Genomic DNA, 230686 nt, shown 5'->3' with positions numbered 1-230686 from the left:
CACTGGTTTGAAATTATTATACGGCGGATGAAAACAACTACTCAGTAAACAGGTGATTAAACTACAAGATAGAATTCGTACTTTAGCTAATTTGAGTGACATGTTCACTCCCTTGTCCCGTGATTTTATCATTATTAAACATCTGGTTAAATTTCGCAATTGTAGCAAGTGTTATAAGAAGCGTAGCCTGAGTCCGCAAAAATGAACCCCATTTTTTTGCATTACCCCCAGGCTACTAATATATAATATAAAACGGCAGAATTCAGAAGAATTATTGACTAAAACAACAAGAGGCCTCTAACTCTTCATCGTTAGTTGAGCTATTTTCTTTTTCTTGATGAACTGGTTTAAAGAATGAAACCAAACTTATCTCATTAGTGTACTCAGTATCGTGGCGACTTAATGATCTAAATTCGGTGAGACAGTTACCGGCTTTGTGTATTGCTCCAAGCATTGCTCCAACAATAGTTATTCCGACTGCAACACCTAAAACAGGTTGGACAATGAGTACAGGTAGCGCGATACCGAAAATCCCTGCATATAATGAAAATGCTGTTGCTGCATAGAACATGAGTTCGCATGCTTTAGCAAGATTATGGAATAAAACGCCAATTTTTCTGGACTCACAGGCACTTCCAATGTGTTCTAATGCTGCTTTTGGATTCAGTTCCCCACTTTTTACCTTGGTTAATTGGTCAACAAATAATCCGTAGCTGGCGACAATTTCTTCAACCTTTTTGGCAGAGGTTGCTTTGGTATAAGAAAGGTTATAATACTTTTTTACTGCTTTTATTTGGCTTTGTATTTTTTCGTCGATTTCAGCGTTAGCAAACAGAGCATGTAATTTTTTGTCACAGGCGCGTAAACGTTTTTCAAATTTTGTATGATTAAAAGGCATGATTCATCTCGTTGTTATTATTAATAATAGGGAAACCATGGGGATTAAAACATTCAATTGAGTTTGAATGGGTTAAAAAGTCTTATATCATAATTAACATGAGTTCGACATAAAAATAAGATTATTTTTATGCAGAACTCAAAAGGTGAGTACTTATTCTTCTATTTGAAAACGACATAAACTCTGAAAATCACATTGCTGGCAAATAGTTATATGGACAGGTTGCGGTGCGCAGTAACCCTCTTGAAATTCTGTTGCTAAATCAGTGAGTTGTTTTTGCCAAATATCCCTATATTCTTCCCATGTTTCTTCTTTCTTTAAGGAAGTAATCCCACTAATACTTTGTTTTTCTTCACTAAAACCGGAACAACTAATTTTCCCTGTTTTCAATTGTAGGAGTAAGAGCGTATTAATTTGTTCATCGAGCAACGCATAAAGCAATAATTGTGATTCTTTAGGTCGTTCTTCATTCCAGGGTTTGCTGCTTGGCAGGGTACTTTTATAATCAATAACCCATTTTTTTTCTTCAACCTTATCTAAGCGATCAACCCGAACTTGAAAATCAAGACCAGCTAAATTGATTTCATAAGATTGCTCTAGAGCTTCGACTGTAAAAGGAGTTCGTTGTTTTTCCCATTCAAGGCATGTCTGTACCAGTCGTTTTAAACGCGTATACTCCACGTCCCGAAGTGAATCAATGGAGTCACAGTCTTGATTTTTTAGTAAGGCTAAAGCCGCATGAATGGCTTCATCAATATGCTGTTGCAACAGCTCGTCGGCTAAATGAAGCAGTTTGTATTGGCTCTCCAACTTTTGCCATAACAGCTCCATTACCTTATGAATGATTTGACCGCGTTCTTTATTATCTAACCCGTCTCTTGTTTGTAAAAAGGTTTTTGCACGGAGGCGGTGTTCCGCAAATGCTTTAAAAGGACATTTAGCTTGATTCGACAGGATTGCAGTGCCTCCATGAATTTTCTCTTCTGGCAATACAGGAATGTTAAAGCCTTCCTCTATAGTCATTAACTCAGATAAATTTATAGACTCGTAATGTGTTGGTAGTGGTTCAAAATTAGGGAGATGAGTAATTAATGAACAAGGTAAATTGGGTGTATCTCCCTGTAATTGTGCATAGCTAAATACTATTGAGTTGGCACCTCTTTGTAATCGTTGCAGGATCTGATAAGCAAATTGTAATTCACGAGCAGGCAAGCTATGAGGCATGCATAACTGACGTTGTAACGGTGGTGGAATAAATGCAGATAACTGAACTTTTTGAGGCAAACATTGATCGGTTAATCCCATGAACCATAAACTATCAAACTCACATCCTGAAGCTTCCAGGAGACCTGAAATTTGAATGGGGGCATTAGTTTTTTGCGCCTGGAAAATGGTGTTGTCGGTAAGATGTCGTATTGTTTCAAGGGCATCTGCTTTTGTGAAACTTGGCTTGAGTAGAGCAAATTGCCTCAGTTCATCAAACACAGCAATAAAACGATTAAGACACTGATAGTTTTCAGAGCTGAGGGTATAATCACCTGGAAATCCCAAAGTATTTAGACGCTTTTGAAATAAGTGAATCCATTCTTGTACCGTAGCTTCGCAAGGATAAGGCGTAAGATTGTCTAATAAATTAGCAAGACTTGGGGCGTATCGATGCAGTTCTTTTATCAAATTACTTAATGGGATTGAATGATTTTCTAATAATACTCCATCTTGCAAGTACTCAGAGCGTGCGATGAATTCTTCCTTAGAATCACCTAAGTAAGGTGATTGCAAAAGCAAACCTGCTTGATGTGAACTTAGATGTGTGGCATCTAAACTGAGCCAGCATAAGGCATGGGCCACTAAAGGGAAATTGCTTAGAGATTGTCCTAGAGAGATATTAAAGACGGAAGGATCGAAATGATGGGCCAACATTCTTTGTAATGAAGGAGATTCTCGCTCTAAATTAGGTACCACCACAGCGATGCGTTGGTTTCCTTCTTGTATTTTTAAATGCAGCCATGACATGAGCTGTTGATATTCTTCCTTGCTATCCTTAGCTGCGAATATTTTAGTATTTGAGAGTTTTTCTGCTAAATCATATTGGTATTGAGCGAACCCCTTGTTAGCCAGATGCTCCTGCAGAAGGATCTGCTGAGGAGTAAAATCATCAAAACAGACCCAAACAATATCTTGGGAAAAAAAAGAACTATCGGCATTGAGTAAATATGGGATTAATTGATATTCAGTAATTAAATGGAGTTGTTTTAATTGTTTATCAAATAATTGCCACCACTTTTGAAATTGTTGTGTTTGTGTTGTGTAATGAAAGGTTGGATCGTCCATACTAATTTGCCAGAGCTGGCAGCGCTCCCACGCACTGATGACGGACTGGAGCAAACCGTCGCTATAGGTTATATTCAACTCAGACTGAATTGTTTTGCGCCACAAATACTGACATTGAGAGCTGTTTAATAAAGTGGGATGGGAACTATGTGGATTAATACAATTGAGTTGCTCATAAGCCTTAACGAGTGCAACGCTAAAAGGCATGCATCGTGGTTTTTCTATGGTTTGCTTCTTACATTGGGCGAAATACTGTTGAAGTATTGCTTCACTAAGTCGGTTATTGGGGGTGAGAACAGTGTTGTTTTGAGCTAATCGAAAAAAAAGATGTTCTTTATCAGTGAAAGTACATGTAGGCATAAAAGTCCAAATCAATTATATCCTGGATTCTTTGTAGCCTGGGTGAAGCGAAGGTGAAACCCGGGAAATCTCGGATGGAGCCCCTGGTTATGACTTAAGCATTCACCCAGCCTAGAATGCAATGACAAGCTGAGTAATAAACGATTTTACTTAAGTTTTTTTGCGCTGCAAAGTACGAGTTTTTGGTGCAGGCTTGGATTTGGTTTTTTTTGGTGCACTTTTATACCGAGGTAGACTATGACTTTTTCTCTTGTCCGTATACAAAATATGGTGGACAAATTGGCCGCGTAGATAGATAGAGGCTAAACCCGATGCAATGGCGAGCAAGAAACCAAAAAGAATATAGCTATATAAAAGGACAACACAATACGCATACAGAAAATCGCTAAAATTATTAACTTTCAATGCTTGGTTTTCTGTTGTGTCCATAAAGAGCAACAGACCGAGATCAAAAAAGGGTAAGGAAAGGAGAACCATGATAAAGCCTAACAAAAAAGTTTTGAGTTTATAAGGTTCAGGGCAATGAACGATTCGTTCTCCAAATATAGCTCCAGTGATAGAAGCTACAATCATTCCCAGAATAATCGCCTTAAATAGAGGTACAAGTTCAACATAACCAATTGTTGTGAGAAAAGCATTAATGAGAATCGTTCCGACAACAGAGAGTAATCCATAATAAACACTTGCCAGTAAACGGGGGTTGGAAAATTCAAGTGCAGGATCTTGCTTATTCATTTGGCACTCCATAGCTCCACCTATATATGTATCATTTTAGTATAAATAATTACACCGTGGTGTTGGATTATTGATTTTTTTATCATTCTTGTTTTGGTGAACTCGATTCCATTGTGAGATAGAGGTGTATCAACATGATAATTTGTATATACTAAAAAAAATAATTATTGATTTTGAATATGAAAAAATTTGGTCGTTTTATTTTGAAGCTGTTTGGATGGAAAGTTGTCGGCGAATTGCCAAAAGATAAAAAATATCTGGTTGTTGTTGCTCCCCACACCAGTAATTGGGATTTTGCTGTTGGTTTATTTGCTCGTTTTTCAATGGGAGTTAAAATTAACTTTTTAGCAAAAGATCAATTGTTCTTTTTTCCTTTAGGTTTGTTGTTAAAGTCTTTGGGTGGAGCTCCTGTAGATCGTTCTAAAAAAAATAAGACTGTAGATCAAGTCGTCGATATATTTCGCTCTCGTGACGAGTTTAAGCTTGCGATTACTCCTGAGGGGACGCGTAGTGCAGTGACCCGTTGGAAAGAGGGCTTTTATCATATCGCTTGCCAGGCAGGGTTGCCTATAGTTATGGTAGGGCCTGATTATTCAACTAAAGAACTTCGCATTCATGAAAAGTTCCAACCATCAGGAGATATTGATAAAGATTTCCCGATGATTCTTGATTTTTTTAAAACGATAAAAGGTCGTTATCCTAAGGAAATCCCAGAATATCATTCCAGAAAAGAGGACTAGTTTTATGGGGAGGTTGAGTACAGCAGAAGAGGAGCCTATTATATACTTCATGCGTCACGCTGTACTCAGGCTTCCTATTAAAATACTATGATTATAAGTGTTTTGTCATTTTTAACATTTTAAACTTTTTCCCATTGGGGAGAGCAAAATATTCTGGTCCAATAATTTGATAGCCACAAACCTGATATAGTTTTACACCAGGCAAGGTCGCCATCATTTCCATTTTTATAAATCCATGGAATAAGGCTTGTTGTTCACAATACTCCAGAAGCATTTTTCCAAGACCTTGGCGAGCATGGTTTGGATGGACAAAGAAAGCCCGAATCTTGGCAAAATCAGTTTGTGGATTTAAAAAACCTTCTTCACGTGCATTACATTGATCGCCACCGAATAAGGTTTTCCGTTTACTCCACCCTCCGCAGGCAACTACAGTTCCTTCTTTTTCTATCACGTAATAGGTTTGGTCTTGAATAAGCTCTTTATCTATTCCAAAAATAAAATGAATGGCGTCTTCAATTTCATGTTTTGAATAGTCCTCTTGGCTCAACCCCCGTGCTGAGTATTCAATGAGTTTATTTAAGCTATTAATTTCGTCAATTCGCGCTTTTCTTATCATGATTGTATCCTTTTGGTTCTTTTGATGGGATTGAGAATTTATCATGAAATAAAAATAAATAAATTTTTAATTTATTGACTATTTATTTCGTTTTATAATGAACCATCTTTAATAATGGGTAATATATGAAAAAAAATGAGAGAAAAGTGTCAGAAAATATAACTGAACCGGTCCATTTGGATAAAATTGATCGGAAAATTTTAAATTTATTGCAAAAAGACAATCAAATTACCAACTTGGCTCTTGCTGAGAAAGTAGGAATTTCTGCTCCTCCTTGTTTTCGTCGTGTTAAACGATTGCGTGATGAGGGCATTATTGTTAAGGATGTTTCTCTGGTAGATCCTTTTAAAGCTGGCCGTGGGCTTATTGTCTTTGCAAATATTACTTTGGAAAAGCAAAGAGAGGATTTGTTGGCTCATTTTGAACGTAAAATGGCGGAACAAGAAGAGGTGAAACAATGCTATTTTGTTTCAGGGGAGACTGATTATTTGTTAGTGATCCATGTTGCGGATATGAATCATTATAATGAGTTTGCACGCAGAGTATTTGCCAATGAAGCAAATATTAAAGTATTTCGCAGCAGTTTTTGCCTTAATCGCACTAAGTACAACACCAATATTCATTTTTCAGAGGATTAAGAATGTGTTCGTGAATCCCTCGTAGATACAGTCTCTAATAGCAAGCAACCTATTTAATGAAATAACTTGCTTTTAAAGGACTGTATCTACGGGTTACGATAAAATTATCTTTTCAATATGGATTTGCCTGCATAAGGTAAGGTGGCAATTTCATTAATGCGTAACAATTGATTGTACTTTGCAACGCGATCGGTACGGCATAAAGAACCAGTTTTAATTTGACCACATCCTGTCGCAACGGCAAGATCTGCAATAAAGGTATCTTCTGTTTCACCTGAGCGATGTGACATCACACAACGATAGCCATTTTGGTGAGCTAATTGAATTGTTTGTCGGGTTTCACTTAAGGTTCCGATTTGGTTGACTTTAATGAGGATGGCGTTAGCCACTTTTTGAGTGATGCCTTCTTGTAAAATTTTTGGATTAGTAACAAATACATCGTCACCTACCAATTGAATTCTTGAACCCAATTGAGCAGTCAAATGACTCCATCCAGTCCAATCTTTTTCATCCAAGCCATCTTCGATACTTACTATAGGATAATTAGCAACGAGATTAGTATAATAATCAATGAGTTGCATCGAAGTGAATTTTTGATTTTCAGAAGCCATATGATACATGCCTTGGTCATATAGTTCTGAAGCAGCGACATCCAATGCGAGTACTATCTCATCACCTAATCTAAATCCTGTTTTTTCAATTGCTTCACAAAGTAGGTCTAGAGCTTGGCGGTTCGATTTAATATTGGGTGCGAAACCCCCTTCATCACCTACTGCGGTATTTAAACCTTGTTTTTTTAAAACAGATTTTAATCCATGAAAAATCTCAGTACCCATTCTTAAAGCAGTGGGAAAATCAGCAGCGCCCACAGGCATGATCATGAATTCTTGAATATCCACATTATTGTCTGCATGAGCTCCGCCATTTAAAATATTCATCATAGGTACAGGCATGCACATCTTTTCACCTTGGTTTAAGGCTGCATACAAAGGTAACTTATGCTCATTTGCGCGCGCTCTAGCCGCTGCAAGAGAAACTGCAAGAATGGCATTGGCTCCTAGACGTGATTTATTTTCTGTGCCATCTAATTGACATAGTTTCTGATCCAAGGCGTCCTGATCTTCAATGGAAAAAAGGTGTAAGGCGTGATTGATTTCTTGATTAACATAAGCAACAGCGTGTTGCACGCCCTTACCATTATAGCGTTTGGGGTCCTGATCGCGGAGTTCACAGGCTTCGCGACTTCCTGTGGATGCCCCGGATGGAACACTCGCTCTTCCTTGGGTTCCACTTTTTAAAATAACATCCGCTTCAACAGTAGGGTTACCACGAGAGTCCAGAATTTCACGGGCTTGTATTTTAGTAATTTGCATGTCGAGTCCTGGTTACGATTAAATTTTTTTCAATCTGCGAAAAGCAGTGGATTTTTACTGCTTATTCAAATTGAAGTATTGTTTTGATATGTACTGACTTTGTCAAGAGATAGATTGTTTCCCTGCTGTTACTTTACCCAGGTATTCATATTCTTCTGAGGTATCTTCTGATTGAGAGTATCCAAAAAGATAACTGATAAGTCGTTTAAACTGTTGAAGCAAGGATTCATCATGCTTGCCTTCGTTTTTGATCTGCAGTGTATTTTGCATCTTGGTTAAGATTTCCCTTGGGGAAATTTGGTTGAGTTGCTCTAAATGCGCTTTTAATTCATAGATACCTTGAGGGACAGATACTTTTTGTTCACCTTTATTTATCTTATGGCGTGATCCAAAATATCCGAGCGCCCAGGGCTGAGTATTTTCGTTCAAGGCTTGATCTATTTTTTTATCAAGGTACTTATTAATTTTGAGTAACAAATCACGGATTGCAAGGTTTTCTTTTTCGATAATAAAGGTTTTATCCGTGTCAGTTTGAACCTGTTTTTTGAGTGCAGCAAAAATATTTGATAGTTCAAATGTGTATTCCCGGGACGCTAAAATAGGGGCTAGCGCCTTAATGATCTCTGGGTCTTGGTGAGTCATATCCGCTAATTGATGGTTAGGAATTTTTGCAATGAGTTTCGGAGTCTGAATAATGAGTAAAGCTGAGGATTTATTTTTTAATGCTTCCTGAAATAATTCACTCGGGTCGAAAGAGAACAAAAATTTTAAAGATTTTATTTGCAGCAATTGTGATTGTAACTTTTCCAGATATCTGTTTTGTCTATCAATTTCACTGGTAATTCGAGGATTTAATTCCCATGTGTGGTTTATATATGCTTTAGCGGCGTTCAATTTCTCTTTATAAACTGCTACCTGCTCTTTAACTGTTGCCATCATCTGCTCATGTAGCCTAATAAGAGCATCATGTTCATTTTGTAATTCTAACTCGGCAATTCTCTTCTCATTATTTATTTTAAAAATTGCACACTCTTTCATATAGTTGGTGAATTGAGTTTTAAACTCAAACAAACTTAATGCAGGTGTTTCTACAACAGGATTTTCAATTTTTCCTTCCATTTTTTCTCAATTCCATAGCAAGTGATAAAGAATCATAACAAAATGATCTTAATAAATACAATAATTGATTAACCTAATGATTTTGTGGATTTTTTTGTGGAATAGATAGCCTGGTGACGTGCAACGAAATCCGAGAAATATGAAGTTCTTTTGTTCCGGCCTACGTTTTGCCTCACCAGTCCCTGAGCAAATAATCAGAAACGAACAGCCCCAAGCTTCATTAATGCGTTGGATAAAGGAAGTAAAGGTAAACCTAAAATAGTATCTTCAGAGCCTTGAACTTCTTTAAATAACCATTTACCTTGGCTTTCATATTGATAAGCTCCACAACTATGATAAGGCTTTTCACTTTGTAAATAAGCCTCGATTGATTTCTCACTTAAATGGTGCAATGTTAAGTACGCTGTTTCATGATGTTGCCAAAGGAGTTCATTATTTTTTGCGATGCAAAGACAGGCAATTTGCAGATGCTCTTTGCCACTTAATAAACGTAAGTGTTCAATAGCAGTAGGGTGGTTCAAAGGCTTATTCAATAGAGTTTGTCCAAACAGACAAAGTTGGTCTGCGGCAATAATAAAATGTTCTGGGTATTGCAGGCTTACTGCCAAAGCTTTGCTTGCTGCAAGCGCATAGCCTAAGTCTAGTGTGCTCTCTGACTTGAAGGACGCTTTAATTGCATCTTCATCGCAGTGAGAAGGAACCACAGAAAATTCAATACCAAGAGATTGCAGCAATTTTAATCTTATTGAAGAGCTGGAGGCGAGGATAATGGGTTCTTGTTGGAACAATTTAGACATAAACAGCCACCAATGCCATCAGTGAGAAGCCTATAATCACGAAACTGAAATCTTTCAGATTACAACAACGTTCTACCATTACACAGCGTTCCAAGCCATGTAGGGTTCCTAGATAGAGAAATGTTCCTGATGAAGCAGCAAGTAAAATGGGATCAAATAAGGAGTCAGTTTCTACTCCATGACCAAAATACCAACCCAAATAGATCCCGAGTGGGGTCATCAAGCTGAATAAAATAAAAAAGACTAAGCTGGTATTCATGCTCATAGAACTTTTATTTAATTGCACTGCAACGGCAAAACTTTCTGCCCATTTATGAGTAATAATTGCAAGAAAGATCATAATGATCATGGAGTTATAATGGGATAATCCTAAAGCTGCACCCAACATAATTGAATGAACAGAGAGCATACCCCAGGCTAAAAGGGCAAAGGCTGGATGTTTTGTATTGTTATGATGGTAAAGCTCTTTTCCTAAATGTTCGAACCAGAGGAAAATCAGAAATACAGCACCAGTAATGATGTAGGCAAAAGGGTAGTTATATCCCATTTTATTAAATAATGAATTCGCATCTGGAAGCATATGCAACAATCCAGCCCCTAAAAAAACTCCGGTTGCCAGAGTTTCTCCCACTGGAAAATCAATATGCTGATCATCTTTAATACGTTTTCTAAACGGATACCAGCCTGCAATTAAAATGACTATAAAAATGGAACATGCAAAAAAAATCTTTAAGCTGGTAGGTGATACCATTGTTTATCCTATTACTTATTCTAGAATTTAATCGTTTAAATTGTGTAAGCATTCACGCCATTCCCCAAGATTCAAGTACTCCCTGAACGGTTACTAAATTGTAGCCTGGGAGAAGGCCAGAAGAAACCCAAGCCATCCCGAGCGCAGCGAGGAATAATGGGAGATCCCCGTTACATTCGGGATGCGGTAAAAGAACCCCGAGTTCAGCATTGCTTCACTACTAAAGCTAAAACTACGTAGTTTAGTGGTGATGCATGGCCTCATGCAAGCTAAATAAACGAACTTCTATAATATTGGACTGTAGTTTTAATGCCAAAATTACTCGATCATGTAATTCTTGCCACTGGTTGAAGGTTTCGTCACAGACTATATCTATCCCGATTTTGCCATCTAGATAATGTAAATTCCAAAATAGAATTTGTGGAAAATCAATGTGTACTTCATTAAATAATAGTTCGTGTAATACCTCTCTGCTTGGCAAATGCAAAGAGGGGCAACAACGTTCATCATCTTCAGGATCCACATGTACAATCACATCTTTGACGCTTTCGATTTGATCTTCAAGAGCATGGTGGACGTGTTGTGCAATATAATGTCCTTCAGATACTGATATTTTAGGTGAAACTAAAATATGTACATCAATTAATACATTCTCTCCCATAGAGCGGGTTCGCAATTGATGGATTTTTTCAACCCCATCTACATTTTGGATTACTTCTTCAATTCGTGACAATAACTCAGGACTGACTGCGGTATCTACCAATTCTTTGACACTATTCCAAGCATAATCCCAACCCATTTTAACGATCATAAGGCCGACTATAATGGCTGCTACGGCATCAAGAGAACGAAAACCGGCAATAGTGCCTATCAAGCCTACTAAGACAACTAGAGAGGAAGCTGCATCTGAGCGATGATGCCAAGCATTTGCTGTAATTAATTTCGAATTAATGCATTTTCCTATATATAGGGTGTAGTGAAACAAAATTTCATTGCTCAGGATGGAAATACAAATTATTGGCAAAGTGAACCAATTGGGTGTGATGTAATTGGAATGTAGTAAGTCATATATTGAATCCCAGGCGATGCCAATACCTGCAAAAATAAGTAAAAGAGATAACAATAAAGTCGCAGCTGTTTCAATGCGTTGATGGCCATATGGATGACTGGCATCCGCATCAAGACTACCGTATTTAGACGCAAATAAAACCATTGCATCTGTTATGAGATCGGATAAGGAATGAACTCCATCTGCAACAAGTGCATGCGAGTGGAAAAAATACCCACCAATGAGTTTAATGAGACCAAGTAGAGCGTTTGAAATAGCTCCCAAAAGGGTTACTTTTTTTGCTTGTAAATATCTATCGTTCTGAGCCATATGATGTTTTTTTTAAGTTAACATAACCTAAGTAAAACGAAATGAGACCTTTAGTTTTTCACCCTGATTCGAGATTCAGTTTCGTCTATTTTTGTTGGTCTATTTAAACATGGTTAAGAATTTTTTTATATTAAAACTTTCATTAAATTGAATGGGTATGAAATCATCTGGCGCATTATAAGACGCACGCAAATAAGCTGATTCCACAAGATGTTATGCATCCTATACACAGGATTATCCACAGATTTTGTGGATAAATCGCTTTTAGTCAAATAATGAATAAAAGTTGAATAAGCCTTATAGAATAAGAATTTGTCGAAAATAAATATAAGTCTGATTTTTTATTCAGTGGTATGAGGAGAGAAATTATCCACAGGATGTGTTACGTGAGAATGGGAAATTTTCTTGGATATATTAACAAAGAAAAAAATAAAAAACAGTCTTGACTTGGGTATTTTTTTAAAAAAATTTTAACTTTAAGAAGTATATTTGCATTGATTAAAATTAATTCATTTTCGATGTCTAAAACTAAACCTCAGAGAGCACTTTGGAAAGTTCTGGAGCAGGTGCCAATCACGCTGATTGTATAAGGTGTTCTACATCATGTTCACAGGATTATCCACAGATTTTGTGGATAAATGATTTAAGAAAGTAAAATGACTAAATAAGTAATAAGCCTTATGAAACAAGGATTTTTCCAAAAAAGGTGAGGATTTAGTGCTTTTTACTCAGTGAAATGAAGAGGTGAGTTATCCACAGGATCTGTTTTGTGGAATAGAGGAATTTTCTTGGATATCTTAACAAAGAAAAAAATAAAAAACAGTCTTGACTTGAGTATTTTTTTAAAAAAAATTTAACTTTAAGAAATATACTTGCATTGATTAAAATTAATTCATGTTTTATTTCTAAACTTAAACCTCAGAGAGCACTTTGGAGAGTTCTGAAGCAGGTGCTAATCAAGCTGATTTTATATGGTGTTTTACATCATGTTCACAGGATTATCCACAGATTTTGTGGATAAATGGTTTAAGGCAATAGAATGACCAAATAAGCAATAGGCCTTATAAAATAAGGATTTTCCTTTTGATGCATGTAATTTGGGTTTTTATCAAGTGATATGGTGAGATTGAGTTATCCACAAGATGTGGTTTTTGAAAATAAGAAAAATAGCTCAGCTATGTTAACCAAAGAAAAAAATAAAAAACAGTCTTGACTTGGATATTTCTAAAAATATTTTTATCCCTGTAAAAATTGTTCAAAATTACCTAACCATCGCTGGGTAATTTTGCGGGCAGTTTGAGGTGACTCTTCTAATAGTTTTTTTGCTATAGCGGGCAAAAGTGGAAGTAAATTCCGATCCCGTTGGATATCCGCGATTTTAAATTGTCGATAACCCGTTTGCCGAGTTCCGAGTACTTCGCCGGCTCCTCTTAACTCCATATCTTTTTCGGCAATAATAAATCCATCATTGGTTGCGCGCATTATTTTTAATCGCTCAGTACCCTGTTGTGATAGGGGGGATTGATAAAGCAAAATGCAATGAGATTGGGTACTGCCTCTTCCTACCCGGCCACGTAATTGATGGAGTTGGGATAAACCCAAACGCTCGGCATTTTCGATAATCATAAGACTCGCATTAGGGACATCTACTCCTACTTCAATAACTGTTGTAGCCACCAGTAAGTTAATTTCACCACTTTTAAAGGCGGCCATAGTTGCTTCTTTTTCTAAAGGTTTCATCCGACCATGTACAAGACCTACACGAGCTTCGGGGAGTTGTTCTTGTAAGGCATGAGCTGTTTCGGTAGCGGCCATACATTGTAATTTTTCAGATTCTTCAATGAGTGTACATACCCAATAAATTTGTCGACCACTGGCTATGGCTACTTCTAATCGTTCAATGACTGTTTCCCGTTTGTTCTGACTTAAGACTGCGGTAGCAATGGGCATACGTCCAGGAGGTAATTCATCGATAATTGAGAGGTCCAAATGGGCAAAGTGAGTCATGGAGAGTGTTCTGGGGATAGGTGTGGCGGTCATTAATAATTGATGCGGAATGAGTTGGTCCTGTTGTCCTTTTTGTTGCAAAAGCAATCTTTGTTCCACACCAAATCGATGTTGTTCATCAATAATGACTAGACCTAAGCGAGCAAACTGCACTTCTTCTTGAAATAGGGCATGGGTGCCAATAATCAACTGACAACTATGATCTGCTAACGCAGCAAATGCCATTCGTCGTTCACTTAGTTTCATTTTGCCACTAAGTCTAAATATTTTGATTCCCAAAGGTTCTAGCCAACGGATCAAATTATTGGCGTGTTGTTCGCTCAGTAAATCAGTGGGAGCCATAAAAGCGACTTGTTGTCCATTGGCAATCGCTTGTAATGCTGCAAGGGCCGCGATGATGGTTTTTCCTGCCCCCACATCGCCTTGTACTAAGCGTAACATGGGTTTATTATGAGTCAGATCCTCGCTAATCTCTTGGGCGACTCTCTGCTGCGCGTTCGTGAGCGTAAAGGGGAGGGACTCTAAAAAACGCTGATTCAAATTTTGGTCCATAGGCAAAGCAACAGCATGTAATGTATTACGTGCTTCTCTGGCGAATTGCATACTGAGGCGTTGTGCTAACAATTCATCAAAAACTAACCGTTTTAGCGCGGGGTGTTGCCCTTCTTCTAGTGACTGCACGGAGATATCTGGCGGAGGATTATGTAATAATTGAATTGCATCACCTAAAGGGAAAAAACTATTTGCCTGTAATTGTTCTTCACTCATCCATTCCAATTGTTGAAGCTCGTGTTTGCAACTATTTAAGGCGACGTTCACCAATTGTCTTAATCGTGATTGACTCAAACCTTGTGTACTTGGGTAAATGGGGGTGAGTGTTTCATTGACTTGGCATTCGCTTTCATCATCGAGCAACTGATATTCAGGATGGGTCATCGTTAGGGTATTGCTGAACTCCCGAACCTCCCCAAAGGCATGAATCATTGTGCTGTTTTTTAGATTATTAATTTGAGTTTTATTAAAATGAAAAAACTGCAGTTTTATTATTCCGGTTTTGTCCTCTACATAACAATGCAGCATTGCGCGCTTCCCGGTTTTAATTTCTGTTTTGCATACCCGCCCAGCAATCACGCACCACTCATTAGCGCGTAAATCTTGAATGGGTGTTATTCGTGTTCTGTCTTGATAGCGATAAGGTAAGTGGAACAGTAAGTCACCTACAGAATGGATACCACATTTTGCCAGTTTGGCTGCAAGGGTTGGTCCGATACCGCTTAATGATTCACACGAGTTAGATAACACAGTATTAATGATATTGAGAAAAGTGAGTATTCAAGTGTAACTCATAGTTCATATAGGAACAATTTACTGTTTTTCAATAAGAGCGCAAATTGTGTTTCATTAGGTATATAAACCTTTTCATATGGTACAAAAAAGCGCATAATAGCATCATTTTTTGATGGAAAACTAAGTAGCATGAAACATACTGTAGAGCAGCTTTTAAAACACGCTTTAATATCATTACAAAGATCAGGCGAGGTACCTACTGATTTGGATGTTGATATTAAGGTAGACCGTTCAAAAGATTCTGCTCATGGTGATTATGCCAGTAATTTAGCTTTGATTTTAGCCAAACCGTGTCGTCAGGCACCGCGAAAAATAGCAGAGCTTTTAGTTCAAGCCATGCCAACTGACCCCTCGGTGGACAAAGTGGAAATCGCTGGGGCAGGGTTTATTAATTTCTTTATACGTAGCACTTCTCGTTCCCAAGTTATTGGGGAAATACTGGAAAAAGCCGAACATTTTGGACGTAGTACTATTGGCCAAAATCAAAAAGTATTGATTGAATTTGTTTCTGCTAATCCTACAGGCCCTTTACATGTAGGGCATGGACGAGGCGCTGCCTTTGGAGCTACTTTAGGTAATGTTTTAAAGGCTGCAGGTTATGATGTAACCTTAGAATATTATGTGAACGACGCTGGAAGGCAAATGAATATTCTTGCTGCCAGTGTGTGGTTACGTTATCTCGAGCTTGCTGAGGAGCCTGTTGTTATTCCTGCCAATGCTTATAAAGGTCAGTATGTTTCCGAAATAGCACAGGAGTTTTGGGCAGAACATGGTAAAGAATATGTACATCCATGGGCTAGTGTAGTTGACGGATTACCTCTTGATGAGCCTCATGGCGGAGACAAAGAAGTTTATATCGATGCTTTAGTTGAGCGTGCAAAACAATTGTTGAGCATGGATGTTTTTGCCCTATTTCACCAACATGCATTAAATACAGTGCTTGATGACATCAAAGATGATCTTGCTGAATTTGGTGTGAAATACGATAGTTGGTTCTCCGAACAATCCTTGTTTGAAGATGGATCTATTCAAAAAGGAATTCAGGCGCTTAAGGATAGCGGTCATACCTTTGAAAAAGAAGGGGCGCTTTGGTTTAGAGCGACTGATTTTGGTGACGAAAAAGATCGAGTATTGGTGCGTGCTAATGGCAATACTACTTATTTTGCTTCGGATGTAGCTTACCATTGGAATAAATATGATAGAGGTTATGACCGGGTAATTGATATTTTTGGTGCGGATCATCATGGCTATATCACCCGATTGCGAGCTGTAGTAAAAGCTTTGGGGCATGATGAAAGCGCACTGGATGTATTGCTTGTTCAATTTGCCATTTTATATCGTGGTTCTGAGCGAGTGCAAATGTCTACACGTAGTGGTTCTTTTGTTACTTTAAGAGAATTACGTAACGAGGTAGGAAACGATGCGGCACGCTTCTTTTATGTGGCACGCAAGTCAGAACAACATATGGATTTTGATTTGGATTTGGCAAAATCAGAATCAAGTGATAATCCGATCTATTATATTCAGTATGCTCATGCAAGAATATGCTCTGTATTAAGACAGTTAAAAGAACGAGGCTTGTCTTGGGACAAGGCACTTGGGTTAAAAAATATTGATTTATTAGATCAAGCTCATGAAACTCATTTGATTTCTTTAATTAGCCGGTATCCAGAAATTGTAGAATTAGCGGCTGCGCACTGTGAGCCTCATCAAGTGGCTTATTATTTACGTGAAGTAGCCAACGGCTTGCATAGCTATTATAATGCTATTCCGCTTTTGTGTGAGCAAGAGCAATTACGATGTGCTCGTCTTTGTTTGTTAGAGGCAGTACGTCAGATATTAAAGAATGGTTTGGACTTATTGGGCGTATCAGCTCCTGAGAGTATGTGATGGCAAAAGAATATGGAAATAGGCGTTCTTCACGGTCGCGCGGTGCTACACCGCATCAGCTTTTAGTGATTACGTTGACTTTTTTAGTAGGGTATATGACCGCTTCTTTTCTAGATATAGAAACCGTAAGTCAGTGGGTAAACTCCCAGGTTTTGGCCCATCATGAAATAAAAAAAGAACCCCCTAAACCCGGGGCACAGCATGCTGCGATCCCGCCTAAACCAAAATTTGAGTTTTATACACTCCTGGCCAATGAAAAAGTTCCAAACTCTCAACCCAATGGTAGTCCTGCCGCTTCCGTTCAATCCGCTGCAAATGCAACTGCAACAACCGTAGCGACCACACCAACTGCAGCTACCTCAGCGGTTAAGACAACGGCCAATGTCGCCAGTGCAGCTGCACCAATAAAACCAAACGGGGCTCGAGTACCTGTTGCTGCAAACAATGCCCCCGCTGCGAGACCTGCTACCGTAGATAAAAGTAAATATTTAGTGCAAGTAGCTTCTTTTAAGGCGCGTAGAGATGCAGAGCAAATGAAAGGTACATTGATACTTAAAGGTTTTAGTGTATACATCATTCCTGTAAGCCATGCCACAAAAGGTAATTGGTTCCGGGTTGTAGTAGGACCTTATTCTAATCGTGCTCTTGCCCAACAGGCTCAAATGAATTTGGCAAAAAATGAACGTCTAAACGGTATGGTTACCAGTGGCGGATAAGCGCGCTGTTAACACATAACTCAGGTTAGGATGAAGTAAACTCACAATTTGCTTAACGACGCACTACTACCTGAATGTTTGCAGCATTCTTGATTGCATGTGGCTTACTAATCCCTACTGTAATTTGAGAGACTTTAAACTGTTTTTTGATTAAGTCTGCAACTTCATTGGCAACTGTTTCAATGAGTTGGAATGATTTCGATTCCACATAGAGCGTTACACTATTACACAGCGCTTCATAATCTATAGTCTTAGTTAAATCTTCCTGGCACGCCCTGAAATCAGTATCAATACTGATATCAATCAATAATTGTTGATTAATGCGTTGCTCCCATGCGTAAACGCCAATTTTAGTACTTACGTTAAGAGCTTTGATATTCAAGGTATCCAAATTTCCGCCTACCCAAAGTAATTTATCGATGATTTTATCTAAATAGTTATAGTGATGTATAGAGTTATGTCGCCTGGGTTTGAGGAAACTTAACCCAGGTTCCAGCTCCATCATCATTCTATAAATCATTTATACCTTTAATTCATTGGTTTCTTCTTCCTGATTTTGAATTGCATCGGATTTATTAAAGAGGAGGCTCGCTCCTTTATCGTATCCCAGTATTGGTAATGCAAGTACTAACATCAAAGATAAGCCAAGAATCATTTTACTTAATAAAATAGGTCCAGCGACACTACCTGCCATTACGCGAAACGAAGTATGAACATTTTCATCCACAGCAACACGCCATAAATAATTAGCCATGGCGGGAACTAAAGTTAGGTCTAATAAACCAAAAGCAGGAAAACCGGTATACTCATCATCAAATTGTTTGCCTGTAATTGCATGATACGCGCTTTCAAAACGGACTGCTAAGCTGGATGAAGGGGAAAACAATAAACCTAAATGACGATATCGACTTTCACTTATAAACTGCCCTATTTTTTTGACGCTAAATTGTTCTATATCGTCTTTTTTTAAAATTTGCGAATGAATCTGTTGCTCATCCGCGTCCATATAAATTCTGGCAATGGAGTTTTTATCTTGTTCGGTTTTATCTTGTGGGAAATTGTACTCAACTGCATTGGCAATTAATCGCCCCATAATCGCAGACCCTTGTTCATTAGGTTCAATTTGCCAAGTATGCTTTCCACCTAAAGGGTTTAATGACGACGTCATATCAACAAAAACAATTTCTTTTTCTTTAGCGGCTGCGTAATTCAGGATTTCTCGATATAGTTCATTCATGGTTTCTTCAACCACAGTAAAAGGAGCGCGGCCTTTTCCTTCGGCGCGTGCTAAATGAGAAAATCCAGTATAAATAAAATAAGGAGTTAATTTTGTAATCGAGGGATAATATTGAGATAAAAGGACAATACGACTAAGTTGAGGGTTATTCTCAATTAACTCATCAATAATTTTTTTATAATCATTTAGTATCTTTGTTTTTACTTCATCGAAAGCCAAGTTGATGGCGGGTTTTGCATGCTCTGGTGTAATTCTTAAAAGGAGTTGGGGGTAATTCATTTCCTGCATTAAGGTATTTGCTAGCGCTTCTCGATAATTATTACCACCCACGCTGATGACCGCAACATCGGGTTTCCATGCTGTAACTGCCTTCAATTGCTGTACATAAGAGCTAGTATGATCCAGATCTTTGGGTAGAACTTTATCTAAGCGACAGTACGACATTAGATCTTCTGTTGTCGCACCATCAACAGCAAAGTTTCCTACCTCATAAGAATCTGCTAACTCATGATGAGCGAGAGCGACTGCAGTTTGATGCGTTACTGTATGGGTTTTTTGATCATAAGCTTTTCTTTTATCGACCCAATATCCATTGTCTACAGTGGAGTCGCCCATTAAAGCAACTTTTTTGGGGGATTTTTCATGACTTCCCTGCACAAGTTTTAATCTACCTGTGTCTTTAGGATATCCTAATCCTATCGATTGAGAAGAATTTTTAATTAGTCCCATAATAAACTCTTTATAGTAAAATTGATGCTGATTATGTTTCTAAACGTATTCCATAGTCAATTAATAAACAATTCTTGTTTTAGTTCGAGTGGATAATGCGTAAATATGTTAGCATTAGCGTATTTTGATGATGTTGGGATAACACGATGTATGATTTGGATCAATCTTTGTTCCTACGTGCTTTAAGAAGACAACCTGTAGAACGAACTCCTGTATGGATGATGCGTCAAGCAGGACGTTATTTACCTGAGTATCGAAAGACAAGACAACAGGCGGGTGATTTTTTAAGTCTGTGTAAGAATCCCGAGCTTGCGTGCGAGGTTACATTGCAGCCTTTACGTCGTTATGCTTTAGATGCTGCTATTTTATTTTCTGATATTTTGACCATTCCAGATGCAATGGGATTAGGTTTGTATTTCGCCGAGGGCGAAGGACCTTGTTTTCAGCGACCTTTGCACGAGATACAAGCAATTGCCAATTTGCAAATCCCAGAAGCAGATTCTTTAGCTTATGTAATGGATGCGGTACGACTAATCCGTCGAGAAATGCCAAAAGAGCTTCCTTTGATTGGTTTTGCAGGCAGTCCATGGACTTTGGCGTGTTATATGGTTGAAGGGAGAAGTACCAGAGACTTTAAGCGTATTTTGCATTTAATTTACACCGAAAATGAAGCGGCTCACATGTTGCTGCATAAGTTAGCAGTATCCGTAGCAGATTATCTTATGGAGCAAATTAAGGCGGGTGTTAATTCAGTTATGCTTTTTGATACCTGGGGTGGAATTTTAACACCAGAGAATTATCAAAAATTTTCCTTAGGATATATGCAGCAGATTGTGCAGCAAATTAAAGCGAATTACCCTAACATTCCCGTTATTTTGTTTACCAAAGGTGGGGGGCAATGGTTGGAAAAAATGGTTAGTACGGGTTGTGATGCTTTGGGTATCGATTGGACCTGTGACTTGGGGGAAGCGCGTCGGAGAGTCGGCAATCAAGTCGCATTACAGGGGAATCTTGATCCCTGCGTGTTGTTGACTTCTAAACAATGTATCCGAGAAGAGGTAAAGAAGGTGTTGGCGTCTTTCGGAGCAGGTTCGGGACATGTCTTCAATCTCGGACATGGTATCACTCCTGATGTGCCTCCAGAGCATGTTGCGGCTATGATTGAGGCTGTTCATGAATTTAGCCCTTATTATCATCAATAATGATATCAAGTTGCCTGGGTCTTACTGTACTCAGGCCTACAAGCAGGGAGATAGCGCTCTGGCTGGTTTTCTCTTTAAATGTTAACAAAAGAGATACTTAATTCCTACAGTAATTTCATTACCACTTAAAGAAGAACTATAAAGGCCTTTGGGATTATTAAAAGTAATAATTCGATGATCAATATTCGCGTGTGCATGATTGTTGTAGAAGTTATGAGAATATTCTAATTGAGCAACCCAATGTGTCTTTAAAATTGGTAAGTCAAAAGGCAATTGTGTTTCAGTCTGGTTTTTTAAATTTATTACACGAAATAGATTATTAGAAATAGTACATCCATTGTTTTGCAACAAAATATCAGATTTGCCTAATGCATTAGTATTGGTCTCTAAATTACCGAATTGATAAAATCCTTGGCGATAAGGTGAATTATTAAAAGTAACTCCACCCGGACCTTGGCCTAACTCAGACTTTGGGAGCGCGTCCCATTGTTGTAGTACAGTACCTTTATTCGCATCAAATAATGTAAGAGGGTATTGATGGCCCACTGGAAGTTTTTTGCAAATAAGAAATATGATAAGCAAGAATTGCTTTACTTGAACTATTTTTATCAAAATAAATAATTTTTTTCGTATTAATACCTGTAGTAACAGGATTTCCGGCTGCTGCTATCGTTTCTGCTTGTGCAATTGAAATTTTACCCTCTAAATTAGGAATATCTTGAGCAATATCATCAATTAATAGGCCTGTTACCGTTGGATTAGCTTGTGGTGAGATATGATAAATGACTTGTGCGCCAAAAACAGGTACCCCCCCATAACATTGATTATAACGAATATGACTTACTTGAAAGGCATCAATGTCACCGCCGACAAATTGTAAGGTATTAATCGCATTTTTTTGAGTGGATAAATTTGTAGGTAACTGTAGCCCTGGTGAAATAGGTGTTGCTTGTGTCAGGGAAAATTTTCTAATAATGATGCAGGATCATCCACTGTTCCCCATAGAATCTGTTGTTGAGCCGCATAACCAATTGTAAGAGGAGATAGGTATATGACTAATGTGAATCCTTGCAACAGTCTTGGCAACTTCCTTGCCTTCATGTTTTTACTCCTTTAATAATATATATCCTGAGACAAAACTAATTTCAGATTAAAAAATTACTTTAACTAAATTTTGGAAAAAAACTAGGGCTGTCGCTCATTTATTCCTCCCTATCAAATGTACAGAAAAATTTAATAGGGAAGTGATTTTGCTTATTAAATTCCCGTTAAGCATTTAGAGGTAGCCTGAACTTGGGAAATTATTGTGTCAAACATTTACTTAAACTAGATGGCACACAATCTTCTGAAAAATCCATCATAACATGAGACTCTTTGTGGAAAGAAACAGAGTATTCTTCTTCTACTGCTTGTTTTAGTTTCTGATATCGTTTGTCTTTAAGAGCATGCACTTTTTCAATGAGTTGATGATATAAGTCAATATCTGATTGGGTTTGGGGACGTGTTAATTTTCTTAATTGATCGGCATGTTCTAATTCTTCCTGAGTGGGGAATGTGGATTTTTCCGATTTATGAGAAAATAGCGAAAAAAGAGAAAAAGAAGGGCGAGGCTGAAGCGCAACCGATTTTTCTTCAGAATTCTGTGAAAAGGATGATGAAGAACCATTCTCAACCTCCTTTAATTTTTTAGAGTTATCTTGGTGCCTTGGTGAATTCAAAAAATTAAGATTTAATGATATTCTTTTTCTTGATTTGTTTGGCAAGGGATCACCGGCTTTAGTACCAAATGATGATGTTAATAAAGAGTTAGCCTCTGGCTTTTCTGCTATTCTAGAATTACTTTGATATCGAGGTGATAATAGAGGGTCCACAGAACAACTCACCTGTGATTTTTTTTGCTTTCCCGAATGTGAATGCTCTTCGGCCCACTCATAAATGATCCTACCAACATTCTTCATTTTCTTTGCTAAAAGTGCTTGCCTTGGTCCCCACGGCTCAGGAGCCATTAACGAGTTTACTTTCTCCCATTTCGTTACGGCTTCATTGAACGCTTTCTCTCCTGTCTTGGCTTGCTGAATTCCCTCATCCCCGAGGAGGCTTGGAAGAATTCTGGCTAAAATGAGATTTGCATTGTTTATTGTATCAAGCATTAATTTCTCAGGGGTTGTCTCTGGATATTTCAACGATTCAATGTAGCTTTTAGGGATATCGATTAATCGCTTCCTTACCTTTAGATGATTTAATAATTGCAGTTCAGTGGAAATTTGTTCAATTATTTTCTTACCTTCTTTTGCAGCACTTTCAAATCCTGAGTTTGCGATCCAAATACTAGACAATGATATATTTAGATGAAAGCTGCCTGTTTCATTAATACATTCTGTCCAAATCTCATTAAGAAGAGAAAAGGCTTGTTGGAGTGCTTGCTCTGCTTGGGATTGATATTTTTCTTGCAAAAATTTCTGGAGCTCATCATCTGAATCAAGTAATTCTTCTTGGGCTTTGCTCAATTCAATATAATTTTTTAGATAAGTAAGATACTGATTTAAACGTTCTAGAAAAAACAATTGATCTTCTAGGAACGCCGCAATGGCTGCCGCTTGAAAACCCGCACGCAAAGAAATATTTGGCATGCTTAGCCATTCTTGAACCGTATGGATTTCTTTGCCAATGGTTACATTTTTTTGTAATAAGTTATCGATTTTTAATATGTTTTCTTCGTGAAGAACCGTAGGCGACTTAACTTGCGCGTTTGAGGTTTGATGGTGAGTTAGCAATTCGGCCTCTTATTTTTCATGCTGAATTAATTATGCGCCGATTGTCGCACGATGTTTGAAAAAATCAAGCTAAGCCTGTTAATGAGTTTGTGACCAAAAAACATATCATCCTGTAAGCAGTTAGGCACCCACTACCTCATAGTACACGCTTTATCTAGGGATCTTATAGTTCTCTGGATTTGAATTTTCTTGACTTACCCTCTATGTTAAAAAGAGGAGTCTTCTCTCAATAGAAACGGATGTCACACACCATGACGCACTCTCAAAGAATAACTAATGATGTTCTTGTTGATTTAGCACTACAAGGTGGCGGTGCTCATGGAGCATTTACCTGGGGCGTGCTGGATCGTTTATTAGAAGAAAAGAAGCTACGAATCGATGGTATTTCGGGTACATCTGCTGGAGCTATGAATGCAGCAGTCCTTGCCGATGGTTATACCAAAGGGGGTTCTGAGGGAGCACGCGATATGCTCGAGTTGTTCTGGAGGAATGTCTCTGAAGCGGCACGTTTTAGTCTTTTACAACGCAGTCCTCTTGATATTCTATTGGGCCAGTGGTCGCTCGATTATTCTCCTTTTTTCATGACCGTGGATATCATGTCTCGATTGTTTTCACCCTATGATCTTGATCCATTCGGAGTGAATCCACTTCATACTATTTTGGTGAACACCATTGATTTCAAAATATTATCACGCAGTCCGATCAAATTATTTATTACTGCGACAAACGTGAGTACTGGCAGAGGAAGAGTTTTTCGCAATGACGAAATCACGCCTAATGTTCTTCTTGCATCCGCATGTCTGCCTACTCTTTTTAAGGCAGTGGAGATCAATGGAGAGCACTACTGGGATGGAGGATACTCAGGGAATCCCACAATTACACCGCTTGTTCGCGAATGTGAATCAAATGATACAATTTTAGTGCAAATTAATCCTGTCGCACGCCCAGATATTCCTCAGTCAGCACGGGCTATTCTTAATCGTCTGAATGAAGTTTCGTTTAATGCTGTGTTACTTAAGGAACTTCGTATGATTGCTTTATTACGGCAGCTGGCGCATCCACAAGATTCTGAAGGGGCAAAATGGGCTGGTATGCGGATACATCGGGTGAGCAGCGATATTATGCTTGAGCTTGGTTATTCCTCCAAACTCAATGCAGAATGGGACTTTTTACTTATGCTGCGAGATGAGGGACGTCAAGCTGCTGACGCTTTTCTCTCAGAACATGCGAATGACCTTGGCAAACGTTCTTCTCTTGATCTTGATGTATTACTTGAGGGCGTTTAGCGTTATTCATTTCTAAACTGTCTACTCAATTGAATGGCCATTTCTATTGATTGTTCGTAATTAAGCCGTGGATCAACCAAACTATGATAGGCTTTTTTCAGATCATCCGCTGATAATCCGCGAGCGCCACCAATACACTCCGTAACGTTATCACCAGTCAGTTCAAAATGAACGCCACCTAGATAACTACCCATATTGCGATGAATTTCCAACGCTTGTTTGAGCTCTAAGAGAATGTTATCAAAGTGACGGGTCTTAATACCATCCACTGTAGTTTCTGTATTTCCATGCATAGGATCACAAGACCAGGTCACTGGAATTTTTGTTTTTTTCACGGCCTCAATCAGTGGAGGAAGCAGTTTATCTATGTGTCGTGCTCCCAGTCGAGTGAACAACAAAAGCCGTCCCTCTTCACGCTGAGGGTTTGCGCGATTTAATACTTCTTCTAACCATTCGGGAGTAGCTCCTGGGCCAATTTTGATCCCAATGGGATTTTCGACACCACGCAAAAACTCCAAATGTGCACTGTCAGCTTGTGCGGTGCGCATACCAATCCAGGGTAAGTGCGTAGAGAGGTTATACCATAAGCCATCTTCCATTTGACGGGTCAATGCTTGTTCGTAATGTAAATGCAAGGCTTCATGAGAAGTGTAAAAATCTACTTTAGCTAAATTACTGGCTTGTATTCCACCAATGGTATCTAAAAAGTCCAAGGTATCACCAATTGATTTAACCAGGGTTTGATACTCATCTTTTTGTTTTGAATGTTCAACAAAACCCAAGTCCCATTGCTGAGGATGATTAAGACTGGCAAAACCACTGTCGAGCAAGCTACGAATAAAATTTAAAGTGATGGCTGAGCAGTTGTAAGCCTGCAATAATAATTTAGGATTGGGTTCCCGTGCTTCCTGAGTAAATTCAGGGGAGTTAACCAAATCACCTCTATAGCTTGGTAAAGTAACTCCCTCAAGTGTTTCATAATCGGAAGATCGGGGTTTTGCATATTGTCCAGCAATTCGCCCAACCCGAATAATGGGTTTGCGTAACCCGTGCAATAAAATCAAGCTCATTTGTAAAATGATTTTTAATTTATTGCTAATAATTTCTGAACGACAATCATTAAATGATTCGGCGCAGTCGCCGCCTTGAAGAATAAACGCTTCCCCACGTCCAGCACGTGCAATTTCTTTTTTTAAATTTTTTACCTCACTACTGGTAACCAGAGGAGGTAAAAGGCTCAGTTGTTCTACAATTTTATTTAACTGCTCTTCATCAGAATAAGTTGCAGCTTGTAAATACGAGTACTGGAGCCAAGACGTAGGCGACCATTTTTGCATAAAAAAACCTATGTAACTTTTTTGAGTCTAAGTATGGAATAAATGAACACATACTGCAAGCGAACCTGACCTTAAATGATAAAGCTTTTATCCATCTTGTCTATATGCATAGAAACTTTAGGAGCTTTGAGGGGCATATGGGAGAGGGAGTATACTTGATAATGGAGCAAAGCACATGACAACCTCTGTTGTCATGAGGTTCTTGAAGTCATTACTAACTTTTGCTCGGGGTAAAATCACTAAGACTTTCCATTGTATCCTTCACCATAGACACTATTGTATCTCGTTTGGCATACGCGACACCGCCCAAAAAGAGAGTACCTACGGCAAAGATGGAAAATTTTATCAAAGAGCTCTTAGAAAAAAAGGGTTTTTTCTCTTCAGGTAAAGCAATTTCTTTTTTGGTATCATACCAATCTGGTAAGTTATCTCTGTCATATAGCTCATGAGAGTCAGTATTATCTAATACAAAAAAGGAATAGGTATCTGCATTATTAATTGCCCTTGCTGTAACTCTAGAACATTCTACTTGAGTCGTTCTGGGTAACAATCGAAAATCCTCCGGATAAGGGCGTTCCTCAGTACTGTTTTTTACTTTTTTTTGACCATGATAATATCCTCTATCATTCACAAAACCATATCGATGTGAAGACTCATGGAGCAATGTTGCTAAAGCCTTGGAAGGATGGTTTGTAAGCATTCGATAATCAATATGGATTGGACCAAAATAGTCTCTTACGAATAATACCTCTCCCAAATCACTCTTTACCTCATGACCAAAAACATATCCAACGACTGTATTTTTAGGATTATTTAATAAGGACTGTCTGATATTACTGATATACACCTTATTAGGCTTAGACTCCACATTTTTGGCATGATAAAGCATTAAGTCTCTAAGTAATAAATGATAATTCAGTTTTGCGCCATCAACCGTTGATTGTGTGTTAATTTGAGGAATTAGCTCATCAATATTGTGTTCTACTGGGTTATCGTTCTTATTTTCAAAATAAAATAGATACCACTGATTATTTGCTCTTACCAGTACATAAGTCTTTTCTTCGAATGCCGCGATTTCATGCTGCAAGGGCTTGTGATCCATTATTTCAAGAGAGATGTTTAATTGCCTGTTTAATCCTTTATAAGTTTTGAGTAGGTTATTTTTAATTGATTCAATGTTTTCAAGAATATTATTTATAGAATGACCACCAGTAATGGGAACATAAAAATGTCTTTTTAACATTCTTAAAGCATGTAAAACTTTAGGAGGGGCATGATCATCAATGAACATCTGTTTAATATTTATATTTTTTTGATGTTTAATCCCTTGATCACAGTTATTTAAATAATCTTGGAGTTGAGTTAATAAGTATAGAGTTCTTTCCAGCCTCATTACGGATTCATTATAAATTTGATTAAGTGTTTCTTTTTCTTGTTTTGTTAAAAGTTCATCTTTAGACTTTAATGAAACAATTGTTTGATCCTGTGCAATATATTCAGGTTTTTTTTTCGAATTTTTATGATTTTTTGGCATTTTGGTTTCCTCGATACAACTGGAACTCAGTCCAAATTAAATTCAATACTTGATGCTAATATTGTACAATAATTAACCTTAATGAATTATTAAATTCCATTCGGGATAAAAATAATAAAATCAAATGCATTATTGAAGCGCTTTTAGTTGCGTAATCTGTGCATTAATCAGCGATTCGGAATAAAGTACCTGGTTATTTATTAATAAAATCAGGGGGGGAAATACTTTTTAGGTTTGTATCGCTGTGATTTACATTAATTTGTTGCAATAAAAATTTAATAACCCTTGAAATCTTATTAGGTGCCCCCATCTCTGGTTTTCACATAGCTAAGCTGTTGAAAAGGAGTAATTGCATGAGTAAAAAACAAGATAAAAATTGGCATCAATTTAAAGAAGAGAATGAATCAAAACATGTTGAAAATTCAGAAGACACTGTAGACTTATCTGAAGAAATAGACCACTCAGAACCCTCTTTAGCTCATCCAAGTTACATTGAGTTGAGTGAAAAGCTGACTCTTGCGGAACAGCAATCTCATGAAAATTGGGAAAAAGCAGTTCGTGCTCAGGCTGAATTGGACAATGTTCGTCGTCGTGCTGATCGCGAAGTAAGCAATGCTCATCGCTATGGTGTTGAGAAGATAATTACGGATTTATTACCGGTAATCGATAGTCTAGAACAAGCTTTACAACTGGCTGTTAAAGAAGAAGATGCAGCAATGCGTGAAGGCTTAGAATTAACTCTGAAACTTTTTATGGATGTATTGAAAAAATTTGAGGTTCAGCAAATTGATCCCATGGGTATGCCTTTTGACCCACAGATTCATGAAGCAATGTCGATGCAAGATGTACCCGGTGCAGAACCTAATACAGTATTAGCAGTATTCCAAAAGGGATACAAACTAAGTGATCGAGTGATTAGACCTGCACGTGTGGTTGTGTCAAAAAAATAAAAATGTAAGTTCTGTGGGTTGAAATTGGCAGGCTATGCCCCATATAAGAATCATTGCATTAGAAAACTACTACTTTGGAGCAAGAATAGAATGGCTAAAATTATAGGAATCGACTTAGGTACCACCAACTCATGTGTTGCGGTGATGGAAGGGGATAAACCTAAGGTAATCGAAAACAGTGAAGGTCACCGCACAACGCCTTCCATCGTCGCTTTTACTGATGATGGTGAAGTATTGGTGGGACAAGCTGCAAAACGTCAAGCAGTAACCAATCCAGATAATACTTTATTTGCGATTAAGCGATTGATCGGTCGTCGTTTCGAAGATGCGGTTGTGCAAAAAGATATCAAAATGGTTCCTTACAAGATCGTTAAAGCAGACAATGGCGATGCTTGGGTTCGTGTGAAAGGTCAGGACAAAGCACCACCACAAGTTTCTGCTGAAGTATTACGTAAAATGAAAAAAACTGCAGAAGATTACCTTGGTGAAGAAGTGAAAGAAGCGGTAATTACTGTACCTGCTTACTTCAATGATTCTCAACGCCAGGCAACTAAAGATGCGGGTCGTATTGCTGGTCTTGAAGTAAAACGTATCATTAACGAACCTACTGCTGCAGCTCTTGCTTATGGTATGGATAAAAAACGCGGTGATTCAATCATTGCTGTATATGACCTTGGTGGTGGTACTTTTGATATCTCGATCATTGAAATTGCAGAAGTTGATGGAGAACATCAGTTTGAAGTACTCGCAACAAATGGTGATACGTTCTTAGGCGGAGAAGACTTTGACTTGGCGTTGATTGAGTACCTTGCTTCTGAATTCAAAAAAGACACAGGTATTGATTTGCACAATGATCCATTAGCATTACAACGATTGAAAGATGCTGCTGAAAAAGCAAAAATTGAACTTTCTTCAGCACAACAAACAGATGTTAATCTGCCTTACATTACCGCTGATGCTTCTGGACCTAAACATCTAAACATTAAATTAACTCGCGCTAAACTTGAGTCTTTAGTTGAGAAATTGGTTGAGCGTACAGTAGAGCCTTGCAAAATCGCATTGAAAGATGCTGGATTGAACGTATCACAAATTAACGAAGTCATTTTGGTTGGTGGTCAAACACGTATGCCTTTAGTACAAAAAACAGTAGAAGAGTTTTTTGGTAAAGAACCACGTAAAGACGTTAACCCCGATGAAGCCGTTGCTGTGGGGGCTGCTATTCAAGCTGCAGTTTTATCTGGTGAAGTAAAAGATATTCTGTTACTTGACGTAACTCCTTTGTCTTTAGGTATTGAAACTATGGGTGGTGTAATGACCAAACTCATTGAGAAAAATACCACAATTCCGACTAAGGCCAATCAAGTGTTCTCTACTGCAGATGATAACCAAACAGCCGTGACTGTGCATGTACTCCAAGGAGAAAGAGAGCAAGCATCAGCGAATAAATCTTTAGGTCGATTCGATTTAGGTGATATTCCTCCTGCTCCACGTGGCGTACCACAAATTGAAGTAACTTTTGATATCGATGCTAATGGTATCCTGAATGTTTCTGCCAAAGATAAAGCTACTGGTAAGGCACAATCCATCGTTATTAAAGCATCAAGTGGTTTGAGTGACGAAGAAGTAGATGCAATGATAAAAGATGCTAAATCGCACGCCGAAGAAGACAAGAAATTTAAAGAAATGGCAGAGTTACGTAATCAGGCAGACAGTTTGATTCATAGTTGTGAAAAATCAATGAAAGATTTGGAGGCTGAACTTGCGGAAGATGAGAAGAAAGGCATAGAAACAGCAATTGCTGAATTAAAAGAAGCGATTCAGGGCACTGACAAAGCACAAATTGAAGAGAAATTAAAAGTGTTAAACGATGCTTCTGGTAAAATGGCTGAACGAGTTTATGCTAAAAAAGCATCTGAAGGACAATCAGGACAAGGTGAGGCTCCTCAGCAAGAACAAGCGAATACTCAAGAGTCAGCTAAAACTGATGAAGGAGTTGTTGATGCTGAGTTTGAAGAGGTTAAAGACGATAAAAAATAATTGTTATCGTGACTTAGTCGCCTAGGTGCTTTGTAGCCTGGGCATAATGAAGCGGGGCCCGGGATTAAAGTTTATTCTAGAAATCCCCGGTTCCGCTTCGCTATGCTTAGGCTACATTGTCAGTTTTATATTTTTAATATTGTGAGTAGTTATGGAACAGCAGGATTATTATGAACTTTTAGAAGTAAGTCGAACTGCAAGTGATGCCGAAATTAAAAAAGCATATCGCAAGTTGGCAATGAAGTATCACCCAGATCGCAATGCTGGTGATTCTGCTGCAGAAGAAAAATTTAAAGAAATTCAAAATGCTTACAGTATTCTCTCTGATCCACAAAAACGTGCTGCCTATGATCAATTTGGTCATGCAGGTGTTGATCCTTCTATGAGAGGCGGACAAGGTTTTGGTGGTGGTTTTGGCGGTTTTGGTGATGTTTTTGAGGATATTTTTGAAAATATCTTTTCTGGGGGACGGGGTGCTGGAAGGCAATCTCGTGGTCAACGAGGCGCTGACTTGCAATTTAATGTGCAATTAACGCTCGAGGAAGCGGCTTTAGGTAAAGAGGTGCAAATTACAGTTCCTAGACATGGCGCTTGTTCTACCTGCAGTGGTAGTGGCGCTAAAAAAGGAACCCAACCTAAAACGTGTGAAACCTGTAATGGTATGGGACAAGTCAGAATTCAACAAGGTTTTTTCTCTATTCAGCAAACCTGCCCTAGTTGTCATGGTGAAGGAAAAATTATTTCTGATCCTTGTCCAGATTGTCATGGTCAAGGTCGAGTTCGTGAAAGTAAAAAACTAACTGTTAAAATTCCTGCTGGTGTAGATAACGGTGATCGCGTTCGTTTAAGCGGCGAAGGGGAAGCCGGCATGCATGGTGGTGGCCCTGGTGATCTGTATGTACAAATCAACGTAAAAAAACATACCATTTTTGAACGTCATGAAAATGATTTACATTGTGAAGTACCCATAAGCTTTATAATCGCTGCAATGGGTGGTTCCATTGAAGTACCAACCCTTGAAGGACGAGTTACTTTAAAAATCCCTGAAGAAACGCAAACCGGTAAAGTGTTTCGTTTAAGAGGCAAGGGGATGAAGTCGGTACGGGGGCATGGTCAGGGCGATTTATTATGTAAAGTCGTGGTAGAAACTCCCGTGAATTTATCACGAGAGCAAAAAGAATTATTAACTAAATTCCAAGAATCATTGGAAAATGCCAAAGGAAAACACTCTCCACGCTCAAATTCCTGGTTTGCAGGTGTGAAAAAATTCTTTGAAGACATGAAATTTTGAACTAAGTAAGTTACAATGCTCACATTTATCTAAATGTGTATTTTTTGAGCTTGATGACCAAGGGATTTGTTATCGTTATGACTCTTATAAAAAGGAGTCATCGTAGCCCGAGTGAAGCGAACCTAGCCCGAATTGATCTGAACATTCTGGGCTCCTTCGCTTCCTCCAGGCTACAGATTCATTAAGGCTACTAAAAAACACATTGAATAACCAGACTAATAGAGTAGATCCATGATGAACCAACCAGCAATTTTAGTATTAGCCGATGGAACTGTTTATGAAGGTATTTCAGTAGGAGCAACAGGCGATTGTGTCGGAGAGTTGGTTTTTAATACCTCTATGACGGGTTATCAGGAAATGCTCACTGACCCTTCTTATACACGACAAATCATTACTTTGACTACAGCACATGTAGGAAATACTGGATGTACGCATGAAGATATGGAGTCAAATAAAGTTTGGGCTGCAGGACTAGTACTTCGTAATTCTTCAATAATCCATAGTAATTATCGCGCTGAACAATCTCTTCCAGATTGGCTCAAAAAAAATGGCGTGGTTGCGATTGCTGGAATTGATACTCGAGATTTGACCTTGCGTTTACGAGAACACGGTGCCATAGGTGCTTGCATCAGTACCGATGTAGAAAACCCTAAAGCGGTTTTAGCAAAAGCAAAATCGTTTGCTGGATTGCAGGGTGTTGATTTAGCCCTAGAAGTTTCTAGAAAAACTATAGAACGTTGGCATGATGGCCAAGGCGAGTGGGGGAAAGACTCACAGCCCCAAAAATTTCATGTAGTTGCTTATGATTTTGGAGTAAAGCACAATATTTTACGTATTTTACATGACAAAGGTTGCCATTTAACTTTAGTTCCGGCAAAAACTTCGGCAGCAGAAGTTTTGGCAATGAATCCTGATGGTGTATTTTTATCTAATGGTCCTGGAGATCCACAGGCTTGTGATTATGCAATTCAGGCTACCCGAGAGTTTTTGGCGCAGAATATTCCCTTATTTGGCATTTGCCTAGGTTTTCAAATTTTGGCTTTAGCGTGTGGTGGAATAACCAAAAAAATGAAATTTGGTCATCATGGCGCCAATCATCCTGTCATTGAAACTGAAGGGAAAAAACGTGTTTTTATAACCAGTCAGAACCACGGTTTTGCAGTGGATGAAGAGAGCTTACCTGACTGTCTTTCTATCACTCACCGTTCATTATTTGATAATACTCTTCAGGGCATTAGACATAAGGAAAAACCGGCATTGGGTTTTCAAGGTCACCCGGAAGCAAGTCCTGGACCACATGATATAGAAATAATATTTGATGAATTTATAAAATTGATGAAATAGGATATACACATATAATTAGAGGATTAACTAATGAATGAAAGTCACGTTTTTACTTCTGAATCGGTTTCTGAAGGACATCCGGACAAAATCGCAGATCAGATTTCTGATGCAATTTTAGATGCTATTTTAATGCAAGATCCTGCTGCGCGTGTTGCTTGCGAGGTATTTGTTAAAACAGGTATGGTCTTAGTAGGTGGAGAAATTACTACTAAAGCATGGGTTGATGTGGAGGCCGTAACGCGACAAGTTGTTAAAGATATAGGTTATAACAGCTCACAAATGGGTTTTGATTGGGAGTCTTGTGCAGTACTCTCTGCCATTGGTAAGCAATCTCCTGATATTGCTCAAGGCGTAGATAATAAAGAAACAAAAATGCTTGGTGCGGGAGATCAAGGTTTAATGTTTGGTTATGCCAGCCGTGAGACCGATGTATATATGCCTGCTCCCATTGCTTATGCACATCGTTTGATGGAAAAACAAGCTCATTTACGTAAATCAGGAGCATTACCCTGGTTGCGACCTGATGCTAAATGTCAAATAACCTTAAAATATGAAAGAGGTATACCTGTTGAGGTTGATACAGTTGTTTTTTCAACACAACATGCAGCTGAAATTGGATATAATGATTTAGTTGAAGCAGTACGTGAAGAAATTATTAAAACCACATTACCTGGCGAATGGTTGACCCATAAAACACGTTATTTCATTAACCCGACAGGGCGTTTTGTGATTGGCGGCCCCTTAGGGGATTGTGGACTAACTGGTCGTAAGATTATCGTAGATACTTATGGTGGTATGGCGCGACATGGTGGGGGATGTTTTTCGGGTAAGGATCCCTCTAAAGTAGATCGTTCTGCCGCTTATGCAGCACGACATGTAGCAAAAAACATAGTAGCGGCTGGACTGGCTGATAAATGTGAACTTCAAGTTTCTTACGCAATTGGGGTTGCAGAACCCACGTCTATTTTTGTTGAAACCTTTGGTACAGGTCGTTTATCAGATGGTGAAATAATTGAATTAATTCACTCTAATTTCGATTTAACGCCACAAGGTATTATCGAATATCATGATTTACTTCGTCCAATCTATAAGCAAACAGCTACTTATGGCCATTATGGACGCGAGAATTTACCTTGGGAACGTTTGGATAAGGTTACGGAGTTAAGCAAAGCTTTATAAGGAGAGCTAATGGAACTAGTCAATAAGGTAGAGGCAGGGAGCAATATGACAAAAGATTATAAAGTAGCTGATATGTCACTGGCTTCTTGGGGACGCAAAGAGATTGCGATAGCCGAGACTGAAATGCCAGGATTAATGGCTTTGCGTGAAGAGTTTGCTGCAACGAAACCATTAAAAGGTGCTCGCGTTGCAGGTTGTTTGCATATGACAATTCAAACTGCAGTGCTTATTGAAACGTTGATCGCTTTAGGCGCTGAAGTTCGTTGGTCTTCCTGTAATATATTTTCTACACAGGACCATGCTGCTGCAGCAATTGCCGCAAAAGGTATTCCTGTCTTTGCCTGGAAAGGTGAAACTGAAGAAGAATATTGGTGGTGTGTAGAACAAACTCTTATTGGACCGAATCAATGGACTCCTAATTTACTACTGGATGACGGTGGTGATTTGACACAAATGGTTCACCAAAAATTCCCGGAACTGTTAGCTGGAATTAAAGGCGTTTCTGAGGAAACAACCACGGGTGTTGCGCGGTTATATGAAATGGCTAGAAAGGGTGATTTAAAAATCCCAGCGATTAATGTGAATGATTCCGTAACTAAATCCAAATTTGATAACATGTACGGTTGTCGCGAATCGTTACTGGATGGAATAAAACGCGCGACGGATGTAATGATTGCTGGAAAGGTCGCTTTAATTTTAGGTTATGGTGATGTAGGTAAAGGATGTGCTCAAGCATTACGTGGTCAAGGTGCGAATGTTTTAATCGCAGAAATTGATCCTATTTGCGCGCTACAAGCTGCAATGGAAGGATATCGTGTTGTGACTTTGGATGATGTAGCCGAGCAGGTAGACATCGTTGTGACTGCCACGGGTAATTACCATGTAGTGACTCACGATCATATGAAACGTATGCGTCACCAGGCTATTTTATGCAATATTGGTCATTTTGATTCTGAAATCGATGTTCACAGTTTGAAGAAATATCAATGGGAAAATATCAAGCCCCAAGTGGATCATATTATTTTTCCAGATGGTAAGCGCTTAATTCTTTTAGCTGAGGGACGATTGGTTAATTTAGGATGTGCTACAGGCCATCCAAGTTTTGTGATGTCAGCCTCTTTTTCCAATCAAATTTTGGCACAAATCGAATTATTTAAAAATGCTGCTCAATATGACCTAGAAGTGTATGTTCTGCCAAAGTTATTGGATGAAAAAGTAGCTCGCTTGCATTTGGGGAGAATTGGCGCGAAATTAACCCAACTCACGAAAGAACAAGCCGACTATTTAGGCGTGGCAATCAGTGGTCCTTATAAGCCGGAGCAATATCGATATTGATTTGTAAATTCGTAGCCTGGGTGAAGCACAGCGGAACCCAGGTTTTCCTCGCTCAGATTTCCCTAGTTAAGGTTTGTGCTTTCACTCAGGCTATAGGCCACGCTTGTTTAGTAAAAAATTTCTCACAAACCTGCACTCAAATCCAACCGCTTGAGTAAACATGAACATGGTTTAATTTTACCATCTATCTGATTGCGCCTTTTGCACAAAATATTCATCAAGCCTTCGTTTCGTTCCAGGGCTAACTAATTCAGGCAATTGATAGTAATCATACCAGGCCATTTGTTCAATTTCGAACGAATAAGTTTGAGTAGAAGTAAAACTTTTAATAATAAAAACAATCGGATAGTCACTTACCCCCATATACATATGAAAATAAATCCCAAATAATTGTGGTTCTTCAATGGGGATTATTCCTACCTCTTCTTTTAATTCACGTATAAGGGTCTCTTTAGCCGACTCACCTTTCTTTGCACCACCGCCTGGAAGATACCAATGGGGTTGATATGTGTGTTTTACCAAAAGGACCTTGTTCTCATGATTTAAAATAATAGCGCGTGCTCCTACAGTTGTTATTCCAAGCAGGGATTGCACTTTTCGTATGCAACGAGTGGCTGTTTTATAAAAAAAATATCGTAGCTCCATGATCAGTTTTTATAAATAGAAATAAAGGCCCATAGATGGAGTATATAGAGCGTCTTAAGAATTTCAATCATCTATTTTTAAGCTTACTACATTAAGGATAGGAGGGTAGCATTTTTGGGATAGGGCTCATCTTGTTTTGCCCTTTTTCTTATAGCATACTGATTTCGATGTATTCTTATAAGGAGATTGTTGCATGTTTAAATCAGGGATTTTAGGTTTAGGTCTTTTAACTATGGCGCAAGGTATTTTTGCCTCCACTGGTGAAGATACAGTGCGAGTAATAATCAAATATAAAGAACAAATGACCAGCGTTTCTTCTTTAAAGTCACAAATAAAACAGATAACCCAATTACCCGTAAAAGAATTAAATCCTATGGCCAATGGTGCCTTTTTATTAATTTTAGACTCAACAAACAGCACTTTAGCTAAAGGCGATAATGAGGATCCTACATCCTTGGTTTTAGAGCGTTTGCGTAAAAATCCTCAAGTTTTATATGCAGTTAAAGACAGAGTAAGTTATTTTAAACCTGTTCCTGATCCAGAGATTCTGGGCACAGGTGATATATTAACACACGAAAGTCAGTGGGATGAGTTTTCTCGCCCTGCAGGAATTATGTTGGAGTCCAAGCCTGGATTTAGAGATGGAGCTTGGGCATATACCACTGGGCTTTCTAAAAAGCCAATAGTGGTTGCAGTATTAGATACTGGAATTGCTTTAAATGACAGTTTAATAAATAACCTAGTAAAGGATAGTTCCGGTAACTTATGGGGTTGGAATTTTGCTGGAAATAATAATAATTTGGTTGATGAAACCCGATCGTACCATGGTACTCATGTTGCCGGGACCATTGCCGGTTATGGCAGCGTCATGAGTGGAATGGGGGAGGATTTAAAAATTCTTCCTTTAAAAATTCCTGGAGCTAATGGGATGTTTTATGAGAGCTACGTTATTAATGCAATATATTGGGCAGTAGGAGGCGATGTTCCTGGGATACCACAAAACATTCACCCTGCAAAAGTATTAAACATGAGTTTTGGGGTCGATAGAGGTCCTAAAGATGAAATAGATTATTGTGATCAAGCACTACAAGAAGCAGTCTTTTTTGCACGCAAAAAAGGCGCGGTATTGGCGGTCGCAGCGGGAAATGATAACGTTTGGGAACATTTTAATGCACCTGCGATTTGCAATGGAACCATTAAAGTGGCCTCTACTGGACCTGAAGGCCTTAGATCCTATTTTTCGAACTACGGCCCAAGTGTTACTTTAGCCGCTCCGGGGGGAGACAAGCGTTATGGTATTTGGGGAGGAATTTTATCCACAGTGAATCCTGGCGGGGGATATAATGGATCTGGCTTCGATTTTTATCAGGGAACCAGTATGGCTACCCCTCATGTTGCTGGCGTTGCCGGATTAATTTTTGCTGCAAGTGAGAAAGTACTTAGTCCGGAACAAATAGAACAATTACTGTATTCAACAACACATGATTTTGGAGTCAGTGCTGATGCGAATAAATCATGTGTAGGTAAAAAACCTTGTGGACATGGTATTTTGGATGCTGAAAATGCAGTAAAAGCGGCAGCAGCAGGTTATGATCTAATCTTTTCTGCCCCCAAAATAGAACATTTGGCCATTAAGGATTGTGGAAGTAACGCACTGACTCCAAGTACCAGGCGTATTGTTTCCGAGGGGGGAGTCTGGATACAAAACCGTGCTACCTGTGAGAGTGCAGAGAACTTTCAAAAACCTCATGTAGAGCAAACTAAAGATGGAAACATTGTTGCCTATTATGGTTCTGTAAGTTATCGACTCGAACAAAGTGGTTACAAGTCATGTCATATAATTGGTTACGATGGCATTGGTTGTTATTTGTAATTCAGCTCCGGCCACAACCAGAGTGACAACTTAAGTTTGTCTCTCTAAGAGACATTCACAACCATGTCATTCTGGGAAGTGAACGACGAAGGATCTCCTGATTTTTACTCATACCCATCTTCAGGAGATCCCTCACTACGTTTGGGGTGACGTATCCTCTACTTTTAAAAATCTCTAATTGAAAAAGGGGCGTAATCGCTTGGCTGCTGCACGTTGCTCTAACTGCTCGGAAGAGAGTGTTTTTGGTAGTGTCAAAGTATTGCTTGGTTGAGTTAAGGTATTACTTGGTGGGGTCAAATTATAATGAGGCTGCGGTTTATAAATTGAAGGCATGATAGTGAGCACTTCTTCTGCTTGCTTTAAGAGAAGATCGAGTTTTTGATTCAGCAACTCGTTCTTATTAATTTTTTCATAAAGTTCTTTAGCGACCCCAAGACCATGTAATGTGGCTTGATAATATTGGGATATTGGGCCTCTCAGCGCGGCTATATGATCAAAAAGCGGTCCTACGGATTGATACTCTAAAAGTAAGGTCACATTTTCTGCAAGTTTACGCATCAAACTTAAAAAATGATCCTGTAGCAAAATCAGTTTTTGCATTCCTTTGATGAATGTGTTTTGTCTGATGTGTCTACTTTGATGCGCTTTTAATTCAAAACTTAAGTGATCTTTTTGATAGCGGTGTGTAATTCTTAATAGAGAATTAACGAGTAACGTCAGCGCATGAATGACTTGTTTTAAATCTTCATTACCTAAAGCATAGGCAAGGCGATCCATATTCATTTTAGACGAATTTCGTGGCTGAATATCTAAGAGATAAAGCAAGTTTTGATCAATGCTTAGGAGTATAGCCAGGGTATCTTGATTACTTAAACGATATTGTAAAACTAATTGGATGGAACAAATTGTATCCTCTGTGGAAGATGATTCGTCTACCGGCTCTTTATTTAATTCATCAAGAAGACGTTCTGATGATTTAATACTCTTGGTTGCTTCATCCAGTAGATTTTTTAATTGTTCTACATTGATCTCATTCATTATGTATAAGGCACCACGGTGATTAAGAAAAAACATCCTTATCTTTAATAATAACATTTAAATGCGCTTTTAAACTATAATTTAAAAAATTAGCAGGACTTCCTAACTTCTTATGAATAATTATAAGAAATTTAAAAACTTTGATGAGTTTTATTCTTTTTATCTAAATGAGCATAAAACAGTGATGTGTCGACGCTTGCATGCTCTTGGGACTTCTTTAGCCTGTCTAAGTTTGATGTTCTTCCTTTGGACTTGGCATGGTTTATGGCTTGTTCTGATGCTTGTAGTTGGTTACGGATTTGCCTGGATTGGGCATTTCGTTTATGAAAAAAATAAACCGGCTACATTTCATTATCCTTTATATAGCCTGATGGGGGATTTTGTCATGCTTTGGCAGATTTTAAGGGGAAAATTAAAAATCTAATTTGATGATTCTACCTTAATACCCCTGTATTTTTGTTCAAAAATAGTCTAAATTGCAATTAAATGTTTCATTAAAAGGAGTATGCAATGAAACTAGAAAGCCCTGCATTTGCTCATAATGAATTTATTCCTAGAGAATATACTTGTAATGGTTCTGATCATTCGCCACCATTAGTATGGGATAATGCACCTAAAAATACCCAATCTTTTGTTTTAATCATGGATGATCCAGACGCTCCAATGGGTTTATGGATACATTGGATATTATTTAATTTACCTGCAGATTGTCATGAGCTTAAATTGGAAACTGGGGTTCCATCGGAAGCAATAAGTGCAAGAAATAGTTGGGGTAAAACAGGATATGGTGGACCTTGTCCCCCAACCGGTACTCATCGTTATTTCTTCAAACTTTATGCTTTGGATACCTCATTAACTCTTGGAGAACATGCGACAAAAAAAGAAATAGAAACTGCCATGCAGAATCATATTATTGAGCAGACCGAATTAATTGGTAAATACAGTCAATCGTCTTAAACAGAGAGCTGTAGTTTGAGTAAGCTGAAAAGGAGTTTAATGAGACCTGGGCTTCGCTTTCGCTCCACCCTGGTTTTTATTTAAATTATTACTCGATTAAAAATGAGCAATAGTTAAATTACAACACGATTCAGTGATGTCATTTAAGTGATCAACCACAGTGCTTAGACATCGAGTAAGTAGATATATTGGATTAAAAACAATAGCAGCGATTGCTGCGCATGTTGCAATAATACCCATGGTTGCATCCACAATTGTATGCGCTGCGGCTTTTTGAAATGAAGAACAAGCGTTTGTTTTGGGTGCACAAACTGCTAACAATAAAGCGGGTATAAGTAATAATGCTGTAGCTGCTAAATAAATAAAGCTTTTCAAAAAGAGTAATAGCGCATTGACACCTAGCCAGATAGGGTTGTGGATAGGGTTGATAAGTAAGCTAGTAAAGTCAGCTATATCATCAATTGGACGAAAATAGGAGGGATTAGGTATAGGAATTAAATTAGAGTATTTAGCTCTCAAACCAGAGTATTCTCGCCAAGTTGATCCGATTTTTGAAAAAAAACTAGACATCACATTTCCCTTATTATTATTTTGGGGCGTATCATGCCAATTAATAAAAATAAATGAAATACTTTAATTAAAAAATTTGCTCACCGGTTACTTCGACTGGGATAGTCCGGATTTAGACGGTATCTGAATCCGGATGAAAAACGTTATTTTTGTATTATGAAGGGATTTTTCCACATGCAATACGATCACCACCACCTCCTAAAGGAGGATTATCACTGTAATTATCTCCGCCTGCATGAACCATAATGGCGTGTCCTTTAATATCTTTGGTTGTTAAACGAGGTGCTAATGTGGGCACATTCGCTGATCCATTGCTGTCAACAATCAAGACTGGTAAATCACCTAAATGACCTTGGCCATAGGGACCAAGATGTTTTTGAGTGTTCGCTGGATCTAGGTGTGAACCAGCGTTTTTGGCGTGGTCGCCGCAATCAGGGTGTTGATGGATGTGAAAACCGTGAACGCCAGCAGAAAGTCCAGTAAGGTGGGGGGTAATAAGTAATCCATACTTACCGTCTTCAAACACGACTTTTCCTATTGAAGCTCCATCTGTGGTAGAAATCTCACTAGTCACTGTTTCTGCAGTAATTATCGATGAAAAAAATAAGGCCAAAGCGCCGATGAATATTTGTTCTTTCTTTTTGATTTTATGCATGGCTAAATCCTTTTTAGTGACAATTTCGCCATTCTAACATAGCATAGTACATATTAGGTTATCTAAAAGTGAATTTTAAAAAACGTGAATAATTTATTTGCAAATAGAAATTAATTACGTCTTTAAGGTTTTTATTATGATTAAAAATGTAACACCCAATATTAGAACAGCCACATTAGATGATGCCGAGGCCATAGCAAAAATTCATATTTGTTCCTGGCAAAAGATGTATCGAGATTTCATTCCTGAAATTATATTACAAAATTTATCCTTAAGGGAACGAACACGGCAGTGGCATGACTTGATAGAGCAGGAAGTTAAAGTATTAGTTATGGAAGTTCATAATCAAATTATTGGTTTTGCGAGTATTTGTCCTTTTCGTGATTTTAGTGCAGATGATTCAATGGGGGAAATCAGTGCAATTTATTTGCATCCTGAGTACTGGCGTATGGGATTGGGTACCCAATTATGTATGGCAGCAATTTCTGAACTTGCAAACCAGGGGTACAAAAAAATACTGCTATGGATATTCGAAGACAATATTCAAGCCCGAAAATTCTATGATGCTTTAGGTTTTGAAGCCACGAACTCAACTAAATTAGCCGAGTTTTACGAGGATGGCGCTTTATTAAAAGAAGTTCTTTATCAAAAAATACTTTAATTTGTTCTTGAAGCCTAGGTATAGCAAAGCGAAGCCTGAGATTTCTATTCAGAAATAAGATCTCTAACTTCCGGGTTCCGCTACGCTGCATCCAAGCTAAAAAAGCAGAAGAGACGTTATACCGAACGCGGTGCTTCCAATTCACCTTTAGTTTTACTTGACAGTCACTGAGGGCTATATGCTGCGACTTGGTCGCAGCATTCAGGAAAAAGTGAGTTTAGTGCCCCAATCCCTGGATCCCGCGGCCAAGCCGCGGGATGTGGGGGTATTGTTATAAGTCATAAAGCTTAAGTTGAATTGGAAGACGAACTCCTTCGTCGTAAACTCCTCAAGATGACATGTCGTAAAGGCCTTGTATCTACAATTTAGGTCCCACAAAATGTTTGGTAAACTCGCTCATGAGGCAATGGTAAACATTGTAAATGTTCAGTTCCTTCTTGTTGATGATAGGGATTTTTCAGGACTGATAAAAGATTATCCATTAGAGTGCTGTCATTGTGCTCAATGAAATCTCGAATTGCGTTTTCAACTAAGTGGTTTCTGGGAATATAGGCGGGGTTAACTCGATTCATCTTAGTCTTTAATTCAGAGCTTTTAATTTTTTGTTGTTTGATACAACTTAACCAGTCATTAACCCACTGTTCACTGGCGGGTTGATTCCCCAAAGTCTCTATTAAATTGTTCTGATAGCGTTCACAATCAATGGCTTGACTCATTAGGCGAAAAGTATTTGTAAAATCGGGTTTATATTGTTGTAATAGTCCGAAGAACTTTTTAATAAGTTCCACCGCTTGAATTTCTTCATCAAAAAAACCTAACTTTTCTCTTATTTTTCTATTCCAATATAGAGAGAAGCGCTCTGTAAATGAGTGAAGCACTTCTTGCATTTGCTGCTGTGTGTGCCCGTCTTTAAATAACGGCAGTAGAGTCAGACTCAATTGCGCTAAATTCCATTTGGCGATGGAGGCTTGATTTCCAAAAGCATAACGTCCGGCAAGATCAATAGAGCTAAATACCGTATTAAAATCAAATTCATCCATAAAAGCACAGGGACCATAATCAATCGTTTCCCCCGATATAGTCATATTATCCGTATTCATGACTCCATGAATAAAGCCTACCCCCATCCACTCAGCGATAAGATGTGCTTGGCGATCAACAACCTTTGTAAATAATTCAAGATAAGGGTTTGCGCTGGGTAAAAGTTCAGGGTAGTGTCTTTCAAGAGCGTAATTAGCTAACGCTCTAAGTAACTGATCATCTTTTTGAGCCGCAGCATATTCAAACGAGCCTACTCGTAAACTACTTGATGCCACTCGGGTTAAAACCCCTAAGGGTACAGGACCATTTTGGCGATAAATTTGTTCTTTGCTTGCGATCGCAGCCAAACATCGAGTGGTTGGAATATTTAATCCATGCATTGCTTCGCTAATCAGATATTCTCTTAATACCGCAGAAAGTGGTGCTCTGCCATCACCGGTTCGTGAAAACATTGTTCTCCCAGAACCCTTGAGCTGAATATCCCATAAAATTCCATCTTGGCTACGTATTTCACCAAGTAATACAGCACGGCCATCTCCTAAAAGAGGTACATAGTATCCAAATTGATGTCCTGCGTAGGCCAATGCGATACTTTCAAGATGCGGGGGAACCACGTTGCCTGCATAAAAAGGAACGATGTCTGATTCAGTTGACGAAAAGGAATGGGGTGCACAAAGATAAGAAGCTAATTCTTGATTAAATTTAACCAAATAAGGCTCTACAATCGGTGTGGGTTCAATCACTTCATAAAAATTAGGAGGTAATTTAAAGTAAGAACTACGACGAATATAAGGAATCAAATCAGCCACCCATAAAAAAGTGCATGTTAAATATTTAACGGAACCCCTCAATTTAGCTCTATGCCCAATTAGTGAGAGTTAGTCCTGAACTAATTAAAGGAACCCCTTAATCATATTATAGTGTCTTTGTTAGAAACACAGTTAAAATTGAGAAATAAGAAATAATAAATTTTTAATTGTGACTTGCATAAAATACCTCGAATATAGCTTATGCTCTGTTTATCTTTAAGAGTTAATTAATCGGTAAATCAATAGGGATGCACGTTGAGTTTGTGTTAGAAGCGAAGAGATTTCTAAAGTTTCTTTCTCAGAATGTGCTCCAGTACCCACAGGGCCTAACCCTGCTAATGCTCCATCGACGAGGAAAGCAATGTGGGAGATATCACCTGCACCCCTGGCTGCTGGATCAAGAGGTAGGACCATTCCTTGTTCTAAGTCCTCACTTACTTGGCTGTATTGTCGTAATAATTCCTCGTTAGCAGCAGTAGGAGGCATACTCGGTATTCCATCTTGAAATTTAATAGAGGCCGTGGTTCCTGGCAAATGATCCGCAACAATATCATTTATTTTTTTCTCGGCCTCATTTTTTTGATCTTCAGTAATAAAACGTAAGTCGCCATTTGCCATAGCAATTTTTGCAATCACATTGTCTTTACCAAAAGCAGCACCTTGAATGCTATTTCTATTGTTAATCGTGGTCCCTCCTAAAATAAGACCTGGATTAAATGATAAAAAGTGCTCCCGACTCAGTTTAGTGCGCATTGTATTTAGGATTCTTACTAGCTCGAATGTAGCGCCATAACCTGCTTGTTGTTGAAAAATTTCAGAGGAGTGGGCCTCATTGCCGTATGCCACCACTTCCCAGTGTGCTATGCCTCTACGTGCAACGGTGACTGTATCTGATGTAATTGACCATTCAAAATCCAGGGCAATATCACTGTTTTTTGCCGCATCAATTAAAGGTTTTCTCGAAATTGAGATCGGTTTTCCCGAGTCTTCTTCATCACCTGTTAAAATAATCGTTATATTTGCATTATCTAGAGCATGTGTTTCTTGCAATGCTTTCAATGCATAAAGGATAACAATCACGCCACCTTTGTCATCGATGATTCCTGGACCTGTTGCCACATTTCCTTTACGTACAAAATGTTGAAATGGACTATTTGCAGGAAACACGGTATCCAGATGGCCAATTAAAAGCAGTTTCTTGCCTTTATTACCGGTATGCTGGGCAACCAATGTTCCCGCCCGTTGAAGGGCTGGTGGCTCAGCAACCCAAGATGTTTTAAATCCAAGTTTCTCTAATTGGGGACGTATAATATTTCCAACTTTATGAATGCCTTTATGATTGGTAGTGCCGCTGTTGATATTGACTAATTGTTCCAGTAATAAAAGTTGCGCTTGAGATTGAGTTGTAATGTACTGAGTTATTTGATTTTCTACTGGAGTGAGATTGTTCGCGTTTGAAATTTGAACGCTCAGATTTAAGAAAAGAAAAAAAGTGCCAGCGAACTTTTTCATTATATTTTTGGTTCCAAAAACTAATTTGTTTATGCAGCAATCATACACTTTTGCAAAAAAGAAAAAACTCAGTTAAGACGTTTAATTTATTCTAATTAGGGGGATTTATTTGCTGCCGCACGAACTAAGTGTTCGTTCACAGGAAGTATAACCTTGTTTTGAGGTTTCTTTAAGAATTTGGTCGCAGCAATTTACAAGTGCATCAAAGTTCTGAGATGTCTCTCCTTGATGCGAGAGAAAAGACGCTGCTTCTCGAAATAGGGTGAGGCTGGAGACCAGTTTTTTGGTATCAACCTCTCCATGCATGAGCATAAGAACCGGAATTTTTCTTTTTAATTGTTGCTCTACCAATTGAGCAATTGCATAATAATTACCGAACAATACTTCATTTTGCAAATAGTCACAGGCTTCTTTGAAATCAACCACACCAAAATGTTGCGACATTGAACTAAATCCAAGTTCTTTCAATTGAGGAAATATATACCATATCCAATGGCTTTGTTTGCTTCCAGCTTCAAGTTCAGCATAAGCTTCTTGGAATGAAACATACATATCTTGGCCTTGTTGGGCTTTGATAAAGCGTTGAATGTTGCTCATCACGAATATGCCTTAATTAGCCAGGTAATTTTTATAAAAATAGTTAAGATAGAGCAATATGACAAGTGGAATTTATACTTTTGTATGGAGAACAGTTTTAGGACTCTTACCCAAGAACGCGTCGTATTTCAGCTTCTTGTAAGCGTTCGGCAAAAGCCTCATCGGATTCTATTTGCTCACCTTTTTCATTTGTAAGAGCCTCTGCTTTATCAATCTTATCAACATCAATCTTATTTTTAACTTGAGCAAACATACCTTGAGCCGATGCAGCTTGAATGAGTTCTTTTACATTTTTTCGATAAAGGTCAACTTTATCTTTTTCGCTTTGAGTGCTTACAGTTGCGACAATCACTTCCTCTTCTTTTTTAGAAAAGGATCCGTCTTTTTCTGCTCGTTTTTGGCGTTTATGGGGTACAGGGGATTTTTCAATATACTCTTCTTTAGAGGGTTTAATCTGTGGCTGAGTTAATTGTTCGACACTCGTTGTCCAATGTGCATTACCCTCATTATTTAGAGTAACAGTTGGAAGATGAGGTCTAGCTACTCCATTTTCTTTACCCACCACGTGAAGATTTACATCAAGATGTGCGGCGATTTCTTTTAAATCATCATGTGTAGCCCATCGCCCTTGTTCCTTGATTTTTTCTACGCCCTTTAAAATCACAGAGTGTGGATTTTCTTTGTCTTCAGATATTACGTCATGTATCACTACATCTCGAATATGGTTGAGCACAATTGTCTCTGGTGAAACAGGAGATGGTTTTTCAAGTGTTTCACGTAAGGTCTGAGCGGTTTGTTTTGCTAAGAGTAGAACTTCAGGAGATAAAGCTAATTCATTAAATTGACTTATACTAGCAAGAGAACCTTTATTATCTAAATAAAATTGAACCAGTTCTTTAAATTTGCCAAATATTGGGGTTGATTCAATTTGAGCTCGGTTGTCTTTTAATACCTCTTCCCCTCTTTTTCTATTAATCACTTCGTCCTTGTATATATTAAAAGCGATATTTCTTAAGGACATTTGTAACATGAATAAGAGTTGATTTTTGTAATTTCTAGGTGAGTGATACAATTGATTTAAGTCAACTTCTAGAATTTCTTGCAAATCGACGTTGCGAAGCCCCTCGGTTTTCCAACGATCATAGGTTTTACTTGTTCCGTCGAGGGCGTGCTCGTTTTGAATGGTGTTGATTAATCCTATTGCAAAAGCATAAAATCCACAGTCACCGCCACCAGAATTATCTATTCTATAAGACATTTTATGCTCACTTTTAGGATTTATATTTACATATATTACACAAATTATACAATATTAACATTAAGTAATTATTATGTAATTGATGCTTCGTGGATGATACATTAATAGACAAAATGATTTTTATCAAATAAAATATGGTTTATTTTTATGCAGAAAGTAGTAACAAGCGAATCAAAGGAGGTTTGAAAGCATGAGCTTAATTGATAATAGGATTATAAAGGCCTCCTTTAGAGAAAACCCAGTAGAAGAACGAAAACTCTTTCCTCAATCTTCTTGTCTTATGCCAATTAGTGTTGGACAAGCGATTCATGAGGGCGAAAAATTCGCAGCGGTTATTAAATTAATTAACGCCTCATTTAAACAGTGTACCATTCTTGTTGATGATAGTGTTCAACGTCACACTATAGGTATTATGAATTATGCAGCCCCGGATGAATTATATCAGTTAGCTGTACAAGAAGGGGATGATTGGTTGAAACGAAATGAAATGGCTTATAATGAATTAACCATTCCTTTTGAGATTATGCGCTGGGATGATTGGTATAACAGTCAAAACTACATTAACAATCATATTCGTGTGCAAAAGGAATATAATGCCAATGAATCATTTCGTGATGCAATTAATGCTAATATTGACGAGTTTTTAACCCGATACTTGAGCCGATTTTCTGCTGTGGATGTTGATCATGAACGAGCATTTAGCCTCTGTCTTGATTATTTGATTGAAGAGTGTTCAGTGATGTGCTTGTGGACAGAAAAAGCTTATGATTTCGAAGTTTATCCCAGTGGAAGAAATAAGGCGATGGCTGCCACTTATGAGCATTTGATAAAGCCTTATTATCCAGACTACTTAAGGCCTGTTGCACTGCGATTTAAAAAATATCCTGCAAAAACACCAGTAGAGAGTTTGGAAGTGATTCAAGAAGTTGTTCCTGAAAATGAGTCGGTAATTGGCAGTTTCGAGTTTTAATTCTGCCTTAGTGCAACGCAGCGGAACGGGATTTTTGGGGCATGAATCAGGCCTCTCAATTCCAGTCTCCGCTGGCACCACACTCAGGCTATATGCTTGATTAATAAGGTGATTTTGTTTTTATCCATTTTCTAATTTCAGAGGTTGTTTCCTCAATGACGCGTAGGATTTGCTGATATAACTGTTCTGATAAAGCGCGTTGACCTGATTTCCAATAACACTCAAAGTATTGGCAGGCTATTTTTAAACGAATGGCTCCAACATATACCACTCCCCCTTTTATTTTATGAGCAAGTTTTTGAATTTTTTCCCAGTCACCTTGCTCATGAGCTCTTTTGAGCAGGACAACATCTTCCACAAAAGAGTGACTCAACATCAGGTTGAGCATTCCGCAAAGCGTTGCTTCTGTGCCAGTAGTTTTAATTCCTTCTTCAACATCAAGTATTGGAAATTCAGCGAGTTGAAAAAATTGTTCTTCTTTTGTTGGTAAATCAAAGAGACCATGTTCGGGAGAAGTCCCTTTTTCTATAGAGGGGATAAATGAATTTAAAATATCACAACAATTTTTTTGAGTGAGTGGTTTGCTAAGTACAGCATTTATCCCGGATTCAATACATCGTTGTTTGTTTTCTTCCCCTATATGAGCTGTTAACGCAATGATGGGAGTATGATGATTTTTAGCGATTTCTTGCACTCGAATATGGCGCGTTACTTGATATCCATCCATATCGGGTAAACCGATATCCATAAAAATTAAATCATATTTATTTTTCTTCCAGAGCCCTAAAGCCGTTTGCCCATCAGCGGCTACATCAACCTGACAGTCACACTGATGAAGCATTTCTTTGGCGATGGTTTGTGCAATGGTATTGTCTTCAACCAGTAAGATACGGTGTTTAAATGGTTTTTCCAATTGAGCTGGATGTTTATTGGTGATGGGAGTATTTTGCTCCAATCTTGGAATAGTAGAATCAATAAAATCTTTATCAATACCGGTTTCATCCTCAAGAAGAGCTGTTTTTAAGGGAATGACACAAGTAAATGAGGTTCCTTTTGCAACTGTACTTTCAACATATATCTCACCATCTAATTCATCAATAAATTGTTTGATTACAGCAAGCCCTAGACCCGCTCCTTTATAAATTCCCTTGTAGGAAGGTGTTAGACGTTTAAATTGGAGAAAAATTTCCTGTTGTTTATCCTTGGGGATACCTATACCGCTATCTTCTACAATGAATTTAATGACGACCTCACGGTTTTCCTGTTTGGCTAATTTAGCTGTTAACGTCACAAAACCCGAGTCGGTAAAATTTAGCGAATTGGCAATTAATTCAAGTAGAATTCGATGGATGCGGACGGGATCGCCGATGAGATATTGGGGGATATTGGTATCAAAATCCAGCGATAAATCCAGGAGTTTTGCAGATGCTTTGGCCTTGTTAAGATCAATAATGTGTTGAGCCACTTTTTGCAGAACGAATTTTTTTCTCACTTTGGGCACTTCGCCAGAACTTACATGAATGGCTTCAAGCACATCATCCATAAAATCAAGAAGGGCATGGCTTGATGCAACCAGATTATCTGCATATTCGTTAATTCGAGGGGTTTGGGCCTCGTATTTGATAAGATCTGCAAATCCAACAATGCCAGTAAGAGGGGTACGGAGGTCGTGACGCATATTTTCAAGAAATTCTGTTTTTGCAAGACTCGCTGCTTCAGCTTTTTCTTTTGCAATATTGAGTTCTGCTTCAATTTTTTTTCTGTCAGTTATATTAATTGAAATACCTAATACTCCTGTAATTTCCCCTTTTTTATTGCGCATCGGTGATTTATGACTTAAGACAATGGCTTTTTTACCATCGATTTGGGCTTTTTCCTCAATGATTTCAGTTTCACCAGTCTGCATGATATGAAGATCATTTTGGCGAAATAATTCGGCTTGATTCTCACCCCAAGGTAAATCAAAATCAGTTTTTCCTACAATTTCATAACCAAATTGAAATCCTAAATTCTGAGCCTGTCGGTTGTTGCAACCTAAATACACTCCATTCTTGTCTTTCCAATATACATGGCCTGGCATATGAGCAAGAATGTTTTCCAAAGTGGATTGTGTTTTTTCTTGGCTTAAACGGAGATCGGCTTCTTGTTTTTTACGGTTGGTTATATTTAACGAAACACCTACAATCCCGATGACATTACCTTTTTCGTCGCGGAGAGGAGTTTTTCTGGTTAATACTACTACTTGTTGTCCGTTTGCTATGGTTCCGGCTTCTTCCAATTCTAAGGATGTATTAAGCGCCATTACTTTTAAATCATTATTCCGAATTGTTTCTGCAGAAGCCGCCCATGGCATTTCAAAATCTGTTTTTCCAATGATGGATTCCATGCCAGTCAGTTCCAACATGTTGTCATTACAACCCAAGTACACTCCATTTTGGTCCTTCCAATAAATACTTCCGGGTAATGCTTTAAATATGCTTGCAAGAATAGAAGAATTGGCTTCGACGGGAGGAGTGGGAGCCTCCTTTATATAACTGGTTTTAACTTTAGGTTTCTTTTCTGACATAAGCTGTTCTCTTTTATTCTTAAAGTTATAGACCCAATATCGACTACATACAAGATAAGGATTTATAAAAGTATTACTATTTTTTTCTTGCTAAATTACCTATCAGAGTTTTTAATTAAGAAGTGTTTATTTACTTGGAGCAAGGAATGCCAGTTAGTAAAGAATGCATTATACTATTACAAAATTTAGTGGATGGATATAGGTTAGAAGGGAAGGAAGATAGGGATTATTCCTTTGTATACTCTTTATTAAAAGAATTTTCATTTCTAGTAGTTCAGCACCAAAAAAATCACAAAGACGAACGAATAATTGGTTTTCTTAGTGCTTCGGCATTGATTCTTGAAGAAAATCCTTGTTTTGCGAAAGTATGTAGAACATTTTTAATCTCTTACCAACAAAAAACGCATACTTTAGATTCAATGTTGGATACGAAGTTAAATATTAAATCCGAATTAGATGCGTCATGGGGAAAGAAACAGGAATCCGAAGCGAACCATTCTATAGGGCCTTCTCCTTTTTTTCTGGAATTACAAGAAGCAATTGCCAAACGAGCACAGCGTCTTGCTGGAAAAGAAATACTAGAAAAGCCTAATCCTTAGATGGTTTGCAAGCGAATTCATGATACCTTTAAAGGATTGATTCCGTATGAATGTAAATTTCTATTATTCATTTTAGTAGTTTATTGTATTAATTTATCCGAAGAGTGTGCGAATTATCTTTAATTTCCATTGATTATAGGGCTTGTATTTAATAGGTAGCTCAAACCAAAAAGGTCTTTTCAAAATGCTTTTGAAATGACTGAAGGATTTAAATCCTGCTTCGCCATGGTAACTTCCCATACCACTTTCTCCAACACCACCAAAAGGAAGATGAGCGTTACAAATATGCATAATCACATCATTAATACAGCCTCCTCCAAAAGAAATCTCATTTAAAACTCGAGTTTGCAGATCGGAATTTTTTCCAAAAACATAAAGTGATAAAGGGTGGGGTCGCATTTTTATTTCCTGCAAAACAGGTTGCAGATCGCTAAAAGGGATAACAGGTAAAATCGGCCCAAAAATTTCTTCTTTCATGATTTCATCGGCAAAATTTACATCCTTAAGAATCGTGGGCTCAATGTATTTTTCTGCTTCAATGACGAGGCCTCCGGTGAATATTTTTTGCGGATCGATGAGTTTTTTTAAACGCTGTACATGTTTTTGATCGATAATCCGTACATAGCTTTCACTTTCAAGCGGGTTGGGGCCAATAATTTTGTGGATTTGTTTTTTAAGTTCTTCCAGTAGCGGTTGATAAATTGATTGTTCAACTAAAAGATAATCAGGGGCAATACAGGTTTGGCCTGCATTTAAAAATTTACCCCAGACAATTCGCTGGGCTGAGATTTTGAGATCTGCATCAGCAAAAACAAAGCACGGACTTTTTCCACCTAATTCGAGAGTTACAGGAGTTAAGTGTTCTGCTGCAGCTTTTGCCACAATTTTCCCTACGGTAGTGCTGCCTGTAAAAAATAGTTTATCAAAACGAAAACTAAGAAGCTCCTGAGTTATTTCAGGGCCTCCTTCAGCAACATAAAGATAAGCTGGATCAAAATTTTGATTTATTATTTGTGCCAAGACTGTTGAGGTATTTTGGGGTAGTTCACTTGGTTTGATGATGCTGGTGTTCCCTGCTGCCATAGCCGAGATTAACGGAATTAATGTTAATTGATAAGGGTAATTCCAGGCGCCAATAATTAGAGTCGTGCCATAAGGTTCAGGTAAGATAAAACTTTTTGCCGGTTGAACAATCAACTCTGTTCTTTTCGATCTGGGCTTAGCCCATTTATGTACCCATTTAATTGCCTGATCAAGCTCATGATATATCATGCCAAGTTCAGTTAAATAGGTTTCAAATTTAGATTTTTTTATATCTGCATAAAGCGCTTCATAGAGAAGTGGCTCATTTTGCTTGAGAATGGTTTTTAATTTCTGAAGTTGCTGTTTACGAAAATCAATCTTTTTAGCCTGTCCGCCAGCAGCAAATGTTCTCTGCTTTTCAACAACAGTTTGGATATTCATGAATTAATACCTGTGCAAAAAGTTTTTATTTATCAGCAGTTAAGCCTATCATTCTAGTTAAATCTTCCAGGCTTCGCTAGAGATTGGTTGTGTTTTTTTCGATTGCCGTTTTCCCTTAGTGGTTAAAACAGGTCCCAGTCTTGATACCGCGCATGAGCGCGGTACGTAGGGGAAACATTCTTGGGGCTCTTAGGCGTATATCGTAGAGGGAAAACATTCAAAGGTAGTCGGTTTTGGTTACCAACACCTAGGCCAAGGCAAATTAAATTTTATATTCTGGTGCTGCACCTTTCTTATAAACCAAGACGGTTCGTTCAAATGACATAAATAGTTCTTTATGTTGGTTAATTCCTCTTGTTTCTACGGTAACAATTCCTTGATTGGGCCTTGATTTTGATTCGCGTTTTGCTTTTATTTCGCTTTCGGCATAAATGGTATCTCCTTCAAATACGGGTTTTAGTAATTTGACTTTATCCCATTCCAAATTAGCGACCACTTTCTTAGAGATCGTATTGACAGTCATTCCTGTGATAATCGCTAGTGTAAATGTGCTATCAACTAAAGGTTTCTTCCATTCCGTTTGTTCGGCATAATGAGCATCGAAATGCAATTGAGCTGTATTCATCGTCAGTAACGTAAACCAAATATTGTCATTTTGAGTAATGGTCCTACCAGGTCGGTGCTCAATAATTTGTCCTATTTCAAAATCTTCAAAATAAAAGCCAAAATCTTCACGCAAGCGATTGTTTCCAACAGATTTGTAACTTTGCTGAGACATATTCATTACCTTTTTAAATGTTCTGATAATTTAAGCACCTCTTGAGCATGTTGGTAGATAGGGACATCAATCATTTGACCTTCATATTGACAGGCTTTCCCTCCAGCTTGTTCGTAGAGTGCAACAATTTTTTTGGCACGTTCAATCTCTTTTTTATCCGGTGCGAAATTGTGTTTTATCGGGGTGATTTGTCTGGGATGAATAGCAAGTTTTCCTTTAAAACCAAGCTCCTTAACTCGAATTACTTCGGAAATTAATTGTTCTTCATTCGTAAAATCGAAAAAAGGGGAGTCAATGGCAGGAATATGAGTCAGAGCGGCCGCCTGGATGATTTGCTGACGCGCGTATAAAAGAACATCCCAGTTCATATCACAACCTACATCGACGGCAAAATCTGCTGCCCCAAAGACCAGACCGCTTACTGGGGAATCAGTAACAATTGAATTTAGGTTCAATAATCCCTTGGCGGTCTCAATTAATGCTAAAAGTTTAATGTTGCGTGCTTCCAAATTAAGTACTTTATAAATAATGTTTAATTCTTCAGCACTTTCTGTTTTAGGATATAAAATGGCATCACAATATATATGTTCTTGTTTGAATGCGAGCAAGTCAGACAACCCGGCATCAGTGGTTATATGATTGATGCGTACAATTATGAGTAGCTCAGGATGTTTGCTTCGCAAAAACTGAATAACATGGTTGCGGGCGCTGTCTTTTTCGTCAGGTGGAACAGCATCTTCCAACTCCAATATAAAGCCGTTTGCTCCAGAAGCCAATGCTTTTGCAAAAAGCTCTGGTTTGTTACCTGGGGTAAATAACAGGGCAGGGGAAATTGATAAGTCCATTTTAAATAAATCCTTGTTGTTTCGCTTGTTGCTCTAATTGTTCACGAAATTTTGGATGAGCAATTTTAATTAATTGATGTGTTCTTTCTGTGGTGGAGCGTCCTTTCAATTGTGCTACTCCATATTCAGTGACCACATAATCAATATCAAGTCGGGTATCTGTGGCTATGGAAGAAAGTCGAGGCACAATACGGGATAAGGTTTCCCTCCTTGCAGTGGAACTACTGGCAATGATCGTTTTTCCGCCTTCTGAATAATGAACGCCACGGATAAAATCCAATTGTCCTCCTGGACCAGAAAATTGATGCCCAATAAATTCTGCATTCACTTGTCCACTAAAATCAATCTCAATGAAGGCGTTGACGGAGGTCATGAGATTGTTTTTCGCAATCACATTGGGTTCATTAACATAGGAAACTGGAAGACAAAACATGGATGGATTATTGTCAATAAAATCATATAATTGCTTATCTCCAATCGCAAAAGTAAACACATTAACATAAGGGTGTAATGTTTTATTTGTATTTGTAACCACTCCTTTTTTGATGAGATCAATTAAGCCATCCGTCATCACCTCAGTGTGAATCCCTAGATTTTTATGATGAGCGAGTTGTTCACATACTGCATTAGGCACTCCTCCTATCCCCATTTGAATGGTTGCACCATCTGGGATTAGAGCGGTGATGTGTTGGCCTATTTGACGATCCAATTCACTTGCGGGCTTTGATGCTCCTTCGAGCAAGTCGACGGTGTTTTCGACAATGGCATCAACCTCACTCACATGAATTAAAGTAGATCCTGCAGTTCTGGGCATATTTTCGTTTACTTCTACGATCAATTTATTGGCATAGCGTGCCAGTTCAATCGCATAATCGCCATTGGGGCCCAAATTGAAAAAGCCAAATTTATCCATAGGAGCCACGGTGACAATAAAAGCATCCAATTTTGTGATGGACTTAATGGTATCAGGGTAGCGACTAAAACTTATGGGTACAAAATTGATGTATTTCTTTCCTAAGGTATATCCACGCTCGGCTAATTCAACTTCTCCTTGTGACATCATTGAAGTGTAGGGCCTAATAATATGGAGTAATTCTTCTTGAAAAATTGTCTGTAGAGCAACAGGACCACAGCGAAGATAATAAACTTTCACTTCTTTTAAATCACCTGCCTTCGCACGCGCAGCAAGAGCATGGCAAAGAGCTGGGGGAGTAGCGACACGCATACCCATGGAAATTACGGCCGTGGGGGGAATCAGATTGACAGCTTCATCTGGGGAATGTAATTTTCGTTGGTATTGTTTATCAAAGCTCATTCGTCATCCCTAATAAATACGCAAAATGTGCCGATTGAAATTATGATTATCTATCAGGCTTGTTAAATGTCAATCGTAGCAGGCGTTGTAACACGTACTTCTAATTTCATGTTTAATGAAACGATTCAGGTAGTAGTTTTAATAAACTGCTTCAGCCGTACTTGAGGAAAAGGTCTCTTTGGGAAGCTATTCTTGGTAGGAAATACCTAGAATGTTTAGGCCTCGTTCAATATCATCTGCGACCATTGGTCTGGATAATAAATATTCTCCAGTATGGTCAGTCAGTTCCTCTTGAGCAAAATTTAATGCCTCTTCCCACTCATCCTGAGTATAGTCTCCTCGACCTAAATACATTAATGCAACTAAGGTAGCTTGTTGATCAGGTCGTAAATTATCAACGAATTCGGTGATCTCTTGATAAACCGGATCGTCTTGGTAATCGGCTAACACATATAGTGAATCCATTTCGTCGGTGACTTCCGGAAAACTAACGTCTTCCTTGGCTTGAAATTGTCGGGCTTTATAAAGAAGATCACCAATTGTTTCACTATCAAGATTCAACATATTCATCTCCTTATTCCTATGTCAATAAATAATCGCTTAAATAAAATATAGTTTATTAATTAGGATCCTCAAGCGGATAGTTTATTTATGGGTATGTAGGTATTCTTAGTGAGCTTACTCATATGAGAAAATATAGAACTCGTATGAGTTCTATATAATTTACTAACGAGTTTTAGAATGAGTAGAGGAGTCTTTTGGATTTATTTCTTCTAACTCATCGTGAAAAGTTAAATCAGAATAAGTTCTAGGTTTTACCTGTGAAACGGTGTTTAAGACTCCATATTCAAATGCCTTCATGAGGTCTATTCTATATGAAGAATTTTGCACCTTAGAAATTTGTTTGCGGAGGTCGCTTAATCCTTCCCAATCAAAAGTTGGTTTATTGACCTCAAAATACCTCTTGAAATAGTTCACCGCCTGTTCTTGTAGCGAATCTAGTTGTCGATATATATTGATTTCATTATCAAAATCGTACAAGTACACTAATTTAGGATGAAAACTTGCAAGTTGTGTTAAGACATTTCGATAACGCTTCATTACTTCTACTGTTTCTTTGTCTAAAGGCAATAATTGAATTGAACTGAGAACGCTTTTAAGTAACGAAAAATTAAATGCTTTGGGTTGGCCCAGGTAATGGGTTTTACCATAAATATAAACTTTTGACGTTTCTTCTAGCAGATCTAAATCTATGAGGAGGGTGGACGGTATCATAATTATTTATTATTAGTATTATTAATGAAAACTTATTGTACATTATTTTTAAATGCGGTCAATTATGACAATTTCATAACAATAAATTAACTAATTGATAAAAAAAAATTTTTATAAAAAATTTTGAAAATAAGTCATAATAAATGGTGGTAAATTTATTGATTTATTTCACTCAATAACTATATTTAATATTATTTTCGTTACATTTTCTTACTATTGCGTTGTTACTAAGGAGGGTATTAACATGAAAAGTTCCGGTGAAAATAGAGCATATACTCCTAAAGATCATCTTGAAGCGGCTGCAAGCCAATTATTAAACGAAGGCAAAAGAAAGGCGAATCAGTTGTACGAAGAAGGGGTACACAAGGTGAACGAAGTAGAAGAGAACGTCAAGGAATATTCTGATCATTTAGTGAAGAAAGTACAGGAAAATCCATTAACTTCTATTTTAATTGCTGGAGGAATAGGCTTTTTGTTATCTCGATTAATGAAGAAATAATGGAAGTCTTAAAACAGTTAGAAGGTCTTATCGCTGCAAAAATATCTGTTTTTAAAACGGTTTGCTCTTTAATCCGTCTTGAAGCACGATTAGCTGGGCTTAGCCTTTTTCCTTTATTATTAAATATATGCATGCTGTTCGTTGTGTTAATTACAGCATGGTTAACGGCGATGTTCTTAACAGGGTATCTTGTGTTCCTGGTTTTAGGATATTGGGAGCTTTTGATTCCCCATCGTTTCCTGGTTTCTATTTCTCTTGTTTTTCTACTTAATGGAGGATTATTACTGGGATTACTTAAGTACTTATCCTTTAATTTAAATAGTATGAGTTTTCCAAAGACAAGAGAATTTTTTTCACAAAAGAGCGTAGAACATGAAAAACTCGAGAAAGCAGATAATAGCGCAAATTGAATTGATGAGTAATATACTCCAATCCCAGAAAAGCAGGGTTAGGGAACATGAAAAGTATTTTAGTGTAAGTGGGATTACTCGTTATCACTTAGCAACCTGGATGATGCTAATTTCTGCATTCTTTATAGGTTGGAATGCCGCACGAAAACATTGGAGTGGGAACGTGATGCGGCAAATAGTTGATATAGGGAAATTAGCGGTGCTTAATTCGTTCAAAAAAACAATTATCTCTTTTATAAAGTAATTGTTCGGATTTGGTGTTGATGCATAAGAGCTATGACCAAATACTACGATCGGAGACAGAATATCCTCCGTCGATGGGAATAATTGAACCGGTTATGAAATCTGAACCACTTGAAGAGAGAAAAACAGCCAAAGGTCCAATATCTTGAGGCTGACCCCATCTACCTAGAGGCGTTCTTTTCCGGATTTCCTCACCTCTATCGGTTTGAGGTAAAGAACCGTTAATTGCGGTTTCAAACCAACCTGGCAAAATAGCATTGACTTGTATGTTCCAGACACCCAGTTCTAATGCAAGCGAGCGTGTTAGGCCTAATATTCCTGTTTTTGTTGTCGCATATCCAATTGAATGAGGATGTCCATAAAGAGAATACATGGATCCTACATTAATAATTTTTCCCCGATGATGGATTTTCATGAGACGAGCCGCGCTTTGTGAACAAAGAAAAACCGAGGTAAGATTAGTGCTGATGAGTTGCTCCCATCCTTCAAGTGAGAGATCTAAAAGATGCTGATCTTCGTAGATACCTGCATTATTAATTAATATATCTAATTGTTCAAATTGGTCTGAAATGATTTTAAAACCATTGTGAATACTTTCTTTGCTTCGTACATTCATAGTGATTGGAATTAGCCCATATGTTTTGGCATGTTCTAGCTTTTCCTGATCTCGACCACTCACGATGACTTGTGCCCCAGCTTGCCGCAAGGCGATTGCCATAGCAAGACCTAGCCCTCCATTTCCGCCTGTGACTAAAGCAACGCAATTATTCAATGGGGTCTTTGAGTTCATAGTGATAATGTACCTTATTAATTGCAGTTAAAAATTCATCTAGATCTTCTTTTTTCAATGTAGGTGAAAGTGCAATATCAATATAGGAGCGGATGTGTTTAAAACTATTAGGGTAAAGATTGGGAATTTCGTGTCTTGCTATATCCTTGAATAAATAGCTCCAATCCCAAAATCGGCGTACATTGATTTTATTGAGATCTCCGAGGGCTTTTGTGTCTATACCTTCTGCAGTTAGCGCATCTGCAAACCAACAGCACTCTTTAATCGAACCATCTAATTCCAAAAGTAAGTTATCACCAAGAGGTAATACCTCCTCATGCCAGGTGCTGCGCGGCCTTAGGTGTTTTAAATGGGTCATACCTTGAATGGCATAATGATAATTTTGTGACAACAAATTGAGTCGCTTATTGAGTTTTTTTAATTGGGATAATCCAAGTGCCCCGCGAATTTCATCTAAGCGAAAATTAAATATGGGTAATGAGGTAAAATCAATGGCACACTGTTGCCCGCAAAAATGTTTTTCATAAAGACGCTCATAAGCTCCAGATAAAATAACGCATTTTAGGTAGAGTTCTCTATCATTTGTTAAAATAAATCCGCCTTCTCCAGTGTTTAATGATTTATCAGATTGAGTGCTGAATGCGCCTGCTAGACCATAGGTTCCTAAATATTTATTCTTCAATTTACATCCAAGACTGGGAACAGCATCCTCAATAATAGGCACACCATGTTTGCTCGCAAGCTCCATAATTTGTGGGAGAGGAGCAGGAAACCCTCTCATATGCACCACAACTAATGCACTCATATGAGGAATTTTTTTCTCAAGATCTGTTAAATCAATGTGGAGATCACGATCCACTTCGATAAGGACAGGTTTCAATTGAGCTTGGATAATGGCACTGGGTGTTGCAGTAAATGAATATGCGGGACAACCCACCAATGCATCGTTAGGTAAATTCAGAGCCATAAGGGGTAATGAAATTGCTGCAGTACCAGAACTTACAGCAAGAGCATATTCAGAGTTGAAGTAGTCTTTTAGTTCTTCTTCAAATTGACCTACTTTTGTATCCTTAATGTCACGATTATCATAACGAAATAATCGCTTACTTTTAATCACATCCAGAACAAGCTCCAGATCTTCTTCATCAATAATGACATTTCCTTTGTCATAGGTGGGCCAAGGTTTGGCTCGAACTGGGCTCCCACCATCTAATGCTAATTTTTCAAAAGAAGGGCATTCTTTTTTTCTACTACTCATACTACCTGTCTCCGTATTACCACTCAGGTTTGTAGTTCTTTATTTGTTTTTTTTTTATCAAGCCACAAGCGAAAGCGGGCTAATGATTTATTCCCCATAAATAGCCTGATTGTTGCAAGTACAATAAAACCTTTTAGAAATTGAAATTTAGAGCCCTTCCTAATCCAAAAGTCACATTCTTTTCCTTTTGTAGGTACAAATAATTTTTCATAGAAAATAATTTTGGGGAAAGGGATAGAAAAAAAATTATTGATATTTTTTCCATGAGTTCCAAAAATTAGGGGGCCGGGACGCAAACAAAGCACATCCATAAATAATATAAAATAAAGAAATACTACCCATGCGGAATGTTGCGAATTTTTTTCGATCCAAAGGCACGAAATTTCATGAGGATGTTGGCGATCAAAGTGATGATTACTATAGAGTTTTTGTAATTGCAATGGATTTAAAGGAAGAAAAGTTCGATAATTAGGGCCTGAGTTGATACAAAAGCCTCCTATCATTTTTTCCTCTGAATCTTTAAAAAAAATACGTACTTTAGAGCTTTTAAAATATTCTATATCTGCACGATTATGGGCCAATGATGAATAATTGGTTTCATAGATTTTAAGTAAACTATCATTTTTAATTATTTTTGTTTTAATCATCATCCTGGCTCAAAAAAACCCTATTTCCCAATTATAGAACATATTGGGATTTTTTTGCCCAGATGGTATGAAGGAGGAATCCTCATAAACCAAAAATCGATTAATGAGTCTTTGCTAAAAATACAATCGATTACAATGTGGCATAGCTCTGGATCCCGCATTCCTAAGTCAGTAACTTATTAATTAATTTGCGTGAATTTCGGGACAGTAGGTGGAGTTAACAAATAATCCCTTAAAAAATTAGGGATACGTTGCTCCAACCAAAATTGTTTTTTCTCAGCAATAAATCCTACATGACCTCCATGCTGGCTCAACTCTAGAAGGATATCTGGGGATAATTCATCAACTGTAGGAAGGACATCCGGGGTCATAAAAGGATCGTCCAATGCATGAATAATTAACGTAGGTGTCGTGATTTGAGATAAGTACTGCCTCGAACTGGATTTTTGATAATACTCATGGGCATTAACAAATCCATGTAATGGAGCAGTTATTTGTTCGTCAAATTCATGCAGGGTTTTTATTGAATACAATTTTTGTTTGGAAAGTGGTAATTGGCAATTGATAATATCCAATTTTTGTAAAAAGACGGTCCGTAATTTTTCGAGCAGATGTGCTTGATATACCCGAGAAAATCCTTTGTTTATCTTTTGAACCACATTATGCAATTGAAACGGTACAGAAACCGCGACTGCTGCATCAATTAGGGATTGGGAGCTATTTTCTCCTAACCATTTGAGGAGTATATTGCCGCCTAATGAAATACCTACTACCGCTTTTTTGGTTGTGGGTTCTCTAAGGTTTAGTACATTGAGAAAATAAGCCAAATCATCGGTATCGCCTCCGTAATAAGCGCGCGGCAGACGATTGGGTTCTCCACTTGCGCCACGGAAATTCATTAAAACTGCTCGATAACCTGATTTATTGAATGCATGGAATAATGTCGAAACATAAGCCGAATTGATATTTCCACCTAATCCATGAAGTAAGATAATTAAAGGAGCATTATTGTCTAATCCATTTGTTTTCCACGATAAATCAATAAAATCTCCATCAGGTAACTCTAAACGTTCACAAGAATCTACAGCAGTATTTGTTCGATGGGTGAACGTTCGATACAGAGTTTGTCCATGATTATTGGTAAGCCACCAAAGCGGCTTAAATTCACTATGAATGATCATACTCTGTTACCTATGAATTGGATTTTATTTAATCTGTTTAGTGTTGTCTTAACCTATAAGTATAAAATACTACTAGGAAGAAATAAATGGAGTACTAAAGTGTAGTTTACGTTGAATTTTCATTGCTAAAGTATTCATCTGCATTTAAATTATCTCATTGAGAGTAACATTTTTTCAATAAATTCAGTGGTTAAGATTATTGACGGTGAGTTTTTCTATAAAGGGAGGTTTGATGCAAGTCAAGGCAGCGGTAGCATACGAGGCAGGGAAACCATTGGTGATTGAAACAGTTGATTTGGAAGGTCCTAAAAAGGGAGAAGTACTGGTTGAAATTAAGGCGACAGGTGTGTGTCATACCGACGCATTTACATTATCTGGTGATGATCCTGAAGGTATTTTCCCAGTTATTTTAGGGCATGAAGGAGCTGGTATTATTGTCGATGTTGGTCCAGAAGTAACCTCCCTCGAACCTGGTGATCATGTAATTCCCTTATATACACCCGAATGTCGTCAGTGTGACTATTGTCTTTCTCAGAAAACCAATCTTTGTCAGGCCATTCGAGCAACACAAGGACAGGGGGTGATGCCTGATGGAACAAGTCGTTTCAGCCTTAATGGAAAAAAAATATTCCACTATATGGGGACATCGACTTTTGCAAATTATATTGTATTACCTGAAATTGCAGTTGCGAAAATTCGCAAGGATGCTCCTTTTGATAAAGTATGTTACATCGGCTGCGGCGTTACTACAGGGATAGGGGCTGTAATTTATACCGCAAAAGTGACCCCAGGTTCCCGCGTTGTTGTTTTTGGCTTAGGTGGCATTGGGCTTAATGTAATTCAAGCTGCTCGTATGGTTGGAGCCGATCAGATTGTGGGTGTGGATATTAATCCAGACCGAAGAGCTTTAGCTGAAAAAATGGGGATGACGGACTTTGTTAATCCTATGGAAGTGGATAATGATTTGGTAGCGCATCTCGTTGAACTGACTAAAGGCGGCGCAGATTATAGTTTTGAATGTGTAGGTGATGTCAAATTAATGCGTCAGGCATTGGAATGTTGCCATAAAGGTTGGGGCGTTTGTACGATCATTGGCGTTGCAGGTGCTGGAAAGGAGATAGCCACCAGACCGTTCCAACTGGTTACCGGTCGAGTATGGAAGGGCTCGGCATTTGGTGGAGCCCGTGGCCGTACGGATGTACCTAACATTGTTGATTGGTACATGGAGGGCAAAATCAATATCGATGATTTAATTACTGAGGTTTTTCCTTTTGAACAGATTAATCACGCCTTTAACTTAATGAAACAAAGAAAGTCAATTCGTACAGTGCTCACTTATTAAGGGATAATTAATGGCTATTGAGCTTCTAGAAGAGCATTACTGTTTTGATGGTATTCAACGAGTTTATTCACATCAATCCAATGTGACCCATTGTACTATGCGTTTTGGCCTTTTTTTGCCTCCTCAGGCGCAGAAACAAAGCGTTCCTGTTTTATATTGGCTTTCAGGATTAACCTGTACAGAGCAGAATTTTATTACTAAGGCTGGAGCCCAACGAATCGCTGCTCTTTTAGGTATCGCCCTTGTTGTACCCGATACCAGCCCCCGAGGAATTGATTTGCCTGGTGATCGAGATAGTTATGATTTTGGTGTTGGTGCTGGATTTTACTTGGATGCCACGCAGGCACCTTGGTCAAAATATTATAATATGGCCACTTATGTACATGAGGAATTGCCTGATTTGCTACTGCAATATGCGCCACTGAATCATCATGCTTGTGGTATCTTTGGCCACTCAATGGGAGGCCATGGAGCGCTTACTTTGGCATTGAAATATCCTCAGCAATATCGCTCTGTTTCCGCGTTTGCTCCTATTTGTGCCCCATCTCAATCCCAATGGGGGCAAAAAGTATTCACTGGTTATTTGGGGCCGGATAAGAAACAGTGGAAGGAGTATGATGCGTGCGAACTCATTGCGGAGAGGGGGTGGCCGCATCAATGCATTTTGATCGATCAGGGTGTTCAGGATCCTTATTTAAAAGAGCAACTCAAACCCGGATTATTTCAGGCAGCATGTGTAAGGGCAAAGGTTGCGCTTAATTTACGTATGCATGAAGGCTATGATCATAGCTATTATTTTATCGCAAGCTTTATTGAGGATCATTTACGTTTTCATGCATCAATATTGTATGAAAATCATTAATAAAGCCAATCAAAAAATACTTGTCAACAGAGGATTTTTTATAAAGTAAGCCTTTCAGTTGGCAAATCGGATTTTGGGAGTGGAGCATCGAACGACTCATTATCTTTGAGAAAATTAAACAATTTGTATCCTATTTCCTCGTAATGAAGTATTATCTTTCCAGGTGAGTTGCTGATTTTTTTAGGTTTTATTGTCATGAAAAAAGTATTATGTTTATCTGCACTGATGATGGTATTGAACCATTCAAGCTTTGCATATCCACTGCCAAATCCTTTTCCCCCATTTCGTATTGCTGGAAACTTGTACTATGTAGGCACTGATGATCTTGCTAGTTATCTGATAGTCACTCCAAGAGGGAATATATTAATCAATAGTGATCTTGAAGCGAATGTTCCCATGATTAAAGCCAGCATAGAAAAACTAGGTTTTAAATTCAGTGATACGAAAATTTTGCTCATTAGTCATGCTCATTTTGATCATGCTGCCGGCAGTGAATTAATTAAGCAACAGACAAAAGCAAAATATATGGTTATGGATGAAGATGTTTCTTTGATCCTATCTGGTGGCAAATCTGATTTTCATTATGCAAATGATACCAGTACTTATTTTCCTCAAAGTACTGTTGATAAGGTACTTCACGACGGAGAACGGGTGGAATTAGGTGGGACCGTATTAACTGCTCATTTGACACCGGGGCATACTAAAGGCTGTACCACTTGGACACTAAAACTAAAGGATCACGGGAAACAATATCAGGCGGTCATTATAGGAAGTATGGGCGTGAATCCTGGCTATAAATTGGTCGATAACATAACTTATCCAAATATAACTCAGGATTATAAGCACTCCATAAAGGTACTGGAATCACTGCGTTGTGATATTTTTCTAGGAGCCCATGCTGGAATGTTTGATCTGAAGAATAAGTATACATTATTGCAAAAAGGGAAAAATAACCCCTTTGTTGATCCCGCAGGTTGTAAAAAATATATTGAACAAAAGGCACAGGATTTTTATACAGAACTTAAGAAGCAAGAACCTGCTTAATCACTTTGCCTTTACCCAGGCTAGAACGGTATGATTTTCTTTCATAAAGATTTGTAGCCTGTTCAGCCTAGCGGAAATCCAGGTTAACGTTTCATCTTCGATTTTTACAAAAACAATCCACTAAATGATCATCGACCATGCCAACGGCTTGCATATAGGCATACATGATTGTTGACCCGACAAAACTCATTCCTCTTTTTTTCAAATCTTTAGATAAGGCATCTGATTCTGATGTACTCGCAGGAACTTCTTGGAGTGTTTTAGGATAATTTATTTTAGGTTTTCCACCCACAAATCCCCAGACGTACTTGTCGAAGGATCCAAATTCCTGTGCAATTTTAAGGAATGCTAAGGCATTTTTGCGAGCCGAGAACACTTTAAGACGATTGCGAATAATTCCTGAATCAGTCAGTAGGGTATTTAATTCCTTATCAGTCATTTTGGCTACACTATGAGGATCAAATTGTTTGAATGCCTTGCGGTATCCTTCTCGACGTTTGAGAATTGTTTCCCAGCTTAATCCGGCTTGTGCTCCTTCAAGCAAGAGCATTTCAAAGTGCTTTTGATCATTGTGTACAGGAACTCCCCACTCTATATCATGATACTGTTCATAATGAGGCTTACCAACTCCAACCCAGGTGCAACGTTTCATGATGAGCAATTTCTCCTATATGATCCGGATTTGTGTAGGTGTGGTGATGTTTATAATTTATTTTTTAATCATAACGTTTTTAAGGTGTAAAGACTATTTTAATTCGCGTTTTGCTCGCTTGTTTGCCTGATAAACAATTGCTTCGGCTTGTATTTGTTCTGGAATGCCTTAAAATTCACTACATACGATAACTTTATATTTATTTAGAGAGCTTCATGTCCGATTTTTATCAGGATTTTAATACAAGACGAACTTTTGCAATTATTTCTCACCCTGATGCCGGTAAAACGACCGTAACCGAAAAGTTACTATTGTTCGGAGGCGCAATTCAATTGGCAGGAACCGTTAAAGGACGTAAAGCCGATCGACATGCGACTTCAGATTGGATGGAAATGGAAAAAGAACGTGGGATTTCTATTACAACTTCGGTAATGCAGTTTGTTCATAATCAGCATGTCATGAATTTGTTAGATACCCCAGGACATGAGGATTTTTCTGAAGATACTTATCGTACCTTGACAGCAGTGGACTCAGCCTTAATGGTTATTGACGTGGCCAAAGGGGTAGAGGAACGAACCGTTAAATTGATGGAAGTATGTCGTTTGCGTGATACGCCGATTATGACTTTTATAAATAAACTGGATCGTGAAGGCCGTGATCCCATTGATTTACTTGATGAGGTAGAGTCTGTTTTAGGGATCCAATGTGCTCCCGTTACCTGGCCTGTTGGTATGGGAAAGCGCTTTAAAGGTATTTATCATCGCTATGAAGATACAGTGTATTTATATCAACCGGGTAAGAATGCACAAAAGCAAGATGCTGTGCAAATCAAAGGATTGGATAACCCTCAATTGGATGAACTATTAGGTGATAGTGCCCAGGAGTTACGCGACGAAATTGAGTTAGTTAAGGGGGCTTCCCATGAATTCAATTTGGACGATTATTTAGCGGGAAAAATGACACCGGTTTATTTTGGTTCTGCAATTAATAATTTTGGTATCAAAGAGTTACTGGATGATTATGTGCGTTATGCTCCAGGCCCGCAATCTCGAACAGCTCAAGAGCGAACTGTATCAGCAGATGAACAAAATTTTTCTGGGTTTGTGTTTAAAATCCAGGCTAATATGGATCCGAAGCATAGAGACCGGATTGCATTTTTACGTATCTGTTCAGGAGCTTACAGAAAAGGAATGAAAATCAATCATCTGCGTATTGGAAAAGAAGTGCAAATTTCTAATGCGTTAACCTTTATGGCTGGTGATCGTTCCCATACAGAAATTGCTTTACCTGGCGATATTATTGGTTTACATAATCATGGAACGATTCGCATAGGGGACACTTTTACTCAAGGTGAGCAATTAAAATTTACGGGTATTCCCAATTTTGCTCCTGAATTGTTTCGATTGGTACGTTTGAAAGATCCATTAAAGAGTAAAGCTTTATTAAAAGGTTTGATTGAATTATCTGAAGAAGGAGCAACACAGGTATTTCGACCATTAAACAGCAACCAATTAATCTTGGGGGCGGTTGGTGTGTTACAGTTTGATGTCGTAGCTCATCGTTTGAAACATGAATATAAAGTGGATTGTATTTATGAAACAGTAAGCGTTGCGTGTGCTCGTTGGGTTTATTCAGATGATGATAAGGCAATGAGTGAGTTTCGAACAAAAGCGTATGACTATTTAGCTTTGGATGGAAGTGATGCGTTGATGTATCTTGCCCCGACTCGGGTTAATTTGACCATGGCTGAAGAGCGATATCCTAAAATTAAATTCCATGCGACGCGGGAACATTAGAACGAAAGTGTCTTAGTAGCCCGGGTGTCCCGAAGCAAAACCCGGGCTTGCAGCGATCAGAATTCCTGCTCTCTTCGCTGCATCTCGACTAAGTATGTCTAAAGGGATTTTCTAAATAGATGGTGTATTAAGCAGTACAAGTTGCTTTTACTGTGTGTGCACCGAAATTAGTAATTTCAACTTTTGCGCCAGATTCAGCACTTAATTTCAGATTTTCATTTTGATGAACAGTGATTCGTAACGACTCTCCTGCTGATAGAGTGATGTCATTAACTTTTCCTTTTTTAGCTAATGCTACAACTAAAAATTCATCTCCGTCATCTTCGGTAGTAATTTTACAATTGGCTTCTACTGGCCAGAAAAGATAATTAAGAAATATTTGCGGATCATTGCTAGGCAATTCATATTCAATCGTAACTCCACGCTGGAGTAAATGACTTTCGGTTGAATATGCGCTTGTGCTTAAAGATGCAGCAATACATAATAAGCCAAGTCCAAATTTTCGTAACATTATATAACTCCATAATGATAATAACTGAGCTAAGATACATTTATTTTATAGGTATGGCAAATTAATCTCATTCAAGTTTTTAATGAGTAATAAATATGAAGTCATCGACAAAGTCTGTGTTCCCGACTTCAAAGATCAACAAACCACTTCATTATCTACACTGAAATGCACAATTTACGTATATTCATTAAGTACCTTATAACGTACCGACTCTAAAATAAGGGGAACCAATTACCACTTATTGAAGAGATTATGGCTTTAGGATTATTTAAATTTAGGGGTACTAAAAGTACTTTGAGAAAAGAATCATCAAATATAATTCTGCAAGCAGACGGTTGGGGTAGAAATTGGTTTGATTGCATTAAAAAAGAAGAGGGGCCAATAACAAAAGAGTTGTTGGAAGAAGCGTTTGATATGATGGAGATTGAGCGCGAAAAAGCTGAGATTATCCTCGTTACCCAGGAAATGGCTAAAAGAATAGATTTGCTGCCCAAGAGATTCACTTCAGTTGTGTTTTTTAACCGACTCTTTACCTATCCTGGTTCAATATCCAAACCAGCTGAGCAATCGAAAGAGGATTGCATTAACTATCTAAAACAGCTTCCTGATTGTGTTACTAAGGTTGAGCTAAACCTCTATTATAAATGGAGTCGTCCAGAAGAAGTAATAAAGGTTATACCCAAAAACGTGACTCATTTTACTATTAATGCGGACGTTATTGAAAATTGTACGTACGAAGAGCTAATTCCATTTTTTAGTAGTTTCCCTAGCCAGATAAAAGAAATTTCTCTATTAGGCAACGATACTAAAATACTGGCTTTTGATGATAAAGTATTACGTGATTTGATAATAAGATTACCTCTTTCTGTTAAAACACTTACTGTTCCTAGGGATGATTTAAGCATTTTCAACCTTGCTACAGAAAGAAAAATAAATCTGGATGAATACAGAAAAAAAGAGTACTTTCCTCAAAGCTATGATGATCTTACTGATTCGGTTTCAGAAGATTTATTTCAAAAGGCAAAAAATCTTTTAAATGATTATACAAAGAGTGCTAGTTGGTGTCCTGGATTCGCTCTTTTTGCTACGTTTCACTGGAATCGGCATTATGTGGATCAAGTGAATAAAATACTGCAAGAAAGTACCAATATAGAAGACCTATTGGGAAGACTTAAAGCGATCGAGATGCAAAAAGATTTCAATCCCACAGGTTCTCTGGCACGTCGAATGTATTACATAAAGAATATGCAGCATCAGGTTCGAAAGTTGGATAATGACGTTGTTGAAGTACCTAAATATAATTAATTAAAATAGAGTGTTTCACTTGGGTTCTGAGTAAAGTATAAAATCGCTCCCTTAGCCTGATGAGTACAGGCTAACGAGGAGTGATTCCTACAAATTAAATACTTAAATTAAAATACATGAAGAAGAGGAGGCGGTTTTTTTCTTGTCGTTATGCTGCTCTCTTTTGGCTTCATCGAGGAAGATTTTTCCTCCTCTTTTTAAGTTTAATTTAGCGCCTGAAAATTGAGGAGCAGATTGTGCTGAGGCGACTGAAGTTTCAAGCATTTCAATACCAAAGTTTAGGTAATGAATGGTTCGAATCTCACTATTTACCAATCCTTGCACGCTATGTTGATAGTATTCAAGCGGGTCTTCTTCAACAGTAGAAACACTAAAAAATGAGCTGGAGGCTATTTTATTTGACTCCACATTATTGTTGTTGAGCAGCGCACGCATTGCTTTAGTAAAAAATGGGATGCATGCTGCATTATCATTAAAGCTTCGATAAAATGGGCAAGCAAAACCTTCTTCTCCAATTTGAAAGATCGTTTTTCCATCAATTTGCTTACAAAAATCTTTACTCGCATAAAGAGACAATGTAATGGTAGAAATTTTCAAACTGTTGTCTTCAATTGTTTCCCCCGCTAGATGGTGTCTGCCTTTCAAATAGGTGTTTATGGTCTCAAATAAATTACGGGGAATTTTTCCCTTATCTGCGAGAGTGTATGGTGCTTTGAACGTAGCCTCCTTCATGGCTTGATAAGTAGGCTCATCAATAAAAATCCTTAACGAAATGGGAGTCTGTCCATCCTTTAGATGACCTACATATTCAGAAACAAGATTTTTCGTATAAGCAAGGACTCCTGGAACTTCTGTGATTTTATTAAGAGAACGCGTTGCACCCACTGCTTTATATTTAACTTCAACCGCATACCGCAAGGGTTCATTGATCTGATCTTCGCCATTAAATACTTGAGGATGAATAATACCCCGTAAACCGCCGCTCCCTACAAAATAATTAGTATCAGGGTATTGTTTTTGTAATTCATCAAAGTCTTTTACTTCCTGATATTGAATTTTAATTCCAATGGATGTGGCATATTCTCTAAGTTTTTTTTCCAAGTCGCTTATTATCACTTTGGAGGGGATGCTATCCAGCACTTCTCCAAAGCCTTTACTTCTATCCATTTCTGCAAAGGAACTTTGTTCAACATACATCGCATGATTGCGTGTAGGAATCTCATATTTTTCAAACATAAGAATTTCTTTTTCTGGACATTGTAGTTTTAATTGTATAGCCCCTAAAAGACCAATAGGTCCTGAGCCAATAAAAATAATATCAGTCATATTTATTTGTATTATTTATAAACAGAAAAGTATAATAACAAGTCTTGACTTATTTGTATGTGTTTTTTTAATCAGTTCATTGAAATAAGGTCTTAGGCAATTATTCCTTCTGGGGAAGAATGCTTTTTATTGAGTTAATAATTATATAGAGGAGGGGCTTCGAATCTGATAAGCCTTATTGGTCACGCATTATGGTACTCTTCAGAACATACACTTCTTAAACTAAAATATACCTTATCTTACTGATAAATATTAGATATATGATAGCATTCAACCTGTTGTACTAAGGTTAGAAAGTGTGTCTAAAAACTATTACAGATTAAATTGAACACCGTAGTACATAGAGGATTTTGAATATGCCTAAAGAGCAATTATCAAAAATAGTAGTCATTGAATCCAATTACCAGATAGATGCAAACTCGCGGCCAAAGTCTGGCTTCCTGCCGATGCATCGAAAAATCCCGAAATCACTCTTAAACATAGCTTTAAAGTAGAATTAATGAAAAAAACTGGAGAAAAACCAATGCATCGAAAAATGGAAGGGTATTATAAAAAAGAAAAATGTGATGTACCTCGAGAAAAAGGTCAAGACCTATCTTCATATGATTTGATTCTTAAGTTATTAGGGCCCTATGGAACAGATACACGTATAATTCGTGATGAGAATAATGAGGTTATTGGCTGTTTAAGTGTACCAGTACCTAATTTTAGGCCTGTACAATCAGAAGAAGATCCAGAACAAAATTTAGAAACACAAAAAGTAGCTGAATGTGTACAAATGACTTTGCCACTAATGCTTATTCAAGAGGATGATTTGCATTTTGATTCAAGAACAGAAGAGCAGTCTTTCGTTCCTCGCTCTTTTAAATAAAGGACAATGTAAATAAAAACAATCGGTTACCTTTTATGAATTTGTATACTTCCTTAAGCTTCCTATTGTATTTGGCCTATTAATCAAAATAAGCTTGAGCAAACTGAGTTGAAAAGTTTTACTACCCGATAAAAAAAGATAGTTAATTTGGATACTTCTAATGAAGCAATTAATCTTTTTGGTCTTAAATTTGGTCAGATTGTACGTTGGCGAGGGCGCAGTATTCTTACAATTGGCGTTGAGCCTGATGCCAAGATGTTATACTTCTAAATCGAAGATGATATAGCGGTATCTTTTGGGGATCATATTAAGCCAGACGGCAATATAAAAGAGCTTCCAGAGTTTGAGGTTACAAATATGGTTCTATCAGAATTTTTTATTTATAAAAAATTCACTGAATTGAATCAAGTTTTTGCTCCCAAAGTAAAAGAAAAAGAAAAAAACCTTTGATACAGCCAGGTACGCTGGCTGTATATTTATATTGGCTTACTTCTTAGCTGCTTGCTGTCACGATACTCCTCTACAATGGTTTTTGCTGATTTAAAAAAGGGATGAAACTTAGATAGCTTGAAAATATTCAAGGCTATATCGGATGCATTTATTTTATGGTGTAACAAATAATCCGCGCTGCTTGCCTGATAGCGCATATTGTTTAATTCGTATTTCTGCTGCGGTGGAAGAAGCTTGAGTAGTGTTTTGTCTTTTTCTAGCAAAAAATCAATGATGTGATAATGATTTTGTTGTATGGCATAATAAAAAACATCTTGAATGAGTTTACGCGGAGTTTTGTCTTTGTCTATGTGTCGTGTAATAACGCCAAAATACACTGCTGCCGATTTAAGCTCCCAAGAATTTGTTACAGGCATTACTTCCTGCAGCTTAAAAGGGGCATTTGTTACAAGAAACTTGAGTAACTCGAGAGAACCATTCATTCCAGCAACTTGAAAAGCAAAACCATTCTCTGCTGCAATCATTTCTTGTAGTTTGTCCGGAGCCTTTTTTGCAAGAAAGCGAAGTACCTCAAGGTTGCCCTTCTCTGCAGCCTTTCGAAAAGCAAAATAATTCTCTGCAGCAATCATTTGTTGGACCATGTCAGGGGCTTTTTCTGCAAGAAAGTGTAGTACATCTATACGACCATTCATCGCTGCCCAGCGAAACGCATTAAAATCCTTTGCGGCAATCATCTTGAGCAGTTTGTCAGGAGCTTTTTCTGCAAGAAATTGCAATACCTTAAGATGACCGTTTTTTGCAGCCATACGAAAAGCATAATAATCCTCTGCGGCAATCATCTCTTGCAGTTTGTGAGGCGCTTTTTCTGCAAGAAATTGCAATACCTCAATATTTCCCTCTTCTGCTGCCATGCGAAAAGCAAAATAATCCTCGGCAGCAATCATTTCTTGTAGTTTTTCAGAGGCTTTTTCTGCAAGAAAGTGCAGTACCTCAAGATGACCGTGCTTTGCTGCCATGCGAAAAGCATAATAATCCTTTGCAGCTATCATCTCTTCGATCTTGCCAGGGGCTTTTTCTGCAAGAAAGCGGAGTAATTCAATTTGGCCCTTTTCTGCTGCCCTGCGAAAAGCCCAATAGCGTCCTGCAGCAACCATCTCTTCAATCTTACTTGGAGCTTTTTCTACTAGAAATTGCAATATCTTAAGACGTTCTGCTCCTTGAAAAGCAAAATAACTCTCTGCAGCAATCATCTCTTCAACCTTACCTGGAGCTTTTTCTGCAAGAAAGCGTAAGACCTCAAGATGGCCGTTTTTTGCAGCCATACGAAAAGCATAATAATCCTCTGCGGCAATCATCTCTTGCAGTTTGTCAGGAGCTTTTTCTGCAAGGAATTGCAGCACCTTGAGCTGACCCTTTTCTGCTGCCCTACGAAAAGCATAAAAGCGTAAAGCGGCAATCATTTTTTGCAGTTTGTTAGGAGCTTTTTCTGCAAAAAATTGCAATACCTCAAGATTTCCTTCTTCTGCTGCACATCTGAATGCCTCATAGTTATCGAGAGCAATCATCTCCTGCAATAGTTGAGGAGTGTTTTTTGCGAGATAGATTAACCCTTTCACATACCCCAATGTGCTCAAGACAGTTAGAAAGTTATATATCAAAGCTTGATCGGAGAGGTGTGTGTTTTTTGCCAATTGATCTAATTGTTCCTGAGTAATTTGTATTGGATCGGTTAAAAACTGTGCTAAAAGGGGGGATGAGCGAGTAAAAGTAGCTGTCATTATTGTGCCTTATGATGTTTCAATAACTCTTAAAATTCAATGAATTAGTAATTGGCCACTTTGTTTGATTTTAACTCTTGTTGTATGTGTTGAGAATGCCATTTTTTGGAATCTTAATTTTTCCAAATTGGAAATTTCCATACTGAAGATAGGGGGTGAGTGTCCTGCACTCGACTTCTGAAATGATGGTTGAGCATCTTGGCCTGATAGGCTTGGTACAGGAAATATTTCGTCAAAAAAGAGAATATATCGGGATTTTTCTTTGCAAGAGAGTATGTTCATTCAATTCAGTTGAAGAAACTCACCGAATGGAGCGCTTTCTCTCTAAGTAGTCAGCAAGTGCAGATACTTTAATAAGAAGAAAATTCTAACCTATAATCTGAATAGGTAAGTTTCTGGTATTAATGTGAATAAGGATTTTTTATGATTAATTGGAGTAAATTTAAATCGTTTTTTTTAAGTTTCATAGGTTTATCATCAACACTCTTTACTCCAGATATTTATGCTGCGAATAAATCACTCTTTCAAAATATAGGCCAGTTACCAACATCTGTGATCTCTACAACTCCTGGAAACAACAGTTTACCTTTAACTCAAACAATAACTAATGAAGCGCTTCATTATAGCCTGAAGATTCCTGCTGGTTGGAGTTATAAAAGAAATAATCAAGATTTACAAATTTTTGATGCTGAAAAAATGCCTATGATTTTTATCGTTGCTATTAATGACACTGAGCCTTCTGGGACTAAGCAAAAATTAGATGATTTATTTAATCATTATAGTCCTGAAAAAGCGGCTTTTATCCAAGAGATTGTAGGTAGTTCAGCGCCTAGTTATAAATTGATCAAGGAAGGGATGTTAACAAAGCCTAGTGTTAATGGTCCTTTAAAAGGATATTTTTTTATTATGGAAGCAACGATGTATAACCATAACGTACAATTCGCTAATCTTCTTATCCAACGTCCTTCAGAACCTCGTTATTTAATATTTACTTATTTATATCGTTTAGAGCAAAAATCCCCCCAAAATATAGACACTGAGTTAGCCATTTTTCAGTCATGGACTCTTTAGTTCAATGCTCGTTATTTATTCGAGGCAAGCAATAGCCCGTAAGAAGCAAAGCGGATTACAGGATTATTCATCAAGGTTCACGGAGTTTTAGGTACATTTTGCTTCTTACGAGCTACGTTGCATCTGCTTTTTTGAGTCAGTTTAACGAGTAAATAATAGGGGTTGATAGTCCTCGATGTACAAAATTGGCTATTTTTAAGGTATAGCTATGTCCCATAGAACCGCATCCTAACGCAAATAGATTTTTTTCAAAGAAATCCTTTGCAGTTTGATTATTTAATGCGGTCTTGCTGAAATAGGGTATGCTCTATCTAGAGTATTAACGTGATCCACTACTGCTTTTAGCAATCCTTTTCCACTTTTTTATGAGGTGCATCCTCTTTTATCGAATAACATCGCGAAATCATCGATGTTGGGGAGATCATCATATCCTTTATTTAAAAAAAATGTGCCACTGATTCCAAAGAATTCGTTGGAGTAACTTCTATAGGTGGATGGCCCATATCCTAATGCAATACCCTCATCCTCAGCGATAAAAAAAGCGAATTCATTTTTTTCAAAATTACTGTTCTCTTCTTCTGAAATATCCTTTTCCAAAAAATTTATCATATCTTGCACCGATTCACACCAAAAGTGGTGTAAATCTGAGTTATATTGTTTAGAGTAATTTTGATAAAAAAATTCATTGTCTGTTTTTTGCCTTACGTACGAGAGATAATAGGTTTTTTTTCAAGTTTGAATTGCGCGTAGTTTAATTTTCTGAACTTTATGTGATATACATCCTTATTTTACGAATTGACTCTAAGATAACGCTGAGCGAGTCCGCGTGCGCCAATGCAATCTTGCATGCAAAAAAATCTGCGGTAATGCGAGAGAGCTATTTAATGATAATCTTAAGCAAATTTCAACGATACATTGCAAACAAGGAAGTAGTTTTCCACCTATGCTGACGTGGTTTTAATGTGTTCCAACTATAGGGGACACGTTGTTCAGATCACAAACCAAATAGGAGTAATACCTTGGTAAAAACCAGCCTAGTTTTTGGAGCAGTGCTTGTATCTTGCTAGGTGCCAATTGATTCTTGTTAATCGAGAAGACTAACTCATGTTGCTCCGTTTCTGGTAGATAAACGAGTTTGATTTTGGCGTCGTTGATACCGAAATGTTGCATGATCGCTTCAAGTAATTTTATTGAGGTATTGGGTAGGATCTGCGCTGGCACATCGTTGATAAGGATATCAGATCCTTCTCGAATAAGCTGGGCTCGTGGTTTATCTGTTTTGAAGGAATGATCTTCTGGCTCAGCAAACGTCCGGTAGAGATAAAAACCAAGGACATCGCCATAGCTGAGATCGATAGCTTGTTTGGGATTACGTGCCTCGATGGCGATGCCAACCCCTTCATTAATTAAGAACGAATCGATAAGCTCAGGAATGTTATAGCTTGTTATGGTGCTGTTGTCATCAGGAATGGTTGCAGTAAGTTCAAGATTATAGTAGGTGAGACCTTCGGGATTGAAGATAATTTCAGGTTCACCACTAGTAAAGAGAGCGTGGGGAAGGCACATTATGAGACGATTATACCAAGCAGCTTTTCTGTTGGAATTGTCTATCTCAAATAGGGCTCTTAGTTCTTGAGTGGCTGACACAGAAGCAGCTTTTTTTTCGGGTGTATCCATAGAGTTTATCTTCATTTAAAAAATGCATTGTATCAAAAATATCATAATGAATAATATTAACTGTCCCCAAAGACAAGGATTTAGTATGTTTTCTGAATTTGAAACGATTTGCTGATAACCATATTATGTCATAAGTGATATATCGCTTTTTTTGTTTAATGTCTATTAATGTGCAATTTAATTTTCGGTCGACTACGTCCCAACATTTTATTCGCGACTCGAAGTAAAAAAGAACACCATATTCCATACAATACGGATAAATGCATCAAATATAAAGAACGATAAGCCAGTTGAGCCACTTTGCCGCCAACAAAATAGCGGATTTTTCCCATTCCTGTAATATCTCCATAAGTACCGTAGCAACTTAATGCGATTAAAGATCCTTTATCTTCATATTTAAAATCAAGCAGCTCTTTGTTATTTAATCTATTTTTTAAGGATTTTGCTAATAAATATGCTTGCTGGTGAGCTGATTGAGCACGGGGTGGGACAGGTTTTCCTGTAGCTAGATCCATCACATTTGCACAATCCCCTATAGCAAAAATATGTTCATCATCTGTAGTTTGTAATGTTGAATTAACCATTAACCGATTTAAATTATCTACAGCTAACCCATCAAGAGTTGACAAAAAGTTCGGCGCTTTAACACCAGCTGCCCAGATACACATACTTGCAGGCAGAATTTTCCCACTTTTAGTATGAACTCCTTCACTGTCAATTTGACTTACAATTTCATTGGTTAGAATTTCAATCCCTAACTCTTGTAATTTTTTAGTTGTTAAAGTTGAAAGCAATTCGGGAAGAACAGGTAATATCCGAGGAGCTCCTTCAACTACTGTAATTTTAGCTAATTTTTTAATGGCATTATTAAATTGATATTTTTCCGTCTGATTGAGGGTATGGAGTAATTCTGCACCCAGTTCAATGCCTGTAGCGCCACCTCCAACAATGACAATATTAAAGTTCTGGTGTGTTTCTTCCTCAAGCGCATACTGTAGACATAATAGTCTGTCTACATATTTTCTTTGAAAATGGTTTGCTTGATCAAGATTATCAATACTCAAACAATGCTCCTTAACCCCTGGAGTATTAAAATCGTTACTTTGACTTCCTACAGCAATAATTAATGTGTCGTATGTTAAAGTTCGTTCTGGGACTATAAGATTTTGTTCTTCATCCTTTATAGCAGCAATATGGATGACCTTTTCTTTGCGATTTATACCAATCATAGTTCCTGGCTGGTAATTATAATAATGGGATATCGAGTGAGAGTAAAAATTGAGCTGATCCATATTTGAATCGAGAGATCCGGCAGCAACTTCATGCAATAGAGGTTTCCATATATGGATTTCTTGTTTATCCAAAAGGGTAATCTTGGCTAATTTTTTCTTTCCCAAATCTTTACCCAACCGTGTAACTAACTCAATTCCACCGGCTCCGCCACCCACAACTACAATATGATGTGGTTCTTTACTCATTTTGGTATCCTTAACTTCTAAATTTGAGATAAAGCGCTCTATGTCTATAATCCTTAACTAAAGCTGTGGATTTACCGCGTTTTACCCTTCAGTATAAAGTAGCTAATACCTAATACCGCACCATATACAATATGGCCTACTAAAGCAGGTATATTTTGTTTTATGCCTTCAATAGTCCATTTAGCAAATAAAGGATCGCCAGAAGAAAGAACGGGTAAGAAAGTCATAGGTCCACCCACCCACATCGCAAAACCAAATAAAACCCCCAGAACTAGAGCTACTAACCAGGAATTAATGAACCATCCTAACACCAGAGCAAAACCAATACCGCTTCCTATGCTCACTACAGTATGAACTAACAAGCCACCTGTTACTGTAGGCATGTTAATAATCTTGCCTAATGTTTCAAGCATTCCTGCATGGGCTAAAAAAAAAGCAAAAACAATTCCAGCAATAATTCCTGCTATTGCGCCTTGCCAAATCCAATTGATATTTTTCACGATAGTTCCTTAAATGAAATCTATAATGTTACTACTTGTTAATATAGATCAAATTTTGAAATGAAGTGGCTCCATCGAATGAATTTTTTATTGTGATATCGACTACCATCACATATCAAAAGGACTCGTAAGAAAGTTCAATTAAGGAATCCCGTAATCCGCTGCGTTCCTTACGGGCTATGTGCTTAAGCTCTCTTCGATCTTATGATTTGAGTTCTATACTATTATTAGTGTAAATATTTTAATTTTTTATTCAAATGCATCATCAAATTTTAGCCTTCATCTTTATGGCTTTTTCTACTGTCGTTTCAGCACAGTGTATCCAAGACCAATATGGAGAAGTAGTTTGTGGGAAGGGTGCTTGCCTTATAGACAGTAAGCTCAAGGTGGTTTGCTCACCTTATAAGAATGGCGAATGTGAAAAAGATTATTATGGGAAAGTTATTTGTGGTCCTGGGCAATGTTTACGAAATCGTGACGGCACTGTAGTTTGTTCCCCCTATCCAGAGGGTGGTTGTGCTAAGGATCAATACGGTGAAGTGATATGTGGCGCAGGACAATGTGTTAAAGACCGAAATGGTAAGGTTGTTTGCGGAGGCGAAGATGAGAGTTGTGAACTTAATTCTTATGGAGAGGTTAAGTGTGGTAAATAGCAAGAAGTATCTCATGAGCTTATCAAGTTGATTTTCTCGCAAAAAAAGTGACAAAAACAAATACACCACCCACAGAAAGAAATCGTATGTTTGCCCTCTCTTTATTTGCAAGTACACGATGAAAAATAGTTGGGCATAAAGAGGCTGCTGCAAATGAACCTGCCGAAAGCTGTGATGCTGGGCAGGGTTTATTCTCGGCCATGAGATCAAACATATTAATTATTCGAATCTCTTTGTTTAAAGATTGCATTTTGCGATGCACCGCACACCAGGTATTCTTAGAATCCCGAGCGACGATGCTCGCAAAAAGGCGTAGAGCCAGCACTACTACTTATTATTGATTGCTTGCAAAGACAATCCCCTCAGGTCCTGCAGTTTGACCGCCAGAAGCTCCAAACATTGTTGTTCCTGTTACACCTAACATTGAAGGTAGAAACAATAAAGCGGCAGAAATAAAGACTAGAGCAATTGGCGTTCCAATTGGAATTTGAGTTGGGTTATCTTTGTGCTGTTTAAACTTCATAATTGCCCCAATAGAAAATCCCAAACCAGCCAAATAAGAGCCAGCCGTAATCAACTTAGATAGATTTGTAAATGAACTAGTAATTGTTTCTGCCATTTCTCCCAAAGACATTGCAGTGTTTGCTGCTGCACTATGGCTTACTAATGTCAGCACTGTAAGATAAGCAATGGTGCTTAACCAACACTTTAAACTTGTTTTATTTATAATGTTACTTTTCACAATTTTCTCTCCAAAATTAACAAAAAATCTAGGCATGATATTATTTAATAAATATGATTATTTTACAAAACATTAAATTTTAAATTTTTATATTTATATGTAAATAGCAAAGAGCAAGAAAACTGCCTGAATCAGGATTCAAGACTGTTTGCAATACATCCAAATATTCAGCATTGTTTGAAATATATTTACATTCAGAGGATGTCAAGCAGAAGATTCTCTCAAATAAAAATATGATTAACCCTTCTAATGATACTGATGAGGAACCAGAGATTATAGTCAACTCTGGATTTAATGTAAGCGGGATGCGTTTTATAGCGATGAATGAAGATATCTATGAGTCCTTACAAAATCCAACACCTACCAAACAATGTGATGGAAAAGTAAGTGGTTTCTCAATATTCCATCATGATAAAACAAGTGACTTAGACCAGGGAATTTATTCATCGCTTGGGACAACTCAAGTACCATTTAAGCTCCAAATTTAATTGGTCTTCGAATTAGATTTGTATGCATGTAGGTTGGGTCAAAATGACCCAACCTCATATTTGGCTTATAATGTTTCAAGAGCTTTAGCAATAGATTCAGTCATTGCTTTGGCATCGCCAAAAAGCATGTAGGTATTATCATGGTAAAACAGATCATTCTCCACACCGGCATAGCCTGGTGCTAAGCTTCGTTTAACAAACAATACGTTTCTGGCTTTTTCTACTTCTAAAACGGGCATTCCATAAATTGGTGAGCCGGGATCTGTTTTTGCTGCAGGGTTCGTTATATCATTTGCCCCAATTACATAAGCTACATCACAGCTTGCAAAATCACGGTTAATTTCACTTTGTTCAAAAACTCTATCATAAGGAATATTGGCTTCTGCAAGTAAGACATTCATATGGCCAGGCATGCGGCCGGCGACCGGATGAATTGCAAAGCGAACTTTAATATTGCGGTGTTCTAGGGCATCAACTAATTCTTTGACTGCATGTTGAGCATGTGCTACCGCCATACCATATCCAGGAACAATAATTACATCTTTAGCGTTACTTAAGAGGAATGCTGCGTCTTCACCATTACCCTGGCGTACAGTTCGTGATTCATTTGTACCGTTAATTTGAGAACTAGCTGCTGATGATTGAATGCCTCCAAAGATTACATTAAAAATCGAACGGTTCATTCCAACACACATGATATAACTTAGAATCGCCCCGCTAGCACCTACTAAAGCACCTGTAATAACAAGTAAGTGATTGCTGAGGGTAAATCCGATACCTGCTGCAGCCCATCCTGAATAGGAGTTAAGCATTGATATAACTACTGGCATGTCGGCGCCGCCAATAGGGATAATGAGCAATACACCAATTAAAAAAGCCAAACCGGCCATGATACTGAACAGCGTGAAGGTTTGGTTAATAAAAAACAAGACTAATAAAACAAGGATGGCTAGGGCTATAATCAGATTAATTAAGTTATGGCCTATGAGTTTAATAGGTTTTCCCGACATAATCCCTTGCAATTTAAGAAAGGCGATCACTGAGCCTGAAAAAGTAATGGCCCCTATAATCAGACCCAGACTCATTTCAATTAGACTTGCTTTGGCAATTGCACCAGGGACACCAATATGAAACGAAGTAGGGGAGAGAAAGGCACAAAAAGCAACTAGAACTGCTGCCATCCCCACCAATGAGTGAAATGCCGCAACGAGTTGGGGGATTGCCGTCATATTAATTTTATAGGCAATAAAAGTTCCAATGATGCCTCCTGCAATCATTAAACTAATGAGAATGGGTTGATGATAAGTTGTTGGCATCATCAAAGTTGAACCTACTGCAAGGATCATACCGGCAATCCCTAACAGATTTCCTCGTCTTGCAGACGCAGGGCTGGCTAAGCCTTTTAGCGCCAGTATAAAGCAGACAGCCGATAAGAGATAAAATAAAGGAACCAGGGTTGTCATGAGAAATCATCCTTAACTATTTGATGTGTAATGACTCTATATAAACCAACTTAAGGAAATGCAGCCTGAAATCCAAGCTTAGCTGCACCAGTCCGGATTCTAGCGCCGTTCTGAATAAACTTCCCTAGTTGACACCTTGAGGAGCAATTACCTATTTTTTATACATACGCAACATGCGTTGGGTTACCACAAATCCACCAAAAATATTAATTGAGGTAATAAATATTGCTAAACCACCGATCCAGGTGATGTCTCCAATGAACTGACTTCCTGCAGCAATAAGTGCTCCTAAAACAATAATACTGGATATTGCATTGGTTACGGACATTAATGGAGTATGCAATGCTGGGGTGACCTTCCATACCACATAATATCCAACAAAGCAGGCCAAAACGAAAATAGTGAGTATGGTAATGTATGGATCACCTAGAGTGTTAATCTCATGCATTTTGGGTCTCCTTTTTTGCCTGAAATGGTAGGTATTGATTTTGATGACAAAGTACTGCTTGTTGAATAATTTCATCATCGGGATTTAATGTGACTTCTGGGGGAGTCGGCGCCAAGAGATTAATAAGATGGACCAGATTATTGGCATAAAGTTCGCTCGCTGTCGCTGGAACGAGTCCGGCCAGGTTACTGAGACCGATAATGGTAACTTCCCCATGCTTTATCGTTTTATCAAGAACGCTGACTTCACAATTTCCTCCTCGTGCAGTCGCGAGATCGACAACAACTGATCCAGGTTTCATTTGTTCTACAGTTTTTTTATACACTAAAATCGGAGCTTTTCGACCAGGAATTAAGGCTGTAGAAATGACGATATCGGATAATTTAGCATATTCATCAATAAGTTCTGCTTGAAGTTTTTTATACTCTTCACTAACTTCCGAAGCATACCCCCCTTTAGTTTCACTGTCTTGATCTTGGCTTACTTCAATAAATTCGGCGCCTAAACTTTCTACTTGTTCTTTGGCTGCTCGCCGTACATCGAATGCGTACACTACAGCACCTAAGCGTTTCGCCGTTGCGATGGCCTGTAAACCAGCGACTCCAGCACCAAGAACAAGTACTTTTGCAGGTTGAATCATCCCTGCCGCGGTCATCATCATGGGGATGGCTCGATGAAATTCAGCACATGCTTCTAAAACAGCTCTATAGCCTGCCAAATTAGCTTGTGACGATAGGCTATCCATACTTTGTGCTCGACTGATGCGCGGTATAAGATTCATTGAAAGCAATGTAACTTGTTTTTCCTTGCACCAAGTAATTAATTTGCTTTCCGGCTCATTATCGATATGACCGATTACCAACGCGTTTTGAGACAGACCTTCTAAATCCTTGGGAGCTGGTTCATTGATACAAAGAAGAATATTGGCCGTCTCGAGTATTGTTTTTTTATCTCGAATCTGGACGCCAACCTGTTCGTAATCCTGGTCTTTGAAACCAGCAGCGAGTCCTGCGTTTTTTTCTATGGCGACATCAAAGCCTGATTTAATTAAGTGCTTTGCTGAGTTAGGAGTAATAGCCACCCGAGTTTCATTGTCTGGTGCCAGTAAGGTTGCGATCATCATGGGTAAATCCTTTTTACCTAAATATTCATTATCCTATTGTAATTTAGAATGATTTTCCAGCGTAATATGAGTATCAAAGAAATTGAGTTCAGGTTGAGGGATTAGTTGGTTTATTTTGTTCCTCTTGCAAACTGTCTACTTCCAACGCCAAGGCAATTTGATTGGCACAAGATTCTAAAAGCTGTATTTTTTCGGGTGTAGTTAAATCATTATCCTTAGAAGGTTGAACTCTTAAAACCCCCATGGTACCTCGTGCTCCGAGTAATGGAATAAAAAGTGCATTAGAAAAGGAGAGCGTATCCGTTCCCCATCCTGCTTTTTGCCCTAACTCGAACACCCACTGGGCAATACTGTATTCTTTTTCATCCAAATCTTGATGTGATTTTGCTCTTGCCCGCACAACAAGACGCCCATTTTTGGGTAATAGGGCGATGATCTCACAGTGAAGAATTTCTGAAATATAATTAATCCCGGTACGAAGCAATCTGACGATTCCCCGTGTTCTTGATAACCTTCGACTTAACGTATACAAGGACGAAGTTTGATATTCTGCAAGACGGGCAATTTCTGATTGGCGCCGAGTGACTAAGGTTAATTGACAAATAATTAATGCCATAATAAGCATCATAACCAAGGTAAAAAAATAATCTGACTGGAGAGTAAAAAAACTATAATAGGGTGGGATAAAGAAATAACTATACGCTAAAATACTAAGAAAAATTCCTGAAATCGCAGGTCCTGCGCGTCCTAATAAAGCAATACACGTCATTCCAATTAAATATGTTAGAGTTAAACTTGTATCATTAACCAAAGGATAAATTAAATAATTAATGAGGGTTGTGACTCCAACAATACAGGTTGATAAAAAGTAATAGAGCCATGGCGTCATGGGTTTCGTCGGCGATTTTTTTCTTGATTTCTTTGCTCCTTCGGTCATGGTGTAAACATCAATTTCACCACTGTAACGCAAAATTTCATCTGCCAGACTGCGAAAGAAAAAATTTCTCCAACGAGTACGAATCTGTTTGCAGATCATAATCAGCGTGACATTTTGCTCACGGGAAAAATTAATAATTTCTTTGACAAGGTCATACCCCATTAAAATATGAGTTTCAGCACCCAACTGCTCAGCAAAAAATAAATTTTTTAAGACTTGATTTCGTTGCGTTCTGGATATTTGAGTTCGTGTAGAGTCTACATATACTGCAATCCAATCCGCTTGCAAACTGGAGGCCATTCTTTTGGCTGCGCGAATTAATTTATGTGATTCTGGGCCTGGACCAACGCAAACGAGTATTTTTTCCATGATGGGCCAGATATGTTTGATACCTTGACCTTGTCTGTATAAAAGTACCTGTGTATTTACCCGTTTTGCCAGAGTACGTAATGCTAGCTCGCGTAAGGCCATTAAATTGCCTTTACGGAAATAAAATTCAGCTGCAAGCCGGGCTTGTCTGGGGAGGTAGACTTTGCCCTCGGAAAGGCGTTTTAATAAATCTTCGGGAGCTAAGTCGACTAACTCAATGGTATTTGCTCGTTCTATCATGACATCTGGAACAGTTTCTTGGACGGGTGCGTGGATGATTTGGGAGACGTCATCATTGAGACTTTCTATATGTTGAACATTGAGTGTGGTATAGACATTAATCCCACGGTCGAGCAATTCTTTAATATCTTGCCAGCGTTTTTTATGCCGTACCCCGCTTACATTGGTATGTGCCATTTCATCAATGAGAATCAATCCAGGATTTCTTTTTAAAGAAGCATCCAAATCAAATTCTTGTAATTGTTTACCGTGATATTCAATTGTTATTTTAGGCAAAACGACGAAGTCTTTAAGTATTTCTTCAATTTCAAATCGTCCATGAGATTCGACAATGCCTATTACTACATCTAATCCTTTAGCTTGCTCCCCCATCGCCTCATGAAGCATAGAATAAGTTTTCCCTACTCCTGGAGCGGCTCCGAGGTAGATTTTGAGTTTGCCACGTTGCTTTTGTTGCTCTTCCTCGATAACTTGTTGTAATAATGCATTGGGATCGGGGCGTTTGTCTGTCATCGATTTGTCCTTATATGATCCAGAGCTAAATTCAGCTCCAATACACTAATTCGTGGTTCTCCTAAAAGATGTAAGGTCCGTTTTTTTATTAATTGATTCACTAATTGTTGAATTTCTTGTTCTGAAATATGACGTGCTTTAGCGATCCGTGGTATTTGATAGTAGGCTGCCAGCGGACTTATTTCAGGATCCAGACCACTAGCAGATGCAGTAACTAAATCAACTGGAATTAATTGCTTGTTCATCTTAGTTGGATCTTCCAAATTGTATTGCTGCAGTTTATCAACGCGTTGTTGTACGATTGCCAAAAGGTTTGGGTTTGAAGGCCCCATATTAGATCCAGAAGAATGTGCTCCATTATAAGGAAATGGAGGGGTGGCAGAAGGGCGTCCCCAAAAATAATCGGGTGCATCAAAGTATTGTCCAATTAATGCGGAACCGATCGGTTTGTCGTTAACGAGTAATAAACTACCATTTGCTCGATAAGGAAAAAATATTTGAGCTATTGCAGTAACTACAGCAGGATAAATTAAACCGGTTAATATAGAAAAAAGGAGCAGGAATATTAAAGCTGTTTTGATTTGTTTGAGAGCTTCTCTAATCATTTTTTTTATCCTGTTAAACCTAAGGCTACTAAGAGCAGATCGATCATTTTGATTCCAACAAAAGGAACTATAAATCCCCCTAACCCATAGATAATTACGTTATTTCGGAGCAGTTCTGCTGCAGGAAGACGTCGATATTTAATTCCACGCAAAGCTAAAGGTATAAGAAGAACTATAATAATTGCATTAAAAATTACTGCGGAAAGCACTGCAGTATGTGGGGTTGCCAGGTGCATGATATTGAATACATTGAGCGCAGGGTAGGTGCTTACAAAGGCAGCTGGTAAAATGGCAAAATATTTAGCGATATCATTGGCAATACTAAACGTAGTCAAAGCGCCGCGCGTCATCAATAACTGCTTACCTATTTCTACTACTTCAATTAATTTAGTGGGGTTTGAATCCAGATCGACCAAGTTACCCGCTTCTTTTGCTGCTTGTGTTCCCGTATTCATTGCAACAGCAACATCAGCCTGAGCAAGTGCTGGCGCATCATTTGTTCCATCACCAGTCATTGCAACTAAATGACCTTGAGCTTGTAGGTCACGAATCAATTTAAGTTTGTCTTCGGGTTTTGCATTGGCTAGAAAATCATCTACTCCCGCTTCACCAGCAATAGAAGCAGCCGTTAGGGGATTATCTCCAGTTACCATAATGGTTTTAATGCCCATTTGTCTGAGTTGGGCAAAACGCTCTCGAATTCCCCCTTTAATTACGTCTTTAAGACGGATAATGCCCAGAACTTTTGGGCCTTCTGTAACCACCAGTGCAGTTCCACCTTGGCGTGAAATAATTTCCACATTATTTTTCACATTTTCGGGAACATGACCACCTAACTGATTGATATATTCTTCGATTGCTTCAGCTGATCCTTTACGTATTTGTCGATCACCGAGATTTGCGCCACTCATACGTGTTTGTGCGGTGAATGGAATAAATGTTGCCTGTAATGGGGCAAGAGTTCTTCCACGTAACTTATATTTCCTTTTAGCAAGAATCACGATGCTTCGACCTTCAGGGGTTTCATCAGCAAGTGAGGCTAATTGAGCTGCATCGGCTAGATCGTTGATATCGACCCCTTCTGCGGGAACAAACTCTGTTGCCTGCCGATTACCTAAAGTAATTGTTCCTGTTTTATCAAGTATTAAAACATCGATATCACCTGCAGCCTCAACTGCTCGCCCTGATAGGGCTATGACATTGGCTTGAATCATTCGATCCATACCTGAAATACCAATTGCAGAAAGTAGTCCGCCAATTGTAGTTGGGGCAAGGCAAACAAAAAGGGCAACAAGCACCGTGATTGAAATTGTTGAACCCGCTTTAGTTACAGAGACACTATAAATCGAAAAAGAGAGTAGGGTGCTACAAACCACTAAAAACACAATGGTTAAGGCAGCAAGTAAAATGGTTAATGCCAGCTCATTAGGCGTTTTTTGTCTTTTTGCCCCTTCTACCAGGGTAATCATCCGATCCAGAAATGTCTCGCCCGGGTTAGATGTGATGCGGATGATAAGCCAATCGGAAATGATCTGCGTTCCTCCAGTTACTGCGCTACGATCTCCGCCACTTTCACGAATGACGGGGGCGCTTTCGCCAGTGATGGCACTTTCATTTACTGAGGCAATTCCTTCGATAATCTCCCCATCACTGGGTATGAAATCACCTGCTTCAACCAAGACCAGATCCCCTGCACGTAATTGCACGGATGGAATAACCGTGAATTTTGCATTTTTAGATGCTTTTGCCAATTTTTTAGCTTGAATTTCACGACGTGCTCGTCGTAGCTCTTGCGCCTGTGCCTTGCCACGACCTTCTGCCATGGCTTCCGCAAAATTGGCAAATAAGAGTGTAAACCAAAGCCACAAACTAATAGCGAGAATAAAAAGTGGTGGTGCTTCACCTTTGCCTAGACAGGCTTGGATAAAGAGAATCGTTGTAATAATTGAACTAGCATAAACGGTAAACATTACCGGATTTTTTATTTGAACATGGGGTGCTAATTTGAAAAATGCGTCAATTAGGGCACTTTTTATAATACTAAAATCCCAAATAGAATGTGATTTAGTAGCCATATTTCCCCCAAAGCATCAAATGCTCCACAATAGGACCAAGAGCAAGAGCTGGTAAAAAGGACAGTGCTCCCAGAATGATAGCAATATAAATTAATAAAGTAATAAAAAGTGGTGTATGAGTAGCTAAGGTACCTAAACTGTTGGGAATCCGTTTTTTCTTAACAAGTGAGCCAGCCATGGCAAGAATTGGAATAGCAAGCCAATATCGGCTAATCAACATCAGTACGCCACCAACAATATTATAAAAGGGGGTATTAGCATTTAAGCCTGCAAAAGAACTGCCATTATTATTCCCTATGGAAGTAAAAGTATAGAGTATTTCAGTAAAACCATGGGCACCAGGATTTGCTATAGAGTTTATTCCCACCTGAGTTACAGAAGCATATGCGGTCGTGATGAGTACAATTAGAGGCATAATTAATACAGCAATTGATGCCATTTTCATTTCATAAGGTTCAATTTTTTTACCTAGGTATTCAGGAGTTCTGCCTACCATAAGCCCCGCAACAAATACCGTGAGGATGACTAGCATGAGCATCCCCGATAATCCAGTGCCAACTCCTCCAAAACTTACTTCACCTAAATGCATCATCCATAAAGGAACCATCCCGCCTAGAGGAGTAAATGAATCCAGCATGGAATTGACGGAACCGTTAGAGGTGGCGGTTGTAGCTGTTGCCCAAATTGCAGAGTTAACAATACCAAAGCGACTCTCTTTGCCCTCCATATTGCCGGCTGGGTAAAATTCAGATTGAGCAGTAGCATCAATCCCCATGCGGTGAAATGCTGGATTCCCTGATTGTTCGACTACAACTTCAAATAGTAAACATGGAACAAACAAAATGGACATGGCTATTAATATGGCCCAGCCTTGCCTTTTATCATGAACCATGGTGCCAAATGTAAAACAAAAAGCTGCAGGAATAAGTAAGATCGCTACCATTTCCAGAAAATTACTCAATGGAGTGGGGTTTTCGAAGGGATGTGCTGAATTGACATTAAAAAAACCACCACCATTAGTACCGAGTTGCTTGATGGCAATTTGTGATGCTACTGGTCCCATGGGAATGATTTGTTCAGTTATTGTTACCGGTGTTGTTTTAGGATTGCCTTGGCTATCTAATACCGTTTGTCCTGTCGCATCGGTTACAGGTTGTTGGTAAGTAAAAGGGTGGCTGAGGCTAATTTTTTGAAAAGGTTTAAAATTTTGAATGACCCCTTGTGAGCATAGAACAAGTGCAAAAATCAGCGACATAGGCAATAAGATATAGAGTATTCCGCGTACGGCATCTACCCAGAAATTTCCTAAACTATGACTTTCATGTTTTATGATCCCGCGGATCAATGCAACTAATAATGACATACCTGTTGCTGCAGAAATAAAGTTTTGTACCGTAAGTGCAAGCATTTGCGTTAAATAACTCATTGTTGTTTCCCCACTATAAGCTTGCCAATTTGTATTAGTTGTAAAACTTATGGCCGTATTCAATGCAAGAGCAGGGGAGGGAGAGGAAAATTCTTGGGGATTTAATGGTAAATAAAATTGAATACGTTGCACAAGATAAATAACCAGTAAGCCCGCTAAGTTTAGGAAGAGCATGCTTGTGAGATAGGTTTTCCATCCCATTTCTTCTTGAGTCTGAATACCGCAAATCTTATAGATTAAGTGTTCGAACGGTCTTAATATTCGGTCTAAGAAACAAGGGCGGCCCTGGTACACTCGTGCCATGTACCAACCTAAAGGTTTTACAAGTAGCAACAAAAAGAGCAGATAAAATGCAATTTGCAGCAAACCAGGTTTTGTCATAAGGGGTCCATCCCGGGTTTAAATTAATCCATGGCTTAAAATAATTCGGGTTTGAATAGTACAACTAACAAAAAGACTAATAACCCGAAAGCAATTATTCCACAGATTAAATACAAGCTCATGATTCACTCCTTGATAAATAATCATAGAATCTAATTAGTCCAAAGGACAAGCTGAAAAATAATAGGACAAGCAAAATTAATAAAAGATCCATTTAAGCGAAGTCCAATTTATAAGTGTGTCCTTAATTATAATACGAACTTAAGCTTTAAGTGTTTGATTATAGTAATTATGCATTAAAAAAACAGTCAAACTGACAGTGAATAATTAGATTAACTGGTAACAACTGCATCTACTGACCAGCACCCAGGCTAAAGTTTATTATGATTTGCACAATTAAAGAGGAAAATAAAAAAAGCGTATTATGGTTTTTTAATACGCCTTTTTATGGAATTTGGGATAGACAGTAAGATTGAGTACAGTCCTTTTTACCAAGGTGGACTCCTCTGGAGTGTTTTAGGCTTCTTAGTACTTGCTAAGCTTGCTCACCGCACTCTCAATCTGGCTCCCAAAGTAATAATGTTGGCTGAACAATGTGTACTGTCTATGGTTTTATGATAGGCCACTCTGAGTTTTAATGCCACATGATTTCGCTGGTTTTTTGCAAAGATTTCGTTAAAGTCAAAAACGGTTTAATTAGGTTGTTGAATTAATAAGGAAAATGAAACGGGTATTTTATTATTACTCATGCGCCTGGGTTTGACGCCGCTGGAACCATGGTTTCGCTGCGCTGCACCCAGATTGCATGTTTCTAATCTAGCTATGTCGTTTAATACCAAAGAATGGAACGCCAATGTAGGGTCTTCTTGCTGTGTAACTTCGAGGACTTTTTCCTGTTTGCAGGAATATTTGGGTATAGTAAAGTTTGCCTTGTTTATCACGGGCAACCCCTATGCCAGTCAAGTTATAATTTCCTACAATATTTCTTCTGTGGCCTGGGCTTTTGACCCATTGACTGACTACAATTTCAGCGGTTTTATAGTTGTATGCAACATTCTCCGCACCACCACCAGTATTTTTAATCTGTGAACGCAGTTTCTTAATGCGTTTTCCAAAATCTTGATGACCAAAAGACATACGATGGTTGGCCATATCTTGAGAGTGTTGTTTGGCTTGAATTACAATCTTGTTATCCATTGTAAGTTTGGATAAGCCATGTTGCTGACGGTATTTGTTAATATAGAATAAAACAGCATTTTGGATGGCGGTGTCACTTTCAACATGTTTTGTTGGAGAAGCGGCATAAGCATTGGGCAATAAGTTAAAAACAATCAAACTTAAAATAACTATTTTGGTTTTTAAAGACATAACTATTCTCTTTTCATGTAAAAATCGAATGGAATAGTGACTAAAAAACTGTCATTTGTCTAGAGTTGATTTGTATCAGATAAATTCAAAATAAAAAAATAATAACCTATTTGTTTTGAAATATTTCTTTTCTATTTTGGGTATTAATGACTCAAATAAGCGATAGCATCCTTTAAGTTTTCGACTTCGCCGGAATAATGGAAGTAAATTCGTTGTTTTGAACAGTCTATAATGCATAATGGTTCTTGAGGATGATCACCAAATTGTTTAAATATCCAGAATATCCCGTCACTATGTTGTTTTTCTATTTCTTTTAATAAGTCCACCATTTTATCGTTTTGCAAGGCGGAATGAGGGCAATTCAAACTGGACTTGCCGTGCGTTATTTTATAGGCGTAATGTTGTTCTTTCATGATAGTACTCCCTGCTACTGTTCAATAGAGAAGTAGATCCGTTTTGTTACATTATAGTCTATTGTAGCTTCGGCGCATCTGCCTCTAGGGTACAATTATTTTTATAGATTAACTGACAATCCTAAAAGTACAGCATGTAAGGTAGGAATGTTAGATAGTTGTTCTCTTTTGGAATAGGTTTCAAAATGAAAATTCGGTCCATTGCCGCTGAATATTCCTTGATATAATAAGCTCAGGTTGGCCAAAGCACTAATTGGATAACCAAAGCCTGCTTGTATTTCGCCTGCTAATTGGGAAATATCATTAAGGGGTACGCGCTCGTCTCGCCAATGCCTGTAGGCAAGTCCACCTTTTAGTTGAGCAAAAAATGAACTATTCCCCAGAGGATCGCTTTTGGACGTAATTAATAAATCCAAGGTAGGGGCAAGGGTCGTTTGCATAGGAATCCATTTTTTCAGAGCATGGAATGCTTCTTGAGGCATATTGAGTTTGATTCGTGTACCTGTTTGCAGCCCTAATTCCAAGCCTAAAGCAATATTGCCAGCAAGCATCATTTCATTGGCCAGCGCTAATCGTCCTATGGGAGCATTTTTATCTCTTGAGGAGGTTATATGATAAGTTCCTGTGCCAGCACTCGCAGTAACAGACCAAGGCTGATCTTGTGATGTTAATTTAGGGAAATAATCGCCAGCGATCGCATTAAATGATAATAAAATTCCTATTACAATTAATTTCATATGCCATATCCCTAAATGAATTGTTCATAATCATACCTTTGCATACCCACAAATCAGGATTTTCAGTTCCATCACTGCAAAAGCACCTATGGGAATATTAAATATAAAAAAGCGACAAGCAATTCAATGGTGAGTTGACCGCCTTTTTATCAAATTTGGCGGAGAGAGAGGGATTCGAACCCTCGATACGTTGCCGTATACACACTTTCCAGGCGTGCGCCTTCGACCGCTCGGCCATCTCTCCAATTCGGGCAAGCTTATACAGGTCGGATAATAAAATCAACCCTGTATTGACCTAAATTTATAACTTATTCGTAACTTATGATCGTTATTGTATATACTATGAATAGATAAGCCCTAAAGACTGTTACTATTTAGTTTTATGGGTGTTTTTACTTTGAAACAAAAATTGTGAACACGTTCAGTGAATAAAAGGATTGAATTATGTTAGCACGAACTTTTATTTTCATTTTCAGCCTCATCTCTTCAAGTGCGCTTTGGGCTGAGATTACTTGTTATTACACTTTAGTTAAAGATAATTGTTGGATTAAATATGATGTATCAGTAGATGTAATGGATGCCGAAAGCGCCAAAATTTTAACAACAGTTACTGTACCTGTTGGAAAATCTTGGATTCGCCAAACGTTCCCTTGTGAACCTGGCCAAAAATTAATGTATCGAGCTCGATTTTCTCCAATTTTTTGGCAAAGTGATGAAGGTAAAACCTATACTGCTAAAAATTATTGGTCCTTACCTAATACAATAAATCCTGGGGATTCAGCTTGGAACGTGACAGTTTGCTACTCAAGTGATTTTTCATTAGTTCCCCTTCCACCTAATGCACCAGGCAATTGCAGTTGTGATTTTAATGATATTCCAGCAATACCGCCAAAAAAGATATAAATGGCATTAATTTTTATCTTTGTGTATGATTCACTTACTATAACATCAACTATTCTTTAGGGAATTTTTTCCTTATTTTGTTGACGGAGCGACTGATGATTACTCTTAGAAATAAAATTGGTCAGATGTTGGTTATGGGGTTTGATGGTTGTGATATACACGACAAAAGCCCTATAGCTGAATGGCTGTCTTCAGATGGATTAGGCGGTGTTTTGTTATTCGATCAGGATGCTTCTACCAATTTATATGGTAAGAATTTAAAAAATCAGACGCAAATTAAAAATTTAACGCATCAACTCAATTATTATTACCATTCCTCAGAAGAGTTCAAAAATAACGGTTTGCCCTTATTAATTGCCATTGATTATGAAGGAGGAAGCATCGACCGCTTGTCTCGGATTGAGGGATGTATGCCAACTATGGATGCATACAACATGGCACACTTATCCCATGAGGATTTGCAGGCCGAGTTGACGCAAATGGCATTTACATTAAAATCTTTGGGTTTTAATCTTAATTTTGCTCCGATTGTGGATTTGCATTTACAAGATCAGCAGGGAATTATTGGAAGCTTACAACGTAGTTTTTCAACTGATCCTGATGAGGTAGTGCGTCTGGCCAGAGCATTTGTTGATGTTTTCCAGCATTATGGTATTGCATGCTGCTATAAGCATTTCCCAGGCCATGGTAGTGCATTAGGTGATACCCATAAAGGGTTTGTAGATGTTACCAATACCTTCAATGAAGATGAATTGGTGCCTTATTATCAGCTCGTGCGAGATGTTTACCAACCAACTCTGATCATGACCGCGCATGTGATCAATAATCAATTGGATAAACAGGGGGGACCTGCAACGTTATCCCATGATATTTTAACCGGCTTATTGCGCCAAACGATGGGCTATGATGGAGTAATTATTGCAGATGACTTACAAATGCAAGCAATCACCGATCATTACTCACTTGAGGAGGCTTTATGCCTGACAATCAATGCGGGTGCTGATATGCTGATCTTTGCAAATCAATTAGCAAAAATTACGGCGCCAGAATTGATTGAGAAGATTGAACGTTTGATTTTCGAGAAAAAAATAACTCCTAAACGTATAGAGGATGCTTATCGTCGAATCATCCGTTTAAAGCAGCAAATCAATTGTCTTGAATTGGTTGACTGATAGATCAGCAGATTTTAAAATCTCTTGACGCACATGCATAATGTGTTAGAATACTCCTAATTGCGCATTTTTTGATCAGAAAATATAAGGTTTTTATGGTAACTCACTCGAATCAAACGAATCATCGCTCTACCCTTGCTCACTTTAAACTCGTTTCTTGTTGTTGCTGTTAATTTAATCTTTTCATTTTTTAATTTATTGATTTTTAAGGATTATTAACATGTGTGCAGCGCATCAACAAAAAAAACTCATACTCAGCACTCCCTTGCTTTATGCTTTAATGATTGGTTTAGGTATCGTTAGTGGGATGTCCAATATTGTTGTTTTAAAAGAGATAGGGTTATTAATTTCTGATTTATTTATTAAGCTGTTTAAATGCATTAGTTTGCCCATTATTTCTTTATCCATCATTGTTACTCTGGCCAATTACAAGACCGATGGATTCATGAAGAAGATTTGGCAGCGAACACTTAAGTATACTTTTTCTACAACCATAGTGGCTGCAGTGATTAGTTGCTTGCTTTATATTTTAATCCAACCCAGCACCGTGCAGGTTAGTTTGGATGCACAAACCGTCAAATCGGCAAGTAGTTTAGGTTACTTAGGATACTTGGCAAATATTATTCCTACCAATTTATTATCTCCTTTTCTTGAACAGCAAGTTATAGGAGTACTGTTCTTAAGCATTATTATCGGTATTGCGGTACGTCAAATTCCTGAGGATGAATCTCGCGAAACAATTACGCGATTTTTCCGTGGTGCACATGGAATGTTCTTAGTGATGACTCGTTGGATTATTACCATTATTCCCTTGGGATTATTTGGTTTTATTACTTCAACAGTCGTTCAATTGCGCTCAGGTATGGATATTAAGGGAATAGGGGAGTATTTATTGATTGTTGTATTAGCGAACATCATTCAAGGTTTTGTAATATTACCATTGTGGTTAAAAGCGAATAAGATTAAGCCTTTTGCAGCAATGCGTTCTATGCTTCCTGCATTATCGGTCGCTTTTTTCTCCAAGTCTTCAGTAGGGACATTACCTGTCACCATGAATACTATAGAAAATAATCTGCAAGTAAAACCATCGGTAAGCCGTTTTGTTTTACCTTTATGCACCAGCATTAATATGAATGGATGCGCAGCCTTTATTTTTGCTACGGTAATTTATTTAATGCAGAATCACGGAATGCCAATTTCTTATGGCACAATGGTTTTATGGATATTTGTTGCTACAGTAGCTGCCATTGGGAATGCCGGTGTACCCATGGGATGTTTCTTCTTAAGTATTAGTTTGTTGTCGAGTATGAATGTTCCTATCGTGCTTATGGGTGTTATTTTACCTTTCTACGGTTTAATTGATATGCTGGAAACTGCTTTAAATGTTTGGTCTGATGCGTGCGTTACCAAAATCGTGAATGATAAAGCCATTGCTGAAGAGCAAGCGGAATTAAAGCCCCGAAAGGTTTCTACATATGAGCCTGAATTGGGTTAAAAAGTATATATTTTATAATCACTGAAGCCCGGGTGCAATGCAGCGTAACCCGGGACACTGCTCCAAGAAAACCTGGGTTACGAAGCTATTTTTGAATCGACATCCTCGCCATCAATTTTCCCTCCTGGATTCAAGCACCTATGATTTTCATAAGGTTCGCAGAAGTGTGCAAAATACTGTTTAAAGTTGGATACAAATATTTCTTCATTCTCCATGAGGAAAATTTTTTCAGGCTGAAGTTCAACATAATTTGAATCGCGTAAAACGGCTTTATAAAAGGAGCTTGCATGAGATGAAATCCATTTATCCAGAAAAGGAAATATTTTATCTGGATCCTGGGTGAAGAAATTTTGATAAACATCACTAAATAATTTGTTTTTCATTTCATAATTGCTTTTGAAATAAAAGCTACTATGGTCTTTTCTATATTCTGTAAAAGGAGGTCTATTGGGTTTTTTTTTCATTCCTGCGGCAATATCTATGGAAAGGATGAGGCCTTTTGCAGATTCAATTTTGTACTCTGTTCCTAATAAATTGGTCCCATTATATTTATTAAGGTACGATTCTAAATAGGTAATTGCTGCATCACTTACAGGATCAAAATAGCTGCTGATAATGAATTGAGTTGCTAATTTAGTTTGTGGATTATAATAACAACTAATGTAAATTGCATAAGTAAATTGTTCATTCACTATATGTTGTACTAAGATTTTATCAATTTGAGTATTCACCTCATCGCATGAGAGTTGCTGACTTTCTATATTTTTTTCCATGCGAATAACTTGAGTTGGATAATCAATGCTGCGAGTGAACGACTTCTTTTGTTTTAAATCGTCTGTTTCATTTGAATAGGTGAGGACCTGAGTGTTTTTATTTTCCGGATTTTGTGAAATGGTTAAAGTGGTAACATTATTATGAGTTTGGCTGAAAACAGATAGTGGTACTAAAATGAGAGGGGCAACCAAGTAATTAACTTTCATAAAAAAACTCCTTTTTTGTCAGCCCAGTGTTGCATCCTGCAAGATAAACATATGACTGGGTTATTTTGAGTATAGATGAGTGGATGAAAATTACCCTTCATGTTCATTGTTTTGGTTGGAATTTTTCAAATGGATTAGGCCCCAAAATATCACCGAGTTTTTTTTGCTATACTTTTCTTCATGCAGAACATAAAAAATACATCAACCTAAGAATAAGGATAATTCATGCAAAAACTATATGGGGGTATTGTTTGGTTGATTGCAACATTATTTGTTGTTTATTCTTTTTGTTTGAATACTGCGGCAGCAGTATTTTCCGAACCCATAAAAAATACGCTAAGTGCGAGCGATTATGGCGTATCCATTGCAACAGGTGCGTTTATTTTGGGCTTTGCCTGTATGCAAATTCCTGTAGGTTATTTGCTTGATAAATTTAACCCAAGAATTGTAGTCAGTGGGGGAATTTTAATACTGGCCTTAGGGAATATTTTTATTTCTATTGCAGATAATTTGACGATTTTTACATTGGCGAATTTTATACAAGGAATAGGTGCTTCTTTTGCGTTTGTTGCCGCTGCAGTTTTAATTTCTCAATGGTTTTCCGCACAAATTTTTCCTGTATTATTTGGTTTGACCCAAACACTTTCATGCATTTTAGCTGGGGTTATTCATTATTATTTTAAAGTGGAATTGCAATCGCATACATGGAATGAACTGTATCAAAGACTCGCGGTTTGTGGTCTGGTTTTATTTGTTTTATCTTCTATTCTTGTTCGTTCTCCTACTGGTTTTGTAAGAGATAGCTCGATTTCACTAAAAAAATCGTTAGCGGTTGTGTTTAAAAACAAACAAATTTTGCTGTGTTCTCTTGCTGCAGCAATGTCTTTTGGTGTTTTGCTTGCTTATGCGAGTTTATGGTTCATGCAAATTCAAAACTATTATTCAGTTGATAGCCTGCAATCGATTATGATTAGCGGATTGATTTTTGCAGGGATAGGTATTGGGACTCCATTATTAGGTTGGTTTTCCAATGCAGTCAAATCAAGAATTATGGTAATACATATTACTTTGGTTACCGGAACAATGCTTTTATTACTGGGGATATATCTTCCTCACTACAGTATGGATTCATACATCATTACAAAAATAGTTTCATTTCTGATTGGCTTTTTACTTTCAGGCTCCATGCTTTTTTATACAATGGTTAGTGAAATTTCATCAGATAGTTCCCGTGGTGTAGCAATCAGCGTATTAAATACAGCAGTTTTTTTATTTAACACCCTTTTACTGTTCATTCCTTATTTATTTATTACTGCAGTATCCAAAGATTTTTTTACCTATTTATGGGTATTACCATTTTGTACGCTGTTCTCAATTTTGTTGATTTATTTTATTAAAGACACCAACCCAGAATAACACGGAGGTTGTTATGAGTGATAAAACAGCTTATAGAGGTGCGATTTTTTATTTTAAAGATACGGCTACCATTGAGAATCTTCCTGTTAATAAGAAAGAAAAACAGTCAGAACAAGAGTGTCAATATGTGTACATCGAGGATGGCATACTGGTTATTGAAGCAGGGAAAATTGTTGATGTAGGGAGTTATTCAGATTTAAAACACAAAATAAATGGTATAAAACTGGTTAATTATAAAGATAAGATAATTACTCCTGGATTTATTGATACTCATCAACATGCTTCGCAAAGTGCAATTGTTGCTGCCTATGGTGAGAAACTCTTGGAATGGTTAGAAGACTACGTATTTCCTGGGGAAAGTGTGTACAGTGATAAAGCCAGTGCGTCAAAAGATTTGAATTTTTTTCTGGATCAACTGTTAAGAAATGGAACCACGACAGCCGTATCTTACGGTCCATTATTTTATGAGGCTTCTGATATATTTTTTGAAGCCCTGCAAGAAAGGAACATGCGTTTTGTAACCGGTAATATTTTAATGGATGAAAATGCTCCGGATATACTTAGATTATCTACACAGGAGAATTATGATAATTGTGTTCGCTTGATTGAAAAATGGCATAATAAAGGTCGTTTATCCTACTGTATCTCGCCACGTTTTGCTTTATCGTGTTCTGATCAAATGCTTGAGTTGTGTGGCGCTCTAAAAAAAGAACATCCTGATTGTTATATTCAAACGCACCTGGATGAAAATCCGAATGAAATTGCTGCAGTAAAAAAACTTTATCCTTGGAGCAAACATTATATGGATGTTTATGACCATTTTGGGTTGGTGACGGATAAGAGTGTATTTGGCCACTGCATTCACACAACCGATGAGGAACTGGAGTTGTTTAAAAAATCAGGTGCAATTATTTCCTGGTGTCCTTTAAGCAATAATTTTTTAGGGAGCGGTTTATTCAATTTTTCACGAGCGCTTAAATATACCAATAAAATTACTTTAGGGACTGATTGGGGGGCCGGAAACTGTCTTTCAATGTTTGCTGTTTTAGATGATGCTTATAAGGTTTCCATGTTAAATAGTGTGAAATTACCCAGTATGATTCGTTGGTATATGGCGACTTTTGGGGCTGCAAAAGCATTACAATTGGATGATAAAATTGGCACGTTCAAACCAGGCAAGGAGGCTGATTTTATTGTGATTGATCCGGATGCCACCACCTATCTTAAATATCGCCGTGAAAAGGTAAATGATATTTTTGAATTGTTGTTTATTTTGATGACTTTGGGTTCTGAAGATAATATTAAAGCCACTTATATTATGGGTAAACCGGCGTACGTGAAGGAGTGTTGAAATTATTCCACCAGAATTTAATGGAATTTTAATGATGTTTCACAGTACTGTGAAACATCATTAATTGAGATAAAGATTAAATCTTTAAGATATTAAACAAGAACTACTGGCACTGCATAACTTATCCTCGGGTAACCTAATAGGAGATCTGTTTATTTTTTGAGCTGCAACTGGCTTATGAAATGCATATAGATTTCGCCCAGGATTTCCTGCTGGATTGAGTGGATGATCTAACTCCTTTGGTTGGTGAGGTGTGGTAGTTTCAGTCGCAAGAGCTGGTTGCTCAGCACTCGTTTTTCTTTCTAGAGCCTCATCGTCAGCAAACTCATCGTTGTCTGCATCCGAGGAATCAACAGAGCTCTCACTAAGGTCATCAATATCTGCCCCAGCTTCTTTTTCGCTACCATTGTCTTCAGCATGTTCATCGTTATATTCTTCTACTAAGTCAAAATAGATCTCATAACCAATGTTAGCCTCTTTTTCTCGACCATCATCTTCAACAAATGCACGATTTTTGTATTGAACCATATAATCTACAGGCATATCACTAAAGGCATTACTATACCCATTGAGAAATAACCTGAAATCAACAAATTCCCCAGTTTCCAATTCAGTTCCATGTGCAATTTCTTTAGCTGTCTCAAATTCAAGTTTTACAGAATTAAATTCACCTTCCAACGTCGCTATAGCACGTTCACTAAGTTCAATATTTTGGTGGCGTAATATCTCTATTGCTTGAAATAAAGACGGATCTTTAAAAGGAGAATCAGGATGAACATTGATGAATAGGATAATCTGATCGCCATCCTCCATATACTCGGGTGGTTGATATCCTTTGAACCATTTATTAATATCGTTTTGAGTAAGATTTCTTTTGTTAAATGCAAGCTTTGCTCTAGGCTCACCACTGGAGCGATCGGTAAAATAACTAAGTGCAAATGAATCGTTACTGGATTCTAATTCTTTTTCTGTAGAAAGTTCACTCTCATCAATAGCTTGCGTATTTTCAATAACGGGGATACTTTGCTTTATTTCTGTCTCAAAAGCTGTAGCTTGTTGCATGAGTGGACTGGAATTTTCTAAGTTATCCTCAATTTGCTCTATTGAAAGTTCAATAACTGGGGCTGCTGATTTTAAAGATTCAGCGAATTTATTTAGATCCCACAAATTATCTAACATATGAGTAACAAGCTCGCAATAATTAGGATAGGGCTCGCCGGTTCCTTGGATAGACGCTACTAAAGTAACATCCTCACCTGCATATTGATTCAGGCGCAAGGTTACATTTTTAGGAATCATATGCGGGTATTTTGTAAAAAACTCTTGTAAATGACGTTCCAAAATATCATTCCGGTCGTCAAAGAAATCAAAAATAATTTCTTCATTAGGATGATCTGCAGCTGCTTTTTGCACCTGAGCAAACAGCAAAGTTCTTTTTGTATCATCCATGGTACAGTCAGCATGGGTATGTTGAGGATTCTCGAAATAAGTATTCCCGGCAATTTCCTGCATAATTAAATTATAAGAAGTTCCGTGAGGAAGCATTCCAGTAACATCAGCTATAAGGAATGGATTGAATGTAACATTCAAATCTGAGCACACTTTTTGTATTGCAGGACAGCATGAGCCTTTAAATGTAGTTGGACCGCCCATATTGGCAGTATCAAGTTCAAATGATTGCCTATTAGAGCCAATCATTGCATAGACGGAATCAAATGCAGCATTTTCTATTTTGATTTGATCTAAGAATGGTCTGTTGTGAACGAGAACGGCATTCCCCAGATGCTTTGTAAAATCTAAATGGGGTTCTTTGATGTAATTTGAATTAAATAAACACCCATCAAAGTCAAACGATAAATAACGTATAGCCATTTTTTATACCTTTATAAAAATTAAATTGGTTTAATGTCACATTGAGATGAGATTTGATGGTTTTCTATAATCCTAATTACAACGCTCACGTAGTAAGAGTAAATGGAAACCACTGGAAGGTATTCATTGGGTTTTATGCAACTGCTATTTCGGAGTAGCCGATACAAAAAAAGCACTGATTAACTTAAATATCTATCTCAACATAAAATCTGCTTATTGATTTAGTTAACTAAGTTTACCAGTCCTCCATTCAGTACAGACAACTCTCAGTTATCTGATGAATAATTGAATAATTATTAATGGTATATTTTAATATTTTTTCCTTAAGAAAATATTAAATAAGAAATTTTTTATTCATAACCCAAGCATTGTTTTCAATTGACCATTAATTCTTTGATTATACAATGAAATGAAGGAACCAAAAATGTCACCATTTCTAATGAATTAACCCCAACTATGCATAGAGAATCAAACTGACAGTAGTCGGTTATCTTATATACAAACGAGGCAAATGTGATAATATTTAATCCGGAGAACTGGTGAATTTTATTGCAAGTTTTGTGCTGAATTCTGCGTTTTTCAAGTTATACGATTTATGGAGATGAAGTCAGTTTATCCAATAACAGACTTTTTATTTTATATATTTTAGATTTTAGGGAATAAAATGGGCAAAATATACGCAATTGTTAGTCCTGCATACACCAAATCCGGTGATAGTTTTACCGATTTAGCATCTTATTTGGTTACTCCGTTTCATGCCGCAGCCTATGAACATGTTTGTGGTTATTCATTAGGTCATGAAGTTGTTTTTTCAGAAACGCTGGAAGAGGCTAAAAAGATCTTAGAAGATGGCGTCAAGGGTACTAAAAAGGATGCCACAACAGCGATTCAAAAAGCCGTTCTCGAATTAGAAACTGATGAGAAAGGAGAAATCAGTGGATTTAGCAAGATTTATACGGTCAATTTTAACAAACGCTATGAACAAGCTGAAGATAATTTTTTTAAGGGAGTTCGCGTTCCTAAGTGGAGTGAGCAACCAATTGATGCAAAAAAAGATGCCTCGCCCGATGCGCTTCCGGCACTGCACCAGCAGTATGAAGAAAGTAAAAGGGTAGTTAAAGAACAAGTTGCGATGTAAAACATAATTGTAGTCTGGATGCAGGTCACTGTTTCTTATACACATCCCTGCCTACGCCCCGCGGCTTTGTCCGCGGGGTTCCAGGGGTTTAGGCAGATTTTCTGGATCCCGCGGACAAAGCCGCGGGACGTCGAGATCGGGCTGGACATGTTTTTCAGAGATGTGTATAAGATTCAGGTGCAGGTCCGAAGGACCGGAACCCGGGTTTCGCTGTCGCTGTACCCGGTGCTTCAATTATATACCTCCCAAATAGCCAAAGAATAATCCTTGAGGATCATACTTGGCTCGGATCTTCTCTAATTTTTTCCATTTAGCAGAAGTATAAGAGTTCTGTATGCGTGTGGGATCTTGAACAATATCTGTTTCACCAATATAGTGGGTATTCGTAAATTTTTTAAGAATGGCACATACTTCATTTTGCCATTTAATATTGGCTGCATCATCTTCTGGTTTCTCCCAAATGGCCCAACATCCACCATAAGACTGACCCTCCATGGACAGAGCAACTTCAGTATGGGCTTCTAATAAATTGTGTTGACCGGTGCTTTGACAAAAAACAATAACAGACTTACGCGAAGGTGCATCGATAATTTTGTCACGTAAGGCCATTAAAATGTCTACGGGCTTGGCTTTAGAACATTGATTTTCACACAAGTTTCTATGATGTTCGGGCCAGGTAATTCCAGAGATTTCAGACAAACTCTCAAAGCTGCTGGGTTCATTTAATTTTTTGGCAAGGCATTTCTTTGCCATGCTTCCTTGCTCTAAAATTTTAAGGGCATCAAGGCCTTCTTTTTGATTATGAGCAAAAGCCACAGCGGTAATCATACATACTTTTTCATTAGTTGTTTTGCATTGATCAATTAGTTCCGAAGGCGCCTGGATAAGAAAGATAGAGAGTTCCACGCAGCGAGGCATAGTCCAACCGAGTGTAGTTACTTCTTCCACTACTTCTTTGAGCTGATCCAGCGAATAGTAATAGTTACTGGTCATTATTGTTTTAGGAAGAGGGTAGCATTTAAGATGAAATCGGGTGGCCACAGCAAACATCCCTGGTCCACAACCGCGAGCAGCCCAGAAGAGATCGGAGTGTTCAGAAGAACTTGCTATGACTTTTTGTCCATTTGCTGTAACCAATTCTATTGCCTCAACACTCAAGCAGGCAGGCCCCCAGTCACTTAAGTTCCACGACATACCGCCATTTAAAAGATAGCCACTAGCTTTTACTGTTGGACAGTGTCCAATTGGAAATGCCAGATCGTAAGCTGCGAGTCGTCTGGCTAGTTCGCGATTACTGATTACTGGTTGAATGACCGCTTTTTGAGATAGTTTGTCTATCTTTGATTCGTTAAGTTCAGACAAATCAATCACCATACCACCATGACGCACAGCCAATCCACACCAAGTGTGGCCACCTCCATGAACTACCACGCGCAAGCCATTTTTCTGTGCAAAGTTGATGGCTGTAACTACATCATCATCATTTTTAACGATGACTATTACTTCAGGCGAACGGTCTGGTTTTAATCCATTCCATACCATAGATGCTTTAATCGAAGGAAAGTTTGCATCGTTTTTGGTAATCACGGTACCACTAATGTGATTGCGTAAGGTATTCCAATCCATAATTGTTGTACTCCAATTCCATTTAGTAATTCCATTCTTTAATTGTAGTCTGGGTGCAGTAAAAAGGAGTCCATTGGGCTACTACTGCACCCCAAGTGCCCCGTTTACATCTTATCCGGTAAAAATCCTCCTGCTTGCATTTGCCACATGTGACTGTAATGACTTGGTATCTTAATTAGTTCCTCATGCGAACCATCTTCAATGATGCGACCCTTATCAAAGACCAGAATGCGATCCATTTCGGATAAGGTAGAGAGACGATGCGCAATCACAATCGTTGTTCTATTTTGCATTAACAAATGTAAACCATCCTGAATCAATTTCTCGGTCAAGGAGTCTAAAGCGGAAGTCGCTTCGTCCAGAATTAAAATGGGTGCATTTTTTAGCATAGCTCTGGCAATGGCAATTCGCTGTCGTTGCCCACCTGATAATTTAATCCCTCGTTCACCCACTAAGGCATTGTATTTTTCAGGAAGCAGGGAAATAAATTCATGACAATGTGCTTTTTGGGATGCAGAAATGACTTCTGCATTGGTTGCATCAATGCGACCATAGCGAATATTCTCCATCAGGGTGCGGTGAAATAAAGTCACATCCTGTGGAATCATCGCAATGTTTTCGCGCAATGATTCCTGGGTAACATCGCGAATATTTTTTCCATCAATCAGGATTTGTCCTGATTCCACATCAAACAAACGAAGAATCAGATTAACAAAAGTACTTTTTCCAGAACCAGATAAGCCTACAAGACCAATTTTTTGTCCGGGCTCAATGACTACGGATTTGTTTTTAAAAAGATGTGCTCCCTCATCATAATAAAAGCTCACGTTTTTAAATTCAATCCGACCTTGAGAGACGGTGAGTATTTTTGCATCGGGTTTATCAGCAATCTCATGCGACTCTGAAATCAAAGTTAGGGCTTGTTTACATTTTCCTAACTCCTCCGCAAACAATACAAATTGACTTGCGAGGTACCATAAATTATAAAAAATGCTGATTGATAAGGAGATAATAAAACTAAAATCACCGATTGATACTTGATTTTTACTGTACATATCGACCAGCATATATAAATTGGTGGCAATCAGCACAATAATACTCAGGTCCCAATAAGAACGCATTTTCAAAATCGTCCATTGCATGGTCTGATCTTTATCTGTGGTTTCTTGGGCTGTATTGCGAATTAGTTGATTTTCAAAAGCTGCTCTGGAAAACAATCGTAGATTGGTGATATTGCTGATGCTGTCCACAATTTTTCCTACCAATGTGGTTTTACTGGTAGCAAATGAATTAGAAAGATCCTGAACTGGTTTGAAATAAACCATCGCAATACCCAAAAAGACAATCGCCCAAATAAATAAAATTAAGGCAAATACAGGATGTACAAGTAGCATGCTGATGATTGCAATGATGAGCCCAACAACTTGGGCTGATGCATCATCAAGCGTTGTAAAAATTGCTATAGTCCCTGCGGTCATGTCAGAGATTTTATTGGACAAACTCCCTGCAAAGTTATTTTGGAAAAAGCGATGAGAATGCTGATTCAAATAGGCAAACATATTATTTACCAAGTCATAACGTATGTAGGGAAATAATTTTAATCGAAACCAATCTGAAAGACGCATATCAAGGGCGATCAGGACCCACAGGGTAATGTATACAATCACATAGGGTTTTATCACACTAAATACAGCGGATTTATCTCCTGAGAATGCAGCAACCTTATCAATGATAAGTTTTAACACATAGGGTGAAAGCGTGTTGTTAATTCCCCAATACACTGCGGTAAATAATAATCCTATAACATACACGGTGTACGGCTTTATCAGACTTAGGAAAAATTTTCTTAGCAAAATATCTTTTTTATTCATGTTATTACTCGGTTTTAGGTATAATTATAAGAATTTAATAAACCATTCTTAATTTCATACCCGTAAGTTACGTCAATCGCGTTCAAAAAATCAGAATCGTGGGAAATAACAATCATTGCTCCTGGATAATCTTTGAGTACCTGGATTACATGAGCTCGTGTTTCTCTATCCAGGTTATTGGTCATTTCATCCAAAATAAGTAATTTGGGCGTAATTGCGGCAATTTGTGCCAAGGAGAGTCGGGCTTTTTCTCCACCGGATAAAGTAGAAACCAAGGCATCAACCTCTTCATTTTTACGAAATAAAAAATCATTCAGATACTTCCTAATTTCGGAATAGGATTTATCCTTGAATAAACAACTTATAATCTCCCATACCGTCTTGTTTGGAGATAATGTATTGTAGTGCTGATCTAGGATGCCTATTTCATGGGCATTAGGTACTATCCAAGTTCCTTTTTTTATTACAGACTGAGTCTTCAAAATGGCTTTAAGTAAAGTGGATTTACCCGAGCCATTCTCCCCATGAATTGCAATCCGTTCTCGTGCTTTTATTGAGAACCTCAATTCACTTAAAATCGGATTGTTTTCATCATAGCCAACAGCTCCATCGCTTACTGTGACTAAAGCTTCATTTGTTTCTACTCCATGAATAGCAAATTTAGGGTAAATGACTTCAGGTAAGTAAAGATCTGATAAACGCTGAGTCAACTCCTGTTTTTTGTGATTGATTGCGCTTTTTTTGCGACCTGAAGTTTCTTGCGCATTTCGTGCTTTACTCTGCGAAACAATCGTAGGCCACTTTCTCTGCTGAATGTGTTTTTCTCCTTGAGTTTTACTGCTCTTGGCTCGTGCCTGCTCCCTCATCATATCCGCGTGTACTTGTTTTTTCTGACGAGTAAGATCTGTAATTTCCCCCTCAATTGCACTACGTTGAATATTAATTTCTCGCAAGTAGTCTTCGTAACATCCTGTAAAAACATGTATTTTGGCATGATCGATATGCCAAATCGTATCTACAGTGGTTTGCAGTAATTCAATATCATGAGTCACTATAATTAAGGTTTTTCTATAATCAGCAAGCATTCTCATCAAAGAGCCGCGATTGTTACGATCCAGATGATTGCTGGGTTCATCGAGCATTAAGAGATCGGGATCCGATGCTAATGCTTGGGTTAATAATTTATGAAAACGTTGCCCTCCACTTAATGAATCGAATTCTTCAATAACTTGTGGGACATAGCCTATGTTTAGTTCTTTAGGAAAGCGGATGTCACCATCAGTTGGCTCAAGTAATCTTGCAAGCAATTTTAATAGGGTCGATTTTCCGGAGCCGTTGCGTCCAATGATCGCAATGCGATTGCCATAGGAAATTTGACCGCTAAAGTCCTCAAAACATGTTTTATGGGGAAAAGAAAGACAAAGATTTTTAAATTGAATTGGCTGATGCATCATGTAACTCACTTAAGTAATTTAATGGGCAGTTAGTGCGGCTGCTTTTCGTCATTGCCCGGCGCTTAGGGCGTACTTAAGAGATAATGTCCATGATGTGTATAAGCCTCTTTGATGATGTGCTTGTTTGATATTGGGTACAATTATAACCGATTGCATGATTATCTGTCAATAATCGAGAAAATCAATAGAGAAAGAGATTTTAGACGGTTTCTTCCAGATGAGGGATAAGTTCTTTGCAATGCCTCATGACTCGTTGCTCTTCTGGGGGTAATTGCAAATAATCACCATATTGTTGAATAAGAAATGTTTCGGCATTTTGTGGAATATTAAGTTCTTTCGTTTCAAAGACAACGCGTTGCAATGGATATACTTCTTCCTTTTTAATTAAGTTTCTTCCTACACAATTATAACCACGTCCTATATAAGGGCTTTGACTGGTATTTGCTTGGCGAATAATTTTTTGCAAACAAAACTCAAGCAAGCTCTTAGGGAAAAATGAGGATATGACCTTATATAGCGCGGGATAGTGGCCTATTTTTACTTTGCTGTATTTAGAGCTTAACAAACGGGAAAGCTTTTTAGCGTAGAATTTATATCGCTTACGTTGCTTTGGATTTACAGGCATGGTGTCATAGACAAAAACGTCAATAAATATACCTTGTATGTAAGGCTCATTACCTTTTTCGTGTTTTTCGATAAACCGGCTGGTGCGATCTCTGATTTTTAAAGGAGTAGCCATATTAAAATAGCCGGGATCGCTATGAATTGTTTGCAGCCACATCCAGTCTGGAATTTCTGCTGGCGCTACACGTAAAAATTGTTCATAACTGGCGCGCGGCATGGCAATATCTACATCGTCATCCCAAGGAATAAAACCTTGATGGCGAACTGCTCCTAAAAGAGTCCCTGCATCAAGCCAATAGTCCAAACCATATTTAAGACAAATAGAATCCACCACTTCAAGCATCGCAAGCATCTTCAATTGAGCTTGGCGTAGCCTGCCATCATGAAATGCTGTTTCTGCAGAATAAGGATTTGGATTCTTTGTTAATGTCATAGCGTTTTCTTATTAAATGACAACAAAAGCTATATTAGCAAAATAATTCAAAATCATTAACTATAATGAAACAAAAACTTAGATAATTGATTTAATTCAAGCAATACATCGAGCACTTGCAAGATTAACAGCACTGCTGGTGTAAATCGCGAGTGGCTTGTACGTCAAATGAGGAGCAGTCATGGTGCAGTTATATACTGATGTCGGTCCAATGTTGATTCAATATAGAGAAGCAACTCCTGAAGGTCGACATACCATGATGCAGGAGAAAATCACAGAGGTTAAAAAGCTTTCCGGGCAAGCGACTCATAAGCAGCAAGCAAAGACTCATTATAAAACCTTAGCGTATGCTGCGACATTAATTAACTATGCTGATGTGATACAACGTATAGAAAATCAGCGGTATTTTGATGTTTTATTAGATTTCTATGGGATGGAGATGGAGGCCGAATTAAGCTCCTGGTTTGAGTTTGGTACTACTCCAGGTCAAATGAGATTGAAAAAGCCACTCGATGAATATACGCCTGGGATTTGGGAAAAATTTCGCACAGCTCAAAAAGCACATCTGAAAAAAACCCACAAAACCCATCTTTTTGATCTGGATCAGCTCGATATTTATCATCCTCCTGCGAATCAATTATATCCCATTCAAATTCAGATGGGAGGCAAACTGAAGAATGAAGCAGTAGATAGAATCAATATTGATGCGCATGGACGCATTCGTTTTGCGCAACATTATGGATTTTATATTCTCCCTGGTGGTGGGATGATTGAAATTACCAATGTTACCCAAATTGATGCTTTGCAATTCAAAATGTTAGAAGAGCATATAGAAGAGGAACATGCCAATCTTCATATAAAGGCGGCTGAATTATATGATCAATTAATACCGGAGGAGTTTAAAGCTGCATTAACTAAAGCCTGTTCAAGTAAGCAAGCTCAATCTTTATCTTCAGAGTTTCGCAGTTGGTTGCAAAAGCAAATTCTAACGAACCAAAGTAATGCAGTTTGCTTGCAAAAGATTGTTTCTGAACTTGATCGGCAAATCGAGATAACGAAGAGGGAGGGGCTCGTTTCTTTAGAGAAATATACTAAAAAAGAACATGTGGAAAGTCTGCATCTGCTTAAGTCGCTAATTGAATTACGCGCTCTAGTGCAGGTACAAACTTTTAAATTAACTTCATTATTCGCCGAAGCTTTTGAGTATATAAAGAGGAATACTATTTGTGTTGATATACAGCAATATTTGGATACGCGAGTATTAGGTGGTTCACAACTCTCTCACAGTTTCATCATGAGAGGGGTCCCCTTAGAAGATTGGTTTGCTGCAAAGTTTAATGGGATTGAGGGAGAGTTTGGCGATGACATTTCCGGATCTGTAATTGAACCCATGACCTTACTTGAAGCCTTAAGTAAGTTTAGAAAAATCAAGTTTTCTCATATTTTGATTGCATTAGCTGCTTATGAAGAATGCATCGAGAATGGAACATTACAGATAGAAAATATCTGGAGTGAGGTGCAATTTGAGCGTTCTCGTCAAGTAGTAATAGCGGAAGCAATTAAATTTTAAATAATTAACAATAATCCCTTATAACGTTAAGAATTTTTGTCATTACCGCGAAGGCTGGCTCTATTTTTATAAAAGCAGCGTGTCTCTTTAGAAATGGGTTCCCGCCTTCGCAGGAACGGACAGTTTTCGGCAATGCCTTGTCTATTTTATTTTTAATAAAAGTAAACATTGATTTATCAAAAATTAAAAACGAAAATAACACTCCAACTTTTCTCTAGCATTACAGTATTGAAATGAGTCTTTTATGTCAGACACTTTAAATCGTTATTACCTACAGACTATGGGAATCGATCTATGGGTGTTACGCCAGCCTACTCGTTCTTGTGAACAGGATTTATCTGCATTAGCTCAAGAGGTGGCTGCATGTACTCGATGTTCTTTACATAAAACTCGTACGCAAACGGTCTTTTATCGTGGCAGCTCAAAGGCTAAATTGATGATAATTGGCGAAGCGCCAGGTTTTTATGAGGATCAACAAGGCCAACCCTTCGTGGGTAAAGCAGGGAGTTTATTAAATCAAATGCTGCACAGCATTGAGATGGTTGAAGAAGACGTCTACATCGCTAATGTTTTAAAATGTAGACCACCAAATAACCGGGATCCTCAAGAGAATGAAATTGCTCAATGCAGTTCCTACCTGGCTCGTCAAATTGAGATTGTACAGCCTCATTTGATTTTGGCTTTAGGCCGTTTTGCAGGGCAGTTTCTACTTAATAAACCTCTTCCTCTCAAACAATTACGTAATACACTACATCACTACCATAATATCCCCTTTATAGTAAGTTATCATCCTGCTTATCTTTTACGTAACCCAGCCGATAAGAAAAAAGCATATTTTGATTTAGTCACGGCAAAAAAATTATTAATAGATAAAAGTTGCTAGAAGCTCCTTCTGTGTAAATACTGTATTATTTGATGGGTATTTTTACGTATTGATTCTATTTGAGTGTGTTTTTTATAATATAAGTAGATTCAAAATTAGGGCTTTTAAAAAAGTCTGTAGGAGAGAGAGGCATGAATCAATATAAACGTGTTTTTATTGTTGGCCTACCTGGCGCAGGTAAAGGTATATTTGCAAAACGATTGGCTGAAAAATTGGGTTGGCAGTTTATCGATGCGGATCTTGGAATTGAGTATCATATTGGGCGTACCTTAAATAAAATTTTTAGCGAAGAAGGCCAAAAGGACTTTTACCAATGCCAATATGATCTACTTAGCGCACTCAAAACTAAAGAGAACATTGTCGTAGCCACTGAAGCAAGTATTATCTGTAATGAGGCAATTCGGCACATCTTATCTTCAGAGTTTGTAGTATTTTTGCAAGTCAGTACTGAAGTACAAATAGGGCGAATAGCGCGAAATCCGTCACCATTATTAACTACTGATCTTAAAACCTTCTTTGATATGCTGCATGCGGAACGCGATCAACTGTTTGAAAATGTAGCAAGTATATCTTTTGATACAGATAGTAATGCATTGGAACAATATGTATTAAGTGCATTCGAGCTCGTCGCAGGAAATCAAGTAAGTGATTCCAAGTCAGTCAAATTAAATGAGAAAGATATCGTGCTGTTTCATAAAGTGTTACATACTCCGGTCCATTTATCAGAACAACAAGCACTCTGTCTTAAATTACTTGCCCAAGGGAAAAGTTCAAAACAAATTGCACGTCATATGAATATTTCTTATCGAACTGTGGAAGGTACTTTGGCTAAGACAATGGAGGCATTAGGGTGCTCCTCCAGTAAGGAACTGATTGTTTTGTATCATGATAAGCCTTGATTAAGATTTTAAAAAAAGAGCTCTATTGAACTTCTGTTTGTAGCCTGGCTATAGCACAGTGGATCCCAAACCCCCTTTAACCAGAGGTCTACTGTGCTATAGCCAGGCTACTTGCTTTCGGTTAAACCGCATGATGTCTTTAAAAAATTGTTCTTGAAGAACTATTCTTTGCTTTGGGACATGTACTGAATTGCCTTAATGAAGGCTTCATCCGAACAATTTTTCTTGGGGACATCTGCTTCCTTACACAACCCACTATGCGGCATTAATCCTTTACCAAGTTTCATTTTGTACAATAAGTAATCCATCCCAGTTTTATATTCTGCAGGATTTTTTTTGGCTTCTAGTTCCGCATTTTTAAAGGGTTTCTCCCAAGCTTTTTTATCAAAAGCAGCAGGAGCTTTTATCCCGGTTGCAAATTGGGGCGCATGACAGGTTTGACAGGTGACCTGATAGGTGTTTTTTCCCAAATCATCAGCAAGCACTGAAGTACAAATGATACTAAGTAAAATAAGGAATAGATTTTTCATTTTTTCCCTCTGTTCGATTTGGTTTATATCCTCTTTTAAGCATACTCCAATATTAGAGCAACTCAAGCTGACCTCTTCTCTTTATTTGTTTTATAACATACGCATTATATTGAAAATAATACTATAATTTACTGCGGCACACCGTTTAATTTTGCCAACAAAGTGTTAGCAGGATGAATCAAAAGGAAATTGACCATGAAAGGAACAGAGAAAAAGAAAACCGCATCAAGATTAGATTTAAAGAACCAACCTAAAACTTCATCTGAGATGGTCAATAATTCCCAGCATGTAAATTATATGAATGAGTTGGATGAATTTTTTTATTATATCAATAAGTGGTATCAGGCAAATCTTGGCAAAATTACAATGGGAATGAGTCCGGCAGTAATAGGAACTGCTTATTGTGCGTGGCTTTTGCAATTAGCCCAATCACCAGGCCACTTATTGGCATTGGCTTGTTATCCAGGCCTACACGCCGATGAGTTCGTTGCTCGTCTGCTGTGTGAGAAACAACCAGGGCAAGGAAAGGACGTCCGTTTTCATAAAGAAAGTTGGCAATTGATGCCATGGCGTTTTTATGCTGAAACTTTTCTTCAGATTGAAGAGTGGTGGGGATATGCCACACGAAAAGTTCCTGGTCTTTTCGGTCGTGCAGAACGCACGGTTTCTTTTTGTATTCGTCAGTTACTTGATGCGTTATCACCTTCGAATTTTGTCATGACCAATCCGGATCTTTTTTATGAAACAATCCACTCTGGTGGTGCCAATTTAATTCAAGGTACGGAACTTGCGATTGAGCATGCGCAGAGAAGATTAGCAGGTATGCCACCTCCAGGAGCAGGGAAGTTCAAACCAGGAAAGAATGTTGCAATTACTCCCGGCAAGATTGTATTTACTAACCATTTAATAGAATTAATCCAATATGAACCGCAAACTGAAACTGTTTTTAAAGAACCCATCCTCATATTGCCTGCATGGATAATGAAATATTATATTCTGGATTTATCACCAGGAAATTCTTTAGTTAAATGGCTGGTGGGACAAGGGCATACAGTCTTTATGGTTTCATGGCGCAATCCGGATGAGAAAGACCGTGAATTAGGCATGGATGATTATTATCGTCAAGGAGCAATGGCAGCAATTGATACGGTAAGTAATATTTTACCTAAGACAAGAATTCATTTGATGGGATATTGCCTGGGTGGAACTTTAGCCATGATTACTGCTGCTGCAATGGCACGAGATAAGGATACACGTCTTAAAAGTCTTTCGCTTCTTGCGGCACAAGGAGATTTTACCAAAGCAGGGGAGCTCATGCTCTTCATTAATGAAAGTGAAATAGCATTTCTCAAAAACATGATGTGGGAAAAGGGGTATCTTGATCCCAAACATATGGCCGGTTCGTTTCAAATGTTACGTACCTACGATTTGATTTGGTCAAAGATGATTGATGATTATATGACTGGTAAAAAACGCGGTATGATCGATTTGCTGGCATGGAATGCTGATGCGACGCGCATGCCTTATAGAATGCATACCGAATATCTTGAGAAATTATTTCTGCAAAACGATTTTGCTGAAGGACATTTTCGTGTTGAGAATGAAATAGTAGCTCCTAAAAATGTTCATGTACCTATTTTTGCGGTTAGTACCAATAATGACCATATTGCTCCCTGGGAATCGGTGTATAAGGTACATTTGATGATGCATTCGGATATTACCTTTGTATTAACAAATGGTGGTCATAACGCAGGTATTGTTAGTGAACCGAATCATCCAGGACGCTTTTATTATATTCGTGAAAGTAAGAAAAGCATGCCTTATCTAGGTCCGAAAAAATGGGTTAGCAAAGCCAAAAAAAGAGACGGTTCATGGTGGATTTCCTGGCATGATTGGTTAGTGGACAACAGTTCACAAAGACGTATTGCACCACCTCATCTTGATCCATCGCTTCCTTCTGCACCGGGTTCTTATGTGATGCAAAAATGAAGAATACTCCACGTATTAACGTGTTGAAAATTCTCTTCACTGCCTACGTTCCCGACTTGTTCGGGGAACGTGGAGCACGATGGATGGTCAATATACCTTAGTATTTTGTGTGTTGAATCTTGGTTGCAGTATTGGGATGTGTTAAATTTAGCCCCTAATTTTTTTTTGGAGCTTTATGATGAATAAAATCTCAATTGCAGCAGTGGCCTGCTTTATTATTTCAGTTTCCGCAAATTCATTTGCGAATATATCTCACCTTAAAGTTAACTTTAAGAAAACGTACTGTGGTAATGCCGAGTTTGTAGGGAATGATGCGGGAAAACGTCCTCATTTACATTGCGGTGAAACGTTTATGGCTTACAAAAAAGCCAATGGCGATCATGCAAATATTACAGAATATGGAACTTGTGGTCGAACAGACTCGGTTTTTGATGATATTAAAGCAAATAGAAACGCATTTGCAGATTACCAAGGTATTTATAACGCACTTGTAGCATTCCATCAAGCTGGTTGTCCAAATCAATTGGCATCTAAATAGTAGTTAAGCTGGTATCGTCAAATTGTAGAGCCCGGGCGTAGCGAAACTCGGGGGCTCCTATTGTAACACCCTGTTATAGTATGGAGATCCCGCGTTACACTCGGAATGAGTGTGGACTCTTAATGGATGTAAGCCCGGGCTCCGCTTCACTTAACCCAAACAAGAAACAACTACTCAAATAATGCCAGAACGTTCTCAGGTGGGCGTCCTATAACTGCTTTATCTTTATAGGTAACTATCGGACGTTGCATTAATATGGGATCTTTAAGCATGGCTTGCAAAACCTGAGCTTCATTTTCCAGCGATAATCCATGCTCTTTAAAAACAGGTTCCTCTGTGCGAACAAAATCCTTAAGCGTGAAGTGCGCTCTTAAACTGTTTAATTGTTCCAGATTAAGCGGGGTTTTAAGATATTCAATAACAACAGGTTCATAACCTTTGCTCTGAAGAAGTTCCAACGTTTTTCTTGATTTGGAACATCTAGGATTATGATAAATTGTAATGTTTTGCATTTTTTTCAAATGTTGCTAGGATTGATTTAAACTATAACATGTTCTTGTTGTTTTATCTTTATTTTAATTTTGTTTGGATTCTGACATCAAGAGATCTGATTACTTTGGGTTATTGACTCAAGAAGAAATCTTCTTTTTACTTATATCACTGTCAAATTAACTGAGAGTCCTATGCACTTTTCGATTATCCCTATCCAGGAAAAACATATTGACGCGTTTTGGTCCGCTGTAGATAGTGTGGCTCGTGAACGTAAATTTTTAGCTTTTTTAGAAGGACCTCCAATCGAATCAACTAAAGAGTTTGTTTTAGAACATATTAACAATAACTGGCCTCAAGTTGTTGCAATGTTCGATGGGAAATTAGTTGGATGGTGTGACATCAGTCCGCTGGATCGACCTGTTTTTGCTCATGTGGGTAGTTTAGGAATAGGGGTAATTGCACCGTACCGTGGACAGGGAATAGGGGAGGCCTTATTAAGTACGGCATTGCAGATGGCTAAGTCAAAGGGGTTAACCCGTATTGAACTTACCGTGCGTGAACATAATCAGACTGCAATATCATTGTATGAAAAATATGGGTTTGTGAAAGAAGGAGTGCATAAAAATGCGGTGCGAATCGATGGGGAATATGAGCATCATATTTTTATGGCCTTACTTTTTGAATAGGTCTAAAAAGAACTGGCAATGAGCTATTAATCACACATTGCAGAAGGACTTGCTCACTTTTTATCTCATTTATTGAGTTTTTCTTTATTCAACGGAAGCGGAATTTCTTTTGGATAATGTTTATAAATATTCCATCTTTTTGCAGAGAACTCGTCGGGTGTGGTTTTTAATAAGAGAAAAGCTAAAAAGTCAGCGCATACAGCGGGCGGAATCAGGGTGTGTTCTTTATAAGCTTCTTGAAATTCAGTAGCTAATGGGAATTGCTCAACAGGGCATTCTCGCAAATTTTTCTGCATTCCGGTATCTACTTCACCCGGAATAACATCAGTTGCTACGATCTCTGCTGGTAATTCGGTCTGCAATACTTGGGTCCACATATTGAGTGCCGATTTGGTGATACAGTACGCTCCTGCGCCTGGGACTGCTTTTTCTGCCGCTACCGAGGTAATATTTAAAATTCGACCGCCTTGTTTGGTAAAGAAAGGAAGTACATTTTGAGTGAGCAGTATAGGTGCAATAAGATTTGTTTCAATTATTTTCTTTACATCAGAAGGGTTCGCTTCATTTAATGAACCAAGAGGAGCAATAATACCTGCATTATGGATTAAGTAATTGATTTTTAATCCCTTGAGTCCCGCTCCAATTTTGTTTAAACCCTTATCAGTAGTAATATCTGTAGATATTATTTTAATCTTATCTGGATTTTTATCCTTGAGTTTAAGTAATTCATCGTTATTTCTTGCAATAGCGATTACGGTGATGTCCTGAGACGCCAGTTCTAAAGCTAATGCCTGTCCGATACCACTGCTTGCTCCAGTAATAAGTGCAACGTGTGACATATTGGGTCTCCATGATAAGCTATAAAATTTTTAATATTGTTGTAATATATAGACAATTTGTTTGATTTTGTAAGTCCAATGCAAAATAAATACTTGCTACCCTTTAAAAGAGCACTTGATAATTATATAAAACAAACGAAACGCTCTCATTTTTCATTTAGTTCAGATGAAAAGCGCATTTATAAAGCTGATTTTTTTGGCAGTTTTCGGCACAGTCAAAAACTTTATCCTGCTTTAGAACAACTTCAAGATAAATTAACGGAAGTTAATGACGAAGAAGCCAGAAAAATTATTAAAATTCATTTTATGGATAAAAATAATAAATGGAATAACTATTCCTTCAATAGTTATTTTTTAGATGAAATCTATAAAATAGAAATCTATGAAGAGTGGGAAAAAGAATGGAAAGTATTTGATAAAAATCCAATAAGTTATTATCAAGGGATTTTATTTAGAGGTTCAGCAGAAAATATTTCTCATTGTTTTAAATACGGAATTAAAGAAAGCGTTAAATCAGATTTTCTGGAAGATTACGTTCAGGATATGAATGGTTCAATTGGTATTTCTACCTCAAAATCATTTAATGTCGCAAAAGTTTATGCCTTACCAACAGTTTTTGTTCGCAATGAAGTGAGTATGACTGCTACCCCTATATTGGAAGAATCTTATATTTATTTGATAGATTTTAAAGGAAAAACAGCGATTGATCTTGAAGGTACTTTTACATCAAGAGGTGAGAAAGGGGCTGCTGAACTTTCAAAAAATAAAGAGGAAGTTAATGTCGTAGGCTCAATTTCCCCCGAAGAAATTGTAGGCGCATTTTATGTTAATAGATATGGAAAAATACAATGGCATATTAATCCTAATCGAAAAGAGTTATTGGATTATTCAATATTTGAACCGTTACTTCCAAAAGAATTTTATAATGAATTGACGAAAGAAAATAAAATAGATCGTTCTAGTTTCGAGCTATCCTCGACTGAAAGCTCCTCGAATATCCATACATTTAGTTTAGAGATAAAACCTCGCTGATAAATGCTCAAGAAGTTCAGATATAATTCCCTATGAGGATAGCGAAATTCAAAAACCTTTCTAAATTTCCGGTTTTAATTATAAATTGCTTGGACGGAGGACTTCCTTATCACCAGTGGTGCGTCTATCCTCAGGGGCTACGGGCACAAAAAAGGCAAATTTTTCTCGATGGGGATATTTTGAAGCAGAATCTGGGCTGCGATTATATTCAGGTTGTGGGGGGCTCTGCTCGTTATTAGTAGGATCTGGCGTTTTCCAAATAGCAATTGCTTTAAGAACTCGTTCTAATATCTTTCCTAAAGAAACTAACCATTGAGGTAAGTATCCTGAATTTTCTTGCTCACTTTCATCTTGGTTCGGTATAGGGGTGGGTGAGTTCTCTTCATGATATTCGTTTAAAACCAAATCCATTTGAGCTAAATCTGTTAAAAGCTTTTCAGCATTATAGGTAAAATCATCCAAACTTAGCGGAGGTAATTCGTCTTCAAGTTTCTTTTTAATGTGAGTAGCTCTTGGATTTTGTTCTAGTTTTTTGATATAAGCATCAAGTTCTTCTAATTTCTCGCGAAAATCGATTTTGAGATCAAATCGTTGTAAAAGTTGTTCATATTTTTCAAGATAACTAAAATGCTGCTTCAGCAATGCCGTCTGGATAAGTAGGGCTTTGAGGAATGATTCATAACCCTCATCATCTGGATTTATTTGTTCTAATGATCGTTGTGATAGCTCAATGCTCGCAAATAACGCAGTGATTAATCTTTTTGACTTATTCACCTGAATAAGTGCTATAGAAGAGTCTATCTGATAGTTTTCAATGAACTTTTCCCAAAGTAAATTATTTTTTTTAACCGATTTAATTAATTGATGTTGGTACGCTTTTTCATCCTCTTGGGAAATTTTTTGGTTCGCTTTGTTCCACCAGTAGGTAATCGAGGCTGCAATTAACTCACAATCGGAAGTTTGAAAAAGATTCATCATGGTCATTTTATTTGCTTCAATAATTTTATTTAATGAAGCTCGAATCTCTTGAGGATCGTCCTGTTTGAATGCTTCTGTGATTTTTTCATGAATATCCTTATTCAATAATTCCACCGCAGTCATTTGGATATCAACTAAATCCGCTTTACATTCAAAAAAAGCATTTATCTTAGATACTGAATCATGTTGAGAAACATCTTTTAAAAGATCCTGCATTTTTAAGGCGAGGCGCTCTCTTTTTTCAGTCAGTATTCGAACATTTGTGAATTGTAGTGTGTTGGTATAACTTTCATAATAACGACAAAAATCTTTGAGTTCTAAATCAAAAGTACCTGCAATACGTTCTTCTTTGATTTCAATTTGATTAGGATTTTCCATATTGGGTAAATAAATCCGACCGGTGAAGCCCCACGGATTTCTAATGCGTATCATTTTAATTGGACGTATTACATCTTCTCCATCCTTATCAACAGGACGGAGTGTTTCAACAACGCCAACAATCGTATAAGCGTGAGTCGCCCTTAAGCCGGGGACCTTTTCATCGTATCTATGGGGGGTGCCTGCTGTTAATGATTCACCTTGGGCGAGTTTGTTTTTAATGTCGTTAAAAACTTGGAGTTCTTCAGGTGAATAAATTCCACTGAATAGTTCTTGATTATCTCTTCGTATGTCTTTTTCTACATCTTCATGATAATAAGTAAATAATTTTTTTAAGATATCCACTGCTTGCTCATTTTTCTCATCCTGTGAAAAATGCTTTATGATTTCTTCAAGACGCTGTTGGCTAGTACCGTGCTCATTGTATATTTTTTCCCACGCATCTTTGTTTTCTGAATAAAAATCGATTAATTGCAAACAGATTTTTTCCGCATCCTCACCAAAAATTTCTTCAAAGACCCTTATTCTCGCTGAGAGCATTTCTGTAATAATTACATCTGTTCCTGATTGGTTTTCTAGTCCACCGAGTTCTTGCATGAGCTTTTTCTGTTGGCTTAATACCTCCAATTGTTCCAACTCACTAGCAAAAAAGTTACCTATATCCCAAGCAAAAAATTTATCATAATTAATATAATGTTCTTTCGAATTGCAACCTGTTAATACTTTTAAAGCAAGAGACTCTGAACCACCTTTCAATGCACCACTCATTGATGCGTTCGTGTTTCCAAAGAATTCGGGAACGGATGCCGCCGCTTTTTCGATTATATCGACCCATAGAGCAGTATGGTTATTTAAGCTCCCTTTTTGATCCACGATGTAGGAATTCTCTACGCGAATATAAACGGGTTCCAATGTTTTAGGGTTGAATAAACGGACGGTTGTTGTCCCATCATCATTTTGCCTCAACATACTACGAATGTAGCTGACTCCATCGGGCTCACGCAAAATGGCTGCTAGTGAGGCTAATAGAAAGCAATCAGGTACTCGGGCTTGTCTAACATCTTCTATTGATGGGGAACCCTCACTAAATAAAGGAGAGTTGGATTGCTGATATTGTTCAATGGTATAGTCTAAATACTGACTCGGATCATCAAGTTCAACTTCACCGCTATTTTGATCATCAATGGAAATATTTCTTTGATTTTCAGGCAAATCATCACGACTTGAACCAATCGGTACATAAGGAGTTAACCTAAAGCGCTGTTTTTCTTCTGGTTTGTCTAAATTTAATGGTTGTATTATTGCTAAGCTATTCGCTTCTAAGGATTGACCATCAGGTAATGAAATTGTTTTTTTTATTTTTCCTCGAACACCGGGGAAAACTAAAGGAATAGTACTATCAGTTGGAACCACAAGACTTCCATGAGTCATAAAATTAAGTGGTAGCATAGCTCTCCAGTGAAGTCGACAAATAGATCACAATGCCCTTTATTATGTCATATTTATCTTAAGAGATCATTAAGTGTTCAATTTGCTGATAATAATGCGATAATGACCAAACTTTATTTATGTCATTCCCGCGAAGCGGATCTATTCGCAAACTTGGCATTGCGCCTAATTTATGGATGGATTCCCGCCTTCACGGGAATGAAATCCAATTTTTTCAACAAAGCCGTTTACAATAGGAACGAGGGAAGTTTTATGCGGGGGCACTTTCAGTATTTGCAAATACTAAAACTCATAAGAGGTAACAAGTTCCTCTAATAGTTGATGTGTTACTTCCGCAATTGCTTGCACTACAGGAGGGGAAAGTCTTTCATCTAAGGTAATGGCATTAATTTCGATTCCATAAAATAAAAGATTATCTGGTAATTCATTCAGTACACTGGCTAATTGTAGGGTTTGTAGAATACTGATGCCATGAGTTGAGAATCGCGGTTCTGAATCAAGAAGCGCGTCTTTTTGAAACCGATGAACAGTTCCAATTTCGCTCCCTGATTTGACTGCATCAATGATAAAAATCGTGTCGAAGCCACTAATTAACTCAATCAGCCGAACACCTGGGCGATCATGGCATTCAATAAGCACGTAAGGTGCGCTATGGGTATGATTTGCAAGTTGTCGTTTTAATTCCATTGCTACGTTCCAACCGGCTTGATCGTCGCCAAAAGGTGAGCCGATACCTAGTACTTTGATGCGGTTCATTTTCGATTCACTTTAATCGTTAAAAAATGAGTGGAACATGAAATGCAGGGATCATAGTTACGAATAATCATTTCACTATAGGCACGCAAGGATTCTTCATCCTGATTAAGGCCATATTGCACCAATGAAATACGTAAATCTTGCTCAATTCGCGCCTGATTTTGGCTGGTTGGCGGCACAATACGAGCAGTTATAACTTGTCCTTGATCACCTAGTTGAAGATGCTGCCATAGAGTTCCTCTGGGCGCTTCGGTACATCCAAATCCCATCCCTGCACGTGGCGTAATTTCAGGGTGTGCTTCTTTAGGAATTTCATACTGCTCCATAATGCGTATCAATTCCAAGACACAGAAATAGATTTCAACTGCGCGGGCCATGATGCTGTGATACATATTATGAGAAGGAAAATTAATTTTTAAATCTTGAAGCAGAAGATGAATAGGGGGCGGGAGATGGCCAAAACAATTATTGACACGTGCAAGAGGTCCTACGAGATAAGGTTTATTTTGTAACAAACAATGCAACGCAGTGGAGTAGGGGACTTGATGCTCCTTGAAATAAGCATCAAATTCATCAATGCTGATATTTAACCCATGATCAGAGACCAATCGTCCCTCATTAAACGGGTATTCTGTAGGATGATAAAGTGAGACACAAGTAAAGTCATGAGAGTTATCTGGAAATGACAGTTTTGCAAGCCAGCGAATCAATGCTTCGCAATCTTCGACGCGGGCTTTCGCTTTTTCTAAAAGGGTATTGATTGCCGTATGGTTAGGCGCTTTATAAAAACCTCCAACGCAGGCACCCACCGGATGCACGGAGCGACCGCCAAATAATTTAATTAAATCATTGCCAAAAGATTGCAAACGGATGCCACGTCTTACTTCTTCGGGATAAGTTTTTGCCATTTCAGGTGCTGATTTAAATCCTAAAAAATCAGGTAACGCTAAAAAATGAATGTGCATGCTGTGACTTTCCAGCCATTCACCACAGTAAAAAAGTCGGCGCATTTCCCGTACCCATGGGGAAGGTTGTATGCCAAAACAATGTTCAATTGCCTGAGTTGCGCTCATTTGATACGCAACCGGACATATTCCGCAGATTCGGGCGACAAGATCTAGAACATCAGTGTAACTTCTGCCTTCGAGAAATTTTTCGAATAATCGTGGCGGTTCATAAATTTTTAATTGTAATTGGGTGATCGCATTGTCTTGAATGTGGAGCTCTAACGCTCCTTCACCCTCCACGCGCGCCAAAATGGGAACGTTGATGGAAATAGTATTACTCATTGCTGATTTTAATTCCCTTAAAATAAGCACCTGCTTTATTAAACGCGGGTGCTTGATTATTAATATGCAAAAACTTTTGTGCAATAGCTTCTCGAGTCAGGCCTAGCTGTTCAAACCAGTTGCCTAAGGATTGAGGATTGGGATTTTCCTTGGGCCCATAACATGCATAACATCCTCGACCTACTGTTGGACATAGGGAGCCACACCCCAATTTGGTAACCGGGCCCATACAGGGTTGTTTTTGAGTGACTAAAACACAAACATTACCTTTACGTTTACACTCCATACATTCAGAATCTTGTTTGATGCGTGGCGTTGCATTAGATAATAAAAAACGAATCGCTTCTAATACTTGATTGCTATTTACGGGACAACCCCATAACTCCCAATCGACTTTAACATGTGCGGCAATTGGAGTTGAGGTACTTAAGCTTTGGATGTATTGTGGGGAAGCATAAATACTGCTTACCCATTCTTTGGTATTGGCGAAATGACGTAATGCTTGCACACCACCTGCGGTAGCACAGGCACCGATTGTAATAATGAATTTGCTGTTTTCGCGAATTTTTTTGATGCGTTGCTCTTCATCTGGGGTGGAAATACTCCCTTCAACAAATGCGATATCGACTTGTGCATCCAACTCGACTGCCCCTGCCTCTGAGAAATGCACCATATCCACTAAATCAGATAGTGTGAGTAAGGCCTCTCCTGCATTTAAAAAGGCTAATTGACACCCATCACATGACGTGAATTTATGCACCGCTACGCGTGGTTTCATGGTTGTTAAAATCCCGGTTCATTAAATAATTCTTTAATTTCAGAATAAGCAAATACAGGTCCATCTTTGCAAATAAAAACACCTCCGTATTGGCAATGTCCACATTGTCCTATACCGCACTCCATATTTCGTTCCATGCTCAAATAAATATTATCTTCCGAAATACCTCGTTGATTAAGTACCTTGATCGCGGTATTCATCATCATCTCGGGTCCACACATCATGACGATTGTGTTTTCAGGATTTAGCTTGAGCTGATCAATCATATCCGTAACATAGCCTATTGCCCACGGCCATTTAGGTCCTGCTTGATCTGCAGCAACATGAATTACAGTATTGGGTGATTTTTGCCAAATTGCATATTGTTTTCTAAATATAAAATCTTCGCTGTGTTTCACGCCTTGTAAGATACTCAAATTTCCATATTGTTCTCTACGCGCTAAAATATATTCGATAATCGAAACCGAAGGAGCACAACCTAGACCCCCTGTGAGGACTACAACATCTTTGCCTTTTGTTTGTTCAAGTGGCCATCCGCGTCCATAAGGTCCTCGGACTCCAATTCGGTCTCCGGGCTGGAGTTTTTGTAATGCTTTAGTTACTCGGCCTATAGCGCGGATTGTGTGGGTCAGAATATCTTTTTTTTCCGGGTCAGAAACAATGGAAATCGCGACTTCACCCACCCCAAACAGATAAAGCATATTAAATTGACCTGGGGAAAAGAGAAATTGTTCATGATGTTCGGGATCAAGAAAACGCAAATGCAAGGTAAAAATTGTAGAGGACTCTTCAATTTTCTCTACAATGACAGCCTCAAGTGGCAAATAAGGATCGAGTTTTGGGTTAATCACGTTTTTTAATCCTCACGTTGGATTCACCAGAAATCGCTGCTAATTCTTCGGTAATATCAATTCCCACTGGACACCAAGTCACGCACCGCCCACAGCCTACGCAACCACTGGTGTCAAACTGATCGAACCAACTGCCGACCTTATGAGTCAACCATTGTCTATAGCGTTTAGGTGTATCCTCACGAAGTACTTTTCCACTCAAATAACTGTGACCTGCGGTAAAGCAAGAATCCCATTCGCGCTGATGCTCGCTACAGGTGCCATCTAAACTGGGTTTTTCTACTTCACTATGACAAAAACAGGTCGGACACACTGAGGTGCAATTGCCACAGGATAAACATTTTTGCGCTACTTCTTCCCATCTTGGGTGGTTTAAGTTGGCAAATAATAAATCGCGTAAACCTTGTTTATTATCCAAAGGGATTCGTTTAGTTTGCATGTCTGCGGTGTGTTTTACAATGTTACTTACTTTGGTACATTGACTCTTTTTTGCTTTAGACAACTGTAAGCTTTCAATAATTGCTTGTCCCTGTTCACTACCTGAATTGACGACAAATCCTTCATCAATTTCAGTCATCAGAATATCAAACGAATTCTTGACTTCGGGGCCTGTGCCTGCTGAAACACAAAAACAGTTGTTGGAGGAATATGAACAGTTTACTGCAACAATAAATAAATGTTCGCGTCGTTTTTTATAACGTGGATCGGGATGTGCACTCTCAATAAATACTTTGTCTTGAATGTTCATCGCGGCTATATCACAAGAACGTGCGCCAATCATCGCAAGCGGTTGTTCCTCTGCTTGCTGTGGTTGGAACGATAATTTTCCTTCACTGTTCCGTTCTACTTTCCATACCGTTTCCTGAGGTTTAAATAAAAGAGGTTTGATTGCTTGTGGGCCATTGGCAAAGGCAAATGCTTTATGTTCTGAAATTTTTTCTAATTGATAGCCCCCTGGGGTTTGCTGATCACGAATCCCCCAAGGTAATTGCTCTACGTTATTTAGCACATCATAAACAATGGCTCCATCGCGTACTTGAGGGCCAACACAGGAATATCCTGCGTTATTCAAGGCGTGCAATAGACTCTGCAATTTTAAATAAGGCATGAAATAGCTTATTTTATTTGTGGTCATAAAATTCCTTGTAACTTGATGTGTAGCCTGGTGCAGCCGAGCGGAACCCGGTTAGGTTGGTTACTCACAAACCCCTGGGTTTCGCTCTGCTGCACCCAGGCTACATTGATTAATAAGCATTAACAAATCCGTGGTAATTGTTCTCCTGCCAACCAATCGACAATTCTCATACCGCCCAATTTTGTTTTTAACTGTACAAAATTCCGTGGGTCTTCAATCACTTCCCCAATAATTTCAGTATGTTTTCCCTGAGGATGTGCTCGCATTGCGGCTAATAAGGTATTCGCATCGTCAGGAGCGCAAATGGCTACTAGTTTTCCTTCATTGGCAACATATAAGGCGTCAAGTCCTAATAACTCACACGCACTCGCAACTTCGGTACGAATTGGGATCTTACTTTCTTCAATGATAAAACCAACATTGGATTGCGAAGCAAATTCATTTAATGTGGTTGCGAGCCCGCCACGCGTAGGGTCGCGCAAACAATGAATGTCAGGCACTGCATCAATCATATGAGCCACCAAATCATTTAGTGCAGCCGTATCGGATTGTATTGTTGTTTGAAATTGCAAATTATTCCGATGCGCCATAATGGCAACACCATGATCGCCCATATGTCCGCTAACTAGGATGCGATCACCGGGTTTCGCTCTATTACCAGAGATATGGACGCCTTCAGGGACCACTCCAATCCCCGTAGTGGTAATGAACACTCCATCTCCTTTGCCACGTTCAACTACTTTGGTATCACCAGCAATAATAGCCACATCAGCCTGTTGTGCGGCAGCAGCCATCGATTGAACAATTTTTTGCAAATCAGCCAGTGGAAATCCTTCTTCTAAAATGAAACTGGCAGAGAGGTATAGTGGTTTTGCACCTGACATCACAATGTCATTCACTGTTCCATGAACTGATAAAGAACCGATATTGCCTCCAGGAAAAAACAACGGTGAAATCACATGTGCATCTGTGGTCATGACCATTCGACCTGCCGATACTGAAAAACAAGCCTGATCATTTCTTTCAGCAAGCCAGTGGTTATCAAAGGCGGCTAAAAACATTTGCTCGATTAATTGGGTCATGGCGCGTCCACCGCTGCCATGAGTTAAATTAATAATGCCTTCTTTAAAATTGAGTTTTGGTGATTTTACTTTCTTGGTTAGTACTGCTTCAGTCATCATGCATTCACCCGCCCATAAGCATACACCGCAGCACATGCACCTTCAGAAGACACCATACAGGAACCTAATGGATTCTCCGGGACACATGCTTTGGCAAATAATTTACATTCTGTTGGTTTTTTTACACCACGCAATACTTCACCACAAAGGCATTGTTTGTGTTCTTGAGAAGTAAAATCAGGAATATCAAAACGTTTTTCTGCATCGAACTCAGCATACTCTGATCTTATTTTTAAAGCACTTTGAGGAATAAATCCCAGGCCACGCCATTCAAATTGATCGCGTAATTCGAATACTTCAGCCATAATTTGTTGCGATCGTAAATTTCCTAAACGGTTAACTGCTCGAGTATATTGAATTTCCACCTCACATCGTTGTTCATTTGTTTGCTGAACTAACATTAAAATAGAATGCAATACATCCAACGGTTCAAAGCCGGAAATCACAATAGGCTTGTTGTATTTTTTGCATACCGCTTCATAGGGTTGGCTACCAATTACAATACTGACATGAGCTGGGCCAACAAATCCATCGAGTTTAACCTCGTTGGATTGCAGTAAGTGATCCATGGGCACTGGTGTTAAGACGTGGTTACAAAAAACACTAAAATTACTAAGCTTTAATTGATGCGCTTGGCGAATAATCAGTGCCGTTGGTGGCGTGGTGGTTTCAAAGCCAATAGCAAAAAATACAATTTCTTTTTGTGGGTTTTCTTGAGCAATTCTCAAGGCATCACTTGCTGAATAAATCATTCGTACATCAGCACCTGTAGCTTTGGCGTGCAACAGATTTTTTTGTCCTGTGCCTGGAACTCGCAACATATCTGCATAGCTGCAGAGAATCACATTCGGTAATGCGGCCAAAGCCATTGCTTTATCTGTCGTAGCCATAGGCAATATACAAACAGGACAACCGGGGCCATGGATCATTTCTACATTATTTGGTAATAGGCTTGGAATTCCGTACCGATGAATGGCATGCGTATGACCACCACAAAACTCCATGAACTGGTAATGTCGGTCTGTGTCAACTTGCGTCGCAATTTCACGGGCGAGCGCTTTTGCAAAATTGCCATCTCGGAAGTCTTCAATGTATTTCATGCCGATTCTTCCTGTGCCATTTGAGAAAATAAATCTAGGGTTTTCTGTGCTTCGAGTTCATCGAGTCGTGTTAACGCATAGCCAACATGAATAATCACATAATCCCCCAATGCGATTTCATCTAATAATTCAGTTGAGATTTCTTTAGTGATACCACCCACACTCACTATTGCTTTGGCATCATCAAGAATTTGTATAATTTGGGCGGGTAACGCCAAACACATAAATTATCCTTTGTTCTTATTAAATTTGGATATGGCCTTTAGCGCTGCGCTCTTGTTCCATTAAGGTGTGTTTGGCAATGATGAGTTGTCAGTACACCTCAATTAAAAATTTCCGGCAATCCAGGCTTGTCCGAGAGAAATTCCTCCATCATTAGGAGGAAGAGCACGCGGAAAAAAAGAGGCGATGCCGAATTCATTTAAGGTTGTAGTTAATCTTTCGGTCAATATTTGATTTAAAAAACAACCTCCGCTTAATACTATCATATCAATTTTCCTTTCACGACAGGCTCTCTTAATCCATTCTGCAAGACCCGCAATCAGTGTTCCATGAAAAAGATTGGCACCGATTACAGGATTAGGGCAATTCGCCAACAATTCGAGGGTGGGCATCATATCTAAGCAATTCTTTTTTATTTGCCAGCCATTGGGGATAATTTGTACTTGAGTTACGAGACTTTCTAAGCGCATCGCTGCCTGTCCTTCGTACTGCGAGATTAATTGAACTCCTAATAATGCGCTTGCCGCATCAAACAAGCGGCCACAACTGCTTGTGGCTGGGCAGTTTATTTTTTTATCCAGCATCTGATGAATCAAGTGTGCTTGTGGAAACTCAGAGAATCGCTGTGTAATTTCATCGCGGCGTCCTAGAGAATGTAACACACTAGCTGCCATTCTCCAGGGTTCGCGCGCTGCTTTTTCTCCACCGGGCTGTAGGAGAGGCATAAAAGAGCCAATCCGAGTACACCTTGTATTTTCTAATAGAAAGAGTTCGCCACCCCATGCCTCTCCGTCAATACCGTAGCCATATCCATCAAGAGCCAAGCCTAAGACTGATTTTGTGATGCCATGTTCTGCGAGCACAGAGGCTAAATGCGCATGATGATGTTGTATTGCATAGGTTGGAATACCATAGTGCTCTGCAAAGTGTGTTGTATAAAAGTCAGGGTGTAAATCATGAGCGACTCGTTCTGGAGTTACATCAAGAAAACGTAACAAATGATTGAATGATTCATGGAAAAATTCAATGGTGGCTTTGTTATTTAAACTGCCAATATGTTGAGAAACAAAGGCTTCTTTACCTCGAGTAATGCAAAACGTATTTTTTAGATGCCCACCTACGGCCAAGGTTGGTGGAATTGCATAGGGAAGTTGAATTGGGGTTGGTACATATCCGCGAGAGCGGCGAATGAATACAGGAGTATGATGTATTAGGCGTAGTACAGAATCATCTGCGCGAGTTATAATTTGACGCGTATAGGAGACAATTTTATCAGCGATATGATTGAGTTCTTGTGTGGCAGCATGGTCGTCCATAATAAGGGGTTTACCGCCTAAGTTTGCACTAGTAACTACTAATATGATGTCTTGAAATTCGCTTAACCAGGCACAGCCGTTTTCATTTCCAATAAGCGCATTAAAAAGTAAATAATGTAATGGAGTGTATGGGAGCATGACTCCTAAACTGTTTAAACCCGGAGCAATTTGGGGATTGAACTCGTTTAATTCATCATTTTTTTTGAGTAAAACAATAGGGCGGGGCATACTTTCTAATAAATCTTGTTCCTGTGGATTGATTGTGACCAGACGTTTTGCGCTTAAACTGTTCGCAACCATAATCGCAAAGGGCTTCGCGTCGCGGTTTTTTCTTGCGCGTAATTTGGCTACCGCCGCTTCATTACGTGCATCACAAATGAGTTGGTAACCACCTAAACTTTTTAAAGCAATGATCTCGCCTTGCAAAATACTTTGGGCTACCTCTTCCACCGAACAGGAAAGTTGAGGGCCACAATGGATACAGGCAGTAGGTTGAGCATGATAGCGTCGGTTTTCAGGATTGTTATAATCTGTTTGGCAATCAACGCATAAAGGAAACACATCCATGGAGGTTTGATTGCGATCATAAGGAATATTGCGAGTGATGGTAAATCGAGGACCACAATGCGTACAATTCAAAAAGGGATAACGAAAATAGCGGCTTTGGGGATCAAAGAGCTCCTTTAAGCATTCAGAGCAAATCGAGACATCAGGAGTAATGATGGTATTGACTCTGCCTTTTTGGCTTTCAATAATTTTGAACAGTATTTCGTTGTCCTGTAAGGGGATAGTTTCCTGTTGAATATCATTTACTATAGCAAGTGGGGGTAAATTATCTTTTAAATGAGCGATAAAATTACCGGCCAATATCCCTTGTACTTCAATCAGCACCCCGTACGCATTATTTTGGATCCATCCAGTGAGAGCAAGGTGTTTTGCAATCCGGTAAACACAAGGTCTAAAGCCAACACCCTGAACCTGTCCTTGAATGATTATCCTTAATCGTTCGATTTGTTTAGACACGGTGATTCATTTGTTTTTGTCTTAGCCATTCATACCAATCATTCAAACCATCACCATTGTTTGTTGAAAGGGTTAGTGTTTCAATGCCGGGCTTAATTTGACGCGCGTATTTAATGCACTGTTCAAGATTAAAATTGACGTAAGGGAGTAGATCCATTTTGGTGATAATCATGAGATCTGCACAACGAAACATATCAGGATATTTCAGCGGTTTATTATCTCCTTCGGTTACGGAGAGAATAACGACTTTGAATTGTTCACCTAAATCAAATAATGCTGGACACACAAGATTGCCTATATTTTCGATGAATAAGAGCGAATTCTCGTTCAGAGGAAGATCCTCTAATGCATGACCCACCATATGCGCATCTAAATGACATACTTTTCCAGTATTTATTTGTAGGGCATTGCCACCACTGGCTTGAATGAGTTCCGCATCATACTGAGTTTGTTGATCACCAACTAAAACGGCAATATCCAACTCCTTTTTTAAATCCAATATGGTTTTTGCCAAAAGGGTTGTTTTGCCTGAGCCCGGACTTGACATGATATTCAATGCTAGAATATTTTTGTTAGCTAAAAAACCTTTATTATGGAGGGCAAATTGTTGGTTTTTAGCTAAAATATTTTGCTCTACATGAATCAGATGTTCGTCATGAACATGATGTTCGTGTTGATGCCCATGCTGATGCTCATGACCATGACCATGATGCTCCATTTCGTTATGTTCTTCAGAACAACCACAAATTCCACACATTATTCGACCACCATCGATTTAATTCGTAATTCTTCACCGTGAATAACTTTTAATGCATGACTTCCACAAACCTGGCATGCATCGTAATACTGTTGCAAAGGACTTCGTTTTTGACACGATTCGCAGAGTGCTTCCCCAGGAATATCAATGATGGAAAGTTCTGCATTCTCAGCTACGGTTCCTTTGGCAATTACGGTAAAACCAAAAATTAGGGCATTCTTCTCAACTGCAGCAAGTTGACCAATTTCTAAAACTATTTTTTTGATACGAGCACACTGTGTTGCATTCGCTTGCTGCTTAATTATTTCGAGAATGCTTTTACACAGCCACAATTCATGCATTATATGACCTGGTATTAAATTTCTAATTATACATTTGGATTAAATTAATCATACCAATAATCAAACTAAATGATGCAATCATAAGACCTGCAATTCGAGAGAATAAAAGAGAAACTGAATCAGCACGTTGGATTAAAGTAGATACAAATAACCCATTTAATCCGTCAGAAACCATCATCCCAAACATAAAAACGAACCCGAGTATTCCTGAAAATATCCATCCAGCCATAGCGCGTGCAGAAAGAGAAAATAAAACAACTTGGCTCACTGTGTCGAAGGAGAGGGCAAAGAGTGCTCCAATTAAGAGGATAAAAAAAGGATTAATGTTTTTTCTAATTAATTTTTTTGATAAATAGTTTTTCAAACTGGTGGGAAGAGGAGGTGTAGATGGGCTCCGGAACACATTCCAAAGATTTAAAAATCCAAAAATCAATAAAAAAGTAATCGATATACTGTTTCCAACTCCATCAAGCCATTGGGGAACCATTATGGGCTTCACCCCATTGCCAATAATTAAGCTAATTAAAATAACTACAATCCCATGCCCAAGAGAAAATAAAAAGCCTACAAATTTTGCTAGAGTTCGATGTGTACTGACTATTCGTGTCACTGAATCAATAGTTGCTAGATGGTCCAAATCAAAACCATGGCGAAGACCTAATAGGAATGCCATCGCGATTAAAAGTAGTCCAGAATCTTGCATAGTTAACTCTAATAGCTTGGGCGTAAAGCTGTGATTCCCGCGAAAGCGGGAACCATTTCTAGAGAGGCATGTGCTACTTTAAGAATAGATTCCCGCTTTCGCGGGAATGACAAGAATCCTTAACTTAATAGCGATGCCAAGTGCTGCACCTGACTATCATTAATTACAATTATTATTAACAACGCAGTTTACCAGACTGGTTGCAAAGTGATAATTATTATTTTGATCATGGATTACTTCCCAGTCAAAAACTCCACCAAATCCTGGATAAGTTCGTGGTGGAACATAGCTACCACAACTTGATGAACTTGCAACTCCAGTGCGTAAACATTGTATGGCTCGTTTGATTGTACTAATAACTGCTGCCGGTGAGCCATCACTTTGTCCTGATGCATTGGGCGCAGGATAACCAAGGACCACTTGAGATGGGGTTAGGTAACTGATGTACGGTTGGAATCCAGTTTGTTGTCCTGAACTGGTAACTGCAGGCCAATTTTCTAATAAGTCAGTTGCCATGGCTACCGAAGCATTAGGAGTACTTGTATTGTTTGGATCATAACAAATTAAGTCGATGCCAAAAGTACATCCTGCATTATACATTTGGATACCAACCCATTCTAAAGATTGATGGGTTTGCATTACCAAAGATGCATAGTTCCCCCATGTTGCATCAAACCCTGAAGTGGCAGCAACATTAGCAGTTTGCGGGGCTAAGGTAAGAAGCAAATTAGGGTGATTGGTATGCATTGTATTAATGATATTTGCTAAAACAGCAATATCACCAGTAGGATTGGTAAAAGTTCCACCTGCATTTAACCCACTCTCAATATCAATATCAAAACCATCAAAATGATATTGGGTTATAAGATTTTCTAATGAAGAAATGAAGGTTTGTTGAAATGCTGAAGGTGAAGAGGCAGCAGCTAATACCTGATGAAAATTCACTGTGGTATTTGGGATGCCTGAGGATGCACCACCAAGAGAGAGCAATACTTTAATGCCTGCATTGTGCAATGATTGAATGTAGCTTGCTGATACAGTATCAAAGGCAGAAGTAATTTGTCCGGGGGAGGTCGTGCTAAAGACCCCAAAAGCTACAAGAATGTGGGTATAACCTGCATTAGCTAGTGCGGTAGCAGGTGGTGGTGTTACCCAGCCTGGTAAGTAGCCAATAATTCTGCCTCCAGTAGTCGTGCTTTGGGTATAAGTAATCGTCTCTGTTGCAGAAGACGATGCGGTTAAAGGTTGTGGAGAATAACTTATTGTATAACCATTAACTGCTGCTGCACTTACGGTGTAAACGACTCCATCTGTTAAGTTTACATTACTTGTCCCTGTACCATTGACCAAAGGAATTGCTTCATTAACTGGTGCACCATTACCACTAGGAGTAAAGCTTACATTAATGGAGGCGAGCGAGGAGGGTGCTCCTGTTATTGTAATGGGAACACTATCTTGAGCTACTTGAACACAGTTATAAGTGAGTTGTACTGTAGGGGCCGAAACTGCTGCTGTAGCCGATGTTGGTGCAAATACTGGAGTACAATTATATCCGTTATATGCGATTGCAGGAGTAGAAAAAGTATAACTGACTCCATTAGCTAGCTGACTAATTACATTCGTGGTGCTCCAATGGACTTGTGCATTGATGGCGCTCTGATTATCCATCCTAGTTAAAGTTACAGTAGGTATAGCCGTATAACCCGATAACTGAGAGGGCAATGCAGGTAATGTGATATTGATATTTCCTGTTGTTGGCGCTGCTGTATAGGTAAGGGTAGAGGATACTGTCGTATCGGCTGTGACAGTTAAATTTGTAGGATTTGCTACGCCTTGATATACGACTCCATTACTATCCGTAACCGCGGTGGGTGAAACGGTATAAGTTCCGCCAGCGAGACCCGATATCAGTTGTTGTCCAGACCAGGGAACCTGTACCGTACTTATAGTTTGTCCATTTAAAGTTAAATTAACTACAGCATAGTTTTGCGATACGTTTGTAGGTTTTGCTGTTGCATTAATTAAATTAATATTGCCCGTAGATACTGGGGAATTTAAATAAACAAGAACACTATTGGCTATGTAATCTGCAGTAGGCGCCCCATAGATAATCGTAAAAAAACTCCCTTTAGGTAGCTTACTATTGGCACCAGGATAGGTGGGGAATTGTAACGAGAGTGAAGATAAATAGGTACCATCACTTTGGGACTGTGATGTAATTTGTAATGTATTGATTGGATAAGATAAAGGTGAAAAATTTCCCCAAAATGAGGTGTTTAAATTACTGCTATTAGAAAACGTTATTGTAGCGTTTTGAAAATCTACAGCTTGAGTACAGTTGTTAGTTATTTTCAATGAAATTGTTTGCCAGTTTTTTGTACCCGTTGAGCTCAAGCTTCCTGTAATACAAGAAGTGGGTTGAGGAGCAACAATTGGCGTTTTGGCAAATCCATCATTTAAGAAAAACAAAAAACCAACTAAGAGCCCTATTTTTTTCATAAATTCCCTTATTTTTCATAAAATTAGTTATTGTGGGGATATAAACAATAAAGACCTTTATGGGTAAATGCAAGAGTTCGTTGTAACAAAAAAGCACGGTTTAAACCGTGCTTTGAAGAGAATGGATTGTCGAAAAAATAGGCTTAAATTGAAGGACTTTTATCCTTTATTTTTGACCATTGTTCATCTGCTTTTTTGATATTAGCAGGAATATTTTTTACCCAAATATCTTGTATTTGTTTATTTAAATTAAGGTAAAGTTTCCCATCTACGAGTTTCCATGCTAACGGGTCACTAATTACTTTATGGCCGGAAGCTACTCCAAAAGCACAATAACCTCCATAGGCAGGTAAATATTTTTCAGGATTTGCGGTAAAGGTTTTTTTATTTTCTGTGCTAGCAAAAATGTAAGCAATGCCCTGATAAAATACGACATGGTTGCCACTTCCTCGTATAGGTCCACTTTTTTGTTGATAAGATACGAGATCATAGCCTTGGGCCCCAACCAGACTGATTTTGCTATCAGTTACTGCTCCGGAGGCCAAGGGAAATAAAAAAAGCAAAAAGAAAAAAGATACAAAGCGCAGCGGTGACACATTCATGTTTATGGCTCCCTAAGCTGGTTTATTTAATAGTATAGTATTCTGAGTTGTACGATGAATCTAGTGAAAGCCGTTATAATCCATAGCCAGTACTTGTGATTCCTTCCTATAATTTTCCGAAAAATGTACCAATTCAGGTAGACTTTTTTCACACCAACGAATTGCAGTTATTACGGGTAGGGTATCCTTATTGTTTTTCAAGGTCCATTGGGCATGTTCTAATAATAAGCTGGCGGCATAGGCTTGTGCCAATGCAAATGCAAGTTGTCGTGCCCCAGCCTGTTGTTCTTCTTCATTCATCTGAGACATGGATTGAACATGGTTTTTCAGTTTTTGAATGGCGTGCTTTGTTTTTATTTGAGACTTGATCAGTTCTTTATTGTTAATTTGACTCAATCGCTTCTGGATGTCCTCAAGAAAAAATATCGCAGCGTTTTCTTTATGAATGGCGCGCAATGCATCAAGACTTAGAATATTAGTTGTTCCTTCCCATATGGATAATACTTGTGCATTTCTTAATAATTGTGGAAGTCCTGTATCTTCAATATAGCCAGCTCCACCAAAAGCTTCTAGAGTCTCGCTGACTAAGGTGATTGCTTTTTTTGCCGTATAAAGTTTTATCAGAGGAGTTAAGAGTCTTAGTACTGCCCGCTCCATTTCTGTTGCTTCATTTAATTCATCTTTTCCTAAAAGCTCAATTGCATGAAACACCAGATGAAATGCGGCGGAAAATTCGACTTGCATGTTTGCTAATGTTTCCAGGTGGAGTGCATGTTTTGATAAGGTGTGGCCAAAAGCAACACGTTTTGTTGCGTAATCACGAGCAAGCGCAAGGGCTCTTCGCATGTAACCCACAGCACAGCAGGCATTGTAAATGCGTGTAATATTAAACAGGGATGAAATTTTTTTAACCCCATCTCCAGCTGTCCCAACTAATAATGCAGGAGCATCCTCTAGAGTTAATTCTGCGGTGGGTAAGGCACGAGTACCTAATTTATCTTTTAAGCGATTAATCTGTATGCCATTCAGTTTGCCCATCTGATCCCGGAGTTCAAGATAAAATAGACTTAACCCTTTACTGCCTTCGGGGGCGCCTTCAATACGCGCAAGCGTCATAGCAATTTGTGATGTTGTGGCAGAAGTAAACCATTTAACACCACTAAGACGATAATGAGCACCATCTGGTCTTGCAATCGTCGATGTGCCACTAACATCAGAACCTCCAGTGCGTTCGGTCATCCATTGTCCAGAAGTCCAAAAATGAGCCGGATCAGAAGAGGTTAAATGGGGGAATGCGTGTTTTTTCAAGGCCTCATCTGCATACAGTTCCAATGCGCGAGCAGCCCCATCAGTCATCGCGAGCGGGCAAGTATAGATTGCTGATGAGGGATGAAATAAATACAATTTGGCAAATTGATGAATGCGTGATAATGCACCATGTCGTCGTTCATACCCTATGGCAATTAATTGTTCTTCTGCAGAGATTTTGTCGAGTTCTTTCCATGCTTGACAAACCTCAATATGGTCAATGCGTTTACCCCATGGGTCATAAGGTACATGCTTGGGTGGAAATGCCTCAGCCTCTTGGCCTAATTTATAGATCTCTTCGATGACTCGCTGACCCAGACGGTACAATTCAGGTTGAATTTCGGTCAGCATGGAAGAAGGAAGTTTCCATTCTAGATACGTTTTTAAAACTCGATCTTCATCATATTGATTGCCTAAAAGAGGCGGAGTTTGAAAAAAATCACTCATGGATCTATTCCTTTAGATTTTAAATTTCTATCTATCTTAACCGGCTTAAATATAAGGAGCAATCCAAAAACTTTATGACTTCCTTTTCTACAGTCCTCACTCTCTATATACCGAGTATGATCAAAAATCAGGTAAGTTTGGCAAGAAAATAAAAATAGATTTGAACTTTCTTTGCAAATCTGACAAGGTATTTGCTGGATTTTAAATGAAGTGCAATGAAATGAAGAAAGGAGTCTAAGGTGAGTTATTCACGTTTATTAAATAAGGAATTTGCAGCTGGTGTTTTAATTTCTCAATTTTTTGTTGGGGTATCAGTATCTGCTCCGGGTTTGCAAATCAATGAGACTAGCCCAAGCCTGCAAGGTTCTGCAATGGCTGGTTCTGCGGCGGCTAATAACGATGTTTCTGCTTTGTATAACAACCCCGCAACATTAGCTACTTTACAGCAAAGCCAGATTTATCTCGGTGCAAGTGAGCTTATTCCCCAAATCAGCATGATCAATGGAGAAGCTACTCACACTTTTTATGTACCAGGTATGCCGCCATCAACTATTACCGGACCTGTCCAAGGAAGTGCTTCCCAACATAACATCAGCAACGCAGTTTTTATTCCACAAGGTTATATTGGTTGGCGCACACCTCTGGATAAGTTAACTCTGGGTTTAGCAGTTGTAGAGCCATTTTATTTAGATAATAAATATTCCGAAGCTTCTGTATTACGTTACGCAGCAGTCAAAAGTGAGATTAATTCTGTTGATATTAATCCTTCTCTCGCATATCAAGTTAATGAGAAACTATCGGTAGGCGTTGGGTTTCAAGCTCAATATCTAAAAACATTTTTCTCGCATTTTGATGGAGTGAACACAGGAGTTCCTCCAATTGACCTTTTCATTGCATCTACCCAGCCTACTCATTTAAAAAGTGATGGATGGGGTTATGGTTATACAATTGGCGCCTTATATCAGTGGGACCAATTTACTCGTTTTGGGGTGAGTTACCGTTCGGAAATCTCCACAAATCTAAGTGGCCATGGCGCACAATATACAATTATCGGGGATATAGTTCCTTCGCCTGCAACTACTTTTTTATTTAATAGTGAAACCGCTGTAAGTAATAATTTTAAGACCCCAGGTGTATTAACTATTGGTCTTGCTCACGATATTAATGAGTGGACGCTTAAGGCAACAGCTCAAGTTAATTTCTGGGATTATTTAGGTGATCTTGTTATTTCAACTCCAGATGCTTATGAAACAATTTATATTGTGCCCATGAAATGGCATAACACCTTTTTCGGTTCTCTTGGCGCTGATTACCGTTACAACTCTTCTCTGACTCTGCGTGGAGGATTTGCTTATAATCAGACCCCCTTCAATTTAGAAAATCGTACTCCGCTTATTCCTGAGGCAGATCAATATTGGTTAAACTTTGGATTGAGCTATTTTATAAACAATCATTTTTCAGTTGATGGTGCTTACTCACATATTTTTATTCGCAAGCAATCAGTGAACATCACACAAACTAATGAAGGGATTCCCGGTTTGGCAGCCCCATTAGAAGTCAATCAAGTAAGTGCCGACTATAAAGGTACAGAGAATATTGTATCGCTAGGATTACGATACAGCTGCTAAGTCATTATAAGGAGATAATTTGATGGTAACAAAAATAAGAAAAATGATATTACATGCCAAAACACAGTTAGTTGTGTTGATGAGTATGTTTTCTTTATGCGGGATGCTGCCTCATGGCGCACAAGCTATTCCACTTAATAAAATTACCAAAGTTTATTTTTTTGGCGATAGTTTATCAGATAGTGGTTTTAACAATATGTTTACGCTCATAAATGGAATACCCGATAAAGCACCTACATTTACAACCTTTAATGGTTACACTTGGGCTCAATATGTAGCGCATGACATCGTGGGTACTCCTCTCTTGCCGCCGGGGACTTTATTTCCCACCACAAATGATAAGATGACCAATAATTCAACGCCTATTTTTAATGACCCATCTAAACCGCCGGCACCTCCGATTGTATTACTACCTAATGGGTTTAATTTTGCGTGTGGAGGAAGTAGGACTGTGGCTGAACCCGGCATAGATTTCTATTGGGCTCCATCCGTTCAGCGCCAAGTTCAAAATTACTTATCGACTGCCCCCAAGACATTGGATCCTAATGCAATGTACTTTATTTGGTCGGGTGCGAACGATATGCTTTATGGAATTTCCGCACAGCTTAATCCAATTGCGTTCATGCAATTGATTGATGTGACCACCACTCAGATTGTGCAGCAGGTTGAGGCACTTAGTGCTCGAGGTGCTAAAAGAGTCGTTGTCTTATCTCTGCCTAATATTGGTGTTACTCCGTTCATAACCCAACTGGCAGTAGCAATTGGCGATCCATCGCTTCCAGGAAATATAAAAAATCTTAGCTTTATGTTTAATTCACTTTTAAATCAAAAATTGGGTGCTGTGGCCAAACGGCATAAAGTAAAAATTTTGTATTTTGATACTTATACTGCTTTGGATAATTTAATCAGTAATGCAAAAGCGGGGGAGCCGACAGTCATAAGCGGGGTATCGTTTTTATTTCAAAATGTTACCAATCCTGTATGTACTGCCCCATTGGCTATTTTATGTCAACAAACTTCAAACAATTACCTCTTTGCCGATTCGGTTCATCCAACAGACATGGCACATCATGCTTTATCGTTGGAAGTGGAAAATCAAATTAGACAATGGAGTTAGCGCAAGTCGAATTCTCATCTATAACCCCCCCTCCCATGAAAGGGAGAGGGGAGTTCATCAATCCAAGCCGAAGTACTCACTAAATTAGCAATTCAACTGTTTCTTAGCTTCTTGCTCATCTATTTCTTTTTCTTGCTTGCTGTTGGTTGCAAATAATCCTAATTTACTGCAGGTTGCTTCATAATAAAGACGTGCTTTTTGATATTGCCTGCATACCATTTCTTGTACCGCTGTGGGCAATATTCCTATGGTGCCATAGACTTTAACATTCCCAGCGGGCTTTTGATCTGCAGGATATTTTTTTACAGCGGCTACAGCATCTTGCAAATCACTAATGAACTTATCTTCAAAATGTTCAACCAAAGTATGTACATGGGTTAAACATAAATGAAATCCATCGGGTTTTTGCAATAAATTCAGCTTCCAGCCTCGTTTGTCTAACTCATCAGCAATTAAATGGGGATTTAACGTATCGCTGCGAAAACCCAGTATTGACCATTGTGGATTTCCGAAGATAGCGATGTCTCGTTTACCTGCCTCATTTGGTTTATATAATTGTTCGACTTTATCTTGCAGCCGTTGACGCATCTCTACGATTTGTTTGGAGATTTCCTGATATTTTTTACGTCCATAATATGAAAGTGTGGCATATATTTCAGCAACTCGTGCCCCACTTGTTGAGCCATCCAAAATACCCGGAGTAGTATAAAGCCCACCCGGCCAGTTTAAAGCAGCATATACTGATAAAGCAGGGGAGTCTTTACTAAATAAGCACACAGAAGTTCCTTTAGGACAACAGCCATATTTATGTAAATCGGCAGAAATCGAGGTTACTCCTTTAACGCGAAAATCCATAGGATTCTTGGCGGTATCTAGAAAGGCTGTTAAAAATCCGCCTAAACAGGAATCAACGTGAAATGGAACTCCTTTTTCTTGTGCTAATTGACCTAACTCGCTAATTGGATCATTAATACCATTCATAAAGGATGGTGCAGATCCAACCATAACGGCAGTATTGCTCGTAATATATTTCCTCATTTCACTGGCAGTTACGGCACCTGTTTTTGGATCAACGGGAACGACGACAAGTCGGGCTCCTGTCAGATCGGCTGCTTTTTTAAACGCTGCATGTGCAGTTTCAGGAACTACAATTTCGGGGTTCTTAATTCCTTTGGCCCGAGCGTGCATCACATAAGCCGCCATTGCTTCAATAATACTTGTAGAGCCGCCATGTGTTATCAAACCATAACCATCTCTAGATCCACCAAATAAATTCTGGCACCAACGGATAATCTCTGCTTGCATCGCTATAATGCGGGGCCATTTGTCATGCAAAGGATTAGTTAAGGCAGTTTTAGCATATACTTCTTTGAGCAATTCAGTAAGTTCCTGAGGATGAACCGCATAGAGAGCCCCCGAATCCTGACCATCTCCCTGTTGTACAGTAAATTGTCTGGCTTCATCGTTATCTTTTACTTCAGAGAAATTAAAAAGACACTTTTGGGGGGTAATGCCGAATTCTTTTAAAATCAAATTTGGTGGCGTGTTTTCTTCAGGAATTTCGTCTTGTAATGCCATTGAGGAGCGTAATTCCTTTAGCTTATCTTTAGTACTCTGGAGATCTTTATTTAGCTCTTTGTCTAAATAGGCTTTTACTTGAGGTAAGTTTTTACCCATGCTATAGGCTACATCAATTAATCGTTGTTTATAGGTACTATTATTTCGCGAACGATAAGCCTGAGCAATTGCAGGGTATTGTTGCCAAAGAAAATAAAGAGCAGCGGTAGCGAAAACAATTTGATGAGCTGGGGTGTCTTTAAATGTTTCATCAAATCCCTCAAGACTCCGGTTGAAGAGTTCGGTAATATAAGTAAGCATAGTCAGAACATCCTTTTATTTGAATTGAGTGCGCATATTAAACTCTTTTAGAAGTTGATGTCACTAAGTTATCGCTTTTGCTTCACAATCGGACTCAAGTTACACTGTAATTTTTATGTAGAGTAAGGATCGATGAAATTGAGATCACATAATCTTTTAACCTGGGTACCTCATCTTTTTTTGTTTTATAAAGAAAAAGTGTTTCGGAAATTATTACCAATAACAATAATTATCATCGTGTATGCGGTAATAATCGCTATTTTTTTTGAAAATGCGACGCGATATAGCGTTGGCCAATTCCATCTGATTTTTAGCTTTATCTTAACGATAATTATTAGTTTTAGAGTAAATACTAGTTATGCACGCTGGTGGGAAGGTCGTATTTTATGGGGATCGATCAATAATAATTGCAGGAATTTAGGTTTAAAGTTCGACGCCTTTATTGGATTAAATGAATATCCTTATTTTTTTGAATTGTTAAAGAGACTACCTCTTATTATCAAAGCTCATTTACGCAAAGAAAGTAAAGAGATTCAAACCGAGTTACTTTCCCTATGTATTCATGAATTTGAAGGAAAAAATCCTGTTCTTCTAGTAACACAAAAAATGTATCGTATTCTGAATCAGTTGCGCCAAGAAAATAAGCTGCATCTGGAGCAATACCTGACTTTAGATACCCATATAGCCAATTTAATTGACATGACTGGCGGCTGTGAGCGAATCGCCAATACTCAAGTTCCTTATGCCTTTGCCTTTTTTGTGAAACAAGCAATGCTTTTTTATGCCATCATGTTCCCTTTTGGTTGGGTAGACACATTCGGATTTATGATTATTCCGATGATGGTGATGATCGTATATATTTTATTGGGTTTGGAAATATTATCCGAGGAATTGGAAGATCCTTTTGGTAAAGATGACAACGATTTACCTTTAAGTACGATTGCAAAAAATATTTCTCGAAATATAGAGCAAATAGCAGGAACTAAAGGGACATAAATTTTACCTTTCGTCTTTGTAATGGTGTATGCTCTTGAAAAATAAAAATATATAGGTTAATTTTTGAATGATTTCTATTCTGTAAATTCAATATAATTGAGAGCAACAGTCCCAAAACAAAACTTCATATGTATTCCTGAAGCTATAATGTTCGATATGAGAAAAGGAGGGCTCAAATGACAAGTAAAGTTACATCGGATCAAGAACACTGGCGTATTTATCCAAATAAAAGGATCTCTTGGACTGCCGTTTTTGTAGGGGCCTTAACTGCGCTGGGCCTTACTTTTTTATTGAATCTTTTAGGGGTTGCTATAGGATTGAGTGCCTTTAAAACAATGAGTAATGGATCTGTTATAGTCGTTGTCGGCGGCTTATTGGGAATCATTGTGGGCGTGATAATTTCTACTCTGGTATCAGGTTATGCGGCAGGTTATTTAGGACGTTTATATTGTCCCGAGCATAATTTGGGAATTATATATGGTTTTATTACTTGGGTTATGGCTTTAATCTTGGGGGCTGCCCTGATAGGACTTTTAAGTCAATATGTAGTGACTTATACTAATTCTATTTCTCGTACTGTAGTCGCCGTTCCAATTACAGTGAATCAAATCTCCACGCCTGTAGGTACTACCAAAATTTCTTCTTCAACAAAGAATGGTCAGAAAGAAGCGATTGTAGAGGTTAATGTGACTCCAGCAAATCTTGCTTCAAGTGCATACATTGCGTTCGCATTATTTTTACTGGGTGCTATATTCAGTTGCGTTGGTGCTAGTTGGGGAATGCGTTGTAAGAGGGATGATAGCTAGTTTCAGAAATACATATTCCACGGCATGTGCCTATATCCAAGCGATATAGGCGCATAGTAGTTATTAATTTGCACAATTAAAGTCGTAGGGAAATACCACAGAAACACTATTTTCCGAACCATTTAAGACAACATATCCTGCTTTTAAAACACATTGTCCAATGGCTTGGCCCTGCATGGTAAAACCAGGTGTGGCGTACACGGTTGCACTGATGGTCAGAGGAGCCGGAGAGCAAGGGATGTTATCTATAAATTGAGGTCCTCTTCCACCCATTAGGGTTAGCGATTTATTTAACCCCAGTTCATAAGACGTTACATTAAATGCGACATTCTGATCAAACGGTATTGGTGGTGTAGCAACAGCCACTTGCACCTTACAACTCATATCTCCTTCAGCATAAGCAGGAAGAAAAACAGATAAGCTGATAACAGAAAGAGTGGTCATCATTATTTTTTTCAACATAACAAACTCCAAATTTTGAATATAATAGGGGATAACTGCTGAGCTTTAATTACACAGGCTCTATAAAATGATTTATTGCTTACTGCATACCTGTACAAATGTTGATAACATGTACCATAATATAGGTAAAAAATCTATCAATTTAGAAAGAAAGATAGTGCATAGATAATTTTAAGAACAATATTAGGATGGATTTAAAACGATTAATTCATAAAATACTTTTTAATTAAAAATTTTTTTGAACCTGTAATAGGAGTTAAATTAAAATGGTACGTATTAGAATAAATAAAGAGAAATAATGTCCAGAGCTATTCTTAAAAACAGACAGTTAATCCACCTTCTGATGATCTTCATTGGGATGAGTCACATGGCTCAATCATATGCATTTTTATCCAATCCTAGGCAACAAACCCACGCAGCAACTCCTTCTATTCAGGGCAAACACAATCGGGAAATTATTGTGTTAATACATGGTTTGATGCGTACCTCTCTCAGTATGTGGCCATTAAAAAATTATCTAACAAGACAAGGCTATGACGTTTATTCCTATAGTTATCCTTCCCCCAAATACAGTATTCAAGAACATGGTATCTATTTAAGTCGATTTATTAAAAATTTATTAGAAAAAAATCCAGGCGTTAAAATCAATTTTGTTACTCATAGTCTTGGTGGAATTATTACCCGAGAGGCATTAGCTACCTTGTCAGAAAAACAATTAAAAAATATAGGTAGCCTCATCATGTTGGCACCACCAAATCAAGGATCAAAATTAGCTAAACTCTCTACGACGATGTTTCCTATGCTCACCTCTCCAATAAAGCCATTGGCAGAGCTAAGCTCAGAGCGCTCATCATATGTGCATCACGTTCCTGTTCCAAATATTAAAATGGGGATTATCGCTGGGCGATATGATGCGAAAGTTCCCCCTGAATGTGCTCGTTTGGAAGGTCAAAATGAACCGGTTATTGTTAATACCAATCACACTTTTATAATGAATAATTCAAAAACAAGACAACTCATAATGAGTTTTTTAAAGAAAGGAACTTTTGTTGAAATGGCAGAACGATAATACAGAATCTGGTCTTAAGGTTACCAAATTGCCATAGCCATATTTAGATCCTCTTCTTCTGGCTCTGAGCCCCAATCATAATCTGTTCCTTCATCATAACCTCGAAATATGGAGCTCAATGTACGGATGATAAAAATAACAGGATGAATGGCAATACTGACCAGGCTAAGTGCAGTACCCACTAAATCATCAACAAGATTACAAACATGCTCTGGTAAACTGGGCCAGGAAAACGGATTCAAAAGACAAAAAGGAGTAATTAACACACGGATTAGGAATGCAGTGAAGTCATATAGAGCGCGGAATATGTGGCAGAAAAAGCTAGTAATTGCATCCAGATGAAAACCCAGATTATAGTAAGGATAAAATTTTAACTCCGCATAAATTGCAGAAGCTGCCGTACGTGTCGCGTTAAAAAAAGTGCTCAGAATGATTCTCCTGAGGAACAACGGGGCGCCCATCTTATCCCATTTTTTATGAGGGCGCCACTGTTTGACTTTCATTTTATAGACATTTTTTATAAGTTGAAACAAGTACTTAATGGAGAAAACTCCATAGCAATCCATATTAGGGCCGCAACAATTGGATTGTTTTGTTGGGGAGTAGCATAAAAAATTATGTTACATAGTTAATCGAGCTGAGGGAGTATTTGTTTTCGCAAAAATGAGCTCCGTAATGGTTTTACTCAACAGGTCACGTATACTTTGTTTTTTTTCTGTGATGATATCAGCGAATAAATCTTTATATACTTCATGATCATCGCTCAGGGATCCTTGGCATAAGCCATTTATTTCCCGAAGATGCTGCTGCAAGTAAACGATAGTATTCGCCTTTTCATTTTTGGGCAGCACACATTGAAATTCATGTTCAAGATCTTCAGCTTTTGCATAGGTTGCCAAGAGTAATAAAGTATCAAAAACCTCAAGACGATTTGCTCTCTCGGCTGTATCAGGAGTTTTCTCAAGGAGCGAGCGCATCTCATCGATAAATTGTTTTACCTTATTTCTCTCTCGTGTGATCTTTTTCAACAAACGAGCGTTCATGGTTCCTCCTGATCTAAAAAAACGAATTATATCGCATTAACTTTGCACTCTATACATTATAGTTGCAAATTGTTTTTTAAATGAATTCTGTTTGATGGGTTTTTAATTGTTTGGTTTCGGATTGAGCATCAATGATTTGCTCGACAATTAGATCAATGTCTTCATGCATCAAACATTCTTTTTGAACAGCTTTCAAACTTCCAAGTTGCCCATACAATAAAAGCATTTGTAACAAGGCTTTTTCAGTTTTATTTTCTTCGATTTTATTTTTGACTTGTTCGGGATCAAGAATTTCCATCATGATCTGACCATTAGTTCCTTTTTTGACGACTAAACAAGGCAATTGATTTTCACCTTGTAGGACAATTTTAAATCCATGATCCATAACTGCGAATAATGAATCAATTTGAAACTCAGGATGTTTTAATTTTTTTAAAAAAAGATGTTGATCGTTTTTAGCTCTTACATTTACCCGTGCTTTATTGAAAAAAGAAGCTAAATACATCAAGGAACCTTGAGCATGGTTAATAGAGAGTGTCTTTTCTCCATGCGTATCTACAGTAGCAATCAAGGGAGGAGTTATGCCACGCGGTACATTAGTATTATAAAAAGCAATGGTAGAATTGGGGGCGCAATACGTTATTAAATTGAGGCTTGCTGTCTTATGCATATGGAGCAAGCTAGTGGTGTTAACATATCGTCCTTTATCAGCTGAACCGCTTTCTTCTTGTTTGGCTCTATCATAAGAGCGCTTAACAACTTGGGACATATCATCTAAACATGCACAAACCACTACAGAATTATTATTTTTTTCTACTAAAGCTTTTTGCGAGGACTTGTAGGTCACGCCATCAATAATTACATTGGGTCTTTTGTCTGTTTGAGCCAAAATACGTTCTTCAACCAGCTCGCTAATTAAGTAGGCGCTGTCTTGTGTACGAATAAAGGCTTGTTCTGTTTCTCGTTTTTCAAAATCCTCTGTAAATGGCAAAAATATGCCTCGATAATCATCCGTAGCTAAAGATACATAATCCTTTCGTTCTTCCTTGGTAATATATAGATTGGAAATAGTACTTTTACCGCTCGCTGCAGGACCTAAAAAAACAAAATCACGATTATCAGTCAATGAATGAACGGGTTTTTTCTCCAGTTTATATTTTTGCACAAAATGCTCTAAGTTTTGATCAAGAAAGTGGGACATTGTTTTATTGACCAGTTGTTTTTGGACTTTATTTTTTTCCATTATTAAAAAGGATTTGAATTTGGTTTCGTATTCGATGCTGTCCATGCTTAAAGAAGGATATAATTGTTGGATTCTTTTTTGCGCTTTATTAATACAACTTTGATGTACTTCTTTTTCATTAAGTGACTCATTAATGTTTGACCAATCAATTACGAGCGAATAACTTTGAGCTCCATCCATGATGTCATGGAATAATTTTTGAGTGAACGTGTTTACTTCTTCGGTATCGACTCGATAATCCGTAATTAATCGTGCAGCAAGATGAAGGATCAATGCTGTCTGCATTCTGGGAACTAACACATCAGTTAACCACTCTTCATGAGCGACATTTGCATGCGTTAATTGTTCTTGAATGTCACCTTCCATAAAATGAGGTTGTAATATACGATTGTACGTTTCCTGTAGCCTTCTCTCCCGAGGGCTCCATCGATTAAAATCTTTCAGTGTTAATATATGTCTCATATTGAAGTGAGCTATGGCAGCTTCCCTTACTTCACTTAATCGACCAGGAATCAATTTAAACGAACCCTCAGGAAATTGCAGTTTTTCCTCAGATAATTTTAGGGATTCTATTTCAGGTCTCAATGATTCCAAGGAGAGCATTTTATGACCAGAACGAACGTGTCGTGAAATTCTAATACTGTCGAATTTTTTTGCAGAAGGAACTAATTGAACAGATGAACTAGGTTCTAATTGATGAGAGTGTAGAACATCAAGTAATGGTTTTTTCTCAGCTGAAAGAGGTGTTGTTGCAGATTCCTGTTTAAGCGGAGTTGGTAGTTTTACCGAGGGTGAAGTCGATGATCCATCATGCTTTTTATTATAAAATTTAATGCCCGAGGCAAGCACTTCTCGAGTTGATTCGTTTACTCCTTGAATTTCTCCATCCAAGTTTCCTGGAATCACATCAAGTATTTCATTGTTACGATTGTAGAGTATTGTCATGACATAATCATGAGGATCAACATGGGTATAAGCTATTTCACCTAATTTGGTCTTTCCTACAATTTCTGCAAAAGGTTGTGAATGAAATGATTCTTTACCACGAACAATATAGAGAATCTTTACATCCTTCATACCACCAAATTTAAGTGCAACATCAAGTTTATCCGTAACGGAACGTGTTCCACCAACACCTGTAGCTGCCAGGGTTGTGGCTGCTCCGGAACGAATTTCATGTTTTTTAATATTATTTTCTTGTCCAGATAATAAATGACTGTCAGCGGAATATTCCCCCGTGCGAGTCATTTTTTTTGCAAAAAGTATGGTTTCCTCAAGGGAATCAGTTAAATGACCTCCTCTAAAAACAACAGGTGCTTCCGTCATATTTAATCTATCATTTTGATAACTCTGTACTGTGCAATAATGATGAATATCATTTTTGAGATAGGTTGTAAGTCTCATTTTAAGCTGTTCTCTAAAGACAATAGGTGTAGGAACAATAGAACCTAATTTATCTGTTAGAAAAGAATGGTCATTTTTATTTTTTATATCACGAACTGCAACAAAATCTCTGTCACTAACTAATCCACTAACCAACTCGATCAAATGCAATTTCCAAATTTTGTCTGCATCACTACTGTCGGCAATATATTGAATCAACTTATCCTCAGAGGAGTTGAATAGGATTTTTTTAATGAACTGTTCAAAATTACCTGCTGTCGAGGGGTAATCATCTCCTGGTTTTAAAAAAGGTGTGCTGTTATAAAGGCTTTTAAGTTTTTTTAAATGAACCTGTAAAAGCTCTATTTTTTTATCTAATTCCTGGTCTTTTGCATTTGGATTATCATCAAGAGTAGCGATTAGGGCTGTAATTTCTTTCATTAAAGCACCCACAGCCTCGATTTCTTTTTTAAATTCATCATTTATTTCTGCAGGTTTGGTCATTTGTTTTATCCAAGTATCCATTTCTTGGTTATAGCGTTGGCATGCTCCTGAAACCAAAAGATCTGTTAAGCGCTCTAAATTTCCCTGATTTAACCATTGATAAAGATTAAATTTATATTGCTCATCCTTAACCAAATCGACCGCAGGTAAATGAGATAAAAATAAGCTTGAACCAACATCACTTTCCAGAAAAGCCATACCTTTTTCTTTTAATGCTCTGGTACTCAGTGCCATATCACCGGTATGACCTCTTTTAGATGTAATTTTCAACAGATCCGGTAAATGACTTTTTAGTTCTTCCTCAGTGATTTGTTCGTCCAAGGTAAAAGAGCATTCATTAAGAGGGATTGATGCGGTAATTTCATTCCCCATGGGGTCAACGACTGTGTAGCTCAATTCATTTTCTAATAATGTGACATACAGTGTATTGGCTTGCAGTGGTTTTTTGGGAGGCTGTACACTTAGATCATAGCTTATTGCCTGGAAAAAATTTAATAGCGATTTGCTATCGATTTCTTTAGGTACTGCAACGTGAAGGCTTTTTATCCTGTCTTTATTAAACTCTGCAGCAAGATATTGGGTTAATGAATGAAGAAAAGATTCATATAATGGTTCATTCGCCATGTATGTTATGAGCTGATAATAATCATCTTCTTCGGTTATTTTATTGAAATTAGGGAAGCTCGTGTCTAATTTATTTTGTACATACAAAAAGTGAGTGAATACTTCATCGAATTGCTCAAGAGTCACAATTCCTGCCGATGTTAAGTGTTCCAGACTAAGCTCTTTAGATTTTTTACCTGTAATATGTAGTGCTAATTTTTGTACAAAAAGGGAATAGCGTGGATTACTCTGTAATTTCTCAATAGCATTTTGCAGACACTCTTTATGAAATACTTCTTCGCCCATACTCTGAATTATTTCATTTTGAATATTAATTTGGTGTTTTTGAGCCTCTTGAAGGATAACAAGAGCAATCTCTGGAGCTATATTATCCCATTGGTAAATTATCCCATCTCTTGTTTGTTGCGAATAACTGGTAGCAGATAACCTAATAGCACTGCGTACAGTACGATGATATTCATATCGAGGAAGATCGCTAGAAGTTAAAGAGTCGAAGTTTATACGTTGCTTTGAGTATATTATCGGCATAATTATATCAATGTGTGCAATTTATAGGCTACAATTTAGCATAAAATTATTAAGATTTTATTAATATAGACCTTTTTCGAGGAGTAGGAGGCAATGCAAAAGAAGTTAAGAAAAAAAGATTTTGGTTCTAGGTAAGGTGGCCTAATAACTGCTAACGCTTAACTAGTAATACTGGAGTTTTGGATATTCGTATGACCTCTTCTGCAATACTCCCGGTAAGTATGTGATGGAGACCACGACGACCATGGGTACCTATAACAATTAAGTCAGCAGATAATGAAGTTGCTTCATCAACAAGTTTTTCCGCAATTTGTGCTTTGGAAGGAGTTAACTCGATAAGTTTCATTTCGAATTCAATTTTCGAACGACTGAGCATTTTCTTCATTGAGTTTAAAACTTCCTGTCCTCGTTTTTTTGTTAACGCAACAAATGAGTCGCGATCAACATCTCCTTCATACAGTGTATCAATGATATGAACGATACATAGCTTGGAATTTTGATTTTTCGCGAGTTTAATAGCTTCTTTTAGTGCTAGATTGGATGAGTTAGTATCATCAACGGCTACCATAATGTGTTTGTACATATCTCTGACTCGTACCAGTATTATATATTTAATAATACATTAGCTTTGCTTGCTTGCAATCTTTCCTGTTGGATATCTTTAGTTCTTGTCGAATTTTTGCAGTTACTCCTTGCTTCCCAGCTAACATTTATTTTTGCCTAGTCAGGACGTCTAACCCAATTGATGAGCCACTTGCCTTCATTGGTTTTTTCAAGGCAGATAATTATTCCTGGAACAAAGGCAATAATAGACCGTTCTTCATCTAGAAGAACTAGTTTACCAATTAATTTACCCATAAAAGGCATATGTCCCACGAGCATAAGGTTATGTGGTTTTTGGTTTAGTTCATCTGCTAACGGATTTACATCATCTAGTGGCGCTAGTCCCTGATGCAATTCAATTTCTGTGGAAAGACTGGATGCTAAAATTGCAGCTGTTTGTTCTGCTCTATGTTTACCACTGTGAAATAGATGGGCGATTTCTATTTTTTGTTCAGCAATAAAATGACCTAAGTTCTCAATATCAGTCGTTCCTTTTTTACTAAGGGACTGTTGGGGATCAATTTCTTTTCCTAGACTTTCCCCATGCTGAACGAGATAGATTTTCATGGCTGCTCCTTGCTACCCGAAATTGTAGTCTAATTATAGTCCAATGCAATCATAGCTTAAAGTATTCACGGGTTGTCTATAAAACAGGAAAGAAGAACATTAAGTCGGAAGAAGATTTCTAAAGGGGGGAGCGCATTTGAGAAGGGTTATATATCTATTATGGTTTGTTTATGACATCTATATATAATTTTTCCTGTAGCAATCTCAATGATTTCTCCTTCTGCTCCTGAATGCTCTAAATCACATTGTTCAGTCAAAAGTATCGTTAAAGATTCAATATTTGTTCCGGTTGTTGAAGAAATAATTTTTTCCTCTATTTTAATCCTGGCTTCATAAGGATCGTTCTTTTTGGCTGAGTTCATATCCTTTACCTCCAATTTCATACTCACTATATACAGTATAGTGCAAACTCCCTCAGGACTTATGAAAAAAAACGATCTCTTTGTAAAAAAATGATTTTAATTCGGGCATTCAGTTTTACCTCAACTTCCTCTTTATATTTTTCACCTCGATCTTTGGGGGCTTAATCGTGTTCTTTTTAAAATGGTATAAATGAATAACAAAATTGGAGTTAAAATCACTTTTGCTGTTAAATTGGTTTAGCTAGTGACAGGGGGTAAATCAATTTTGATTTTTCCTCCCCACGCGAGCCTTAGCGCATTAATAATGGCAAGCACATCAATTATTTCTTGAAGAATTGCGCCGGTCACTGGAGTAATATAGCCAAGAGCAGCGAAGCTCATCCCAATGATACTGAGTAGCATTCCGCCAATGGCACTTTGTAAGGCAATCTTACGGACATTCAGGCTCAGATGAATCAACTCATCAACTTTTTTTAAGGTATTTTCCATGATCACGGCGCCTGCTGCTTCCGAGGTTATATTGCTGTATTGTCCAAAGGCAATACCCACTGTTGCGGCGGTAAGGGCCGGCGCGTCATTAATGCCATCACCCATAAATACTGTAGGTGCTTTTTTTCTTTCTTCTCGAACAATGGCAAGTTTTTGTTCAGGACTTTGTGAAGCACGAATTTCTTTCAGATTTAACTGTGACGCTAAATAACGTACTTCGGATTCCCGATCACCAGAGACAACCATGATTTTTTTAAATTGATGTGAAGGGGTTAAGTGACTGATAAATGATTTTCCTTCTTTACGAGGAGCATCATGAAATATTAATGAAGCTGCAAATTGCTCGTCGTAGAGGACAATGCACTCTAATCCCGGAGCTTCTGGCGGAAGTTCATGAGCCGATTGAGGCTGATTGAGTAGAAACTTATTACGACTGGTAACATAAATCTTATGACCCGCTATGGTTCCGGTCAACCCTTGACCGGGTTTTTCGGAGACATGGGAAGCTTCCAGCAATTCTAAATGGTGCTCTTGAGCTGCATTAAGAATGGCGGGTGCTAGTGGATGTTTGGAATAACGTTCAAGACTTGCTATGGATTGTAAAATGATATCCGCAGTAAGGCGGGTGTTCTTGGCAAGATGAATTTCTGATAATGTAGGTTTGCCATAGGTTAGAGTGCCTGTTTTATCAAAAATTGCAGTTTGGCATGTAGGCAATTGTTCAAGAACAGTGGGATCGCGAATAATAATACTTTGTTTGGCAGCCATTGAAATAGCGCTAATCAATGTAATAGGAATTGCAATGAGTAAAGGACAGGGTGTAGCGATGACGACCACAGCAAGAAAACGCATCGCTTCTTCAGTGAAGTACCAAGCAGCACATGCAAAAATCAAGGCTAGAGGAGCAAAAATTGCTCCTATTTGATCTCCTAATCGTCGTAAAGAAGGCCTCTTTTGTTCTGCTTCCTTAAGCACTTCGACAATCGCTGCGTAACGTGAATCAGAAGATAATTTTGTTGCTTGAATGGTTAAAGGGGATTCCCCATTAATTGCACCGGAAATTACAGTGGTGCCCGGAGCTTTGGATATCATATACGGTTCACCCGTCAGATAGGACTCATCCATAACGCCATGGCCCTCGACAACAGTACCATCTACAGGACAAATTTCATAAGGATAAATCACGATATTATCGTTAACTCGAATATCAGCTAAGGTGATGTCTTCAATTTGGTCCTTAATTTTTCGATGCGCTTTAGTAGGCATACGCTCGGCAAGCGCCATTAATACAGAAGAGGCTTTACGCATTGCATATTGCTCTAATGTTTGTCCCCCGGCTAACATTAGTATAATCAGCACCACAGCTAGATATTCATGTAAAAAGGTACCAGTGATTAACGCAATTGCAGCCAAGGAGTCGGCACCTAAATTTCCTCGAACTAATTTTAATACGATTTGTAAAAATAAGGGGATTCCACCGGTGAACATCATAATCAACAAAGGGATTTCTGCTTGCGGCAAATCCATTATTTTCATTACGATATAGAGAAAAATTGCAATGAGTGATAGGAAAACCAAAATCATTTTCCATTTTGAAGTCAGAGGGGAGAGGGTGAGTTCCATCGTTATTGATTATGAAATATTTTTATATTTCAATATCATAGTTAAGGAAGAGCAAGGATTCAAGTTTTGAACCTGGGCAGCGGCAGACACAACCTCTACGTACCGCGCTTTATGCGCGGTACGTAGAGGTTAAGAGGATCTTTCGGGTTTTACTACAATGCACCTACACATTAATTACATAGGCTTTTGTAAGCAGCAACCAGACTGTTTGGATTAGAAACGGGTAAGTCTGTATCAGCACTCCACATAATGGCGCCTTTAAGTTGTTTGCTCTTAACAAATCGACATACGGCCTTAACTACCTCTGGTGATTGGTAGCCAACAAATTGTTTGGCTGCTGAATTGTAGAGGTAAGAACCAGTAATGAACGAATTATTATTATCATCCAAGGCATTGATATGAACAATCTTGTAATTCAGCTGTTTTACCAATTTATCCACGGATTTATAAGGTAATAGACCATCTTGAATGGTATAGTCAGAGGCAAAATGACTCGCACCATTCCAAGGTTGTTCAAAACCTGGAAGTGCAGGGTTTTCACCAGTATTAACCCCAGAAAAACCGCGTCCGTAAGCAGCTAAACCAACCTGTAATTTTGCTTTGGGCATTCCATATCCGAGAACTTGTTCTGTAATAGAGTCCGTTGCATAGTTAATCGCAAATTCATCTTTACGGCTGGTCTCTGGTTGCTTTAGATAAGCATGAACTGCGGTATAAGGATCGCTGCTTTGTGACCATGGACCATGTAAATCATAAGTCATTAAATTAACACTATCAGCATAATTTGCGATTTGTTTAAACCAACCACCATCTACTGATTGATTGATTTTTTCCAAATACTCTTTATTTACAGTGATGGTTACTGAAATATAAGTGTCTTTTCCTAATGTTTGACGACTGGCTTTGACCAAATCAAAAAGGTGTTTGTAGTCGGACAATGTTTTCGCATCAGGAGGTAATTGGCCGCCTGTTTGTAGATCAATAGGGGGTTCGAAATCATAATCAATTCCTTTTAAGTTTTTAAAATGAGTCATCCAGGATTTGAATTGATTTAGGAATTTATTTTGATTAGCAAAGATGGCTGCGAATGTGGCAGTGCTAATTCCTTTATTATCTGGGGTATTTGCGCCACCGATGGCAATAATACGTTTTGCGGTATATTTATTGGAATTAATAAAGGCACCAAAGCTATTGAGTTGACCTACACCTTTTTGATCTGTGTAATTGAATAATTCTTTTTGGCCCGTATTGCCATTCGTCTGTACCGAAGCACAACTGCCTTGATTCGCGGTGCAAAAATTAAGGAAATCTTTAGTTTCCAGAGGTAAAGGAGATATCCAGGAGCCTTCTAGAGGCAGCTCACCCCAGAGATCAGCAAAGTGCATTAAACCATCCCAACTGGAAGGAATTTGGTATAGAGCTTGATTCGGATCTTTACTATTCCAAACTTGTAAAAAACTCCAGGCGATGACATCTGCCTTATTAAATTGAGCAACCATTTCAGGATTGGAAACATAAGCCAATTGTCCATAAGGTCGACCAATTTTATAAGCGCCGTCATATTCATAAGGGTTCTGACCATACATGGACCAATTGGTGGTGTATAAGGTTAATGTTGCATTTGCTACCGCGGGAATAAGAAACGCAGTAAGAATGGTTATTTGCATAATTTTCTTAAAAAAAGTCATTATGATCCTCCAATAGATAAGGAGTTAAATTTTAATCCCTATGATTAATAAATAACCACTGTCAATTATGACAGGGGGATCATAATGTTAATAATTGAAATTCTAATGCCTTGGCCAAGGATTGATATTTATTTTTGGTCCCTAATTTTTTATTGATTTTTTGAATATGGAAATTAATTGTTCTCTCACTGATCTCAAGACGTTGTGACATCTCTTTGACTGAACATTGTTCGGCAATCAATAACAGGCATTGAATTTCACGTTGGGTTAAATGAAACGCTTCTTTTTCGCTTACCTGATCTAAAAGGTGAGTTTGGAGGTAGTGATAGTAGAGATGTGCTGCAACAAAAAATTCATATTGAGCTCGGTTTTCTTGCAAGTGACATTGTTGATTTTGCATTTGTACTAATAACAGGATTGCAAAATTATTATGTGGACCATGAATCGGGATTGATAGACCCGATTCTGCCCCAAAGGCAATAGAGTCTTCTCGCATTTTTCGTTCGGACGGACTTGTTGCCTGAGCTAATTGTTGTTTTAAATTCCAATAAATCGGCAAATGATTATGATAAACAAAATTCAGTGTGCTATCGATATTATGGTATTGCTCGGCAAGATAATGTTGATGCCAGGATTTGAAATTGGCAGAACACATATCATATTTTAAGCGATTTGCTGAATTTGGATGATAGGCATAATAAGTGAACGAAAATGTTGTGATACCTTGTTTGTTTAAATAAGAACTCAAGGCATGATCACAATCAGCTAGAGAGGGGGCTTGCACCAATTCATTTTCTAGTGTTACGAGCAAATCATTCATACTGATTCATCGCTCTGTGCGTTATAAAAAGAAGCGCTATATTGGCTGCAAAAATATAAAGAAAAAAACCGGAGTAACCCAGTTTCTGCTCTATCCAGCCACTAAAGGCGCCAAAAAATACATAACTTGAAGCCATGATTGAAGTGCAGATCGTATACATAGACATCGGATAATTACTTTTATTGGCAATCATTAAGAGATAGCCCATATAAGTTCCATTAGCTAACCCCACTGTAAATTGATTCAATAAAATAACTACATAAATGAGTACATTGTGGGCATGAAAATAGGGAAATAAAAGGTAAAGCAAATGACCTAGTAGCAAGAGTAAAGTCACATTTTTTAAGCACTTTTCGAGGACATAACGCGTAATGAGCCAGCCTGAAACAAAGATACCCAGCATCAGGAACATACTGCCAATTATTCCATAAAGCTGGCTAACCTGAGATAAATTGAGTCCTAATCCTCCTTTATCCAGCAAAAATAAAGGAATAATTTTTTGCATTTGCGCTTCAGAAAAGTTGTATAAAAAGATAAAGAGTAGTATTGGATAGATTTGCGTATCGAAGAGAAGGGTTTTAAAAATTGCCCAATAACTCAGATGAAACGATTCCACTTTGTTAGGGATTTCTGGAATTTTGGCTTTATGATAAAAAGTGAGTAAAAATCCCACAACAAATAAGCTAAAGTAAAATAATTGCCATACATTTAGTTCGTAATACACAGCAAAACTGCCAATAAGAGCTAATAAGCCACCTTTAATAAGTAATCGGCCCATTTGATAAAAAAAACTGCGTAACGCAACATATTTTTTTTGTTCTTCATTATTTAAATTAAGTAAATAAATACCGTCAGAAGCAATGTCATGAAGCGAAGAAATAAACGCAAGACTTGCAAAACCTATCGAACTAATCATTAGAAAATAGGAGTTTTCGACACAAAGTGCCAATAGGATAAAAATTAGAGTTACTATTGCTTGAGCATACAATGTTAATTTTTTTTTCGTAGCAATTTGTTCGAGGAAAGGAGCGAAAAGAGGCTTAATTGTCCAGGGTAGCATGAATAAGCTGGTTAAAAACGCGGCCTGGGTATTGCTCATCCCATATTGCTGATACATGATGGTCGCAATCAAGGTGACCACCACATAGGGTATACTTTGAAAAAAATAGAGACTGGCTATCCATTGATAATTCTTTGGAGATACTAAAGAAAACACATATTAATTCCAAATTGATCATTGCTCACATTGTAACATAATTGCACATCAATAAAAAATAGAGCTGCTCTAACAATAGGATTGACCGATTTTCTTTAGGTTCAAAGACAAAAAATTGAATTTTTTGTTATAAGGGATCCATTACAGTTTTATATTCTGATTCTCTACACGCTTCAAGTTCTTCTTGCATGTTAGAAATATAGACATCTAGTGATTGTTCTTGTTCATCAGCGTTTTGAATGATTATGTTTCTGATTCGTTCTGCAATAAATAACATATCCTGAACACTAACAGCCTGGGTTTTATATTTGAAAAAAAGATTCTCATTAATATATGAGATCATTTCCTTCATGTTTGCAGGGACTTTTACCTCGACTATGGGTTGAGCGGAATACAATTCAAGATAAATGAGTTCTTTTTCTAAATTAGAAACACTGGGATTAAGTAATCGAGCCAATTTGCGTAAATGTTCTGATAGATTTGTTTTAAATGACTTGGCGTCCATCAACCACGCCGCGAGAGAAAAAGAGTTATCTTCCATTTGGTAAGCTACATTTGATTGATAAACATATCCCCAAACTCCGTGGGATGTTTTTTCACAAGCTACCATAACATAGGAATGTCCTGGTATATCAATGCGAACCACTTTAGGTAAGTCGTTCTCGAGCTCTTCGTCAAGACTTGCAAGAGAGTGTGTTTCCTTTTTGGAGATAATCATTGCATCTCCAGTTATTAAAGTACAAAATGCATTTGCGATATCACCGCACCCAACAGGGGAAAAGATAGCTTGCTTTAGGGGGATATTGAGTAAATTATTTTTTTCCATGGTTAAGAGAATTTTGACTGTAGATTCTAAGTCTACACCGCAAATCGCTAAATAGAGTTTGGCATCTGTTGCGCTATTCAATCGTTTCGCATAAGCGCCCAATACAAGTTTTCGAAACGTGGAATCAAAGTTATCTATTGAATAGTTAGTCGTGGCGAAAAAAGCAGATTTGCTTTGCATGAAAATGGCATGAAGTTATATATTGTTATACAATATTGCAACTTTTTGGTATTTGTGGCAAGAATTTTAATTAATTAAATATTTATTATGCGTAAAACTAATTATTATAAATTTTTTATAGAAAACAATACATTTAAGATCCAAGTTGACACGATGCTAAATCGTCTGAGAAAACATAAGGATTCTAAGGTAATTGATGCAATTAGGCTTATTATTGATGGAAAAGCGCAAGATCCCTTACTCGTAGAAATTGCGATTTTAAATTCTCTTATGAATCACCCAGAGCACTATATCAAGAATATAGATCCTGAAACTAAGAGAACTATCCAGAATGAAATCAAAGTTACTCTAGAGACTTTTATTCTTGAGTTGAATGATGAGGTAGTTTCTTCTAAGCCGGGAGTACGCGCTTGAAGAATGAGTTAAAGTTAGTTAATTGATTTGCTCCAATTTTAATTACCTTCATCCTCTTCTTCGATCCAACAATCACTAGGGCCACCAGGCGGTGTGGGGCGTCTTGGCATTGGGGTAGGATGAAATTTTGCTCCTTTTTCATTTCCCGAAAAGCGAGTGGTTGCTTTGATCCGATGAAGAGCGATCGTTTTGTTTAAGGTGTCAATTAAATTTTGTTCTTTAAATAGGAATAAGAGGTCATTATCGTCGAGGGTTTCATCTGATTGACATTTGCAAATCATGAATAAATTCGCATCATTTTTATCATTAAAGTTCGCAATCCTTTTCTTTTCTGAGGCATTCTCTGTTTTAATTAATACTTGGAATGAAAACTGAACGAAATTAAGATCGCCATTTCCTTCAGCATATTTTGCATAGGCAACAGAAATATTTTCCTAATTGAATTCCTGTAATAAATCTGAATCGTCATAGAGTCTGAAAATAATTTTTTGTTTTTCAAGGTCAGGGAGGGCTAATTTTTTTGCAATGAAGATGCGTGTGTCACCTAGATCACTAAATTCAGCTATTACTTTTTCTTCGCCTCGTGCAAATTGCTCAGTAATTTTATATTGCATATCTTCATGGATCAGTGTTGGATTTATCTTTTAAACAAATCAGTGTTAAAAATAAATTAGTAATATCCAGACAAATTGATCAAATATTATACTATAATAGTCTAAAGTTTGTAAAGTACTTTCTTTATTTTAAGTATACATACCTTATTTATGGAAGCGGAGAGTGAGTTTTTTACGCTCTGAGATAGGAGAACAGAGGAATTGAACGAAGAAATTTGTTTAGGTGTTTATTATGAAGAAAATAGATTTGGTTGCTGTAAAGCCCGCCCACTTAAGTAGTAAGCAAAAATCCGATTATGTAACCCTTCATCAAGAGTATTTATTTTTAGACAAAGAGACCTTACTTGATTATTTGGCTCCAAGAGATTATGTATTACTATTTTACGATAAAAGTTCGAAAAAACTTGTCGCAACCATCGGTGTTTCTATAATACATTTTAAAAAGGATGTATTAGTTTACTTTGGAAACGTGGTTGTTGAAGCATCTTATAAGCATTCGGGTATTATTTCATATGCCATGACCAAACACGTTTTAAAATTATTTTTATTGTATCCCTTTAAGAATAAGTACTGTTGCGGTTTGGCCTCATCGTCGGGTACTTTGGAATATTCTCTAAAATACCCCCCCTCATGGCCCAGTCCCAAAGAAGAAACACCACCTCATATCGTTCAATTAATGCTCGATACCTTACAAAAACTAAATATTGATAGATATCGAATTGAAAATGGGAATGTAATTACTTATAACTTATCCGAAAAAATTAAGTCTACCTTTCATAAAAAAGCGCACGCTATTTCTAAAATGGACAAGTATTTCAATAAAATTAATCCTTACTCTGAACAAGGAGAGCAAGTTTTTTTTCTAAATCCAATTACGATCAGGAATACGGTGAATCTTGCTGTACGTGGATTCCATAACCATTTGATAAATCACCCTAAACTTTATCACAAAATCATGAAATGTAAGTCCAAAAGACCTATTTATACAATTGTTCTTTTAACAATAACAATGATTAAACTAAAATTAATAAATAAAAAAGGGAATTATAATTTAAAAAGATGATTCAATTTTAAACTGACAAGGAACTAATTATGGAGCACGAGCAGTTTGATTATCTAAACGCTTTTACTCGTAACATTGGTTGGCTTACTGAAGAAGAGCAAATTTTTCTTCGAACAAAAAAAATTGCAATTGCAGGACTTGGCGGAGTGGGTGGAATTCATTTACTCACACTAGTTCGCCTAGGCATAGAACAATTCCATCTGGCAGAGATGGATACTTTTGAAATCCAAAATTTTAACAGGCAAGTTGGTGCAACCGTAAGTTCTCTTCATCAACCCAAAATTGATGTACTTGCCCAAATGGCCAAAAGCATCAACCCAAATGTCCAAATTACCTGTTTTAATGAAGGTATTAATCAACATAATATTAACGAATTTCTAGCTGGAGTGGATCTATATGTAGATGGCTTGGATTTTTTTGTTTTAGATGTAAGGGCCCAGGTATTTAAACGAGCTTATGAAATGAATATTCCGGCAATTACTGCTGGTCCTATAGGAATGGGGACTTGTTATTTAGTGATGATGCCAGGTCAAATGACCTTTGAAGAGTACTTTCAATTTAATGGATACAATCCCAAAGAGCTTCCTGTTCGTTTTTTGGTGGGATTAAACCCTAAGCTATTTAATAGACATTATTTAGTTGATCCCAGTCGAGTTAATTTTGACTTAGAAAAGGGGCCGTCAACAATGATTGCCTGTCAATTGTGCGCAGGAGTGATGGGTGCTGAAGCTTTAAAAGTATTGCTTCATCGGGGACCTATTTATGCACTACCCAGATATCAAGTATTCGATCCATACCTATGTAAACATCGTATAGGATGGATGCCCTGGGGAAATCGGAATCCAATTCAGAGATTGAAAATTTTTCTAATGAAAAAACGTTTAAGCTCTTCAAGTCAAGAAAAGGACGATTTTTTATCAGAACATTCAACAACAGTCGAAAAAATTTTAGAGCTTGCTCGATGGGCACCTAGCGGTGACAATTCACAGCCTTGGCGATTTATACTAGTGAATCCCTCGCAAATTAGAGTGGTAATCACTAATGAAACGCCAAACAATTGCTATGATTATGGAGGAATACCTACCTTAATTTCAGGTGGATTCTTACTTGAGACATTCAATATTGCTGCAAGTTTATTTGGATTGGAGAGTGAGTACCAAAGTGAATCTCACACAAGCACACAACATCACATTTTAGTTACTTTTAAAAAGAACTCTAAATTAAAACCAGACCCATTAGCTTATTGCATCAAAATAAGATCGGTGGAGCGGGGTAATTATAAGCGATTAAAATTAGCCGATAATGTAAAAAGGCTCTTAACTGAGTCAATAGGGGAGAAGTTTGACATTATATGGCTAGAATCGATGAGAGAGAAAAATTTTATAGCAAAACTCACCATGTTGGCTACAAAATTACGAATGACTATGCCGGAACTTTTTCCTATTCACCAACAGGTATTTACCTCAAAAAATCGAGCGACTCAAGGCATACCCATAGCCGCTACCGGTATTAATCCTTTGACTCAACGGATCATGAAATGGGCACTTAAATCATGGTCTCGAATTACGACTTTTAATAAATTAGGTGCAATACAAACCAATCAATTCGAATTGGATCTTCTTCCAAGCTTATTCTGCAGTGCCCATTTTTTTCTTATTCCCAAAAGCCCAATTAGTGGAGATGATTACTATTTTAAAGTGGGTGCTGCCATGCAACGATTTTGGTTAACTGCAACCCAATTAGGTTTAGTCATGCAACCTAATTTTGCACCGCTGATGTTCCAATATTATGCTGATGCTCAAATCCAGTTTTCACAATTAAAGTTCTCGCAGAATACAGCTCTTAAAATATCCAAAAATCTACATGCACTTTCTCATGAGAATCCCGTATTATTTCTTGGCCGCATTGGATATCCTCAGCAAAAACACACCAAAGTGCGTTCCCTTAGAAAATCTCTTGAAGAGCTTCTTACCAAGGACACCCCATGAAAATTTATGGAGCTTTAAGTTACTCATGTTTTTATTATTTGCACGTAATTTGTTCCATCATCCCCAACGACAACACCATGAATTTCAGTAGCAAAACCAGGTAGCGCTTCTCCAATATCATCTAACATAAGCAAGAATTCAAGAATCACTTCACAATCATCGGTGATTTGTTCTCCGGGCATAATTAAGGGAATACCAGGTGGATAGGGCAAGATCATCACAGCAGAAATTTTATCTTTTAATTGTGCTAGAGGTATCAGTTGAGTTTCTTGCCGAATAAGCTTTTGATATGCCTGATGAGGCGTCATAACTACTTTAGGTAGTTTATCAAAAGCATGGTACATCACGTTTGGTAAATTATGCTTTTGCATCAAATTATGAAGTGTGTTAGCCAAGGTTTGAATAGACATTTTTTCATAAAATTCAGGATGTGCTTGATACAGTTGTGGGATTACGATTTTAACTGGGGCATTTTCATCATAAAGTTGTTTAAATTTATTTAAAGCTGCCAATAAAGCCATTGATTTGGCTCGCGTAATTCCTAAACTAAATAAAAACAGCATCGAGTAGGGGCCGGTTTTCTCAACAATGATTCCATGAGATGCAAGGAATTTTTCCACAACAGTCGCTGGAATACCCCAGTCATCGAGTTTATCATTCTTGATTCCTGGTAATAGTACAGTCACCTTGATTGGATCCAAAAATAAATGATCCTCGTCTACTTCATGAAAGCCATGCCATTTTTCGTTGGGTTTTAAAGGGAAACAGGATGGTTTGTTTTCTAATGTGGGTTGCCATACATCAAAAAACCAATCAGAACTTTGTTTTTTCAAGCGTTTGATTTCTGTTCGAAAATCCCATGCCAATTCAATTGCTTCATTGATTAAATCATACCCTTGATTTCCAGCCATCATTGCAGCCGAAACTTCACAACTGGAAACAAGAGGATAGAACGGAGAAGTGCTCATATGTATCATGTAGTTGGTATTAAGAATGTGTTCATTATAATTACCTTTAACATGAATCATGGATGATTGACTAAAAGCGGCTAATAACTTATGGGTTGATTGGGTTTCAAAAATCACTTGATCTTTTTGTGGGGTTAAACTGAGCCCGAATTTTTCAGCGTAAATAGGATGAAAATTGGTATATGGAACCCAAGCGCTATCAAAATGTAAGTGTTTTACTTTAAGCTCATTTTGAAAATTTTCAACTTTATAAAGTAGGCCATCATACGTTGAGTTCGTAATGACGGCATAAGTAGGCCAGGCCACTGCTTCAGGATGATCCAGAATTTTGTCGTGAATCGCTTGTTCAGTATATTCTGATTTAGGGATCCCTCCGAGAATCCCATAAGTGTTTCGTGTAGGCTTCAAATAAATGGGAATGACATCCACCATCATTAAGAATTGGGCGATGGATTTATGGCAGTTCCGATCAACAATGACGGTGTCCCCAGAAGTTGCTGAATACATGCCCACTATTTTATTGGATGTTGATGTACCGTTGGTTACAATTAACGAACGATCGCTTTTGAAGACATTGGCTATAAAATCTTCGGCCTCTCGTTGAGGGCCGGAATGTTCCAATAAGCTTCCAAGTTCTTCTATCGAAACGGAAAGATCGGCGCGAAAAATATTTTTACCATAAAAGTCATAGAATGCGGCACTGGTCGGATTTTTTTGAAATGCGGTTCCACCTAAATGTCCTGGAGTGCAAAATGCATAATTCAATTCCTGAACATAATGCATAAGTGCTTTAGTGAAAGGGGGTAGAATTGCGTGACGGTATTTTTCTATGGCAAGTAATATGCGTTTAAAATCATCATGTGCCAAATTAGCATCATATTGCAAAAAATCCAAGGTAAGATCAAAGTCACTAAGATTGATGTCAATAGAGGCATGCTTATTCGTCATAGCAAAAACAGGTAACAGTTTATTATGATTCGAAAAATGATGTAAATCATCAAATCCAAAATCATCCCAATCATAAAGAATAGTGACAATTCGTGGATTTAAACTACTTACATCATAAGCGTCCTTTAATGAAGTGCATACGGTAAGCTCATAATTTTTTTGTGTTAAAAAATTTTCAAGCATACTGATAAAATGCTTTTTGTATTCTTCAATTCCTTGCGCATACACAATAAGAATATGATTCATCGATTGTCCTTTTACCTCAATTTATTCTCTAAAATGTACTTTAGCCTATTCGAAGTAAATGATATATTTTTTTATGATTATAAAGAAATATTTTAATGAGTAACGGGAGTTATATGCCTCATATAAAAGTGAATGATATTTCCATGTATTATGAGATGCATGGCAAAGGAGAGCCGCTTGTTTTTATTGCTGGATTTAGTGTGGATCATATAGCCTGGGTTGAGGTTGTGGAGCGTTTTAAAGATAAATACCAGGTTATTTTATTCGACAATCGTGGTGTTGGGCAGACTGATGTTCCTGAGGGACCTTATTCTATAGATCAAATGACGGATGATGTCGCCGCTCTATGTTCGGCACTTGATGTTTCTCATGCTCATTTTGTGGGCAATTCGATGGGGGGATTCATCCTGCAAACTTTGGCCTATCGCTATCCCTCATTGGTTCGCTCGGCAGTAATTAGCCATTCGGCAGCAAGATTACATAGCGTTTTTCATATTTATCTTGAAGCACAATTAGAGTTACTCAAGGCGTATGCTCCACTTAAATCGCTACTTAAAGCCTCATGTAGTTGGGTTTATTCATATCAATTTCTTGCTCAACCCGGAGTGCTTGATCAATTAATTCAACTTGGTTTTGACTATCCTTTTCCATTCACTGTAAAAGGATATGAAGGTCAATACGCAGCGCTTAAGCATTTTGACTCAAGCACTTGGGTTAACAAAATCAATGTACCAGTGCTTGTATTAAGTTCAGATCAGGATTTAATTTTCAGTGAAAAGGATGCTAAATCTCTTGCCGATCAGATCCCTAGAGCACGTTATTATTGTTTTATGGAATGTGGGCATCTGCCTCAGATGGAGTATCCTGCGCAATTCACTAAAGTAGTGTGCGAATTTATTGAGAGTTTATGAATTGTAGCCTCAGTGCAGCGCAGTGACGGTATTCAAATCGATGAAACCAGTGTTTTGCTACGCTGCGCCCGTACTACAAAATTCGGTTAATTAAGAATCAGCATGTGTTTTAGTAAAGTCATGAATTTCAGGAATAATAATATTGCGGAATTTCTTGCCATTAAACAATCCATAATGTCCCACTCCTTCCGCAAGTAAATATTTTTTCATAGAGTCAGGTAAATTTTTACACAAAGATAGAACGGATTTTGTTTGTCCTACTCCGGTAATATCATCTCGCTCACCTTCTATGGCCAGAATAGAGGTGTTTTTTATATCCTGTACGCGCACATTATGACCGCGCGATTTGTAACGACCCGTTGTTAGCAGTTTTTCTTGAAATACTGTGTTTATTGTTTGCATGTAAAATTCAGCAGTCAGATCCATGGTTGAAAAATATTCGAGGTAAAATTTTATTATCTTGAAGGCTGCTTCTTTTTGATTATCTGCGTAGCGATCAACCGCTTTTTGTAGTGACTCCATATGACGCTGAAAATTCATACTCATAAAACCTGCAAGTTGCATAAAACCAGGATATACAAGCCGCATCGCGCCTGGAAAACGAGAGGGGACAATCGAGATCACATTTTGTTGAAACCAATCATCTCCTCGTGAGGCTGCTAATTCGTTTAGCGAGGTAGGGGATTGGTTCGTATCAATTGGTCCTCCAAGCAATATTGCTGTGCGAGGAAGATTGGGTGAGTTATTAGTAGACATGAGTGCAACTGCAGCTAAAACAGGAACCGTTGGCTGGCAAACTGCCATAACATTTAAATTAGGTGCGAGTAAATTTAAATAAGAAATGATGTAATCAATGAAATCATCTAAATCGAATGAGCCTTCAATCAAGGGTACATCACGCGCATTTTTCCAATCTGTAATATAGACATCGTATAAAGGAAGTAAATTTCTGACGGTGTCGCGTAGCAAGGTTGCATGGTGACCTGACATGGGCGCAACTACCAGTAATTTTGGCAAATTCAAGTGTTCAGCATTTACTTTTTTAAAGCGAATTAGATTGCAAAAACTTTTTCTATCGATAAGTTCTTCTTGAACATCGTAATATTCATCTTGAATTTTGACTTCATTAATATCAAATTTGGGTTTGTCATATACATTAGTAATGATATGAAATATATAGGAATAGCCTGATAATCTGCGAAAATGGCTGGAATTTGCTTCCAACATTTTTTTCAAGGCATTTTGCTCATCCGCTGAAATATAGGGAATGTTAACAGGTAAATTAATATTGTCAGAAATTCTGCGCAAACGTTTTGCTACATTGTCAAAATAATCTGAGTAAGGCTGGAGTAAACGCATGTTAAAATCATAGATATTGTAAAGATAACGATTATCAAGAGGATTAAAAAACATTTACGTACCTCGCATGTTTTAGGGAGATGCGAACAGGAAGGTGCATCACAATACTAATTAATATACACAAAATTATAAAATAGCAAATTTTTCTAGTATGACTCTTTTCCTCAGAATTTAAATGATAATTTGATAATCGAGTACCAAGTAAGCTGGTGCTTTCAACCAGGTTTACCGCCTGCATAAAAGGAGAAAAGGGTCTCTCCGAAATTCCGGAAGTACTAACGTTTTGACCAGCACTGAGAGTAATAATAACAGTCTCGGATTTCTTCTTGGATTACAGGTGCCGGTATCCCTGCTTTAAATGGTGCGATAAGCATTTTGGTACTGATGAGACGTTGTTGAAGAAGAGTTACCAGAGTATGTGCATTTTGTTCTGGTTTGCCATAAAACGTAGCATTCAAGTGGGTTTTTAGTTCATTGGCTTGTAAAGATGAGTCTAAAGTGAATGCGTTCTCTGGCTCATTAATACCTCTTCCAATAAATAAGGATTTTGTGCCAAATTTTTTTCTGCGACAGTAATTGCCTGACAAAAGCCATCGAGCATAGAGCGACTAATGCCATCCTCTCCAGACATGTCGAATAAATCAGAAATAATTGTATGCGGTAGAAGAGGACCAACCAATTTATCAAAGGGCAGGGCATAACCATGGCGATAATGATCACGATAGTTTTGCCCAAAAAATGAATAACTGATTTTCTCAGTCGGAGAAAAACTGGGATCATCCAATGCTAGCGTATCTGCATGACGTCCTTTGTAACTCAGAATACCAGCACAACCAAAATCTACAATTGCAGCTCGTTTAGTACCATCACTCTCCACACAATAGCCTGAGTTGAGTAATTTGGAGTTTAATATATCCCATAAATTAAAAACCAAAGCTACTGCATACAATTGGCCAATAATTTTTGCTTCTTCTGAGTTGAGCGATAAATTTTTCCGCGTAGGTAAGTATTCGCGATCAAATAAGGGGGCTGTTCTGACTTCTTCTTTTTGTGATAAAAACTCAGAAAAACCATTTATGAATTTGGAGATGACCCCAATTGATTGGTCCTTATCAATATGTAGATGGTTTTCTGGGACGACTAAAATACCTTCAAACATTTTTTTTGCCATACGAGGAATCAAAACTTCGAGGAAGGCGCCTTCAAGCTTGATTGAGAAAATATGCTCCGTAGTATTAAAGGAAGGATTATTTAATTCTTCATGAGAAAGATATCCTTTGAAGACATCGTTTACAGTTAAGGTATCTGGTTTTTTTATCAGATAATAAGCACCAAATTGGTCAGATAATATTTTTTTTTCGGTAATCCCTTTGGATAAAGATGAAGCAATTTTAGAGGGTAACTCTTCTTTTTTTACTTCCTTGAGCTCGATATTATGAGGAAGCTTTGGCATGATTATTCTCCCCAAAAAATACAATGAATGTATCGTGATTAATTTCAGGTCATACTAAAGTGATTTGTATAAAAAACTGTGTTCCAATTTTCCATCTTATTATACAAAGCAAGAAAAAGGCACCATTTTATCTTGTTGCGAGTTGATGAGAGGAACTAATAGATTGCTCTTAAAGAATTCTAGAGGTAAATCGCATTCTAACTCGAATGCGATTCGTATTATAAACTTTGAAGAACTAAGCTCACATGTATTGACCACCATTAATATCCAGGTTAGAGCCGGTAATAAATCCTGCTTCTTCCCCTACTAAAAAAGAAACGGCATTTGCTATTTCTTCTGGTTTACCAAGTCGTCCAACAGGAATACTGCTCGTGATCTTATCTAGGACTTCTTTTTTCAAAGTAGTTATCATCGACGTTTCAATATAACCAGGGGAAATGGTATTTACGGTAATTCCTTTATTTGCAACTTCTAAAGCCAAGCTCTTTGCAAACCCAAATAAAGCAGATTTTGTTGCTGCATAATTGCATTGACCAAATTGACCTTTTCGACCATTAATTGATGAGATACAAACAATACGTCCGTAATTTTTCTCAATCATAAAAGGTAGTACGTTACGTGTTATATTGAAGGTACTGGTTAAATTCGCATCAATTACTTGTTGCCAATGGTGAGGTTCCATTTTCTTTAGGCTGACATCGCATGTAGCTCCGGCGTTATTGATTAAGATATCAATACGACCAAAACGCTCCATGATCGAATTAGTCAGTGCTTCACAATCAGAGAAATTAACCAGATTTGCGAAGAGAATTTCGATATCATAGCCGGACTTTTTTTGAAGGGTTTGCCACTGTAATACTTCAGCATGTTTACCATTTTTAAAGTAACACGCAATTACTTTATAATTTGTTGCAAGACGTCTGCAAATTGCAGTACCTATTCCCCCGGTCCCCCCTGTAACAACTGCTATCTTTTTCTCCATGAATGATTCTCCTGGTGAAATTGGCTATTACTTCTTTTTAATGCTAGATTAAGTGGGTTTGATATTATTCAAAATTTTATCGTACAATGACTAGTTAGCCTTTACCTTGGATGAAGTTGGGGTAAACCCTAGATTTAGAAAAGTAAAAGTAAAAGTAAATTAAGTGGTACAAATCACTTTGAAAAGTCATTCCTATAATGAGGAACACTAAGAAAACTAACCGATTATTATTGTGACTTTTTGAGATAACGATATGATATTTTCTGAAGTATTTGATTTTTCTTAATCAAGGAAGTGGACATGGATTTTGCTGAGGCAGCTGTTTCTGTAGTGGATGATGATCCAGAGATTCGTCAGTCATTTCGTTGGTTATTTGAGTCTGTGAATATTCCAGTATGCACCTATGAAAATGCTGAATCATTTCTTGATAGTTATGATTACATGCAAAAGGGATGTTTGATTATTGATGTGCGGATGCCGCTTATGAGTGGTCTAGAATTGTTAGAGTATCTTAACGCATCAAGAAATCAGCTTTCGATGATCATGATCACGGGCTATGGTGATATTCCAATGGCTGTGCGAGCGATGAAAGCTGGAGCTAGTGATTTTATTCTTAAACCTGTAAATCATCAGCATTTACTGGAAATTACTCAAAAATGTCTTAAAAAAATCCAGACGCATTCTCTTCAGCCTCAATCGGATTTTTATGAGCGCCTAGAACGTTTGACTAAACGTGAGCGACAGGTTATGGATTTGGTTATTGAAGGAAAATTAAATAAACAAATAGCTCACACACTTGATATATCTATATCCACAGTAGAAGTTCACCGCGCGAACGTGATGCGAAAAATGGAAACTAAGACTCTAGCTGAACTTATAAAAATAAATCTGCTTTACACCCTGCATTTTGCCGAGAGTTCTAACTCTTTAGTCGAAACCTCATAATTTCTCTTTGCCCAATTTAAGTTATTTAAAAGAATAATTTAAATTGTTTTAATCTGTCCTAATACAAGACTCCTAAATAAGCATAATGATAAAATAGTTTTTATATGACTAAAAAGTGATATTATTTGTTTTTTTAAATATCAGGAAAAGATTATGGCAAGATTTCCAAATAAAACCCCTTATGAGCTTCGTCAATATTTTAAGCAACTAGACTTGGCTCAATTAATCAAAATTAACCAAGATTATGGTCCTCATTTTATTTCGCTTGAAGACCGACTGGACCATCATAGAGAAACATTAAGGGTTGCAGAAGAACGTTTAGCTAAGCTTAGGCAGGATAAAGAATCCCTTGAGTCAAAGTACGATCAGGTTGCCGAGGAAGAGGCAGGATATCAAAAAACTCTTCAAGGAGTTCTTTGTGATACGGATCACACAGACCGATTTCTTGGCAGACAAGCTGCAGGTTATTCTCCCCTGGCTTCATTCGAGCTTAAATCACGGTATATATATACTGAACTTTCACAGGCTGCTGAGAGAGTAAATGGTTTGAATCGAATTATTGAGAATTTGGAGCAAAGGAAAACAGCTGCTATTAGCGAACTAAAAATTTTAAATAAGGTTATTGAGGAAAAGAGAAACGTCTTCGCAGCAGAACAAATACAGACATCCAAACCATCATAGTAAAGTAGTACGTTGAGTTTTTTGGATGTACACAAAAGAGAGGATCAAAGTATTTGGTGTAGTTTGGTCAAGTACTTTGCCTCAAATTGTTTGCTCTAAACCATTTGAAATGAGAAAGAATTGCTACTCTATATTTTCAGTATAAATAAAATTGTTTTTGGCCTTATTCATTAACTCTTTAAACTTTTGTAAATGCCTTTCAGTAGTTGTGGAGGAGTGTAAAACAAATTCAGAAACACACAATGCAAATAAAACCCTGCGTATCTCCCCAATCGTTTCTTGAAAGATATCAACTCGTTTTTTGGTCTCTTGGCTAATTCTTACTTCCAGTTTTAAATTTTCAGAACTTATTTCAATTGGCGCACAATGTTTGATTACTTCACTACGTAATTTTTCCACAAAAAGAAATGTATTTATTTTCTGTTCTCGACATTTGACGATTTGTTGCATGATATCGTTAAAAAAATTGTACACCATCATTTGATGAAATAAATAAAGTTTTTGGGAGTAACGATAAGCTTGAAATAAAAAATAATCACCAACTAAAACAATAAAGATACCAATTAGGGTACACGTACCGCGATTGAGAACCATTTCAAATGGTCCCTGAGGTGAGTTGGCTTCAGTGGTTTGCGCTAATAGTAAAAAAACTACAAGAGTAATGAAAAATACACTAATGTCGTAGCGTCTTGTATTTAATGATGAAACGGCGAGTCCAATGATACAGATAATAAATACGACAGGAATTAATCGATAGTTTAACTGCATGAAATAAATTAGAGGGATTAAAATCAACAATGCAGCAAAAGTGCCGCCAATCCGATGAATTGCTCGTCGGATAATAAAACCAGGTTCAATTCCTGCACTGATGACAATTACTGTGAGTAAAACCCACCATTTATGAGGAATGGTTGTAAATAAATAAATCCACATGGCAACCATAAACATGATTGCCAGTTGCGTAAACCGCGCATAATCAAGTTTTCTTTTCAGTTTTGCCGCAGAAAGCATAATTTATTCCAATGGATAAACGCTTGTTGTAAACAACGTGCAATATGATGCTGTAATTTCGTTTGAGGTTCTATAGGAAGCGAAGGTGTTCCACAGGATGTATATGTTTTCATATTTTGTCTAAGCCAAAAGAGATTATTCTTTACACCGTACCAAAATACCTCGTTCTTTGTTTCATAATATAAATTGTCTAATGCATGTTGAATATTTCGTATGTTTATTGAAACACGATAACTTTGCATTAAATATTTTTTAGGAAGCATTCGTCGGTAATTCCGCACCATCCCCAAATGCAGAATTTCTTCACCTATAGGACTTTTTTGATTCTGGTTTAGAGCTGCATCAATATCTTTCTCGAGGTATTGAATGAATTTCTGCAAGCCTTTGTTCCATACAATCAAATACATATTAGGGAAGCATCTTAAACTGATCAGTGCAAAAGTCATTGATAATAGCGTTGATGAAATAAAACCATAAGCGACCTCAAGGTTGGCTGATGGTTCAACGCTTAGAACAACGGCACCAGTAGCTATAAGCAGCATGGTTAAATTTTTTAAAGCATAGAAATATTTTAAAACGTAAAAATAGGTTACTGCTAAGACAAATACCGAGAAAAAGAAAAAAACACCACGAAATGGATAGACAAGATAATAGGATACACTGATGAGAATGACTGCAACAGTGATAAATATCAACAAGTTTTCTTTCTCTTTAAAAGTAGAGAGAACAGGGGCCTCATAAAGAGCGACCAAGAAAAAAGGCGAGAAAAAAGCAAGGAAACTAACCGGCTGAAACAACCAATAAACATACACTTCTATAGTCGCAACAAAGAGACATTTATAAAGAGTAATACGTTGTAACGCATAGGGATCTACTTCATCAAGCCATTGCTTAAACTTTGATATAGACATAAGCACTTGTTCCGAGTCGGAGTGGGTAATGAGGGTCAGGATCGGTGATGCGAATAATGACAGGGAGTCTTTGAGGTAATAAGATCCATTGATTTTCATTGATTACGTTTTGTAACTGAGTCCGATTGTCCACTAATTGCCGATTAGCCGCCCAATAATCTGAATCAATTACTCCATGAAACATTTTTCTTCCCAGATACATTCTGGGGAATATCAATACTTCTGCGCCTTTACGTACTTGCCCCAAATCTGTTTCATTAAAGTTTGCTTGAATGTAGGTATTTTCAGCATCCACTAAGGAAAACAGGGGTTGATTAATATTCACAGGAGTTCCAACACTAAAAAATAAATTTTGGATGATTCCATCAGTTTGAGCATAAACCTCTGTTTGCTCCAAATTTACCTGAGCATTTTTTAATCGTGCGTGCAGGGATTTAATTTCATTTTCTTGGGCTTTTATTTGATGTTGATCGATTTCCAATTGTTTTAACGAGGCGTCCCATTTATCTTTTGCTGCTTTTGTTTCTTGTTGTGAATTTTGCAAAGTGATGAGAGAGACAGATTTTAATAAATAACCTTTACTGTATTTTTGATTATCCTGCTTAAATCTAATGTAATTTTTTTGCTCAGTTTCACTGAGTTTGAGATCGCGTTCGTAAGTAGTTTTCAAGGCGGCTAATTTGGCCTTGGCACTGCCTAAATCGGCTTGAAGTTGTTCCACTGCATAGATATAGGGTTTTTGAAACACAGTAAAAAGCTTTTGCCCTTTTTTGACCACATCGCCATTATGTACATAAAGATTTGTAATATAGCCATTGGCAAGTGCTGCAACAGGACGTACGTTATTGACGACAAATGCGTTATCAGTAAAAGGGAATAAAAAAGAAAAAATATAAATAATGGTGGTGAGAATGCCAATAAAAATGATGACATTCGCCATGGTGATCCAACGTTTTAGTCGGACAAATCCATTTCTCATACGTTCACGATATCTGACTAAATTTATCATAAAATCCAAGTTACCATTAAAATTAGATATATAGCCTGAAGGTGGCACCAGCAACCATGGATCGATATCCACCTTGGGTGTTGCCATGCGGGCTACATGAGTTCCTATAGCTATTTATTGTAAGCATATCCGCCTGCTAAGTCTTGATACAAAATCACCAATGACATCGCAAGTTCCAACTTGACTTGATTTGTTGAAAGCGCCAAGTTATCTAAATAGATTTTGCTTTGTAATAATTCTTTATAAGAAATTAATCCTGTTTTGAGCAATCCTTGTTGTAATTTGTATTTACGACGGTAATCCTTTTCTGCGTGTAAATACGCTATGAATTTTTCATTCATACGTTTATTGGCAGAAAAATCGCTATCAACTTCCTTTAAAATACGTCGGACTGTTTTATTAAATTCAGCAATTTTTGCATTGTAGGCCCCTTTACGTGCTGCAATTTTGCCTAGAGAACTTGGCGTCAGTGTCCAGTTGACATAGGCATCCGTTGTTTCAGCAAAATTACTGCTAGGCAAATCCACTTCGCCTAGAAAGGCATCCAACTGCAATCCCGGGAAAAAATCACTGTAGGCGACATTAATGGCTGCTCGCGAAGCGTTTAACGCATATTGAGCCATTTTTAAATCGGGACGATTGTTTAATACTGTAGCGGGTAAGCTACCCGGCTTAAAATGTGAAAAGTCTATTTTGGCAAAATTATTTTTATTTTTTATACTACCGGGATTTTCATTGATCAAATAACGAAGTGCATTCTCGCTGTACACAATATTATGCAAAATAGGTTTAATTTGAGCCGCAATCAATTGCTCATCAGATTCTAATTGAGCCAAAATAATTTCATTATCCAAACCAATTTTGATGTCTCCTTTGCCCAATTTAATTAGGGATTTTAAGTCCTGGTCTAATTGCTTCAATAATCTTAATTGTTCTAATTGAGCGATTAAAGTGAAATAAGCCGACGCTACTTGACCAATTAATGCCAGACGCATTCCTTCAATGGCTGCGAGACGATATTGAACATTATAGGTGGCCTCTTTTTGTTGAGTATAAAGTTTCATAATGTTCAGGAAATAGTAAGGCCACACCCCATAAAATGCACCGGGTGCTCCAAGTGCGGGGTTCGTGGAGTAGCCTGCAAACATTTGTACGAGAGGGATCCAACTGAGCTTGATTTGCTGCAATTCGCCTTGTGCTTGTTTTAAGTTTCCTATGGCAATATGGATGTCCATGTTATTGTTCAAGCCAGCCTCAATCAATTGATTCAATTCTACATCATGAAATTGTTGCCACCAAGCAATGTAAGGTAAATTATCTACAGGTTTATAATCCTTTGTGCTGGACGGAAATTTTTTAGGTGGTACAGAGATTTGCCGTTCAATATTTTTATTGCAGCTTAACAATCCTACTACTAATACCATCAAGAACAGTATTTTCTTTAACATGAATCGGTCATCGTATGGGCTGGGAGAATTTTTATCATTGTAATTTAATTGCTATTTTTATCATTAGATATTAATACCTTATATTCCTTGAAATGATGCGTGTTCGTCAACCATTGTGAGCTTGTCTTTTATTGACATGCAAAAAGGTTTTCCTTATATTCTTTTTTATCCACGCAAGTTGATGATTACATCTATTCTCGATTCCTCCCGATTTGTAATGTTTTATTCAACTTGTAGGGCGAGGGATACTTTAATTACTTTTGTTAAGGTATCTCTATGCTCAATGACTCTCAAATTTTAAGACATCAACCTATTTCAATTAATCTGGATAGTTTTCCCGGAGGAGTAGCGGTGTGGGGCGCTTTACCTGCTGTGTTTGATTGTCATAATAATAAATTCGATCGTGGTGTGCATATTCATGCAAGAATGACTCATTCTGGTAAAAAAATAATTGACCAATCGTACCCCGAAGTTGAACTGATTTGGCAAGAAAAAAGGATAATAATCACCGAAGCGAGTGCTTTAAGTTTCACCATGAGCTCGATTTTTGATTTTGATATCGTTAGTTTGGATTGCAGTCATTGTGGGAAGGTGCTGCTTGATAAGAACTTGGCTTCCGTTCGTCCTTCTTTTGAACATTATTGTAGTTTTTGTGGTAATTTAACCTGGACCAATACACGTTGTGTTGTGAATCCGGTTATTCGATTCAAAGAGATGCTCGATGATCAATTAGTAAAAAGACCATCAATAATGCCGCAACGAAAAATAAATTTAGATAAGACAAAATATCCAGGTGGATTCCAGATCTGGGGCTCAAATCCCTCGATTATTTGGACGGCAAAACGTTTGGAAGAAAGTGCAATTCATGTTCATGCATACAACAGTGAAAATAAGCGAGTAATTGATAACACCTATAGTGAGGTTTGGATAAATGGGGTTCTTCTGGATATTGAAATGGTGCGCGTATTGCAAATACAAAAAGCAATTCATGAACTTCGATTCCATTTAACCAGCATCAATTGTCCTCGTTGTTCCCATCCTCATTTTGATAAAGAGCTACTCGCCGTAGTTCCTCACCAACAACACCAATGTGAACAATGCGATGCCGTATTTAATTCGCCTAAGAGTATTATTAGTAATCCATCTACAACCATTTTAAATCAATTAACGTGTTTTACAGACGGGATATTAGAAAATGAATCAATTAGTGAAAACAATCTTTAAAGCAGGTGCATTAATTTTTGATGCGCAGCATCGAGTATTGGCAGTACATAAACGCGGAAAACCACGCGATGAATATATCGTACCCGGAGGTAAGATTGAGCCTGGAGAAACTGATGAGGAGGCACTAAGGAGGGAATTATTAGAAGAGTTAAATGTCACCGTTCTGTCGGTTAGACCTTATGAGGAATTCCTAGCAAAGGCCGTGTATGAAGATGCATTGTTAGTGATGCGCACTTATTTTGTCAGTATCGAAAGGACTCCTATTCCAGGGAGTGAGATTGATTATTTCGTGTGGTTAGATGCTCACTACAAGACGAGCGGATACCAATTTGCTTCCATTTTAGGGCAACAGATTTTACCGCGATTGTTGGCTGAGGGACATTTGGGTTGTGTTTATGCTCATGATTCATCCCAAGTTGAATCACTTAAATGCTCATCCATTGCCTTGTCTGGAGCGCATTCTTTAGAGAAATAACCATCATTGCGATTAAGGTAAAAATTTTTATAATAATCAAGAGCATTTTTTTTCGCGATATTATCGGGTACTCCAAGTAGTTTTGCAGTGCGATAATTTCTTTGAACGGCCTCACATTCAGTTTTTGCCTCATTGTATTCACCGCGCGCATGCATGCTTTCATGAGTTAAGATATCCAGGCTGATCAGTTCATCCAGGGTTGCACGTTGAGGATGCTTCACATAACTCATCAATAAGGAGCATTTTGGGTATTGGATGACGATGTATCCGGTTTTAGGATCAGCATGGCCGTAAACTCTTGGTTCTTCATCAAAAAGCGTATCAAATAAGGTATTACAATGGACTTTTGCAGGATGTCCCTCAGCTAGTTGATTGGCTACTTTAGTTAAAAAACGCTCGAAGTGCCAGTGATGAAAGGGGGGCCATGCAAATAACAAAGCCAAGATCAGCGACACGGTGAGATAACCTTTGGATATAGGTAAGTGACCGGTGAGTTCGCGGAATACCATCCAGAAAAAAAATAGAGAAATCAGAGCCCAGAGCATGATGATCCTTATTTTTTGCGCTTTGCTAATGCCTCTTTTTTTAATATATTTTTCATAGCCTTATAACCATTTTTCTTGTGCTGCTCTATGGTTTCCCTTGAAAAATCAGAATCCCATGCACACGGATCATTTTTGCCTACTTCTCGTATTATTCTGGTGATGGATTGTATTCCTGGATCACCCATTGTTTGAATATAAGTGGGGAATTGTCGTATCTCTTCAGCTATATTAGGCTCACAATAGTTCAAAATTTGTTCGATTAGTTTTTTGTAGTTATTGATAAGATCCGTTGTGTGGATGTCTTTTCTTATTTTTTCTGAGAATAAAATCTCATCTTTTCTTGAAAGAACCTCGATCATATTTTTAGGAAGCGAGCGATTTCGTGAATAAAGTTCGACAATATAGATTTTCTTGTTGGATTGGCCACAGACTTCAAGCGTTGAATCAATTGGGGTATTGGTAATAATCCCACCATCCCAGTAGTGTTTATTATTAATAGTTGTCCACGGGAATCCAGGAGGCAAGCTTCCGCTAGCAAGAATATGATCGGGGGTAATGTCATCTGTATAACTATCAAAGGTTTCAAATTCAGATGTTTCAACGTTAACTGCCATTACCAGCAAGCGAACAGGGCTGTCTTTTAATTTTTCAAAATCGACGTATTTACGTAAAAGATCCTTAACGTATGAGGTCTCGTAAAAACTTGTCCAGTGAATTGGTAATTGATCGACGCTGAAAATCGGCATAGACCATCTTGGAAGGAAGAAGTTGGGCGATCCCCAAATGATCGTATGCCAGGAAGAGAGAATACGTCGTGCTTGTTCATCAGAAACACTGAACATATCCTGAGCGAGATCATTCCAAAAGCCTTCCAAGGCTTCGGTTGCATGTTTGGGGTTTCCGGCGATAATTGCAGAATTAAATGCACCAATAGAAATTCCAGAAACAATATCTGGGTAAATTCCATGTTCCTCCATAGCTTTAACCACGCCGCATTCAAAAGCACCAAGAGCACCGCCACCTTGTAGGGTAAGAATGGTTTGAATTGCAATTTGTTCCAAGGAGAAGTTAATATCAAAAAGCTTTTTCTTATGAGGCTCTATATTAACTCGATTGATAATCAGTGATTCTGCTGCTTTAATTTCTTCTATAGGGCGTCCGGAAAAAAAGGCCCCTTGCAATAATCCATCTTTTAGATAAAACAAAGCACAGTTTTTTTCTTTAATTGAACCTCTTACTATTCGTTCGGTAGCATCAACCGTATCACCAATTATCACAATGTAATTATCAAATGCGTGGAGATTGAAATAAGAGGCACTATTGTAACTTTTTCTCATTCCCATCATATTTAATGCGGCAATTTTTCCCTGCTTGATTGCGTTATCTACCCCTCCATTTCGGTGACATCTTCTAAATACAGGATCAAAGAAATTAGCAACATCACCGGCAGCGTAGATTCCATCTTTATTAGTTTGCAGGTATTGATCCACAACAATGCCATCCTCGATCTCAATACCACTTCCTTGAAGAAAATCGACAACAGGAACGTATTTATCGGTAATAAGTACAAAGTCACATGCTAAAATTTTCCCGGAATTGGTTTCTATTGACTGTACATGTTTTTTACCATTAAATTGTTTGATCGCTTCATGAAGAAGTACTTCAACGCCATTGTTGGTTATAAAAGCAGCAATTTCAGCAGAAGAACTGACATTAAATAAATGGAACTCTTCTGCGATGATGGTTACTTCTACATTTTTTTTAACCAATAAAGATGCGATCTCAAGGCCAATAAAGCTTCCTCCCACAATAACGACTTTTTTGGCATGTTTTATTTCATGGATAAGTGGCTGGGCATCATGGAGGGTTTTAAGATAATAGATTTTATCGAGTGTGCTTCCTGGTAAGTCAACTCTTTTAGGATTGCAACCTGTGGCAATAAGCAATTTCCTAAAATTAAAAGTTCCAGCATGGTCTGTTCTCACCGTTTTGTTTTTGGGATCAACAAACAAAGCTTTTGTATTGAGCAATACATCAATATCATTTTTTATATAGTAGCTTTCATTGAATATAATAAATTGTTCTTTTTTTCGAGTTCCAGTCAAAAAACCTCTGGCAAGCTGAGGACGAAGATAGGGAAGAAAAGGCTCTTCCGATAGAATGGTGATGCTACCTGTAGCCCCTTCTTTTCTCAATGTGTCGGCAGTAAATGCAGAGGAAAGACCGCCGCCAAGAAGTAAATAGTCGACTGTTTTTGTCATCTTTGCTTCCTTTTAATGACAAGTATACGGTTTATAACAGCGAAAATGCCTGCTACCTGCAATTTTTATAAATATACTTAGTGAGGCTTAATTAAGTATTACCTCAAATTATATACCTTGGGAATATGAGGAAGGGGAATTCTGAGAAAATTTTTATTTTCAATCGGTTAAGGAATAAATTCAATCACATTATTAAGAGAAGAAAATAAATACTGTCTTTATCTGGGCATTAGCGCCTGTCTCAAAGACAGTATTTATGATCCTTTTATGCGTGTACCGTAAGACTTAAAAACAATCCTTGGAACGAAAAATTATTAGTTTCATTACCCGCAATACGTTGGGGCCCTAAATTTGCTACACCAGTAGGACCTGCAGTGATACCAGTAAACCCTCTAAGGGTATCCATTGCGCTTAAATACTCATTAATTTGATATCCGATTGCAGCAGTCCAAGTTGCTGTATTCGTCAATACGTGGGTATAGTCTAAGCCAATCTTTCCGGTAATGTTGTTCACAACACGATTACGTTTAGGCCAGTTGAAACTAAAGTTGGTACCTAGAAAAACTTCTGAGAACGACTGCATGGAACCTGCCATTAAGGCGTAGTCAAAATAACCAAGCAAACCAAACCCATAACCCAGGTCGTAATGACCGTCAAGACTGAATAAAGGACCAGCACCGCTGAATTTGCTCGTTACATGACCTGGAGCAGCAAAAGATAAGTTATGTCTTATTTGTGCATACCGAACCCCAAGAGAGGGACGTATTTTAAATACACCAGAGGTATCGCTGTATTTTCTTCCAGCACGAACATCTGCTTGATCTACCCTGTAAGTTAAATAAGCATCACTCACTAAATCAGGAAGAAAATCTCTAGGAATAAAAGCATCAGGGAATAAAATACTTCCAAATAAAGTGGAACCATTAGCAAAAGTATTTACAGCATGTGTTTTATTTTTTAAATAAAGGTAGTTTACTTCAATATTATTTGCCGACATTGGAATATCATAACCAACCGCTACACTGCCCGCCCATTGATAATCAGGATCAAATGGTTTGCTTTCAGCTTGAGTTCCTCCAGGAACATTAAATAACCAGCTATCAGTGACTAAGCCTATACCTGTTTCGCTTGGTTGTACGTAATAACCTGTACCGCTTACATACAGCCCACCAGGATTTTTAAATGCACAAAGCATACTGGTACAAACTGGTCCATCTTTATCAATGTATTTGGGAGGAGGGGCTGAAGAGACAGTATTTACTAGACAACATCCAGCTAAAACAAAAGGTAAAAACTTCAATGTCATAATGTACTCCTATTAATTGACGCAATACCTTACTTTTTTTATTGTTTAAATTCAATAAGTAAATCAATAGAAAGTCATTTGCCAGAATAAAGGATATACATCTCTAATCCAGGTGATCTAAGGGAAGTGTAGTCGTTTCACAAATGGTTCTTAATATAAAGCTTGATTGTACGCTAGTCACCCCATTGATACGCGTCAGTTTATCTAATAGGAACGATTGGTAAGCATTTAGATCGGGCACGATTACTTTTAAGACGTAATCTGCAGATTGACCGGTAATTAAATAACACTGAACGACCTCAGGGAGAAAACGAACAGCCTCTTCAAATTGACTCATTGCTGCGGGCTGATGACTATTTAATCCAACCAAAACAATCACGGATAACTTTAAACCTAGTTTTTCGGGTTCAAGTAGAGCAACCTTTTTCTTAATATAACCATTATCCTCCAACAATTTGACCCGACGAAGGCAGGGAGAAGGGGATAACGCGACCATATCTGCAAGTTCTTGATTGTTAATTTGACAATTTGACTGAAGGATATCTAATATTTTTTTGTCTGTACGATCCATAATTCTTAAAAAATAACATGAATATTTTAAATATTAGCATTTTTATCTAATAAATGATAATTAATTAAAATTAATATCTAAATAATCGAAATATACGCTTATATTTGCAATAAAATTTCACAACAAATGGATTAAAATATTTTCTAATGCATAGGTAATAACCAATGTGCGTGTATTAGCTGCTTGTTTTTTTGAGGATTTTTATGTCTACATCTCGAGTTGTTGCCTGGTTTGTATGGTTTATTGCGTCAATATTTTACGCATATCAATATGTTCTTAGAGTGATGCCCAATATTATGATGGATGATATTACTTCGCAATTTCATATTGATGCGACAGTATTTGGGCAATTTTCTGGTGTTTATTATCTTGGTTACTCGTTAATGCATTTGCCTATTGGGATCATGTTGGATCGTTTTGGCCCAAGAAAAGTAATGACTTTATGCATTTTACTTCCTGTTCTTGGCTTGTTGCCACTGATTTTTGCTGATCATTGGATGTACCCGCTTATAGGAAGAGCGCTTATTGGTATTGGATCCTCAGCTGCAATTTTGGGAACATTTAAAATAATACGCATGACATTTAAAGAGCAACACTTTTCGCGAATGCTTAGTTTTTCAGTGATGATAGGACTTATTGGTGCTGTTTATGGTGGCGGTCCTGTAAGTTATATGTGTCATGCCGTGGGTTATAAAATAGTCGTCGAAGTATTTATTGCTATTGGCCTCGTGCTTGCTTGTGTGACTTATTTTATTGTCCCCGATGAGAAACCCACTTATCACACATCAGTCCTTGCCAATATCAAAACGGTTTTTACCAATAAAAAAGTCATTTTGATGTGTTGTTTTGCGGGGCTTATGCTAGGCCCTCTTGAAGGCTTTTCTGATGTCTGGGGGTCTGGCTTTTTAAAACAGGTATATGGTTTGGATACATCAACAGCAAACTATTTACCTTCAATGATTTTTATTGGCATGTGTTTTGGCTCTCCAATTTTAAGTTTGATAGCCGAAAAATCAGGATATTACCTGGGAACAATCATTGCAGCAGGAATAACTATGTGTGTGGTGTTTGCTGCACTTGTTGCGGGTATGTTAACCGTATCTAGTATTACAATGTCTTTCATATTGGTCGGAATGTGTTGTGCTTATCAGATCCTGGCTATTTATAAAGTTTCTACTTATGTGCCCGAGCATCTTGCTGGCCTCACTACAGCAATTGCCAATATGATTATCATGATTTTTGGTTATGCATTCCATACTATTATAGGTTTTGTAGTCAATATAAACGGGGGAATTCGAGAAGCAGGGGCTTTTGTTTATGGAGTAGGGGTTATCCCTGTGACTCTGGCAATGGGGGTTATCGGTTTTCTAATTCTCGCATACCGTGAAAAATATACGGTCCGGACATTCTATCCTGTAGAGTCTCCGAGTTAAGGCTTTATGAACCAGGTCCCGCGATGTGTTCGCGGGAGCCACTAAGGTTACACTATACAAATCAGATAAGACTTTGATATTCGTAATAATTTGTCGAGTAGTTGGAAATTTTATCGATATCAGCTAATATTTTAACAGTTAACAAGATATGAATGTTAACTGCATCCTTTACAAATCCTTTTAAAGTGGGCCGTTAGCTCAGCTGGTAGAGCAGGAGACTCTTAATCTCTTGGTCATAGGTTCGAACCCTATACGGCCTATCAATTTCAACTAAATTATCAATAAATTCATCTCGTAATTACCATGCATCCTAGAAATTTGTCCTATAGTATTAACCAAAGGATTCAAAAAACATGAGTATAAGAGGACTATGTTTACTAAAAACTTAATTCACTCTAAAAACAAAAATATTCCACATAAACCAGCACTTATATTTGAGGATAAGAGTGTCACTTATGAGGACCTGGAGAGGACTGCAAATCGTTTCGCCAACTTTTTATTTCAAGAAGGATTAAAAGGTGAGCGTATTGCATTTATGCTTCCAAATAGCGTTGAAATAATTTCCATTTATCTAGGCTGCTTTAAGACGGGCTGTATTGCAATGCCTATAAATCGCCGTTATGCGTCGCCTGAGTTGGAGCGAGTGCTTCAAGACGCCGAACCCTATTATTTGATTATTGAGGAGGAAAAACTATCGCTTTTAGAGTCTATTGATTTAACTGCAACAAATATTAGGAAGGTATTTGTTGTTGGAGAAGGGTTGTCAAACGGATATCCTTCGTTTTCCAACATCATGAATAACCCGATTGAGTTTACGGTATCAAATCTTTCTTACAGCAGTCCTGCAGTAATTTTTTATACTTCAGGCTCCACTGGACAGCCCAAAGGGGTAGTTCATACGCTTGGCTCGATTGAGGCAATATTGGATTCAACTTCGGAGGCTTTAGGTACAATTACTGCTCAAGATAAAATAATTGTTTGTGAACCCCAATGCCATATCAGTGGTTTTATGGAAACCTTTTCTACTTTATCACGAGGAGGTTCTGTTCTCGTCTATGATGGTTTTCACCTGCAAAATTATTTAGATGGATTATTGAAACACCGACCTACTTTAGCTGTTCCGCACATTGATACACTTATGAAAATTTTAGATTCAGGTCGTTGTACTTCAGATACGTTTGCTTCGCTACGTGGTGTTTATACAGGGGGCGATGTATTGCCTGAAGCGGTTCAAAAACGATTTACGGCTTGCGCTGGAAAGCCAATTCATGTGGGTTATGGTATGACTGAGGCTATTTGGTTAACAGTCAATCGCGATGAAAATCCCCCAAAAGGTTGCATTGGTAAAGCCGTTCATGGAGTAACACTCCGTTTAGTGGATCAATCAGGAAAAGAGGTTCCACAAGGGGAGGAGGGAGAAATCCTGATAAAGGGAAATATGGTGATGCTGAATTATTGGAATAATCCAAGCGAGTCGAGAAAAGCATTTATAGATGGATGGTTTAAAACGGGTGATAGTGCGAAACAAGACAGCAAAGGAAATTATTATTTTACTGGGCGGGTTAAGGATATAATTATTCGGAATACTTCAAACATAATGCCTGGTGAAGTTGAAGCTGCGATTTATCAACATCCTGCCATTAAAACGGCTGCAGTAATTGGAATCCCAGATTCCCATGAAGGCGCGGTTCCTATAGCATTTGTAGTACTCAAAGACGGGAAACAGTTGACGGAATCGGAACTTAAAAACTTTCTAACTCAATATATTGCACAATATAAGATTCCAGTAAAAGTATATTTCATTAACGCGATTCCATTAACCAATAGTGGAAAAATAAACCATAAAAAACTCTATGATTATCTACCCTAATTAAATCGTTTTTTGAAATTACAATACTGTTTTACATAATGTAACTACTTATTTTATCTGTTACTTGGTTATTTTCATCCAGCCAACCCATTGATTGCATGATTTCCTTACTGCGTTTGCCGTTACCATGTTTTGAACGTCCTTGAGCATGCTCTACTAATTCATCCAAGCTCAAATCCTTATTGACATAACTTTTAGCAAAAAAAGAATAAATACCACACCAAGCGCTTTTGTCCTGGAACAATTTTTGTTCGTAGTGTTGCAAAAAATCGTTCTTTAATAATTCAGACTCCTTGTGGCGTTTTTCAGCTTCTTTCACTTTTGCTGCTTCTCGATCGGGTTTTTCTTGGGCAAGAAGAATATTTCTTTCGGCCTCTCTATTGGCTTTTTCTTGAACAAGATGAATATGCAGATAGTCAATGATAGGTTGAACCTTATATATTTGAGCGATAGAGATAATGTTGTCGACATCTTCTTGTGGCATATCAGCCGGATTTTCCAATACTTGAAACGCCCGTAAGAATAAATCAAATTCGCCTATTGAAATAACAGAGTGCATTAATATAACAAAGGCCTCATTATCTATTTTATTATGTTCAGCTTCGTTTAATAGGTTAGTAATGAATTTCGAGGCTAATTTTCTCGCATGGGCTAGAGCTTCATTGAGAATATCATCTTCGTTTAGAGCGGCGAGCAGATCTGCTGCTAAAGAATCCACACTGATGGTTTCCATTTTTGGGGGGCACATTTCAAGCAAGGGAGAAGCAATCTGATAAGTAAGGTCGATTAATCCTTGAAGAGGGTTTTTAGAAAAGGTACATGGCTTTTCTCCCATTGAGCCCTGCTTTAACTCTTTTAATGTGGGGACTATGGGAATATCAGCTCCATAAAAATCTGATACGACATCCCAAAAAATATACCGGGCTACAGGAGGTTCTGTAGCGTCCTTGGGTAATTCAAAACAGAAATGCTCACTGTCATCAACAGGGTGTAGGATACTTATGGGTAATGAAAATGTGAACGCAACTGCATATTCGGTTATAATTTTTTTAAGCATTTTTTGAGCAAACTGTTTCTCTTTGAATTGCTCTTTCATCGTAATGAACTGAGGAGGACTACCAATGACTTTTTGTTCTCCTTTTCTGTTATAAATCACAATAGACTCTTCTTTGCATAGGCTATTAAAATCTTTTGTAACCAGAACATTAAGGGAATAAGTAGCCTTTCCTGGATCTTCAATTTTTAGGGGTAAGATTTCAAAACGTTGAGTTTTTAAGCCTAATGCACTGATTTGATCGAGTAAAGATTGCTCCTTTTGAATTTTACTGTTCCAAAAATCTTCACTGGATATTATTTTTCCTTCATAAATGATCTCTTTATCAAATTTATTAGGAATAAAAAAGCATTGATTTGTTCCTTTAATTTGGTACACATTTTTTTCAGAGCCACCACCCAGCCATTGACAATCTGATTTTCTAAAGGTTTTGCCATTTAAGGTGAGGAGGATTCCGTCCTTTTGGGCAAAAAAAAGTTTTAGCCAGTCTTTCATAGAAACAGCCCGAATGAAGAGGTGGGGGGTGTTATATTATCACTATGGCTAAAATTACTCCATTAAAATAACAAGAAGATGATTTAATTCGTTTTCTGCTATCCAGGTGATAGAACATGTTTTTTTTCTTTGTCTTTCATCTTTTCATTATTTGGTTGTTGATGATCCGACTCTATGTTCCTCCTGTGTGTTAATAGTTCATGATGTGCTTTTTCCTGTCTTCTCAGATTGAAATCAATCCGCTTTTGCTTGGCTTCTACCAAAGAATTAAAAATTGTTAGCTTTTTTATATTCATTTTCTCATCTGAATCAAGCCACTTTTTTTTATGTAAGGTCTCACGTACTTTCGAACTGCTATACCATAGACCACGATAAAAAGAATATTTTTTATTATTTTGTGAAGGACCAAAAAGTGTGCCGGTATAATAATTAATGTACGCATCAAACAACACCAAGTTTTTGTGGAATTGTTGTGCTATAGCCTGCTGATTTCCCTGATTATTACAAAAATAAAGCTTTATATTTTTGACTTTAGAATGTACGAAAACAAAATCAGAGTTAAAACGCTCTGCTATTTTATCAATACTAAGGAAGTTCGTTTGGCTGGTAATAGGATAAGTGCTGGTCAAGTGATAATGTTCTAATAAATGATTCACCCCATGTGCGAGTATATAGATGGTGAGATGTTCCATTTTCATTAATTTATAATCAATTGGAGTACCATATTGTAAGATGAGTATATTTTGATTTTTAAGCGTTTCTTTCCAATGGATTGCCTTGGCAATGAGATCATTATGTTCATGGAATGGGATATATAGGATTATCATGTTTTTCTCATCTTGGAAAAGAATTATGAGCAGTAACTATTGGTCATTCAAAGTTTCTAAGAAATGGTGATTGCAGCATTTTGAGAATGAATTGTTCACAACGATGTAATTGTTCAAGCGCAACGAATTCATTAGCCCGATGTGCGTGCTCAATACTACCTGGACCACAAACAATAGTAGGTATTTCTGCTTGTTGGAATAACCCCGCCTCCGTGGCATAAGCGACTTTTAATTGTTCTTGATTCTGACAAATTGCTTGGGCAGCACGCACAATGGGTTCTGATAATGGTGTATCTAATCCTGGTGCTTTAGCGAGTGTTTCCAAGACCACGTTCGTATTCAATTGTTCTTTGCGCAGAGATGGAATTAGTTGGGCGTTGAGGTAATCCATGATTTGTTGATGGAGTTGTACTGGATTATCTGCCACTAAGTTTCTAATTTCAAAAACAAACTCACATAAACTGGGAATTGTATTATAAGCGTTTCCGCCCTGAATGAGGTTGGTGGAAATTGTAGTATAGGGTACATCGTAAGAGGTATCATGATGTCCTTGTGATTTAAATTGTTGCGCCATATCGCGAAGATAAGTAATAAATGATGCGGCATGTTCTATCGCATTACACCCTTGAGGGGTTAGTGATGAGTGCGCAGCTACCCCGTGAATTTTACAGCGATAGCATTGTATTCCTTTATGCCCGATCACCGGCTGCATTGAGGTTGGTTCACCTACAATACATGCTTTGGGTTTATAATTTAAGTGAGTCATTTTCTCAATAAGGCTTGGTGCACCAAGGCAACCAATTTCTTCATCGTAAGAAAAAGCAAAATGTATTGGGAAATTGAGATTAAGTGCTTTCAATTGTGGGATTAGGCTCATAACTACAGCAATGAAGCCTTTCATATCACAAGCTCCTCTACCATATATTTTCTCGTCTTTAACCGTTGCTTGAAATGGATTGCTGTCCCATGCTTGTCCATCAACGGGCACTACATCCGTATGACCCGACAAGATAAGCCCACCATTGAATTGACCATGACGATCAGGGAGGGATGCAAGTAAATTTGCTTTTAAGCCTTTATTGTCATGGATTAAAATGGGATTAATATGAAAATCATTTAATGCATTAGCTAGTGTTTCTATTAGTGATAGATTGGAATTGCGCGAGGTGGTATCAAAAGCGATAAGTTTTGTTAGCCAATCCAGAGTATTCATGATAATCCTGTAATCTAAGTTAAGCTGTTGTGATCAAAGAATTATAATCGTTCTCAATGTTTAAAAACACCCAAAATCTTCGCCCTAGTTTTCTTCACATGCTGAAAATAATCACCCTGAGTATGATTAGGAAACTTATTCACCGTGAAATTCTGCATGGATTGTCTACAATCAGGATAGTGAGGTTTTTAAATAGCTGATTTTAGATTATGCATAATCTCCATCTATTGTTGACTTACATAAGGATATGAGCAATGAAAACGATGAAGGCAGTACAAGTGAATCAATCAGGAGAATGGGAAACTGTTGAAAAAGACTTAGTGATGCCGGGGGCAAATCAAGTACGTATTAAAGTTGAAGCCTGCGGCGTATGTCATTCCGATGTATTTGTGAAAGAAAATTTATGGCCCAATCTTCAATTTCCAAGAATTCCAGGTCATGAAATAGCTGGAATAATCGATGAGGTTGGGGCCAATAGTACTAAATGGAAACAAGGTCAACGTGTTGGAGTTGGTTGGGCAGGAGTTCGTTGCGGACAATGTCTTCCTTGTCGACATGGTGATTTTATTTTATGTGAAAACCATCAAATTACAGGATTACATTTTGATGGAGGATATGCACAATATATGATAGCACCAGTTGAAGCACTTGCTGCGATTCCTGATGAACTTTCTTTTGCGGAAGCGGCACCACTAATGTGTGCGGGTATAACAACTTTTAATGCACTACGACATAGCGCGGCCCGTGCGGGTGATTTAGTGGCAATACAGGGGGTAGGAGGGCTGGGGCATCTTGCAATTCAATTTGCTAATAAAATGGGCTTTAAAACGGTTGCACTTTCTTCAGGATCTGATAAAGAATCACTTGCTAAACAGTTAGGTGCCCATATTTACTTAAACTCTGATGACCACGATGTCGTTCTTGAATTACAAAAATTAGGTGGTGCCCGAGTTATTCTGGCAACAGCACCTAGTGGAAAATCAATTACTCCTTTAATTAATGCTTTAGGAAATAAAGGCGAACTTCTTATTGTGGGGGCCTCTAATGATCCAATTGAAGTTGTCTCCACTCAGCTTATTGGGGGTAATCGATCAATAAAAGGTTGGCCGTCTGGAAGTGCAATTGATATAGAGGAAACATTACAGTTTTGTGCATTGACAGGTATTCGTCCTATGATTCAACAGTATCCACTTGCCCAAGCGGAAAAAGCCTTTGAAGATATGATGTCCAACAAAGCGCGATTTCGCTCGGTGCTCGTAATGCAATGAAATTAAGTGAATATTGTTGTTCTATAATTAATTAGAGTCGATAAAATTATTTCAAGGAGTGAAATTATTATGAAAAAATTATTATTAATTATTTTTTCGTTTACGATGATCAATGCAGCTTCCTATGCTAGCAAAATTGTAATTACTGGAACTCCTATTATTTTGGAAAAGCAAGGTGATGTTTATTATGTGCCTAGTGATTATAAATCGACTAAATCGTATTATTATGTAAATTTAAATGGAGCCCGTCAGGTATGTTATATGGACAAGCAACCTGAGTTATCTGCTCTGAATACTACAACACTTGAAGTGAATTATAACGGCTCGAGTTTGACTTGGATTTGTTATCCATTAGATACCAATTATTTTGAAACTCGATAAACATCCTGGCCTGAATTTTGTTATATTCTCTGCCCTTAGGTTACGATATCTTGTTTATCTTTCACAGATTGTCTGATCTCGCAGGCAAGCTCTGAGAGAATGAACGTTCTACGTCCGCGCTTTATGTGCGGTACGTAGGTTTAAATTTCGTAGGTAAGAGCCATTAACTTAGACTAGTGACCTGAAGTTAAACTCATGACTCCAATATCAAGCTAACCCGAGTTTCGCTGCGCATCACCCAGGCTACAATGGAAGATTCAACCAAAATTATTTTTCTTGTTTTGAAGATTCTAAATTGAGTCCATTCACTATTTCTTGGAGCATTTTTAAATGAATGGGTTTGGTTAATATTTTATTCATTTCTGCACGCAAAGGATTATCTCCTGTTTCACCTGAGGTATTGGTAGTTAGGCCAATAATCGGTAAAGGAGTTTTATGACGTCGTTGTTCCATATCGCGGATACACTGAACGAGGTTTTTATCTGAAATACCAGATATACCTACATCAGTAATGATTAAGTCAAAATCATTAGTTTCTAACAATTCTAAGGCATGTTCACCATCGATCGCCGAATAAAATTCATACCCTGCTTGTTCTACAACATTTTCAATCATATGCAGAGAGATGATGTTATCTTCTACGAGAAGCATAAGCGGCCCATGAGATACTGCTTCTTTCTTCGGTGCTTTTGTTTCATTATAGGTAAGTGTGTTGTTCTCGTTATACCCAATTTTCATTGTGAGGGTAAAATAAAAAGATGAGCCTTTTCCTACTTCACTTTCTAAATTTATTTCTCCACCGAGTAGGCTTAAGTATTTTTGTGCAACATGAAGGCCTACACCATAACCACCGTGCTGGCTTTTATAAGAAGGCGTAGCCCGGAAGAAGCGGTCAAAGATTTTATCTTTTAATTCTGGGGGTATGCCAATTCCTGTATCAATCACACTGAATCGGAGTTGAGCATAGCTATTTTCATGAGAAAGTGTTTCCACTTTAATTGTAACAATGCCCGTATCAGTGAATCTAATTGCATTTCCTACTAAATTTAATAAAACTCGATGTAGTTTTGTACCATCAGTAATAAAACTATTTGGTGCCGTATCATCAATTTCGATATTAAGCTGAATTTTTTTCATTTCCAGAGTAGGTTGAACAAGATGTGCGATATCTTTAATGTTTTTGCGTAGTTCGAATAATTCTTCGTGGACATCTCGTTCTTTGAGATTATCTGCGGCAACGATTTCCATTACACCATTTAATAAATCCAATAATTGTTCACCACTTTCATGAATCCAGCGTGCATATTGTTTTCTTTCAGGATCTTCTGCTTTTGCTTCTAGAAGTCGTGACATTCCAACAATACCGCTTAATGGGGTATGAATATCATGACTCATGTTTTCAATAAATTCAGTTTTTGCCTGGTTTGCAACCTCAGCATTTTCTTTGGCACGACGCAGAGCAACTTCCATTTTTTTGCGTTCGGTGATGTCTAGAGAAATACCCAAAACACCAATCGTCTCATTCTTTTGATTGCGTAAGGGAACTTTTTGGGAATAATAAATGCCCATTCCATTCGCCATGACTGCATATTCTTCTGCAGTATGTGGTATGCCGGTTTCCATAACCAATTTATTGAGTTTATTCAATTCTTCTGCCTGATCTTTCCATGGCATATCGTAATTGGTTTTCCCAACAATCTCTTTCCTTGACTGTAAGCGAGCACTTTTTGCTTGTAGATCGTTGCAACCTAAAAAAACATTATTCTTATCAAGCCAGTAAACATGTCCTGGCATTAAAGCAATTATATTTTCATAATAATCATGAACTGCTTGTAATTCATTTTTAAATTTTAGTTTTTCTTCTTCTAGAGATTGAGTTAATTGCTGAATCTCTTCGTTCTTTTGATTAATAATTTCGTGTAATTCTTTTATTTTTTCAGAATCCATTTTCCACCATATAAAATGACTTAGATAACCGAGGTATGTGCATTAATTAAGTAAAAATATTGTTGATTGACAGTATGTTAATGAACTCACTCGTAAAAAGTATAGTAAATCAGCTAAAATAATCTGTCTCTAATAAATAAATAGTGAGGATATTATAAACTATTTATAAAAAAATTGGTTATTTTTTTTTCAAAATGAATTATACTATGTCTATATTTTTCAATTGAAAATTGAATGTGGTTTGGTTCTCCAAACCAAAAGATATTAATTTAAGTACGTAACACCATGATTTAAAGGGTTTTTAGGTAGTAGAGTGAATTGCTAGCGTACAGAAGTAATAGAAATAACGCTAAGGAAATATTAGATGCCAAAAATTAAAGGTCCAAGAGACGGCAAAATTATTACCGCAAGTTTTGATTCAAAAGACAACAGTAAAAGTCGGTTCCCTTCTTTGAAAACTACAAAAGATCTAGTTCTTTTAAGCATTAAAGGAAATGAGTATTGTGCCGGTGAATTTTTGGGAGCCATTGTGCAACAAGCGGTTGCAATGCATCAAACTGGTTCTGAATATACTGGCATTCATGGCAAAGCAACATTTTTGATTGCTGATGAAATTTATTGGCATAATCTGGAAGCTTCCTTCTCTGGTGATGATGTAGATGCTCTTAAAAGGAAGGCCATAGAGTTAGGTGACTTATATTTAAAAGCTAATCTTGCTGCGTTCTTAGCACCTTTAGGGCTAAATCCAGAAAGTTTTAATAATAGTTATCCTTGCCTGACAATGGATGAAAAAATTCAGATTATCAATAAATTAGCAGCAGAGAAAGGAAAAAATTTTGAAATAGTGCGTTGGCGTGATTGGGTGAGCCAAAATAATTTCAATGAAAAATTAGAACAAATAATGCCACTTTATAGCACTGTAGAAGGTCTTAAGACAACGATTGACAAAACAAGTGCTGAGTTTGTGAGCCGTCATACCCTCGAAGCAGATGATCCCAAAATATGGCTTCATCGTTCTCAGGATTACCTTACCGAAGAAAGTCCTTCCATTATGTTGTTAGGAGCCGATTTAGGTTATAATTTTATCATCTATCCAGGGAGTATCTTACTTCCGTTTCAAGCAACAAAAGAATACTTTGTGGTTGAAAAGCATGTTGCTCGCATTGAGAAAGGTGTGAATATTAAAACAGAATGTAATCATGATAAATTTTGTATTCATGTGGAGGATCCATCTCGGTATGTCAACTGGTTAGAAGTTAACTTTAAAAAAAGTCATGAAAACCTACCTAAAAACGAAGCAATAGCTGCTAGTAAGATTACTTTTTTTAGTCCTACAAAAATACGTACACCAAAACTACCACTTAGACTATTATCTTCTACTGCAAAAGAGGAAGAGGACTCTACGGAGCTTGTGGCTCAAAAAGAAGTTGATTCTTACTCAATAATGAAGGGAATTCATCAGGCTCTTGAGAAAGAACTCCTTTCTAAGCAGAAATTAAACTCAAATCAATCGTCAACTCCATTGGCTCAAATATTTGAAGGTATAACCCAAGGACTTTTAACAGCAGATATGCCTATGTCAGAAAAGATGGGTATGTTAGCCGAGCTTATAGATAACTATATTAACCGTCCTAGTCCAGGATATACCAGCTGTCAAAAGCTCTCTATTGCGTAAAAATAGTTAGCCCCATATCGACTTGATAGGGGGCTTTTTAAAGTAATCCGTCCGAAATTATTTCAACATATCGGGATTAAATGGCTGACCATTAACAATCAGCTTTTGATTTTCTAATTTAAACGTCAATACATAATCGTTACCCTCAATCTTTAAAAAGCCTTTGCTGACAAGATCTTGTAATATTTTGTCGGCTTTGTTTGCTGCGTCATTATCAGTATTAGATAAGATTTGTGTTGGGGTAGTCGATCCAGGTGAGGTTACTTGGGTCTCTGGAGTGGTTTGAGTATTGTTAGAACTGTTGGTGTTATTAGCTAGATCACTTTTAATAGATGCGGTCATCAGTTCTTTTACTGTTGTTCTAGGTGCCTTAAAGTAACCTTCACCTTGCATTTTTTGCATTACTTGAGAGAGGTCATTTCCTTCGCCTTTGGGTACTGATAGTTTAAAGTTCCCTATAATTTCTCCACCAGGTAGGTTCAGCTTCATTTCAGAAATCTCTAATATCGCCCCTTTGGCAACGAGTTTGGGTAATTCCGTTGCGAATGCCAGTGTAACGAAGTTAGGGTCGCTATTATTTTGAATCATATTGAATTCTTGTTGATTGATTTTGGCTACAATGGCTGGATCCAGATTTCTAAAATTCAAGTGTAAAATACCTGGCCCATAATTCTGATTATTAGTAAATAAGTTTTGTAATGACAGTTTAAAGTCGATGTTCAGTGCATCATCATTAACATCAGAGCTAGCCGAGAAATCGAATCCAGTAAGCTCGAAATTTTTTGCACCAGCTAGATTGACTGCAACAGAAGGAATTTTAAAGCGTGTTTGTCCAAGCCATAACCATTCTTGGTGTCTTTTAAATTTATAATCATAGGCGACTTCGCCAACTTTGAAGACCACATTACTTTGAGTATTCGCAGGATTGTTGGCTTTTCCGTTTAATCCTAATAATCTTAAATTACCATCGATATAATCAAGATTAGAAGAAACACAGAGCAAAGAAGTTAAACCTTGCCAATCGAACTGAAAATCGCCTTCATTTTGTCCAATCTTACCTTCCATGGAAAAAGAAGGAAGCGTGTATCTGAAAACAGTTTTATTCAGATAATTTATAAAGGCTTCGTAATGAGTTGCAGGTTGTGTAGTAATGAGACCTAATCCAAAACGGATGCCATTGGGTGTCGTTAAAAAAGGTCCATGTTTGATGAGAATAGGTATATCCATATTCAAATCAACCGGCGGTTCTGTTTTAGTGACTCCATCTTTATCAGTTGTGCTTTGAGCGGGAATATACATCTTTAGTGTTAATACCGCTTTAGATGAAAACCAACCACGGTGGTATTTATCAAGATGAACACTAAATGCGGAAGTTTTAGGTATTGAGTCTATATTTTTATTTAGAGTGCTTTTGATTGTTAAACCAATGAAATAGTAGGCTATGAGGATAAGCACTACCAAAGATATGAGAAATCCAGACCATTTTTTCATAAGTACCCAAATTAAAATCCCTTTGTTTATATTATTTAGACTAAAAATTTTATTTTGTAAATTAAATAGATATTGTTCTGGGTTAGAACTGGAGTTGCATAAACCTATTTAAGGATTTCTCTTCAATAATACTCTGTGGCCTAAAGACCAGAATGCTCTGGTCTCTATGATTTTTAATGATTAAAGCTTAATAAATTACTAATGGTCTCAGGAATTGATTTAGGAATTGGTGCAAAAAATGACTGATACATTGTCTTACGAATATAATTCTGATAACCAATTGATTCGGAGATATTTTTTTGAAAATCTTTCAAATTCATCAGTTTTAACTGATAACCTTCTTCCAACATATTATTGAATTGGACATCATCTGTGCTGGAATAAAATCCCCCCAGTTCTCCCCATACTTTTTGAGTAACCTCTGTTTTTATTGATTGCCAGATGGGTAATAAATTGTTTTCAAGAAGTGAAAATAACTGCATTAACTTCCTATAGTCTTGTGCTGTCTGAGGATTGGTGAAGGGTTCTAGATATTTCATTGCTACTTGTTCAATAATTTTATCCCTACGTGTGGAGATAGCAAAGCTCAATGCTTTTTCAAGTGGAACAAATTCATCAATGCTCGATTCATAAACAAGAACCTCACCTGTTTCGAATTCATAGAACCAACCATGAAGAGTGAGTTCTTTACGTTTCAATTTTTCAGCAATTAATGGATATGATTTTAAATGCTCCATCTGAGCTAAAATGTTTAATTTAGTAGCCTGAAGTACTTTTAAATTGAAATCATCGGGAAGAGATTCTTTAGAGTCATTCATTTGTTTTAAGACAGAATGTGAATGAGTAAGCCATGAGGCTACTTCAGGTAGACGCTCCTTGAGGTTGGGAGTTAATAAACCTTTCATAGCACCGCAGTGTGAATGGCCACAAATAATAATATCTTTAATGCTATGAAGCTCGCTTAAAGCAAACATAAGGCCAGCAGCTTCACTTGATGGAACATGAGAAGGTGGAATGATATTGCCTACATTACGAATGACAAATATATCACCAGGTTTTGCTTGTATTAAAAGATTTGATAAACGTGAATCAGAACATGTAATGAATAAAATTTCAGGGCTTTGACCTACACTTAATTGTTTGAACAGGTCTTCCATTTGTTTAAAAGATCCATCTTGAAACTGACGAACCCCAAGCATCAATTTAATTAACATAGGTGCTCCTTTTTTAGTAGAGAATCGGTTGATATATGCGCAGGAAGAGTGGATATCCCTTTTTTAAATATTCAAGGTAAGACATTATTTCATAATCGTCAATTTATATAACAAAATTGTAAAGTTGTCTTTAGGGTATTCTGGATATTCCATAAATAAATACTATTATTTTAATAGCTGCAGAAATCTTAAGAAGGATTTTTAATGGACTTTCCCGGTGTTACGAGCGCTCAAATAGAAAATAAGCTTATAACCGAGTCATATAAAAAATTTTATGTTCTAGTGATTGCGGATTTTTTTGCAACCATCATTTATGCCTTAATCATATGGCCCCAAGTAAATGACAAACATTTAGTAGTATCTTGGGTACTGTTGATGTTTGTTTTCAATCAATTATTAAGAGGACTATTCTTATTTCGGTATCATCAGCAAAAAAAGCAAGAGGTCTTATTTCGCGCTTCTTTTTGGAAAAAATATTTTATAATAAATAACTTACAATCAGGTATTTTATGGGCTTTAGGTGGATTGCTGTTTCTTTATATAGACAATCCGCTTGCTCGGATGGCCATTTTTGTCTATCTGATTGGACTGCTTGGAGCTCCTGCAGCTAAATTGCTAACCATTCACAGTGCTTTTGTAGCATTCATGACTCCAATATGGTTACTCCTGATTTTTTTATCAGTATCAATTACGCCTTCATTATCGTTAATATTATTTATGGCCACGGTGCTTTATACGCTTATTGTGCTTTATGGTACCACAACAGTTAATCAATTTTTAATGAAGTCAATTTATCTGGAAATATATAGTTCGAATCTTTTATCCGATTTAAGACGCAGTGAAGAGAGTTTTCGTAATACTATTGAAAATGCACCTATTGGGATGGCCATTGTTACACCTGAAGGAAAATTCATCCATACGAATCGGACATTGCAAGAAATTTTAGGGTATAGCAGTGAGGAATTACATAGTAAAAATATGCTGGATATCACTTATGTCGATGATGTGCCTATGACTCAAGATGCCTTGAATAAACTTCTGAAGAGCGAGTTACGTATCTCCCATATGGAAAAACGTTATATTCGAAAAGATGGCAGCATTATCTGGGCGATGGTTAGTGCAACACTCATTCGTGATGAACAGGGAGAACCGATTAATTTTATTATGCAAATGAAAGATGTCAGTGATCGTATTCAAAATGAAGAAAAAATGCGAGAACTAAATGAAAAAACGATGGAAACTTTAAATGAATTGAAGTTGTTGGAGCATGATGAAAGCTTATTAAATAAATTAAATCGTTCATTGCAAATTTGTATTACAACCGAAGAGGCTTATCCACGAATCAATTTAATTGCTCAAGATTTATTTCCTGATTTAAGCGGTGGCTTATCCATTTACAATAAAGGGGTAAATCAAATGGAAACTGTAGTTCAATGGGGAAAAGAACAACTACTCCCAAAGACTTTCTTTCCCATGGATTGTTTTTCCATTCGTGAAGCGACTACCAATGTGATTGATGATCCGAATAAATCAGTTCCTTGTGCCCATTATAAGACTCCTCCTCAAGGAGGATATATGGCATTACCGCTCATGGTTCAAAATGAATTAATAGGTGTTATCCATCTACTTGCTCCAAAAGGTAAAAAGTTAACTCAACACCAACAAGACATGGCAAATTCATTTGGTAATATTGTGAAGCTTGCCATTGCTAATATTAATCTGCGCGTATCATTGAGTGAGTTATCATTACATGATCCATTAACTAATCTTTATAATCGCCGGTATTTAAATGATATTTTATCGCGGGAATTAATTCGAATTGCTCGGGAGAAAAATACATTGTGTGTGGCGATGCTGGATATCGATAATTTCAAGAAATTTAATGATACCTACAGTCATTTAGCGGGGGATGAGGTACTTAAATTGATTGGGAAATTATTGAAGGAAAGTTTCCGTGAAAGTGATATTTCTTTCCGCTTCGGAGGCGAAGAATTTGTCGTTATGTTGTTAAATGCCTCATTGGATAATGCGGTGGGTAAAATGGAGCGACTTCGCGAAAAGATACGCACAGCACCCATATTTTTTAAAGGTAATCCTTTGAATAATATTACCATCTCCATTGGCGTAGCAGAAGCACCAAAACACGGTGCTACTATTGACGAGATAATAAAGGCTGCTGACCATGCTCTTTACGCAGCGAAACAATCAGGTAAAGATAAAGTAAAAGCCTATCATTCATAATACATTCATATTTTGAAGCAAAACTCCAAAATATGAACGTGGCAGAAAGCCGCTAAAAATTTACTACCGATTTTGAGCGTGCTAAATTCTTAAGCTCTTCCTCAAAAGTGTTCTTCAATGTTTCTCCGATTTCAGGGCTTGGACTAACGGTAATGGCGCCTTTAGAGAGTTGGTCGCTAATAAAACAGGCTAATTCATCTATTGTTATCCGAACTTTAGCAGGCTGATTCATTAATAGGCTTTCTAACTGCACTGTTAACTCTTCGAGTGCCTTGTTAAAATAATCTTTTGCTTCTGAAATGCTAACAGTTATAGTGGGTATGGGACTCTGAGGGCCATTACTAAATAATCGATACGAGCCAATCAATTTTGTGTGTTGATTGTCTATGTTTTTCAATTTTTCACTGGCTCTGTGATGCTTGGGATCTATTTTAGATATTAATCGATATAGATCATGAGACAACACAATTGCATTTTGTTTTTGAATGTAACGCGCTTTATTTGTATCGAAGAAGTCTGCTATTAGACAGAGTAAATTAGCTAAAAATCTTGGATTCGCTGAGTGCGTAGTTATTCTTTCCAAAGCCAGTTGAAACGCTCTACAGTGGGGGAGATCATCTTCTGATGGCACTTGAGACGAGGGGCTAAAAAATGCTTGTTTTGGCATTTGATCAAAACCATTGGAACTAAATGACGGACTCACTAAAGGGCTTTGTGACATGAGCTGAATCGGAGACATGTTATTGGTTGAAGATGAGGGCAATGTACTAACCTCACTGTTTTCACCGTCAAAACGGTGAAGGTCCCACAACATATCGACAGGACAAGCTCTTGTATCGAGCTCATGCAATGGAATGGATTGGAGCGCTTCCGGAATATCTTCTAGTAAGTCCGAGGACAAGATATCCTCCATAATTTCTGGCGCATCATTTTCTATTTCTCCCTGCTCTTCTTTCTCGTCCTCCTGAGGTGCTAGTTTAAGTAAATTTTGAAGGTCTTCAAGGATAGGGTTGTCTCGCTCATCTTCCGGGACTAAATCATAAAGCGCTTTACATTCAGCAGTAAGTTCATGAATATCTTGCTCATTAAAAAGTGCCACTCTTGCGACATAGCTTAGTAGCTCTAGTTTACGCAAAGGTGATTTAATGTTCTTTTCTAAAAGCTTATGTGTGCTAAGGTACTCAGACATTACTCGAAGATGAGTTCCATCTTGGGTGGTTTTATACGTGCGCTCAAGTAAATTTAAATATCCTAGACTGCTCGAAAGCTTAGGAGTTCCTTCTGTTTTTATTTGAAAGTCAATGGCTCGCTTCATCCACTCAATGGATTGTGCCAGTAATTCGAGATTCCCTTCTTCATCCTCTTCAAATTGATCCACTAACTCGTCGCTCACCTCTTCGCAAACTGTTGCGAATAATTTACTGACTCGTGTAATTACATTTTCTTTATTGCTAAAAGCGTTTCTGGATTTTTCAAGATGGGTTTTGTGAGTTAGCATCATCTCATGTAACAAACCGGGAATATCTCGCCAATAGTTTATAACGGTAGCAAAATTTGAATTCAGAGCTTCCCGTTCAATTATTAACAGTTTAGTACTTATGATCTCAGAGAGTACATAAACTAAAGCATCATAAAAATCAGCATGTCGGGTCATTTGAGTAGCAGCATGAAGTTGCAATGTTTTTAGTGCTTCTGAATAATGTACAAGTGCATCCTCATAGCGTTTCTCATTGTATGCTTTATCGCCATCTAGTTGTCTGTATGTATTAAAGTAAAATCCCATGATTATTATCCAGAAAAAATTGATATTGTAGCTAAGCAATTTTTTTAATCAATAAGGAAATATATAATTTCAATTGTTCATAATTGGAAAGAAAAATTATATATAACTAAGAGGCGATTTTGGCTAGTAGTTACAACTATCTGCGAGTATTCTCTTTGTAATGGATAAAAATCATTATATTTATAGTCAAGGAAAATCGGGATGTTTTTTACCAATATACTTAATAAAGAAAATGATTTAAATGTACAGGGACGAATCTATTACCGATCGGATAAGCGCCCACCCGAATTGATTTTTAAAGAAGGATTTTCCCCGAGAATTACAGAGTTTGAGGCAGCTTGGTGGAAAGAAGCAATCAAATATAGAGGATATATTAATGACCGAGGAATTGATGATCGGGCTGTGGATGCTGATCCCGCGGTCTGTGTGTGTATGAGTACCAAATTTGAGAGTGCTGCGTATTTTCCTCTCAATGATGAAGATACTTATATTTATGCTATTGCACTTCCTGATTTTACACAAATTGAATACATCAACTCAACGGGAGAAGTCAGGTTATCACGAACAAAGAATTGTCCCGCTGACAATAAAGAAATTGTTGTTGATTTAAATGGATTGCAAACAGTTCAGACAAGAAATATTAATGAGTTTTTTAACGCTTCAATGTCTCTTAGTGCAGGTTGGCCTTTATATGCTTATGAAGCACTGTCATATCGTGTATGGCCTCGCTCTGTTATCTGTGCCATTAAATGCACTAGAAAAGATGTAGAGGAAGAACAAAATCAAAATAATACAGAACATGGAAAAATGTCTTTAGATAAAAAAATTACCCTTACCGGGCCGATAATGAACAATTTAAATTTTTGTGAGGCACACTTAATGCGAATTGGTTCAGCGGATCAAATATCGCTTGCAGTGATGGACTATGGTCCGCAAAAAATTCAGGCAATCCAACACATGTCGGAAATGAAACAGAAAAATGATTTGCGAACACCTAATATTTATTACGGATTAGGAGGGAAAACCTTTTAATACCTATAAAGGAAGTAATGCTCAAATTTATGAAGTACTTACGGGGAACTAAGTCATTAAATTTTTTACTATCGCCCCCACTTGCTAATTTGTTCAAATATAAATCATAGCGATAAAAAAGTTGACTTTTCCGTAATAATTGCATTAAAATATGCTCACATTGATTAAATAAGTATCATTTTAGGAGCGAATTTATTATGCAGTCCAAAAGTTCCGCATTTTTTAAGAAAGAAAGTATGCCAAAAACCAGTCAAGAAGCTTTTGATATTTTAGATTCTTCTGCGGATCTAGATGATATAAAAAGAATCGTATTTCATTTTAAACAGCTAGTTAATACTAAACGAAGCATTTTAAATTCTCATGCGCTTCTTAACGGAAGAATAAGTGATAATAAAGAATTCATTTATGGCCTAGAAGAGCGTTTAAATAAATTACAACAAGCTGTAGATAATAATGCACCTTATCCGTCTTTATATGGTGATGTTTGTCGACTTAAAGGGGATCTACAGGTAATTCTTGGATATTATCAAGCTCAGATAAAAAGAAATCAGCCCATTGTGAGAGATTATTTAAAAGCGACTCAACATCCAGAAAGCAATCTTGCGATCTTAGCATCTTCTATTGCAGCTCACGATACTACATCACTTGATAAACAAGCTTCAAAAGCATTCATTAAGTATACAATTAATTATTGTGCACCTTCTATTATGAAAGAAGATATAGAAAAGATTGGTGAAATTGTTCAAAAGCCATTTTTGGCTGATCATCACGATGAGCCAGGGTTTTCCTACATATAATCGATCGGTATTTCTTACAACGCTTGTCTACTAAGAGTCCTTTATATACTAAATCCCGCGGGCAAGCCGCGGGAGCCAGGGAGTGAGCGGAATTTAACTTTTAAAAAGGATTAGATAGTTGGCAACCTAATCCAAAGCATCCCATACTACTCGGAGGCGGATTTTTACAAGCTACTGCTCCAAATGTAATCGAAGCGGGTGACGCAGTAACATCTACAGCTGTAATGGTACAGGATTGAGTACTGGTCGTCGAAGAAACAGTAATTTTAGCCCCTTTATAAATTAAAAATTGTGGCCATGGTGTCACTGCGCTGATCTCAGGAGCTGAACCCGAATTAGCAGGTATCGTCACGTTAATCATTGGATGTTGATTTGATGGATAAGTAATTTGCACTTTAAATGATGCCTGGGTTGGTGGGGTAGTACCAAATATCGTTAATAATGTGCCGCTGGTATATCCTTGGCATCCTTTTGCGGACACTATCGCATTGTTAGGAACAAATCCAGCTCCTTTTTGAACACAATTTGAATTAAAAAGACCGTAATTTTGTTCTGCTGTAGGACCACCTTTTGCTGGTTCATCATACGCTTCGAATGCAAGAACTCCTATATTGTATCCAGAGGTTTTTACAAAATTACTTGTATTCAATTGATAAAGGGTTTTTAAGTACGCAGTCGCATTTGCTACTGATGGTTCACATGGCCCTGGAGAGTTACATGCATATCCTGTGGTGGTTCCCGCTGTTGCCCAACCTGTTTCTGCTGCCATTAAGACTCGCCCAGGTGTATAAAATGGTTTTGGGCTCGCTTTGGGTAATGCAGGAGGTGTTGTCGAACCTACAACCTGGATGTAATCCCATGCGAGTGAATTAGTATGCTGAACCTTTGAACTTAATGGAGGCGTCCATACTGCTGTAGTTGCGGGTAATACTCCAAATTGAAAAGGATAGGGATCAAAAGCTAAGGGGGCGGTAGGCGAGTAGGAGTCAATTAGTGTTTTCATATCTGCAGAAATTGCAGGACTTGGAGTGACAAAATTTCCACTGACGACCGCTGAACCTACCGGAGTGGTTAAACTATGGGTCGCTAATGTTGTTTTCAGAGCAGAAACAGCACTTGTTAAATAATTAATATTTGAGGTTCCGGTACACGGAGGAACTCTATCTCCTGCATTACAATAATTTTCGTGTCCTGCAAAAACAAGAATGACGGTTTTATTAAATACTGCAGGGGTAACGGCATCAATCACCGAATTTAATGTGTCTTGTGCACATGGAATATAATCTTGAGCGCCAAATGGACAGGTTGGGTAAATGGTGTCACTTGGCAGTTGAGGAATATCAGCTTCATAAATAACTTTCATTCCTAAAATGTTGGCTTGTTTAATAATATCTATCCAACTATACGGTTCGGTTTGATAAGAGCGAACGGTTGTAAATCCTGCATTTTGCAATTGTTGGAGTTCTGCATAGACATTGGTAGCTGTCGCGTTATTGGGTGTTCCTGTATAAAAAACATCGTGAAAATTGAAGGGATAGTTATTGGTATAATGATTCGGATTATAATCAACACCAATAAGCTTATTGAATGAAAAGGTTTGTACTGTGGTAGAGGTAGTAAGTTTATTAGAACTCAGATGACCAATTAACTCAGCAGCTAGAGTAAACGTACCATTCGCAGGTGAGGTGAATGTACCTGCAATATTGCATTGTTCGCCGCTTGCTAATGTTCCGGTTGTTCCCGATGGGACACAGCTGTTGCTCGTGATTGAGAAATTCGGATGAAGTGGATTATTATTTTGAGTGATGTTTTGGGTAAAACTGGCTGTTGAAGCATCATGGTTTGTGAACGTAAACGTAACTGTGTAATTGGAATTTGTAAATGCTTGGCTCGGTAAGGGGTGCGCTAAAGGAAAATCCACGGTACCAAGAAGACCTGCTGGAGTATTGGTCGCAATTGTTGTTAACGCGGGTTGAACATGAACGACGTTATTATCATATCCATTGTAAGCCACCAAAATAGTTTTTCGACCAATGCTATTAGGGGTTAGGGTAATGCTATAGCTGCAGCTTTCTTTAGGTTGTAGTTTTTTACCAGAACATCGATCGTTGTATTTAAACTCTTCTTCGGTAGCAGTGCATGCTTGATTAGGGGTTGGGCACAATATTGGTATTACTCGGAATGGTTTTTTAAAAGCAAAGGGAAGATTATTGGTAAAAATATATGTAGAAGTAACACTTCCTCCTAATGTGGTGCTCTTTTTTGGAAATGGTTGATCTAAAGAATGAAGGACAGGATTACTTGCAAAGACCGGACTCATCATTAAAAACAAAGTGCTTGCTAATTGGAATTGATTCATTTTCACTCTAATGTTCCCTTTTAGTAGTAATAACTCAACAATAAGAAATGCCATTCAGAAAATAGGTTGAGTTGCTTAATTGCTACGGCAATTATGCAACAGCTTCCATTCTATTTCATGCAATGGGTTCCTAATTTATTTTAATTTAAAGCAGGACACCATACTAAATAATGCAATACAAATTTGCTACATCTAATTATTTAAATCCTTAATAGAATGCAAATTTCACTTCGAATATTTATGGCAAAGAAAATGACTCTGAACTAATCGGGTCTCACATAAAAAAAACTTAGTGATTTTAAAATGAGCGATATGTTAGTATTTGCCATTTTTATTAAGGGGTGGTGTATCTATGGGACAGGAAAAGAAAGAGAAAAAAACACTTTGGGATGCTTATGCTTTTAGTGTGACTTATACTGGAATTACAACTTTTGTAGGGCAACCAGCAGAACGACTTAAGGTTGCAATTCAAACCAATCTTGTACAAAGTTCTTATTCTGTTACCAAACAATTTATCGGGGCAAATTTACAGCATTTTTCTACTGGATTTTTGTCGTGCTTTTTACGTCAACAAGGTAAAGTTGCATACAGACCCTTATTGATTACTCATATGCCGAAAGAAGTTGATAAATTAGAGCTTCCTCTGATCATTGGCGGACCATTCAAAGCAGCGATCTCCGCTACTTTTGATACTTTAGTGCTCAGTCCCCTTGAGAACATTAAAACAGTACAAATGAGAGCTATAGCAAGCCAGACTAAGCCTATAAAACCTATTCAGGCCATGCAAACGATTTATCAGCAAAAAGGAGTGCCAGGTTTTTTTGCTGGGAGTAATGCAACTCTTGGAAAATCATTTCCTAGTTGGCTCTATTTGTACACAACTTATCATGCAATTAAAACGAAACGAGAAAAGCAAAGTTTCTTATCTACAATTCTATGGGCAACCACAGCCTCAATCCCTATCACTTTAACGACAACCCCACTTGATGTAATAAAGAGTCAACAACAGGCGTGTTTGGATGCATCCAAGCCCACAATAAAAGACATTGCATCAGAAATTTATAAAAACCATGGCATCAGTGCATTTTTTAAAGGATTTAATTGCCGATTAATGCATAAATCATTATCTACAGCAGGTGCTTATGTGATTTTAGATATTGGAAGTAAAATGTAATTTCGTAGTATACGATAAAGTTGAGGACAGATTGGTCTGTCCTCAGAATGTTTCTTGCACGAAATTTTATTTTCAGACATCATTAAAATTAAAAGATAGAAATCAATCTTATCTTTTATTATTTCTTAATAAATAAATCTAAAAAAGTCGATAAATTATGAATAAAATGACACATAATGAAAAAGATGCGTATCACATTGTGGAGCAATTTAATCATTTAAATGCTTCACGAGCACCTATATCAGATTTTTTACCTATCGTTGATCCAGAAAATTTAATTATTACCCTACGTGGTAGCGATATTGTATTTAAGGGAATCGCTGGTTTTGCGGATCATCAAATAGGTAAATTAATATATTTCGATCAAAAGTTTGACTGTGAATTGGTTAAGAGCGAAACGCAAGACGATCAAATTACGCTGAGTACCAAAGGGGCATGGTATGCACGAATGTGGCAATCTCCCGCAGCTTACAGTCAACAACTGATTGCCGATTTAAGTCATACTTGGATTTTAAAAAAAACCAAACAATCAAAATATATTATTGTCATTCATATTTGTGAACATTTTAAATATAGAGAGGGATTTTCTCCTGGTGATATGGTTGAAGACTTTCATCTTACTTTAAAATAATTTGAGTGCTTCTTCAGGACAAAGCTACGTTGCATTACTAGGAGAGTAAAATGAGTTTTGCAGCGATTAGAGTGGTTTATTGATCTTAAGAAACTTTTATGTTTAGATGCTTTCCAACAATCACTGCAACTCAGGGAAGTCTGAAAATAGATGCGTGTCAGCTGAGCGGTTAAGAAAAATAATTAACGGATTAATCATGAGCCGCTCTTCAAGTAACTCACCGATTATTCATAATTTCGACTACATAACTTTGATATTCGATAACTTTTTTGCAAGGAGCATTAATTGAAAAGATATCCTCTATTTTTCATTTTATTCTCAAGTTTTCTAAACCACAATGTTTTCGCAGACTCTCACTTTAGTACGGCACCAGCCCCTAATCCTTTATGGACCTTTATCCCCGATGTAAAATTTCCACCTAAGGTAACTGTGAGTCCCACAGGAACTGCTACTGTAAAATATATCGTAACCAATCAATCAAAAAAACCAAAGATTTTGATTATGAGCCCTATTATCGGAATCAATCAAGTGACTTCCGGGACGGGCAACTGTAGCAATCCTTTTTCATTAGGATATAAACAATCCTGTACTTTAACCTTAGAAGTGATTGGCTCTGAATTAGTAAGGAACATATCAGGTGGCCCTGTGGTTTGCAATCAAGGCAATCGCTTGCAATGTTATCAACCTGGCTCTACCAACAGCTTGAATATTACTAAAGGTGATGCGACGATATTTTATGTCAATGGCAGTAAGCCTGTAAACGGTAATGGAAGTAGTTGGACCAATGCATTTAATAATTTACAGTCCGCACTGGAAGCTGCAGATGTTGATCCTGGTTCGGTTGAAATCTGGGTAGCTCAAGGAGTTTATAAACCCACTCGAGTCTATGCGCCACAAGGAGTGGTTGGAGGAGCATATGGAGTTAACACCCCTAAATTAAGAACGTTTAATCTACCGAGTGATACAGCGATATATGGTGGATTTTCCGGGAAAGAAACGAGTCGTGGGCAAAGAAATGGACAGCGTTATCCCACTATTTTATGTGGTGACATGACCTCAACTTGTCTTAGTCCCTATGTAGTACATAGTAGCAACAATAGGGTATGGCATGTGCTTATGGCTGGAAGCGATGTTCCCCCAGGAGAAGGTGTTAAAAATGTTAAGCTCGATAGCCTCATTGTCAGAGGAGGTTATGCGGTAGGCCCAGATAGTGGGGTTTTAGGAGCCGCACGGGTACTTGTGAGTTTGGATTATGAACATGCTGCCGGCGGAGGTCTCTTGGCTCGCTATGGTTCAACGATTGAACTAAGTAATATGCTTTTTGAGCAAAATATAAGTGATGGTTCCAATGCCACAGTGACGGAAATTCTCAACGGAGAGTTCCTCGCATTAGCTTCAGGTGGGGGAGCTATTGCAGCAATAGATACTGATACTTCAATTACTATAAAACAGTCCAAATTTATTAATAATCTAGCTGTTTTTCCAGGTGGTAGTGGTGGTGCTTTAGAAAATTTGATTGATGCTGCGTATACGGTTACTTCAAGTCAATTTGAACAAAATATTGCTTTTCGTAATGGGGGAGCGATTCGTGGTAAAGATGGTGGAGATATCACCATTGCGTCAAGTAATTTCAAGGGCAATGCTTTAAAGGGCCCAGTCCCAGATGCAAGTGGTGGTGCTGTTGGAGTGATTAATACGAATTTATCAGTATCCAATTCAACGTTTACGCAAAATCAAACGACGCGTACCGGTTTTGGTGGTGGTGCGATTTTTTTCCACATACCTTTTAATGATGGCACTCCTCATTTTTTAACTGTTGTAAACTCTAAATTTACAGATAATGTTGCAGCCGCATTTGGAGGCGGTGGTGTTAATGTTTTTGGAATACTTCCCAATCCAGGTTCGCGAGCCAAGATCATGAATTCTGAATTTACTAACAACTCTGGTGGTGTTGGTGGGGCAATTTACATAGATTCAATAGTGACAACAGTAACACAATCTATGTTCTCGAAGAATAAAGCAGAATTGGAAGGGGGGGGGATTTTTGCTTCTAACTATGGGAATGCTCTACTTGCATCTCCTTTAAAACCATTGGCACAAATCTCAAATAATAAGTTTTTATATAATACAATCGAGGGAGTGCCTTCTGGGGTTCTTTCACCGCTAATTTTCTTTAATGGTATAGCCAATTTCTTTAGTGGAGGTAGTTCTTCAGTAACTACTATGGCACCAGGAGGCGGTGCCATAGCTGTTGAGTTTTCTGGAAATGCCAGGATTATTGATAATATTTTTGAAAAAAATACCGCACTGAAAAAACCATTGGAAGAGGATAATAGAGGAGGCGCAATACTAGTAGGAGGCTCATCAGGAACTCCATTAGCCATGAATTTGGCGCATGCGTGTGTCTCTTCGAATAAATTTTTCGGCAACCAAGCGAATATAGATAATAATATCGCGCTATATAATCCAGGAAACATCCCTGGAGGTGTAACAATTGATGCATGCGTTCTCCCGATAAAAAAATAGTAGGAGTTCTATAACTCGGATGAGACTCAGTTCTAATCCGGGTTTATAAATTTGATAGGGTTATACCTATAGTTCAATTCATTTTTATAAGATTTTTGAGTTCATTCTATGAATAAATTAGGATGGTTTGTTTGTTAACTTGTCTCATGTAAGGAGTTTTGATGAGGAAACACTGCTATTTAGTATTACTGATGAACATTTTAAGTGGTAGCGCAATGGCTGGTACCATGGGGGACTCTGTCTCACCTTTTAATTATGTTGCGGCATTAAGCATTGGTCCTGTATGGGAAAGTGGGGGTGCTGCTCAAACCTTTTTTTTGGCTCCTGGGATTGAAAAAACTTATACGGCGGATAAATCGACACATACACTTGCGGATTTTGAAGTGTTTTTGGGCCTGCAAAAAGCATTAACTCCAACATTCTGGGGGCAGTTAGGGGTGGCGGTAGCTGCAACGACCAATGCCAGTCTTTCTGGAGACATTTGGGATGATGCAGATCCTGAATTTGATAATTTTACCTACAGCTACAAAATTCAGCACACTCATGTTGCCGCAAAAGGGAAATTATTGGCTGATATGGGACTTATAGTGATGCCTTGGGTGAGTGGAAGCATTGGTGTAGGTTTTAATGAGGCACGTTCTTTTAGAAATACCCCGAAGATTTTTGAAGCGATACCTAATCCGAATTTTGCCTCCCATACTCAAACGGCCTTTACCTATACGGTGGGCGCAGGAATACAGAAGGCATTGAGTCAGAATTGGCAAGTTGGGGTAGGTTATGAATTTGCCGATTGGGGTAAAAGTCAACTTGGTCGCGCCTCAGGCCAAACAATAGGAGAAGGTTTGGAATTGAATCACTTCTATACAAATGGGGTTTTATTCAACATTACTTATGTTGCCTAAACACACCGGTACTTAAGGAACATTAAATCACGAGTTTCCTAAATAGTGTGAGCAAAATGATGCATCAAGCTCATCCTGGTGGGATGAGCTTGATTTGCAGGTTAAGGTTTAAAAGTTCTTTTTGATAAGACGTCCAAACTGTGGAGATCTTTTGTTTTGGTAGCGTTCGCCGCTGCAAAATCGGCACCAATACCAAACTCATCTCGTGACAGGATTTTTTGTTGGCTGGTATCAAAAGCAGGTAATACCCAAAATGGGTCATCAAAAGCTCGAATTTTGGCCCCAAGTAATTTCGCCAATTTTTTACCAAAGGCATTGCTGACAACATCCGAACAAGAATATAACCAGATTTCAGCGTTTGGAGCCCATGCTTTCTTGAGTTTAGCTTGTAATGCTTTAGTCGCAGCTTTTTTACTAATGGCGGTTATCAACGCTGAATCCAAGCCCGCTGATTTAATATCATTGCCCAATACGGCATCCCATTTTCCCGTAGTGCTTAAGGTACCTTTAAATCCTACATCTGCACTTTCTGCATATAAGAAAAGATTAAGTCGTACCACTGTAGATGGGTGAGTTGTTCCAAAGCCAGGTACCTTTGGTGCAAAATAGATTACTGTATTAATTAAATCTTCTACAGAAGTCATCACTTGACCAAAAGGTTTAGTACCTTGATTATTGGCGCTCGTTGCAGCAGGACTAATGCTGTCAAAATCCTCTTCGGAGGGCAGCCATTTATCATTCGCTAAACCTTGAACTTCGTCGGCTTCGGTGGCCCATGGTTTGGGAAAACTTGCATAGAAAGCCAGTTCAAATTGAATCACTGAAGATGTAGTAGTACCGGAGCCACCACCACCTCCTTTGTCGGAGTAACTGGCAGGGATAATAGAGGCACCTGATTGTCCTAAACTTCCCCAGTTCATTTTGGAAAGTACTTCATCTGCTCGACTATTACCTCCAAATAGACTTCTAACTTCATTGGGTACTCCAGGCATAGTGGGTTCACTTGTTCCTCCTGAGCCTCCTCCTGAAGAACCGTCACCTCCTGAATCTGTTGAAGAAGGAGCAGTCCTTGGAGAGCGCTTATCCATTTCTGTGGCCGTATTCAATAAAGCACCACCTTCAGAAATATTTTTACTGGCGCCTGCATTTGCTGAAGGTAATCCCATTGCAGCCATGGCCAGTTGCGCAGCAATTCTTTTTTCTTCAATGTCTTTTTGAGCGGCAACTGCTAAATTGGCCGCGGCTTGTTTGCCTGCCTCAATACCTGCGCTGGTTGAATTACTTCCTAACGCTTGAGCTAATGCAGCAGTGGATGCAAGTCCTGCCATATCGCGGAACATGCTACCGTTTTGCACTGCATTTAATATCGCTCCGATACCAGTTGGATCAGGAAGTGATGTAGGATTCATAATATTTAAAATTGGGGCTCCCAATTGACCAGGGGTAACATCAATTGACTGAGCTCGAGATTCCATTTGAATCGCTGCAATTTCAGGAGGTTGTAAAGGTATTGGTGAATCTTGCCAATTCCAAAAGCGCGTGGCATCGAGACGTTCGGCACAATTAGAGCGACCCAATACTGCTTCAGCAAAAACCCCTCCAGTTGGAATGGGAATAAGTTGTTCGGCCGCTGCATTAGCACCTAATATCAACCCTCGATCTTTTAGCCAACCACGCCAGCTTTTATGAGCTGCATCCTCCGTATTGGATTCAGTATCTTCAATGCCCACTGCTTTGATAAAGCTTGGCATGCGAAATACTAAATAATTGCTTGCTACCATAACTGGATTGGGATCAATCAAATCACCTATGGGTTTACCTTCAAAGGTAAATGCTGATAAAAGCAAAGCAATTTGTGACGGATCCAGGGCTCGCCAAACGACTTGACTGTAATACAGTCGATTTTGCTCAAGGTGCATTTTTAATTCAGCTTCATCGCTTTGGTTGACTGAAAAACGGCAAAGTTGTAATTCTACTGCATTAGGACTCACTTCAACGGGTAAACTAATAGGGAATTTTGCACTGTTGTAAGTGAGCTGCAGAGTTAATCTTCCAGTTAAGTAACTCGTATTCGCTGAGGTAATTCTAATTGCCGCTAACTCTTGAATTGGAATTGATTCAGTAGTAATCCAGGTAATGGGACTGATGCTATTTAATTTAACTATATTACCAGATTGCAAGTCTACGTTTACTGAGGTAATGGAGAAGGATGAACGATTTTGAGCAGTCAAATCAAGTGAAATTCCGCAAAATTCTGTTTCACCTGGTAAAGAGACATTGGTTGTACCGGGCTTTGTTATGCTTGCTAAAGTAATACGAGATGCTCTTATTAATTCATCATTGAGCCAATATGGTCCGCTTGGTGTTGGGGTTGGCGTTGGATTTGTAGGTTCTGCTGCTGGCGGGGGTGTATTTGCTCCATCCTCCGAGGTGTTCGTGGTGTTTGTAGCGGCTCGCATCGAAACATTGAGTGGGATCCGATCAATCGCCGCTACATGATCAAATACGGAGCGTGTTGGGCGAAGAGGGAGGGTAGGTTGAATAATTACGGAACCAAATTCCCGGCTTAATAGCTCCTTGGCACGCTGACTTATCGCCGCATTGGCGAGTATTCCTTGATAGCGTTTAATCGTTGCATGCTCAAATTGAATTAATTTCATCGGCACAAAAAGACAGCGCTCCACTTGTTGTAATTGTACATTGACCCTATAAATTTCAATGACCTCATAATATTGTATCGTTAAGGCATGCATATGGTTGTAGTTGGCGATGATTCGAGTCGATACGGATTGATGCTCTTCTTCTGAAACCTCTTTAACAATTGAGGCACGGCGATTTCGCACTGAGGAGGCAGCTTGTTGTGTCGCATCTGAAACCCGTTGATTCATCGTTGCAGAAAGATTGCGGGTTCCAGATGAAGTTGAGAAGCTTTCTGCATTGGAACTTGATGTCGCGGAGGATCCGCTTCCTCCTAATGTTAAGGGGCCTAAACTTAAACCCAAACCGCCGCCGCCTGCTGAAGTTGTTGAACTGCCACTCGTTTTTGAAAAGCCAGTTTGTACTTCTGAGGCAACCGCATCTTGTACTTCACTTATCGCGCGATTATGAGTGGAGGTATTGGTTAGATTTTCTGATTCAGCAATGGTTTCTTGCCCTGATGCTTTGACTTGTCGGGACCAGTCCATGACAGCAATACGCGTACTTTCCCCGGGTGCAAGGGCGACACTATGGAGTAAATTACCTAAAGTTACTCCTTGAGCAAACCAAGATTGGGCAAAAGTAAGCATTGCCCCGACTGCTGGTTTTTTAAAGCCAAAATCAGATGAAACTGTGGGGGAGATATCAATTGGACCTGCGTTATTTAAATCCGTTGTTTCCTGAGGTGAGACCTGATCAATCACAACGGAACGATAATAATGCCGCTCAGTGGGATATTCTCCTAGTTTAGGAACTAATTCACTACCTTTTTCTTCTTCCTCTTGGTTTAAATCTGGAATTCCAACATCCAATATGACTTGGGCGGCACAAAATGGCGGCCATCTACCTAAATCACCGATGGTTTCAACTTGCAAGTTATTCTTTATTTCGTTAGCAAGGCTTGTACTAATGTCTCTAAAGACATCAATTCCCACCCCTACTAAAGCGTCAGGAGTTTGTGGGGCATCTGAATCAAGAAAACTCGATGAAATTTTTCCGGAGCGTGCAACAATGGAATTACCTTCTCCATTTGCTGCAGCAGCAATATCCTGAGCAACTTGGAATAAAGCACAGGTCGCTAAATCATATACCGTTTTAATTCCCAGTTTATTTAAGGTTTGTTCGGTTTGATTTGAGATTCCCAACAACGAAGAAACGGGTTGACTCAACGCGTGTAAAGCATCCATTTTGGTAAATTGGAATTTTAATCCGTCGCGGTATCCCATTTTGAACTCCATTTCAAATACGGTGTTAAAATTATACACTAAGTACAAAAATATACCAGTTTATTGTGTGTTATCTTTATGTGCTATTGTGAAAAAAAACATCATGATTGACCGGGATAAAATGTGTTGATACCTGGGTTTGGTCTGAGATTCCGCATGGATTTTATAGGGTTTAAAACTTTAGAGCTACTCTAGTTATTCATAGGATGAAGGTTTTTTTCTTAATACCTTTATCTCACTTTGTCTGGATTTTTCATCTAAAATCTTTTGTTTTGCTCGCCTGGAACGTCTTTTCTTTTGGCGTTTTAATTGTTCAATTTTTTGTTGTTCTTTTGTTTTTTCATCACTTACTATCGAATGTAATTTGCCACAAAGTCGTATTCGTGCAAAATAGCGATTGTCTTCGCGGCTTCTGGACTCTTGGCATTTTATTTCCAAACCGGAAGGTATATGTTTCAAATAAACCGTGGAAGCTGTTTTATGCAGCTTCTGGCCTCCTTTGCCACTCCCTACGATAAATTTCTCAATGAGATCGGCTTCACTTATATGAAGTTGAATCATTAAATCGTTTAATTTATCCCATTTCTCTTTATTAATCATGATTATCTATTTTCTTGTGAACATTTATGCGCATCGTCAGTCGTTGTGAAGATTTCTAACTTACACGTAAAATTGATTACTTTGATATTAAGTTGAAAAACATTATGGAATCCAGAATAAAATCATCCTTTACGTTAAAATGCCATAATTAATACTTTTTGATTTGATAATGATTTAAAAGCATTGCGTATATCATTTTGATCGTATAGATTGCAAGTTAGGCGAAATAAAAACTAAAGGATTAATGTTATGTCAAACTGTTTCGTTCCAACCAGAAAAAAAGATAATTTGCCAAATCCAAATACTAATTTGTACATAGTTCAGTCATTTATCAATAAAAAAGAGAGCTTTTAGGTTTACTGCTTCTCGTTCATTTAACGATACGTACATTTTTATTCATTTACCCAATCATAAAAAATCTTATGAAGGTGTAGTTCTCGCTGCCATATAAGTTTTTTATAAGAGAACGTGAAGGAAAATAAAAATAAAAAAGGAGTCGATATGTTTCTTGTAGAAAATAGTGGTAAAGGCAACTGTATGTACTTCGCTTATAGCATTTCTTTAATGTACTATTTACGGGCTAAGAACGCTCCGGATAGTACTGAAGATATTTTCAATAAGTTAAAACTTAAAGAAGATGATAAAATTCAATTGCGTAAATTATTATCTAAGAGTTCAAATTATCAATTTACATCACGTGAGATCAAAACCATTATAGAACCTATTCTCGGCAGGGCAACCAGGAACTTAGCAGCAGAACATACAAAACGAGAATTTAAATCATCTCCACATGATAGTCCCTTGTTTACTTCGGCGAAATACGGATTAGAATTTTGTTTCAAACAATCATTGCGGGCAAATAATTCAGAATTATCCGTATTAATAGATCATGAATTTACAGACCCGGATTTTATTGAGGCTGAAATTTACAAAGTAAGCTGTACCGATATCGCAATGACGGAATATTCACTCTTAAGAATAGCGCATGTTATAGAGGAATTTAATCGTCTATGGTTAATTGAAGAAGATAAATTAAAAAAAGAAGAGAAACCGCCCACAGAACGCGAGATTCAAATTCTGAAAGAGAAACTCTTGGATAATATACTGAGAGATGAAACAGTGAATTTATTTTTATTAGACGATGAGAAATACCTAAACCTTTACATAGACCATCTGCAAAAAGAATGTGTATGGGGTTCAGAAGAAACTCTTTTGGTTTTACATCGTGCGATACAGGGGGAGCGCATAGTACGTAATCCAAAGGGAACTTTTGATACGTTTTATGATACTGAAATAGTGATGCATCTCCATACAGAGGGACAGACTCCTTTTTATCAGTCTAGTAATCCGGAGATTATTTTGAATAATCAAAAGAATTTTCATTGGACCTCGATAATTCCTGAGTCAATATTTACAACGAAATTAACCGACAAAGAGCAAATGCTTTTTGAACTCCTTGATGAAATGCGCACGATGACTCCTAAGATACCTATTTTATTCGCAGAGGATAGAGTCGAGCATGATTGGCTATCCATTTTAACGAATCAGATGGATATTATTTCTACCAATCCTGCTTATGGAATTAAAGAAAAAGCAATAGAATCCGTCTTTCAGCTTATAGGTAAAGTGATGCCCAGATTGGGATTAGAATCTTCGTGGAGGCCATTACTGAGCAATTTTCTTTTAGCATTGGTCGATTGTACGCCAATATTTTTAGCGAATAAGTCAGACCCAACGATTGCCCAAACTGAAGAAAGCAAAGAATTAACTGGTCCTAAACGAGCTCAGACAGGAGAACCAAGTAAATTTTCGCAACATACTTTGTTTAAATCGGGAGCGATCCAAAAATCATATCCTCAAGAAATTGCTCATTATATTTCTGAAGGCAAACAGTCGGGTCCAAGAGTGGCAAAAGCTCTTAGACAAATGCATCAAAAGGGGGCTTATTCTCCAGAACAATGTAGAGACGTAGCGCTTCAATATATGAGTTATGTAAAATATAAAAAGCGTCATTTTGTTCTGACAGATGTGAATCACTTTATAAAAGAAATGAATGAAATGATAAAAACCAACCATGAGCGGGATTTGGCGTTTTTAGAGGTCAGTGATAAAAGCACAGTTCGGGATGTTTTAACAATATAAAGAATTTAGCATAAGGTTCAATGGTTGGGGAATTCCCCAACCATTGAGGAGTGTTATTGAGCAGGTTGATCTGCTATATAATCATCATCAGAATCGTCTGAGTCATCTGGGCTTGCTAAAAACTTATCTTCATAATCAATCACAAAGCCGGCAAAAATACGAATGATGCGATCATCAATCTTTTCAGGATAGTGTACAGAGACACTCCAGGTTTTGTCGCTTATGTTGCGGTTTAATTCAGCGATTGGGTGAGGATTGTTGGTTGATGTTAAAATAACAAATCGGTCAAAGCTTGGATTAGCGTAAGCAAAGCCAATTTCAGTTGATTTTCCTGACTCATCATAATCATAAATAGTGAACTTTGCTGATTCGAGTGTTGCTAAATTTCCATCAATAAAACCAATTTGCACCCCACGGGTATCATAAATATCAATTTCTTTAGCCCATGCATAAAGAGAACCTAAAGAAATGATTCGTGTAATTCCTGTTGCTTGCCATCCATCTTTATCGGATAAATCATAGTTTGTACGGATACGGAATGCGCTCTTTTTTATTGAGCCAGGATATGTTTCTTTTAGAGGTGATTTAATCTGATAAATTTCAGAAAATTTATAAATATCTTTTGTAACTACAAAATCATAAGGATGGTCTTCATGAACACCATAACTATTAGCAAGAGTTGCATAGGATATTGTAATCAGGAAAAACAAATACGACACCAATGATTTACGCATATATGGACCCCTTAGATTATAAATAATTTGAAAATACCAAGTTGCAACAAAGAAAAATAAATAAAAAATATAAATAATTCAATGTATTCATTACCTCGTGAGAGGTTGGGGTATAGTAAAGCAAATTGATTAAGGAATAAATTGTTTCTAGTGGTTCGATGCTTTTTTTAACATAAACTGAACAAATAAATGATTATATGGTTAAATAATGCCTATCTCTTGAGGTTTAAACTATAATTAAACTAAGTCTCATTCTATAAAAAGGAATTTTACAATGAACTTACTTCTATTAATTGTCTTAATTATTCTTTTATTAGCAGTACTTCCTAGATGGCCTTATAGCAGCGGTTGGGGATATTATCCCAGTGGTGGAGTAGGTTTAATTCTTATTATTGTGATACTGGTATTATTGTTACGTTGAGGTCCTTCGTGACATAGGACCCCAAAAGCCTGGGTGCTGTGCTGCACTTAGGCTTTTTTTATTGAACTTCTACAGTACTAAAGCCTACTTTGGGCCATCAAGGTTTGTGGATTGCACTGTTTGATCCTCCACTATTTCTTGCTTTTCTACTGCAGAATTTGAAAATAAAAAAGTAGGGGCTGCAATCTTGTCTTTATCACAATCAAAAATGCTAAATTGGGTAAGATTCGAATTACCAGATTTCTTTCCAAGAGGATTTTTTGCCAACTTTACTCCATTTTCTGAAAGAGATATTAGATTGATTTCTTCCTGTATTCTTCGATGTCCAAGATTCACCATAGATATTTGAGAATTTAATTCAGCAATCTTGGGAGCGAGCGCATTTAACTCTTCTTTTAATTGCTTTTGTTGCTGACTTAATTCTTTCTTCTCTTTGCGCTTCATTGAAGAGTCTTGCTTTTGTTGCTCGATAACCTCTATCTTGTGCTTTAGTATGGATGCTTGCAACATCAAACTTCTCATAGGAATGGTTACTGATTTTTTGGAAGATTCTTTCATATGTTCCAGTTGTTCCCGTATAGAATGCCTTGTGTTTTCTAAATGCTCCAATTTATCAGCATGGCGTTCTTTGAACTCATCATCCCATTTTTTATCTGTGATGTAATTTTCTAATATAGGGGTTAATCGACTTATAAATCCACTTAAACCCAAAAAGTCTGTTGCTGGGAATAGATCTAAATCTTGGGTCAAACGCGGAGCCATAATAATCGCAAGATTCGTGTATGTCATGCGATTGGTCTCTTGAAATCTACCGACTTGGTGCATTAAGTAGCAGTAATGATCAAGAATCTCTCCGGCGCGTTGATGATCTACTCTCTTCGAAAGAAGGAGATCACAAATAAAATCATCGAATAATTGAGCTGCCATACCAAGATTTTTTTCAGGTTGTGAGTCTAATAGAGCGCTTAATTTTTTAGAGAAGGTGATTAGTAATTTGTCACCTGAATCTAATAACTGGGTCTCTTTAAAAAGGGTGGGAATCATTCCTAAAATGTTATGGAGATGCTCACTATTTACTTTATCTTTTTCCATTACATAGTGACTTAAAATTTTCACGTTAAATTGTTCACGGATAAGCCACTCAAGTAATTTTTCGGTCTCCTCTTTAGAGCCAGCAACTCGAAAAGCCCCAGAGATTTTTAATAACTCGGGATTTTGGGATACTAGTTGAACAATGCTTCGAAATACATTCACTATTACATGGGTATTGTAGGGGCCAGGCATTTAAATTCTCCAGATAAGAATACAATAAACGACAAGGTTTCGATTTTTAATAGGTCAAAAACAGATAAGGCACAATAACTTTAATGTTATTGAATTTAGATTAGACATCAACAACCATATTAAACCCCCCATAAATCAATCGCTTGCCATCAAAAGGCATTGGATTGTTATCGGGTTTTAATCGGGGATCGTCCATGGCTTTTTTCATTCCTTCATCACGAACTTGCTTGGATGGCCAAAGAATCCACGAAAAAACAACGATTTCATCTTCTTTGCACTTCACAGCCATAGGAAAAGACGTAATTTTTCCCTCAGGTACATCATCTCCCCAACATTCGATTAGTCTTAAGGCACCATGTTCTTTAAATACTCTGCCTGCCTTAGTTGCTTGTGCAATATATTGTTCTTTATTTGCTTTTGGCACGGCAACAACAAATCCATCTACATAATTCATAAACAATCTCCCTTTAATTTATGAAATATAACCGATTATTAATATGGCACATTTAATTCGATTATTCCAAGTATCGCATGATGATTTCTTTTTTCCTAGAAAAACAATAACTTGTACATACGGAGAAAAATAAATCTCCTAAAATCATGTAACATTCTATAATTAAGATAAGGAAGAACAAATTAGAGAAAAAACTATGTTTAAAAGAATTGTTTTATTTCTTGCTACGAACTTAGCCATACTCTTAGTCATTTCTTTTATACTAAGTTTATTCAATATTAGCCCATACCTGACGCAATATGGTTTAAATTATAAAGTTCTATTAATCTATGCTGCGATTGTGGGCTTCACAGGATCATTGATTTCACTTTTTATTTCTAAATGGATGGCGATTCGTGCGTTTAATGTCCAATTAATTGAGAGACCAAAGACTGAAGCAGAATCTTGGCTAATAAATCAAGTACAAGAGTTAGCCAAAAAAAGAAACATTGGGATGCCAGATGTCGGAATCTACGATAGCCCCGAACCGAATGCGTTTGCAACCGGATGGAATAAAAACAATGCTCTTGTTGCTGTTTCAACAGGATTACTCAATGCGATGCAGGAAGATGAAGTACAAGCCGTATTAGGGCATGAAATGTCTCATGTTGCGAATGGTGATATGGTAACGCTCTCTTTGATTCAAGGTGTAGTCAACACTTTTGTAATCTTTTTTGCCCGTATTGCTGCATTTTTCGTGATGCAGTTTTTTAGAAGAGACAGTGATGAAGAGGTACAAGGTGGTTTTGTTTATTATGGAGTAGCTCTTATTTTTGAATTACTGTTTGGAATTTTAGCCTCCATGATCGTCATGTGGTTCTCTCGCTATCGCGAATTTCGAGCTGATAGAGGTTCAGCGCAATATGTTGGTAGAGACAAGATGATTAAGGCGTTACAACGTTTGCAACAACTCATGAATCAAACACCAACCGATGATCGTGCACCAGCTTTTAATGCGATGAAAATATCGAGCCGCGGAAGTTGGCTTGCTCTTTTCTCAAGCCATCCTCCGCTTGAAAAACGAATTGAAGCATTGCAAAAATATAGATAATTGTTTATTAAGAGACAGACTAAACTTTATAACCATTTTTTCTTTTTAAAATACCTAAAGGGTAACCATGCAGAAATTATCATCATGAGTATCGCAATAGGGTAGCCTATATGCCAACGTAACTCAGGCATATCATGAAAATTCATTCCATAGACGCTTGCTATGAGGGTTGGTGGAAGGAAAATAACAGCGGCAACTGAGAAAATTTTAATTGTATTATTCTGCTCTATATTAATCATGCCTAAAGTAGCATCAAGTAAAAAGCTGAATTTGGTAGACAGGAAGCTTGCATGTTCTCGAAGCGCATTAATATCTTTTTGGATTATGACGAGATGGGTCATTATCTCTTTGGCGATATCAGAGCTATATACTTGTTCCAAGTATGAGATTAAGCGAGTAAATGATATTAAACTTTCACTGGCTTTAGTGCTTAAGTCACCGTTTGCACCTATATATTGCAATATATGTTTATAATTAGTTTCAGGTGTCTGATTATTTTGTTTGGGATGAAAAATAATTTTTGATATTTCATCAAACTTATCGCTAATTTTTTCTAAAATATCAGCAAGCCTATCTACTGCAGCATCTAATAATCCTATTAGTAGAGCATGTGTATCGTACTCTTTAGTTTTAGAGCGTAATAATTTTTTAATAAATAATTTAAATGGATGCAACTCGACATAACGCAAGGTAATTAAGCATTTTTCAGTAAGTATAAAAGTGACCACATCCGTCTTAACTTCAGGTAAATCGGATAAAGCGACCATTGTTGCTGTCATATATAAGACATTATTTTCACTATACAATCTACTGGAGGGTTCGATTTCTTCAACTTCTTCTTTAGTCGGTATTTCAATGTTCAATTGTGCTTCGACTATTTGTTCTTCTTCTTTTGTCGGACACAGTAAATCAATCCAAAGTGCCTCTTGGAGTAGATCTTTAGACTCATCATTAAGAATTTTAGACTGTATGCGAGAATCAGTTTGGTAATAAATGACTACCATGTGATTTATCCTTTTCAGTGTAAAAAGGTTGTAGCCTTGTTTTTATCCTATCTTATCTTGTTTTAGGGGAAATAAGTAGCGTCATTCTTAGGTTGTTTCATAAATAATTTCGACCTCTAAATAAACAGCAAGGCATAGATTTTTTTCGTTTTTTTATTACTGTGTTTGACAACTTAACTCAATGCTTAATATTTAGTTAAGTTGTATTGTGTAAAATATAAATATCCAGGATATACATTACTTTAAATAGTGAGTTTAATGATGTTGTCTAAACTAGCCCCTAGTGCAACTAAATATTTTAAATCAAAAGCCAAGAAAACTATAAATTTAGGTGGCAACACACATGTTGTTCGTTATTATTCTCAACACAATTGGAAGAAATATAATGAAGGATCTTGTGATATTGAGGGGGTGCTCCAATCAGGTAAAGAAGCATTTCCTGATATTTTCAAAGATAAAACAGTTGAATTTACTGCAGTAAAAAATTCGATACAAAAGGCAGAAGAATTAAAGTTAATGCTAAGAAGTTTTGGACACTACAAAGGGCATAGTGGTACATCCATGGGCGATTTAATTCTGTATGAAAGCGAGCGACGCTCATTACAAATAACAGGAGCTTTAATTCCTTTATTAGTCAAAACACCACCTCAAAATTTGGAGTTTGGTCGGTTTGTCCGTGATTTCCACTCAAAACATATTGTTCCTGTGATTCCTCAAATAAACATGGCCTCTGAGCGAGTGAAATATCTTGATTGGGTATATAAGATGTTACATGATGCAGGTACGGAGCAACAACATCCGCAGATTCATAAGCATTATCGTAACTTGAAAGCAGAACTCATAAAACGAAGAAAAGAGGGAATTATTGATGCATCGGATCTTGGGATTAGTGAATTGGCGATAATTCGAGTAGCAGATGAATTACTTAAAAAGGAAGTTGATGAACAAATATATACTGTTTCAGAGTCCGTAATTGAGTTACTTCTTAAACAATGCAAATATGAGGCTTTACCTTTAGTCTCAGCAATACAGGCAAATACATTTATTGGTGTTCCAGAAAAAGCACCTACACATTATCCTGACCGGTTCACCGTTTTGATGGCTGGAGGACCTGGTAGCGGTAAATCAATTACAACAGAGGGTTTTGCTGTACAATTGCAACAGCAAACAGGATATGCATTAGATGAACTTGCTCTACTTACTGTTGATAGAAAACGAACCATTTTTTATGCAGATGAATGTGTCCAAGCTGCTCACAAAAAGTATATTGGTGCATTGACGCATACAGAAGCCGTTGTGACTTATAATATGAGCGGTGAATTTCTAACGCGTCGTATGGATAAAAATAAGAAAGTACCAAATGTATTCAAAGAAATGTGTAATATCTGGCCTAAGTGGCTTGATATAGGCTTAAAAAAAGATGGAACTTATTTGATAACCGTTTCGACAAGAAAGCCAGAGAATGCAGTGGATGGTGTAATTCAAAGAGGTATGGCGAATAATGATTTTATTACTCCTCCTGAATATGTATTAAATTCTTATCGTAGTGTCAGTGAACGTTTTCCATTAGTAGTTCAAGAAAATCAGTCTAAAAAAGTAATTATTAGTGTTGTAAATAATGAAATGGCAATTGAGAAAAAATTCAATCGCAAGCAAGATCAAGAGTCTGATTCAGAAGATAACAAGCCAGCTGTGGTCGTCGATTGTGAGACAAACACAATCTATGTAATAAATCTTCCACAATATATGGATTTTATCAATCAAAGTCAGCTTAATTGTAAAGCAACATCCGCACAAGAACTTTATGAAAATGCAGATATTTCAATTGCTGCTGGCATAGCAAGAGTAATCGATCCAACTAAATTTGGATCGGCTAAAATTGCATTTGTGCGTCAGGACATTGGTTCAACTTCGATTAATAACCTTGAAAAAAATATAGTTGCAACTGTTCAAGATGGTGTACTCAGTGTTCCAGATGAAGAGGAGTTTGCTGCGTTAAAATCTAGTGCTCCAGAGCATTTTGAAGAGTTAGAGAGTTTAATCTATCAATGCCCACTGATAATAAAATAAATTGGATTAAAGAAAAATTAGTGAAGCCAGGGAGGATTATTCCACCCTGGACTTGAGAGTCTAATTTAGCTTGTGAACACCTGGTTCTATTCGTCGGCTTACTTTATCTTTGGAACGGGCCCTTGAGCATCAATGGACGAGGAGTTTTCTATCTCATCCACAATTACCTTAGTAGATTCATTTAATTTTGTCTTAGTTCCTTTTTCCTTAAGTACGGTCCAATTTATTTCTTTAAAAAAACTGCTGGGAGCAGCGCTGTTCTTTAGTGCTTTCTGAGGAGCAGAAGTAGCAAATCTTTTAAAAAACATCATCATCTATAAAATCCTTTTTTAATAAAACATGCTTTAACTATGATAGATTTTTATAAAAAATATGCAAGTTTTATTTTTTTTACCAAATAACACGAGGTAAGTTATTGTTTTTTTGTTGGATTTAGCTCATTTTTATCTGGCAATGGATTCTTATCTAACTCTTGGGCAATCGTTCGGGTATTTTTATTCAGGGAATTTATTTGTTTTTTATCCGAAGTAACAGTCCAGTCAATCGATTTTCCAAAATTTTTTGGAATTTTTTTAGACATTCTGGCTCTCTCCTAAATTATCAATCTACTTTATGTATATATTAGCAAAATTTCCTACACTAATCAGTTTAAATGTAGACACATTCTGTTTGTGCTTTATAGTTGGCATGAATCCAACAATTTTTTACAATGTGTTACTAATCATAGCGATGATTTTTGCCATTATCTATTTAGTTATCAGAGATAGAAATACATCATTATGATGTGCTCAAAAGAGTGGTTGTTCAATTTGAATATACACAGAACTAAAGGAAGAGACATGTTTTCAAAAATTGATCAAATAAGAGAAAAAAATAAGAAAAAAGTGATAAAAGCAATATCTGAACTCGATGATGTAACTTATGAAACCGTTTCAATCTCTTTACCTAAACAACTTGCAGAGGGCTCATTAGCATTAGAACATAGCGTTTATGTGCCTTTTGATCCCAGCACAGCGAAGCCAAATGGTGTTGGGCGCTATCTTATTTATGATCATTCCGATGAAAAAAATCCTTTTTCCATTTGGGCATTTGCATTTGCGAAAAGACAGCAAACCACAATTCATGACCATAAATATAAGGGCACTGTAACGGTTCTGGAAGGGCCAATATCTGAGAAATACTATCGACCCACAAGTGAACTGACCGCGGCTTTAGAGGATCGTATTGACCGTTATCAGTTCCACTGCAACCGTGATGATTTAACTGGAGTTTTTGTTCATCAGCTCAAGCGAAGAAAAGGTTTGGGAGAAGGGATTAGTGTGACGTTACATATATATAACATGCCGGCTTATTTGGTAAGTTTAGAAGGGGGGAAAGTAGAGCGAAGAAACTTGGAAACAATCTATTCTAAAGATAAAACGATTGATCAAGAGAATATCCCGGCTTATACAGAAGTGCACCCCACGTTAAAGTTTGGCTAAACAAATAATTTAATCTCTATCAAAGAATTTTGAGACAGCCAATTCCATTTTTTGTCTAGAACATAAGTCGATGAGCCAGCGTATCACCTGGCTCACATATATATTATTTTATAAATTTAAAAATAGAAGTAGGGCTTTTTGTACGTGCATCCTGTTTTCACTTTGAGTGAAAATTATCGAAGCAGGGCTGTCTGGCAAAGTCTCGGATACTTCTTTTCCTCGTTCCATGGGCATACAATGCATAAATACTGCCTCAGGCTTCGCAAAAGACATTAAGGATTCATTTACTTGAAATCCTTGAAAGGCTTGATCATTTTCTTGACCCTCAAACCCCATACTGGTCCAAACGTCTGTATAAACTGCATCGGCATTTTTTACCGCTTCTTCCGGCTTAGAAAAAGCATGAATCATTCCTTTCCTAATGTTTTGTGCTTGTTTGACAATGGAATCATTCGGTTGGTGCGTTTTAGGACAGCAGTAATTAATTGTTATTCCTAATTGAGGTGCAAGGAGCATTAAACTATGGAGAATGTTATTCCCATCACCAATATAAGCTACCGTTAGTCCATCAAAGGAGCCGAATTGCTCCCATAGGCTTAATAAATCGGCAAGAATCTGGCAGGGGTGATGCAATGCCGAAAGACCATTAATTACAGGTACTTTTGCATAGGTAGCCATTTCTTGTAACTGTTCATCCGCATGAGTTCTTACCATAATAAAATCAGCGTAACCGTTTAGAACTCTTGCCATATCTGCAGGAGTTTCTTGTTTTCTGGTATTACCCACGCTTTCAATGGCTATTCCCCCCATACTTTGAATTGCCATTGCAAAACTTAATCGGGTTCGAAAAGAAGGCTTCTCAAAAATCATAGCAAGGCTTTTACTGGCTAGAGCCTGATGGTAAAAGGAGGGGGATTGTTTAAGCGCTTTAGCGTTCTCCAAAATCTGCATTAATTCCTTTGTACTTAATTCAGTTCCTGTCAGCAGATGCTTGGGTTTTTTAGAGGCAGTTGAATTGGTTAAGTCTGCTGATTCAGATGTTGGATAGTTACTTGACTCAAGATCAAATATTGCTTGTTGTAGATTAATAACAAACGTATTCGTTGTTACTTCACTAATCGACTGAGAAGAGTTTTCTGCACTCTGATTGTGATTTTCTGGGATAGTAAGGGACATGTTAGCCTCCATTAATTCATTCATAATGAGTCCTTTAACCATATATTTTCCAGCTTTTGAATTTCTCCATTTTCTTTAAGCTTTTGTAATGCTTTGTTAATTTTTATCGTTAAAGGTGAGCCCTTTTTGACGACTAATGCATATCCATGATCTGCTTTGGCAATGACAGAATGAGAGAGAGCCGTATGTTTTTTACAGTAGATCTTGCCCTGGGTTCCATCCATTAAAACGACATCAACTAGACCTGAAATTAATGCTTCAACAGCTTGGTTGTTATTATCAAGGACAGTTAGTTCGGCTTGAGGATAATTTTCACGCATCCAAATCTCCATAACACTTCCGAGTTGTACTGCTACTTTCTTTCCTTTGAGTTGGTTGGGTATTGTAACGGGCTGGTTGGAATGATACACCGCAGCCATACCTTCAAAGTAGTACGGTTCAGAGAAATCAAAATTGATTTTTCTAGGTTCAGTAATTGAGATTGTAGCTATGGCAATATCATCTTGCCCAGAGCTTATAGCTGGGAGAACCGCGCTGAATTGCATATTGTCAAAAACAGCGTTTTTGCCAAGTTCCTTAGCGATTAGTTTTGCTAAATCAATATCAAATCCTTTTATATTACCGTGATCGCTATATTCAAATGGTGGATACTCTGCTGTGGTGGCGAAATGAAGGGAACTCTCTTTTTCTTTTGTATTACATGAAGATAAGAGAATGGTTATTACGAGTATTACGAGCTTTAAAAATTGACCCATATGAATCTGAATCCGATATTTATTCATTAAATGAATATATAGATCATTTATTTTATTGTCAACAAGAAATGAATATAATTTCAATTTATAGAATATGCGTTCAATTAAAATAACCTTGGCAAGCCAATTACAAGTATTGGTTATTTTTTATAAATGCATTTGTTGCATATCAAGTAAAATCTAATTGCCGCCACGCTTCATATAAAATGACCGAAACCGCATTTGAAAGATTTAAACTTCGATTATTCTCGCGCATCGGAATAGAGAGGGAGGTGTATTGCTGTAAAACTTCTTTAGGTAAGCCATTGGATTCTGGTCCGAATAAAAACATATCTTCTGGGGTATATTGTATTTTCGAGTAACACTTCTGAGCTCGAGCACTGAAGGTATAAATTGTTCTTTGCTGATGTTGTTGAATAAACTCTTCCCAATTTTCATATTGGGCAATGGAAGCCCATTCGTGATAGTCAAGTCCCGCACGTCTTAATGCTTTTTCTTGTAATGAAAACCCAAGAGGGTGAATTAAATGCAATTTAGCTCCAGTATTTGCACACAGGCGAATGATGTTTCCTGTATTTGGAGGAATTTCAGGTTGGTATAAGGCAATATGAAACATAAGTTTTATAGAATAATAAATGTAATAGTTATTAAGGTGTATAACAATCCATCTTCACTTGGGTGTAGCGGATAATGAATTGTTCATACAGATTAGAAGATAGTAAATGCTTGTAAAATATAGTCAACCTCAAACTCGCTTTAGTTAGGGTTTGTTTATAATTTCAAGAGAGCGAACTCATTTTGTAATGCTTCATTATTTTGTTTATCGACCTTTTGAATATATTTAAAAAATGAAAACATACTCCTATCTTGCCATACGATGAGCGCAGTACTTTGAGTTTGAATTTGGGGTAGAACTTCTTCAGCATCATAGTCAACATCTGTTTCTTCATCTGGGAAAACAACGAATGGAGTTATTTGTGCCACACTCTGCTCTGTATCCTCAGAATCAAAAATTTCTGTAATATTTACAGTACCCGCAGCTATTATTTCTTTAAAGGTGGGTAATGCTCGAGCTTTTGATTGTAGGGAATCACTAGCATTTGAGGAGCCTTGCTGCATCAAGGCATCGCTAATTTTTAGAGCATGCTTATGCTCATGAGCATAACCAATTTTACTCACTGTGTTCTGGTAGAATTGCGCCATTTTTTTTGTTTCGTAGTCAACTCCATTTAATGATATTAAAGCAGGTATATAGACTACTGCTGAGTAATAGTTAATGGTTGTGCCTTTATAATGCTCACCTAAGCCTTGCGCAAAATAAACGGCTAATTGTTTATTGGTATTATTCTCATCGCAAATAAATAAATTAATTGCTTCTACATTCTGAGCTAATTTAGATGTAAGGCCGCATTGTTTTAAGCGCCAGGCTACTGAATGGATGGATAATTCATAAGGTTCTTGCGAAAGATATTGATAATAGGCTTGATTGATATTAACCACATGCTCAGGATCCCCAGTACCATCAGCAAGAATATAAATTTTTGCTTGATCTCCCAAATTTTCCTTAGTAAAAGTAAATTGCGCTTGATCAAAATATTCGTAATCTTCTTTTTTTTCATCGTGATGTCGATACATCACAATACCGGGAATTTTATCACTTTTTCCATCTGAATTTCTTAAACTATATCTCCAGTCCAAGGCTCTCATATATAGAGAAAAATTATTTTCACTCGCAGTAAAGGGAATAAATAGGAGATTATTTTGTTTAGATAAGTTCGAGTCAAGTTTTTTTAACATGGGAAAACTTCAGAAGGTAATGAATTTAGCGAATTATATAGATCTCAAATTAAGAGATTATTAAATAGGACATTTATTTTTTATAGGAGGGTCGTCTCATAAGGAATTGTGTTTGTAATTATCTATACGTAAAGAATAAAGCGTTTCTACATGCGGTTGGGTAGATAAAAACTGAATACTCCACAATGAAAGTTTCCCCTCGTAATCTAAAAACCGACCATCTGTGAGTACGAGCGGTTTAGTATTGACTATAATTAAAAAATTATCAGTAAACCATTTGAAAATAGTAAAATCCCTAAATAAAGAAGAGGAATTTTTGACATAATCGGGCAACTTTTGCGATAAGAAAAAAGGGTAACTTTTTACAAAGGGAGCCTTTGACTCTTTAAATAGTGGGGTTTCCGCATTAATAATATATAAGCGATTTGAAGTTAGAGCAATTCCTCTCCATGAAGTTGAACTCATTAATTGAGGAAATACCCGTACTTTCTGTGTATTTATCCGCATCTTGGCAAGT

At 37.7% G+C, this 230686-nt stretch carries 206 protein-coding genes, 2 tRNA genes and 1 other RNA gene (2 of these 209 cut by a window edge); 74 read left to right on the top strand and 135 right to left on the bottom strand.

Features of this window, described 5'->3' with window-relative positions; translation table 11 throughout:
* The 4 genes from cmpA to ACWTEW_RS31690 all read right to left on the bottom strand — a co-directional run.
* Nucleotides 1-102, bottom strand: the beginning of a protein-coding gene (gene cmpA, locus ACWTEW_RS31705; RefSeq protein ID WP_454781951.1) for a C-OmpA-like family protein CmpA. Its footprint begins 618 nt before the window's first position; only the first 102 of its 720 coding nucleotides appear in the window; it begins with the start codon at nucleotides 100-102; its stop codon lies off the left edge, out of view.
* A 169-nt stretch (nucleotides 103-271) separates the two neighbouring features.
* On the bottom strand, nucleotides 272-898 hold the full coding sequence (locus ACWTEW_RS31700) for a DUF5638 domain-containing protein (protein WP_454781950.1): 627 nt from the start codon (nucleotides 896-898) through the stop codon (nucleotides 272-274).
* 153 nt (nucleotides 899-1051) lie between these two features.
* Nucleotides 1052-3589: a PD-(D/E)XK nuclease family protein gene (locus ACWTEW_RS31695; protein WP_454781949.1), complete on the bottom strand. Its 2538-nt coding sequence runs from the start codon at nucleotides 3587-3589 to the stop codon at nucleotides 1052-1054.
* Nucleotides 3590-3739: 150 nt separating this feature from the next.
* On the bottom strand, nucleotides 3740-4324 hold the full coding sequence (locus ACWTEW_RS31690) for a hypothetical protein (protein WP_454781948.1): 585 nt from the start codon (nucleotides 4322-4324) through the stop codon (nucleotides 3740-3742).
* Nucleotides 4325-4503: 179 nt separating this feature from the next.
* Between ACWTEW_RS31690 and ACWTEW_RS31685 the strand changes: the two genes are divergently transcribed.
* The gene (locus ACWTEW_RS31685) at nucleotides 4504-5064 is read left to right on the top strand and encodes a 1-acyl-sn-glycerol-3-phosphate acyltransferase (protein WP_454781947.1); all 561 of its coding nucleotides are present in this window, start codon (nucleotides 4504-4506) and stop codon (nucleotides 5062-5064) included.
* A gap of 91 nt (nucleotides 5065-5155) precedes the next feature.
* Here the strand turns inward: ACWTEW_RS31685 and ACWTEW_RS31680 are convergent, their stop codons facing one another.
* Nucleotides 5156-5680, bottom strand: coding sequence for a GNAT family N-acetyltransferase (locus ACWTEW_RS31680; RefSeq protein WP_454781946.1), 525 nt, complete (start codon nucleotides 5678-5680; stop codon nucleotides 5156-5158).
* 125 nt (nucleotides 5681-5805) lie between these two features.
* Here ACWTEW_RS31680 and ACWTEW_RS31675 point away from each other — a divergent pair, with 125 nt between their 5' ends.
* Entirely contained in the window at nucleotides 5806-6318 is a 513-nt protein-coding gene (locus tag ACWTEW_RS31675) for an Lrp/AsnC family transcriptional regulator (RefSeq protein ID WP_454781945.1), read from the top strand.
* 104 nt (nucleotides 6319-6422) lie between these two features.
* Here ACWTEW_RS31675 and eno read toward each other — a convergent pair whose 3' ends face one another.
* The 6 genes from eno to recG all read right to left on the bottom strand — a co-directional run bounded on the left by eno (nucleotide 6423) and on the right by recG (nucleotide 15045).
* The gene (gene eno / locus ACWTEW_RS31670; RefSeq protein ID WP_454781944.1) at nucleotides 6423-7691 is read right to left on the bottom strand and encodes a phosphopyruvate hydratase; all 1269 of its coding nucleotides are present in this window, start codon (nucleotides 7689-7691) and stop codon (nucleotides 6423-6425) included.
* Between the two features lie 102 nt (nucleotides 7692-7793).
* Nucleotides 7794-8810, bottom strand: a complete 1017-nt coding sequence (locus ACWTEW_RS31665) for a hypothetical protein (protein WP_454781943.1) — start codon at nucleotides 8808-8810, stop codon at nucleotides 7794-7796.
* Between the two features lie 194 nt (nucleotides 8811-9004).
* A complete protein-coding gene (locus tag ACWTEW_RS31660; protein ID WP_454781942.1) occupies nucleotides 9005-9607 on the bottom strand; it encodes a Maf family protein in 603 nt (200 codons plus the stop codon).
* Nucleotides 9600-10358, bottom strand: coding sequence for a ZIP family metal transporter (locus ACWTEW_RS31655; RefSeq protein WP_454781941.1), 759 nt, complete (start codon nucleotides 10356-10358; stop codon nucleotides 9600-9602). Before ACWTEW_RS31655 ends, ACWTEW_RS31660 begins: the two co-directional genes overlap by 8 nt.
* A 241-nt stretch (nucleotides 10359-10599) precedes the next feature.
* Complete coding sequence (locus tag ACWTEW_RS31650; protein ID WP_454781940.1) at nucleotides 10600-11736, bottom strand: cation diffusion facilitator family transporter; 1137 nt, start codon at nucleotides 11734-11736, stop codon at nucleotides 10600-10602.
* A gap of 1236 nt (nucleotides 11737-12972) precedes the next feature.
* Nucleotides 12973-15045, bottom strand: a complete 2073-nt coding sequence (recG, locus tag ACWTEW_RS31645; RefSeq protein ID WP_454781939.1) for an ATP-dependent DNA helicase RecG — start codon at nucleotides 15043-15045, stop codon at nucleotides 12973-12975.
* Between the two features lie 174 nt (nucleotides 15046-15219).
* On the opposite strand from recG, the gene argS reads away from it, so the two are divergent.
* Together argS and ACWTEW_RS31635 are read left to right on the top strand one after the other, a co-directional pair.
* Entirely contained in the window at nucleotides 15220-16980 is a 1761-nt protein-coding gene (gene argS, locus ACWTEW_RS31640; RefSeq protein ID WP_454781938.1) for an arginine--tRNA ligase, read from the top strand.
* Entirely contained in the window at nucleotides 16980-17696 is a 717-nt protein-coding gene (locus tag ACWTEW_RS31635) for an SPOR domain-containing protein (RefSeq protein ID WP_454781937.1), read from the top strand. Before argS ends, ACWTEW_RS31635 begins: the two co-directional genes overlap by 1 nt.
* Before the next feature lie 52 nt (nucleotides 17697-17748).
* Here ACWTEW_RS31635 and folB read toward each other — a convergent pair whose 3' ends face one another.
* Both folB and ACWTEW_RS31625 read right to left on the bottom strand, forming a co-directional pair.
* Nucleotides 17749-18087, bottom strand: a complete 339-nt coding sequence (folB, locus tag ACWTEW_RS31630; RefSeq protein WP_454782065.1) for a dihydroneopterin aldolase — start codon at nucleotides 18085-18087, stop codon at nucleotides 17749-17751.
* Nucleotides 18088-18216: 129 nt separating this feature from the next.
* Nucleotides 18217-19662, bottom strand: a complete 1446-nt coding sequence (locus tag ACWTEW_RS31625; protein WP_454781936.1) for an SGNH/GDSL hydrolase family protein — start codon at nucleotides 19660-19662, stop codon at nucleotides 18217-18219.
* Nucleotides 19663-19808: 146 nt separating this feature from the next.
* Between ACWTEW_RS31625 and hemE the strand changes: the two genes are divergently transcribed.
* Nucleotides 19809-20864 carry a uroporphyrinogen decarboxylase gene (gene hemE, locus ACWTEW_RS31620; RefSeq protein WP_454781935.1) on the top strand — a complete coding sequence of 352 codons (1056 nt, stop codon included), beginning with the start codon at nucleotides 19809-19811 and terminating at the stop codon, nucleotides 20862-20864.
* A gap of 81 nt (nucleotides 20865-20945) precedes the next feature.
* Here hemE and ACWTEW_RS31615 read toward each other — a convergent pair whose 3' ends face one another.
* The 4 genes from ACWTEW_RS31615 to ACWTEW_RS31600 all read right to left on the bottom strand — a co-directional run bounded on the left by ACWTEW_RS31615 (nucleotide 20946) and on the right by ACWTEW_RS31600 (nucleotide 23638).
* On the bottom strand, nucleotides 20946-21446 hold the full coding sequence (locus tag ACWTEW_RS31615) for a hypothetical protein (RefSeq protein WP_454781934.1): 501 nt from the start codon (nucleotides 21444-21446) through the stop codon (nucleotides 20946-20948).
* A complete protein-coding gene (locus ACWTEW_RS31610) occupies nucleotides 21379-21723 on the bottom strand; it encodes a hypothetical protein (RefSeq protein WP_454782064.1) in 345 nt (114 codons plus the stop codon). The genes ACWTEW_RS31615 and ACWTEW_RS31610 overlap by 68 nt, the downstream gene beginning before the upstream one ends.
* Nucleotides 21724-21818: 95 nt before the next feature.
* Nucleotides 21819-21965: a hypothetical protein gene (locus ACWTEW_RS31605; RefSeq protein ID WP_454781933.1), complete on the bottom strand. Its 147-nt coding sequence runs from the start codon at nucleotides 21963-21965 to the stop codon at nucleotides 21819-21821.
* A 200-nt stretch (nucleotides 21966-22165) separates the two neighbouring features.
* Entirely contained in the window at nucleotides 22166-23638 is a 1473-nt protein-coding gene (locus tag ACWTEW_RS31600) for a hypothetical protein (protein ID WP_454781932.1), read from the bottom strand.
* A gap of 251 nt (nucleotides 23639-23889) precedes the next feature.
* On the opposite strand from ACWTEW_RS31600, the gene ACWTEW_RS31595 reads away from it, so the two are divergent.
* Nucleotides 23890-24924: a patatin-like phospholipase family protein gene (locus ACWTEW_RS31595; RefSeq protein ID WP_454781931.1), complete on the top strand. Its 1035-nt coding sequence runs from the start codon at nucleotides 23890-23892 to the stop codon at nucleotides 24922-24924.
* A gap of 2 nt (nucleotides 24925-24926) precedes the next feature.
* Here the strand turns inward: ACWTEW_RS31595 and ACWTEW_RS31590 are convergent, their stop codons facing one another.
* Nucleotides 24927-26261: a 3-deoxy-7-phosphoheptulonate synthase class II gene (locus ACWTEW_RS31590; RefSeq protein ID WP_454781930.1), complete on the bottom strand. Its 1335-nt coding sequence runs from the start codon at nucleotides 26259-26261 to the stop codon at nucleotides 24927-24929.
* A gap of 214 nt (nucleotides 26262-26475) precedes the next feature.
* Complete coding sequence (locus ACWTEW_RS31585) at nucleotides 26476-27795, bottom strand: hypothetical protein (RefSeq protein ID WP_454781929.1); 1320 nt, start codon at nucleotides 27793-27795, stop codon at nucleotides 26476-26478.
* Between the two features lie 353 nt (nucleotides 27796-28148).
* Here ACWTEW_RS31585 and grpE point away from each other — a divergent pair, with 353 nt between their 5' ends.
* From grpE to ahcY, 6 genes are all read left to right on the top strand, one after another.
* On the top strand, nucleotides 28149-28745 hold the full coding sequence (grpE, locus tag ACWTEW_RS31580) for a nucleotide exchange factor GrpE (RefSeq protein WP_454781928.1): 597 nt from the start codon (nucleotides 28149-28151) through the stop codon (nucleotides 28743-28745).
* 90 nt (nucleotides 28746-28835) lie between these two features.
* A complete protein-coding gene (dnaK, locus tag ACWTEW_RS31575; protein WP_454781927.1) occupies nucleotides 28836-30782 on the top strand; it encodes a molecular chaperone DnaK in 1947 nt (648 codons plus the stop codon).
* Between the two features lie 151 nt (nucleotides 30783-30933).
* Nucleotides 30934-32073, top strand: a complete 1140-nt coding sequence (gene dnaJ / locus ACWTEW_RS31570; protein ID WP_454781926.1) for a molecular chaperone DnaJ — start codon at nucleotides 30934-30936, stop codon at nucleotides 32071-32073.
* Between the two features lie 231 nt (nucleotides 32074-32304).
* Nucleotides 32305-33417, top strand: a complete 1113-nt coding sequence (gene carA / locus ACWTEW_RS31565) for a glutamine-hydrolyzing carbamoyl-phosphate synthase small subunit (protein WP_454781925.1) — start codon at nucleotides 32305-32307, stop codon at nucleotides 33415-33417.
* A gap of 30 nt (nucleotides 33418-33447) precedes the next feature.
* Nucleotides 33448-34596 (top strand): methionine adenosyltransferase, encoded by a 1149-nt coding sequence (gene metK, locus ACWTEW_RS31560; protein WP_454781924.1) that lies wholly within the window; start codon nucleotides 33448-33450, stop codon nucleotides 34594-34596.
* Nucleotides 34597-34605: 9 nt separating this feature from the next.
* A complete protein-coding gene (gene ahcY / locus ACWTEW_RS31555; protein WP_454781923.1) occupies nucleotides 34606-35931 on the top strand; it encodes an adenosylhomocysteinase in 1326 nt (441 codons plus the stop codon).
* Between the two features lie 177 nt (nucleotides 35932-36108).
* Here ahcY and ACWTEW_RS31550 read toward each other — a convergent pair whose 3' ends face one another.
* Entirely contained in the window at nucleotides 36109-36576 is a 468-nt protein-coding gene (locus ACWTEW_RS31550) for an NUDIX domain-containing protein (RefSeq protein ID WP_454781922.1), read from the bottom strand.
* Between the two features lie 193 nt (nucleotides 36577-36769).
* Between ACWTEW_RS31550 and ACWTEW_RS31545 the strand changes: the two genes are divergently transcribed.
* Nucleotides 36770-38449, top strand: coding sequence for a S8 family serine peptidase (locus ACWTEW_RS31545; protein WP_454781921.1), 1680 nt, complete (start codon nucleotides 36770-36772; stop codon nucleotides 38447-38449).
* 174 nt (nucleotides 38450-38623) lie between these two features.
* Here the strand turns inward: ACWTEW_RS31545 and ACWTEW_RS31540 are convergent, their stop codons facing one another.
* Entirely contained in the window at nucleotides 38624-39487 is an 864-nt protein-coding gene (locus ACWTEW_RS31540; protein WP_454781920.1) for a hypothetical protein, read from the bottom strand.
* 112 nt (nucleotides 39488-39599) lie between these two features.
* Between ACWTEW_RS31540 and ACWTEW_RS31535 the strand changes: the two genes are divergently transcribed.
* Both ACWTEW_RS31535 and ACWTEW_RS31530 read left to right on the top strand, forming a co-directional pair.
* A complete protein-coding gene (locus ACWTEW_RS31535; RefSeq protein WP_454781919.1) occupies nucleotides 39600-39911 on the top strand; it encodes an Mpo1-like protein in 312 nt (103 codons plus the stop codon).
* 86 nt (nucleotides 39912-39997) lie between these two features.
* Nucleotides 39998-40444, top strand: coding sequence for a YbhB/YbcL family Raf kinase inhibitor-like protein (locus tag ACWTEW_RS31530; RefSeq protein ID WP_454781918.1), 447 nt, complete (start codon nucleotides 39998-40000; stop codon nucleotides 40442-40444).
* A gap of 96 nt (nucleotides 40445-40540) precedes the next feature.
* On the opposite strand, the gene ACWTEW_RS31525 is transcribed toward ACWTEW_RS31530, so the two are convergent.
* Together ACWTEW_RS31525 and ACWTEW_RS31520 are read right to left on the bottom strand one after the other, a co-directional pair.
* A complete protein-coding gene (locus tag ACWTEW_RS31525) occupies nucleotides 40541-41014 on the bottom strand; it encodes a hypothetical protein (RefSeq protein WP_454781917.1) in 474 nt (157 codons plus the stop codon).
* A gap of 154 nt (nucleotides 41015-41168) precedes the next feature.
* A complete protein-coding gene (locus ACWTEW_RS31520; protein ID WP_454781916.1) occupies nucleotides 41169-41669 on the bottom strand; it encodes a superoxide dismutase family protein in 501 nt (166 codons plus the stop codon).
* A 136-nt stretch (nucleotides 41670-41805) separates the two neighbouring features.
* Between ACWTEW_RS31520 and ACWTEW_RS31515 the strand changes: the two genes are divergently transcribed.
* Complete coding sequence (locus tag ACWTEW_RS31515) at nucleotides 41806-42330, top strand: GNAT family N-acetyltransferase (RefSeq protein WP_454781915.1); 525 nt, start codon at nucleotides 41806-41808, stop codon at nucleotides 42328-42330.
* Between the two features lie 365 nt (nucleotides 42331-42695).
* Here ACWTEW_RS31515 and ACWTEW_RS31510 read toward each other — a convergent pair whose 3' ends face one another.
* From ACWTEW_RS31510 to ACWTEW_RS31495, 4 genes are all read right to left on the bottom strand, one after another.
* Nucleotides 42696-44180 (bottom strand): protein adenylyltransferase SelO, encoded by a 1485-nt coding sequence (locus ACWTEW_RS31510; protein WP_454782063.1) that lies wholly within the window; start codon nucleotides 44178-44180, stop codon nucleotides 42696-42698.
* 216 nt (nucleotides 44181-44396) lie between these two features.
* On the bottom strand, nucleotides 44397-45692 hold the full coding sequence (locus ACWTEW_RS31505) for a M20/M25/M40 family metallo-hydrolase (protein WP_454781914.1): 1296 nt from the start codon (nucleotides 45690-45692) through the stop codon (nucleotides 44397-44399).
* 105 nt (nucleotides 45693-45797) lie between these two features.
* Nucleotides 45798-46289, bottom strand: a complete 492-nt coding sequence (locus tag ACWTEW_RS31500) for a DUF1810 family protein (RefSeq protein ID WP_454781913.1) — start codon at nucleotides 46287-46289, stop codon at nucleotides 45798-45800.
* A 106-nt stretch (nucleotides 46290-46395) separates the two neighbouring features.
* Nucleotides 46396-47547 (bottom strand): hypothetical protein, encoded by a 1152-nt coding sequence (locus ACWTEW_RS31495; protein WP_454781912.1) that lies wholly within the window; start codon nucleotides 47545-47547, stop codon nucleotides 46396-46398.
* A 190-nt stretch (nucleotides 47548-47737) separates the two neighbouring features.
* On the opposite strand from ACWTEW_RS31495, the gene ACWTEW_RS31490 reads away from it, so the two are divergent.
* Nucleotides 47738-48517 carry a hypothetical protein gene (locus ACWTEW_RS31490; RefSeq protein ID WP_454781911.1) on the top strand — a complete coding sequence of 260 codons (780 nt, stop codon included), beginning with the start codon at nucleotides 47738-47740 and terminating at the stop codon, nucleotides 48515-48517.
* 100 nt (nucleotides 48518-48617) lie between these two features.
* Here ACWTEW_RS31490 and ACWTEW_RS31485 read toward each other — a convergent pair whose 3' ends face one another.
* Nucleotides 48618-51083, bottom strand: a complete 2466-nt coding sequence (locus ACWTEW_RS31485) for a PAS domain-containing sensor histidine kinase (RefSeq protein ID WP_454781910.1) — start codon at nucleotides 51081-51083, stop codon at nucleotides 48618-48620.
* A gap of 146 nt (nucleotides 51084-51229) precedes the next feature.
* Here ACWTEW_RS31485 and ACWTEW_RS31480 point away from each other — a divergent pair, with 146 nt between their 5' ends.
* Nucleotides 51230-51682 (top strand): hypothetical protein, encoded by a 453-nt coding sequence (locus ACWTEW_RS31480; RefSeq protein ID WP_454781909.1) that lies wholly within the window; start codon nucleotides 51230-51232, stop codon nucleotides 51680-51682.
* Nucleotides 51683-51775: 93 nt separating this feature from the next.
* Here the strand turns inward: ACWTEW_RS31480 and ACWTEW_RS31475 are convergent, their stop codons facing one another.
* From ACWTEW_RS31475 to ACWTEW_RS31450, 6 genes are all read right to left on the bottom strand, one after another.
* Entirely contained in the window at nucleotides 51776-53146 is a 1371-nt protein-coding gene (locus ACWTEW_RS31475; RefSeq protein ID WP_454781908.1) for an aldehyde dehydrogenase, read from the bottom strand.
* Nucleotides 53147-53408: 262 nt separating this feature from the next.
* Nucleotides 53409-53924: a MaoC/PaaZ C-terminal domain-containing protein gene (locus tag ACWTEW_RS31470; RefSeq protein WP_454781907.1), complete on the bottom strand. Its 516-nt coding sequence runs from the start codon at nucleotides 53922-53924 to the stop codon at nucleotides 53409-53411.
* 5 nt (nucleotides 53925-53929) lie between these two features.
* Nucleotides 53930-54769, bottom strand: a complete 840-nt coding sequence (locus tag ACWTEW_RS31465) for an HpcH/HpaI aldolase/citrate lyase family protein (protein ID WP_454781906.1) — start codon at nucleotides 54767-54769, stop codon at nucleotides 53930-53932.
* A gap of 1 nt (nucleotide 54770) precedes the next feature.
* Entirely contained in the window at nucleotides 54771-56084 is a 1314-nt protein-coding gene (locus tag ACWTEW_RS31460; protein WP_454781905.1) for an acetyl-CoA hydrolase/transferase family protein, read from the bottom strand.
* A 186-nt stretch (nucleotides 56085-56270) separates the two neighbouring features.
* Complete coding sequence (locus ACWTEW_RS31455; RefSeq protein ID WP_454781904.1) at nucleotides 56271-56648, bottom strand: DUF3775 domain-containing protein; 378 nt, start codon at nucleotides 56646-56648, stop codon at nucleotides 56271-56273.
* A 162-nt stretch (nucleotides 56649-56810) separates the two neighbouring features.
* Nucleotides 56811-57359: a hypothetical protein gene (locus tag ACWTEW_RS31450; protein ID WP_454781903.1), complete on the bottom strand. Its 549-nt coding sequence runs from the start codon at nucleotides 57357-57359 to the stop codon at nucleotides 56811-56813.
* 244 nt (nucleotides 57360-57603) lie between these two features.
* Here ACWTEW_RS31450 and ACWTEW_RS31445 point away from each other — a divergent pair, with 244 nt between their 5' ends.
* Genes ACWTEW_RS31445 through ACWTEW_RS31435 form a run of 3 tightly spaced genes read left to right on the top strand, consistent with a single transcriptional unit; the run spans nucleotide 57604 to nucleotide 58512 of the window.
* Nucleotides 57604-57858 carry an ElaB/YgaM/YqjD family protein gene (locus ACWTEW_RS31445; RefSeq protein ID WP_454781902.1) on the top strand — a complete coding sequence of 85 codons (255 nt, stop codon included), beginning with the start codon at nucleotides 57604-57606 and terminating at the stop codon, nucleotides 57856-57858.
* A complete protein-coding gene (locus ACWTEW_RS31440; protein ID WP_454781901.1) occupies nucleotides 57858-58268 on the top strand; it encodes a hypothetical protein in 411 nt (136 codons plus the stop codon). The genes ACWTEW_RS31445 and ACWTEW_RS31440 overlap by 1 nt, the downstream gene beginning before the upstream one ends.
* Entirely contained in the window at nucleotides 58231-58512 is a 282-nt protein-coding gene (locus ACWTEW_RS31435) for a hypothetical protein (protein WP_454781900.1), read from the top strand. The genes ACWTEW_RS31440 and ACWTEW_RS31435 overlap by 38 nt, the downstream gene beginning before the upstream one ends.
* 30 nt (nucleotides 58513-58542) lie before the next feature.
* On the opposite strand, the gene ACWTEW_RS31430 is transcribed toward ACWTEW_RS31435, so the two are convergent.
* The 4 genes from ACWTEW_RS31430 to ACWTEW_RS31415 form a co-directional block, all read right to left on the bottom strand.
* Nucleotides 58543-59301 carry an SDR family NAD(P)-dependent oxidoreductase gene (locus tag ACWTEW_RS31430; protein WP_454781899.1) on the bottom strand — a complete coding sequence of 253 codons (759 nt, stop codon included), beginning with the start codon at nucleotides 59299-59301 and terminating at the stop codon, nucleotides 58543-58545.
* A complete protein-coding gene (locus ACWTEW_RS31425; RefSeq protein ID WP_454781898.1) occupies nucleotides 59276-60559 on the bottom strand; it encodes a DegT/DnrJ/EryC1/StrS family aminotransferase in 1284 nt (427 codons plus the stop codon). The genes ACWTEW_RS31430 and ACWTEW_RS31425 overlap by 26 nt, the downstream gene beginning before the upstream one ends.
* Nucleotides 60560-60582: 23 nt before the next feature.
* Nucleotides 60583-61209: a hypothetical protein gene (locus ACWTEW_RS31420; protein ID WP_454781897.1), complete on the bottom strand. Its 627-nt coding sequence runs from the start codon at nucleotides 61207-61209 to the stop codon at nucleotides 60583-60585.
* A 176-nt stretch (nucleotides 61210-61385) separates the two neighbouring features.
* Complete coding sequence (locus ACWTEW_RS31415) at nucleotides 61386-62387, bottom strand: hydrolase (RefSeq protein WP_454781896.1); 1002 nt, start codon at nucleotides 62385-62387, stop codon at nucleotides 61386-61388.
* A gap of 232 nt (nucleotides 62388-62619) precedes the next feature.
* On the opposite strand from ACWTEW_RS31415, the gene ACWTEW_RS31410 reads away from it, so the two are divergent.
* From ACWTEW_RS31410 to blaFEZ, 3 genes are all read left to right on the top strand, one after another.
* A complete protein-coding gene (locus ACWTEW_RS31410) occupies nucleotides 62620-63729 on the top strand; it encodes an S-(hydroxymethyl)glutathione dehydrogenase/class III alcohol dehydrogenase (protein WP_454781895.1) in 1110 nt (369 codons plus the stop codon).
* Nucleotides 63730-63739: 10 nt separating this feature from the next.
* A complete protein-coding gene (gene fghA, locus ACWTEW_RS31405; RefSeq protein WP_454781894.1) occupies nucleotides 63740-64591 on the top strand; it encodes an S-formylglutathione hydrolase in 852 nt (283 codons plus the stop codon).
* Between the two features lie 195 nt (nucleotides 64592-64786).
* Nucleotides 64787-65635, top strand: a complete 849-nt coding sequence (gene blaFEZ / locus ACWTEW_RS31400) for an FEZ family subclass B3 metallo-beta-lactamase (RefSeq protein ID WP_454781893.1) — start codon at nucleotides 64787-64789, stop codon at nucleotides 65633-65635.
* A gap of 91 nt (nucleotides 65636-65726) precedes the next feature.
* Here the strand turns inward: blaFEZ and ACWTEW_RS31395 are convergent, their stop codons facing one another.
* Nucleotides 65727-66287: a DNA-3-methyladenine glycosylase I gene (locus ACWTEW_RS31395; protein ID WP_454781892.1), complete on the bottom strand. Its 561-nt coding sequence runs from the start codon at nucleotides 66285-66287 to the stop codon at nucleotides 65727-65729.
* 215 nt (nucleotides 66288-66502) lie between these two features.
* Here ACWTEW_RS31395 and ACWTEW_RS31390 point away from each other — a divergent pair, with 215 nt between their 5' ends.
* Complete coding sequence (locus ACWTEW_RS31390; RefSeq protein WP_454781891.1) at nucleotides 66503-68083, top strand: peptide chain release factor 3; 1581 nt, start codon at nucleotides 66503-66505, stop codon at nucleotides 68081-68083.
* A 127-nt stretch (nucleotides 68084-68210) separates the two neighbouring features.
* Here ACWTEW_RS31390 and ACWTEW_RS31385 read toward each other — a convergent pair whose 3' ends face one another.
* The gene (locus tag ACWTEW_RS31385) at nucleotides 68211-68594 is read right to left on the bottom strand and encodes a hypothetical protein (protein ID WP_454781890.1); all 384 of its coding nucleotides are present in this window, start codon (nucleotides 68592-68594) and stop codon (nucleotides 68211-68213) included.
* Nucleotides 68595-68846: 252 nt separating this feature from the next.
* Between ACWTEW_RS31385 and ACWTEW_RS31380 the strand changes: the two genes are divergently transcribed.
* Entirely contained in the window at nucleotides 68847-69899 is a 1053-nt protein-coding gene (locus ACWTEW_RS31380; RefSeq protein ID WP_454781889.1) for a DUF5617 domain-containing protein, read from the top strand.
* A gap of 102 nt (nucleotides 69900-70001) precedes the next feature.
* Here ACWTEW_RS31380 and ACWTEW_RS31375 read toward each other — a convergent pair whose 3' ends face one another.
* Nucleotides 70002-71225 carry a hypothetical protein gene (locus tag ACWTEW_RS31375; RefSeq protein WP_454781888.1) on the bottom strand — a complete coding sequence of 408 codons (1224 nt, stop codon included), beginning with the start codon at nucleotides 71223-71225 and terminating at the stop codon, nucleotides 70002-70004.
* A gap of 499 nt (nucleotides 71226-71724) precedes the next feature.
* On the opposite strand from ACWTEW_RS31375, the gene ACWTEW_RS31370 reads away from it, so the two are divergent.
* Nucleotides 71725-72096, top strand: a complete 372-nt coding sequence (locus ACWTEW_RS31370) for a hypothetical protein (protein WP_454781887.1) — start codon at nucleotides 71725-71727, stop codon at nucleotides 72094-72096.
* Nucleotides 72097-72572: 476 nt separating this feature from the next.
* On the opposite strand, the gene ACWTEW_RS31365 is transcribed toward ACWTEW_RS31370, so the two are convergent.
* Nucleotides 72573-74324, bottom strand: coding sequence for an ankyrin repeat domain-containing protein (locus ACWTEW_RS31365; RefSeq protein ID WP_454781886.1), 1752 nt, complete (start codon nucleotides 74322-74324; stop codon nucleotides 72573-72575).
* 423 nt (nucleotides 74325-74747) lie between these two features.
* Here ACWTEW_RS31365 and ACWTEW_RS31360 point away from each other — a divergent pair, with 423 nt between their 5' ends.
* Nucleotides 74748-75395, top strand: a complete 648-nt coding sequence (locus ACWTEW_RS31360) for a hypothetical protein (RefSeq protein WP_454781885.1) — start codon at nucleotides 74748-74750, stop codon at nucleotides 75393-75395.
* Between the two features lie 363 nt (nucleotides 75396-75758).
* On the opposite strand, the gene ACWTEW_RS31355 is transcribed toward ACWTEW_RS31360, so the two are convergent.
* From ACWTEW_RS31355 to ACWTEW_RS31340, 4 genes are all read right to left on the bottom strand, one after another.
* Entirely contained in the window at nucleotides 75759-76004 is a 246-nt protein-coding gene (locus tag ACWTEW_RS31355; RefSeq protein WP_454781884.1) for a hypothetical protein, read from the bottom strand.
* A gap of 348 nt (nucleotides 76005-76352) precedes the next feature.
* Nucleotides 76353-77072 (bottom strand): hypothetical protein, encoded by a 720-nt coding sequence (locus tag ACWTEW_RS31350; protein WP_454781883.1) that lies wholly within the window; start codon nucleotides 77070-77072, stop codon nucleotides 76353-76355.
* A 155-nt stretch (nucleotides 77073-77227) separates the two neighbouring features.
* Nucleotides 77228-78550: an NAD(P)/FAD-dependent oxidoreductase gene (locus ACWTEW_RS31345; RefSeq protein ID WP_454781882.1), complete on the bottom strand. Its 1323-nt coding sequence runs from the start codon at nucleotides 78548-78550 to the stop codon at nucleotides 77228-77230.
* Nucleotides 78551-78621: 71 nt separating this feature from the next.
* On the bottom strand, nucleotides 78622-79050 hold the full coding sequence (locus ACWTEW_RS31340) for a hypothetical protein (protein WP_454781881.1): 429 nt from the start codon (nucleotides 79048-79050) through the stop codon (nucleotides 78622-78624).
* A 257-nt stretch (nucleotides 79051-79307) separates the two neighbouring features.
* On the opposite strand from ACWTEW_RS31340, the gene ACWTEW_RS31335 reads away from it, so the two are divergent.
* The gene (locus ACWTEW_RS31335; protein WP_454781880.1) at nucleotides 79308-79703 is read left to right on the top strand and encodes a hypothetical protein; all 396 of its coding nucleotides are present in this window, start codon (nucleotides 79308-79310) and stop codon (nucleotides 79701-79703) included.
* A 22-nt stretch (nucleotides 79704-79725) separates the two neighbouring features.
* Here ACWTEW_RS31335 and ACWTEW_RS31330 read toward each other — a convergent pair whose 3' ends face one another.
* Both ACWTEW_RS31330 and ACWTEW_RS31325 read right to left on the bottom strand, forming a co-directional pair.
* On the bottom strand, nucleotides 79726-79953 hold the full coding sequence (locus ACWTEW_RS31330) for a hypothetical protein (RefSeq protein ID WP_454781879.1): 228 nt from the start codon (nucleotides 79951-79953) through the stop codon (nucleotides 79726-79728).
* An 84-nt stretch (nucleotides 79954-80037) separates the two neighbouring features.
* Complete coding sequence (locus ACWTEW_RS31325) at nucleotides 80038-80445, bottom strand: type IV secretion protein IcmD (RefSeq protein WP_454781878.1); 408 nt, start codon at nucleotides 80443-80445, stop codon at nucleotides 80038-80040.
* Nucleotides 80446-80678: 233 nt separating this feature from the next.
* On the opposite strand from ACWTEW_RS31325, the gene ACWTEW_RS31320 reads away from it, so the two are divergent.
* Nucleotides 80679-80933 carry a hypothetical protein gene (locus tag ACWTEW_RS31320; RefSeq protein WP_454781877.1) on the top strand — a complete coding sequence of 85 codons (255 nt, stop codon included), beginning with the start codon at nucleotides 80679-80681 and terminating at the stop codon, nucleotides 80931-80933.
* Between the two features lie 65 nt (nucleotides 80934-80998).
* Here ACWTEW_RS31320 and ACWTEW_RS31315 read toward each other — a convergent pair whose 3' ends face one another.
* The 13 genes from ACWTEW_RS31315 to ACWTEW_RS31255 form a co-directional block, all read right to left on the bottom strand.
* Entirely contained in the window at nucleotides 80999-82396 is a 1398-nt protein-coding gene (locus tag ACWTEW_RS31315; RefSeq protein WP_454781876.1) for an NAD(P)(+) transhydrogenase (Re/Si-specific) subunit beta, read from the bottom strand.
* Between the two features lie 151 nt (nucleotides 82397-82547).
* The gene (locus ACWTEW_RS31310) at nucleotides 82548-82844 is read right to left on the bottom strand and encodes a proton-translocating transhydrogenase family protein (RefSeq protein ID WP_454781875.1); all 297 of its coding nucleotides are present in this window, start codon (nucleotides 82842-82844) and stop codon (nucleotides 82548-82550) included.
* The gene (locus tag ACWTEW_RS31305) at nucleotides 82837-83967 is read right to left on the bottom strand and encodes a Re/Si-specific NAD(P)(+) transhydrogenase subunit alpha (RefSeq protein ID WP_454781874.1); all 1131 of its coding nucleotides are present in this window, start codon (nucleotides 83965-83967) and stop codon (nucleotides 82837-82839) included. The genes ACWTEW_RS31310 and ACWTEW_RS31305 overlap by 8 nt, the downstream gene beginning before the upstream one ends.
* A gap of 88 nt (nucleotides 83968-84055) precedes the next feature.
* Nucleotides 84056-86026 (bottom strand): DUF4118 domain-containing protein, encoded by a 1971-nt coding sequence (locus tag ACWTEW_RS31300; protein ID WP_454781873.1) that lies wholly within the window; start codon nucleotides 86024-86026, stop codon nucleotides 84056-84058.
* Nucleotides 86023-86631 (bottom strand): potassium-transporting ATPase subunit KdpC, encoded by a 609-nt coding sequence (gene kdpC / locus ACWTEW_RS31295; protein ID WP_454781872.1) that lies wholly within the window; start codon nucleotides 86629-86631, stop codon nucleotides 86023-86025. The genes ACWTEW_RS31300 and kdpC overlap by 4 nt, the downstream gene beginning before the upstream one ends.
* A gap of 5 nt (nucleotides 86632-86636) precedes the next feature.
* On the bottom strand, nucleotides 86637-88706 hold the full coding sequence (kdpB, locus tag ACWTEW_RS31290; protein ID WP_454781871.1) for a potassium-transporting ATPase subunit KdpB: 2070 nt from the start codon (nucleotides 88704-88706) through the stop codon (nucleotides 86637-86639).
* Complete coding sequence (gene kdpA / locus ACWTEW_RS31285) at nucleotides 88696-90513, bottom strand: potassium-transporting ATPase subunit KdpA (protein WP_454781870.1); 1818 nt, start codon at nucleotides 90511-90513, stop codon at nucleotides 88696-88698. The genes kdpB and kdpA overlap by 11 nt, the downstream gene beginning before the upstream one ends.
* 35 nt (nucleotides 90514-90548) lie before the next feature.
* A complete protein-coding gene (locus ACWTEW_RS31280; protein WP_220471025.1) occupies nucleotides 90549-90635 on the bottom strand; it encodes a potassium-transporting ATPase subunit F in 87 nt (28 codons plus the stop codon).
* Nucleotides 90636-90970: 335 nt separating this feature from the next.
* Nucleotides 90971-91122: non-coding RNA, 6S RNA (gene ssrS, locus ACWTEW_RS31275), on the bottom strand.
* Nucleotides 91123-91329: 207 nt separating this feature from the next.
* Entirely contained in the window at nucleotides 91330-91881 is a 552-nt protein-coding gene (locus ACWTEW_RS31270; RefSeq protein ID WP_454781869.1) for a CAP domain-containing protein, read from the bottom strand.
* 143 nt (nucleotides 91882-92024) lie between these two features.
* A complete protein-coding gene (locus tag ACWTEW_RS31265) occupies nucleotides 92025-92294 on the bottom strand; it encodes a hypothetical protein (protein ID WP_454781868.1) in 270 nt (89 codons plus the stop codon).
* A 101-nt stretch (nucleotides 92295-92395) separates the two neighbouring features.
* Nucleotides 92396-93031: a hypothetical protein gene (locus ACWTEW_RS31260; protein WP_454781867.1), complete on the bottom strand. Its 636-nt coding sequence runs from the start codon at nucleotides 93029-93031 to the stop codon at nucleotides 92396-92398.
* A 156-nt stretch (nucleotides 93032-93187) separates the two neighbouring features.
* Nucleotides 93188-93275 (bottom strand) — tRNA-Ser (locus ACWTEW_RS31255).
* Nucleotides 93276-93475: 200 nt separating this feature from the next.
* Between ACWTEW_RS31255 and ACWTEW_RS31250 the strand changes: the two genes are divergently transcribed.
* The 3 genes from ACWTEW_RS31250 to ACWTEW_RS31240 all read left to right on the top strand — a co-directional run bounded on the left by ACWTEW_RS31250 (nucleotide 93476) and on the right by ACWTEW_RS31240 (nucleotide 96601).
* Nucleotides 93476-93934, top strand: coding sequence for a hypothetical protein (locus ACWTEW_RS31250; protein WP_454781866.1), 459 nt, complete (start codon nucleotides 93476-93478; stop codon nucleotides 93932-93934).
* A gap of 95 nt (nucleotides 93935-94029) precedes the next feature.
* Nucleotides 94030-95106, top strand: coding sequence for a glycoside hydrolase family 3 N-terminal domain-containing protein (locus tag ACWTEW_RS31245; protein WP_454781865.1), 1077 nt, complete (start codon nucleotides 94030-94032; stop codon nucleotides 95104-95106).
* A 220-nt stretch (nucleotides 95107-95326) separates the two neighbouring features.
* Complete coding sequence (locus ACWTEW_RS31240; RefSeq protein WP_454781864.1) at nucleotides 95327-96601, top strand: dicarboxylate/amino acid:cation symporter; 1275 nt, start codon at nucleotides 95327-95329, stop codon at nucleotides 96599-96601.
* A gap of 77 nt (nucleotides 96602-96678) precedes the next feature.
* On the opposite strand, the gene ACWTEW_RS31235 is transcribed toward ACWTEW_RS31240, so the two are convergent.
* Nucleotides 96679-97581 (bottom strand): Lpg0189 family type II secretion system effector, encoded by a 903-nt coding sequence (locus ACWTEW_RS31235; RefSeq protein WP_454781863.1) that lies wholly within the window; start codon nucleotides 97579-97581, stop codon nucleotides 96679-96681.
* A gap of 225 nt (nucleotides 97582-97806) precedes the next feature.
* Here ACWTEW_RS31235 and ACWTEW_RS31230 point away from each other — a divergent pair, with 225 nt between their 5' ends.
* On the top strand, nucleotides 97807-98997 hold the full coding sequence (locus ACWTEW_RS31230; protein ID WP_454781862.1) for an MFS transporter: 1191 nt from the start codon (nucleotides 97807-97809) through the stop codon (nucleotides 98995-98997).
* A gap of 13 nt (nucleotides 98998-99010) precedes the next feature.
* Nucleotides 99011-100348: a guanine deaminase gene (gene guaD / locus ACWTEW_RS31225; protein ID WP_454781861.1), complete on the top strand. Its 1338-nt coding sequence runs from the start codon at nucleotides 99011-99013 to the stop codon at nucleotides 100346-100348.
* An 84-nt stretch (nucleotides 100349-100432) separates the two neighbouring features.
* Here the strand turns inward: guaD and ACWTEW_RS31220 are convergent, their stop codons facing one another.
* Nucleotides 100433-102220, bottom strand: a complete 1788-nt coding sequence (locus ACWTEW_RS31220; protein WP_454781860.1) for a hypothetical protein — start codon at nucleotides 102218-102220, stop codon at nucleotides 100433-100435.
* Nucleotides 102221-102884: 664 nt separating this feature from the next.
* Here ACWTEW_RS31220 and ACWTEW_RS31215 point away from each other — a divergent pair.
* Entirely contained in the window at nucleotides 102885-103358 is a 474-nt protein-coding gene (locus ACWTEW_RS31215) for a hypothetical protein (RefSeq protein ID WP_454781859.1), read from the top strand.
* A 234-nt stretch (nucleotides 103359-103592) separates the two neighbouring features.
* Here the strand turns inward: ACWTEW_RS31215 and ACWTEW_RS31210 are convergent, their stop codons facing one another.
* From ACWTEW_RS31210 to ACWTEW_RS31195, 4 genes are all read right to left on the bottom strand, one after another.
* On the bottom strand, nucleotides 103593-104984 hold the full coding sequence (locus ACWTEW_RS31210) for an FAD-binding oxidoreductase (protein ID WP_454781858.1): 1392 nt from the start codon (nucleotides 104982-104984) through the stop codon (nucleotides 103593-103595).
* A gap of 104 nt (nucleotides 104985-105088) precedes the next feature.
* Entirely contained in the window at nucleotides 105089-106855 is a 1767-nt protein-coding gene (locus ACWTEW_RS31205; protein WP_454781857.1) for an ABC transporter ATP-binding protein, read from the bottom strand.
* 14 nt (nucleotides 106856-106869) lie between these two features.
* Nucleotides 106870-108309, bottom strand: coding sequence for an ATP-binding cassette domain-containing protein (locus tag ACWTEW_RS31200; RefSeq protein WP_454781856.1), 1440 nt, complete (start codon nucleotides 108307-108309; stop codon nucleotides 106870-106872).
* A 199-nt stretch (nucleotides 108310-108508) separates the two neighbouring features.
* A complete protein-coding gene (locus ACWTEW_RS31195; protein ID WP_454781855.1) occupies nucleotides 108509-109366 on the bottom strand; it encodes a LicD family protein in 858 nt (285 codons plus the stop codon).
* Between the two features lie 181 nt (nucleotides 109367-109547).
* Here ACWTEW_RS31195 and ACWTEW_RS31190 point away from each other — a divergent pair, with 181 nt between their 5' ends.
* The 3 genes from ACWTEW_RS31190 (at nucleotide 109548) to ACWTEW_RS31180 (ending at nucleotide 112718) form a co-directional block, all read left to right on the top strand.
* Complete coding sequence (locus tag ACWTEW_RS31190) at nucleotides 109548-110936, top strand: hypothetical protein (RefSeq protein WP_454781854.1); 1389 nt, start codon at nucleotides 109548-109550, stop codon at nucleotides 110934-110936.
* Nucleotides 110937-111180: 244 nt separating this feature from the next.
* On the top strand, nucleotides 111181-111819 hold the full coding sequence (locus ACWTEW_RS31185) for a uracil-DNA glycosylase (protein ID WP_454781853.1): 639 nt from the start codon (nucleotides 111181-111183) through the stop codon (nucleotides 111817-111819).
* A 131-nt stretch (nucleotides 111820-111950) separates the two neighbouring features.
* Nucleotides 111951-112718: a shikimate kinase gene (locus tag ACWTEW_RS31180; RefSeq protein WP_454781852.1), complete on the top strand. Its 768-nt coding sequence runs from the start codon at nucleotides 111951-111953 to the stop codon at nucleotides 112716-112718.
* Nucleotides 112719-112879: 161 nt separating this feature from the next.
* On the opposite strand, the gene ACWTEW_RS31175 is transcribed toward ACWTEW_RS31180, so the two are convergent.
* Entirely contained in the window at nucleotides 112880-113248 is a 369-nt protein-coding gene (locus tag ACWTEW_RS31175; RefSeq protein ID WP_454781851.1) for a c-type cytochrome, read from the bottom strand.
* A gap of 195 nt (nucleotides 113249-113443) precedes the next feature.
* On the opposite strand from ACWTEW_RS31175, the gene ACWTEW_RS31170 reads away from it, so the two are divergent.
* Both ACWTEW_RS31170 and ACWTEW_RS31165 read left to right on the top strand, forming a co-directional pair.
* Complete coding sequence (locus ACWTEW_RS31170; protein ID WP_454781850.1) at nucleotides 113444-115237, top strand: PHA/PHB synthase family protein; 1794 nt, start codon at nucleotides 113444-113446, stop codon at nucleotides 115235-115237.
* Between the two features lie 175 nt (nucleotides 115238-115412).
* Entirely contained in the window at nucleotides 115413-115775 is a 363-nt protein-coding gene (locus ACWTEW_RS31165) for a hypothetical protein (RefSeq protein WP_454781849.1), read from the top strand.
* A gap of 170 nt (nucleotides 115776-115945) precedes the next feature.
* On the opposite strand, the gene arsC is transcribed toward ACWTEW_RS31165, so the two are convergent.
* Nucleotides 115946-116287: an arsenate reductase (glutaredoxin) gene (gene arsC / locus ACWTEW_RS31160; protein ID WP_454781848.1), complete on the bottom strand. Its 342-nt coding sequence runs from the start codon at nucleotides 116285-116287 to the stop codon at nucleotides 115946-115948.
* Nucleotides 116288-116458: 171 nt separating this feature from the next.
* Here arsC and ACWTEW_RS31155 point away from each other — a divergent pair, with 171 nt between their 5' ends.
* Nucleotides 116459-116953: a GNAT family N-acetyltransferase gene (locus tag ACWTEW_RS31155; protein WP_454781847.1), complete on the top strand. Its 495-nt coding sequence runs from the start codon at nucleotides 116459-116461 to the stop codon at nucleotides 116951-116953.
* Between the two features lie 65 nt (nucleotides 116954-117018).
* On the opposite strand, the gene ACWTEW_RS31150 is transcribed toward ACWTEW_RS31155, so the two are convergent.
* Entirely contained in the window at nucleotides 117019-117792 is a 774-nt protein-coding gene (locus tag ACWTEW_RS31150; protein WP_454781846.1) for an SDR family NAD(P)-dependent oxidoreductase, read from the bottom strand.
* Nucleotides 117793-117870: 78 nt separating this feature from the next.
* Here ACWTEW_RS31150 and ACWTEW_RS31145 point away from each other — a divergent pair, with 78 nt between their 5' ends.
* Nucleotides 117871-118824 (top strand): hypothetical protein, encoded by a 954-nt coding sequence (locus ACWTEW_RS31145; RefSeq protein ID WP_454781845.1) that lies wholly within the window; start codon nucleotides 117871-117873, stop codon nucleotides 118822-118824.
* 78 nt (nucleotides 118825-118902) lie between these two features.
* On the opposite strand, the gene ACWTEW_RS31140 is transcribed toward ACWTEW_RS31145, so the two are convergent.
* From ACWTEW_RS31140 to ACWTEW_RS31065, 16 genes are all read right to left on the bottom strand, one after another.
* On the bottom strand, nucleotides 118903-121629 hold the full coding sequence (locus ACWTEW_RS31140; RefSeq protein ID WP_454781844.1) for a C2 family cysteine protease: 2727 nt from the start codon (nucleotides 121627-121629) through the stop codon (nucleotides 118903-118905).
* A gap of 282 nt (nucleotides 121630-121911) precedes the next feature.
* Nucleotides 121912-122385, bottom strand: coding sequence for a hydrogenase maturation protease (locus ACWTEW_RS31135; RefSeq protein WP_454781843.1), 474 nt, complete (start codon nucleotides 122383-122385; stop codon nucleotides 121912-121914).
* Complete coding sequence (locus ACWTEW_RS31130) at nucleotides 122382-123674, bottom strand: Ni/Fe hydrogenase subunit alpha (RefSeq protein WP_454781842.1); 1293 nt, start codon at nucleotides 123672-123674, stop codon at nucleotides 122382-122384. The genes ACWTEW_RS31135 and ACWTEW_RS31130 overlap by 4 nt, the downstream gene beginning before the upstream one ends.
* Nucleotides 123667-124452 carry an NADH-quinone oxidoreductase subunit B family protein gene (locus tag ACWTEW_RS31125; protein ID WP_454781841.1) on the bottom strand — a complete coding sequence of 262 codons (786 nt, stop codon included), beginning with the start codon at nucleotides 124450-124452 and terminating at the stop codon, nucleotides 123667-123669. Before ACWTEW_RS31125 ends, ACWTEW_RS31130 begins: the two co-directional genes overlap by 8 nt.
* A 5-nt stretch (nucleotides 124453-124457) precedes the next feature.
* The gene (locus ACWTEW_RS31120) at nucleotides 124458-125303 is read right to left on the bottom strand and encodes an FAD/NAD(P)-binding protein (protein ID WP_454781840.1); all 846 of its coding nucleotides are present in this window, start codon (nucleotides 125301-125303) and stop codon (nucleotides 124458-124460) included.
* Nucleotides 125296-126438 (bottom strand): 4Fe-4S dicluster domain-containing protein, encoded by a 1143-nt coding sequence (locus ACWTEW_RS31115; protein ID WP_454781839.1) that lies wholly within the window; start codon nucleotides 126436-126438, stop codon nucleotides 125296-125298. The genes ACWTEW_RS31120 and ACWTEW_RS31115 overlap by 8 nt, the downstream gene beginning before the upstream one ends.
* Before the next feature lie 119 nt (nucleotides 126439-126557).
* Nucleotides 126558-127616 (bottom strand): hydrogenase expression/formation protein HypE, encoded by a 1059-nt coding sequence (gene hypE / locus ACWTEW_RS31110; RefSeq protein ID WP_454782062.1) that lies wholly within the window; start codon nucleotides 127614-127616, stop codon nucleotides 126558-126560.
* A complete protein-coding gene (gene hypD / locus ACWTEW_RS31105; RefSeq protein WP_454781838.1) occupies nucleotides 127616-128719 on the bottom strand; it encodes a hydrogenase formation protein HypD in 1104 nt (367 codons plus the stop codon). The genes hypE and hypD overlap by 1 nt, the downstream gene beginning before the upstream one ends.
* A complete protein-coding gene (locus ACWTEW_RS31100; RefSeq protein WP_454781837.1) occupies nucleotides 128716-128943 on the bottom strand; it encodes a HypC/HybG/HupF family hydrogenase formation chaperone in 228 nt (75 codons plus the stop codon). The genes hypD and ACWTEW_RS31100 overlap by 4 nt, the downstream gene beginning before the upstream one ends.
* Nucleotides 128944-129045: 102 nt before the next feature.
* Entirely contained in the window at nucleotides 129046-131280 is a 2235-nt protein-coding gene (hypF, locus tag ACWTEW_RS31095; RefSeq protein ID WP_454781836.1) for a carbamoyltransferase HypF, read from the bottom strand.
* Complete coding sequence (hypB, locus tag ACWTEW_RS31090; RefSeq protein WP_454781835.1) at nucleotides 131273-132037, bottom strand: hydrogenase nickel incorporation protein HypB; 765 nt, start codon at nucleotides 132035-132037, stop codon at nucleotides 131273-131275. The genes hypF and hypB overlap by 8 nt, the downstream gene beginning before the upstream one ends.
* Complete coding sequence (hypA, locus tag ACWTEW_RS31085; protein WP_454781834.1) at nucleotides 132037-132378, bottom strand: hydrogenase maturation nickel metallochaperone HypA; 342 nt, start codon at nucleotides 132376-132378, stop codon at nucleotides 132037-132039. Before hypA ends, hypB begins: the two co-directional genes overlap by 1 nt.
* 22 nt (nucleotides 132379-132400) lie before the next feature.
* The gene (locus ACWTEW_RS31080; RefSeq protein WP_454781833.1) at nucleotides 132401-133081 is read right to left on the bottom strand and encodes a HoxN/HupN/NixA family nickel/cobalt transporter; all 681 of its coding nucleotides are present in this window, start codon (nucleotides 133079-133081) and stop codon (nucleotides 132401-132403) included.
* Between the two features lie 159 nt (nucleotides 133082-133240).
* A complete protein-coding gene (locus ACWTEW_RS31075; RefSeq protein WP_454781832.1) occupies nucleotides 133241-135580 on the bottom strand; it encodes a glycosyl hydrolase family 18 protein in 2340 nt (779 codons plus the stop codon).
* A 143-nt stretch (nucleotides 135581-135723) separates the two neighbouring features.
* A complete protein-coding gene (locus ACWTEW_RS31070; protein ID WP_454781831.1) occupies nucleotides 135724-136182 on the bottom strand; it encodes a YHS domain-containing (seleno)protein in 459 nt (152 codons plus the stop codon).
* Nucleotides 136183-136242: 60 nt separating this feature from the next.
* Nucleotides 136243-137937, bottom strand: a complete 1695-nt coding sequence (locus ACWTEW_RS31065; protein WP_454781830.1) for an acyl-CoA dehydrogenase family protein — start codon at nucleotides 137935-137937, stop codon at nucleotides 136243-136245.
* Nucleotides 137938-138176: 239 nt separating this feature from the next.
* Between ACWTEW_RS31065 and ACWTEW_RS31060 the strand changes: the two genes are divergently transcribed.
* Both ACWTEW_RS31060 and ACWTEW_RS31055 read left to right on the top strand, forming a co-directional pair.
* Nucleotides 138177-139565 carry an OmpP1/FadL family transporter gene (locus ACWTEW_RS31060; protein ID WP_454781829.1) on the top strand — a complete coding sequence of 463 codons (1389 nt, stop codon included), beginning with the start codon at nucleotides 138177-138179 and terminating at the stop codon, nucleotides 139563-139565.
* A gap of 22 nt (nucleotides 139566-139587) precedes the next feature.
* The gene (locus ACWTEW_RS31055) at nucleotides 139588-140682 is read left to right on the top strand and encodes an SGNH/GDSL hydrolase family protein (protein ID WP_454781828.1); all 1095 of its coding nucleotides are present in this window, start codon (nucleotides 139588-139590) and stop codon (nucleotides 140680-140682) included.
* 84 nt (nucleotides 140683-140766) lie between these two features.
* Here the strand turns inward: ACWTEW_RS31055 and ACWTEW_RS31050 are convergent, their stop codons facing one another.
* Nucleotides 140767-142560 (bottom strand): pyridoxal phosphate-dependent decarboxylase family protein, encoded by a 1794-nt coding sequence (locus ACWTEW_RS31050; protein WP_454781827.1) that lies wholly within the window; start codon nucleotides 142558-142560, stop codon nucleotides 140767-140769.
* A gap of 132 nt (nucleotides 142561-142692) precedes the next feature.
* On the opposite strand from ACWTEW_RS31050, the gene ACWTEW_RS31045 reads away from it, so the two are divergent.
* Nucleotides 142693-143556, top strand: coding sequence for a bestrophin family protein (locus ACWTEW_RS31045; RefSeq protein ID WP_454781826.1), 864 nt, complete (start codon nucleotides 142693-142695; stop codon nucleotides 143554-143556).
* A 176-nt stretch (nucleotides 143557-143732) separates the two neighbouring features.
* Nucleotides 143733-144362, top strand: coding sequence for a hypothetical protein (locus ACWTEW_RS31040; RefSeq protein WP_454781825.1), 630 nt, complete (start codon nucleotides 143733-143735; stop codon nucleotides 144360-144362).
* Between the two features lie 63 nt (nucleotides 144363-144425).
* On the opposite strand, the gene ACWTEW_RS31035 is transcribed toward ACWTEW_RS31040, so the two are convergent.
* Nucleotides 144426-144824 (bottom strand): hypothetical protein, encoded by a 399-nt coding sequence (locus ACWTEW_RS31035; RefSeq protein ID WP_454781824.1) that lies wholly within the window; start codon nucleotides 144822-144824, stop codon nucleotides 144426-144428.
* A gap of 298 nt (nucleotides 144825-145122) precedes the next feature.
* On the opposite strand from ACWTEW_RS31035, the gene ACWTEW_RS31030 reads away from it, so the two are divergent.
* Nucleotides 145123-145893, top strand: a complete 771-nt coding sequence (locus ACWTEW_RS31030) for an esterase/lipase family protein (protein WP_454781823.1) — start codon at nucleotides 145123-145125, stop codon at nucleotides 145891-145893.
* Nucleotides 145894-145913: 20 nt separating this feature from the next.
* Here ACWTEW_RS31030 and ACWTEW_RS31025 read toward each other — a convergent pair whose 3' ends face one another.
* The 11 genes from ACWTEW_RS31025 to ACWTEW_RS30975 all read right to left on the bottom strand — a co-directional run bounded on the left by ACWTEW_RS31025 (nucleotide 145914) and on the right by ACWTEW_RS30975 (nucleotide 159592).
* Nucleotides 145914-146396: a hypothetical protein gene (locus ACWTEW_RS31025; RefSeq protein WP_454781822.1), complete on the bottom strand. Its 483-nt coding sequence runs from the start codon at nucleotides 146394-146396 to the stop codon at nucleotides 145914-145916.
* Nucleotides 146397-146513: 117 nt separating this feature from the next.
* Entirely contained in the window at nucleotides 146514-146936 is a 423-nt protein-coding gene (locus ACWTEW_RS31020; RefSeq protein WP_454781821.1) for a hypothetical protein, read from the bottom strand.
* 76 nt (nucleotides 146937-147012) lie between these two features.
* Nucleotides 147013-151218 (bottom strand): DEAD/DEAH box helicase family protein, encoded by a 4206-nt coding sequence (locus ACWTEW_RS31015; protein WP_454781820.1) that lies wholly within the window; start codon nucleotides 151216-151218, stop codon nucleotides 147013-147015.
* A gap of 151 nt (nucleotides 151219-151369) precedes the next feature.
* Nucleotides 151370-151801: a universal stress protein gene (locus tag ACWTEW_RS31010; RefSeq protein ID WP_454781819.1), complete on the bottom strand. Its 432-nt coding sequence runs from the start codon at nucleotides 151799-151801 to the stop codon at nucleotides 151370-151372.
* Nucleotides 151802-151938: 137 nt separating this feature from the next.
* Nucleotides 151939-152388, bottom strand: coding sequence for a phosphohistidine phosphatase SixA (gene sixA, locus ACWTEW_RS31005; protein WP_454781818.1), 450 nt, complete (start codon nucleotides 152386-152388; stop codon nucleotides 151939-151941).
* 146 nt (nucleotides 152389-152534) lie between these two features.
* Complete coding sequence (locus ACWTEW_RS31000) at nucleotides 152535-152750, bottom strand: hypothetical protein (protein ID WP_454781817.1); 216 nt, start codon at nucleotides 152748-152750, stop codon at nucleotides 152535-152537.
* Nucleotides 152751-152987: 237 nt separating this feature from the next.
* A complete protein-coding gene (locus ACWTEW_RS30995; RefSeq protein WP_454781816.1) occupies nucleotides 152988-154823 on the bottom strand; it encodes a heavy metal translocating P-type ATPase in 1836 nt (611 codons plus the stop codon).
* Between the two features lie 209 nt (nucleotides 154824-155032).
* Nucleotides 155033-156550, bottom strand: coding sequence for a glycosyl hydrolase family 18 protein (locus ACWTEW_RS30990; RefSeq protein WP_454781815.1), 1518 nt, complete (start codon nucleotides 156548-156550; stop codon nucleotides 155033-155035).
* A 79-nt stretch (nucleotides 156551-156629) separates the two neighbouring features.
* Nucleotides 156630-157370, bottom strand: coding sequence for a helix-turn-helix transcriptional regulator (locus ACWTEW_RS30985; protein ID WP_454781814.1), 741 nt, complete (start codon nucleotides 157368-157370; stop codon nucleotides 156630-156632).
* Nucleotides 157363-158586: an MFS transporter gene (locus tag ACWTEW_RS30980; RefSeq protein ID WP_454781813.1), complete on the bottom strand. Its 1224-nt coding sequence runs from the start codon at nucleotides 158584-158586 to the stop codon at nucleotides 157363-157365. The genes ACWTEW_RS30985 and ACWTEW_RS30980 overlap by 8 nt, the downstream gene beginning before the upstream one ends.
* A gap of 127 nt (nucleotides 158587-158713) precedes the next feature.
* Entirely contained in the window at nucleotides 158714-159592 is an 879-nt protein-coding gene (locus ACWTEW_RS30975) for a hypothetical protein (protein WP_454781812.1), read from the bottom strand.
* 153 nt (nucleotides 159593-159745) lie between these two features.
* Here ACWTEW_RS30975 and ACWTEW_RS30970 point away from each other — a divergent pair, with 153 nt between their 5' ends.
* Nucleotides 159746-160006 (top strand): hypothetical protein, encoded by a 261-nt coding sequence (locus tag ACWTEW_RS30970; protein ID WP_454781811.1) that lies wholly within the window; start codon nucleotides 159746-159748, stop codon nucleotides 160004-160006.
* A gap of 38 nt (nucleotides 160007-160044) precedes the next feature.
* Here the strand turns inward: ACWTEW_RS30970 and ACWTEW_RS30965 are convergent, their stop codons facing one another.
* Nucleotides 160045-160287 (bottom strand): hypothetical protein, encoded by a 243-nt coding sequence (locus ACWTEW_RS30965; protein WP_454781810.1) that lies wholly within the window; start codon nucleotides 160285-160287, stop codon nucleotides 160045-160047.
* 153 nt (nucleotides 160288-160440) lie between these two features.
* Nucleotides 160441-160620 (bottom strand): hypothetical protein, encoded by a 180-nt coding sequence (locus ACWTEW_RS30960; RefSeq protein WP_454781809.1) that lies wholly within the window; start codon nucleotides 160618-160620, stop codon nucleotides 160441-160443.
* 232 nt (nucleotides 160621-160852) lie between these two features.
* Between ACWTEW_RS30960 and ACWTEW_RS30955 the strand changes: the two genes are divergently transcribed.
* Together ACWTEW_RS30955 and ACWTEW_RS30950 are read left to right on the top strand one after the other, a co-directional pair.
* Nucleotides 160853-161683, top strand: a complete 831-nt coding sequence (locus ACWTEW_RS30955; RefSeq protein WP_454781808.1) for a hypothetical protein — start codon at nucleotides 160853-160855, stop codon at nucleotides 161681-161683.
* Nucleotides 161684-161712: 29 nt separating this feature from the next.
* The gene (locus tag ACWTEW_RS30950) at nucleotides 161713-163671 is read left to right on the top strand and encodes a ThiF family adenylyltransferase (protein WP_454781807.1); all 1959 of its coding nucleotides are present in this window, start codon (nucleotides 161713-161715) and stop codon (nucleotides 163669-163671) included.
* Between the two features lie 23 nt (nucleotides 163672-163694).
* On the opposite strand, the gene ldcC is transcribed toward ACWTEW_RS30950, so the two are convergent.
* Entirely contained in the window at nucleotides 163695-165833 is a 2139-nt protein-coding gene (ldcC, locus tag ACWTEW_RS30945) for a lysine decarboxylase LdcC (RefSeq protein WP_454781806.1), read from the bottom strand.
* 113 nt (nucleotides 165834-165946) lie between these two features.
* Here ldcC and ACWTEW_RS30940 point away from each other — a divergent pair, with 113 nt between their 5' ends.
* Nucleotides 165947-166744: an alpha/beta fold hydrolase gene (locus ACWTEW_RS30940; protein WP_454781805.1), complete on the top strand. Its 798-nt coding sequence runs from the start codon at nucleotides 165947-165949 to the stop codon at nucleotides 166742-166744.
* A gap of 90 nt (nucleotides 166745-166834) precedes the next feature.
* Here the strand turns inward: ACWTEW_RS30940 and phaZ are convergent, their stop codons facing one another.
* From phaZ to phbB, 4 genes are all read right to left on the bottom strand, one after another.
* Nucleotides 166835-168157 (bottom strand): polyhydroxyalkanoate depolymerase, encoded by a 1323-nt coding sequence (gene phaZ / locus ACWTEW_RS30935; protein WP_454781804.1) that lies wholly within the window; start codon nucleotides 168155-168157, stop codon nucleotides 166835-166837.
* Nucleotides 168158-168378: 221 nt separating this feature from the next.
* Nucleotides 168379-168561, bottom strand: a complete 183-nt coding sequence (locus ACWTEW_RS30930) for a hypothetical protein (protein ID WP_454781803.1) — start codon at nucleotides 168559-168561, stop codon at nucleotides 168379-168381.
* A gap of 35 nt (nucleotides 168562-168596) precedes the next feature.
* Nucleotides 168597-169556, bottom strand: coding sequence for a hypothetical protein (locus ACWTEW_RS30925; protein WP_454781802.1), 960 nt, complete (start codon nucleotides 169554-169556; stop codon nucleotides 168597-168599).
* Nucleotides 169557-169797: 241 nt separating this feature from the next.
* Nucleotides 169798-170538: an acetoacetyl-CoA reductase gene (gene phbB / locus ACWTEW_RS30920; protein WP_454781801.1), complete on the bottom strand. Its 741-nt coding sequence runs from the start codon at nucleotides 170536-170538 to the stop codon at nucleotides 169798-169800.
* Nucleotides 170539-170838: 300 nt separating this feature from the next.
* On the opposite strand from phbB, the gene ACWTEW_RS30915 reads away from it, so the two are divergent.
* Both ACWTEW_RS30915 and ACWTEW_RS30910 read left to right on the top strand, forming a co-directional pair.
* Nucleotides 170839-171483 carry a response regulator transcription factor gene (locus ACWTEW_RS30915; protein ID WP_454781800.1) on the top strand — a complete coding sequence of 215 codons (645 nt, stop codon included), beginning with the start codon at nucleotides 170839-170841 and terminating at the stop codon, nucleotides 171481-171483.
* Between the two features lie 153 nt (nucleotides 171484-171636).
* A complete protein-coding gene (locus ACWTEW_RS30910) occupies nucleotides 171637-172164 on the top strand; it encodes a hypothetical protein (protein ID WP_454781799.1) in 528 nt (175 codons plus the stop codon).
* A gap of 123 nt (nucleotides 172165-172287) precedes the next feature.
* Here the strand turns inward: ACWTEW_RS30910 and ACWTEW_RS30905 are convergent, their stop codons facing one another.
* From ACWTEW_RS30905 to ACWTEW_RS30890, 4 genes are all read right to left on the bottom strand, one after another.
* Nucleotides 172288-173175 (bottom strand): FUSC family protein, encoded by an 888-nt coding sequence (locus ACWTEW_RS30905; protein ID WP_454781798.1) that lies wholly within the window; start codon nucleotides 173173-173175, stop codon nucleotides 172288-172290.
* Nucleotides 173154-174086 carry a hypothetical protein gene (locus ACWTEW_RS30900; RefSeq protein WP_454781797.1) on the bottom strand — a complete coding sequence of 311 codons (933 nt, stop codon included), beginning with the start codon at nucleotides 174084-174086 and terminating at the stop codon, nucleotides 173154-173156. Before ACWTEW_RS30900 ends, ACWTEW_RS30905 begins: the two co-directional genes overlap by 22 nt.
* Nucleotides 174067-175095: an HlyD family secretion protein gene (locus tag ACWTEW_RS30895; RefSeq protein WP_454782061.1), complete on the bottom strand. Its 1029-nt coding sequence runs from the start codon at nucleotides 175093-175095 to the stop codon at nucleotides 174067-174069. The genes ACWTEW_RS30900 and ACWTEW_RS30895 overlap by 20 nt, the downstream gene beginning before the upstream one ends.
* Nucleotides 175096-175205: 110 nt before the next feature.
* Entirely contained in the window at nucleotides 175206-176543 is a 1338-nt protein-coding gene (locus tag ACWTEW_RS30890; RefSeq protein ID WP_454781796.1) for a TolC family protein, read from the bottom strand.
* Between the two features lie 276 nt (nucleotides 176544-176819).
* Between ACWTEW_RS30890 and ACWTEW_RS30885 the strand changes: the two genes are divergently transcribed.
* Together ACWTEW_RS30885 and ACWTEW_RS30880 are read left to right on the top strand one after the other, a co-directional pair.
* Nucleotides 176820-177767 carry a hypothetical protein gene (locus ACWTEW_RS30885; protein WP_454781795.1) on the top strand — a complete coding sequence of 316 codons (948 nt, stop codon included), beginning with the start codon at nucleotides 176820-176822 and terminating at the stop codon, nucleotides 177765-177767.
* Complete coding sequence (locus ACWTEW_RS30880; protein ID WP_454781794.1) at nucleotides 177739-178242, top strand: NUDIX hydrolase; 504 nt, start codon at nucleotides 177739-177741, stop codon at nucleotides 178240-178242. The genes ACWTEW_RS30885 and ACWTEW_RS30880 overlap by 29 nt, the downstream gene beginning before the upstream one ends.
* Here the strand turns inward: ACWTEW_RS30880 and ACWTEW_RS30875 are convergent.
* The 4 genes from ACWTEW_RS30875 to ACWTEW_RS30860 all read right to left on the bottom strand — a co-directional run bounded on the left by ACWTEW_RS30875 (nucleotide 178167) and on the right by ACWTEW_RS30860 (nucleotide 182925).
* On the bottom strand, nucleotides 178167-178787 hold the full coding sequence (locus ACWTEW_RS30875; RefSeq protein ID WP_454781793.1) for a hypothetical protein: 621 nt from the start codon (nucleotides 178785-178787) through the stop codon (nucleotides 178167-178169). The two genes, ACWTEW_RS30880 and ACWTEW_RS30875, sit on opposite strands and share 76 nt — an antisense overlap.
* Before the next feature lie 8 nt (nucleotides 178788-178795).
* Nucleotides 178796-181048: an FAD-dependent oxidoreductase gene (locus ACWTEW_RS30870; protein ID WP_454781792.1), complete on the bottom strand. Its 2253-nt coding sequence runs from the start codon at nucleotides 181046-181048 to the stop codon at nucleotides 178796-178798.
* Between the two features lie 265 nt (nucleotides 181049-181313).
* Complete coding sequence (locus ACWTEW_RS30865; RefSeq protein ID WP_454781791.1) at nucleotides 181314-182354, bottom strand: Lpg1974 family pore-forming outer membrane protein; 1041 nt, start codon at nucleotides 182352-182354, stop codon at nucleotides 181314-181316.
* A gap of 103 nt (nucleotides 182355-182457) precedes the next feature.
* Entirely contained in the window at nucleotides 182458-182925 is a 468-nt protein-coding gene (locus ACWTEW_RS30860) for an Lrp/AsnC family transcriptional regulator (RefSeq protein WP_454781790.1), read from the bottom strand.
* Between the two features lie 203 nt (nucleotides 182926-183128).
* Between ACWTEW_RS30860 and ACWTEW_RS30855 the strand changes: the two genes are divergently transcribed.
* The 3 genes from ACWTEW_RS30855 to ACWTEW_RS30845 all read left to right on the top strand — a co-directional run bounded on the left by ACWTEW_RS30855 (nucleotide 183129) and on the right by ACWTEW_RS30845 (nucleotide 186228).
* On the top strand, nucleotides 183129-184358 hold the full coding sequence (locus ACWTEW_RS30855) for an MFS transporter (RefSeq protein ID WP_454781789.1): 1230 nt from the start codon (nucleotides 183129-183131) through the stop codon (nucleotides 184356-184358).
* A 187-nt stretch (nucleotides 184359-184545) separates the two neighbouring features.
* Nucleotides 184546-184618 (top strand) — tRNA-Lys (locus tag ACWTEW_RS30850).
* A 110-nt stretch (nucleotides 184619-184728) separates the two neighbouring features.
* A complete protein-coding gene (locus ACWTEW_RS30845; RefSeq protein WP_454781788.1) occupies nucleotides 184729-186228 on the top strand; it encodes a class I adenylate-forming enzyme family protein in 1500 nt (499 codons plus the stop codon).
* 31 nt (nucleotides 186229-186259) lie between these two features.
* Here the strand turns inward: ACWTEW_RS30845 and ACWTEW_RS30840 are convergent, their stop codons facing one another.
* The 3 genes from ACWTEW_RS30840 to argE all read right to left on the bottom strand — a co-directional run bounded on the left by ACWTEW_RS30840 (nucleotide 186260) and on the right by argE (nucleotide 189817).
* A complete protein-coding gene (locus ACWTEW_RS30840) occupies nucleotides 186260-187777 on the bottom strand; it encodes a hypothetical protein (RefSeq protein ID WP_454781787.1) in 1518 nt (505 codons plus the stop codon).
* A gap of 98 nt (nucleotides 187778-187875) precedes the next feature.
* On the bottom strand, nucleotides 187876-188604 hold the full coding sequence (locus ACWTEW_RS30835) for a hypothetical protein (RefSeq protein ID WP_454781786.1): 729 nt from the start codon (nucleotides 188602-188604) through the stop codon (nucleotides 187876-187878).
* Between the two features lie 43 nt (nucleotides 188605-188647).
* Entirely contained in the window at nucleotides 188648-189817 is a 1170-nt protein-coding gene (gene argE, locus ACWTEW_RS30830) for an acetylornithine deacetylase (protein WP_454781785.1), read from the bottom strand.
* Nucleotides 189818-190071: 254 nt separating this feature from the next.
* On the opposite strand from argE, the gene ACWTEW_RS30825 reads away from it, so the two are divergent.
* Nucleotides 190072-191085, top strand: a complete 1014-nt coding sequence (locus ACWTEW_RS30825) for an alcohol dehydrogenase (RefSeq protein WP_454781784.1) — start codon at nucleotides 190072-190074, stop codon at nucleotides 191083-191085.
* 69 nt (nucleotides 191086-191154) lie between these two features.
* Nucleotides 191155-191466: a hypothetical protein gene (locus ACWTEW_RS30820; RefSeq protein ID WP_454781783.1), complete on the top strand. Its 312-nt coding sequence runs from the start codon at nucleotides 191155-191157 to the stop codon at nucleotides 191464-191466.
* A 267-nt stretch (nucleotides 191467-191733) separates the two neighbouring features.
* Here ACWTEW_RS30820 and ACWTEW_RS30815 read toward each other — a convergent pair whose 3' ends face one another.
* Nucleotides 191734-193413 (bottom strand): ATP-binding protein, encoded by a 1680-nt coding sequence (locus ACWTEW_RS30815; RefSeq protein ID WP_454781782.1) that lies wholly within the window; start codon nucleotides 193411-193413, stop codon nucleotides 191734-191736.
* Nucleotides 193414-193777: 364 nt separating this feature from the next.
* Between ACWTEW_RS30815 and ACWTEW_RS30810 the strand changes: the two genes are divergently transcribed.
* Entirely contained in the window at nucleotides 193778-195088 is a 1311-nt protein-coding gene (locus tag ACWTEW_RS30810) for a hypothetical protein (RefSeq protein WP_454781781.1), read from the top strand.
* 57 nt (nucleotides 195089-195145) lie between these two features.
* On the opposite strand, the gene ACWTEW_RS30805 is transcribed toward ACWTEW_RS30810, so the two are convergent.
* Together ACWTEW_RS30805 and ACWTEW_RS30800 are read right to left on the bottom strand one after the other, a co-directional pair.
* On the bottom strand, nucleotides 195146-196579 hold the full coding sequence (locus ACWTEW_RS30805) for a YdgA family protein (protein WP_454781780.1): 1434 nt from the start codon (nucleotides 196577-196579) through the stop codon (nucleotides 195146-195148).
* A 173-nt stretch (nucleotides 196580-196752) separates the two neighbouring features.
* Nucleotides 196753-197793, bottom strand: coding sequence for a carbonic anhydrase (locus tag ACWTEW_RS30800; protein WP_454781779.1), 1041 nt, complete (start codon nucleotides 197791-197793; stop codon nucleotides 196753-196755).
* 204 nt (nucleotides 197794-197997) lie between these two features.
* On the opposite strand from ACWTEW_RS30800, the gene ACWTEW_RS30795 reads away from it, so the two are divergent.
* Nucleotides 197998-200034: a GGDEF domain-containing protein gene (locus ACWTEW_RS30795; RefSeq protein ID WP_454781778.1), complete on the top strand. Its 2037-nt coding sequence runs from the start codon at nucleotides 197998-198000 to the stop codon at nucleotides 200032-200034.
* Nucleotides 200035-200086: 52 nt separating this feature from the next.
* Here the strand turns inward: ACWTEW_RS30795 and ACWTEW_RS30790 are convergent, their stop codons facing one another.
* Nucleotides 200087-201817 carry a hypothetical protein gene (locus ACWTEW_RS30790; RefSeq protein ID WP_454781777.1) on the bottom strand — a complete coding sequence of 577 codons (1731 nt, stop codon included), beginning with the start codon at nucleotides 201815-201817 and terminating at the stop codon, nucleotides 200087-200089.
* A gap of 201 nt (nucleotides 201818-202018) precedes the next feature.
* Here ACWTEW_RS30790 and ACWTEW_RS30785 point away from each other — a divergent pair, with 201 nt between their 5' ends.
* Together ACWTEW_RS30785 and ACWTEW_RS30780 are read left to right on the top strand one after the other, a co-directional pair.
* Nucleotides 202019-202849, top strand: coding sequence for a hypothetical protein (locus tag ACWTEW_RS30785; RefSeq protein WP_454781776.1), 831 nt, complete (start codon nucleotides 202019-202021; stop codon nucleotides 202847-202849).
* A 197-nt stretch (nucleotides 202850-203046) separates the two neighbouring features.
* On the top strand, nucleotides 203047-203646 hold the full coding sequence (locus tag ACWTEW_RS30780; protein WP_454781775.1) for a hypothetical protein: 600 nt from the start codon (nucleotides 203047-203049) through the stop codon (nucleotides 203644-203646).
* 100 nt (nucleotides 203647-203746) lie between these two features.
* On the opposite strand, the gene ACWTEW_RS30775 is transcribed toward ACWTEW_RS30780, so the two are convergent.
* Nucleotides 203747-206005 (bottom strand): hypothetical protein, encoded by a 2259-nt coding sequence (locus ACWTEW_RS30775; RefSeq protein WP_454782060.1) that lies wholly within the window; start codon nucleotides 206003-206005, stop codon nucleotides 203747-203749.
* Between the two features lie 352 nt (nucleotides 206006-206357).
* Between ACWTEW_RS30775 and ACWTEW_RS30770 the strand changes: the two genes are divergently transcribed.
* The 4 genes from ACWTEW_RS30770 (at nucleotide 206358) to ACWTEW_RS30755 (ending at nucleotide 211238) form a co-directional block, all read left to right on the top strand.
* Entirely contained in the window at nucleotides 206358-207179 is an 822-nt protein-coding gene (locus ACWTEW_RS30770) for an MC/SLC25 family protein (RefSeq protein WP_454781774.1), read from the top strand.
* 157 nt (nucleotides 207180-207336) lie between these two features.
* A complete protein-coding gene (locus ACWTEW_RS30765; protein WP_454781773.1) occupies nucleotides 207337-207810 on the top strand; it encodes a hypothetical protein in 474 nt (157 codons plus the stop codon).
* 285 nt (nucleotides 207811-208095) lie between these two features.
* Nucleotides 208096-210336, top strand: a complete 2241-nt coding sequence (locus tag ACWTEW_RS30760) for a hypothetical protein (RefSeq protein ID WP_454781772.1) — start codon at nucleotides 208096-208098, stop codon at nucleotides 210334-210336.
* A gap of 161 nt (nucleotides 210337-210497) precedes the next feature.
* Complete coding sequence (locus tag ACWTEW_RS30755) at nucleotides 210498-211238, top strand: outer membrane protein (protein WP_454781771.1); 741 nt, start codon at nucleotides 210498-210500, stop codon at nucleotides 211236-211238.
* A gap of 101 nt (nucleotides 211239-211339) precedes the next feature.
* Here the strand turns inward: ACWTEW_RS30755 and ACWTEW_RS30750 are convergent, their stop codons facing one another.
* Entirely contained in the window at nucleotides 211340-215161 is a 3822-nt protein-coding gene (locus ACWTEW_RS30750) for a hypothetical protein (protein WP_454781770.1), read from the bottom strand.
* 195 nt (nucleotides 215162-215356) lie between these two features.
* Nucleotides 215357-215761, bottom strand: coding sequence for a peptide chain release factor family protein (locus ACWTEW_RS30745; protein ID WP_454781769.1), 405 nt, complete (start codon nucleotides 215759-215761; stop codon nucleotides 215357-215359).
* A 501-nt stretch (nucleotides 215762-216262) separates the two neighbouring features.
* Between ACWTEW_RS30745 and ACWTEW_RS30740 the strand changes: the two genes are divergently transcribed.
* Nucleotides 216263-217903 (top strand): hypothetical protein, encoded by a 1641-nt coding sequence (locus ACWTEW_RS30740; RefSeq protein WP_454781768.1) that lies wholly within the window; start codon nucleotides 216263-216265, stop codon nucleotides 217901-217903.
* A 53-nt stretch (nucleotides 217904-217956) separates the two neighbouring features.
* On the opposite strand, the gene ACWTEW_RS30735 is transcribed toward ACWTEW_RS30740, so the two are convergent.
* Entirely contained in the window at nucleotides 217957-218637 is a 681-nt protein-coding gene (locus ACWTEW_RS30735; RefSeq protein WP_454781767.1) for a hypothetical protein, read from the bottom strand.
* Between the two features lie 274 nt (nucleotides 218638-218911).
* Here ACWTEW_RS30735 and ACWTEW_RS30730 point away from each other — a divergent pair, with 274 nt between their 5' ends.
* The gene (locus tag ACWTEW_RS30730; protein ID WP_454781766.1) at nucleotides 218912-219058 is read left to right on the top strand and encodes a DUF3309 family protein; all 147 of its coding nucleotides are present in this window, start codon (nucleotides 218912-218914) and stop codon (nucleotides 219056-219058) included.
* Nucleotides 219059-219142: 84 nt separating this feature from the next.
* Here ACWTEW_RS30730 and ACWTEW_RS30725 read toward each other — a convergent pair whose 3' ends face one another.
* Both ACWTEW_RS30725 and ACWTEW_RS30720 read right to left on the bottom strand, forming a co-directional pair.
* Nucleotides 219143-220342, bottom strand: coding sequence for a GTPase (locus ACWTEW_RS30725; protein WP_454781765.1), 1200 nt, complete (start codon nucleotides 220340-220342; stop codon nucleotides 219143-219145).
* Nucleotides 220343-220442: 100 nt separating this feature from the next.
* A complete protein-coding gene (locus ACWTEW_RS30720; RefSeq protein WP_454781764.1) occupies nucleotides 220443-220796 on the bottom strand; it encodes a DUF1428 domain-containing protein in 354 nt (117 codons plus the stop codon).
* 196 nt (nucleotides 220797-220992) lie between these two features.
* Here ACWTEW_RS30720 and htpX point away from each other — a divergent pair, with 196 nt between their 5' ends.
* Nucleotides 220993-221886 carry a protease HtpX gene (gene htpX, locus ACWTEW_RS30715; RefSeq protein WP_454781763.1) on the top strand — a complete coding sequence of 298 codons (894 nt, stop codon included), beginning with the start codon at nucleotides 220993-220995 and terminating at the stop codon, nucleotides 221884-221886.
* A 26-nt stretch (nucleotides 221887-221912) separates the two neighbouring features.
* Here htpX and ACWTEW_RS30710 read toward each other — a convergent pair whose 3' ends face one another.
* Complete coding sequence (locus ACWTEW_RS30710) at nucleotides 221913-222890, bottom strand: magnesium transporter CorA family protein (protein WP_454781762.1); 978 nt, start codon at nucleotides 222888-222890, stop codon at nucleotides 221913-221915.
* A 258-nt stretch (nucleotides 222891-223148) separates the two neighbouring features.
* On the opposite strand from ACWTEW_RS30710, the gene ACWTEW_RS30705 reads away from it, so the two are divergent.
* On the top strand, nucleotides 223149-224960 hold the full coding sequence (locus tag ACWTEW_RS30705) for a hypothetical protein (RefSeq protein ID WP_454781761.1): 1812 nt from the start codon (nucleotides 223149-223151) through the stop codon (nucleotides 224958-224960).
* Between the two features lie 98 nt (nucleotides 224961-225058).
* On the opposite strand, the gene ACWTEW_RS30700 is transcribed toward ACWTEW_RS30705, so the two are convergent.
* The gene (locus ACWTEW_RS30700) at nucleotides 225059-225274 is read right to left on the bottom strand and encodes a hypothetical protein (protein ID WP_454781760.1); all 216 of its coding nucleotides are present in this window, start codon (nucleotides 225272-225274) and stop codon (nucleotides 225059-225061) included.
* Between the two features lie 98 nt (nucleotides 225275-225372).
* A complete protein-coding gene (locus ACWTEW_RS30695) occupies nucleotides 225373-225540 on the bottom strand; it encodes a hypothetical protein (protein ID WP_454781759.1) in 168 nt (55 codons plus the stop codon).
* A 259-nt stretch (nucleotides 225541-225799) separates the two neighbouring features.
* Here ACWTEW_RS30695 and ACWTEW_RS30690 point away from each other — a divergent pair, with 259 nt between their 5' ends.
* On the top strand, nucleotides 225800-226441 hold the full coding sequence (locus tag ACWTEW_RS30690) for a cupin domain-containing protein (protein ID WP_454781758.1): 642 nt from the start codon (nucleotides 225800-225802) through the stop codon (nucleotides 226439-226441).
* A gap of 108 nt (nucleotides 226442-226549) precedes the next feature.
* Here ACWTEW_RS30690 and argF read toward each other — a convergent pair whose 3' ends face one another.
* The 5 genes from argF to ACWTEW_RS30665 form a co-directional block, all read right to left on the bottom strand.
* A complete protein-coding gene (argF, locus tag ACWTEW_RS30685; protein WP_454782059.1) occupies nucleotides 226550-227617 on the bottom strand; it encodes an ornithine carbamoyltransferase in 1068 nt (355 codons plus the stop codon).
* A gap of 20 nt (nucleotides 227618-227637) precedes the next feature.
* A complete protein-coding gene (locus tag ACWTEW_RS30680) occupies nucleotides 227638-228372 on the bottom strand; it encodes an ABC transporter substrate-binding protein (protein WP_454781757.1) in 735 nt (244 codons plus the stop codon).
* Between the two features lie 169 nt (nucleotides 228373-228541).
* Complete coding sequence (locus ACWTEW_RS30675; protein WP_454781756.1) at nucleotides 228542-228988, bottom strand: tRNA (cytidine(34)-2'-O)-methyltransferase; 447 nt, start codon at nucleotides 228986-228988, stop codon at nucleotides 228542-228544.
* 155 nt (nucleotides 228989-229143) lie between these two features.
* The gene (locus ACWTEW_RS30670) at nucleotides 229144-230169 is read right to left on the bottom strand and encodes a hypothetical protein (protein ID WP_454781755.1); all 1026 of its coding nucleotides are present in this window, start codon (nucleotides 230167-230169) and stop codon (nucleotides 229144-229146) included.
* Between the two features lie 96 nt (nucleotides 230170-230265).
* A protein-coding gene (locus ACWTEW_RS30665; RefSeq protein WP_454781754.1) for a metal-dependent hydrolase crosses the window boundary here: on the bottom strand, nucleotides 230266-230686 show its end. It continues 548 nt past the right edge of the window; only the last 421 of its 969 coding nucleotides appear in the window; the start codon falls outside the window, past its right edge — the gene reads right to left on this strand; it ends in the stop codon at nucleotides 230266-230268.

The sequence above is a fragment of the Legionella stuttgartensis genome (assembly GCF_977063405.2).
The sequence above is the reverse complement of the archived record's forward strand: the minus strand, read 5'-3'. Positions and strand labels throughout refer to the sequence as shown.

Excerpts from the sequence above, each read along its gene's own strand:
- ACWTEW_RS31700 (WP_454781950.1), bottom strand. The coding sequence starts at position 898 with ATGCCTTTTAATCATACAAAATTTGAAAAACGTTTACGCGCCTGTGAC.
- ACWTEW_RS31695 (WP_454781949.1), bottom strand. The coding sequence starts at position 3,589 with ATGCCTACATGTACTTTCACTGATAAAGAACATCTTTTTTTTCGATTA.
- ACWTEW_RS31690 (WP_454781948.1), bottom strand. The coding sequence starts at position 4,324 with ATGAATAAGCAAGATCCTGCACTTGAATTTTCCAACCCCCGTTTACTG.
- ACWTEW_RS31685 (WP_454781947.1), top strand. The coding sequence starts at position 4,504 with ATGAAAAAATTTGGTCGTTTTATTTTGAAGCTGTTTGGATGGAAAGTT.
- ACWTEW_RS31680 (WP_454781946.1), bottom strand. The coding sequence starts at position 5,680 with ATGATAAGAAAAGCGCGAATTGACGAAATTAATAGCTTAAATAAACTC.
- ACWTEW_RS31675 (WP_454781945.1), top strand. The coding sequence starts at position 5,806 with ATGAAAAAAAATGAGAGAAAAGTGTCAGAAAATATAACTGAACCGGTC.
- eno (WP_454781944.1), bottom strand. The coding sequence starts at position 7,691 with ATGCAAATTACTAAAATACAAGCCCGTGAAATTCTGGACTCTCGTGGT.
- ACWTEW_RS31665 (WP_454781943.1), bottom strand. The coding sequence starts at position 8,810 with ATGGAAGGAAAAATTGAAAATCCTGTTGTAGAAACACCTGCATTAAGT.
- ACWTEW_RS31660 (WP_454781942.1), bottom strand. The coding sequence starts at position 9,607 with ATGTCTAAATTGTTCCAACAAGAACCCATTATCCTCGCCTCCAGCTCT.
- ACWTEW_RS31655 (WP_454781941.1), bottom strand. The coding sequence starts at position 10,358 with ATGGTATCACCTACCAGCTTAAAGATTTTTTTTGCATGTTCCATTTTT.
- ACWTEW_RS31650 (WP_454781940.1), bottom strand. The coding sequence starts at position 11,736 with ATGGCTCAGAACGATAGATATTTACAAGCAAAAAAAGTAACCCTTTTG.
- argS (WP_454781938.1), top strand. The coding sequence starts at position 15,220 with ATGAAACATACTGTAGAGCAGCTTTTAAAACACGCTTTAATATCATTA.
- ACWTEW_RS31635 (WP_454781937.1), top strand. The coding sequence starts at position 16,980 with ATGGCAAAAGAATATGGAAATAGGCGTTCTTCACGGTCGCGCGGTGCT.
- ACWTEW_RS31625 (WP_454781936.1), bottom strand. The coding sequence starts at position 19,662 with ATGGGACTAATTAAAAATTCTTCTCAATCGATAGGATTAGGATATCCT.
- hemE (WP_454781935.1), top strand. The coding sequence starts at position 19,809 with ATGTATGATTTGGATCAATCTTTGTTCCTACGTGCTTTAAGAAGACAA.
- ACWTEW_RS31605 (WP_454781933.1), bottom strand. The coding sequence starts at position 21,965 with ATGAAGGCAAGGAAGTTGCCAAGACTGTTGCAAGGATTCACATTAGTC.
- ACWTEW_RS31595 (WP_454781931.1), top strand. The coding sequence starts at position 23,890 with ATGACGCACTCTCAAAGAATAACTAATGATGTTCTTGTTGATTTAGCA.
- ACWTEW_RS31590 (WP_454781930.1), bottom strand. The coding sequence starts at position 26,261 with ATGCAAAAATGGTCGCCTACGTCTTGGCTCCAGTACTCGTATTTACAA.
- ACWTEW_RS31585 (WP_454781929.1), bottom strand. The coding sequence starts at position 27,795 with ATGCCAAAAAATCATAAAAATTCGAAAAAAAAACCTGAATATATTGCA.
- grpE (WP_454781928.1), top strand. The coding sequence starts at position 28,149 with ATGAGTAAAAAACAAGATAAAAATTGGCATCAATTTAAAGAAGAGAAT.
- dnaK (WP_454781927.1), top strand. The coding sequence starts at position 28,836 with ATGGCTAAAATTATAGGAATCGACTTAGGTACCACCAACTCATGTGTT.
- dnaJ (WP_454781926.1), top strand. The coding sequence starts at position 30,934 with ATGGAACAGCAGGATTATTATGAACTTTTAGAAGTAAGTCGAACTGCA.
- carA (WP_454781925.1), top strand. The coding sequence starts at position 32,305 with ATGATGAACCAACCAGCAATTTTAGTATTAGCCGATGGAACTGTTTAT.
- metK (WP_454781924.1), top strand. The coding sequence starts at position 33,448 with ATGAATGAAAGTCACGTTTTTACTTCTGAATCGGTTTCTGAAGGACAT.
- ahcY (WP_454781923.1), top strand. The coding sequence starts at position 34,606 with ATGGAACTAGTCAATAAGGTAGAGGCAGGGAGCAATATGACAAAAGAT.
- ACWTEW_RS31550 (WP_454781922.1), bottom strand. The coding sequence starts at position 36,576 with ATGGAGCTACGATATTTTTTTTATAAAACAGCCACTCGTTGCATACGA.
- ACWTEW_RS31545 (WP_454781921.1), top strand. The coding sequence starts at position 36,770 with ATGTTTAAATCAGGGATTTTAGGTTTAGGTCTTTTAACTATGGCGCAA.
- ACWTEW_RS31540 (WP_454781920.1), bottom strand. The coding sequence starts at position 39,487 with ATGAATGAGATCAATGTAGAACAATTAAAAAATCTACTGGATGAAGCA.
- ACWTEW_RS31535 (WP_454781919.1), top strand. The coding sequence starts at position 39,600 with ATGAATAATTATAAGAAATTTAAAAACTTTGATGAGTTTTATTCTTTT.
- ACWTEW_RS31530 (WP_454781918.1), top strand. The coding sequence starts at position 39,998 with ATGAAACTAGAAAGCCCTGCATTTGCTCATAATGAATTTATTCCTAGA.
- ACWTEW_RS31525 (WP_454781917.1), bottom strand. The coding sequence starts at position 41,014 with ATGTCTAGTTTTTTTTCAAAAATCGGATCAACTTGGCGAGAATACTCT.
- ACWTEW_RS31520 (WP_454781916.1), bottom strand. The coding sequence starts at position 41,669 with ATGCATAAAATCAAAAAGAAAGAACAAATATTCATCGGCGCTTTGGCC.
- ACWTEW_RS31515 (WP_454781915.1), top strand. The coding sequence starts at position 41,806 with ATGATTAAAAATGTAACACCCAATATTAGAACAGCCACATTAGATGAT.
- ACWTEW_RS31505 (WP_454781914.1), bottom strand. The coding sequence starts at position 45,692 with ATGAAAAAGTTCGCTGGCACTTTTTTTCTTTTCTTAAATCTGAGCGTT.
- ACWTEW_RS31500 (WP_454781913.1), bottom strand. The coding sequence starts at position 46,289 with ATGAGCAACATTCAACGCTTTATCAAAGCCCAACAAGGCCAAGATATG.
- ACWTEW_RS31495 (WP_454781912.1), bottom strand. The coding sequence starts at position 47,547 with ATGTCTTATAGAATAGATAATTCTGGTGGCGGTGACTGTGGATTTTAT.
- ACWTEW_RS31490 (WP_454781911.1), top strand. The coding sequence starts at position 47,738 with ATGAGCTTAATTGATAATAGGATTATAAAGGCCTCCTTTAGAGAAAAC.
- ACWTEW_RS31485 (WP_454781910.1), bottom strand. The coding sequence starts at position 51,083 with ATGTCAGAAAAGAAACCTAAAGTTAAAACCAGTTATATAAAGGAGGCT.
- ACWTEW_RS31480 (WP_454781909.1), top strand. The coding sequence starts at position 51,230 with ATGCCAGTTAGTAAAGAATGCATTATACTATTACAAAATTTAGTGGAT.
- ACWTEW_RS31475 (WP_454781908.1), bottom strand. The coding sequence starts at position 53,146 with ATGAATATCCAAACTGTTGTTGAAAAGCAGAGAACATTTGCTGCTGGC.
- ACWTEW_RS31470 (WP_454781907.1), bottom strand. The coding sequence starts at position 53,924 with ATGTCTCAGCAAAGTTACAAATCTGTTGGAAACAATCGCTTGCGTGAA.
- ACWTEW_RS31465 (WP_454781906.1), bottom strand. The coding sequence starts at position 54,769 with ATGGACTTATCAATTTCCCCTGCCCTGTTATTTACCCCAGGTAACAAA.
- ACWTEW_RS31460 (WP_454781905.1), bottom strand. The coding sequence starts at position 56,084 with ATGAGCTTTGATAAACAATACCAACGAAAATTACATTCCCCAGATGAA.
- ACWTEW_RS31455 (WP_454781904.1), bottom strand. The coding sequence starts at position 56,648 with ATGTTGAATCTTGATAGTGAAACAATTGGTGATCTTCTTTATAAAGCC.
- ACWTEW_RS31450 (WP_454781903.1), bottom strand. The coding sequence starts at position 57,359 with ATGATACCGTCCACCCTCCTCATAGATTTAGATCTGCTAGAAGAAACG.
- ACWTEW_RS31445 (WP_454781902.1), top strand. The coding sequence starts at position 57,604 with ATGAAAAGTTCCGGTGAAAATAGAGCATATACTCCTAAAGATCATCTT.
- ACWTEW_RS31440 (WP_454781901.1), top strand. The coding sequence starts at position 57,858 with ATGGAAGTCTTAAAACAGTTAGAAGGTCTTATCGCTGCAAAAATATCT.
- ACWTEW_RS31435 (WP_454781900.1), top strand. The coding sequence starts at position 58,231 with ATGAAAAACTCGAGAAAGCAGATAATAGCGCAAATTGAATTGATGAGT.
- ACWTEW_RS31430 (WP_454781899.1), bottom strand. The coding sequence starts at position 59,301 with ATGAACTCAAAGACCCCATTGAATAATTGCGTTGCTTTAGTCACAGGC.
- ACWTEW_RS31425 (WP_454781898.1), bottom strand. The coding sequence starts at position 60,559 with ATGAGTAGTAGAAAAAAAGAATGCCCTTCTTTTGAAAAATTAGCATTA.
- ACWTEW_RS31420 (WP_454781897.1), bottom strand. The coding sequence starts at position 61,209 with ATGATGATTAAAACAAAAATAATTAAAAATGATAGTTTACTTAAAATC.
- ACWTEW_RS31415 (WP_454781896.1), bottom strand. The coding sequence starts at position 62,387 with ATGATCATTCATAGTGAATTTAAGCCGCTTTGGTGGCTTACCAATAAT.
- ACWTEW_RS31410 (WP_454781895.1), top strand. The coding sequence starts at position 62,620 with ATGCAAGTCAAGGCAGCGGTAGCATACGAGGCAGGGAAACCATTGGTG.
- fghA (WP_454781894.1), top strand. The coding sequence starts at position 63,740 with ATGGCTATTGAGCTTCTAGAAGAGCATTACTGTTTTGATGGTATTCAA.
- blaFEZ (WP_454781893.1), top strand. The coding sequence starts at position 64,787 with ATGAAAAAAGTATTATGTTTATCTGCACTGATGATGGTATTGAACCAT.
- ACWTEW_RS31395 (WP_454781892.1), bottom strand. The coding sequence starts at position 66,287 with ATGAAACGTTGCACCTGGGTTGGAGTTGGTAAGCCTCATTATGAACAG.
- ACWTEW_RS31390 (WP_454781891.1), top strand. The coding sequence starts at position 66,503 with ATGTCCGATTTTTATCAGGATTTTAATACAAGACGAACTTTTGCAATT.
- ACWTEW_RS31385 (WP_454781890.1), bottom strand. The coding sequence starts at position 68,594 with ATGTTACGAAAATTTGGACTTGGCTTATTATGTATTGCTGCATCTTTA.
- ACWTEW_RS31380 (WP_454781889.1), top strand. The coding sequence starts at position 68,847 with ATGGCTTTAGGATTATTTAAATTTAGGGGTACTAAAAGTACTTTGAGA.
- ACWTEW_RS31375 (WP_454781888.1), bottom strand. The coding sequence starts at position 71,225 with ATGACTGATATTATTTTTATTGGCTCAGGACCTATTGGTCTTTTAGGG.
- ACWTEW_RS31370 (WP_454781887.1), top strand. The coding sequence starts at position 71,725 with ATGAAAAAAACTGGAGAAAAACCAATGCATCGAAAAATGGAAGGGTAT.
- ACWTEW_RS31365 (WP_454781886.1), bottom strand. The coding sequence starts at position 74,324 with ATGACAGCTACTTTTACTCGCTCATCCCCCCTTTTAGCACAGTTTTTA.
- ACWTEW_RS31360 (WP_454781885.1), top strand. The coding sequence starts at position 74,748 with ATGATTAATTGGAGTAAATTTAAATCGTTTTTTTTAAGTTTCATAGGT.
- ACWTEW_RS31355 (WP_454781884.1), bottom strand. The coding sequence starts at position 76,004 with ATGATAAATTTTTTGGAAAAGGATATTTCAGAAGAAGAGAACAGTAAT.
- ACWTEW_RS31350 (WP_454781883.1), bottom strand. The coding sequence starts at position 77,072 with ATGGATACACCCGAAAAAAAAGCTGCTTCTGTGTCAGCCACTCAAGAA.
- ACWTEW_RS31345 (WP_454781882.1), bottom strand. The coding sequence starts at position 78,550 with ATGAGTAAAGAACCACATCATATTGTAGTTGTGGGTGGCGGAGCCGGT.
- ACWTEW_RS31335 (WP_454781880.1), top strand. The coding sequence starts at position 79,308 with ATGCATCATCAAATTTTAGCCTTCATCTTTATGGCTTTTTCTACTGTC.
- ACWTEW_RS31330 (WP_454781879.1), bottom strand. The coding sequence starts at position 79,953 with ATGCAATCTTTAAACAAAGAGATTCGAATAATTAATATGTTTGATCTC.
- ACWTEW_RS31320 (WP_454781877.1), top strand. The coding sequence starts at position 80,679 with ATGATTAACCCTTCTAATGATACTGATGAGGAACCAGAGATTATAGTC.
- ACWTEW_RS31315 (WP_454781876.1), bottom strand. The coding sequence starts at position 82,396 with ATGACAACCCTGGTTCCTTTATTTTATCTCTTATCGGCTGTCTGCTTT.
- ACWTEW_RS31310 (WP_454781875.1), bottom strand. The coding sequence starts at position 82,844 with ATGCATGAGATTAACACTCTAGGTGATCCATACATTACCATACTCACT.
- ACWTEW_RS31305 (WP_454781874.1), bottom strand. The coding sequence starts at position 83,967 with ATGATGATCGCAACCTTACTGGCACCAGACAATGAAACTCGGGTGGCT.
- ACWTEW_RS31300 (WP_454781873.1), bottom strand. The coding sequence starts at position 86,026 with ATGACAGACAAACGCCCCGATCCCAATGCATTATTACAACAAGTTATC.
- kdpC (WP_454781872.1), bottom strand. The coding sequence starts at position 86,631 with ATGATTAGAGAAGCTCTCAAACAAATCAAAACAGCTTTAATATTCCTG.
- kdpB (WP_454781871.1), bottom strand. The coding sequence starts at position 88,706 with ATGGCTACTAAATCACATTCTATTTGGGATTTTAGTATTATAAAAAGT.
- kdpA (WP_454781870.1), bottom strand. The coding sequence starts at position 90,513 with ATGACAAAACCTGGTTTGCTGCAAATTGCATTTTATCTGCTCTTTTTG.
- ACWTEW_RS31280 (WP_220471025.1), bottom strand. The coding sequence starts at position 90,635 with ATGAGCTTGTATTTAATCTGTGGAATAATTGCTTTCGGGTTATTAGTC.
- ACWTEW_RS31270 (WP_454781869.1), bottom strand. The coding sequence starts at position 91,881 with ATGTCTTTAAAAACCAAAATAGTTATTTTAAGTTTGATTGTTTTTAAC.
- ACWTEW_RS31265 (WP_454781868.1), bottom strand. The coding sequence starts at position 92,294 with ATGAAAGAACAACATTACGCCTATAAAATAACGCACGGCAAGTCCAGT.
- ACWTEW_RS31260 (WP_454781867.1), bottom strand. The coding sequence starts at position 93,031 with ATGAAATTAATTGTAATAGGAATTTTATTATCATTTAATGCGATCGCT.
- ACWTEW_RS31250 (WP_454781866.1), top strand. The coding sequence starts at position 93,476 with ATGTTAGCACGAACTTTTATTTTCATTTTCAGCCTCATCTCTTCAAGT.
- ACWTEW_RS31245 (WP_454781865.1), top strand. The coding sequence starts at position 94,030 with ATGATTACTCTTAGAAATAAAATTGGTCAGATGTTGGTTATGGGGTTT.
- ACWTEW_RS31240 (WP_454781864.1), top strand. The coding sequence starts at position 95,327 with ATGTGTGCAGCGCATCAACAAAAAAAACTCATACTCAGCACTCCCTTG.
- ACWTEW_RS31235 (WP_454781863.1), bottom strand. The coding sequence starts at position 97,581 with ATGAAAGTTAATTACTTGGTTGCCCCTCTCATTTTAGTACCACTATCT.
- ACWTEW_RS31230 (WP_454781862.1), top strand. The coding sequence starts at position 97,807 with ATGCAAAAACTATATGGGGGTATTGTTTGGTTGATTGCAACATTATTT.
- guaD (WP_454781861.1), top strand. The coding sequence starts at position 99,011 with ATGAGTGATAAAACAGCTTATAGAGGTGCGATTTTTTATTTTAAAGAT.
- ACWTEW_RS31220 (WP_454781860.1), bottom strand. The coding sequence starts at position 102,220 with ATGGCTATACGTTATTTATCGTTTGACTTTGATGGGTGTTTATTTAAT.
- ACWTEW_RS31215 (WP_454781859.1), top strand. The coding sequence starts at position 102,885 with ATGGGCAAAATATACGCAATTGTTAGTCCTGCATACACCAAATCCGGT.
- ACWTEW_RS31210 (WP_454781858.1), bottom strand. The coding sequence starts at position 104,984 with ATGGATTGGAATACCTTACGCAATCACATTAGTGGTACCGTGATTACC.
- ACWTEW_RS31205 (WP_454781857.1), bottom strand. The coding sequence starts at position 106,855 with ATGAATAAAAAAGATATTTTGCTAAGAAAATTTTTCCTAAGTCTGATA.
- ACWTEW_RS31200 (WP_454781856.1), bottom strand. The coding sequence starts at position 108,309 with ATGATGCATCAGCCAATTCAATTTAAAAATCTTTGTCTTTCTTTTCCC.
- ACWTEW_RS31195 (WP_454781855.1), bottom strand. The coding sequence starts at position 109,366 with ATGACATTAACAAAGAATCCAAATCCTTATTCTGCAGAAACAGCATTT.
- ACWTEW_RS31190 (WP_454781854.1), top strand. The coding sequence starts at position 109,548 with ATGGTGCAGTTATATACTGATGTCGGTCCAATGTTGATTCAATATAGA.
- ACWTEW_RS31185 (WP_454781853.1), top strand. The coding sequence starts at position 111,181 with ATGTCAGACACTTTAAATCGTTATTACCTACAGACTATGGGAATCGAT.
- ACWTEW_RS31180 (WP_454781852.1), top strand. The coding sequence starts at position 111,951 with ATGAATCAATATAAACGTGTTTTTATTGTTGGCCTACCTGGCGCAGGT.
- ACWTEW_RS31175 (WP_454781851.1), bottom strand. The coding sequence starts at position 113,248 with ATGAAAAATCTATTCCTTATTTTACTTAGTATCATTTGTACTTCAGTG.
- ACWTEW_RS31170 (WP_454781850.1), top strand. The coding sequence starts at position 113,444 with ATGAAAGGAACAGAGAAAAAGAAAACCGCATCAAGATTAGATTTAAAG.
- ACWTEW_RS31165 (WP_454781849.1), top strand. The coding sequence starts at position 115,413 with ATGATGAATAAAATCTCAATTGCAGCAGTGGCCTGCTTTATTATTTCA.
- arsC (WP_454781848.1), bottom strand. The coding sequence starts at position 116,287 with ATGCAAAACATTACAATTTATCATAATCCTAGATGTTCCAAATCAAGA.
- ACWTEW_RS31155 (WP_454781847.1), top strand. The coding sequence starts at position 116,459 with ATGCACTTTTCGATTATCCCTATCCAGGAAAAACATATTGACGCGTTT.
- ACWTEW_RS31150 (WP_454781846.1), bottom strand. The coding sequence starts at position 117,792 with ATGTCACACGTTGCACTTATTACTGGAGCAAGCAGTGGTATCGGACAG.
- ACWTEW_RS31145 (WP_454781845.1), top strand. The coding sequence starts at position 117,871 with ATGCAAAATAAATACTTGCTACCCTTTAAAAGAGCACTTGATAATTAT.
- ACWTEW_RS31140 (WP_454781844.1), bottom strand. The coding sequence starts at position 121,629 with ATGCTACCACTTAATTTTATGACTCATGGAAGTCTTGTGGTTCCAACT.
- ACWTEW_RS31135 (WP_454781843.1), bottom strand. The coding sequence starts at position 122,385 with ATGAACCGCATCAAAGTACTAGGTATCGGCTCACCTTTTGGCGACGAT.
- ACWTEW_RS31130 (WP_454781842.1), bottom strand. The coding sequence starts at position 123,674 with ATGAGTAATACTATTTCCATCAACGTTCCCATTTTGGCGCGCGTGGAG.
- ACWTEW_RS31125 (WP_454781841.1), bottom strand. The coding sequence starts at position 124,452 with ATGAAACCACGCGTAGCGGTGCATAAATTCACGTCATGTGATGGGTGT.
- ACWTEW_RS31115 (WP_454781839.1), bottom strand. The coding sequence starts at position 126,438 with ATGACCACAAATAAAATAAGCTATTTCATGCCTTATTTAAAATTGCAG.
- hypE (WP_454782062.1), bottom strand. The coding sequence starts at position 127,616 with ATGACTGAAGCAGTACTAACCAAGAAAGTAAAATCACCAAAACTCAAT.
- hypD (WP_454781838.1), bottom strand. The coding sequence starts at position 128,719 with ATGAAATACATTGAAGACTTCCGAGATGGCAATTTTGCAAAAGCGCTC.
- ACWTEW_RS31100 (WP_454781837.1), bottom strand. The coding sequence starts at position 128,943 with ATGTGTTTGGCGTTACCCGCCCAAATTATACAAATTCTTGATGATGCC.
- hypB (WP_454781835.1), bottom strand. The coding sequence starts at position 132,037 with ATGTGTGGAATTTGTGGTTGTTCTGAAGAACATAACGAAATGGAGCAT.
- hypA (WP_454781834.1), bottom strand. The coding sequence starts at position 132,378 with ATGCATGAATTGTGGCTGTGTAAAAGCATTCTCGAAATAATTAAGCAG.
- ACWTEW_RS31080 (WP_454781833.1), bottom strand. The coding sequence starts at position 133,081 with ATGCAAGATTCTGGACTACTTTTAATCGCGATGGCATTCCTATTAGGT.
- ACWTEW_RS31075 (WP_454781832.1), bottom strand. The coding sequence starts at position 135,580 with ATGAAAAAAATAGGGCTCTTAGTTGGTTTTTTGTTTTTCTTAAATGAT.
- ACWTEW_RS31070 (WP_454781831.1), bottom strand. The coding sequence starts at position 136,182 with ATGAATGTGTCACCGCTGCGCTTTGTATCTTTTTTCTTTTTGCTTTTT.
- ACWTEW_RS31065 (WP_454781830.1), bottom strand. The coding sequence starts at position 137,937 with ATGAGTGATTTTTTTCAAACTCCGCCTCTTTTAGGCAATCAATATGAT.
- ACWTEW_RS31055 (WP_454781828.1), top strand. The coding sequence starts at position 139,588 with ATGGTAACAAAAATAAGAAAAATGATATTACATGCCAAAACACAGTTA.
- ACWTEW_RS31050 (WP_454781827.1), bottom strand. The coding sequence starts at position 142,560 with ATGCTTACTTATATTACCGAACTCTTCAACCGGAGTCTTGAGGGATTT.
- ACWTEW_RS31045 (WP_454781826.1), top strand. The coding sequence starts at position 142,693 with ATGAAATTGAGATCACATAATCTTTTAACCTGGGTACCTCATCTTTTT.
- ACWTEW_RS31040 (WP_454781825.1), top strand. The coding sequence starts at position 143,733 with ATGACAAGTAAAGTTACATCGGATCAAGAACACTGGCGTATTTATCCA.
- ACWTEW_RS31035 (WP_454781824.1), bottom strand. The coding sequence starts at position 144,824 with ATGTTGAAAAAAATAATGATGACCACTCTTTCTGTTATCAGCTTATCT.
- ACWTEW_RS31030 (WP_454781823.1), top strand. The coding sequence starts at position 145,123 with ATGTCCAGAGCTATTCTTAAAAACAGACAGTTAATCCACCTTCTGATG.
- ACWTEW_RS31025 (WP_454781822.1), bottom strand. The coding sequence starts at position 146,396 with ATGAAAGTCAAACAGTGGCGCCCTCATAAAAAATGGGATAAGATGGGC.
- ACWTEW_RS31020 (WP_454781821.1), bottom strand. The coding sequence starts at position 146,936 with ATGAACGCTCGTTTGTTGAAAAAGATCACACGAGAGAGAAATAAGGTA.
- ACWTEW_RS31015 (WP_454781820.1), bottom strand. The coding sequence starts at position 151,218 with ATGCCGATAATATACTCAAAGCAACGTATAAACTTCGACTCTTTAACT.
- ACWTEW_RS31010 (WP_454781819.1), bottom strand. The coding sequence starts at position 151,801 with ATGTACAAACACATTATGGTAGCCGTTGATGATACTAACTCATCCAAT.
- sixA (WP_454781818.1), bottom strand. The coding sequence starts at position 152,388 with ATGAAAATCTATCTCGTTCAGCATGGGGAAAGTCTAGGAAAAGAAATT.
- ACWTEW_RS31000 (WP_454781817.1), bottom strand. The coding sequence starts at position 152,750 with ATGAACTCAGCCAAAAAGAACGATCCTTATGAAGCCAGGATTAAAATA.
- ACWTEW_RS30995 (WP_454781816.1), bottom strand. The coding sequence starts at position 154,823 with ATGATTTTGGTTTTCCTATCACTCATTGCAATTTTTCTCTATATCGTA.
- ACWTEW_RS30990 (WP_454781815.1), bottom strand. The coding sequence starts at position 156,550 with ATGACTTTTTTTAAGAAAATTATGCAAATAACCATTCTTACTGCGTTT.
- ACWTEW_RS30985 (WP_454781814.1), bottom strand. The coding sequence starts at position 157,370 with ATGAATGATTTGCTCGTAACACTAGAAAATGAATTGGTGCAAGCCCCC.
- ACWTEW_RS30975 (WP_454781812.1), bottom strand. The coding sequence starts at position 159,592 with ATGCAAAGCAAATCTGCTTTTTTCGCCACGACTAACTATTCAATAGAT.
- ACWTEW_RS30970 (WP_454781811.1), top strand. The coding sequence starts at position 159,746 with ATGCTAAATCGTCTGAGAAAACATAAGGATTCTAAGGTAATTGATGCA.
- ACWTEW_RS30965 (WP_454781810.1), bottom strand. The coding sequence starts at position 160,287 with ATGATTTGCAAATGTCAATCAGATGAAACCCTCGACGATAATGACCTC.
- ACWTEW_RS30960 (WP_454781809.1), bottom strand. The coding sequence starts at position 160,620 with ATGCAATATAAAATTACTGAGCAATTTGCACGAGGCGAAGAAAAAGTA.
- ACWTEW_RS30955 (WP_454781808.1), top strand. The coding sequence starts at position 160,853 with ATGAAGAAAATAGATTTGGTTGCTGTAAAGCCCGCCCACTTAAGTAGT.
- ACWTEW_RS30950 (WP_454781807.1), top strand. The coding sequence starts at position 161,713 with ATGGAGCACGAGCAGTTTGATTATCTAAACGCTTTTACTCGTAACATT.
- ldcC (WP_454781806.1), bottom strand. The coding sequence starts at position 165,833 with ATGAATCATATTCTTATTGTGTATGCGCAAGGAATTGAAGAATACAAA.
- ACWTEW_RS30940 (WP_454781805.1), top strand. The coding sequence starts at position 165,947 with ATGCCTCATATAAAAGTGAATGATATTTCCATGTATTATGAGATGCAT.
- phaZ (WP_454781804.1), bottom strand. The coding sequence starts at position 168,157 with ATGTTTTTTAATCCTCTTGATAATCGTTATCTTTACAATATCTATGAT.
- ACWTEW_RS30925 (WP_454781802.1), bottom strand. The coding sequence starts at position 169,556 with ATGCCAAAGCTTCCTCATAATATCGAGCTCAAGGAAGTAAAAAAAGAA.
- phbB (WP_454781801.1), bottom strand. The coding sequence starts at position 170,538 with ATGGAGAAAAAGATAGCAGTTGTTACAGGGGGGACCGGGGGAATAGGT.
- ACWTEW_RS30915 (WP_454781800.1), top strand. The coding sequence starts at position 170,839 with ATGGATTTTGCTGAGGCAGCTGTTTCTGTAGTGGATGATGATCCAGAG.
- ACWTEW_RS30910 (WP_454781799.1), top strand. The coding sequence starts at position 171,637 with ATGGCAAGATTTCCAAATAAAACCCCTTATGAGCTTCGTCAATATTTT.
- ACWTEW_RS30905 (WP_454781798.1), bottom strand. The coding sequence starts at position 173,175 with ATGCTTTCTGCGGCAAAACTGAAAAGAAAACTTGATTATGCGCGGTTT.
- ACWTEW_RS30900 (WP_454781797.1), bottom strand. The coding sequence starts at position 174,086 with ATGTCTATATCAAAGTTTAAGCAATGGCTTGATGAAGTAGATCCCTAT.
- ACWTEW_RS30895 (WP_454782061.1), bottom strand. The coding sequence starts at position 175,095 with ATGATAAATTTAGTCAGATATCGTGAACGTATGAGAAATGGATTTGTC.
- ACWTEW_RS30890 (WP_454781796.1), bottom strand. The coding sequence starts at position 176,543 with ATGTTAAAGAAAATACTGTTCTTGATGGTATTAGTAGTAGGATTGTTA.
- ACWTEW_RS30885 (WP_454781795.1), top strand. The coding sequence starts at position 176,820 with ATGCTCAATGACTCTCAAATTTTAAGACATCAACCTATTTCAATTAAT.
- ACWTEW_RS30880 (WP_454781794.1), top strand. The coding sequence starts at position 177,739 with ATGAATCAATTAGTGAAAACAATCTTTAAAGCAGGTGCATTAATTTTT.
- ACWTEW_RS30875 (WP_454781793.1), bottom strand. The coding sequence starts at position 178,787 with ATGCTCTGGGCTCTGATTTCTCTATTTTTTTTCTGGATGGTATTCCGC.
- ACWTEW_RS30870 (WP_454781792.1), bottom strand. The coding sequence starts at position 181,048 with ATGACAAAAACAGTCGACTATTTACTTCTTGGCGGCGGTCTTTCCTCT.
- ACWTEW_RS30865 (WP_454781791.1), bottom strand. The coding sequence starts at position 182,354 with ATGACATTGAAGTTTTTACCTTTTGTTTTAGCTGGATGTTGTCTAGTA.
- ACWTEW_RS30860 (WP_454781790.1), bottom strand. The coding sequence starts at position 182,925 with ATGGATCGTACAGACAAAAAAATATTAGATATCCTTCAGTCAAATTGT.
- ACWTEW_RS30855 (WP_454781789.1), top strand. The coding sequence starts at position 183,129 with ATGTCTACATCTCGAGTTGTTGCCTGGTTTGTATGGTTTATTGCGTCA.
- ACWTEW_RS30845 (WP_454781788.1), top strand. The coding sequence starts at position 184,729 with ATGTTTACTAAAAACTTAATTCACTCTAAAAACAAAAATATTCCACAT.
- ACWTEW_RS30840 (WP_454781787.1), bottom strand. The coding sequence starts at position 187,777 with ATGAAAGACTGGCTAAAACTTTTTTTTGCCCAAAAGGACGGAATCCTC.
- ACWTEW_RS30835 (WP_454781786.1), bottom strand. The coding sequence starts at position 188,604 with ATGATAATCCTATATATCCCATTCCATGAACATAATGATCTCATTGCC.
- argE (WP_454781785.1), bottom strand. The coding sequence starts at position 189,817 with ATGAATACTCTGGATTGGCTAACAAAACTTATCGCTTTTGATACCACC.
- ACWTEW_RS30825 (WP_454781784.1), top strand. The coding sequence starts at position 190,072 with ATGAAAACGATGAAGGCAGTACAAGTGAATCAATCAGGAGAATGGGAA.
- ACWTEW_RS30820 (WP_454781783.1), top strand. The coding sequence starts at position 191,155 with ATGAAAAAATTATTATTAATTATTTTTTCGTTTACGATGATCAATGCA.
- ACWTEW_RS30815 (WP_454781782.1), bottom strand. The coding sequence starts at position 193,413 with ATGGATTCTGAAAAAATAAAAGAATTACACGAAATTATTAATCAAAAG.
- ACWTEW_RS30810 (WP_454781781.1), top strand. The coding sequence starts at position 193,778 with ATGCCAAAAATTAAAGGTCCAAGAGACGGCAAAATTATTACCGCAAGT.
- ACWTEW_RS30805 (WP_454781780.1), bottom strand. The coding sequence starts at position 196,579 with ATGAAAAAATGGTCTGGATTTCTCATATCTTTGGTAGTGCTTATCCTC.
- ACWTEW_RS30800 (WP_454781779.1), bottom strand. The coding sequence starts at position 197,793 with ATGTTAATTAAATTGATGCTTGGGGTTCGTCAGTTTCAAGATGGATCT.
- ACWTEW_RS30795 (WP_454781778.1), top strand. The coding sequence starts at position 197,998 with ATGGACTTTCCCGGTGTTACGAGCGCTCAAATAGAAAATAAGCTTATA.
- ACWTEW_RS30790 (WP_454781777.1), bottom strand. The coding sequence starts at position 201,817 with ATGGGATTTTACTTTAATACATACAGACAACTAGATGGCGATAAAGCA.
- ACWTEW_RS30785 (WP_454781776.1), top strand. The coding sequence starts at position 202,019 with ATGTTTTTTACCAATATACTTAATAAAGAAAATGATTTAAATGTACAG.
- ACWTEW_RS30780 (WP_454781775.1), top strand. The coding sequence starts at position 203,047 with ATGCAGTCCAAAAGTTCCGCATTTTTTAAGAAAGAAAGTATGCCAAAA.
- ACWTEW_RS30775 (WP_454782060.1), bottom strand. The coding sequence starts at position 206,005 with ATGAATCAATTCCAATTAGCAAGCACTTTGTTTTTAATGATGAGTCCG.
- ACWTEW_RS30770 (WP_454781774.1), top strand. The coding sequence starts at position 206,358 with ATGGGACAGGAAAAGAAAGAGAAAAAAACACTTTGGGATGCTTATGCT.
- ACWTEW_RS30765 (WP_454781773.1), top strand. The coding sequence starts at position 207,337 with ATGAATAAAATGACACATAATGAAAAAGATGCGTATCACATTGTGGAG.
- ACWTEW_RS30755 (WP_454781771.1), top strand. The coding sequence starts at position 210,498 with ATGAGGAAACACTGCTATTTAGTATTACTGATGAACATTTTAAGTGGT.
- ACWTEW_RS30750 (WP_454781770.1), bottom strand. The coding sequence starts at position 215,161 with ATGGGATACCGCGACGGATTAAAATTCCAATTTACCAAAATGGATGCT.
- ACWTEW_RS30745 (WP_454781769.1), bottom strand. The coding sequence starts at position 215,761 with ATGATTAATAAAGAGAAATGGGATAAATTAAACGATTTAATGATTCAA.
- ACWTEW_RS30740 (WP_454781768.1), top strand. The coding sequence starts at position 216,263 with ATGTTTCTTGTAGAAAATAGTGGTAAAGGCAACTGTATGTACTTCGCT.
- ACWTEW_RS30735 (WP_454781767.1), bottom strand. The coding sequence starts at position 218,637 with ATGCGTAAATCATTGGTGTCGTATTTGTTTTTCCTGATTACAATATCC.
- ACWTEW_RS30730 (WP_454781766.1), top strand. The coding sequence starts at position 218,912 with ATGAACTTACTTCTATTAATTGTCTTAATTATTCTTTTATTAGCAGTA.
- ACWTEW_RS30725 (WP_454781765.1), bottom strand. The coding sequence starts at position 220,342 with ATGCCTGGCCCCTACAATACCCATGTAATAGTGAATGTATTTCGAAGC.
- ACWTEW_RS30720 (WP_454781764.1), bottom strand. The coding sequence starts at position 220,796 with ATGAATTATGTAGATGGATTTGTTGTTGCCGTGCCAAAAGCAAATAAA.
- htpX (WP_454781763.1), top strand. The coding sequence starts at position 220,993 with ATGTTTAAAAGAATTGTTTTATTTCTTGCTACGAACTTAGCCATACTC.
- ACWTEW_RS30710 (WP_454781762.1), bottom strand. The coding sequence starts at position 222,890 with ATGGTAGTCATTTATTACCAAACTGATTCTCGCATACAGTCTAAAATT.
- ACWTEW_RS30705 (WP_454781761.1), top strand. The coding sequence starts at position 223,149 with ATGATGTTGTCTAAACTAGCCCCTAGTGCAACTAAATATTTTAAATCA.
- ACWTEW_RS30700 (WP_454781760.1), bottom strand. The coding sequence starts at position 225,274 with ATGATGATGTTTTTTAAAAGATTTGCTACTTCTGCTCCTCAGAAAGCA.
- ACWTEW_RS30695 (WP_454781759.1), bottom strand. The coding sequence starts at position 225,540 with ATGTCTAAAAAAATTCCAAAAAATTTTGGAAAATCGATTGACTGGACT.
- ACWTEW_RS30690 (WP_454781758.1), top strand. The coding sequence starts at position 225,800 with ATGTTTTCAAAAATTGATCAAATAAGAGAAAAAAATAAGAAAAAAGTG.
- argF (WP_454782059.1), bottom strand. The coding sequence starts at position 227,617 with ATGTCCCTTACTATCCCAGAAAATCACAATCAGAGTGCAGAAAACTCT.
- ACWTEW_RS30680 (WP_454781757.1), bottom strand. The coding sequence starts at position 228,372 with ATGGGTCAATTTTTAAAGCTCGTAATACTCGTAATAACCATTCTCTTA.
- ACWTEW_RS30675 (WP_454781756.1), bottom strand. The coding sequence starts at position 228,988 with ATGTTTCATATTGCCTTATACCAACCTGAAATTCCTCCAAATACAGGA.
- ACWTEW_RS30670 (WP_454781755.1), bottom strand. The coding sequence starts at position 230,169 with ATGTTAAAAAAACTTGACTCGAACTTATCTAAACAAAATAATCTCCTA.